Annotated in this window: 203 protein-coding genes, 6 tRNA genes, 3 rRNA genes, 5 pseudogenes and 1 riboswitch; of the genes and pseudogenes, 97 read left to right on the top strand and 120 right to left on the bottom strand. The window is 45.1% G+C overall.

What is annotated here, in order from left to right:
• Positions 1-45: 45 nt before the first annotated feature.
• The 4 genes from OO774_RS18725 to OO774_RS18710 form a co-directional block, all read right to left on the bottom strand.
• Positions 46-240, bottom strand: coding sequence for a hypothetical protein (locus OO774_RS18725; protein WP_264908281.1), 195 nt, complete (start codon positions 238-240; stop codon positions 46-48).
• Positions 241-437: 197 nt separating this feature from the next.
• Complete coding sequence (nqrM, locus tag OO774_RS18720; protein WP_264908279.1) at positions 438-647, bottom strand: (Na+)-NQR maturation NqrM; 210 nt, start codon at positions 645-647, stop codon at positions 438-440.
• A gap of 1 nt (position 648) precedes the next feature.
• Positions 649-1,149, bottom strand: a complete 501-nt coding sequence (locus OO774_RS18715; protein ID WP_264908277.1) for a NifB/NifX family molybdenum-iron cluster-binding protein — start codon at positions 1,147-1,149, stop codon at positions 649-651.
• On the bottom strand, positions 1,146-1,436 hold the full coding sequence (locus tag OO774_RS18710; RefSeq protein ID WP_264908649.1) for a DUF134 domain-containing protein: 291 nt from the start codon (positions 1,434-1,436) through the stop codon (positions 1,146-1,148). The genes OO774_RS18715 and OO774_RS18710 overlap by 4 nt, the downstream gene beginning before the upstream one ends.
• Positions 1,437-1,832: 396 nt before the next feature.
• On the opposite strand from OO774_RS18710, the gene OO774_RS18705 reads away from it, so the two are divergent.
• On the top strand, positions 1,833-2,363 hold the full coding sequence (locus tag OO774_RS18705; protein ID WP_264908276.1) for a copper resistance protein NlpE: 531 nt from the start codon (positions 1,833-1,835) through the stop codon (positions 2,361-2,363).
• Positions 2,364-2,711: 348 nt separating this feature from the next.
• Here OO774_RS18705 and OO774_RS18700 read toward each other — a convergent pair whose 3' ends face one another.
• Complete coding sequence (locus OO774_RS18700; RefSeq protein ID WP_264908274.1) at positions 2,712-3,596, bottom strand: LysR family transcriptional regulator; 885 nt, start codon at positions 3,594-3,596, stop codon at positions 2,712-2,714.
• Between the two features lie 92 nt (positions 3,597-3,688).
• Between OO774_RS18700 and OO774_RS18695 the strand changes: the two genes are divergently transcribed.
• A complete protein-coding gene (locus OO774_RS18695) occupies positions 3,689-4,597 on the top strand; it encodes a DMT family transporter (RefSeq protein WP_264908272.1) in 909 nt (302 codons plus the stop codon).
• 58 nt (positions 4,598-4,655) lie between these two features.
• Here the strand turns inward: OO774_RS18695 and OO774_RS18690 are convergent, their stop codons facing one another.
• From OO774_RS18690 to pncB, 3 genes are all read right to left on the bottom strand, one after another.
• Positions 4,656-5,174 carry a glycine zipper 2TM domain-containing protein gene (locus OO774_RS18690; protein WP_264908270.1) on the bottom strand — a complete coding sequence of 173 codons (519 nt, stop codon included), beginning with the start codon at positions 5,172-5,174 and terminating at the stop codon, positions 4,656-4,658.
• Positions 5,175-5,398: 224 nt separating this feature from the next.
• Positions 5,399-5,758 (bottom strand): acyl-CoA synthetase, encoded by a 360-nt coding sequence (locus OO774_RS18685; protein ID WP_264908268.1) that lies wholly within the window; start codon positions 5,756-5,758, stop codon positions 5,399-5,401.
• Between the two features lie 193 nt (positions 5,759-5,951).
• A complete protein-coding gene (gene pncB / locus OO774_RS18680; RefSeq protein ID WP_264908267.1) occupies positions 5,952-7,262 on the bottom strand; it encodes a nicotinate phosphoribosyltransferase in 1,311 nt (436 codons plus the stop codon).
• 299 nt (positions 7,263-7,561) lie between these two features.
• On the opposite strand from pncB, the gene OO774_RS18675 reads away from it, so the two are divergent.
• From OO774_RS18675 to OO774_RS18655, 5 genes are all read left to right on the top strand, one after another.
• Positions 7,562-8,287: an NUDIX domain-containing protein gene (locus tag OO774_RS18675; RefSeq protein ID WP_264908266.1), complete on the top strand. Its 726-nt coding sequence runs from the start codon at positions 7,562-7,564 to the stop codon at positions 8,285-8,287.
• Positions 8,288-8,319: 32 nt separating this feature from the next.
• Positions 8,320-8,973, top strand: a complete 654-nt coding sequence (locus OO774_RS18670; protein WP_264908265.1) for a nicotinamidase — start codon at positions 8,320-8,322, stop codon at positions 8,971-8,973.
• Between the two features lie 24 nt (positions 8,974-8,997).
• Complete coding sequence (locus OO774_RS18665; RefSeq protein ID WP_176292361.1) at positions 8,998-9,354, top strand: VOC family protein; 357 nt, start codon at positions 8,998-9,000, stop codon at positions 9,352-9,354.
• Between the two features lie 105 nt (positions 9,355-9,459).
• Entirely contained in the window at positions 9,460-9,936 is a 477-nt protein-coding gene (locus OO774_RS18660) for a peptide-methionine (S)-S-oxide reductase (protein ID WP_264908263.1), read from the top strand.
• Positions 9,937-10,088: 152 nt separating this feature from the next.
• The gene (locus OO774_RS18655; protein ID WP_264904009.1) at positions 10,089-11,417 is read left to right on the top strand and encodes an IS4 family transposase; all 1,329 of its coding nucleotides are present in this window, start codon (positions 10,089-10,091) and stop codon (positions 11,415-11,417) included.
• Between the two features lie 59 nt (positions 11,418-11,476).
• Here OO774_RS18655 and eat read toward each other — a convergent pair whose 3' ends face one another.
• Genes eat through OO774_RS18640 form a run of 3 tightly spaced genes read right to left on the bottom strand, consistent with a single transcriptional unit; the run spans position 11,477 to position 15,175 of the window.
• The gene (gene eat / locus OO774_RS18650) at positions 11,477-12,880 is read right to left on the bottom strand and encodes an ethanolamine permease (protein ID WP_264908261.1); all 1,404 of its coding nucleotides are present in this window, start codon (positions 12,878-12,880) and stop codon (positions 11,477-11,479) included.
• Between the two features lie 11 nt (positions 12,881-12,891).
• Positions 12,892-13,770 (bottom strand): ethanolamine ammonia-lyase subunit EutC, encoded by an 879-nt coding sequence (gene eutC, locus OO774_RS18645; RefSeq protein WP_264908259.1) that lies wholly within the window; start codon positions 13,768-13,770, stop codon positions 12,892-12,894.
• Positions 13,763-15,175 carry an ethanolamine ammonia-lyase subunit EutB gene (locus OO774_RS18640; RefSeq protein WP_264908257.1) on the bottom strand — a complete coding sequence of 471 codons (1,413 nt, stop codon included), beginning with the start codon at positions 15,173-15,175 and terminating at the stop codon, positions 13,763-13,765. The genes eutC and OO774_RS18640 overlap by 8 nt, the downstream gene beginning before the upstream one ends.
• Positions 15,176-15,371: 196 nt before the next feature.
• On the opposite strand from OO774_RS18640, the gene OO774_RS18635 reads away from it, so the two are divergent.
• Positions 15,372-16,316, top strand: coding sequence for a helix-turn-helix domain-containing protein (locus OO774_RS18635; RefSeq protein ID WP_264908254.1), 945 nt, complete (start codon positions 15,372-15,374; stop codon positions 16,314-16,316).
• Between the two features lie 72 nt (positions 16,317-16,388).
• Here the strand turns inward: OO774_RS18635 and OO774_RS18630 are convergent, their stop codons facing one another.
• Both OO774_RS18630 and OO774_RS18625 read right to left on the bottom strand, forming a co-directional pair.
• Positions 16,389-16,751, bottom strand: a complete 363-nt coding sequence (locus OO774_RS18630; RefSeq protein ID WP_264908253.1) for a VOC family protein — start codon at positions 16,749-16,751, stop codon at positions 16,389-16,391.
• 87 nt (positions 16,752-16,838) lie between these two features.
• On the bottom strand, positions 16,839-17,702 hold the full coding sequence (locus OO774_RS18625) for a LysR family transcriptional regulator (RefSeq protein ID WP_264908251.1): 864 nt from the start codon (positions 17,700-17,702) through the stop codon (positions 16,839-16,841).
• Positions 17,703-17,805: 103 nt separating this feature from the next.
• Here OO774_RS18625 and OO774_RS18620 point away from each other — a divergent pair, with 103 nt between their 5' ends.
• Together OO774_RS18620 and OO774_RS18615 are read left to right on the top strand one after the other, a co-directional pair.
• Positions 17,806-18,417 carry a LysE family transporter gene (locus tag OO774_RS18620; protein ID WP_264908250.1) on the top strand — a complete coding sequence of 204 codons (612 nt, stop codon included), beginning with the start codon at positions 17,806-17,808 and terminating at the stop codon, positions 18,415-18,417.
• 124 nt (positions 18,418-18,541) lie between these two features.
• Complete coding sequence (locus OO774_RS18615; RefSeq protein ID WP_264908248.1) at positions 18,542-18,892, top strand: rhodanese-like domain-containing protein; 351 nt, start codon at positions 18,542-18,544, stop codon at positions 18,890-18,892.
• Positions 18,893-18,982: 90 nt separating this feature from the next.
• Here the strand turns inward: OO774_RS18615 and OO774_RS18610 are convergent, their stop codons facing one another.
• The 3 genes and pseudogenes from OO774_RS18610 to OO774_RS18600 form a co-directional block, all read right to left on the bottom strand.
• Positions 18,983-19,246, bottom strand: coding sequence for a DUF3012 domain-containing protein (locus OO774_RS18610; RefSeq protein WP_014233597.1), 264 nt, complete (start codon positions 19,244-19,246; stop codon positions 18,983-18,985).
• 189 nt (positions 19,247-19,435) lie between these two features.
• A complete protein-coding gene (gene fni, locus OO774_RS18605; RefSeq protein ID WP_264908245.1) occupies positions 19,436-20,455 on the bottom strand; it encodes a type 2 isopentenyl-diphosphate Delta-isomerase in 1,020 nt (339 codons plus the stop codon).
• A gap of 210 nt (positions 20,456-20,665) precedes the next feature.
• Positions 20,666-22,475 (bottom strand): annotated as a pseudogene (locus OO774_RS18600) (sodium:proton antiporter).
• Positions 22,476-22,841: 366 nt separating this feature from the next.
• On the opposite strand from OO774_RS18600, the gene OO774_RS18595 reads away from it, so the two are divergent.
• Positions 22,842-25,529, top strand: coding sequence for a DUF2339 domain-containing protein (locus OO774_RS18595; protein WP_264908243.1), 2,688 nt, complete (start codon positions 22,842-22,844; stop codon positions 25,527-25,529).
• Positions 25,530-26,095: 566 nt separating this feature from the next.
• On the opposite strand, the gene OO774_RS18590 is transcribed toward OO774_RS18595, so the two are convergent.
• Positions 26,096-26,614 (bottom strand): NUDIX hydrolase, encoded by a 519-nt coding sequence (locus OO774_RS18590; protein WP_264908241.1) that lies wholly within the window; start codon positions 26,612-26,614, stop codon positions 26,096-26,098.
• 244 nt (positions 26,615-26,858) lie between these two features.
• On the opposite strand from OO774_RS18590, the gene OO774_RS18585 reads away from it, so the two are divergent.
• Positions 26,859-27,119, top strand: a complete 261-nt coding sequence (locus OO774_RS18585) for a DUF333 domain-containing protein (protein ID WP_264908239.1) — start codon at positions 26,859-26,861, stop codon at positions 27,117-27,119.
• Positions 27,120-27,329: 210 nt separating this feature from the next.
• Complete coding sequence (locus OO774_RS18580) at positions 27,330-28,001, top strand: hypothetical protein (protein ID WP_264908237.1); 672 nt, start codon at positions 27,330-27,332, stop codon at positions 27,999-28,001.
• Here the strand turns inward: OO774_RS18580 and OO774_RS18575 are convergent.
• The gene (locus OO774_RS18575; protein WP_264908647.1) at positions 27,976-28,824 is read right to left on the bottom strand and encodes a YdcF family protein; all 849 of its coding nucleotides are present in this window, start codon (positions 28,822-28,824) and stop codon (positions 27,976-27,978) included. The two genes, OO774_RS18580 and OO774_RS18575, sit on opposite strands and share 26 nt — an antisense overlap.
• Before the next feature lie 152 nt (positions 28,825-28,976).
• On the opposite strand from OO774_RS18575, the gene OO774_RS18570 reads away from it, so the two are divergent.
• Positions 28,977-30,347: an L-serine ammonia-lyase gene (locus OO774_RS18570; protein ID WP_264908235.1), complete on the top strand. Its 1,371-nt coding sequence runs from the start codon at positions 28,977-28,979 to the stop codon at positions 30,345-30,347.
• Positions 30,348-30,434: 87 nt separating this feature from the next.
• Here OO774_RS18570 and OO774_RS18565 read toward each other — a convergent pair whose 3' ends face one another.
• The 6 genes from OO774_RS18565 to OO774_RS18540 all read right to left on the bottom strand — a co-directional run bounded on the left by OO774_RS18565 (position 30,435) and on the right by OO774_RS18540 (position 37,509).
• On the bottom strand, positions 30,435-31,559 hold the full coding sequence (locus OO774_RS18565) for a M14-type cytosolic carboxypeptidase (RefSeq protein WP_264908234.1): 1,125 nt from the start codon (positions 31,557-31,559) through the stop codon (positions 30,435-30,437).
• Between the two features lie 290 nt (positions 31,560-31,849).
• Positions 31,850-32,206, bottom strand: a complete 357-nt coding sequence (locus tag OO774_RS18560; RefSeq protein ID WP_264908232.1) for a DUF3316 domain-containing protein — start codon at positions 32,204-32,206, stop codon at positions 31,850-31,852.
• Positions 32,207-32,661: 455 nt separating this feature from the next.
• A complete protein-coding gene (gene phnR / locus OO774_RS18555) occupies positions 32,662-33,366 on the bottom strand; it encodes a phosphonate utilization transcriptional regulator PhnR (protein WP_264908230.1) in 705 nt (234 codons plus the stop codon).
• Between the two features lie 9 nt (positions 33,367-33,375).
• The gene (locus OO774_RS18550) at positions 33,376-35,100 is read right to left on the bottom strand and encodes a putative 2-aminoethylphosphonate ABC transporter permease subunit (RefSeq protein ID WP_264908228.1); all 1,725 of its coding nucleotides are present in this window, start codon (positions 35,098-35,100) and stop codon (positions 33,376-33,378) included.
• A gap of 7 nt (positions 35,101-35,107) precedes the next feature.
• Entirely contained in the window at positions 35,108-36,226 is a 1,119-nt protein-coding gene (locus OO774_RS18545) for a putative 2-aminoethylphosphonate ABC transporter ATP-binding protein (protein WP_264908226.1), read from the bottom strand.
• Between the two features lie 272 nt (positions 36,227-36,498).
• Positions 36,499-37,509: a putative 2-aminoethylphosphonate ABC transporter substrate-binding protein gene (locus OO774_RS18540; RefSeq protein ID WP_155760043.1), complete on the bottom strand. Its 1,011-nt coding sequence runs from the start codon at positions 37,507-37,509 to the stop codon at positions 36,499-36,501.
• A gap of 268 nt (positions 37,510-37,777) precedes the next feature.
• On the opposite strand from OO774_RS18540, the gene phnW reads away from it, so the two are divergent.
• From phnW to phnX, 3 genes are all read left to right on the top strand, one after another.
• Positions 37,778-38,902, top strand: coding sequence for a 2-aminoethylphosphonate--pyruvate transaminase (phnW, locus tag OO774_RS18535; RefSeq protein ID WP_264908223.1), 1,125 nt, complete (start codon positions 37,778-37,780; stop codon positions 38,900-38,902).
• 11 nt (positions 38,903-38,913) lie between these two features.
• Entirely contained in the window at positions 38,914-40,293 is a 1,380-nt protein-coding gene (locus OO774_RS18530; RefSeq protein ID WP_264908222.1) for an aspartate aminotransferase family protein, read from the top strand.
• A gap of 62 nt (positions 40,294-40,355) precedes the next feature.
• Positions 40,356-41,171, top strand: coding sequence for a phosphonoacetaldehyde hydrolase (gene phnX, locus OO774_RS18525; protein ID WP_264908220.1), 816 nt, complete (start codon positions 40,356-40,358; stop codon positions 41,169-41,171).
• Between the two features lie 83 nt (positions 41,172-41,254).
• On the opposite strand, the gene OO774_RS18520 is transcribed toward phnX, so the two are convergent.
• The 3 genes and pseudogenes from OO774_RS18520 to OO774_RS18510 all read right to left on the bottom strand — a co-directional run bounded on the left by OO774_RS18520 (position 41,255) and on the right by OO774_RS18510 (position 45,774).
• On the bottom strand, positions 41,255-42,649 hold the full coding sequence (locus tag OO774_RS18520; protein ID WP_264908218.1) for an efflux transporter outer membrane subunit: 1,395 nt from the start codon (positions 42,647-42,649) through the stop codon (positions 41,255-41,257).
• 1 nt (position 42,650) lies between these two features.
• Complete coding sequence (locus OO774_RS18515; RefSeq protein WP_264908216.1) at positions 42,651-44,600, bottom strand: MacB family efflux pump subunit; 1,950 nt, start codon at positions 44,598-44,600, stop codon at positions 42,651-42,653.
• Between the two features lies 1 nt (position 44,601).
• A pseudogene (locus OO774_RS18510) lies at positions 44,602-45,774 on the bottom strand (efflux RND transporter periplasmic adaptor subunit).
• Positions 45,775-46,096: 322 nt separating this feature from the next.
• Here OO774_RS18510 and OO774_RS18505 point away from each other — a divergent pair.
• The gene (locus tag OO774_RS18505; protein WP_264908214.1) at positions 46,097-46,531 is read left to right on the top strand and encodes a hypothetical protein; all 435 of its coding nucleotides are present in this window, start codon (positions 46,097-46,099) and stop codon (positions 46,529-46,531) included.
• Positions 46,532-46,603: 72 nt separating this feature from the next.
• Here OO774_RS18505 and OO774_RS18500 read toward each other — a convergent pair whose 3' ends face one another.
• Positions 46,604-47,143 carry an NUDIX hydrolase gene (locus OO774_RS18500; protein WP_264908212.1) on the bottom strand — a complete coding sequence of 180 codons (540 nt, stop codon included), beginning with the start codon at positions 47,141-47,143 and terminating at the stop codon, positions 46,604-46,606.
• A 38-nt stretch (positions 47,144-47,181) separates the two neighbouring features.
• Entirely contained in the window at positions 47,182-47,856 is a 675-nt protein-coding gene (gene yjjG, locus OO774_RS18495; RefSeq protein ID WP_264908210.1) for a pyrimidine 5'-nucleotidase, read from the bottom strand.
• A gap of 131 nt (positions 47,857-47,987) precedes the next feature.
• On the opposite strand from yjjG, the gene OO774_RS18490 reads away from it, so the two are divergent.
• Positions 47,988-48,911 carry a LysR family transcriptional regulator gene (locus OO774_RS18490; RefSeq protein ID WP_264908209.1) on the top strand — a complete coding sequence of 308 codons (924 nt, stop codon included), beginning with the start codon at positions 47,988-47,990 and terminating at the stop codon, positions 48,909-48,911.
• Positions 48,912-49,096: 185 nt separating this feature from the next.
• Here OO774_RS18490 and OO774_RS18485 read toward each other — a convergent pair whose 3' ends face one another.
• The 3 genes from OO774_RS18485 to OO774_RS18475 form a co-directional block, all read right to left on the bottom strand.
• Positions 49,097-49,456 carry a DUF805 domain-containing protein gene (locus OO774_RS18485; protein WP_264908207.1) on the bottom strand — a complete coding sequence of 120 codons (360 nt, stop codon included), beginning with the start codon at positions 49,454-49,456 and terminating at the stop codon, positions 49,097-49,099.
• 142 nt (positions 49,457-49,598) lie between these two features.
• Positions 49,599-50,153, bottom strand: a complete 555-nt coding sequence (locus OO774_RS18480; RefSeq protein ID WP_264908205.1) for a sugar O-acetyltransferase — start codon at positions 50,151-50,153, stop codon at positions 49,599-49,601.
• A gap of 114 nt (positions 50,154-50,267) precedes the next feature.
• On the bottom strand, positions 50,268-50,666 hold the full coding sequence (locus OO774_RS18475; protein ID WP_065297924.1) for an OsmC family protein: 399 nt from the start codon (positions 50,664-50,666) through the stop codon (positions 50,268-50,270).
• A 180-nt stretch (positions 50,667-50,846) separates the two neighbouring features.
• On the opposite strand from OO774_RS18475, the gene msrB reads away from it, so the two are divergent.
• Both msrB and OO774_RS18465 read left to right on the top strand, forming a co-directional pair.
• Complete coding sequence (msrB, locus tag OO774_RS18470; protein ID WP_264908202.1) at positions 50,847-51,986, top strand: peptide-methionine (R)-S-oxide reductase MsrB; 1,140 nt, start codon at positions 50,847-50,849, stop codon at positions 51,984-51,986.
• Positions 51,987-51,996: 10 nt separating this feature from the next.
• Positions 51,997-52,149, top strand: a complete 153-nt coding sequence (locus OO774_RS18465; RefSeq protein WP_176292332.1) for a DUF2256 domain-containing protein — start codon at positions 51,997-51,999, stop codon at positions 52,147-52,149.
• Positions 52,150-52,159: 10 nt separating this feature from the next.
• On the opposite strand, the gene OO774_RS18460 is transcribed toward OO774_RS18465, so the two are convergent.
• Together OO774_RS18460 and OO774_RS18455 are read right to left on the bottom strand one after the other, a co-directional pair.
• Positions 52,160-52,867 (bottom strand): SDR family oxidoreductase, encoded by a 708-nt coding sequence (locus tag OO774_RS18460; RefSeq protein ID WP_264908200.1) that lies wholly within the window; start codon positions 52,865-52,867, stop codon positions 52,160-52,162.
• Complete coding sequence (locus OO774_RS18455; protein ID WP_264908199.1) at positions 52,867-54,411, bottom strand: cryptochrome/photolyase family protein; 1,545 nt, start codon at positions 54,409-54,411, stop codon at positions 52,867-52,869. The genes OO774_RS18460 and OO774_RS18455 overlap by 1 nt, the downstream gene beginning before the upstream one ends.
• A gap of 181 nt (positions 54,412-54,592) precedes the next feature.
• On the opposite strand from OO774_RS18455, the gene OO774_RS18450 reads away from it, so the two are divergent.
• The gene (locus OO774_RS18450; protein WP_264908198.1) at positions 54,593-55,606 is read left to right on the top strand and encodes a GGDEF domain-containing protein; all 1,014 of its coding nucleotides are present in this window, start codon (positions 54,593-54,595) and stop codon (positions 55,604-55,606) included.
• Positions 55,607-55,721: 115 nt separating this feature from the next.
• Here OO774_RS18450 and OO774_RS18445 read toward each other — a convergent pair whose 3' ends face one another.
• Positions 55,722-56,300 (bottom strand): hypothetical protein, encoded by a 579-nt coding sequence (locus OO774_RS18445; protein ID WP_264908197.1) that lies wholly within the window; start codon positions 56,298-56,300, stop codon positions 55,722-55,724.
• 175 nt (positions 56,301-56,475) lie between these two features.
• Between OO774_RS18445 and OO774_RS18440 the strand changes: the two genes are divergently transcribed.
• Positions 56,476-58,032: a DUF3612 domain-containing protein gene (locus OO774_RS18440; RefSeq protein ID WP_264908195.1), complete on the top strand. Its 1,557-nt coding sequence runs from the start codon at positions 56,476-56,478 to the stop codon at positions 58,030-58,032.
• A 360-nt stretch (positions 58,033-58,392) separates the two neighbouring features.
• On the opposite strand, the gene OO774_RS18435 is transcribed toward OO774_RS18440, so the two are convergent.
• The gene (locus OO774_RS18435) at positions 58,393-59,754 is read right to left on the bottom strand and encodes a sensor domain-containing diguanylate cyclase (RefSeq protein ID WP_264908194.1); all 1,362 of its coding nucleotides are present in this window, start codon (positions 59,752-59,754) and stop codon (positions 58,393-58,395) included.
• 135 nt (positions 59,755-59,889) lie between these two features.
• Here OO774_RS18435 and OO774_RS18430 point away from each other — a divergent pair, with 135 nt between their 5' ends.
• A complete protein-coding gene (locus OO774_RS18430) occupies positions 59,890-60,489 on the top strand; it encodes an alpha-ketoglutarate-dependent dioxygenase AlkB (protein ID WP_264908193.1) in 600 nt (199 codons plus the stop codon).
• 73 nt (positions 60,490-60,562) lie between these two features.
• The gene (locus OO774_RS18425; protein ID WP_264908191.1) at positions 60,563-61,657 is read left to right on the top strand and encodes a DUF3541 domain-containing protein; all 1,095 of its coding nucleotides are present in this window, start codon (positions 60,563-60,565) and stop codon (positions 61,655-61,657) included.
• Positions 61,658-61,706: 49 nt separating this feature from the next.
• Here the strand turns inward: OO774_RS18425 and OO774_RS18420 are convergent, their stop codons facing one another.
• Entirely contained in the window at positions 61,707-62,915 is a 1,209-nt protein-coding gene (locus OO774_RS18420; RefSeq protein ID WP_264908189.1) for a NupC/NupG family nucleoside CNT transporter, read from the bottom strand.
• 701 nt (positions 62,916-63,616) lie between these two features.
• Here OO774_RS18420 and OO774_RS18415 point away from each other — a divergent pair.
• Both OO774_RS18415 and OO774_RS18410 read left to right on the top strand, forming a co-directional pair.
• Positions 63,617-63,700: transfer RNA gene (locus tag OO774_RS18415), tRNA-Leu, on the top strand.
• A gap of 33 nt (positions 63,701-63,733) precedes the next feature.
• Positions 63,734-64,345, top strand: a complete 612-nt coding sequence (locus OO774_RS18410) for a DUF2913 family protein (RefSeq protein ID WP_264908186.1) — start codon at positions 63,734-63,736, stop codon at positions 64,343-64,345.
• A gap of 28 nt (positions 64,346-64,373) precedes the next feature.
• Here the strand turns inward: OO774_RS18410 and lhgO are convergent, their stop codons facing one another.
• Positions 64,374-65,618, bottom strand: coding sequence for an L-2-hydroxyglutarate oxidase (gene lhgO, locus OO774_RS18405; RefSeq protein ID WP_264908185.1), 1,245 nt, complete (start codon positions 65,616-65,618; stop codon positions 64,374-64,376).
• 708 nt (positions 65,619-66,326) lie between these two features.
• On the opposite strand from lhgO, the gene brnQ reads away from it, so the two are divergent.
• Both brnQ and OO774_RS18395 read left to right on the top strand, forming a co-directional pair.
• Positions 66,327-67,637, top strand: a complete 1,311-nt coding sequence (brnQ, locus tag OO774_RS18400; protein WP_264908183.1) for a branched-chain amino acid transport system II carrier protein — start codon at positions 66,327-66,329, stop codon at positions 67,635-67,637.
• A gap of 107 nt (positions 67,638-67,744) precedes the next feature.
• Complete coding sequence (locus OO774_RS18395; protein WP_264908181.1) at positions 67,745-68,980, top strand: GGDEF domain-containing protein; 1,236 nt, start codon at positions 67,745-67,747, stop codon at positions 68,978-68,980.
• 107 nt (positions 68,981-69,087) lie between these two features.
• Here OO774_RS18395 and OO774_RS18390 read toward each other — a convergent pair whose 3' ends face one another.
• A complete protein-coding gene (locus tag OO774_RS18390) occupies positions 69,088-71,124 on the bottom strand; it encodes a PhoX family phosphatase (RefSeq protein WP_264908179.1) in 2,037 nt (678 codons plus the stop codon).
• Positions 71,125-71,206: 82 nt separating this feature from the next.
• Here OO774_RS18390 and OO774_RS18385 point away from each other — a divergent pair, with 82 nt between their 5' ends.
• From OO774_RS18385 to OO774_RS18370, 4 genes are all read left to right on the top strand, one after another.
• Entirely contained in the window at positions 71,207-71,353 is a 147-nt protein-coding gene (locus tag OO774_RS18385) for a hypothetical protein (RefSeq protein WP_264908178.1), read from the top strand.
• Between the two features lie 71 nt (positions 71,354-71,424).
• The gene (locus tag OO774_RS18380; protein WP_264908177.1) at positions 71,425-71,763 is read left to right on the top strand and encodes a YggL family protein; all 339 of its coding nucleotides are present in this window, start codon (positions 71,425-71,427) and stop codon (positions 71,761-71,763) included.
• Positions 71,764-73,263: 1,500 nt separating this feature from the next.
• A complete protein-coding gene (gene rimK, locus OO774_RS18375; protein WP_264908176.1) occupies positions 73,264-74,169 on the top strand; it encodes a 30S ribosomal protein S6--L-glutamate ligase in 906 nt (301 codons plus the stop codon).
• 66 nt (positions 74,170-74,235) lie between these two features.
• On the top strand, positions 74,236-74,667 hold the full coding sequence (locus OO774_RS18370; RefSeq protein ID WP_264908174.1) for a RimK/LysX family protein: 432 nt from the start codon (positions 74,236-74,238) through the stop codon (positions 74,665-74,667).
• A gap of 33 nt (positions 74,668-74,700) precedes the next feature.
• Here the strand turns inward: OO774_RS18370 and OO774_RS18365 are convergent, their stop codons facing one another.
• On the bottom strand, positions 74,701-75,441 hold the full coding sequence (locus OO774_RS18365) for an MBL fold metallo-hydrolase (RefSeq protein ID WP_264908645.1): 741 nt from the start codon (positions 75,439-75,441) through the stop codon (positions 74,701-74,703).
• 486 nt (positions 75,442-75,927) lie between these two features.
• Here OO774_RS18365 and speA point away from each other — a divergent pair, with 486 nt between their 5' ends.
• The 4 genes from speA to OO774_RS18345 all read left to right on the top strand — a co-directional run bounded on the left by speA (position 75,928) and on the right by OO774_RS18345 (position 82,645).
• Positions 75,928-77,838 (top strand): arginine decarboxylase, encoded by a 1,911-nt coding sequence (gene speA / locus OO774_RS18360; protein WP_264908173.1) that lies wholly within the window; start codon positions 75,928-75,930, stop codon positions 77,836-77,838.
• 1 nt (position 77,839) lies between these two features.
• Entirely contained in the window at positions 77,840-78,766 is a 927-nt protein-coding gene (gene speB, locus OO774_RS18355; protein WP_264908171.1) for an agmatinase, read from the top strand.
• A 241-nt stretch (positions 78,767-79,007) separates the two neighbouring features.
• On the top strand, positions 79,008-80,213 hold the full coding sequence (gene emrD, locus OO774_RS18350; protein WP_264908170.1) for a multidrug efflux MFS transporter EmrD: 1,206 nt from the start codon (positions 79,008-79,010) through the stop codon (positions 80,211-80,213).
• Between the two features lie 266 nt (positions 80,214-80,479).
• A complete protein-coding gene (locus OO774_RS18345; protein WP_264908168.1) occupies positions 80,480-82,645 on the top strand; it encodes a S9 family peptidase in 2,166 nt (721 codons plus the stop codon).
• 152 nt (positions 82,646-82,797) lie between these two features.
• Here the strand turns inward: OO774_RS18345 and OO774_RS18340 are convergent, their stop codons facing one another.
• The 11 genes from OO774_RS18340 to OO774_RS18290 all read right to left on the bottom strand — a co-directional run bounded on the left by OO774_RS18340 (position 82,798) and on the right by OO774_RS18290 (position 94,699).
• Positions 82,798-83,784 carry a porin gene (locus OO774_RS18340; RefSeq protein ID WP_264908167.1) on the bottom strand — a complete coding sequence of 329 codons (987 nt, stop codon included), beginning with the start codon at positions 83,782-83,784 and terminating at the stop codon, positions 82,798-82,800.
• A gap of 524 nt (positions 83,785-84,308) precedes the next feature.
• Entirely contained in the window at positions 84,309-85,481 is a 1,173-nt protein-coding gene (locus tag OO774_RS18335; RefSeq protein WP_264908165.1) for a tetratricopeptide repeat protein, read from the bottom strand.
• Entirely contained in the window at positions 85,478-86,098 is a 621-nt protein-coding gene (locus OO774_RS18330; RefSeq protein ID WP_264908163.1) for an energy transducer TonB, read from the bottom strand. The genes OO774_RS18335 and OO774_RS18330 overlap by 4 nt, the downstream gene beginning before the upstream one ends.
• Positions 86,098-86,502, bottom strand: a complete 405-nt coding sequence (locus tag OO774_RS18325) for a biopolymer transporter ExbD (protein ID WP_014233526.1) — start codon at positions 86,500-86,502, stop codon at positions 86,098-86,100. The genes OO774_RS18330 and OO774_RS18325 overlap by 1 nt, the downstream gene beginning before the upstream one ends.
• Positions 86,499-87,053, bottom strand: a complete 555-nt coding sequence (locus tag OO774_RS18320) for a MotA/TolQ/ExbB proton channel family protein (RefSeq protein ID WP_264908160.1) — start codon at positions 87,051-87,053, stop codon at positions 86,499-86,501. The genes OO774_RS18325 and OO774_RS18320 overlap by 4 nt, the downstream gene beginning before the upstream one ends.
• A complete protein-coding gene (locus tag OO774_RS18315) occupies positions 87,053-88,420 on the bottom strand; it encodes a MotA/TolQ/ExbB proton channel family protein (RefSeq protein WP_264908158.1) in 1,368 nt (455 codons plus the stop codon). The genes OO774_RS18320 and OO774_RS18315 overlap by 1 nt, the downstream gene beginning before the upstream one ends.
• Positions 88,421-89,188, bottom strand: coding sequence for a DUF3450 domain-containing protein (locus tag OO774_RS18310; protein ID WP_264908156.1), 768 nt, complete (start codon positions 89,186-89,188; stop codon positions 88,421-88,423).
• 73 nt (positions 89,189-89,261) lie between these two features.
• On the bottom strand, positions 89,262-91,343 hold the full coding sequence (locus tag OO774_RS18305; RefSeq protein ID WP_264908154.1) for a TonB-dependent siderophore receptor: 2,082 nt from the start codon (positions 91,341-91,343) through the stop codon (positions 89,262-89,264).
• A gap of 209 nt (positions 91,344-91,552) precedes the next feature.
• Entirely contained in the window at positions 91,553-92,926 is a 1,374-nt protein-coding gene (locus OO774_RS18300; protein WP_264908153.1) for a sensor histidine kinase, read from the bottom strand.
• Positions 92,923-93,591 carry a response regulator transcription factor gene (locus tag OO774_RS18295; RefSeq protein WP_264908151.1) on the bottom strand — a complete coding sequence of 223 codons (669 nt, stop codon included), beginning with the start codon at positions 93,589-93,591 and terminating at the stop codon, positions 92,923-92,925. The genes OO774_RS18300 and OO774_RS18295 overlap by 4 nt, the downstream gene beginning before the upstream one ends.
• 154 nt (positions 93,592-93,745) lie before the next feature.
• Positions 93,746-94,699 (bottom strand): L-lactate dehydrogenase, encoded by a 954-nt coding sequence (locus OO774_RS18290; protein ID WP_264908149.1) that lies wholly within the window; start codon positions 94,697-94,699, stop codon positions 93,746-93,748.
• 277 nt (positions 94,700-94,976) lie between these two features.
• Between OO774_RS18290 and OO774_RS18285 the strand changes: the two genes are divergently transcribed.
• The gene (locus tag OO774_RS18285) at positions 94,977-95,687 is read left to right on the top strand and encodes a glycerophosphodiester phosphodiesterase family protein (protein ID WP_264908147.1); all 711 of its coding nucleotides are present in this window, start codon (positions 94,977-94,979) and stop codon (positions 95,685-95,687) included.
• Positions 95,688-95,711: 24 nt separating this feature from the next.
• Here OO774_RS18285 and OO774_RS18280 read toward each other — a convergent pair whose 3' ends face one another.
• Entirely contained in the window at positions 95,712-96,194 is a 483-nt protein-coding gene (locus tag OO774_RS18280; protein WP_264908145.1) for a L,D-transpeptidase family protein, read from the bottom strand.
• Between the two features lie 199 nt (positions 96,195-96,393).
• Here OO774_RS18280 and OO774_RS18275 point away from each other — a divergent pair, with 199 nt between their 5' ends.
• On the top strand, positions 96,394-97,389 hold the full coding sequence (locus tag OO774_RS18275) for a 2-hydroxyacid dehydrogenase (RefSeq protein WP_264908143.1): 996 nt from the start codon (positions 96,394-96,396) through the stop codon (positions 97,387-97,389).
• A gap of 79 nt (positions 97,390-97,468) precedes the next feature.
• A complete protein-coding gene (locus OO774_RS18270) occupies positions 97,469-97,825 on the top strand; it encodes a YibL family ribosome-associated protein (protein ID WP_264908141.1) in 357 nt (118 codons plus the stop codon).
• A 161-nt stretch (positions 97,826-97,986) separates the two neighbouring features.
• On the opposite strand, the gene OO774_RS18265 is transcribed toward OO774_RS18270, so the two are convergent.
• The 11 genes from OO774_RS18265 to OO774_RS18215 form a co-directional block, all read right to left on the bottom strand.
• A complete protein-coding gene (locus OO774_RS18265; protein WP_264908139.1) occupies positions 97,987-99,018 on the bottom strand; it encodes a cytosolic protein in 1,032 nt (343 codons plus the stop codon).
• A 92-nt stretch (positions 99,019-99,110) separates the two neighbouring features.
• Positions 99,111-99,884, bottom strand: coding sequence for a cytosolic protein (locus OO774_RS18260; RefSeq protein WP_264908137.1), 774 nt, complete (start codon positions 99,882-99,884; stop codon positions 99,111-99,113).
• Between the two features lie 184 nt (positions 99,885-100,068).
• Positions 100,069-100,159, bottom strand: a tRNA-Ser gene (locus OO774_RS18255).
• A 70-nt stretch (positions 100,160-100,229) separates the two neighbouring features.
• A 5S ribosomal RNA gene (gene rrf / locus OO774_RS18250) occupies positions 100,230-100,346 on the bottom strand.
• Between the two features lie 110 nt (positions 100,347-100,456).
• Positions 100,457-103,346, bottom strand: a 23S ribosomal RNA gene (locus OO774_RS18245).
• 342 nt (positions 103,347-103,688) lie between these two features.
• Positions 103,689-103,764: transfer RNA gene (locus tag OO774_RS18240), tRNA-Val, on the bottom strand.
• Between the two features lie 13 nt (positions 103,765-103,777).
• Positions 103,778-103,853: transfer RNA gene (locus OO774_RS18235), tRNA-Ala, on the bottom strand.
• A gap of 14 nt (positions 103,854-103,867) precedes the next feature.
• A tRNA-Lys gene (locus OO774_RS18230) sits at positions 103,868-103,943 on the bottom strand.
• 2 nt (positions 103,944-103,945) lie between these two features.
• Positions 103,946-104,021, bottom strand: a tRNA-Glu gene (locus tag OO774_RS18225).
• Between the two features lie 89 nt (positions 104,022-104,110).
• Positions 104,111-105,663: ribosomal RNA gene (locus tag OO774_RS18220) — 16S ribosomal RNA — on the bottom strand.
• Together the 16S, 23S and 5S rRNA genes with 5 tRNA genes alongside form the textbook arrangement of a ribosomal RNA operon.
• Positions 105,664-106,167: 504 nt before the next feature.
• Positions 106,168-106,692, bottom strand: a complete 525-nt coding sequence (locus tag OO774_RS18215) for a DUF3087 domain-containing protein (protein ID WP_264908135.1) — start codon at positions 106,690-106,692, stop codon at positions 106,168-106,170.
• Between the two features lie 148 nt (positions 106,693-106,840).
• On the opposite strand from OO774_RS18215, the gene trmY reads away from it, so the two are divergent.
• Complete coding sequence (trmY, locus tag OO774_RS18210; RefSeq protein WP_264908134.1) at positions 106,841-107,440, top strand: tRNA (pseudouridine(54)-N(1))-methyltransferase TrmY; 600 nt, start codon at positions 106,841-106,843, stop codon at positions 107,438-107,440.
• Between the two features lie 79 nt (positions 107,441-107,519).
• Here the strand turns inward: trmY and OO774_RS18205 are convergent, their stop codons facing one another.
• Together OO774_RS18205 and OO774_RS18200 are read right to left on the bottom strand one after the other, a co-directional pair.
• Positions 107,520-108,863, bottom strand: coding sequence for a TldD/PmbA family protein (locus OO774_RS18205; protein WP_264908132.1), 1,344 nt, complete (start codon positions 108,861-108,863; stop codon positions 107,520-107,522).
• Entirely contained in the window at positions 108,863-110,248 is a 1,386-nt protein-coding gene (locus tag OO774_RS18200; RefSeq protein WP_264908130.1) for a TldD/PmbA family protein, read from the bottom strand. The genes OO774_RS18205 and OO774_RS18200 overlap by 1 nt, the downstream gene beginning before the upstream one ends.
• 295 nt (positions 110,249-110,543) lie before the next feature.
• Positions 110,544-110,651: riboswitch (TPP riboswitch) on the top strand.
• A 98-nt stretch (positions 110,652-110,749) separates the two neighbouring features.
• On the opposite strand from OO774_RS18200, the gene thiD reads away from it, so the two are divergent.
• Genes thiD through thiE form a run of 7 tightly spaced genes read left to right on the top strand, consistent with a single transcriptional unit; the run spans position 110,750 to position 116,322 of the window.
• Positions 110,750-111,622 carry a bifunctional hydroxymethylpyrimidine kinase/phosphomethylpyrimidine kinase gene (thiD, locus tag OO774_RS18195; protein WP_264908128.1) on the top strand — a complete coding sequence of 291 codons (873 nt, stop codon included), beginning with the start codon at positions 110,750-110,752 and terminating at the stop codon, positions 111,620-111,622.
• Complete coding sequence (locus OO774_RS18190; protein ID WP_264908126.1) at positions 111,612-112,370, top strand: ABC transporter ATP-binding protein; 759 nt, start codon at positions 111,612-111,614, stop codon at positions 112,368-112,370. The genes thiD and OO774_RS18190 overlap by 11 nt, the downstream gene beginning before the upstream one ends.
• Positions 112,363-113,163, top strand: a complete 801-nt coding sequence (locus OO774_RS18185; RefSeq protein WP_264908124.1) for an ABC transporter permease — start codon at positions 112,363-112,365, stop codon at positions 113,161-113,163. The genes OO774_RS18190 and OO774_RS18185 overlap by 8 nt, the downstream gene beginning before the upstream one ends.
• A gap of 37 nt (positions 113,164-113,200) precedes the next feature.
• Positions 113,201-114,151: an ABC transporter substrate-binding protein gene (locus OO774_RS18180; protein ID WP_264908122.1), complete on the top strand. Its 951-nt coding sequence runs from the start codon at positions 113,201-113,203 to the stop codon at positions 114,149-114,151.
• 18 nt (positions 114,152-114,169) lie between these two features.
• On the top strand, positions 114,170-114,838 hold the full coding sequence (gene tenA / locus OO774_RS18175; RefSeq protein ID WP_264908120.1) for a thiaminase II: 669 nt from the start codon (positions 114,170-114,172) through the stop codon (positions 114,836-114,838).
• Between the two features lie 12 nt (positions 114,839-114,850).
• A complete protein-coding gene (gene thiM, locus OO774_RS18170) occupies positions 114,851-115,648 on the top strand; it encodes a hydroxyethylthiazole kinase (RefSeq protein ID WP_264908118.1) in 798 nt (265 codons plus the stop codon).
• 59 nt (positions 115,649-115,707) lie between these two features.
• On the top strand, positions 115,708-116,322 hold the full coding sequence (gene thiE, locus OO774_RS18165; RefSeq protein WP_264908116.1) for a thiamine phosphate synthase: 615 nt from the start codon (positions 115,708-115,710) through the stop codon (positions 116,320-116,322).
• A gap of 212 nt (positions 116,323-116,534) precedes the next feature.
• Here the strand turns inward: thiE and OO774_RS18160 are convergent, their stop codons facing one another.
• Together OO774_RS18160 and OO774_RS18155 are read right to left on the bottom strand one after the other, a co-directional pair.
• Positions 116,535-118,982 carry a molybdopterin guanine dinucleotide-containing S/N-oxide reductase gene (locus OO774_RS18160; protein WP_264908114.1) on the bottom strand — a complete coding sequence of 816 codons (2,448 nt, stop codon included), beginning with the start codon at positions 118,980-118,982 and terminating at the stop codon, positions 116,535-116,537.
• A gap of 22 nt (positions 118,983-119,004) precedes the next feature.
• Positions 119,005-120,099: a NapC/NirT family cytochrome c gene (locus OO774_RS18155; protein WP_264908737.1), complete on the bottom strand. Its 1,095-nt coding sequence runs from the start codon at positions 120,097-120,099 to the stop codon at positions 119,005-119,007.
• Between the two features lie 350 nt (positions 120,100-120,449).
• On the opposite strand from OO774_RS18155, the gene OO774_RS18150 reads away from it, so the two are divergent.
• On the top strand, positions 120,450-120,926 hold the full coding sequence (locus OO774_RS18150) for an HAD family hydrolase (protein WP_264908112.1): 477 nt from the start codon (positions 120,450-120,452) through the stop codon (positions 120,924-120,926).
• A gap of 175 nt (positions 120,927-121,101) precedes the next feature.
• Entirely contained in the window at positions 121,102-121,275 is a 174-nt protein-coding gene (locus OO774_RS18145; protein WP_014233493.1) for a hypothetical protein, read from the top strand.
• 71 nt (positions 121,276-121,346) lie between these two features.
• Here OO774_RS18145 and OO774_RS18140 read toward each other — a convergent pair whose 3' ends face one another.
• Positions 121,347-121,709, bottom strand: a complete 363-nt coding sequence (locus OO774_RS18140) for a hypothetical protein (protein WP_264908109.1) — start codon at positions 121,707-121,709, stop codon at positions 121,347-121,349.
• Positions 121,710-122,018: 309 nt separating this feature from the next.
• Here OO774_RS18140 and OO774_RS18135 point away from each other — a divergent pair, with 309 nt between their 5' ends.
• From OO774_RS18135 to OO774_RS18125, 3 genes are all read left to right on the top strand, one after another.
• Complete coding sequence (locus tag OO774_RS18135; protein WP_264908107.1) at positions 122,019-123,866, top strand: M3 family metallopeptidase; 1,848 nt, start codon at positions 122,019-122,021, stop codon at positions 123,864-123,866.
• Positions 123,867-123,935: 69 nt separating this feature from the next.
• Complete coding sequence (locus OO774_RS18130) at positions 123,936-124,472, top strand: DUF924 family protein (RefSeq protein WP_264908105.1); 537 nt, start codon at positions 123,936-123,938, stop codon at positions 124,470-124,472.
• 25 nt (positions 124,473-124,497) lie between these two features.
• Positions 124,498-124,827 carry a DUF4144 domain-containing protein gene (locus OO774_RS18125; protein ID WP_264908103.1) on the top strand — a complete coding sequence of 110 codons (330 nt, stop codon included), beginning with the start codon at positions 124,498-124,500 and terminating at the stop codon, positions 124,825-124,827.
• A 168-nt stretch (positions 124,828-124,995) separates the two neighbouring features.
• Here the strand turns inward: OO774_RS18125 and OO774_RS18120 are convergent, their stop codons facing one another.
• Complete coding sequence (locus OO774_RS18120; RefSeq protein ID WP_264908101.1) at positions 124,996-126,090, bottom strand: methyl-accepting chemotaxis protein; 1,095 nt, start codon at positions 126,088-126,090, stop codon at positions 124,996-124,998.
• 217 nt (positions 126,091-126,307) lie between these two features.
• Here OO774_RS18120 and OO774_RS18115 point away from each other — a divergent pair, with 217 nt between their 5' ends.
• Positions 126,308-126,733, top strand: coding sequence for a VOC family protein (locus OO774_RS18115; RefSeq protein ID WP_264908099.1), 426 nt, complete (start codon positions 126,308-126,310; stop codon positions 126,731-126,733).
• Positions 126,734-126,787: 54 nt separating this feature from the next.
• On the opposite strand, the gene OO774_RS18110 is transcribed toward OO774_RS18115, so the two are convergent.
• Positions 126,788-127,921, bottom strand: coding sequence for an MBL fold metallo-hydrolase (locus OO774_RS18110; protein ID WP_264908097.1), 1,134 nt, complete (start codon positions 127,919-127,921; stop codon positions 126,788-126,790).
• Between the two features lie 183 nt (positions 127,922-128,104).
• Here OO774_RS18110 and OO774_RS18105 point away from each other — a divergent pair, with 183 nt between their 5' ends.
• Positions 128,105-128,350: a Rho-binding antiterminator gene (locus OO774_RS18105; RefSeq protein WP_264908095.1), complete on the top strand. Its 246-nt coding sequence runs from the start codon at positions 128,105-128,107 to the stop codon at positions 128,348-128,350.
• Positions 128,351-128,492: 142 nt separating this feature from the next.
• On the opposite strand, the gene ompW is transcribed toward OO774_RS18105, so the two are convergent.
• Positions 128,493-129,137, bottom strand: coding sequence for an outer membrane protein OmpW (gene ompW / locus OO774_RS18100; protein WP_264908093.1), 645 nt, complete (start codon positions 129,135-129,137; stop codon positions 128,493-128,495).
• Positions 129,138-129,497: 360 nt separating this feature from the next.
• On the opposite strand from ompW, the gene OO774_RS18095 reads away from it, so the two are divergent.
• Complete coding sequence (locus OO774_RS18095) at positions 129,498-129,806, top strand: cupin domain-containing protein (protein WP_264908092.1); 309 nt, start codon at positions 129,498-129,500, stop codon at positions 129,804-129,806.
• A 97-nt stretch (positions 129,807-129,903) separates the two neighbouring features.
• Here the strand turns inward: OO774_RS18095 and OO774_RS18090 are convergent, their stop codons facing one another.
• Positions 129,904-130,344, bottom strand: a complete 441-nt coding sequence (locus tag OO774_RS18090; RefSeq protein WP_264908091.1) for an Lrp/AsnC family transcriptional regulator — start codon at positions 130,342-130,344, stop codon at positions 129,904-129,906.
• 126 nt (positions 130,345-130,470) lie between these two features.
• Between OO774_RS18090 and OO774_RS18085 the strand changes: the two genes are divergently transcribed.
• The gene (locus OO774_RS18085; protein ID WP_264908090.1) at positions 130,471-131,055 is read left to right on the top strand and encodes a LysE family translocator; all 585 of its coding nucleotides are present in this window, start codon (positions 130,471-130,473) and stop codon (positions 131,053-131,055) included.
• Positions 131,056-131,243: 188 nt separating this feature from the next.
• Positions 131,244-132,017: a siderophore-interacting protein gene (locus OO774_RS18080; RefSeq protein ID WP_264908089.1), complete on the top strand. Its 774-nt coding sequence runs from the start codon at positions 131,244-131,246 to the stop codon at positions 132,015-132,017.
• Between the two features lie 104 nt (positions 132,018-132,121).
• On the opposite strand, the gene OO774_RS18075 is transcribed toward OO774_RS18080, so the two are convergent.
• From OO774_RS18075 to kduD, 5 genes are all read right to left on the bottom strand, one after another.
• Positions 132,122-132,745, bottom strand: a complete 624-nt coding sequence (locus OO774_RS18075; RefSeq protein ID WP_264908087.1) for a bifunctional 4-hydroxy-2-oxoglutarate aldolase/2-dehydro-3-deoxy-phosphogluconate aldolase — start codon at positions 132,743-132,745, stop codon at positions 132,122-132,124.
• 11 nt (positions 132,746-132,756) lie between these two features.
• Positions 132,757-133,686, bottom strand: coding sequence for a sugar kinase (locus OO774_RS18070; RefSeq protein WP_264908085.1), 930 nt, complete (start codon positions 133,684-133,686; stop codon positions 132,757-132,759).
• Between the two features lie 76 nt (positions 133,687-133,762).
• Positions 133,763-134,398 (bottom strand): RpiB/LacA/LacB family sugar-phosphate isomerase, encoded by a 636-nt coding sequence (locus OO774_RS18065; RefSeq protein WP_264908083.1) that lies wholly within the window; start codon positions 134,396-134,398, stop codon positions 133,763-133,765.
• Positions 134,399-134,501: 103 nt separating this feature from the next.
• A complete protein-coding gene (locus OO774_RS18060; RefSeq protein ID WP_264908081.1) occupies positions 134,502-135,026 on the bottom strand; it encodes a YgjV family protein in 525 nt (174 codons plus the stop codon).
• A gap of 21 nt (positions 135,027-135,047) precedes the next feature.
• The gene (kduD, locus tag OO774_RS18055) at positions 135,048-135,809 is read right to left on the bottom strand and encodes a 2-dehydro-3-deoxy-D-gluconate 5-dehydrogenase KduD (RefSeq protein ID WP_264908736.1); all 762 of its coding nucleotides are present in this window, start codon (positions 135,807-135,809) and stop codon (positions 135,048-135,050) included.
• Between the two features lie 254 nt (positions 135,810-136,063).
• On the opposite strand from kduD, the gene kdgR reads away from it, so the two are divergent.
• Positions 136,064-136,846 (top strand): DNA-binding transcriptional regulator KdgR, encoded by a 783-nt coding sequence (kdgR, locus tag OO774_RS18050; RefSeq protein WP_264908079.1) that lies wholly within the window; start codon positions 136,064-136,066, stop codon positions 136,844-136,846.
• A 107-nt stretch (positions 136,847-136,953) separates the two neighbouring features.
• Here kdgR and OO774_RS18045 read toward each other — a convergent pair whose 3' ends face one another.
• Positions 136,954-137,823 carry a LysR family transcriptional regulator gene (locus tag OO774_RS18045; protein WP_264908077.1) on the bottom strand — a complete coding sequence of 290 codons (870 nt, stop codon included), beginning with the start codon at positions 137,821-137,823 and terminating at the stop codon, positions 136,954-136,956.
• 178 nt (positions 137,824-138,001) lie between these two features.
• On the opposite strand from OO774_RS18045, the gene OO774_RS18040 reads away from it, so the two are divergent.
• From OO774_RS18040 to OO774_RS18015, 6 genes are all read left to right on the top strand, one after another.
• Positions 138,002-138,604, top strand: a complete 603-nt coding sequence (locus OO774_RS18040) for an HD domain-containing protein (protein ID WP_264908075.1) — start codon at positions 138,002-138,004, stop codon at positions 138,602-138,604.
• A 24-nt stretch (positions 138,605-138,628) separates the two neighbouring features.
• A complete protein-coding gene (locus tag OO774_RS18035; protein ID WP_264908073.1) occupies positions 138,629-139,366 on the top strand; it encodes a class II aldolase/adducin family protein in 738 nt (245 codons plus the stop codon).
• Between the two features lie 270 nt (positions 139,367-139,636).
• Positions 139,637-140,785, top strand: coding sequence for an S-(hydroxymethyl)glutathione dehydrogenase/class III alcohol dehydrogenase (locus OO774_RS18030; RefSeq protein ID WP_264908072.1), 1,149 nt, complete (start codon positions 139,637-139,639; stop codon positions 140,783-140,785).
• Between the two features lie 89 nt (positions 140,786-140,874).
• On the top strand, positions 140,875-141,714 hold the full coding sequence (fghA, locus tag OO774_RS18025) for an S-formylglutathione hydrolase (protein WP_264908070.1): 840 nt from the start codon (positions 140,875-140,877) through the stop codon (positions 141,712-141,714).
• A gap of 398 nt (positions 141,715-142,112) precedes the next feature.
• On the top strand, positions 142,113-142,577 hold the full coding sequence (locus tag OO774_RS18020) for an oxidoreductase (protein WP_264908069.1): 465 nt from the start codon (positions 142,113-142,115) through the stop codon (positions 142,575-142,577).
• Entirely contained in the window at positions 142,577-143,674 is a 1,098-nt protein-coding gene (locus OO774_RS18015; RefSeq protein WP_264908067.1) for a GGDEF domain-containing protein, read from the top strand. Before OO774_RS18020 ends, OO774_RS18015 begins: the two co-directional genes overlap by 1 nt.
• A gap of 84 nt (positions 143,675-143,758) precedes the next feature.
• On the opposite strand, the gene OO774_RS18010 is transcribed toward OO774_RS18015, so the two are convergent.
• Positions 143,759-144,562 (bottom strand): HAD family hydrolase, encoded by an 804-nt coding sequence (locus tag OO774_RS18010; RefSeq protein WP_264908065.1) that lies wholly within the window; start codon positions 144,560-144,562, stop codon positions 143,759-143,761.
• Between the two features lie 148 nt (positions 144,563-144,710).
• Here OO774_RS18010 and OO774_RS18005 point away from each other — a divergent pair, with 148 nt between their 5' ends.
• Positions 144,711-146,390 (top strand): pseudouridine synthase, encoded by a 1,680-nt coding sequence (locus OO774_RS18005; protein ID WP_264908064.1) that lies wholly within the window; start codon positions 144,711-144,713, stop codon positions 146,388-146,390.
• A 101-nt stretch (positions 146,391-146,491) separates the two neighbouring features.
• On the opposite strand, the gene OO774_RS18000 is transcribed toward OO774_RS18005, so the two are convergent.
• Positions 146,492-147,832, bottom strand: coding sequence for an MATE family efflux transporter (locus OO774_RS18000; protein WP_264908062.1), 1,341 nt, complete (start codon positions 147,830-147,832; stop codon positions 146,492-146,494).
• Positions 147,833-148,259: 427 nt separating this feature from the next.
• Here OO774_RS18000 and OO774_RS17995 point away from each other — a divergent pair, with 427 nt between their 5' ends.
• Complete coding sequence (locus OO774_RS17995) at positions 148,260-149,417, top strand: GGDEF domain-containing protein (RefSeq protein WP_264908060.1); 1,158 nt, start codon at positions 148,260-148,262, stop codon at positions 149,415-149,417.
• Positions 149,418-149,554: 137 nt separating this feature from the next.
• On the opposite strand, the gene OO774_RS17990 is transcribed toward OO774_RS17995, so the two are convergent.
• From OO774_RS17990 to OO774_RS17980, 3 genes are all read right to left on the bottom strand, one after another.
• A complete protein-coding gene (locus tag OO774_RS17990; RefSeq protein WP_264908058.1) occupies positions 149,555-149,839 on the bottom strand; it encodes a pyrimidine/purine nucleoside phosphorylase in 285 nt (94 codons plus the stop codon).
• Positions 149,840-150,059: 220 nt separating this feature from the next.
• Positions 150,060-150,917, bottom strand: a complete 858-nt coding sequence (locus tag OO774_RS17985; protein ID WP_264908057.1) for an alpha/beta fold hydrolase — start codon at positions 150,915-150,917, stop codon at positions 150,060-150,062.
• A gap of 104 nt (positions 150,918-151,021) precedes the next feature.
• Positions 151,022-151,636, bottom strand: coding sequence for a TetR/AcrR family transcriptional regulator (locus OO774_RS17980; protein ID WP_264908055.1), 615 nt, complete (start codon positions 151,634-151,636; stop codon positions 151,022-151,024).
• Between the two features lie 252 nt (positions 151,637-151,888).
• Between OO774_RS17980 and OO774_RS17975 the strand changes: the two genes are divergently transcribed.
• Both OO774_RS17975 and nhaD read left to right on the top strand, forming a co-directional pair.
• Positions 151,889-152,914 (top strand): acyltransferase family protein, encoded by a 1,026-nt coding sequence (locus OO774_RS17975; protein WP_264908054.1) that lies wholly within the window; start codon positions 151,889-151,891, stop codon positions 152,912-152,914.
• Between the two features lie 411 nt (positions 152,915-153,325).
• Positions 153,326-154,756: a sodium:proton antiporter NhaD gene (gene nhaD, locus OO774_RS17970; RefSeq protein WP_264908053.1), complete on the top strand. Its 1,431-nt coding sequence runs from the start codon at positions 153,326-153,328 to the stop codon at positions 154,754-154,756.
• A gap of 6 nt (positions 154,757-154,762) precedes the next feature.
• Here the strand turns inward: nhaD and OO774_RS17965 are convergent, their stop codons facing one another.
• Complete coding sequence (locus OO774_RS17965) at positions 154,763-155,158, bottom strand: GFA family protein (RefSeq protein WP_264908052.1); 396 nt, start codon at positions 155,156-155,158, stop codon at positions 154,763-154,765.
• A 348-nt stretch (positions 155,159-155,506) separates the two neighbouring features.
• On the opposite strand from OO774_RS17965, the gene OO774_RS17960 reads away from it, so the two are divergent.
• Positions 155,507-156,115 carry a YitT family protein gene (locus OO774_RS17960; protein ID WP_264908051.1) on the top strand — a complete coding sequence of 203 codons (609 nt, stop codon included), beginning with the start codon at positions 155,507-155,509 and terminating at the stop codon, positions 156,113-156,115.
• 96 nt (positions 156,116-156,211) lie between these two features.
• Here OO774_RS17960 and OO774_RS17955 read toward each other — a convergent pair whose 3' ends face one another.
• Both OO774_RS17955 and OO774_RS17950 read right to left on the bottom strand, forming a co-directional pair.
• Positions 156,212-156,694 (bottom strand): methylated-DNA--[protein]-cysteine S-methyltransferase, encoded by a 483-nt coding sequence (locus OO774_RS17955; RefSeq protein WP_264908050.1) that lies wholly within the window; start codon positions 156,692-156,694, stop codon positions 156,212-156,214.
• Positions 156,691-157,494, bottom strand: a pseudogene (locus OO774_RS17950) (AlkA N-terminal domain-containing protein); the annotation flags it as partial. The gene OO774_RS17955 and the pseudogene OO774_RS17950, both read right to left, overlap by 4 nt.
• A gap of 257 nt (positions 157,495-157,751) precedes the next feature.
• Here OO774_RS17950 and OO774_RS17945 point away from each other — a divergent pair.
• The gene (locus tag OO774_RS17945; protein WP_264908049.1) at positions 157,752-157,955 is read left to right on the top strand and encodes a hypothetical protein; all 204 of its coding nucleotides are present in this window, start codon (positions 157,752-157,754) and stop codon (positions 157,953-157,955) included.
• A 347-nt stretch (positions 157,956-158,302) separates the two neighbouring features.
• Positions 158,303-158,746, top strand: a complete 444-nt coding sequence (locus OO774_RS17940; protein ID WP_264908048.1) for a DoxX family protein — start codon at positions 158,303-158,305, stop codon at positions 158,744-158,746.
• 276 nt (positions 158,747-159,022) lie between these two features.
• On the opposite strand, the gene OO774_RS17935 is transcribed toward OO774_RS17940, so the two are convergent.
• Positions 159,023-159,916 carry a LysR family transcriptional regulator gene (locus tag OO774_RS17935; protein ID WP_264908047.1) on the bottom strand — a complete coding sequence of 298 codons (894 nt, stop codon included), beginning with the start codon at positions 159,914-159,916 and terminating at the stop codon, positions 159,023-159,025.
• Positions 159,917-160,064: 148 nt separating this feature from the next.
• On the opposite strand from OO774_RS17935, the gene OO774_RS17930 reads away from it, so the two are divergent.
• Complete coding sequence (locus tag OO774_RS17930; RefSeq protein ID WP_264908046.1) at positions 160,065-160,418, top strand: DUF413 domain-containing protein; 354 nt, start codon at positions 160,065-160,067, stop codon at positions 160,416-160,418.
• Positions 160,419-160,567: 149 nt separating this feature from the next.
• Here the strand turns inward: OO774_RS17930 and OO774_RS17925 are convergent, their stop codons facing one another.
• Positions 160,568-160,819, bottom strand: coding sequence for a DUF3081 domain-containing protein (locus OO774_RS17925; RefSeq protein ID WP_264908045.1), 252 nt, complete (start codon positions 160,817-160,819; stop codon positions 160,568-160,570).
• Positions 160,820-161,197: 378 nt separating this feature from the next.
• Here OO774_RS17925 and nagB point away from each other — a divergent pair, with 378 nt between their 5' ends.
• The 4 genes from nagB (at position 161,198) to OO774_RS17905 (ending at position 164,350) form a co-directional block, all read left to right on the top strand.
• Positions 161,198-161,998 (top strand): glucosamine-6-phosphate deaminase, encoded by an 801-nt coding sequence (gene nagB / locus OO774_RS17920; RefSeq protein ID WP_264908043.1) that lies wholly within the window; start codon positions 161,198-161,200, stop codon positions 161,996-161,998.
• 296 nt (positions 161,999-162,294) lie between these two features.
• Entirely contained in the window at positions 162,295-162,666 is a 372-nt protein-coding gene (locus OO774_RS17915; RefSeq protein ID WP_264908041.1) for a GntR family transcriptional regulator, read from the top strand.
• The gene (locus OO774_RS17910; protein WP_264908039.1) at positions 162,663-163,520 is read left to right on the top strand and encodes an ABC transporter ATP-binding protein; all 858 of its coding nucleotides are present in this window, start codon (positions 162,663-162,665) and stop codon (positions 163,518-163,520) included. Before OO774_RS17915 ends, OO774_RS17910 begins: the two co-directional genes overlap by 4 nt.
• Positions 163,520-164,350 (top strand): hypothetical protein, encoded by an 831-nt coding sequence (locus tag OO774_RS17905; RefSeq protein ID WP_264908037.1) that lies wholly within the window; start codon positions 163,520-163,522, stop codon positions 164,348-164,350. The genes OO774_RS17910 and OO774_RS17905 overlap by 1 nt, the downstream gene beginning before the upstream one ends.
• An 89-nt stretch (positions 164,351-164,439) precedes the next feature.
• Here OO774_RS17905 and gltS read toward each other — a convergent pair whose 3' ends face one another.
• The 11 genes from gltS to OO774_RS17850 all read right to left on the bottom strand — a co-directional run bounded on the left by gltS (position 164,440) and on the right by OO774_RS17850 (position 174,595).
• Positions 164,440-165,666, bottom strand: a complete 1,227-nt coding sequence (gene gltS / locus OO774_RS17900; protein ID WP_264908036.1) for a sodium/glutamate symporter — start codon at positions 165,664-165,666, stop codon at positions 164,440-164,442.
• A gap of 495 nt (positions 165,667-166,161) precedes the next feature.
• Positions 166,162-166,959, bottom strand: a complete 798-nt coding sequence (locus OO774_RS17895; protein WP_264908035.1) for a LytTR family DNA-binding domain-containing protein — start codon at positions 166,957-166,959, stop codon at positions 166,162-166,164.
• Positions 166,960-166,982: 23 nt separating this feature from the next.
• Entirely contained in the window at positions 166,983-168,005 is a 1,023-nt protein-coding gene (locus tag OO774_RS17890; protein ID WP_264908034.1) for a histidine kinase, read from the bottom strand.
• Positions 168,006-169,313, bottom strand: coding sequence for a hypothetical protein (locus tag OO774_RS17885; protein ID WP_264908032.1), 1,308 nt, complete (start codon positions 169,311-169,313; stop codon positions 168,006-168,008).
• A gap of 19 nt (positions 169,314-169,332) precedes the next feature.
• Positions 169,333-170,106 (bottom strand): outer membrane lipoprotein-sorting protein, encoded by a 774-nt coding sequence (locus tag OO774_RS17880; RefSeq protein WP_264908030.1) that lies wholly within the window; start codon positions 170,104-170,106, stop codon positions 169,333-169,335.
• Positions 170,099-171,367: an ABC transporter permease gene (locus OO774_RS17875; RefSeq protein WP_264908028.1), complete on the bottom strand. Its 1,269-nt coding sequence runs from the start codon at positions 171,365-171,367 to the stop codon at positions 170,099-170,101. The genes OO774_RS17880 and OO774_RS17875 overlap by 8 nt, the downstream gene beginning before the upstream one ends.
• Positions 171,355-172,053, bottom strand: a complete 699-nt coding sequence (locus OO774_RS17870; protein WP_264908026.1) for an ABC transporter ATP-binding protein — start codon at positions 172,051-172,053, stop codon at positions 171,355-171,357. Before OO774_RS17870 ends, OO774_RS17875 begins: the two co-directional genes overlap by 13 nt.
• A gap of 9 nt (positions 172,054-172,062) precedes the next feature.
• Positions 172,063-172,731: a hypothetical protein gene (locus OO774_RS17865; RefSeq protein WP_264908024.1), complete on the bottom strand. Its 669-nt coding sequence runs from the start codon at positions 172,729-172,731 to the stop codon at positions 172,063-172,065.
• A gap of 219 nt (positions 172,732-172,950) precedes the next feature.
• Positions 172,951-173,667 (bottom strand): YebC/PmpR family DNA-binding transcriptional regulator, encoded by a 717-nt coding sequence (locus OO774_RS17860; RefSeq protein ID WP_264908022.1) that lies wholly within the window; start codon positions 173,665-173,667, stop codon positions 172,951-172,953.
• 137 nt (positions 173,668-173,804) lie between these two features.
• On the bottom strand, positions 173,805-174,014 hold the full coding sequence (locus tag OO774_RS17855) for a DUF3283 family protein (RefSeq protein ID WP_176292162.1): 210 nt from the start codon (positions 174,012-174,014) through the stop codon (positions 173,805-173,807).
• A gap of 383 nt (positions 174,015-174,397) precedes the next feature.
• Positions 174,398-174,595: a hypothetical protein gene (locus OO774_RS17850; RefSeq protein ID WP_264908018.1), complete on the bottom strand. Its 198-nt coding sequence runs from the start codon at positions 174,593-174,595 to the stop codon at positions 174,398-174,400.
• A 362-nt stretch (positions 174,596-174,957) separates the two neighbouring features.
• On the opposite strand from OO774_RS17850, the gene OO774_RS17845 reads away from it, so the two are divergent.
• Genes OO774_RS17845 through OO774_RS17835 form a run of 3 tightly spaced genes read left to right on the top strand, consistent with a single transcriptional unit; the run spans position 174,958 to position 177,208 of the window.
• Positions 174,958-175,806, top strand: a complete 849-nt coding sequence (locus tag OO774_RS17845; RefSeq protein WP_264908017.1) for an ABC transporter ATP-binding protein — start codon at positions 174,958-174,960, stop codon at positions 175,804-175,806.
• A 2-nt stretch (positions 175,807-175,808) separates the two neighbouring features.
• On the top strand, positions 175,809-176,741 hold the full coding sequence (locus OO774_RS17840; RefSeq protein ID WP_264908015.1) for an ATP-binding cassette domain-containing protein: 933 nt from the start codon (positions 175,809-175,811) through the stop codon (positions 176,739-176,741).
• Positions 176,741-177,208, top strand: a complete 468-nt coding sequence (locus OO774_RS17835) for a transcriptional regulator (protein WP_264908013.1) — start codon at positions 176,741-176,743, stop codon at positions 177,206-177,208. Before OO774_RS17840 ends, OO774_RS17835 begins: the two co-directional genes overlap by 1 nt.
• A gap of 289 nt (positions 177,209-177,497) precedes the next feature.
• On the opposite strand, the gene OO774_RS17830 is transcribed toward OO774_RS17835, so the two are convergent.
• A complete protein-coding gene (locus OO774_RS17830; RefSeq protein WP_264908011.1) occupies positions 177,498-179,468 on the bottom strand; it encodes a replication initiator protein RctB domain-containing protein in 1,971 nt (656 codons plus the stop codon).
• A gap of 1,227 nt (positions 179,469-180,695) precedes the next feature.
• Between OO774_RS17830 and OO774_RS17825 the strand changes: the two genes are divergently transcribed.
• From OO774_RS17825 to OO774_RS17810, 4 genes are all read left to right on the top strand, one after another.
• Positions 180,696-181,913 (top strand): AAA family ATPase, encoded by a 1,218-nt coding sequence (locus OO774_RS17825; RefSeq protein WP_264908009.1) that lies wholly within the window; start codon positions 180,696-180,698, stop codon positions 181,911-181,913.
• A gap of 7 nt (positions 181,914-181,920) precedes the next feature.
• A complete protein-coding gene (locus OO774_RS17820; RefSeq protein ID WP_264908008.1) occupies positions 181,921-182,895 on the top strand; it encodes a ParB/RepB/Spo0J family partition protein in 975 nt (324 codons plus the stop codon).
• Positions 182,896-183,015: 120 nt separating this feature from the next.
• Positions 183,016-185,037, top strand: coding sequence for a GNAT family N-acetyltransferase (locus OO774_RS17815; RefSeq protein ID WP_264908007.1), 2,022 nt, complete (start codon positions 183,016-183,018; stop codon positions 185,035-185,037).
• A 253-nt stretch (positions 185,038-185,290) separates the two neighbouring features.
• Positions 185,291-186,961 carry a FapA family protein gene (locus OO774_RS17810; protein WP_264908006.1) on the top strand — a complete coding sequence of 557 codons (1,671 nt, stop codon included), beginning with the start codon at positions 185,291-185,293 and terminating at the stop codon, positions 186,959-186,961.
• A 229-nt stretch (positions 186,962-187,190) separates the two neighbouring features.
• Here OO774_RS17810 and mpaA read toward each other — a convergent pair whose 3' ends face one another.
• A complete protein-coding gene (gene mpaA, locus OO774_RS17805) occupies positions 187,191-187,895 on the bottom strand; it encodes a murein tripeptide amidase MpaA (RefSeq protein WP_264908734.1) in 705 nt (234 codons plus the stop codon).
• 132 nt (positions 187,896-188,027) lie between these two features.
• Between mpaA and OO774_RS17800 the strand changes: the two genes are divergently transcribed.
• Positions 188,028-189,653: an ABC transporter substrate-binding protein gene (locus tag OO774_RS17800; protein WP_264908004.1), complete on the top strand. Its 1,626-nt coding sequence runs from the start codon at positions 188,028-188,030 to the stop codon at positions 189,651-189,653.
• A 284-nt stretch (positions 189,654-189,937) separates the two neighbouring features.
• Here OO774_RS17800 and OO774_RS17795 read toward each other — a convergent pair whose 3' ends face one another.
• The 7 genes from OO774_RS17795 to OO774_RS17765 form a co-directional block, all read right to left on the bottom strand.
• Positions 189,938-190,528: a mechanosensitive ion channel family protein gene (locus OO774_RS17795; protein WP_264908002.1), complete on the bottom strand. Its 591-nt coding sequence runs from the start codon at positions 190,526-190,528 to the stop codon at positions 189,938-189,940.
• A 434-nt stretch (positions 190,529-190,962) separates the two neighbouring features.
• The gene (locus OO774_RS17790; protein WP_264908000.1) at positions 190,963-193,077 is read right to left on the bottom strand and encodes a type I secretion system permease/ATPase; all 2,115 of its coding nucleotides are present in this window, start codon (positions 193,075-193,077) and stop codon (positions 190,963-190,965) included.
• A 14-nt stretch (positions 193,078-193,091) separates the two neighbouring features.
• Complete coding sequence (locus tag OO774_RS17785; RefSeq protein ID WP_264907998.1) at positions 193,092-195,005, bottom strand: EAL domain-containing protein; 1,914 nt, start codon at positions 195,003-195,005, stop codon at positions 193,092-193,094.
• 5 nt (positions 195,006-195,010) lie between these two features.
• On the bottom strand, positions 195,011-195,694 hold the full coding sequence (locus OO774_RS17780; RefSeq protein WP_264907996.1) for a transglutaminase-like cysteine peptidase: 684 nt from the start codon (positions 195,692-195,694) through the stop codon (positions 195,011-195,013).
• A gap of 126 nt (positions 195,695-195,820) precedes the next feature.
• Entirely contained in the window at positions 195,821-197,212 is a 1,392-nt protein-coding gene (locus OO774_RS17775) for an HlyD family type I secretion periplasmic adaptor subunit (RefSeq protein ID WP_264907994.1), read from the bottom strand.
• A gap of 167 nt (positions 197,213-197,379) precedes the next feature.
• Positions 197,380-198,606 carry a response regulator gene (locus OO774_RS17770; RefSeq protein ID WP_264907992.1) on the bottom strand — a complete coding sequence of 409 codons (1,227 nt, stop codon included), beginning with the start codon at positions 198,604-198,606 and terminating at the stop codon, positions 197,380-197,382.
• Positions 198,599-200,449: an ATP-binding protein gene (locus OO774_RS17765; RefSeq protein WP_264908732.1), complete on the bottom strand. Its 1,851-nt coding sequence runs from the start codon at positions 200,447-200,449 to the stop codon at positions 198,599-198,601. Before OO774_RS17765 ends, OO774_RS17770 begins: the two co-directional genes overlap by 8 nt.
• Positions 200,450-200,727: 278 nt before the next feature.
• Here OO774_RS17765 and pdxH point away from each other — a divergent pair, with 278 nt between their 5' ends.
• A complete protein-coding gene (gene pdxH / locus OO774_RS17760; protein ID WP_014235106.1) occupies positions 200,728-201,363 on the top strand; it encodes a pyridoxamine 5'-phosphate oxidase in 636 nt (211 codons plus the stop codon).
• A gap of 68 nt (positions 201,364-201,431) precedes the next feature.
• Here the strand turns inward: pdxH and OO774_RS17755 are convergent, their stop codons facing one another.
• Positions 201,432-202,151, bottom strand: coding sequence for a helix-turn-helix transcriptional regulator (locus OO774_RS17755; protein ID WP_264907988.1), 720 nt, complete (start codon positions 202,149-202,151; stop codon positions 201,432-201,434).
• 760 nt (positions 202,152-202,911) lie between these two features.
• Here OO774_RS17755 and OO774_RS17750 point away from each other — a divergent pair.
• The 6 genes from OO774_RS17750 to OO774_RS17725 all read left to right on the top strand — a co-directional run bounded on the left by OO774_RS17750 (position 202,912) and on the right by OO774_RS17725 (position 211,111).
• Entirely contained in the window at positions 202,912-203,730 is an 819-nt protein-coding gene (locus OO774_RS17750) for an AraC family transcriptional regulator (RefSeq protein WP_264907986.1), read from the top strand.
• A gap of 380 nt (positions 203,731-204,110) precedes the next feature.
• Positions 204,111-207,257 carry a bifunctional proline dehydrogenase/L-glutamate gamma-semialdehyde dehydrogenase PutA gene (putA, locus tag OO774_RS17745; protein ID WP_264907984.1) on the top strand — a complete coding sequence of 1,049 codons (3,147 nt, stop codon included), beginning with the start codon at positions 204,111-204,113 and terminating at the stop codon, positions 207,255-207,257.
• A gap of 11 nt (positions 207,258-207,268) precedes the next feature.
• A complete protein-coding gene (locus OO774_RS17740) occupies positions 207,269-207,976 on the top strand; it encodes a 1-pyrroline-5-carboxylate dehydrogenase (RefSeq protein WP_264907983.1) in 708 nt (235 codons plus the stop codon).
• A gap of 136 nt (positions 207,977-208,112) precedes the next feature.
• Positions 208,113-209,606: a sodium/proline symporter PutP gene (putP, locus tag OO774_RS17735; RefSeq protein ID WP_264907981.1), complete on the top strand. Its 1,494-nt coding sequence runs from the start codon at positions 208,113-208,115 to the stop codon at positions 209,604-209,606.
• A gap of 459 nt (positions 209,607-210,065) precedes the next feature.
• Positions 210,066-210,314: a hypothetical protein gene (locus OO774_RS17730; protein ID WP_264907979.1), complete on the top strand. Its 249-nt coding sequence runs from the start codon at positions 210,066-210,068 to the stop codon at positions 210,312-210,314.
• A 320-nt stretch (positions 210,315-210,634) separates the two neighbouring features.
• Positions 210,635-211,111: an Lrp/AsnC ligand binding domain-containing protein gene (locus OO774_RS17725; protein WP_006740877.1), complete on the top strand. Its 477-nt coding sequence runs from the start codon at positions 210,635-210,637 to the stop codon at positions 211,109-211,111.
• Between the two features lie 70 nt (positions 211,112-211,181).
• Here OO774_RS17725 and OO774_RS17720 read toward each other — a convergent pair whose 3' ends face one another.
• Positions 211,182-211,889, bottom strand: coding sequence for a DUF445 domain-containing protein (locus OO774_RS17720; protein WP_264907972.1), 708 nt, complete (start codon positions 211,887-211,889; stop codon positions 211,182-211,184).
• A 944-nt stretch (positions 211,890-212,833) separates the two neighbouring features.
• Here OO774_RS17720 and OO774_RS17715 point away from each other — a divergent pair.
• Positions 212,834-213,838 carry an arginine deiminase-related protein gene (locus OO774_RS17715; RefSeq protein WP_264907970.1) on the top strand — a complete coding sequence of 335 codons (1,005 nt, stop codon included), beginning with the start codon at positions 212,834-212,836 and terminating at the stop codon, positions 213,836-213,838.
• Positions 213,839-214,000: 162 nt separating this feature from the next.
• Here OO774_RS17715 and OO774_RS17710 read toward each other — a convergent pair whose 3' ends face one another.
• From OO774_RS17710 to OO774_RS17690, 5 genes and pseudogenes are all read right to left on the bottom strand, one after another.
• Positions 214,001-215,572 (bottom strand): arylsulfatase, encoded by a 1,572-nt coding sequence (locus OO774_RS17710; protein ID WP_264907968.1) that lies wholly within the window; start codon positions 215,570-215,572, stop codon positions 214,001-214,003.
• 290 nt (positions 215,573-215,862) lie between these two features.
• Entirely contained in the window at positions 215,863-217,842 is a 1,980-nt protein-coding gene (locus OO774_RS17705) for a TonB-dependent receptor (protein WP_264907966.1), read from the bottom strand.
• Positions 217,843-218,161: 319 nt separating this feature from the next.
• The gene (gene ahpF / locus OO774_RS17700) at positions 218,162-219,730 is read right to left on the bottom strand and encodes an alkyl hydroperoxide reductase subunit F (RefSeq protein WP_264907964.1); all 1,569 of its coding nucleotides are present in this window, start codon (positions 219,728-219,730) and stop codon (positions 218,162-218,164) included.
• 159 nt (positions 219,731-219,889) lie between these two features.
• Positions 219,890-220,447, bottom strand: coding sequence for an alkyl hydroperoxide reductase subunit C (gene ahpC, locus OO774_RS17695; protein ID WP_264907963.1), 558 nt, complete (start codon positions 220,445-220,447; stop codon positions 219,890-219,892).
• Positions 220,448-220,726: 279 nt separating this feature from the next.
• Positions 220,727-220,981 (bottom strand): annotated as a pseudogene (locus OO774_RS17690) (MarR family transcriptional regulator); the annotation flags it as partial.
• On the opposite strand from OO774_RS17690, the pseudogene OO774_RS17685 reads away from it, so the two are divergent.
• Positions 220,966-221,115, top strand: a pseudogene (locus OO774_RS17685) (organic hydroperoxide resistance protein); the annotation flags it as partial. The pseudogenes OO774_RS17690 and OO774_RS17685 overlap by 16 nt on opposite strands.
• A gap of 14 nt (positions 221,116-221,129) precedes the next feature.
• On the opposite strand, the gene OO774_RS17680 reads toward OO774_RS17685, so the two are convergent.
• The 4 genes from OO774_RS17680 to OO774_RS17665 all read right to left on the bottom strand — a co-directional run bounded on the left by OO774_RS17680 (position 221,130) and on the right by OO774_RS17665 (position 225,873).
• Positions 221,130-222,239 (bottom strand): lipocalin-like domain-containing protein, encoded by a 1,110-nt coding sequence (locus OO774_RS17680; protein WP_264907962.1) that lies wholly within the window; start codon positions 222,237-222,239, stop codon positions 221,130-221,132.
• Complete coding sequence (locus OO774_RS17675) at positions 222,239-224,728, bottom strand: ABC transporter permease (RefSeq protein ID WP_264907961.1); 2,490 nt, start codon at positions 224,726-224,728, stop codon at positions 222,239-222,241. Before OO774_RS17675 ends, OO774_RS17680 begins: the two co-directional genes overlap by 1 nt.
• Positions 224,725-225,420: an ABC transporter ATP-binding protein gene (locus tag OO774_RS17670; protein WP_264907959.1), complete on the bottom strand. Its 696-nt coding sequence runs from the start codon at positions 225,418-225,420 to the stop codon at positions 224,725-224,727. The genes OO774_RS17675 and OO774_RS17670 overlap by 4 nt, the downstream gene beginning before the upstream one ends.
• A gap of 207 nt (positions 225,421-225,627) precedes the next feature.
• Complete coding sequence (locus OO774_RS17665; protein ID WP_014235079.1) at positions 225,628-225,873, bottom strand: DUF3297 family protein; 246 nt, start codon at positions 225,871-225,873, stop codon at positions 225,628-225,630.
• A gap of 292 nt (positions 225,874-226,165) precedes the next feature.
• On the opposite strand from OO774_RS17665, the gene OO774_RS17660 reads away from it, so the two are divergent.
• Genes OO774_RS17660 through galM form a run of 3 tightly spaced genes read left to right on the top strand, consistent with a single transcriptional unit; the run spans position 226,166 to position 229,645 of the window.
• On the top strand, positions 226,166-227,560 hold the full coding sequence (locus OO774_RS17660) for an MFS transporter (protein WP_264907954.1): 1,395 nt from the start codon (positions 226,166-226,168) through the stop codon (positions 227,558-227,560).
• A 10-nt stretch (positions 227,561-227,570) separates the two neighbouring features.
• A complete protein-coding gene (locus tag OO774_RS17655; RefSeq protein WP_264907951.1) occupies positions 227,571-228,509 on the top strand; it encodes a glycoside hydrolase family 43 protein in 939 nt (312 codons plus the stop codon).
• Positions 228,510-228,565: 56 nt separating this feature from the next.
• Entirely contained in the window at positions 228,566-229,645 is a 1,080-nt protein-coding gene (galM, locus tag OO774_RS17650; RefSeq protein ID WP_264907949.1) for a galactose-1-epimerase, read from the top strand.
• A gap of 63 nt (positions 229,646-229,708) precedes the next feature.
• On the opposite strand, the gene araC is transcribed toward galM, so the two are convergent.
• A complete protein-coding gene (gene araC, locus OO774_RS17645) occupies positions 229,709-230,545 on the bottom strand; it encodes an arabinose operon transcriptional regulator AraC (RefSeq protein ID WP_264907947.1) in 837 nt (278 codons plus the stop codon).
• Between the last annotated feature and the right edge of the window lie 141 nt (positions 230,546-230,686).

Genomic DNA, 230,686 nt, shown 5'->3' with positions numbered 1-230,686 from the left:
AAAGCGCCCTCATGTCGAGGGCGCATTTTTTATTTGTATTCGGAGCTATTTATCTAGCGACAATCCAATTTGACTGATTTTACTTTCGAATTCTTCGATACTTTCCGCTTTGTAGGTCGGTGAACCGTTAAAGTAGCGTGGTTTCTCTGGCAACATTGCATTTTTCAGTTCTTGTTCCTGATCCATGTTGTCATGATAAACCGTTACACGATGTGGAATATCCTGCTTCATTACAGCCATATTGGTTCCCCTTTAGTAGTAGCACGAATTTTAAGCGTAGACCGAAATTCAGAGAGCAACAAAACCCTAAATCAAAATTTAGACACTCGCCTCAGACCAAATGCAACATATTGCATTAATTCACACTCTATGTTTGCCTGGCACAAGAAAATAACTAGCCAGCCCCAGGCCAGCTTTACCCGATGAGAGTAGTGGTATCAATGCTCCGACGTCGACTGAGGCTCGGAAATTTGATACAACTGACGCTGAGACTCAGAACATGTGGTTTCACAGTTACACACTTTATCGACACCAACATTATTCAGGCCACCACAGCTGCCTTGAATGCGCTTGTTGTGAAAAATCACCCCAAGTGACATCAACAAAATAATTAGGAGAAAACCAACAAAGGTAAATACCCAGACCATGCTAACCAACCTTGTTATCTGAAGCCTTTAAACTAAGTATAGCGGGGCTAGATTTTGCAGCAAATATCGCCCTTGCTTGCTGTGGGCGAGCCAAAAGTGACGGTTTTGATTTTTTGCCACCACAACCACGTGATCCGCATCCGCCCTTTGTCTTATGATTAACTGAAGGTCGACCCTGAGACGCCTCAGTCAGCGGTGTTCTGGCCACCCCTAAAACATCTTCTAACGAACTGCGAGTAGATAACCGAAAAACCTGTTTACCATTACGCAGTAATTTTTCCAGCGCTCGTTCACCAATATTACGAACCAGCACAGCATCGACGTTGTACTGATTCAATGACTGGATCATCTGGGACTTTGCTTTACAACCAGACTGGGGCATCGAGGCAATATTCGCTAAATTGTGCAACATGCCCTCTTCATCGGAATAAATCGCAATATAGGGCGCTTTGACGAAGTGGTTGGCCACTCGCTCACCATCGTTTGGAACAGCATAAATCATAAGTTCGACTCCTCATTAGGAAAAACCAGTGCATGACCTTCAACTAAACTTTTTGCGACTTTAAATCGTGCTCTTTTTACCGTGTTGCCAAAAGTTTGTCTCGATATGCCCATTTGATCGGCGGCTTGCTGCTGGCTTAACCCTTGCAAATCAGCAAGACGCAATGCTTCGAGCTCTTCAGGCAGTATGTTAACTTTTTCCAATTGCTGAAAAGGCACACCATTAGGTTTAAAACAATGATGGGCTGCGCGCCCACATATTTTTCGTTCTATTTTTGGTCTAGCCATCATCATTCCTCTTAACGCTCAACATACCCTAATCACTCCAAGAAATAGGTTATTGCAATACACGTTACTCCCCATTTTGGCATATGCCAATAACAATTTATGGCATATGCCATAAATGTAAGTTTGCAAAAATCGTAGATTGCGAGAGATCAGATAAACGGCTATTCAGATAGAAGTGTCTAAATTAGTGATGTTTTTTATACATGTACAAAATAAACTCACAATAAACTAGCGAGAAACAATAGCTTTACACTACTCTGATTGTTCTGACATTTTCCTACCAGAAACCGATTTTATTGACACGACGATATCATTCCCTTGCTTTGTTATGACGTAAATTTCATAAGTGAAGCTAACATTAATGACATGCATAATCTTGTTTGAAAGAGGGATAAAATGAAAAAGACAATGTTGGCTGTAACAAGTGCGGTTATTATTCTTGCAGGCTGCCAAGACGAAAAACCAGCAGAGATGACCGCGGTGGAAACACCTCAAGTGGAAGAGATGCAAGTCGCTGAAACGACTGACGCCATGCCAGCCCCAGAAGAGCAAGCAGTAGAAGAACAGGGCATTTCAGCAGAAACGTTTGTCGACAATCAACACAATGCAAGCAACGCGCTGGATTGGAATGGCACTTACCGAGGTACACTGCCATGTGCAGATTGTTCCGGCATTGATATCAGCATCACTCTCAATCAAGACGGTACCTACGTGCTTGAGCAAAGCTACCAAGGCAAAGAAGATGGTCAATTCAAGTCAGAAGGTCAATTCAGCTGGGATGAGAGCGGCAGCACGGTAACACTGACCAACGAAGACGCACCGAACCAGTACTTTGTCGGCGAAAACATGCTAATGAAGCTAGACATGAACGGTGAGAAAGTATCAGGTGAGCTTGCTTCTAACTACAACTTAATCAAACAACAATAAGAACTACGTTTTTGATCAAGCTTCAAAGCCGAGCTCCCCGCTTAATGCCATTCGTTTAACTGCGAATGGCATGTTTAAGTTTCCCGTCTTCCTGAACAGCGACGAAGGAGCGTGATTCAGGATCTAATTTCCGAGCACTTTATGGCCAAAGTTATTTCATTAACTGCTCAGCGCGCTGCTATTAGATTCCTAGTCTCGCTAGCGCTCGCTGGAATGACTCGGATAAGATCATTAAACGATTGGCATTGAGTTCCCCGCTCGGCTTTTCCATGCCAGTTTAAGTCTTCTAGGTTCTAAGATTTCTCTTTAGCGACAACGGTGATTGTAGCCACACAGCCACCGACTTTCTTACAAGCATTGCTGCTTCAACCAGTGAGTTAACTTTATAATCTCAGCTTGCTGAGCTCGACTCTTCTTATGCACAAAGTAAAAACTGTCGCCAGTATCTAAGCCATGAGACGGAATATAGACCAGATCTTGCGCCATATCGCGCTCATTGAGCATAAAGTCGTTGGCGAACGCGATACCTTGGTCATAACGCGCAGCCTCTATTGCCAGCAACATATGGCTAAAATGTTGGATATCGACATTAGCAGGTAAAGAGAACCCACCTGCAGCGCACCACTCTGCCCAATCCTTTCCACGCTCGCGATAGATGGAATCGGTTGAAAGCAATGGGTATTGCCAAAGTGCCTCTGGCATAGGTTTACCTTGCATCTCTTTCCATACTTTATGGCTACAAACGGGATACAAAATGTCTTGGTATAAATGAACAGAGACATAATTTCGCTTTGGTTTCTGTACCGTAATAAAACAATCTCCGACACTGTCCGTCTGATCTGGGTCGCTCGCCACCATATTAAGCGTGAGCTCAATCTCGGGATGTAAGCGCTTAAAATCGGACAAACGCGGTATCAGCCATTTCACCGCTAGCGAACTATAAATCGCGAGCCTAATACTGCCCTTTTCACCTTCGCGCACCTTCTGACTTGCCATCGCAATTGCGCTAATCGCAGGACTAATGTCATCCAGATATAGTGCTCCTGTATCTGACAAAGAGAGCTTTCTACCCTGGCGAATAAAGAGTGACTCCCCTAGGTAATCCTCAAGTAAACGGATCTGATGACTCACGGCACTTTGCGTCACATTGAGCTCTTCAGCGGCAAGCGAAAAACTCAAATTTCGCGCCACAGATTCGAAGCAGTGAACCGCTCTAAGCGGAGGTAATTTCATTATCTAAAAATCTCATACTTAAACTAATAAATATCACTTCCCTTCATCCTATGTCATCACCTACTCTTGCGCAAAGAATGAGGAGATAAAAAGTGAAAGTTACGTCTGTCGGAGCAGCCATGCTGCTATTAATTTTTGGAAACCTAATTGCGGTTATCTCAGACGCTTTGATTAAAAGTGTCGGGAATGAGGTGCCAGTGTTTCAGTTCGTCTTATTTCGACAAGTTTCTGCTGTGCTTTTTCTGTTACCTTTTTGTTTGTTTAATCGACCAAGCCAATTAATGCATGGGTTTAAGTGGCATGCTATTCGTGCCCATGTCTGGCTACTTGGCGCAATATTCATGGTCTTTGCGATCTCATCTTTACCGCTCGCGACGGCTAACGCTATTTTCTATGCCGCTCCTTTAATGATGTTGCCTATTGCCGCACTGTTTTTCAAAGAGCAGCTTTCGAAACAATCTGTCGCCGCTGCGATAATGGGATTCCTTGGCGTGTTAGTGATTATTCGTCCTGATCAGATCGAGTGGGCAGCGATTTCAGCGTTTGTCGTCGCAGTATGTATAGCGGTCAATAACTTGCTCATTCGCAAAGTGCCAAGAGAACAGTCGGTAATGCACACTTTGCTGATGACCAATCTAGCGGGCATTCCAGTCGCGTTGTTGTTGGTATTTATCGAGGCGAAGCCTTGGGATTGGAGCGCTTTCCCAGTCGCAGCAGGTTCCAGCTTATTTATCATGATATATGCAGCGACATGTGTACTCGCATACCGTTCAATAGAAAGCAATAAGATTGCCAGCGCAGAATACAGTGGCTTGATTGGCGCAGCCCTGATTGGCTTTATTTGGTTTGACGAAGTGCCGGATATTTTCATGGCCATCGGCACGGTTATGATTCTCGTACCTTTGATTTGGCTGTCTAAGCGAGAGCGCCGCATGCGAAAACAACAGGCTCAAATGCAAGCCAACCTGGAACTGGAGCAACAACAGGCTCAGGTTACCTGAAACTAAAAATCCCCTTTGCCCAAAAGGCAAAGGGGATTCTGTTTAATCTGAGGTCCAATTACTGTGGCAGAACCACATTGCCATCTTGGATTGGGAAGCTTTTCGTCGCTGGCTTACTTGCTAGACGAACCGTTTTTGGCGCACCTGCGACTTCATAGGTGACATCATAACCCACTACTTTTTCTGATGTCGTATATTCGGTGTGACATTGCTGCTTTGTCGTCGTAACCACATCACCCTTTTGCACATTTTCTTGGATCTTACGACCTGTTAATGCACCAGCAATTGTCCCTGCTGCCGTAGCAATGATCTTACCAGAACCACCACCAATCTGGTTGCCAAGAGCAGCACCTGCCGCAGCCCCACCAACAGTACCAAGAATTTTATTGTCATCTGTCGGTGCAACTTGCTGCGTCACCACCACATCTTTACACACTTGATGAGGGTTCTTGACTGTTTCTGTCACTGCTTCAATCAAAGTGATGTTAGCTTGAGTCGGAGCTGGCGGCGTCTTCTCCTTACAGCCTGCTAATACAGCAACAACCACTGCCGCAATTGCAATAGGTTTAGTCTTCATGGTTTACATCCCAGCATAGTTTATTCTATGACCGGTATAGTAAGTCGGGAAAATAAATTCACATCAGGCGAACATAAACCCTCTGTCATTAGAGAGTTAAAAAACGGCGTTTTTTTAAGAGTTCGTAAAGAAACAACAAACTGGATGTCAATTACGCCGACATTGCATCAACGACACCTATCACTGATGCAATCTCATTAAGCGAAACTGATTGATACTGAGGATCAGGCTAAACTGAGGAACAGTTCATCGTCTGATAAGTATTTATGTCGGTGACTCATGCTACGCACGTGCATAAACATAAAATCGGGAAATCCCGGGGCAATAATGTTGTTTGGTTCCCAGCAAACACCACCGACAAAAACATAGCGACCTTGCTTTTCTTCATCATGGAGCGGGTTATTGATCGGTGAAGATAACTCCGCGCGGCAGCCTTCAACTACGCACACGATTTGTCCTTTGAACAGGCCGATTACCCTCCTCACCAAGTTGGCTTTGATACCACATTTCCAAGCCTGACGAGTTGCCATTTCATAGCCGTATTTTCTTATTGCTTTCTTCTGCAAATGTACAACTAAATTCATTTTTCACTCCTGATTCAAGCTATTACGTTGAAGCCCAAAGTCATCAAGAAGCAGTTAGACACACAGTTAAGCGAACTCGCTGTGGGTAACGTTGGGTAAAGATACTATAACGAAATCACCCTCTACGTTAGCCTAACTAATTTTTGTCGACACGATAGAGGGTGGTTATCAAGATGGGGAGGTTGGATGGCAATCAGGCATCAATCAGGTAGTTCTGTCCCTCATTCTCCAGACGATCAATGAGATCACGGCACTCATCTAAATCTAATGGCTGCTCAAAGCGGCGCTTTAGATTCATCAAAAAGAAAATGTCTTCACACATCGCTTTTTCTGGTTCATCACTAATTTTCGCGACAGGCGAATCGTTGCAGGAGACCATTTTAATTACCATGGATAAAGGCTTATAAGCCGTGCCTTTATCGTTAATATAATCGCCCATGTCGTTTGCCAGGAAAGTACCAATACCGAAGCTAACCTGAACTCGACCCTGAAAATGCTCACAAATGTCTAACGCTTGTTCAAAATTAAGACCGTCGGTAAATACCAGAGTCTTGGTCATAGGATCGATATTCAAAGATCGATAGTGCTCAATCATTTTTTCGCCCCAAGCATACGGACAACCACTGTCATGACGCACGCCAAAGTAGGCATTACTGAGCTCTTCATCAAAGTCTTTAAGGAAAGCATCAATACCGATCGTATCCGTCAGTGCAATGCCTAACGCACCGTTAAACATCTCCTGCCAACGTTGCAACGCTATTTTCTGCGAGTCACGGACATTCACTAACGCCTGATGCCCCATAAACCACTCATGAGCCACAGTGCCAATCGGGGTGAGATCCATTTCACGCGCTAAATGGTAGTTACTGGTCCCCGTAAGACAATCGGGTAGCTCCTGACACAAATACTCGAGCATGGTTCGCTGTGCCTGAAAGGAGAAACGACGTCGAGTCGACATATCGGAAAATTTGAAACTCGAGATATTACGACGCTTCAGCTCCGACTTAAGATAACTAACTTTATCTTGCAATACCGTCTGGAACTGCTGTAACGGAATATCAGACCAACGCAGACGACTGCGAACTTCAGAAACGATACTCATGATAATGGTTTCGTACAAAATGGTCTCTTTCCACAACCCACTGATCGTGATGCGTAATTGGCTGGAACCATCTGGCATCGTTTTATTGTGCAGCGACACATCATTTTGTGGATTAAAGCGGAAGTGGCGTAATGCATCGACAAACTCGGGCTTGAGATACGGAGCGACACTTTTCATGTACTTGATTTCATCGTCTGTAAAACGAAGGTCTTGAAGCTTAAGGATTTCTGCTTCTACAACAGGCAGCAACTCAGACAGATCTTCTTCACTACGAACGATAAATTTGTATGACACCAGCGCATCAGGATACAAAGCGGCAACAGCGCTCATCATGTTCACTTTATAAACATCAAAGTCCAAAGCACTTTGGATGATGCGAGAAGAAAATAGATTGGTTGTCATTCGGTGCCCTTCCACATACCCTTCCCTGAGTATATAACTTTTTGTTACTAACTAATTTGCGTAAACAATAAACACCCATCATTAGTTTGTCAACTTTTGTTACTAACCACTCTTTTTAATAAGGTTTTTATCTTTAAAAAACGGAAACCAATTGTGAATAACTCAAAAGTATCGTTAATCTCATCCCCAAACTGAACCACCAACAAAGCAAAAACGGTTACGAACAAATCGTTACTTACCCATTGAATGAACACTTATTATGCGCTAGATTACTTACAACTTATTATTAGGACCCAACCATGATCGTAACTGTCGACATCATTCCATTCAGGCTTTCTGGCTGTGCCAATAAAGGATTGGAAGTGTTACTGATTAAACGTTCAAATCCGAACCGACCATACCATGGCGTATGGGCATTGCCGGGTGGATTTGTCTTTGATAAAGATTTGACCCATGAAGGCGGGCGTCCAGCGGATGAAAATTTCGAAGCGGCACGTCGCCGTATTTGCCGAGAAAAAATCCATACTTACCCTCGTCATTTCAGTGAAGCGTTTATTGATGGTGATCCGAAGCGAGATCCAGACGACTGGAGTTTAAACATCACCCACTATGCCTTAGTGGATCGAAATAATGTTGAGCAAATCAACAACGCTGGCGTTCCAGAATGTCACCTAAAATGGTTCCCGCTGCAGGCCATCCTAGATGGTGATGAAACTCTGGCTTTTGACCATCAAAATACCATCGAAAAAGCCTGGCAAAAGTTGCGCGCTTCTATCGAATACACGTCCGTGCTTCTGTTCGCGTTAGACAAAGAGTTTTTGGTTGCCGACATCATCTCCGCCTATCAGGAGTTTGGGATCGACATCAGCCGCATGACCATCAAACGCCGTTTGATCGACTCAGGCGTACTGAAACCAACCAAAAAAGTCGCTTCCACCAACAAAGGTAAAGGTGGTAAACCGGCCATGGTGTACACACTCACGAGCGACGAAGTCACTTTTTTCCAAAACTGTTTGCGTGGATAAGCGCAGGCAACCAGACAGACAAGGAGTCTGCCATGACTGTTCGAGTTAACTATCAAAGCACTGCGGTATTCGATGTGGATCCTGAGAAAGGGTTCAGTGAGCTTTGCCCTGACGAACTGCCCGTAGCAGGCGCACTTGACATAGTACCGGAACTACTTAAAAACCACGCAAAAGGTCGTTTAAAACTGGTGAGTCGCGACTTACACCCGCCTAAAGCCGCTTGGGACGCAGAAACGCCAGCCAATATGTTAGAGCCTGTTGGTTTGCCAAACGTCGACGTAAAATGGAATCGTCACTGCGTACTCGGCACGACCGGTGTTGAACTGTTAGACGGATTGCCGCCAGTTCTGGAGTATGATTTTCAGGTCAATAAAGGCATGGATCCAGACGCGCATCCATACGGTGTTTTCTTTCATGACGTTGCTGATACCAAAACGACTGGTGCGAATGAGTTCCTGAAATGTAACAACATCGATACGCTTGTTGTCGGTGGCTTAGCGCTCGATTTCTGCGTAAAAAAATCGGTGATGCAGGCATTAGATCTCGGGTTTAAAGTCGTTGTGAATCTTGCTTCTACTCGCGCAGTATTGCCAGATACTCTTGATGATGTGATTGCGGAAATGAAACAGAACGGCGCGTTATTTGTTGACTGTGCTGATGACATCATTGTCGAGCAGTTTGCATAAGATCATCACGATAAGGAAATCACCATGCACCAACACGAAAAATTAAACTACGTAGAATTTGGCAGTACAGATTTAAGTGCGACAAAGCAGTTCTTTGAGCAAGTTTTTGGCTGGTCATTTGTCGATTACGGTCCGGATTACAGCGCATTTTCTGGACAAGGTTTGGACGGTGGATTCTTCAAGTCTGAGCTTGTCAGTAACACTTCAAATGGCGCAGCACTGTTGGTCTTTTATAGTTCTGACATTCAGGCGACATTGTCCAAGGTGGAACAACATGGTGGGCATATTCTGCGCCCAATCTTTGAGTTTCCCGGCGGTTGTCGATTCCACTTTACTGAACCAAGTGGTAACGAGTTTGCGGTTTGGTCAGAAAGTCACTAGTTCGACCGCCAGAAACACTCTCTTGTGGTCTGATTAGCAAGTCACGCCTTGCACTTGACTCTGATACCGCGACATAATGCGCCAAACTTTGAAGTGAACAGATTTATGCAAGAGATTTACTTTGCGGGCGGCTGCCTTTGGGGCGTACAAGAGTTTATGCGCCACCTTCCCGGTGTGATTGCAACCGAAGCTGGCCGTGCGAACGGCACAACAAATTCTACAACATCTGACTACGACGGTTATGCGGAATGTGTACGCACTCAGTTTGACCCTTCGCTAGTTTCACTAGAAGAACTCATGGATTACTTCTTTGAAATCATCGACCCTTACAGCGTCAATAAACAAGGTGAGGACGTCGGTGAGAAATACCGAACCGGAGTGTACAGTAAAAATCCGCAGCATCTTGAGAACGTCAAAACCTATATTGCAACAAGAGACGACGCAGATAGGATCGTGGTCGAAGTACGTGAGTTAACCAACTACGTGCCAAGTGATGACGAACACCAAGACAGGCTCACTCGCTTCCCGGATGATTACTGCCATATTCCTTTGGATTTATTGCACAAGTATAAGAACCGCTAGCGTTCAGCATCGCCGGGATATTCTTCAGAAGACCAAAATCAACAAAGGGAGCCGAGGCTTAATGCCGATCAGTTAAGCAATAAATGATCGGTTGAACGATCCTCCAACTCGTTTATAAAGGCTCTAAGAATTCAATCTTAGAGCTTTTTCTTTTGCAATTAACTACAGCCTTATCACTTGCTAATCGCTATGCACCAAACACTGAACAGCTGGGAAAGCTAAGTGATATTCTCTCCCCCGATTTTATTAACCAATGCCTTGAAACTACTGGTGTAGCAACTATTCGTAAGCGTCGAATCCCCCTTGATATGGCTGTCTGGTCTGTGATTGCCATGTCTTTGTATCGACAAGAGCCTTTATGGAGCATTGTGTCAAAAGCCCAACTGATGCTACCAGGTAAGAAATCGTTGGTAGCCCCAAGCGCTATTGTTCAAGCTAGACAACGACTAGGAGATGAAGCGGTAAAGCAAGTTTTTCATCAGAGTCAAAGGCTTTGGAATCAAGAGGCACAACACCCCACATGGTCAGGGTTGAAGTTGCTTGCCGTCGATGGTGTGCTTTGGAGAACGCCGGATAGTGATGAAAATCGACAGGCCTTCAAAGCCCCTTCAAATCAGAATGGCGACGCGAGCTTTCCTCAAGTTCGCATGGTATGTCAGATGGAAGTGACCAGTCATATGCTTATTGCTAGTGCTTTCGATAGCTATAAAACGAATGAAATGAAGCTGGCAGAAAACCTAATCGAAACCACTCCAGACAATAGTTTAACGATGTTCGATAGAGGCTTTTTCTCGCTTGGTCTGTTGAATCGCTGGGCTTGCACTGGTCGCGAGCGTCACTGGATGATCCCCATGAGAAAAGGGACTCAATACACGGTAATAAGTAAACTTGGAAGAAACGACAAGCTTGTTGAGTTGAAATCTAACCCTCAAGCCAGGAAAAAGTTCCCAGACCTACCAGAAGCCATACAAGTACGACTGATAACTCGAACAATCAAAGGGAAAGAGGTCAATATCTTCACATCCATGACAGACGCAATGCGTTACCCAAGTTCAGAAATAACGGACTTGTATAGCCATCGTTGGGAGATAGAGGTAGGTTACAGAGAAATGAAATCAGCGCTTCTTAAAAATGAATTTACACTAAGAAGTAAAAAGCCAGAGATGGTTCGCCAAGAGTTATGGGGACTGCTTTTAGCCTACAATATACTGAGGTATCAGATGGTTAACATGGCCTCCAGCATACCTGGTTTATATCCAAACCAACTGAGTTTCACGACTTGTGCTCACGCCATTATTCATCTAATCCATGGCTTCTGGCTAGAATCAGCAGGAACGATACCAAAGAGGATCACTCACTTGATAGAAGAGACCTCTCACCATGTATTGCCTATCAAACGAGAAGATCGGATATACCCGAGGGCCGTCAAAGCAAAAGTCAGAAAATACCCTAATAAAAAGAATGCCAGTCAGCTTAACTGACTGGCATTAAGCCGAGGCTCCCTTTTTGGTTATTTACAATCGTATCTACTGAGAAGAACTTAACGAGCGCCTTCTGCTTCCAATTCCTGTTCCGCCACTGACAGCATTGCAAACTCTTCTTCTGCTGAAGTCGCCACCAGCTTGTTGCGGCTGTAGAGTCCGTAATACGCTCCACCGATAACAAACAGTCCCATGGTCATAAAGAACGCTGAAGGGTCAAATGCATAAACGCCAGTCATCGCGATTAAAGAAAGCACCAACGAGATACTTGAAGTAACAATACCACCTGGAGTTTTGTATGGGCGATGTAGCTCAGGTTGCTTGATGCGTAACAAGATGTGGCTTAGTGACATCAAAGCGTACGATACGGTTGCGCCAACAACAGCCATTGCCAGAATCAAATCACCTTCACCTGTCAGCGAGACTAAGAAGCCAAATACACCCGGAACAAATAGTGCACGAGTTGGCACTTTCTTATCACTTGTTAGTGACAAGCTTTGTGGCAGGTAGCCTGCACGAGAAAGTGCGAATACCAAACGGCTGTAGCCGTAAATGATTGAGAAGAACGACGCAATCAGACCAGCCAGACCTAGTACGTTAACGGCAGTAGCAATAGCCGGGTTACCTGTCAGCTTCAGTGCATCAACCAGTGGTACCGCGCTATCACCGATAACTTGTGAACCTACTGCACCAGCTAATAGCACAACCACAAGAGTCGCAGTTAGTAGAAGGAATAACATTGCACCGATAATGCCTTTTGGCACATCTTTCGCCGGGTTTTTTGCTTCTTCTGCCGCTAAAGGAACCCCTTCAACCGCGAGGAATAACCACATCGCAAACGGCAGTGCAGCCCAAACACCATACCAACCAAATGGTAACGCTTCTGTTGCCTGAGCAGTTGCTGGAGCAATATCAAACAGGTTATTGATGTCGAAGTCGCCTATCAGTACACCTGCGGTCGCCAAAATGGCCAACACCGCTAATCCACTAATAACCATCATGACCTTTAGCGCTTCACCCACACCAGCCATGTGAATTCCGATAAAGACGGCATAAAAAAGTGCGTAGACAACAGGGCCATCGATACCAATCAATTCATTCACCGCTGAACCAATGAATATTACAATCGCAGCAGGTGCAAGCGCATATTCAATAAGTACAGATAGACCGGTAAAAAAGCCACCCGTCGGTCCCATTGCTTGACGCGCAAAGCTATAGCCGCCACCAGCAGCCGGAATCGCCGCCGACATTTCCGCCAATGATAAAACCAGCGTTAGGTACATCACCGCCATCGCAATCGCTGCGATAAGGAAACCACCCCAGCCTGCCTGAGCGATACCAAAGTTCCATCCGGCAAAATCACCGGAAATAACATACGATACGCCCAACCCCGCAAGCAGAATCCAGCCTGCGGTCCCTCTTTTTAACTGTCTTTTAGCCAGATATTCCTGATGATTAGACATAGTAAATCCCTCTACATTTTAGAAATTAAGAAATTGTTGTTGTGCTTATCTTCGAGGTCGCTGCCACTCTCTTCGTCAATGGCAGAACGGTCCTTTAAGTTCACGCCTGAGAGTTGGAGTCTTCGAGCCTCTTTAAGCAAATAGAATGCGCGCTGACAGGCATCGTCATAATTGAGCCCTTGCGGTCGCACGTTGGAAATACAGTTTCGGTCAGAATCCTTCGAGCCACGTTTCGCACCCCAAGTCAGGTACATCCCCATACTGTCTGGAGAAGTGAGCCCCGGTCTTTCGCCGATAAGAACCAACACGGCTTTGGCATTAAAGCACTCGCCAACATCATCACCGACCGCGACTCGCCCCTGCTTCACAACAGCGATAGGCGCTAAATTCCATTGGTGTTCTTCATCACCACTCATTAGCGAAACTAAGCGGCTGATAACAGGTAAGGCATGGTTCTGAATCGCGACAGAAGAAAGACCATCGGCGATAACGATCGCTAAATCGAGCTCGGTATTGTGTTCCTTGCTAATGGCTTCAAGCTTGTTCCAGGACGCTTCATCAAGCTGGCGACCTAGATCTGGTCGCTGCAAATACATGAATCGATCGGTGACTTTGCTTGTCACCACGACAGGTGGCTCAAGTGTTTGTTTGAGAATCGAGTACGAGTCGGACAGCTGGGCGACCAGAGAGTCTACATTCAGAGTACAATGCACTGCGTCCATCGCCTGGGCGTGATCGAGCTGAAAAGAGAGCAATTCATCTGTCGGAACACTGTTGCCACTGCGACCCAGAGCAATACGCGCAGAAGTAAACTCACGTAATTTATCCCAAGGATTACGTGTCACAACTTTTGCTGTTGCGCCGTCTGAGATTGAAACCACTTTACCCATGAGCACGCCCCTTATTCAGCTGTGAAATTGCGCCGGCAAACGAGCCAGAAATGCGGTCGTTTAAACGCACCTCGTGTACGTCTTCGAAAATTTGCATGTCGGTAAGCCACTGTTCGAACTCAGGCGCAGGCTTTAATCCAAGCACTTTTCTCGCGTATAACGCGTCGTGGAATGAAGTGGTTTGATAATTGAGCATGATGTCATCAGAACCCGGAATGCCCATGATGAAAGAACATTCGGCTACGCCCAACAGCGTAAGAAGGTTGTCCATGTCATTTTGATCAGCGTAAGCATGATTGGTGTAGCAAATATCGCAGCCCATCGGCAGCCCAAGAAGCTTGCCACAGAAGTGATCTTCCAGACCGGCACGAATGATCTGTTTGCCATCAAACAAGTATTCAGGCCCGATAAAACCAACCACAGTGTTTACCAACAAAGGATCAAACTGCCTTGCTACGGCATACGCACGAGTTTCACAGGTTTGCTGATCGACACCGTGAAAAGCATTTGCGGACAAAGCCGTGCCCTGTCCGGTCTCGAAATACATCACGTTGTTACCAACCGTACCTCGGTTAAGTGACAGTGCCGCTTCGTGTGCCTCTTTCAATACCGCTAAGTTGATACCAAAGGTGTCATTAGTGCCTTGTGTGCCGCCGATTGACTGGAAAACCAGATCGACAGGTGCCCCCATCTCGATCGCCTCGATGGTGTTGGTCACATGGGTCAGAACACAAGATTGAGTAGGAATTTGATAGTGCTGAATTACCTCATCCATCAACTTCATCAACTTGACGGCTTGAGGTACATTGTCAGTTGCCGGGTTGATGCCAATTACCGCATCACCGTTGCCGTACATCAAACCATCAAAGATCGTCGCGGCTATGCCATTAAGAGAGTCGGTCGGATGGTTAGGCTGCAAACGGGTGGATAAGCGGCTCGGTAGACCAATCGTATTACGAAAAGCCGTCACCACCTGGCACTTTTTCGCAACTAGAATCAGGTCTTGATTGCGCATGATCTTGCTGACCGCCGCCACCATTTCAGGGGTTAGACCGGGACGAACCTTGGCCAGCGTGACACTGTCCGCTTGTTCGCTCAACAACCAGTTGCGAAAGTCACCTACCGTCAGGTGTTCGATCGGTTGAAAAGCTTCACGGTCATGAGTATCAATAATTAAGCGCGTGATTTCATCGCTTTCATACGGGATCACGACTTCGTTTAGAAAGGTTTTTAGAGGCAGCTCGGATAACGTCATTTGCGCCACGACGCGCTCTGCGGCTGACTCGGCACATACTCCGGCCAGCGCATCGCCAGATCGCTCCGGCGTAGCTTTCGCCATCAAGTCTGCCAATGACTCAAAGGTATATACCTTACTTCCCTGTTGCCGACGATAAGTTGCGGTCATGATTCTTCCCCTTCAACTACATGGTTCAGTTTTTGCAATTTTTTTGCTGATAGTTCTATAATTTTCTATAGGGATTAAAGCGAAATGCATTCCCGATGATTATCAAAAATCGGCAATGTTAAAAAAGGTTTTTTAAACAGTACGTTAACTATGTTTTGCCCTACTTTGATTCACTACACAGGCATCGGAAGTAAATATGATGAATGATGAACAGATCTCTACCGCACCAACTTTGTGCACAAATCCCACAAAAGATGCAAACCAACAAGCAGCAAGCCTCGTCAATTGGCAACAGGAATACGACCAAATCAGCAATGGCCGATTTCTGGGACAAATCCGAGAGCGACGATTCAACACTGTGCATGTATTTCGTGAAGACAGTAACCGTGCACTGAGACAGCAATGCCGTGTCGAGGAAGGTGGGGTTTGGCTAGGGATAAGCGTTGAAGATAAAGCGTTGCATATCAATCATTCACAACTTGATGCCGACAAGCTTTTACTTCGATCAGGAGGAGTAGACTTCGAGTTAATTACGCCAGAAGCCTTTTCGATTTATGGCATGGTGCTAAAACAAGATTTTGTTCAACAGCTTAAAGAGCAACTTGAGCTTGACGATGTTAAAGGGCAAGAGCTCTACTTGTCCGGCTTAAGCGAACGTCACATTCAGCAACTCAAATATTACTTGGGCATATTACTTGATCCCAATCAGGCTCGATGGTCGTGCGAAACGCATCAAACCGTCGTCAAAGATGTCCTGATGGAGCTGTTTTCTTTAAGTTCACAGCGAGAAGTGTCGTCAAGAGCGGCCTCTCAGAGACAAGTTGTGATGAACCGAATTCGACAATATTTGGAGAATCAGGATTATAGAACCCCAATTACCGTGAGTGAACTGTGTGAGGCGGTTCATGTTAGCCGTAGAACATTGCAATATACGTTTGAGGCGTGCTGTGATACTTCACCGAAACAGTTTATTCATCGAATGCGACTGAATCAGATACGCCGTATACTGCAAAACCCTCAAGAAACTCGTAACATCGCAGAGATAGCCTTTGATTTTGGCTTTTTCCATCTCGGCCAGTTCGGCCAAAGCTACAAGCAACTGTTTGGTGAAACGCCCTCGGAAACAAGGCAATGCATCTGATGAAATGAGATTCTTCAGAAGTAAGTAATCACTTCCTCTCAAGTACTCTCGAACTATACGCACTTACAAGGTTTAGATATTCTGAGCAATACGCCACAACGCACCACTTGGGTCAAACAGACAGCATTCACGCATCCCCCAGGGCTGATCGACCAAATCAGTAAGACGGGAGCCAAACTTATCATGATTCAATTGTGAAAGATGTTGGTGCCAGCTTTGGACGTCCTCCACCAGCAAATGCATCATGAAGTTATGGCAATGTTCTGGCTCATAAAAGTTTTGTAAAAGGAAAGCATGCTTCTCTCGGAAGAAGTACGCCACATCGCCAAAGTCAGATGCCATCTCAAAACCAGCTTCCTGATAAAACTGCTTTGAAAGTTCATAATCCTTGGCGGGTACGAAGGACTTTATTTCTACAATATTCAGGTTTTCCATTTCCTAGTTCCAAATTCAGTAACACGGCTTATCAATCAACTTTAAGCAACGCGAGAGCATATCACCAGCTAACGCTTTGATTTAATTTTACACGGGTACACATTCTGCCATTTGTTCCTGCAACCAACTCATAAACTGACTTTCGAGTTTAGTGAACGCCTTGTCTTGGCTAAGTAAAACATAATCGTGCCCTGATAAGACGAAGCCGAAAGGGGCAATAAGATTACCGCGCTTAAGATCATCCATCACCAAAGGATAAGAGCCCAACGCAGTTCCTAAGCCATCTACCGCAGCTTGAATACAAAAGTAAAAATGGGCAAAAGTCTGCTGTGCATTCTCTTGCAATTCTGGGTATTCAGCGCTCACGCTCCATTCATGCCAAGCATCCGGCCTGGTTTGGCTGTGTAATAACTTAACTGCACTCAAATCTTGTTTCACTTGCTGCCAATAGCCCGGAGAAAAAACAGGACCGACCCACTCTTCAACCAATACCGTTTTAGGGTATTCGTGCAATGGCTCAAAATCGTCTCGACGAATTGCCATAGAGAGCCCGGTTGAACCTAGTGCTACTGGCCCCCCAGCCGTAGACAAACGAACGTCAGCTCCGCATTCCTCATTAAAATCAGACAGCCTAGGCATCAACCAACGCATGGTCAATGTTGGCTCACACGACACCTCTAAGTATTGATGCTTCTGATGCTGCAATTTTCCCACGCCGTTTTCCAACGCCTGGAAAGCTTGCTGAGTATAACCTTTTAGCATTTCCCCTTCTTTAGTGAGAAATACATTCCGACCTTGCTTGTAGAACAGAGACTGTTCGAGATAACTCTCTAAGACTTTGATCTGCTTACTCACTGCGCCATGAGTAATATTCAGCTTTTTCGCCGCTTCACTAAAGCTGGATGAAGATGCCGCAACGTGAAATACGTGAAAGGATTTGAGGTGCCTCATATGTGAACTATTCTCACAGGTAAAAGAATTTGTTTCGATTATAGTCTTCGAGTTGTCAGCCTACAATCAGTGCGTCCAAAACAACAATTAAACAGGAGCCACCATGGAGTTGTTCAGCCTTGCCTTACTAGGCATACTTATCGTTATCAGTCCCGGAGCTGATTTTGTGTTGGTATTAAAAAACAGTCTTAATCATGGCAGACGCGCAGGAATTTGGAGTGCAGTCGGAATCAGCCTCGCCATCTCAATACATATCTCTTACTCGTTACTCGGTATCAGTTACTTAATCTCACAAAATGAATGGCTATTTAGTGTGATTCGTTACTTAGGTGCAGCCTACTTGGTATACCTCGGAGTAAAAGGGCTTTTTTCTTCATCATCACAGCAAGCCGAGGAGCAAATCACGCACGAAAGTACTTCTGATTGGCAGTTCTTTTTCCAAGGCTTTCTGTGTAATGTCCTTAATCCAAAAACGATGTTGTTTTTCTTAAGTATTTTTAGTCAAGTCATCAATCCAGAAACGGATAACCAAACCAGAGCTCTGATCTATGGGGGATACATGATTGCGTTGCATGGCATTTGGTTCTCAATGGTAGCGATATTGTTTACATCGCCATATTTACAAACGCTACTGCTCAAGGTGAAGCATCGATTAAATCAAGTTTGCGGAGCGGGTTTAATTCTCTTCGGTGCGATGCTAGGGCTAAAATCTTAGCAAGCGAAGTGGATCATCATTCTCAAATAATTCTGTTCACCATGGTTAATATTGGATCTATGATGATCGGTATTTCTGGACGATGGTAGTCATTGTCTTATGAATAAAAGACGGAGCTTGGACAATGAAACGTTTTATTTCTCTCACTCTTACAGCCATCTGCATTAGCCTGATAACTCCAATGACATTTGCCTCAGAACGCGCGGAGCAAGGGTGGTTGCTGATTGAGCAAGGCGCAATGATTATTGATGTGCGTACACCCCGAGAGTTTGCAGAAGGTCACCTGGACAATGCAGTTAATTTTCCGCTTTCAGAACTAGACAAACATTATAAAGGTATCGTAAAAGATAAAGAGATTGTGCTTTACTGCCGTAGCGGCAATCGCTCAGGAAAAGCGTATCAGTACCTCCAATCTAAGGGCTTTACAAACCTTCATAATGCTGGCGGATTCGAGGAACTTCAAAACGTGCAGTAGGAGTTGCTCTCAGAAAAACTGAGCAAATAGGCAACAAAGCCAAGCAGTGGGCTTGGCTTTGGGAGATAAACATTGAGCGTTTCAGCTCAATTAGAAAATACAGTGTTTCGTGTAGCTAGACGCTTCATTCGCAGTCCAGTCACCTTTTGGCTTCTCTTTCAGGTCCTTACACCACTGTTCACTGCCCACGCCATCTTGAAGGACGCAATGCTTAGCAAAATCCATGGCACTTTCTGTTGTCCACTCAGTTTTTGGTTTGTCTCGCATGTCGTTACACCAACTCTCGGTGCCAACTTCGTCGCTACAAGCAGTTAAAGCCGCAGACGCCAACAGTAACATTACCAATTTTTTCATAAGATTTAGGTTCCAGTGTCAAAGAATGTTCTAGACAAGTAACGCCCAGATGAGGCAATCAAACATGACTGTCGAACACAACATCTTGAAGCGACTTTTGTATAAACTATAACTAAATTATCAGTCTACGTGTTAAGACATCGACAATTTATCTAAAATCATTGGGTTAGCGCACACATCGTCGTGCGACTATAAACGCTTCGCTTTAGGCAAAGAGAATAGATTCGCCGATCCGGTACCGAAACACGTCAAACGTAATTCCAGTGCCATTTGTTCGAAATGTTCGACAACGTTTTGCGTACTTATTGTCGCGGCTTTCAGTACAGCTCCCGCCTGGCCAACCAAATTAGCGCCCAAGTGGATCGCTTTGGCAGCTTCTAGCCCGTTGTGAACACCGCCAGATGCGATTAAAGGTAACGCAGGGTACTGAGCACGAATTTGTTCAAGACAGTTAGCCGTTGGTATTCCCCAGTCACGAAACAGCTCCGCTGCACACTTCATACGGGCATTATCCTGACAGAAACCTTCGACCGCACTCCAGCTAGTGCCGCCAGCTCCCGCCACGTCAATGGCTTTAACACCTGCGTCGACCAGTTTTTCAGCCATAGAGCCACTAATACCAAACCCGACTTCCTTGACGATGATCGGAACATCCACTCGTGATTCCAGTTTTTCAATCGCATGAATCACACCAATCCAGTTGTGGTCGCCATTTGCCTGAAAAGCTTCTTGCATCGGATTCACATGCACGATCAGAGCATCGGCTTGAATGGCGTCTACCGCTCGTTGAGCATTGTCCAAATTTTCTTTATCACGCAGTTGAGCCGCACCTAAATTGGAATACAACGGCACACCTTTAGCCAGCTCCCGAATCGTTCGGCCTAAACCTGAGTTCAGACTCTGCTCCAGGCTAATGCGTTGAGAGCCTACCCCCATCGCAATACCTAATTCACTTGCCGCTTCAGCCAAACGGCAATTGATTGATTCCGCGTCTTTGGCTCCACCTGTCATCGAACTGATTAAAAATGGCAGAGCTAGCCTTCGACCTAAGAACTCGGTAGACAGGTCGATGGCGTTAAAGTCACATTCTGGCAGCGCACAGTGCTCAAATTCGACAGACTCGAAGCCCGCCGTTTTATGCTTCATGCTCATGTCATGATGTAAAACAGCGTCTAGGTGTAAATCTTTTCGATTAGTTTGCGGAGCCATAATGTCACCCTAAAGTAAAACAGTCGCGCAGTATTGCGATCCTTATCAGTAACGTCAATGCGAAATTTCTGAAATATCCGCCGCACTTCCTTTAGATCTGCCAAGTCCATTGATTTACTTTGCTTTTTACCTCACAAGTTTAACGCATGTGAGGCCAGCAGCTTTTGTAAGCTTGGATAACAAATCGGCAAGATGCCAACTCAATAGATTCTATAACGGCTGTTGATTGCTTTCAGGCATAATCAAAGACACCACCGTACTGGTCGTATTTGGTGCAAACTGTTCGGGATCATCACAGAAGTGAATTTTGCCCTTTTCTTCCACATAAAACAGTGGAATGAGCAAATTGCTATTGTGATGCGCCAAATAATCCTGATAGGTGAAACTGTCACTTAGCTTAGTATGTTTTATTTCCGCTCCACGGCTCAATAAACTCGCCAATTGGCTGTAACTGACATTCCCGCCCATCAGTAGCCTGCCATGATATTCCTGCGCGACGGTGTGCTTTTCCCTACCATTACCGTTTGTTTTGGTTTTTTTGCAGACAATGCACTTTATCTTCGCCGAACTCATCGACAAACTGCATGCAAGCCATAATGTTGAAATGTTGATCCGGCGTCAGGGCGACAACCTGGCCAATACCGATTAAGTTGAGGTTATCATCTGCGTGGCTGGATATCGGGTTCCCATAGTAATAATCCAAACCGAGCATGCGAACTTGACTGATGTATTCCCAGTTTGAGTCCGTCATGAGAACACGCCTGTCATAACGTGCTAATGCCTGACCTATTTCTCTGGCAACTCGGTTCGCACCAATCAATAAGAACCCCCTCGGCGCAGGCTCTGCGACCCCTAAGGCAACCGCGACAGGGCGAGCCGTCGCACTCTGTAGCACAACGGTTCCAATAATTACCATGAAGGTCATTGGTACAAGCAGACTAGCACCACTGACGCCGTATTCGATTAGCTTAATAGCAAAAAGAGACGAAATAGAGGCCGCAACAATACCGCGCGGTGCAACCCATGACAGAAACAGTTTTTCCTTGAGACCTAAATTACTGCGTATCGTAGCGAGGAATATTGATAACGGACGCGAGACCAACTGCATGAAGACAAATAGCATCAATGCGCCAGATCCCAGAGCAGTAAAGTCGTCCAAGCTTATGCGAGCGGCTAAAAAGATAAACAAGCCGGTAATAAGCAAAATGGTCAAGTGCTCTTTGAAGTGCAATATCTGCTGAATGTTGATCTCTTTTGCATTGGCAAGCCACATCCCCATAACGGTGACAGTAAGCAGCCCGGCTTCAGATTCTAAATGATTGGAAACCGAGAAGACGCCAAGTACCACCATCAACACGGCAAACGGCTGTAAATATTCTGTTAACCATGCCCGACGCAACGCTGCGGACACCGCCGCGCCAGACGCAACACCAAGAATGACACCAACGGCGATGATCTTGGCGAAGACTTCGACGCTATTGACCGCGCTGTGTGACACGATGAACTCGTAAACCATGACAACAAATAGCGCACCAAGCGGATCAATCAGAATCCCTTCCCAACGCAGAATATTAGCCAGAGTGCTGTTTGGTCTCACAGTTCTTAGCAGCGGAACAATCACGGTAGGCCCCGTTACGACGGTCAAGCTGCCAAACAACATTGCCAGCTCCCATGAAAAACCCAAGAAATAATGTGTCGCCACACTCGTCATGGCCCAAGAGATAATCGCGCCAAAAGAGACAATACTCCATACCGAGCCACTCACTCCGCGAATCTCTTTAAAATTTAGCGTTAGGCTGCCTTCAAACAAAATAACGGCCACTGCCAACGAGACCAGCGGAAAGAGTAAGTTTCCTAATATTTCATCCGGCTTCAGCCACTGCATTAGTGGCCCGACAACAAGGCCAGCCAAAAGCAAAAATAGTATCGCAGGCAAACGAAGTCGCCAAGCTAACCACTGACACCCTAAACCAATCACCCCAACCGCTGATAACACCAGCGCTTCATTACCAACTTGCATCTATGTCACCTATTCTTATCGTTGTTTTAGCGTATACACGCAAGAGACAATCTTATTGCTTGAAATTACTAATATAGTTGAGTTCACGTTTACTCCACCATTCAACACACGAAAAATAACCAAAAAGAGAAACATAAGCCCAAAATCATCGCGCAAGTCTAAGAATTTACTGTATTTCCCGTTAAGGAGACTTACCTACTCACATTCGACATGTAGAATGTTCTTTCAGCGTTTCTAAAAATTTTAGGCGGAACCTAGCATCCCAACGCTCACAGGTATAGACCGTGAACTAAGCTTTAACTTGGGTGCTCAAAGTTAAGAATCCTCATGAGGCAGTTGAAGAGACTTGGATAGGGAGAAAAGCACTTGTTGACTTCATTAGCGGTGATCATGGCGTTCTTTGCCTTGCTGATTACATTGAAAGCAGTAAAACGAATTTCAAATCTGGAAGACGAGATAACTCAGCTACGCAGAGAGTTGGATGAATTACGTTCACGATGGCTAAACCAACCGAGTCACACAGAAACAGAGCAAACAGACTCTCTCCCAGCTTCTGACATCGCTGGAACAACGTCAAATCAAGCAGAGAGTCAATACACTGAACCATCGCAGCACCCAGCAGGTTCCGATAACGACGTAGACTCATCCGCAGAACCGCTATTCGCGCATCAGACTGCTCAGGAAGATTTTCAGATTGCGAGCTTCACCGAGAACGACAATAGTCATTGGGAAAACAAAACCGAAAAGTTACTCTCCAGCCTCCAAGAAAACTGGCTCGTATGGGTGGGAGCGTTGGCAATGCTTATTGGTGGCGGCTACTTGGTGCAAGTGATTGGCAGCCATATTGAGTTTTCACCCTTCGTACGTGTCGCTTTTGCGTTTACCTTATCTTTTGCCATGATCGCTGCGGGCGAGTGGTTTCACCGAAAAGAACAGCGCGATACAGAACGAGCACAACGAGCCCAAGGGTTCACTTATGTTCCAGCCGCCATTACTGGAACTGGCCTGACTGGCGTTTACTGTACGGTTATTTTTGCATTTGTTGTCTACCAAATGCTGACACCAAGCATCTCATTGCTGATCTTAGCTGTCGCCGCATTCTCCAGCCTTGCTTTGTCATTAAGACAGGGGCCATTAATGGCCGTGTTGGGATTGATTGGCGGTTACACTGCGCCACTATGGATAAGCGGCGCTGAGCCTGATTATTTCCTGTTAGCGGGTTACATCAGCGCAATCTCCATTGCAGCCACTTTGCTTATGCAGAAGGTACGCAGGGCTTGGATCTCACCGAGTAGTTCCATACCACATGCGCTGTGGATGCTCATTCTGATAGAAAGTACTCCGACAGAGAGTTTATTCTCCTGGGCGTATATTTACCTATCGCTCACGTTGTATCTGATTTATGCCGTACCGAGCTTAGGGTGGACACTCAACCCTCGTTATCGCCATTGCCAGAATAAATGGACAAACCCTCCAGTCATCACGTCTCTTGCAATCGTATTTCTGACCTTTTCTGCAATAACAAGAATGCCCGAACTTAACGTCTTTCAAATGGCGTATTGCTATATTTTACTTGTTGCAACTATCTGGCTACCCGCGTTACGCAAGGGTTGGTCAACGCGAGTTTTCCTGCCTTCGGTTCTGGTATCAGCAACCGCTATATTGGTTGTTTCGGTCGCATTTGACACACTCTACATGTCACAGAGTGAGAGCAGTATTCTGCTCGCATTAGCATTGAGTATCATATTTATTGCGCTAAGGAACTATATACAAGGGCTTAATGATCGCTCTTCCATAACCAGTGTCTTGTTGCTCGCCCTTGCACCTTCAATGACGCTAATCGTTCTGTTTTACGCACACGAGTTTACGTACAGCTATGCCTGGTATTGGACGTTCTTTACGGCTTTAATTGCAGTCTGCTACGTTTATTTGGGCATGCGTTTAACACGACTCGCCTACGAATGTTCCGCGGTCGTACATGCTATCGTGGCTGGTTGTTCCTTTGTTTGGCTTAGTGATACCTGGCTGACCACTGCAATTTCTGCACAAGTGGCGATAATGGCACTGCAAATACAGGCTGGGTATTTTCGCCCTGCCAGTTGGGCGGTCAAAATAATGATGGGTGCTTTAGTTGTCCGCCTGACGCTACTGCCATTTATTCCTCAGTGGCAGCCCGTCGAAACAGGGCACTGGGCGTGGGTACTACTCAGTTATCTACCTGCACTCGTTATTCTTGCGTATGCTCGAACCGTGCTAACCAGAGCAGATGTTGATCTCGCCAATTGGTTTGAAGGTGCCTTTCTGCACGTCTTTTTAATCGCGTTGTTCACCCAAACAAACTACTGGTTAACGGGACAATATGGCTACCTAGGCCACATCGACTTTACCAGTGCTATTGTCTTTGCGAACCAGGCTTTAGCCATGGGTTTGGTATACAGCTACCGCAGCCAGTTCGCACAGCAACTCACTTACGTGTATCAAGCGTATAGTTACTTGCTCTGGGTCGTATTTGCTTTGATGACCTTATTACTCAATACGATTGAGTCACCTTTGAACGTTGATAACGTGTCTGCGCAAGCTATTCCAGTTTTCAATATGTTAAGTTTAGGTTGGCTGCTACCAGCGAGCATTCTAATTGTCACGGTAGTTAAGCGTTGGAATACTCTGATTATTCACAGACAGATTGTTTCCAGTATCGGATTCATACTCACAGCAGCATGGCTAGGTATGTCAATTAGACAGTTCTGGCAAACAAGCTCCATGACCCTGTATCAGCCGACTAGTATGGCGGAGCTATTCAGTTATTCAGTGGCAGGACTGCTTATCGGAGGCTTACTTACATGGACAGGTGTCATACGCAAAACAATGAACCTTCAACGTATCGGGCTCATCATCCTGGCATGCGTCGCGCTGAAAGTGTTCTTGTGGGATGTGCGTTCTCTGGATGGTTTCTGGCGCGCTATTAGCTTCCTCGGCTTGGGCGCTTCTTTGGTTGCACTTGGGTGGTTGTTCCAGAAGTTTCACCGTTCCGTCTCCCACCCTTCAGAACCTTAACCTAAAAACCGAGATTCCAGACGAGCCCCCAGGAAGCCATCCGGAATCTCTTTTTGTATTTTCCTATAACGCGTACTAAAGGTCTCACTCAACCAATTGTCGACTTTAGTCGGCTTGCTCGATTGAGCAACCAAAAATCGAGTTCATTCAAGAGACAAATGTCAGGATAACGTTAAAAATATAAAAAACTGGTATACTAAATGAGTAACTCGTGATCTTGATGCAAGCGTGTTTGCCAAAGTTAAGGTATTGTATCTCAACGATAAGAAAGAGCAGTGGTTTACTGATAGTTACCCAAATTACAACTGTAATTGGATGGATATACTTCTCATCAGTGATTATAAAACGCCGTTAGACTAAATAACCATTTACACATCAAATATAAAACGGCTATTGTTCTATTACCGCGATACAAGTTCTAACGCGATAACAAATTCGAACATCGAGATGACGCTTCGCTTGCGCGTCTGGAATAGGTCCGAGTTCCGGGGGGGAGCTCGGACTTTTTTATTGGGCTAACGTTATAGAGTCGGCACCGACATTGCGCTGCGCGAGCGTATGGATAGTTAAAGCAGCTCTTTGGCGATCAGTTGTAGTAAAAAGGTTTCCCTCTCAATACTCATGCCCTTTTTCGGGCTCTCAGCCATAGTTTGCTCGTTGTGCGCAATCGCCTCATGAATGTTCATCCACACAGGACGCATGCCGTTCTTGACCTCGTAATCCTCATAAGCCGTCTCGCCTAATTCACGGTCAATTTTACAGGTATAGCAGTAAGAGATCATATGCATCACATCGGCGTCATCTTTGTACCAAGGTCGAAACTCTTCAAAAAGACCAAATGGCTTAATGCCGTGTATATTGTTTGCTCCTGTCTCTTCCTCTAACTCTCGAACCAGTCCGGCAATGATATCCTCACCATCGTCAATACCACCGCCAGGTAAGGTGTAATCATGGTAGCGCTCCGTGTAGAGCAGTAATACATTTTCACCATCAAGAACGATGGCACGTGCAGCATTACGCTTAAAAATGATTTTATCGTCGAGATGATCAATATCTGGATGAATCGTGGATTTTAAGTGTCTCATTGAAGGTTCCGTAGTGATGCTTTTGCGCGAATACTACCTAAATTACCTCACTTTCCCAAGTTACAATTCCAAGCGTGTATTCCTCACTGATTTGATGCTCATACCAAGCTGACTAAGTGATGGGGAGTTGATTTGCACACCCCAACCTGTCCCTCCATCATACTTTTAACATCGTTAGGACATTAACCTGTGAAAGTTGCCTATAATCAATACAATACTCGTCCATCCCATGCGGAGAACAATAATGAATAAGACAAGTTTAATGATAACCATAGCAGTAACGGCAGGGCTCGCTGGTTGTTCCACATACGAAGGCGCTACGCGCTCGACTGAATATACATCGGCAGCAAATCCTGCTTCTGTCTACTGTGTTCAACAAGGTGGAGAAATGGAGACCGTCACAGAGAATGGCGAACGCGTAACCTATTGTGTCTTTTCAGATAATGAACGCGTAGAGCAATGGGAATATTATCGGGATAATCATCAAGAAGGTGAGGACTACTGAGTTTCAAACAAGTTCCCCGTTATCGACATTCATCTAGGAGCCTATGGCTCCTTTTTCATTTGTGTTAATGATTCTACTTTGCCCACTTTGTACGTAACCTCTGACATTTCTGACACTCCCATGACATAACTTTCCAACTGGACAATAAAATTCGGGATAAATATCACATAAATTCACGATTTTTCCACATTTCTGGAGTGGGTGGTCAAAATGAAAGCACAAACCGTTAAGAAGACCGAAGCAGCACAAACCAACGTCATTACTGATGAGTCAAAACACACCATTTATCGAGCATGTTTGAATGCATTAATGATTGTGGCTATCAGCATTGTCGTCAATTTGAGTATTCGTCTCGATTACGTTGTATTAGATTCCAATCTGGGCGAGTCATCGATAACAGAAACACTTCAGTTGATCATGCTAGCCATCGCATCATGGTCATTTTTCAGTTTGTCGAAACGTACACCTGAGTTAAAACACGCTGCAGTTCTAATCTCTGGCTTCTTTGCTGTACTCATGATTCGTGAAATGGATTACTGGATGGATATGATCCATCAAGGTTCTTGGGTATTCCCTGCGCTCACCATTACGGCTTTAGCCTGTGCTAAAGCGTATCAAGGCGGCAAAGGCACCGTGAATGAAATGGCGCGAATTCTACAAAATCCACACATGAAGCTATTGATCGGCTCGGTTGTCCTACTGCTTGTTTTTTCACGTCTTTACGGAATGGGCAGTTTTTGGCGCCATGTGATGGATGAAAGCTATATTCGCGACGTTAAAAATATTTCTGAAGAAGGAATTGAGCTACTGTGCTACAGCTTGATTGCCTTAAGTGCGTTCCGCACCCGTCGTGAAATTAAAGCGCAGATTCAGGATCGATAGTTCGGTTCATCACGGTTAAGAGCGGGTGTAAGCGTTCTAAAGCTTGCTGAGCCACATTCAAATTAGCATCCAAGGCTGTCATTGTGACGGCCTTTTTTATTTCCTGAATATTCTGCAAGGATTCATGGTCTAGAGGGAGCATCTCTAGTTTTTCTATCGCGGTTTGAGCAATATGCAACGGCTTCGCTCTTACAACAGCTAGGTCTTGACTAAACACCCCGCGAATTGCACCTTCTAAATAAACTCGGTAGGTTGTCAACTCATCAAGCAGCAAAAACGCTTGAGCTGATGTCCCATAATGGGGGTATGGCACGCTAATGTGTTTATCCACCTCTAAAGCAATACTGAGCTCCAATCCCATCGATGCACAACGCGATTTGAGTACGTTCAGCAAGCCCTGTTCATCCATTAAGGTTTGAATCTCTATGATTCGCTCCAGATGATAATCGTTAGAAACAAGGGTCACATTAATCGGTGATTGGCTATACCTTGTCGCTTGAAATAAACCACTATTGCACAATTCGTCTGCAGCATTGTTCATGTTCTGAATGGTATTTGTAGAGCGATTTTCAATCAGAATCTGACTGTTCGGAAATGGCAGTGAAAGACCCCTATTAAACGTCTGGAAATAGCTGAACATGGCATCCGCCTCTGCGATTTCTTGTCCTTGAGTTTTGCCTCCACAAAATAGGATTGCCGTGTTTTCCATGGACAATGAGTCAAGGGAGCTGACTAATGCTTGCACCCTTGAAACCCCTTCCGGACTTAGTTTGTTCTTGACGAGCCGCTTACCAAGAACAATAACCACATTGTCTAATTTCATACTACGATCTCTATTAATTTGTCGGACGCTTAGCGCCTGAGTTGGCAATAATATAAAAATCTTCTTTGCCAACTGCCTCCTAGGGATTAACATCCGCTTAACAGTCATACTCTAGAGACCTGTGAAAGGTCCAATGCTAAAGGAAGTCAATAATGCTGTCGATTTTCGATATTTTTAAAGTTGGTGTCGGGCCTTCAAGTTCCCACACTAACGGTCCAATGCTCGCCGGGTTTAACTTTACTCAGTTACTTCAAGACTCTATGGCGAAAGTACATAGGGTGCAAGTAGACTTGTATGGCTCGTTATCACTGACTGGCAGAGGTCACCACACCGACAGAGCTACCGTTCTGGGCTTAATGGGCAATAAACCCGATAACATCAAAATGACCAGTGCGAAAAGCGCACTTCAACATACCATCGAAACCAATACTTTATTGCTAGCCGGAACTCGCGAAATTACCTTTAGCTACGATCATGACATCGTATTTCATAGCGAAAACCTCCCTTTGCATGAAAACGGCATGACAATCACTGCGTTAGATGAATCTGGCGAACAACTTGCGTTCGAGATTTATTACTCCATTGGTGGTGGCTTTATTGCCACGGCAGACGAGCTGGAAAATGGTACGCAGCAAGCTGAGGTTGAAGTCCCGTTCCCGTTTACATCAGCCGATGAAATGCTTGAAAAAGCGGAAACAAACGGCTTTAGTTTAGGTGGCATGATTCTACAAAATGAGTTGGCGTTTCGTGACGAAGAAGCGATCAATCAAAGAGCGGAACAGATCTGGAAAGTCATGTCCCTTTGCATGCAACGCGGTTTTGATACTGAGGGGATTCTGGAGGGAGGACTCAATGTCACTCGCCGGGCTCCGAATCTATTGAAAAAACTGGAAGCAAACGCAGCGGTTGAAAATGATCCAATGGAGATCATGGACTGGATTAACTTATTTGCTTTCGCTGTCAGTGAGGAGAATGCAGCAGGTGGCCAAGTCGTTACCTCTCCAACCAACGGTGCTGCCGGCGTTATTCCTGCAGTGCTAATGTATTATCACCGCTTTATTAAAGAGATAGACATTAAGCAATTGAAAGACTTCCTAGCCGTGGCAGGGGCTATTGGCATTTTGTACAAAACCAATGCTTCTATTTCCGGCGCTGAAGTAGGTTGTCAGGGAGAAGTCGGTGTCTCTTCATCTATGGCAGCAGCAGGTTTAACCGCACTAAGAGGTGGCAGCAACGAGCAAATTTGTATTGCGGCAGAGATTGCCATGGAACACTCTCTCGGCATGACCTGCGACCCGATTGGTGGATTGGTTCAGGTACCTTGTATTGAACGAAATGCGATGGGAGCAATGAAGGCAATTAATGCTTCTCGTATGGCATTAAAGAGAACGAGCAAATGCTTAATATCATTAGATAAAGTTATCGAAACCATGTATCAAACGGGTAAAGATATGAACAAAAAATACCGCGAAACTTCTTTGGGTGGTTTAGCGGTGATCCATATGGCACCACCATGTGAATAAACTGACTTACTCTTAACGATAAAAAATACCGCGTTCGTCGCGGTATTTTTTATATTGGAGCCGTTTGAATGCATAAAAGTGAAAATACTAAATATCGTCCACTACTGCTAAGGTTGCTGCCAACACATCTTGGCCAAATAGCACACTACGTTCAGGTGACCAGCCATACAGCGGATCTGGGTGGTTATTGTTATCTTTGAACGGCATCTCTATAGTGTATGACAAACACTTAAATTGCTCCGCAACCCAATTTGATCCAACCGTTAAGTTCGCTTTACCAGGTTCGTCTTTCTCGTAACCAACTTCATCTTGGAACTCAGGCGTGATAGTGAGCAACGCTTGCTTAAACGTACGCTCTAAAGACGCCAAACTTTCATCATAAGATGGAATGCCTTCAGAACCCGCCACAAAGTTGTATGGCAGCGCTTCGTCTCCATGAATATCTAGGAACATGTCTACACCGGTTTCTAGCATACGCTGACGAACTAAGTATACTTCCGGGCTTTTTTCCATTGAAGGGGTTTGCCACTCACGGTTTAGGTTTGCGCCCACCGCATTAGTACGCAGATGCCCACGAATGCCGCCATCAGGGTTCATGTTCGGTACAACGTAAAGAACTGCCTTCTCAAGCAGAGCACGTGCGGCTGTATCGTTTTCATCCAGCAAACGTTGAATCATACCTTCCATGAACCACTCCGCCATGGTTTCACCCGGGTGCTGACGTGCAATCATCCAGATTTTCTTTTTGCCTTCTTCTGGCTCACCGAAAGTCAGCAGACTCATGTCATTGCCATCTAAGGTATGACCTAGTGTTTCCAGCTGACAATGGTGCGCGCTTTGTGCCATGTGTAGTAAATCAAGGTGACGATCGTACGTATAAGGCGCGAAGTAAGCGAAGTAGATAGAGTTGCGTTCAGGAATAACCGTAAATGTGAGCGTATCGCCATCAAAGTCAGCGGGTACACGGAACCACTCTTCACGATCATAAGAAGCCACGACATCATAGCCTTGCCACCCTTCTGGGTATGCAGATTTAGCTAAGTCTAACAGCTTAATGGTGTGTGACTGTTCAGCCTCGGTCTCTAAACGGAAGTGGAACCATTGGTAGAATTCCGACATGTTATCGTTGGGGATTTTAAGTTGGATGTCGCTTTTATCATCTGCTTTTACGACGTGAATGCTACCGCTATCGAAGTTGCTGAATATTTTCATTCTATTACTCACCTTTTGAATCTGAGCTTGAAAGACAGAGGCTAACACAGGGCTAAAGTGTGCCCTATTATTTTCACTTCAAAGTTTATTGTTTGTGGCTGCAGTCATCAGTTTCTGAATCAACTTAAATCGCTGTGACCAATTGAGGCTTTTCGATTTCGAGGCCTTGCTTAGACTAGTAAGCAAGTTAAATGTTTATAAGGGTAGGAAAGTGGTGGATACAATCCCCCGATAAGACAGAACAGATTACCACGTCAATCTAATCCTATTAGCTGGTTTTAAAGGATACGTTAGAATCTACCTTCACGCATACGGTACGAAACTTCTAAATTCAATATTGGTTGGTATCCGACCTGACCGTTGGATTGTAAAAGTTCCTCGATAGTTACGGACGATTCAGTAATAGAAACTGATTTTCGGTCAACGTATTTAGCTTTACTAGTGAACTCGTCACGTAACTCGCCGGAAGTCATATTCTGGTAGTCTTCCATCAATTCACGACCCATATTGTGAGCCATGTCTTTATTTGCTACTACATCACCCAGAACTGTTTCCCTATCGTACGTCCATTCATACCCACCTGCGAAAACTAAAGTAGGTGCAGCAGTAAAAGCGATAATGCTTGCTAAAGTAACTAAGCGTTTCATATACCTCTCCTCACTTACCTTTAATATCGGGTAGATTGCTACCCGTCCCATTAAACATACGTACTTAGAACAAAATAGGTCAGATTTAATTTCACTACGTGCAATTGCATTGAATTAGCCGAAGAAAAAGTTGCCTATGCTGGCTTACTTTATGTTGGGTAAAAATTTCAACGCGATCTGAACGTTACCTCAACTTGCAATATAGGCGTGCTACAACTCAAAATAGTTTATTATCCATTTATAACTATAAGTAATTACATATAAGGAATCGTTGCCAAATAAAGATCAAGGTTAACCGGCAAAGTATCAGTCCAACACCGATTCATAGGAGTGAGGTATCCCCCTATCGCGACAAGCTGTCATTGCCATATACCGATAAGCAAGCTTTCATGTTCCCTGATTGGATAAAACTAAGGCCCCAAGATGGAGCCTTTGAAATATGACGTAAGCGAACGTTAGTGATTGAGCTCTGCAATGGACTCAATACTGATGGCGTCATGGCGCCAATACTCAATATCGCAGTCGATCAACTCGCCATGCTGGTTATAATTAGTACGCTCAACAACCATAGCAGGAGTACCTGATGTCGCTCTTAACGCTTGCGCGACTTCACCAAGAAGTGTGCTGGTAGAAATTCGATAACGCGTTTTTTGATACACCACACCAAAGTGCTCACGATAAATGTCGGTAAGCGAATTAGTCAGGTCGAAACTCAACAAATTGGGGAACAGCTCCGGGCGAATATAATTGGTCACATACACCACGGGTCTGTCTTCAAGATATCGAATACGGTCTACTCGATAAACATCTGAGAAAGGCTGCAGTTGTAACAAACGTGCAGATTGTTTATTGGCCAACGTACCTTTTGCCGCAATCAGCTCCGTTTTTGGGACGCGATTTTGCGCTTTCGCCATGTTTGGAAAATTAAGCGTTTGGGTTGGATCGTAGCGTAGTGGCTCAGGTGAAATAAACCAGCCTCTGCGATCTTCACGATAAATTCGCCCTTCGGCTTCCAATAACGACAACGCTTCGCGTAAGGTAACTCGTGTTGTGTCGAACGACTCCGCCAGCTTGCGTTCCGCAGGCAGTTTTTGACGCGGCGAAAGCATGCCCGCTTCAATCTGTTCAACAATCGAATCTTTAATTTTTACGTACTGCACGAGGGGTCCTTATCTTTTACGCCAAGCCTGTGTGCGACTTTCTAACCACTTACCCAACGTCATCTGTACGATTTTTGCAATCGCCGCTGCAATCATGACCATTACGGCCATCGCAGCAGCCGCACCAGTTTGGCCAGCATCATCCATATTCAGAATCGATACCGAAGCAGGAATCGTATCGGTTGAGTATAGGAATACTACCGCAGAAGTGGTGGTCAATGCATTAACAAACAAGTAGGTTGCAATGTCCAGAACGGCAGGCATACAAACTGGCAACGTCACTTTGAAGAACAACTTATACTGAGGCAGTTTTACCGACGCAGCCGTCGCTTCTACTTCTGAAGGCAGTTGTTTAAGAGCCGTTAAGGCTGTCATATGCCCGACGGTGTAATAGTGCACCACAGTATTAATGACCAGAAATGCCATGGTGCCATAAAGTACATTCAATGGGTTGTTCACATCGTTGAAGTAAAAGATATAGCCCAAACCCAGAACCATTCCTGGCACCGCCATTGGCACGACACTCAGCATCTGCATCGCCTGACGAACTGGACCAAAAGCACGCCCTTTCTCAATGCTGTAAGCACCGACAAAAATGACAGCGGTACCAATCACCGCTGTCCAACCCGCCAAAATGAGAGAGTTAAAGAACGGGCTCCAACCGTAAGTACTCATCTCGGCAAAATTGTAGTTATTCAGCGTCAGAGCTTTATTCCATGGCCAAAACGGTACTAAGGAACCATAAACCGCCATGCCAAGCACGGCGAGTACAGCAACAGAAATCAGAGAGCAATATAAAAAACATAGACCATCACGTGTTTTGCTTGGTTCCGGTTGATAAGGCACAGAACGCGTATCAAACAAGCTTTTTTGCTTTTTCTGTACCCAGCGATCCGCGCCAAACGCCATGACTGCAGGAAACAGCAGCATAATACTGGTCACTGCCCCCATGGCGAAATTCTGCTGACCCACCACTTGTTTGAAGATGTCTGTCGCCAGAACGTTGTAGCTGCCGCCAATCACTTTCGGCACACCAAAATCGGTAATGACCAAAGTGAACACAACGATTAGAGTGCTGATCAAGCCATATTTCGCCGCAGGTAACGTCACCATAAAGAAGGTTTTCATCGGAGAGGTTTTCAAGGCTCGGGCCGCTTCATACAATCGTGCATCCGAAGTGCGCAGAGACGTGGTTAAGATCATCAAAGCATGTGGGAAAGTCCAAAAAATCAAACCCATTGAGATACCGATAACACCATATACTGAGTGGCCACTAAGTAGCTCTTTCGCTACCCCTTGATTGCCAAACAGAAAGATCAAACTGATTGCAGGTAGGAGCGAAGGGGCAAGAATCGGGGCGGTGCCTAAGATTTGAAACAAGCCTTTAAACGGCATACATGATCGTGTAAGAGCGTAAGCGTAACCAAAAGCCAGAATGCCGACTACCGTCGTCACAACAAGACCTAAAGTAAAAGTGTTGCCAACGGAAGCCCACAAGCTTGAGGAAGAAAAGTAAGTCGCAAAATTAGCTAATCCGACGAATTCACCATCGCTGTTGTGCACACTTTTAGTCAGCATCGCCCACAGTGGCATCAAGATGAACACGATCATCATCGTCGAGAGAGCCGCTAACAATCCAAACAGCACGAGGTTGTCGCGACTAATGCGTCCCGCCATTGATTTCGCTTTGTCTTGAGTAGTCAGGCTATTCATCGTCATTGTCTTTGCATTCATGCTGTACCTACGCCGCCAACGCTTTTTTGAAGGCTTTCCCCGTAGAAGGAGAGGCATAGCCGTGTAAGCCGGTTTCCAAGAACTGGATATAGCGAACATCACCGACACGAATATTGAGCTTTTGCACGGTTTCCACTGGTACATCAACAACGATTGGCTTCGCCAGGCCGTCGTTTTGCAGTTGGCAATCTACTCGGAAAAACGCCCCCAAAAACTCGGTTTCCGTAATGCGAACCGGAAGCGAGTCGCGGTAGTTTTCCACAAACTTGATGTTCTCTGGACGAACGGCCAAGTCAAAGCGATCACCACGTTGAATCTCACGGTTAGTTAATCTCGGTGTTGGCAAAAGAGTTTCTGCAATACGTACCTGAGACTCAGTCACGGCTGAGGTCTGAATAAAGTTCATACTGCCGACAAACTCAGCCACAAAACGCGTCGCTGGTTTTTGATAAATCTCTTGCGGCGTGCCCACCTGCTCAATCACACCATGATTCATTACGACAATTCGGTCTGCCATCGACAGCGCTTCATCCTGATCATGGGTCACCATAATGGTGGTAATGCCCAGTTTGCGTTGCAGCTTACAAATTTCATCACGTAAGTGAATACGCACTTTCGCATCCAGTGCAGATAAAGGCTCATCAAGCAGCAGCAGACCAGGAGATAAAGCAAGCGCTCGCGCCAACGCAACACGCTGCTGCTGACCACCCGACAATTGGTTAGGGAACTTCTGGCCCGACGTTGGTAAACCTATCGTTTCAAGCCACTGATCAACTTTCTCCAGGGCGTCTTTAGTCGACATGCCTTGGTTCTTCAAACCAATCGCTATGTTTTCTTGTACAGTCAGATTAGGGAACAGTGCGTAAGACTGGAACACGATACCGAAGTCACGCTTTTCCGGTGGTAGAAATGTCGTCTCTTGACCGTTTTGAAAAATCGCACCAGACGTTGGTAAATCTAAACCAGCGATGGCACGTAACAAGGTTGTTTTACCGCAGCCTGATGGGCCTAAGAAACAGACGAACTCGCCCTTTTTGATCGCCAGCGAAATTTGCTTTAATGCCGTGAATTGTCCAAATTGTTTCACTACACTTTCAATATTCAGATAAGGTTGGTTAGTTGACATAACATACTCTCCAGATGGTATATACCAATTCTAGTTTTGGAGTGTTACGTTCCAATGACAAATTTATAGCCAGAAGATGACAAATAGATGAACACTCTCGACTTTAAACGCCAAAATCGAGGCTCATCTTAAAATACGGGATGTCGGATTTATAAAAACATCCGCCCTGTTTTCTGGGCTAGTATCTGGCCATTAATGTGCCTTTACTTTGCACAAGATGCAAAAAGGGAGAGCAACCGCTCTCCCCAGTAAAATCCTATATGCGCAGAATGTTACGATTTTGGCTCTGATTTCGCGTCAAACTTCTCAGACCATGTCGCTAGAATTTCTGCACGTTTACTGCCCATTTGCGCAAAGTCCATCTTCGCCATATTTTCCTGAACATTCGGGAAATTAGACACCGTCGCTTTCACGTCTTTGTGAGCGACAACCGGGTACATTTCTACGTAGAGCTCATTGGCTGCTTTCGAAATGGACCAGTCAACCACGCGCTTCGCGGCATCTGACTCTTTAACCAAACCAACCGCTTCTGATTCCCAACCGATGCCTTTCGGAGTGATCACTGACAAAGGTGCGCCTTGAGTTTTCAGCTTCGCACCACGGCTTGCCATAGAGATACCGATAGCCACTTCGCCCATACCCGCCTGAACACATGGCTTAGAACCAGAGTGTGTGTAGTGAGCAATGTTTTTGTCTAGGTCACGCATGTAGTTCCATGCCTGATCTTCACCCATGTTTTGTAGCCAAGCAGAAACCTGCATGTAGCCTGTGCCAGAAGATGCAGGGTTCGGCATGGCAATGTGACCTTTATAAACTGGCTTAGTGAGGTCTTCCCAAGACGTTGGCTTAGGTAGGTTAAGTTGTTTGGCAACCGCTTCGTTGAAACAAACTGCGTTAAAAAACGCATCGTTACCGAACCACGCTTGATTTGATTGTGGGTCATTTAGATTTGCATGAAGATCCGCCAAGCCTGCAGGTTGGTAAGCCTTTAACAGGCCTTCTTCTTTCAGTAGTGCCATTGACGATCCAGCAAGACCCCACACGACTTCTGCCTGAGGATTATTCTTTTCTGCCAGCAATTTCGCCGTCATGATACCTGTTGAGTCGCGAACCCACTTAATCTTGATATCTGGGTTATCTTTCTCAAACGCAGACTTGTATTTAGCAAGAATGTCAGTTTCGAAAGCGGTGTAAACCGTCACTTCCTGTGCAGCCATTGCATTCGTAGCTAGCAGAGATACAAGCGCAGCCAGCGATCCTTTCATCAAACGGTTTTTCATCATTTTCTCCAGTTAATTTGGCTAAGTATTCATTTTGGTCTGTACCAGTTGACGATAATTACCCTACTGACCCAATGTGACGAATTCATGATCGTTAAATGGCAGTTTTACGAAAACTTTCTTCAAATTAGCCTTCTTTTAACCATTAAATTTGGCATATTAAAGTTTTATGAAATTCATCAATCGACTATTTACGTACCTTTTTCTCACCTGCTAAAGTAAACTTCATGCCCTGGTGTAGACCAGCAATTTAATTCTGACGGAAAGAGAAATGAAAAACGAATACCTGCTACTGACCCCTGGCCCGTTATCCACCTCTGAAGGCGTGCGTGAAGCAATGTTGAAAGACTGGTGCACATGGGACGATGACTACAATAAAGATATCGTAGAGGTGATCCGCACTAAGCTGGTTAAGCTGGCAACAAAAAAAGACGGCTACACCAGCGTATTAATGCAAGGGAGCGGAACAGCTTCAGTAGAGGCAACCATCGGTAGCGCAATTGGCAAAGATGGAAAGTTGTTGGTTGTAGATAACGGCGCATACGGTGCGCGTATCGCTCAAATCGCCGAATATCTGAATATTCCATGCCATGTGGTTTCCCCTGGCGAAACATCACAGCCACACTTGAACGAGGTGGAAACTGCATTGGCATCGGATCCGACTATCACGCACGTGGCGATTGTTCACTGCGAGACAACCACTGGCATGCTCAACCCGATTGCCGATTTTTCATCGGTCGCGAAAGCATACGGTAAAGTCGTCATTCTCGATGCGATGTCGAGCTTTGGTGGCATTCCAATGGATATCGCCGATCTTGGTATCGACTTTATGATCAGCTCAGCGAACAAGTGTATTCAAGGTGTTCCGGGCTTCGGTTTTGTGATTGCAAAGCAGAGCGAGCTTGAAAAATGCCAAGGCCAGGCACGTTCACTCAGCCTCGACCTTTATGACCAATGGCACTGCATGGAAGTCAACCACGGTAAATGGCGTTTTACGTCTCCGACTCACACTGTACGAGCTTTCTATCAAGCATTGCTAGAACTAGAACAGGAAGGCGGAGTAGAAGCACGCCATCAGCGTTACCAAACCAACCAGAAAACGCTGGTAGCAGGTATGCGTTCACTTGGCTTCGAACCACTACTCGATGACGAACTACATTCACCTGTCATCACTTCGTTCTACTCACCAGCGCACAGCGATTACCAGTTCAAAACGTTCTACACGCGTTTGAAAGAACAAGGCTTCGTAATTTATCCGGGCAAAGTATCAAACGCAGATTGTTTCCGCATTGGCAACATCGGTGAAGTATATCCAGCTGACATAGAGCGTCTGATCGGGGCGGTGAAAAACGCGATGTACTGGCAAAACCAACCAGAGCAAGAGTTGACGAACTGAGATAAATCACAATGAATCAGAATGTAAAACCAACGCATTTCCGTAGCGAAGGCGACGTCAATACAACGCCCGCTCGTCAAGCGTGGAATGCGTCGATGGATGACGAACGCACGCAAGCATTACTGAAGCGTGATTCCGATGTCTTTCTGCATCAAGCTATGTCGACGCCGTGTCTCGATGCATTAGAGGCTGCAGAAGGCATCTACATCCAGGATACGAACGGCAAAAAGTATATGGATTTTCATGGTAACAATGTCCACCAGCTTGGTTATGGACATCCGCACGTCATTAAGCGGGTGCAGGAGCAAATCGCTAAGTTGCCATTTTCACCTCGCCGTTTTACCAACCAGACCGCCATTGAGTGCGCAGAAAAGCTGACGCAAATCTGTGGTGGAGAGTTAAACCGAGTTCTGTTCGCACCGGGCGGGACATCGGCAGTAGGCATGGCACTGAAACTGGCTCGTCATATAACGGGTAACTACAAAGTGGTGTCACTGTGGGATTCTTTCCATGGTGCGTCCTTAGATGCAATTTCAGTAGGTGGTGAAGCCTGTTTTCGTCACGGTATGGGGCCATTGATGGCTGGCGTGGAACGTATTCCACCAGCGGTTTGTTACCGGGGAGCCCTTCCCTCACCAGATGGCGGTGATGTGCATTACGCCGACTACCTTGAGTATGTGATCGAGAAAGAAGGCGGCGTTGGTGCATTCATTGCGGAAGCAGTGCGAAATACCGATGTTCAAGTACCAAGTAAAGCCTACTGGAAACGCATTCGGGAAATTTGTGACAAACACAATGTCATGCTGATCATTGACGACATTCCCAACGGCATGGGTCGCAGTGGCGAATGGTTCACTTACCAAGCTTACGATATCGAGCCAGATATTCTGTGTATCGGTAAAGGTTTAGGCGGAGGTTTAGTGCCCATCGCGGCCATGGTCACCAAAGATAAATACAACACTGCCGAGCAAGTTTCGATGGGGCACTACACCCATGAGAAAAGCCCTATCGGTTGTGCCGCAGCACTGGCGACCATGGAAGTCATTGAACAAGAAAGCCTGCTTGATAAAGCGAAAGCCGACGGCCAATTCATGCGCGAAAAGTTATTCGAGATGAAAGCTAAGTACCCACTGATTGGTGACATTCGCGGCATCGGCATGCTGTGGGGGGTGGAACTGGTTACGGACCACAAAACCAAACAGCGCGCATTTGATGAAGCAGAAGCCGTGTTGTACCAATGTCTGAATAACGGAGTGAGCTTCAAGATATCACAAGGCAATGTGATTCAGCTCAGCCCACCACTGGTCATCACTCGCGAACAGTTAACACAGGCTTTGGCAATCTTTGAAGAAGCCATCGCCAAAGTATGTAAAGACTTTCACTACTCGTAATAGAAAAACCAATTTACCCAGAGCACCAAGAGCGCTTTGGCAAGTAAGAAAAAGGATTGAACATGAACAACTCACCAATTCAAGCAGTTATCTTCGACTGGGCTGGCACTATCGTCGACTTCGGTTCATTTGCACCTACCAGCATCTTCGTCGAAGCGTTTAAGCAAGGGTTTGATTTTGATATCCGCCTTGAAGAAGCACGCGAACCAATGGGGCTGGGCAAATGGGACCACATCCAGGCAGTTGGCCGTATTCCTACGGTTGATAAACGCTGGAACAAGCAGTTCGGTCGCTCAATGACCAGCGAAGACATCGACGCGATTTACGCAGCATTTATGCCGCTGCAAAAAGCAAAAGTCGCGGATCACGCTGCGCCTATCCTCAACGCAATTGAAGTAGTCAAAAACCTAAAAGCCAAGGGCATTAAGATCGGGTCTTGCTCGGGTTATCCGCGTGAAGTGATGGACGTACTGATCCCTGTTGCGGCAGATTACGGTTACCAGCCTGACTACGTAGTCGCAACCGATGACCTGCCACAGGGAGGACGCCCTGCGCCATTTATGGCGTTGAAAAACGTTATAGAGCTTGGCGTGACAGACGTAAATGCGTGTATCAAAGTGGACGACTCTGCACCGGGTATCTTTGAGGGTCATAACGCAGGTATGTGGACGGTGGGTCTGCTACTTTCGGGAAACGAAGCAGGTCTTACATTTGAAGAGTATCAAACCGCAGACGAAGCAACGTTAGATGCTGCCCGTGAGAAAGCACGCGCGAAATTTATTAAGAGTTCACCGCATTACTTGATTGACACGATTGCTGAACTGCCAGAAGTACTTACAGATATCGAACGTCGCCTTGAAGAAAATGGACGTCCGTAGATAATTTTTAAAAAATGCCCCCTATCCAAACAGTGGGGGCGTTTCATTTTTACTCAATGAATCAGATATTAAAGGCTACGCTGTTACATTTCAGCAGGCGCGAAGTCCGTACCGCCTAACGATTGATATAGTGTTACCTGAGTAATGAATTGATTGTATCGATTCTCAAGCAAAGACGCTTCTGCGTTTCTGGTGTTTTCCTGAGCATCTAAATAGTCCATGATCGAAGTAGAGCCGTACTGATATCGCGCGGCATAAATCTTCTCAGCAGCACTGGCCGCATCATATTGCTCTTGCAATCGTGCAGACTGATACATTAACTTTTCGCGTGCCGACAGTGAATTTTCAACATCCTGGAATGCGGTGTACAACACTTGGCGATAATTGACGATCGCCGTTTTATACTCAACATCCGCAATCGCTTTGTTGTTCTTCATTTCGTTCCATTGCAGAAATGGCAGCGTGATATCTGCGCCTAACGTACCAACAGGGTTGGAAAGCAAGTCTTTTAATGCCTCAGAAGAACCACCTAAAGCTCCGGTTAACGTCAGCTCAGGTAGGTAATCCAGATCAGCCGCGTCTTTGTTTGCCAGTGCGGATTTCACGTCATAAATCGCGGCTTTGACATCAGGTCGACGAATCAACAAATCGGCAGGAACACCTACATTGAGCGACGGAACGCTTTCCTCAGGTAACATGCGAATAGTGTCACTCATATTCTGAGGAGGTTGATTGAACAAGATGGCAAAGGCGTTATTGGCTTCTAATAAACTCTGTTCGAACTCACTCTGCTGCGCTTGCAGGCTTGCCAGTGAACTCGTCGCTTCCAACACATCAAGCTGATCAACCGCACCCAGCTCATACTGCCGTTGAATCAGATTCAGGGTTTGCTGGGCATCATCAATGTTGTTTTGACCAAGTTGCAATCGCTGCTTGAGATAACCAATTTGCCAATAAAGTGAAGCGGTTGTCGCCACCAAACTTTGAGCTGTAGCTTCGCGGTCTTCTCTGCTCGCCATTGCCGCCCATTTTGCTGCATCGATATCCGCAGAGACCTTACCCCACAAATCCAACTCATAACCGACGGATAAATTGGTGCTGTAACTGTCACCTGATTCACCACTGCCTAGCCACTTTTCAACCTGAGCAGAGGTCGATGAGCTGAACTTCGGGAACAGGTCATCTTTCGCTAACCCTAACTGTAAACGAGCCTTTTTCAATGTTAGTGTCGCGACTTCCAGATCGTTATTTTCCTCAAGAACTTTATTGATGTACTGGTTCAGGCTTGGGTCATTAAACGCCAGCCACCACGGGTCGATACTGACATCACCAGCGACATACACCTGCTGCCAGTTGGTTGGCACCTGAACTTCAGGTGCCTGATAATCAGCACGCATCATCGAGCCACAGCCAGCTAACAAGGCGGTGCCTAATGCGACGGCAAGAAAGCGAGTTTTGAATTTCGTTGTGTTCGTCATGTTAGTCTCTCGCTAGTGCTTCAATTGGATCGAGTTTTGCCGCGTTGCGCGCAGGTAAGAAACCAAACGCAATACCAATCAGAGTCGAACAGATAAATGCCGAAATGATAGAGTTCATCGAATAGATCATTTGGAAACTGCTGCCTGATGAGCTAAACGCAAAGCCAATCAAAAACGCCAAACCAATTCCCGTAACACCACCGCACAAACACACCAGTACGGCTTCAATCAAGAATTGCCTGAGAATATCTGCCTGCCTTGCCCCGACCGCCATTCGTACACCAATCTCTTTGGTCCGTTCGGTGACTGATACCAACATGATATTCATCACTCCGATACCGCCAACGATAAGCGAGATCACTGCAATCGCAGAGATGAGTAATGTCATTGTTGCTGTCGTCTTCTCGATATTTTGACGAATTGTGTCTGTGTTGATGGTAAAGAAATCTTCCGTGCCATGGCGCATTTTCAGCAAGCTGATGATACTTTGCTCGGCGGCGCTGCTGGAGGCATTTTCATCAATTCTGACGGTAATGCCATTAAGGTAGCGTTGTCCCATCATACGACCAGACATCGTGGTGTAAGGAACCCAGATTTTCAGCGCTTCACTGTTACCAAAGGCGTCGTCTTTCTTTTGCGTGACGCCAACAATTCGTACCGGTAATGACCCCAAGAAAATTACTTCACCAATCGGGCTTCGATCAGCGAACATCTCTTTTCTGGTGTTGTTATCTATCACCGCTTCTTGCGCCAGAGAGCGAACACTGTCTTCATCCCAGAACTGACCCTGAGCAATCTCATAGCCTCGAACACGGAAATAGTCTTCGCCTACTCCTTCAATGGTTGCCGACGCGTCTTGGTTAGCGTAACGAACGGTCAAACTGTTCGATATTGAAGGCGTGACACTATCCACAAATGGCAGGCTCTTGAGCGACTCCGCATCATCCGCAGTCAACGTTCTCACTCTTCCTGATCGTCTGTCACCAAAGCCGGTTCCGGGCCTGATATCAATGGTGTTGGTGCCCATAGAAGCAATGTTCGACAAAATCTGTTGCTGCGAGCCATTACCAAGAGCGACCACCGATACAACGGATGCAATACCAATGATGATCCCTAACATAGTCAAAAACGTGCGCATTCGATGGCTGGACATTGCAAGCAGCGCCATTTTCAATGCATCAACGAAGCTGTCCCACTTCCACCATTTACTGGCATCCTGCTGCGGTTGTTTATTGACCTGTGGCTGTGCATTTTTGCTTTCACTGACGTTTTGCTTATCAGAGATGATCTCACCATCTTTGATTTCGATAATTCGATCAGCGAAATTCGCCACATTCATGTCATGGGTGACGAGAATAATAGTGTGACCAAGCTGATGTAGCTCTTTGAGCAATGCCATCATCTCTTCGCCACTGTGGCTGTCCAGCGCTCCCGTCGGTTCATCCGCCAGAATGACCTCACCGCCATTCATTAGCGCACGCGCAACACTCACACGCTGCTGTTGACCGCCGCTTAATTGGCTTGGTTTGTGAGTAAGACGCTCTCCAAGACCTAGCCGTGTTAGTAATGCTTTGGCGCGCTCTTCCCGTTGACGGTGAGAGATACCAGCGTACACCGCGGGAACCTCAACGTTACCCACTGCCGTTAAATCGCTAAGCAAATGGTATCGTTGAAAAATAAAGCCAAAGTATTCTCGCCTTAGCTCAGCCAGCTCATCAGACTCCAACGTAGAAACGTCTTGACCATTAATGAAATAGCGGCCACTCGTCGGTTGATCCAAACAGCCCAATACGTTCATCAGCGTGGACTTTCCCGAGCCAGAGGCGCCAACGATAGCCACCATCTCACCGCGTTTAATCTCTAAATTAATGTGATTAAGTACAGTAAGTGATTCATCCCCGGATACAAAGCTTCGGGTTAAGTCCTCTACTTTTAATAGAACTTGACTCATATTAGAACCTCATTGGAGGTCGAGAGCGTCTGCTACTTGACGAACCATCGGCCATTGCTGTGCCCAATACCACTTGATCGCCTTGCTGCAAGCCAGAAAGAATTTCAACATTCACTTTATTATTGATACCGACTTTAACCGGCTTGTGCACCACTTGACCGTTTTCAAGAACCGGGACCGTATAAGCATTTTTACCACCCGCTTTCTGCAGTACTTGAGCCGGGATAATGAGTGTATCTTGAGATTCTTCCAGAACAATCGAGACTTGAGCTGTCATGCCAATACGTAAAATGCCCTCTGGGTTATCAACATCAAAAACGGCATTGTAGTAGATGGCGTCACTATCAGAGATGGTTAAATCACTGTCATCGCCATCCATGATCGTTGGACCGGGCTCGATGGCACGTAGTGTCCCTTCATATTGCTGATTAGGCTGACCAAGAATGGTGAACACGGCAGTTTGACCGGGATGAACGAAAATAACATCCGCTTCAGAAATTTCAGCTTTTACCGTCATCGTATCCAGCTTGGCCAATTCGATAATGGTTGGCGTGGTCTGATTGGCGTTGACGGTTTGTCCTTCTTCAACCGAAGTGTAAACCACGGTGCCATCCATTGGTGCGTTGATTGTCGTCTAACCAAGGTCGACTTTGGCGCTATCTACCGTAATCTTGGCTTTTTCGATTTCCGCGTCGAGCTGGGCTAATTCTGCTTTGTAGATAGCCAACGACGCTTCAGCACTTTCGTAGTCAGCTCTGGAGCTCGCTTTCGCCGCTAACATACCTTTTTGGCGCACATACTCGTAGTTTGCCTGTTTGATTTCGGCCTGCTTTGCTTTGTATTGGGCATTCAGACTGTTCAGAGATGCTTGTGCCTCTTTGAGGCTATTTTGTTGCGTCAGACTGTCAATTTGAACAATCAGATCGCCTTGTTTTATTTCGTCACCGAGACTAACGGCCAGGCTTTGGATTTGTCCAGAGACCTGCGCACCGACATTAACCAGCTTAGATGCCTGCAGCATGCCATTAGCTAAAACTGCTTTTTCGATATTTCCTTTACGTACCGTTTCCGTGGCGTATGAAGAAAGTTCTTCTGGGGGCTGTAAAAAGTACACTCCAGCCGCTCCAGCGAGAAGAACACCACATAATGCGAGCCATTTTTTCTTAAGTTTCATAGAGGGTGTGAATTAAGTAATCATTACTATTTTTATACTTTGATTTGATGGTTACGTATAGGCAGGTAGTCGTAAAGAAAAGTAAAGTATCGTCAAGATCCTTCATCGAATAATCTAGATATCCTAGCTAAATTAAGTCGTGAGATGTCGATTCCTGAACTACACTAAGCGATGGATTTACAATAAGAAAATCGGCTTAATCTGCCCAAGTTAAAATTGGGTTAGTCTTGTTTTTAAGATAACACCAGTTTTTGACAGGAAGAGAGCACAGTGCCCATCGAATTGAATTAAAAAACGTCTAAGTTTATTGCGAGGAAAATATATGAAATTACTGAAAACCATCTCACTCTGCCTTTTAGCGGCCTGTGCATCATTTCAATCGGTCGCAAGTGATGGTAATTGGGACAAGATAGCCGAAAAGACTGTGAGCTTTAAATCGGAGACAGACACAGTAAACCCGCTATCTCCGTTTGCTAATGCTCGTTTTAGTCACATAAAGATCAAATGTACACAAGGTACGGTGAATCTGAAAAGCATTAAAGTCATCATGAAGGACGGCAAAGAAAAAACATTCGACAGCTTGGGCGTGCTTACCAGTGGCATGTCATCTCGCAACTTAAGTCTACCAACAAAAGATGACGCCAAGTTAGATAAGATAGAACTGAATTACGAATCAGTTGGTAGTACTGCACTGCAAGTGGCTGGCGTGACCAAAAAAGCAAAAGTGGAAATATTAGGTAAGAAAGTAGACGAGTAGTAGTTAACGCGGATTTATGCAGCGGCGCTTTGCCGCTGTATAGATTCAAAAGCAACCAATAGTCGTATGGAATTAAATGAATTTCTTAAGTTTCGCTAAACCATAAGCGGCAATCGTCACACTGTCTTTGATTGCTCCCTCTATCATCATCTGCTCGAACTCTTCGACAGAGAATGCTCGGGAAATAAGATCTTCTTCTTCGCTATCAAGCTGGTTCCCTACTTCAGTAAGGTTACTTGCAAAGTAAACATGGCAAGTCTGATTCAGAAAACCGTAAGCAATAAACTGAGGCCCCACGTACTCCATTGTTCCCGCTAACATGCCAGTTTCTTCCCGCAGTTCGCCTTTTGCGAGTTCCAGCGGATCAACATCCGGGCTGGATTCCCAGGCGCCTTGCGGGATTTCCCAGCAACGCTGTCCTACGGTATAACGAAACTGTTGAACCAAGTGAATTATTCCACTATCGATAGCAAGGATCGCCGCACAGTCTGGTTTGTCGACAACACCGTAGATGCCTTCCGCACCACTGGGACGTAAAATTTTGTCTTCACGAACCGTCATCCACTTATTTTGATAGACAATTTTACTGTCGAGCTGCTTGATATCTGACATGGTTATTCCTTGTTTATTAAAGCTTATTTATTGACTCTCTACGCAATCAAAATATTCTTTAGTTCACTCAATGATTCTACGGTATAGCTGGGTGCGATTCGCTCATCCACACTTGCGCCGGTGGTGTTCAACCAACAGGTTTCAATACCAAAATTATTACCGCCCAAAATATCTGAATGCAGATTATCACCTACCATCAATACACGCGTTTTACATGGCTGCCCCATTTGCTGCATGGCATATTCAAAAATGCCTAAGTCCGGTTTTGCTACACCAACTTGCTCGGAGATCACGATTTGCTCGAAGTAGTCGGTCATCCCGGTGCGTTCAAGACGAATAGCCTGCAACTCAGTGAAGCCATTGGTGATGATACCCATTTTCGCTTTACCTTGCAGTGCTTCCATCAGTTCTTTAGCGCCTGGCAGCAGGCTACAAATATCAGCCATGGCTTCTAAAAATGCACGGTTTAACTCTGCAGTAGTCGTATTGAGCTTTTCTGCCCACTCGGTAAACCGTTTGTGTTTCAGCTCATCTGCGGTCACTTTTCCATCTTGATAATCAACCCACAATGGCTTATTCACCGTTTGGTAGTGAGTAAAATCCTGCTCTGTAAAATCTACGCCTTTACGAGAAAACATCAGCTGTAAACCTTTGAAAGCATCAAAGTGAAACAAGGTTTCGTCGGCATCAAACAGAATCCAATCATACTTCATTTTTTCATCCCAAAATTCAAGGTCGTCGATAATCTTATGGGTACATAGTCTAGATTGTTTTCTTCTGGAAGATAATCTCTATAATTGGAAATTAATTGTATCCCTGAAATCAACAATGTAAGGAGATTGATGTGAATGCGATAGCCTCCCTGCCGGTATTTGTGGCTGTAGTAGAGTGCGGCAGCTTTTCGCTTGCAGCCAAACAGCTTAACTTGACTAAATCTGCCGTGAGTAAACGCATCAATCAACTCGAAGACGACTTGGGTATCCGCCTACTGAATAGAACCACCCGCAAGCTAAGTTTGACCGAAGCAGGCAGGCGCTATTTTGAGTACGCGTCCCAAGCCGTTAATCTCGCTCAACAAGGGATTGATGCTGTTACTGAATTGCAAGGTACACCACAAGGCAGACTCAAAATCACCGTGCCGATGTCATTTGGTGTGTTGCACATCGCGCCTTTAATCAGTGAGTTTCTTGCCCGCTACCCTAAGATTGAAGTGGACTTGAACCTCGAAGATAAGATGGTCGACTTGGTCAAAGAGAGCTTTGATTTAGGGATTCGTATTGGCGAATTAGCCTCATCCAATTTGGTCGCCAAGCGTCTCGCCCCCTGTAAAAGCGTTCTGTGCGCATCCCCAGATTATCTTATTAAGTTTGGTACGCCACAAAAGCCCAGTGATTTGGTTGCACATAACTGCCTGCGCTATTCCTATTTCCGTGGCGGTGTCGAATGGATGTTTATCAGCAACAACAGTGAGTACAAAGTACTTCCTAGAGGAAATTTTGTGGTCAACAACAGCGAAGCGATTCGCCAATTGCTTTTAAGAGGTTCAGGAATTGCTCAGCTACCTACTTTTATCGCATCAAGAGACATTGCGGCTGGTAATCTAAAGGTGGTCATGGAAGACTACGCCCTACCAGAGCACGCCATTTACGCCGTTTTTCCAGAACGCAAACACATGCCGTTAAAGGTGAGAGTATTTATCGACTATATCAGCGAGAAACTTGGTACTGATTTGCCCTATTGGGATCGCTACAGCAGTCCAAATAAATAAACCAACAGGAAAACACTTATTGCACTGTGTCGCTCTCTTCACGTGTGACACACATCATTTCAGAGAGGGGTTGAACCATACCTCCTGTTGGTGGCGAGCACCGCGTTAAAAATCAACAGTGCTAACCAAACTAATCTAACGTGACCATAAGGCTCTATACGTTAACGTACATTCAGAGACACATATTAGGCATATGCTTCATCCGTCTCTTTCGGATCGGAGCCATATTCATTTCTGCCTCTGTTACCTTCTGTTGCAGCAAAAATAATCAGTACTATCAAACCAAGTATAGGAATCAGCCCTATCAATGCCCACCAGCCCGTACGTCCAATATCATGTAAACGACGAACAGTAACCGCAATGCTAGGAATCAACACCGCAAGCCCGTAAACAGCGCCAATCAAAGCCGTGCCTAAAATGCCGTCAATAATTTCTAAAACAATAGTAATCAGAAGGTTGAATAAAAAGAACATCCAATATTCTTTTCGTCTTGCCCTCCCGTTAAACACTGCATATTTTTTTAATACCGCTAAGTACCAATCCATCTCTTTCCTCCCGGCTTGGTCAGTTTGTCTAACACTAACTATATAGTGCATAACTCATACTTACCTCGCCAAATGCAACATTTTGCACTTAGTCGCAATTTTCGACCATATCTGACTGTGTTGATGGAGGATCGGTTTGAAACTAGCCCTCTTCGTTCAAGCGACGAATCAATTTCGCGGGTGTGCCGCCATAAAGGCAATCAGGCGGAACGTCCTCGTTTACCACTGAGTTTGCGGCAATGACGGAACGAGCACCAATCGTTACCCCTTGATTGATGACCGAATTACCGCCAATCCATACATCGTCTTCGACAACGATCGGTTTACAGAAGGTTTCCCAGCTTCTGCGACTGCGGTAATCCAATGAATGCGATGCAGTATAGAACTGGGCACTCGGACCTATCAGGACGTTATTCCCAATGGTAATTTTGGCACCGTCAAGCATAACCACATTCATATTGATAAAGGTCTCTTCACCAATTTCAATGGTTTTACCGAACTCGCAGTGAAACGGAGCTTGAACAATACACAACCCCGCTTTACCAAACAGTTGCTTTTGCAACGCGTCACGCTGACTTTCATCGGTATTGTTGTTAAACGCGCGCAATGCATGAGTGGCGTGCGTCCTAATGGCATCGATTGATTCATCCATACCATTAAACACTTGGCCAGACATCATTTTCTCTAATTCTGTCATTGGAACACCCTACTACTTTAAACACCGCTCACCGTACGTGATTTCAGAAATAAAAAAAGAGAAAAGACGACGCTTTTCTCCTTCCTGTTTTCTGATATTTGGCGTTATGCGGGGTTAAACAATTTCCCAGCTATGGGTCATCTCAACGCCTTCTCCAAGCATCAAACAAACTGAGCAATATTTTTCGAGGGAATCTGCCGCAACTTGAGCAACAATTTCTGGATTCAGATCTTTACCAGACACTTCAAAATGGATATTCACTTTGGTGAAAATACGCGGTGCCGTTTCACGACGCTCTGTGGTTAACTTCGCGTTGACCGACTCAACCTTTTGCTCTGCAGATTTTAAGCCATCTACAACGTCGACAGAGCTACAACCGCCCGCCGCCATTAGTACCATTTCCATTGGGCTTGGAGCTGTCGCGCCACCATTCCCGTCCATCACGACAGAATGGCCAGACTGAGACTGACCTAGGAATTTAAAATCTTCGACCCATTTAACTTCTGCTTGCATGGTTTACCTCATATTGCATCGTTCGTTAATACCCTCGTATCAACGAGCAGGTATGTTTCGTGCCGATACTCTATCTTTGTTAGAAAAAAGGACAACGTAATTTTCAAAATTCGTGCAATTTTTTCGCTCTGTTACCTTTCTATTTACGTAACAGTTGAGAAATTAATTATAGAGGATGCTATGAAGACGTTATCTAAGTTAAGGATCGGATTCTCTTTCGCACTATCAGTCCTGGTCCTACTACTCAGTACGATAAGCAGCGCAGATACGATGAGTAAAACGAACACATCAGAAAAAGTGGAGATTGCGACACTTGCGGGTGGCTGCTTTTGGTGTACAGAGTCAGATTTAGAGCAACTAACCGGTGTATTGGACGTGGTTTCTGGCTACTCCGGCGGTCACGTTAAAAACCCAACCTACAAACAAGTGTCTTCGGGTAAGAGCGGGCATATTGAAGTGATCGAGGTGAAATACGATCCGAGTGTGGTGAGCTACGAGCAAGTTCTGGACTACTTTTTCAGGCACATAGATCCGACCGACAATAAAGGCTCGTTTGTTGATCGCGGTCCTCAATATCGCCCAGCGATTTTTTATCACAATGAACAGCAAAAACAGGTTGCAGAAAACTTCATGATGGAAATCGACAAAGCGATGATCTATCCGAAGCCGCTGAAAACTGAGTTAATCAAATTTGACAAGTTTTATCCTGCCGAAACGTATCATCAGGACTATTACAAAAAGAGCAGTTTGAAGTACAAATATTATCGCTATGCATCGGGGCGAGATCAGTACCTGGATGATGTTTTTGGAGACGATCGTAAAGAGCGTCCGAAAACCCTTCATCAGCTTATTGAAGAGAAAAAGTTGCTGTCGAAGGTCAAAGCCTATAGCAAGCCTTCCCAAGCAGAAATTAAATCTACCCTGACGGAAATTCAGTATTACGTCACACAAGAAGAGGGAACAGAAAAGCCATTTGAAAACGAATACTGGGATAATAAAGAGGCGGGTATCTACGTCGATATTGTCACAGGTGAGCCGCTGTTCTCTTCAACTGACAAATACAAGTCGGGTACTGGGTGGCCTAGTTTTACTAAGCCAATTAATCCCGGCTACATCGTGGAAAAAACCGACTACAAATTATTGTACCCTAGGACAGAAGTTCGCAGTAAATTCGGTGATTCACACCTCGGACACGTATTTGACGATGGCCCAAAACCAACTGGATTACGTTACTGCATGAACTCAGCTGCGATGAAGTTTGTTCCTGTAAATAAAATGGCTCAGCAAGGTTACGGCGATTACTTGTACCTTTTCAAATAGTGGGAAAAGTATGAAGGGATTTAAAGCGCATTTACCGACGAAAACCTGCCCTATCTGTAAACGGCCGTTTTCCTGGCGCAAAAAATGGCAACGAAGTTGGGCAGAAGTGGTTTATTGCTCTGAGCGCTGTCGCCGTAGTAAGTCTTCACTAACGACGTCGTAGTAAAAAGAAGTTACCAAGGTAAACTCTCCCCATCATACGCCCAAAATGCCCCGCTATCTTGCGGGGCTGCTTCTTCTATTAACCGAATCAAATCAGACGCGACTCGCTGTGGTGTAAAAAGCTTATTTGCAGGCACATTCGCCTGAAAAGGTGCAGATAGAGGCGTATCCGTCGTACCGGGGTGAAGCGCTAGAACCACGCCATGCTTTACCGTGCGACGCCACTCTATCGACATGGTTTTAAGAAACATATTGAGCGCAGCCTTGGAAGCTCGATAGCTGTACCAGCCACCAAGTTGATTGTCACTGATGCTGCCAACCTTTGCCGATATTGAAGCAAATTTTGGAGTGTAACTGCGTTTCAAGGCAGGTGTGAAATATTTCGCCAACAGCATAGTTGGTAAGGTATTAACCGCGACCGATTGAAGAAAAAACTCCGCGTCCAAAGAGCTCAAATTCTTTTCAGGCCCTTTGTCCTTGGTGTGCAACATACCGACGCAGTTAATTACCCAATCTACTTCACAAACAGACTCACTCAAGCCTCTAATTTGCGTTTCGTCGCTCACGTCTACTTGATGCCAAGTCACGCCAATTTGATGGACGTCTGGCTTTTGTCGACGATAGGTAGCGTGAACCTCCGCATTCGGAAATCGTCTTCCTATTTCTTGGACTATCGCCCACCCGATTCCACCGTTTCCACCTGCAACCAGAATTTTCATTACAAGATCTCCAAGTCAGAGATGTATCGCTCAGCAGTATCCAGAATGGCTTGGCGTTGCGACTCTTCCATATTGTCCCATGAACGGAAGATCATCCCGATTCTCGGGTTGCGGGTTAACCGCTTCTCATGTTTGTGCATAAATCGCCAGTATAAGCTGTTAAATGGACACGAGCCTTCTCCGCTGCGAGCTTTGTTATCGTAGTGACAACTTTTACAGTAATCGCTCATCTTGTTGATGTAGGAACCGCTTGCCGCATAGGGCTTGGTACCAACAATGCCACCATCGGCGAACAAGGCCATCCCTCGGGTGTTGGGCATTTCCACCCATTCAATCGCATCGACGTAAATACCAAGATACCATTCATCCACTTGGTCTGGATTTATCTCTGTCAGCAAACAAAAATTACCCGTGACCATCAAACGCTGGATGTGGTGTGCGTAGGCATAGTCGAGTGACTGTCCAATCGCATTACGCATACAAGCCATTTTCGTTTCACCACTCCAAAAGTATCCCGGTAATTGACGTGACGCTCCAAGCTCGTTTTTCTGCGGATACTGCGGCATATTCGCCCAATAGATAGCACGAATGTACTCTCGCCAGCCTAACACTTGTCGAATGAAGCCCTCTACCTGAGAAATATCGATGTTGGGGTTCGCCTCAAAGGCACGAAGCGCAGCATCAATCACTTCCTTCGGATGCAGTAATTTGCTGTTCATCGAGAAAGATAACCGACTGTGGTAAAGGCTCCACTTCGCATCATGCTCGCCCGTCATGGCGTCCTGAAATCGTCCAAACAAAGGGAGGCAGACCTGACAGAAGTGCGCCAGAAGAGATAAGCTCTGAGAACGGTTAACTGGCCAAAGCAGAGCAGCGTCGAGTTTGCCTATCGTCTGGATATTGTGTCGCTTTAAGCGCGCAATAATCTCATTCACGTTTAAGCTGAACATCAGCGGGTTAGGCAGTTGTTCGATGTCTTTTGCTTTGAGCTTATTGCGATTGTTCGCGTCGTAATTCCACTTTCCACCCAGAGGTTTGCCGTCTTGCATCAATATATTGAAACGCTTACGCATGCGACGATAAAAGTGCTCCATCGTGACGTGCTTCCCTTTCGGAAACTGCGGTTCTATTTTCTCAAATGGCAGTAAAAAGTGCTCAGTATCGACACAACGCGTTACCACACCTTCTAGTTTTACATTCGCTAACTGTTCCAATAGCCGGTACTCATCCGGCCTTTGATACTCAAACTTAATCGCACCCACTTCTTTAACGTAGTGCTTTAACAATTGCTCTAGGTTCTCAAAAGGCTGAGTGTCATCTAAAGTCAAATACAATACATGATGGCCTTCACTTTGTTTTTCTCTCGCAAACTGTGCCATGGCGGAGAAAAATGCACATACTTTCTGTATATGATGCGTCACATAAGTATTTTCCTGCTTGAGTTCGGCTATCAGAAAAAGTACGTTGTCATCCATTTGCTGAAACCATGAATGCTCACTATTGAGCTGATCACCCAGTATCAGTCTAATTGTCTCATATCGCATCTATCATTCCTTATGCGAATAATTATTGCTTCAGGTCATTGGTTTGGAATTTATACCTTCAATTTTATCAATAATTATCTTAATCACTCATTTTTGTATAAAGCATTCAAATATTTAAAGCGATATGCCTCATTTTCCGTTACTCTAGACCTAATTCCATTTTGTTGCTTGCATCTCAGAAATGACTGACGAGTTTAAGAAATCGACCGCTAACTTAAAAAAAGCGGTACCACTAATGATCAAAAACTACGTAGCAGCCACCCCAGCTAACTACGCGCTTTGGTATACCTACGTGGATAACGCTATTCCAGATCTCAACCTAGAAATGGATACAGTGCTAAAAAGCTACGACGCTTGTCCGCCAGCTACCACGAAGAGTCTCTATAAGCGTTATGTGGCAAATAAAGCGGAAACCAGTCTTGACGATCTAAGAAACAATATAGAAGTGTTGTTGAACGAAATATCAAGTTCAATGGATGATACGATTTCAGATACCTCCACATTTTCAGATATGGTAGACAAAAGCGTCAACAAGCTAGAAAAAGTTCAAGATAACAATGTGAGTATTGAGGAAGTCATGAACGCCGTCCATCAGTTCGTAGAGGATGCGCATGAGATTCGTCATTCAACCAAGTTTTTAAATAGTCAGCTCACCAACGCAAGTGAAGAGATCTCTCGACTAAAAACCCAACTGGCAGAAGTCCAAAAAGACGCGCTATTTGATGGGTTATCTAACCTTTACAACCGTCGTGCTTTTGATTCAGATCTCGCGGCGCTAATCGACGCGAATCAGTCAATGAGTCTTATTATGCTTGATATCGACCATTTCAAAGAGTTTAACGACTGTTATGGTCACCTTTTTGGTGACAGTGTGCTTAAATCCATTGCTCGACGCCTGCAACAAAGCAGCCGTGATGGAACCTGTGCTTATCGTTTTGGCGGCGAAGAGTTTGCGTTAATTGTACCGAATAAGTCGCTGCGTATTGCACGTCAATATGCTGATATGTTACGTCGTATGATTGAAAAGCTGCGAGTAAAAGATAAACGCACGGGCTCTCAGGTTCACAGCATTACAGCATCGTTCGGCGTCGCAGAGTTTGAACCTGGAGAAACAGCTGATTCATTGGTCTCCAAAGCAGATAAGCAGCTCTACGATGCAAAACAGTTAGGTCGAAATCGAGTTATGCCCGTCTAACAGCCACATCTAGCAATGAAAAGCGAAGAGACATCCGACTGCTCGATTTTCTCGCGTTAAAATAACAAACCCTGCATATTGTGCAGGGTTTTGTTTATCTGGCTTAATCAGAAGATTAGTCCACGTTATAGCAGTAGCTCAGAACGTAATCTTCACCATTTTTAGCCGTGTATTCTTTGTCTTCACTGCAAGCCATCGGCTTACCTTTCTTGTCACCTTTTACCAGGCTAATCCAATGACGCATTGCCGTTGGCGCATTACCCGTAAGTTCTGGGTTAAAGGTAATGCGAGTTTCTAACTGAATATCATCAATATCCATCAGCTCGACGCAACCGGTACCTTTGTGACAACCGAACATCACTTCAACATGGTTACCTGACTCATCTTTAAGCAAAATCGACTTAGGATCTTCTTTCTCACCAGTGTAAGCCACAAAGTGCTTTGGTCTTGCCAAGCCGCTGTGAGAGCCGTCTTTAAAGTAAGCTAATACATGGCGGTAGTCGATTACGTAGCTTGATACGTCTTGGTGCGACCCGTTCTCCAATGGGAACATACGGTCAAGTAGCTGTTTAGCTTTTACTTGCTTTTCACTCTGTTGCTCAGCACTTACCGCTTCGACGGCAAATACGGCTTCAGCGATAAATGGGCGTTGTGTTTGTTGCATTTCTTTATTATCGAAGTTCAGCATATTCATCGTCATATCCTCGCACTATAAAACTCGTCCTAGAGTACTTACTTAATTGGGTTGTTTAAGTTTCAGACAATTCTGTGAAGTTGATGGTTAATTTCCTTGTCTGCTTAGTATGTAGACTAGCGAATTTTTTACTACAATTTCACAACAAAAATTTTACAGTGTGAATTTTACAAAAATGTCTGTGTCAAAAAGCTTAATTCGTCAATCTCATTTTCTCGGCACCAAGATACGAAACCTGAGAAAAAACAATCACTTAACAATGGAGGATTTATCTGCTCGCTGTGTGAGGATCAACCCAGAGTACGCACCCTCGGTTTCTTACCTGTCCATGATTGAACGCGGAAAACGCGTCCCAAGTATCGATATGCTTGAAGTGATCGCGGAAGTTTTCCAAAAAGATCCCGCTTGGTTTTTAGATGATGAGCCAGAACTGGAAGCGATTACGCCAAACAAAGGCAACCGTGGCGGTATAAATGGCATGGCGCTGGAGCCAAGCTTCCTGTTTTCCAATGATATTCTCCAGATTGCGATTCCTGAAATGCTCTCCCAGACAGGAATTACAGGACGCCAGTTTGCGCACTTACTCATTCGGGCTCACCAAGAGAATCATCAGAACCACTTCCCTGACCTTGAGCGAGCCGCCGAAGAAGTTGGGTTAAAACGCTTGAACCTTTCGGTTGAAGACTTAATCGACATTGCGAAAAGCATGGGGTTGGATATCAGATGGATTGATCGAGCACCACAAGATGTGATCGATGAACTTGGTGTAAGCGCCAAACAGTTGATCACTTCATTTATGGAAGCGCCAGGAACCATTTATCTGAACAAGCGAATGCGCGATTATCCGACCAGACTGAAATATGACTTGGCGGTATACATCGGTCACCGAGTCTTACACAGCAGTGATGCAATGAGCAATGTTCTCACCATTGGACATCAGAATAACTGGGAGCAAATGGACAGTCCAATGTCCAACTCAGAGCTGAATTCACAAGATATTTTACAGGCATGGCGTGATTTCGAGTCGAGTTTCTTTGCCGGCGCACTCTTGTGTCCTAAAGTACCGTTTCGTCAATTGCTAGACCGCTCTGGCTATGAGATCGACGTACACAAAAAAGCGGGAGTATCCCCTTCAGTGGCCATGCGTCGAATGACGGTGGTTTCACCATACCCTCACTGGCACTATTTTGATGCCTACGGGCCAGGTAAACTCAAAGCGGTATATCGTGGTAATGGCATTCCACTACCATGGGGCAATATGCGTAAGGTGAACGATCCTTGCCAGCACTGGGCCGTTTTCCGACGCTTGGCGCAACCACTGGATACCAGCTCAGCTCAAATCTCGATTCTTAATGTTGGTGATGAGCCACGCATATACTGCTGTGAGTCGGTTAATGTTTTTGACCCAGCGGGGAACAACCGCGTGCTGTGTGCCGGTATAGATTTAAACCCAGCGATTTCTGCGCAAGGTGGTGACGCCGTTTCCATTGCAGAAGAGCTGAAGTCCCTGTGTGTTGCTTCAGGAGGCAGTAGCGCTATCCCAACACATATCAAAAAGGACTTAACGACCATCGCCAAAATTTTAAATATTAACTGGATAGAACGTGGTATACAGACGCAAGCGAGGCTGATTTGTTCGAGAGGTGCGGTTTGTCCAAGACAACCAAGTTGTTACAGCAAATGTGGTGAATCAGATCAAGCAGGAGATGAAGTGAAGATTCTTGATCTCTAGAAAGAAAAAACGCCAATCACAATAATCGTGATTGGCGGTATATACTTGTGAACAAATTGCATTCACTAACAACGTCAGTTGGCTAGGTGACCCTCGGCTTAATAAGGGTCACTAATATAAAAGCACATTACGTGCCAACTTTTAAAACCCCATATTTTGGCCGATCTAGATGCATATCGTTGTTTTATTAACCAGAAATTTCGCATGTTGCAATTGCAAAATGCAACGCCATGCAAATATGCTATTAGCCGCATTGCTACTAATTACTTTCTCAAAAAGAAACGTACCAACTAAGCAATGAATTCTATACGCTTTAGAACTAGGCATTAGACGAGAAATAGCAACTATCCCCGCTTCAATTCAGTGATACTTACCACGCTTGTGCTGGTACATTCTTGCATCTGCAGTTTTCATCATCTGCTCTGGTGAGGCTATTTCAGGCTTAAACATCGCATAGCCCATACTGATGTTTAATGTAATGAGATCCTCTCCATAGATGACTGGCGTCGAGCACAGTGTCAATTCAATCTTCTTCAGTAATGCCTGCAAGCTCTCTTCCGACTTGGGGTTGTAAAGCATGATTAAAAATTCATCACCCCCCATGCGAGCAACCATGTCAGAGCGACGTAGACTGCCTTTGACACGTTTCGCTGTTTCTAGTAAAACTTTATCGCCAGCATCATGACCATAGGTGTCGTTGACGCGTTTAAAGTGGTCTAGATCTAAGTTAACCAGAGCAAAGCTGTGCTGTTTTTTATAGCGCTTAGCGAGCTCAAACTGCTGCCTATACGACTGCATAAAATACCGCCGATTCGGCAATTTCGTCAGTTCATCATGCAGTGCGCGTGTATCAGCGATGATATACAAACGATAAATGATAATAAGCGCAACACTCAGTGCCAGCAAAGCAAAGTAGCCAATAAGCCTAACTAAATGTAATTCGTACCAAGGAAGCTGATCTTCCAATTTATCACTGGAGAATAAGGACAAACTCCAGCTTCCATAAGGAAAGTAAACCGTTTCTTTCGCCAACCTTGTCTTGGTTAAATTTGGTGATTCAAAAAAGATATCACCAAACTCACCGCTACTGTCATAACCTCTTATCGTCAAAGGATAACGCTGAGAAAATTCGAAAATGCCTGTCTCATGCAGCAAGTTGTCGAAATCAATAACCGCACTAATCACGCCCCAATAGTCGTGATTGATAGGCGGATCGCGAAAGACAGGCACTCGAACAATCAACCCAAGGCCCCCCTGAACCAACGTAACGGGACCCGCAATGAATATCTCATGAATGTCTCTCGCTTTTTGGACTTGCGCCCATTGCTTCGGCACAGTTCGATAGTCCAACCCGAGCACACTCTCGTTACCCTTGAGTGGAAACATGTGATTTACCACATCATTTTTTGCGATGCCAATAGCTTCAATATTCTTACTTTTCTTCAGGATACGATCGGCAGCGAGGCCTAACTCGTGCTCACCACTTTCGGGTAACAATGTCACTAACGTGCCTAAAGTGCTGGCTTGGTATATGTCGGCCATAAGATCTGCCTCCAAATTGGATCGGAGGATAGAAAGTTGATTTTTAGCTGCAGCAAGTAATTGCTTTTGGTTAAGCTCTCTCTGGTTTTGATGTAGTAGTTCAATCCCCCCTGCAAACAAAGCGAAAAAAGAAAGAAAAAATAAGGCAAAATAATACTGCTTGTTGAGAAAGTGGCGCATTTGCTCTCCACTATCTCGCATACCACTGCGAGACGTTTTTATTTATTGTTTAAATTCTTATTTAATAAAATAATAACCATTAGCTATCATAAAAATAACGATTATCGGCAAATTTTATGGATAGAGTGGCAAAAAATGCAACAACAAGGTGATTTATTTGAGAACTCATTCTGGCAAGAAGTGAAACAGGGCAAACTCTATTATCATCCAAACTTTCTTAGATCTGACGAGGCAGACGACTTTTATACCAGCCTAAGGGAAACGTTACCATGGCACCAAGAGCGAATTAACATCTTCGGTAAATCGGTACTTCAACCTCGACTGCAAGCTTGGCATGGTGATGCTGCTTATACCTACTCTGGGCTGACAATGACCCCCTCCCCCTGGACACCCGATCTGCTTACTCTCAAAGCGCGTTGTGAAGCCATCGCTGAAGTAACTTTCAACTCGGTACTGGCCAATTTATACCGCGATGGTCAAGACTCTATGGGCTGGCATCAAGATAACGAACCAGCGCTAGGCAGAAACCCGGTGATCGCCTCGTTGAATTTGGGTGAAACTCGACGTTTTTTGCTACGTAATTTACATTGTAAAACTCAGGTTGAATACGAGCTTTCTCATGGCGCATTATTGATTATGGCCGGAGAGCTTCAACACCACTGGAGCCACAGCGTGCCAAAAACGGCAAAACCCAAAGGTGAACGTATTAACCTGACTTTTCGACATATTTTGTAGTATTAACCAATCTTTTACACTTAGCTCATCTGTTGGTGGTAGCTTTATGTATAGGTTTTCATGGAATGAATTTATGCGTATCAAGCCGATTAGTTTAGCGTTTTTACTCTCTTTCTTTCTCATTTTTCAAGCTCAAGCGTCTGAGGCTAAGTCTACTCCCTTAAGCTATTCCCAATCAGCACAATTGATCCGGGACACGTATGAACGTGAGCTGTTCACACTTCCTCCCTTTAAAGAGGGGCATTTTGGTCTGCGTATGTACAGGCAGACAAAAGACCAAAGGTATCTTGCCGCGATTTGGACCGATATGGCCCAAGTCGCTAGCCGATTAAATCGATTATCCAACGAAGTCGTCGAGCCGGAAGCGATCATTTTGTACGCTTCGCAAAGGCTAACACAGTACCAGAAGAAAGATGATGAGCGAGGTCAGCTTCGGTATACGGTGACAAAGCATCACCCAGAATATTTATACCTTGGTCTCGATTTGCTTGGAGCGATGGCACGAGCAGACGAGTATGGTCTGAAGCACAACAACGATGTAATTCTCAGAGAAGTATTAAACCGTTATGACTTTACTCACTATGTCACTGACCGAGAGATGATAGAAGCGTGGGCAGCGCAGCTAGCTAATCAAGTTTATTGGCTACGACAACTTGGTGAGCAAGATGTTGTTGAGGCATTTACTCAGGCCTTTAAAACCACCTACCCCGACGATGAAGATAAGAAGCTCTCCACACAACAGTACGGGAACAAAATTTACGGCATGACACACATTGTCTTTGCCGATTCACGGTACTATCAAAAGCAGGTGAGTGAACAAGATCATCAATGGATTTTTGACTACTTTCGCAAAAACATTGATACCATTTTGCTGCGCTGTAAAGAAGACATCATCGCTGAAGTTGGTATTTCTTTCCTTTTAGCTGGATTACCACATGACCCAGTGGTTGAAAAGACACGTAACGCAATTCGAACCGCTATCGATCAAGAGCAAGGTATGATCCCATCGGTTGACGGTAGCTTTGATCTTAAATTTGGTGAACATCGAAACGTGTTAGCCATCATGCTATTAGATTGGAAGGGCGTGAACCAAGGGCCAAGCTATAAATCATTGCCCAAATCGTTTCAATCTGTACCCTTTGGTTTGGTTCCTAAAGACAAAGAATAACAAAACCCGCCAGAACGGCGGGTTTTTCGTACGAGATGAAGCGAGAGTTTTACAGAGAGATAAAAATACCCGCTAAGCACGCGCTCATCAGGTTGGCTAACGTCCCTGCTGCAACCGCTCTGAGTCCCATATTCGCAACATCTTTACGACGTTCAGGAGCCATAACTCCAATCGAACCTAGCTGAATCGCAATCGAACCAATATTTGCAAAGCCACACAATGCAAAGGTAATGATAACTTGGGTATGCTCAGACAACGCCGCTTTGTGTTGTACAAAATCAATAAACGCAACGAACTCGTTCATCACAACTTTTTGGCCAATATATGAACCAGCCGCAAGAATTTCATGGGTTGGGACACCAATTAGCCACGCGAGAGGCGAGAACATATAGCCAAAAATAGCTTGCAACGTCACGCCAGAGAAGCCAAACGCGCCACCTAAGTTTTCAAGTCCGGTATTCACCATTGCAATGACACTGACGAATGCGATCAGCATGGTACCTACTGCAACCGCGACTTTCATACCGCCCATTGCGCCACTTGCTAGCGCATCAATGACATTGCTTTCGTCCGCTTTATCCAATTCGATATTGCTGTAGTCGCTCGGCTGTTCGCGCTCAGGTACGATGATTTTAGCCATCATCAAGCTGCCTGGTGCAGCCATGAAGCTCGCCGCAATCAGATACTTCAGCTCGACGCCTAATCCTGCATAACCACCTAAGACGCTGCCCGCGACAGATGCCATACCACCAGCCATAACCGCAAACAGCTCAGATCGCGTCATTCTGGATAAGAATGGACGAATCAAAAGCGGCGATTCACCTTGAGACAAAAAGATATTACCCGTTGCAACCAAAGACTCAGCTTTGCTGGTACCAAGAAACTTTTGGATAGCACCGCCAATCAACTGAATAACCTTTTGCATAATGCCCAAATAGTAAAGGGCGGAGATAAGCGCACTGAAGAAGATGATGATAGGCAGGACACGGATGGCGAAGATAAAACCAGTAGAAGCTAAGTCACCAAACAGGAACTTAATGCCCTCGTCTGCAAAGCTCAACAGACCGGCAACACCGCTACTCAAACTCGCAAGTGCCGCCTGCCCCATCGGGAAGTAAAGCACTAACGCTGCAAAACCCATTTGCAACAGCAATGCACGGCGTACCGTTTTCCAGTTAATAGACGAACGATGTTCGGAAAGAAGAACTGCACAACCCAGTAGTGCCGCGATACCAAATAAACTAAATAGAATGCTCATGACTCGCCTACACAAGGTCAACAAAAAGAGAAGCACCAAAGGACTTGGTGAAAGAAGGAATCAACGTATTAAGTGATGAGACTCTTAGCGAATGAGCATATAGACAGAGCGAATAGTTCGACATCTTATTTTTACCTTATACAAGCAATTAAAGGGAGCTGGTCCGGTCCGTGGGGTCATTCACTGCTGGCGAGTGGATCACTCTGCCTGCTCCATGTGACGGCTTGTATGGGTAAGGGCCTTGAACAACGAAACCCTAAATCCCGTTTAAACGGGACGACAGTATAGTCAATAAAAAGAGATATTCATCACATTTATAAAAGCAAACGTTCAAGCGTTCATATTTCATGCAAACCAGGCATTTTGCGCTAATATCCACACCTAAATAAAGGCTATCATTAGAAGCCCTGCAGCTTTGCAAGTTAAAAATGACCAATAAATGCGCAATCAAACAGGAAAGACTAAAAATGCGTAACTTTACACTCGCCAAGAGGTAGAATTTGGTTATACAATTTGACCGCTTCTTTGCGAAGCCTCTGTAATACCAATCACCGTAAAGAAGTGCTCAGAAATAGCGTAGGAAAAATGCTTGAGAACAAGGCAAAAGTTTTCGATAAGTAGTTACTCTACAATCAAGGATTTTAACGAGCTAGAATGAGAAATTATTTACTACGATTGGTATAAGTGCAGAGCATCATGATGCCGAGATGGTGAAATTGGTAGACACGCTAGCATGAGGTGCTAGTGCCTTTGGTGTGAGGGTTCGAGTCCCTCTCTCGGCACCATTATCCTTCTTCTTTTGATTTCGTTTGAGTGTAATGCAAAGTTCTAAGCAGGCAAGACCATCCGCAGATGCAAACCAACTTCTGAGCGAACTTGCTGTGCATGCTTTACTGCATCTACATTTTAAAATTCATGCTTCGTCTCACCCTATCTCTTTAAAAGAACGTAATGATCTGCTGCAAAAATGGCTCAAGCCTAAATTGAAAAGCAATCGCTACAAGCTGATTAAAAAGCCATTAAAGTCACTGACTCAGCAAGCAAAAGGGGAAAACGGTAATCTAGAAGCGTTGTTGGAACGCTGTGTGGGAGCTGACAAGCCAGGTAACCCTCAGCCACATTTAGACAGCTACTTGCTGCTTATTAATGAAATCGAAAAGAAATTAGGCACCACGGTATTACTCTCTCGCCCAGAGGACGTCGACCTATCGTATGATCAACATGGTTGCCTGCTATGTGTCTTATCAGAAAACCTGAACCAGCATTTCGACGAGAATAATGCCTTAATCGAGCCTATTTCGATGCTTTTCCGCGGCCCGATGAGCCAGCGTTCACTATTCCTAGGCAGCATTTACGCCAACAACTCGTTTAATTACGAAGTGCTGTATCAAGATGAACAGTTCGTGCGCATTGCACTCGAACTGGCATAACTCGGTAACAGGCTACTGACTTCTTATCTCAATAACGCTCTGTGCCTATATCAACTTTCGCCTTTATTTTCGCATCTATTTTATCGCAAATGTATTCTCCAATAGGTATCGCCGATGTTGCAGCTGGCGATGGCGCATTACATACATGTAGACTCCGTGCAGTCTCTGCAAACAGAAAATCATGCACTAATGTACCATCCGACAACACAGCCTGAGCACGAATACCAGCAGGGTGAGGCTTCAAATCTTCAACTTGAATCGTAGGACAGTATTTGTTAACTAACTGCAAGTAGCCGGATTTCCACCAGGAGTTCTTAAACTCTTCTAAACCCGTTTTCAGATGTTTTTTCGTCACTTTCCAAAAGCCAGGGAAGCGCAGCATCCGCCATGTATCTCGAAAGCTGAAGTTAAATTTAGCATAGCCTTCCCGCTTCCAGCCTTGTACCGCATTTGGCCCCACGGTGACCGAGCCATCAATCATGCGAGTCAAGTGAACGCCTAAGAAGGGTAAGTCTGGATCAGGGATTGGGTAGATCAGATGATTGACGACATTGTTGTGCTTATTGTCTAAACGATAATATTCACCACGATATGGGATGATTTGAAAATCTGTTTTTATTCTCATCATCTTAGTCATACGATCAGCCATCAACCCACTGCAAGTCATCAACATCTTGCAGTTGAGCTGCATCGATTGACCATCGGAGACACAAGTAAGCTGTACCTCCTGATCTTTTTCGTCAATGGCGACCACTTGAGTACGTAAACTGACTTGCCCACCCAGCTTTTGGAACTCTCTCGCCATGTGTTCAGTCACTAATCGATAATCAACAATACTGGTGGTTTTGACGTAAATCGCCCCCAACCCGGTGATGTTTGGCTCAGCGAGTTTTAGCTGTGCTTGATCAAGCAATTCAACTTCTATGCCATTGATATGACAACGTTCGTAGAGGGCAATCATACGCTCTACTTCCTGTTCACTCGTTGCGACCAAAAGTTTGCCACAGTTCTCAACAGGAATACCGTGCTCTGCACAAAATGCGATGGTAGCCTCGACGCCTCGTTTACAAAAGTCGGCTTTCAGACTGCCCGGAGCATAGTAAACACCAGCATGAATCACGCCACTGTTATGGCCTGTCTGATGCATCGCGTAACCAGACTCTTTCTCCACCAGCAAAATGGAACGATCAGGATGACGCTGTTGCAACTGCCAGGCGGTAGATACGCCAACGATACCGCCGCCAACGACAATGTAGTCATAAACCGATTTCATACGACCTCAAATAAAAACCCAGAGTTGAGACTGTTGATACTTAAATTACGGCCACTGTAAACAAAATTGACAGAGAATACCGCGCAGCCTGCCACACGAAACAACATTTAAGTACCCAACGAAAGAAAAATGTTACCGATCTCCACGAACATCACGGTAAGCAGACCGATGGACATAACTTTCTCTAGACTTGATTTGAAGAAGTGCCTTAAAAATAAGAACAAGATTCAATCCATTAGAACCCGCTTACCTTTTGAACAGTTTTTGCAGATGAAAAACCTAATGCAAGTGAAAAAATCCACCTGCACACATAATTTACCAAATTTTATTAGTCATATATTCCAACTTAATTATAAAAAACCAGATGATAACTCCAAATCAAAAACAAACTTTAACCATATCCACTTATTTTTCTCTTCAGGGTTGTATCAAGGTAGTAGTGTTGGTTAGTGTAAGAACACGCCAAGGCTAACGATAGCCTGGCACTTTTTACGATTTAAGGATTTCCATGTCAGCAACTACGCAATCATCATTTACTTTGAAACGCCCTTCCAGCGTTGCTGCTGCAATCCTCCTGCTCTCTCTGAAACTGATTCAGGGCTGACAGGCAACACCACAATTTCTGTCAGCTTGATAAGAAGCTGACGGGTCACGATACACTCCCTATTCCTTTCAGTTTCTTTCAAGCGAAACACTAGAGGAATAACAATGTTAAGCGCACGTAATATCGCTGCTTTAGGCTTCATGACCTTCGCCATGTATTTGGGCGCGGGTAACCTTATCTTCCCTCCTTTTTTGGGTTATCAGGCTGGCGAAAACTTTCTTAACGGTATGGCAGGTTTCCTCTTAACCGGAGTGGGACTACCCGCAATGGCATTGGTAATCGTCGCGATAGTCAATGGCTCGGATAAATTAACTGCCGCCTTACCAAAACCGCTGGCCACCAGTTTTTGGGTCATGGTTTTTATTGTTATTGGCCCGGCATTTGTGATTCCACGCGCAATCACCGTCGCTTATCAATTCAGCTTTGCCCCGATTCTTGGTGATTCAGCGTTAATTCCTTTCACCGCCGTGTTCTGCGTAGTGACCATTTTGTTTGCGCTATATCCTGGTAAGTTGATCGATAATCTAGGAAAAGTTCTTACACCCGCTTTAATGGCAATCTTGGTCATCTTATCAGTAACGGCTTTGATCTACCCTGCAGGTGAGACAACTCACGCAACCGGGCCATACGTAGGCGGTGCTTTTTCAGAGGGCTTGACTCAAGGATATATGACGATGGACGCTCTAGGTTCGATTGGCTTTGGTTGGATAATCTTCCGTGCCATTCGAAGCATGGGCATAGACTGTCCAAAAGCGACGGCAAAGTACACGCTAATCGCGGCACTCATGTACGCAGTAGCCATGGCGTTTGTGTATATTTCTTTAGCTTATATTGGTTCTACCAGCACATATTTAGGAAACGAGTTCAGTAACGGTGGTGATATTCTTACCGCGTTTACTTTCAGTCACTTTGGTGCTTTTGGCTCGCTATTGTTGGGCGCGGTTATGGTACTAGCCTGTTTAACAACAGCGATCGGTGTCACCACGGCAGGGAGTGAATTCTATGATAAGACTTTTAGCAAAGTAAGCTACAAAGGCAGTGTTATCATCACAATGATCTTAGCAGGTTTGGTCGCCAACGTTGGACTGGAGCAACTCCTAGCGATCACCTTACCGGCAGTGGTTGCGCTTCATCCGGTCGCGATTGCTTTGATGATGATGGCTCCACTACGTAATAAAATGTCTCAGTCAATGGTGGTGGTCACTGCATTCACCGCACTGGTCTTTGGTTGTGTCGATGCGATGCATATTCTAGGTAATATGCCAGAGTCTATTGATCAATGGATGACTACTCACATGCCTCTTTACAGTGATTTCGCCAGTTGGATTGTACCTAGCGTTGTCATGATCACGCTAGGACTACTAGTCAAACAGAAGAAAAACCAAGGAGAGATTCTGGAGTTGGTCAAAGAATAGCGGTTTAACATAAGACAACTATCTACAATTACGTTAATATACGAGGCGCTTAATTATTAAACTCAGGCAAAGGAGTTGCCTGAGTTGTAGCTCAATACGGAGCGCCTATGGAAAGTCATTATTTAGATGTAAGAACACTTAACTTTATTGTTATTTTGTTTTCTTGTATCTGCTCTATCAGCCTCCTGTGCTACCAATACACACAGAATAAAATCAAAGGGTTGAACACCTTTTCTATCTCTTTGTTGTTTATTGGTCTTGGGCCATTTCTACTCGGGTTCCGAGGTTCCTTTCCCGACTGGCTCACCATCATCGTAGCCAATACCATTATCTTTGTAGGCTTTTCCCTTACCCTTTACAGTGTAAGTATTTTCCGTTCATTCCCACTTAAACTCGCCCATACCATGGCGCTCTCTATCCCCATATTTAGCAGCTTACTTTACTATTTCACGTTTTACGCACCGTCGGTCAAGAGTCGCGTTATCTATCTAAGTATTTATCTGTGTTTGGTGACTTTATGCAGTGGAATAGCAATGTTGAAAGGTAAGAAGAACGATCTATATCTTCCAGTAAAAGCCATGGCTTATTCTTTCTTTTGTTACAGTGCGTTTATGGGAGCAAGAACACTTTGGAGTATATTTGCGCCAGAAATAGCGAGCTTCATGAATGCAGGACTTATCCATCAACTTACTTTCTTATTTAGTATCTGTCTGATTGTTGGTTTGAGTTTTAATATTCTGTGGTTAATAAACGCCCGCCTCGTTGTATCGATTAACGATCTTTCTCTTCGCGATGCATTAACTGGTCTTTATAATCGTCGGGCTTTGGAAGAAATTATTCCGGATCTCATTCACGATGCCAAAATACAAAACACCCCCATCAGTATCGTGATGGCCGATATTGATCGATTTAAAGCAATTAACGACCAATATGGGCACACTATGGGTGATCAGGTTATGGAGAAGATCGCCACTATACTTAAAGAAAACCTGCCGGAATCCGCATGTGTAGTCCGAGTGGGTGGAGACGAGTTCGTGATGATTCTTTTAGATAAGCGAGATCAAGCGGAACGCTTTTCAGAACAGATCAGAACGGCAATAGAAAATGAAGTATCCCTTCAATCGTTTGAGATAAAAGTGACGATGAGTTTTGGCGTCAGCGAATTAGAAAACGGTAGCTCGATGGAAAATGCTCTGACGCAAGCAGATGTCGCGTTATACCACTCAAAGCATTCTGGTCGTAATCGAGTAACACTCTTTGATCAATATAGTGGCTTCTCAGAACATATAGCGACACAACCGACAAAGACTTATCCTGCTAAGATTCCTGAAACCCAGGGGTAGATTGGTGACAAATAGGATTGTGAGGATGTGCGCCTAAATAAACATGGATATAAACAGAAAAGAGCCCCGCAGAAGCAGGGCTGTGTTTAACGCATGAGGAGCTGGAATTATACTGCGATTTCACCACCGTCTTCACGGCGAATCACGACCGTTGAAGCGCGAGGACGAACCGTTGTACCAGCAGGTGTTTCTTCTGCTGCGTCATCGCTGTATGGCCAGTTACCCGGGTGCTGGATATTTATAAACAACGATTTGTAATCTGGGCTAATGGTAAAGCCTGTCACTTCACATCCGTTTGGACCAACAAAGAAACGTTTCAGTTCCGCTTGGTTATCGGCACCAATCGTCGCTGGATCGCCATTGTCATCTGTCAGTTTCGATGGTACGACCGCCAGCATTTGGTCATTGGTGTATGAAGTCACTTCTTCCGCACCGTTATCCGTTTGGATCCAAAGGATACCACGGCCGTCGAATGCCAATCCGTCAGGGCTTGCGAATTGGTTTAACTCCGTTAAGCTTGAACGGTTTGTATCTGCATCACCGTTAGCTGGTGAGCCAAACACAAAGATATCCCATGCAAACTCAGTAGCTGAATCGCCTTCATCCCAACGAATCACGTGACCAAATTTATTGTTTAAACGTGGGTTAGCCGCGTTAGTATCCTCGGTACGACGAGTATTGTTGGTCAGTGTCAGATAAGCCGTGCCAGTGAATGGGTCTACAGAACACCACTCTGGGCGGTCCATTGGAGTCGCACCAACACTGTCAGCCGCACCCGCTGTATTCAGAATGATTTCTGCTAACGAGTCGAACTCATCAGCCAGTGTGCCGCCAGTCGTTGTGATGCTATCTAGCGTTAGTGGTAGCCATGTACCTGTACTGTCTTCATTGAAGCGGGCTACATAAAGCGTACCTTCGTCCATGTACTTATCACCCGTGACCAGGCGATTCGCTGGGTTTGCATCAGCCGGGTCCCAAGCAGCTGCTGACTCAAACTTGTAGAGGTATTCAAAACGAGAATCGTGACCAGAGTAGAATACCACTGGTTTACCTTCTTCCAGCTTACCGAATGTACAACCTTCGTGACGGAAACGGCCTAGCGCAGTACGTTTTTTCGCGCGAGAGTTTTGCGTGTATGGGTCGATTTCAACAATATAGCCATGGCCATTAGCTTCGTTGCGGTAATCGTCTGTTGAGCTAGCGCCTGTTGGAGCCAGATTAAATCGAGTGAACTCATCCAAACGCTCTTCCGCGTTACCAGCTAGGGTCTCCCATAAGTAACGAGTGCTTCCTGATTCAATACCTATACGGTTTTGCTCTTCAGTACGCTCACCTGCATTAACAAAGTAACCAGGCCAGTTCTCTTCACAGGTTAGGTAAGTGCCCCAAGGCGTGTAGCCGTTACCACAGTTATTCAGCGTACCACGAGCCTGGCTGCCGTCTGGAGAGAAGCGCGTTACCGTCAATTCAGTGTGTGCAACAGGGCCAGATAGATCCATCACTGTCGCACCTGTGTAACGACGGTTTAATGGATCGGTATCGACCAATTTCCATATGTTGTCTTCTAGTTGGATACGAACAACCGATACGCCGTGTGCGTTGATCTCTTTACGAACTTCGTCAACGATGGTGCGGACATTGTTCTCTACCGTCGGGCCATTCGGATGCAGCGCTGCAGTATCAATATATTCATGGTTGATACATAGCAAGCCATCTGTTGTGCTGTCATTCAGCGGGAAGAAGTGCATGCCGTCATGGTGCATACCTAATGCGTTAAGCTGGTCATCACCGGTGTTTGAACCGTCACTTTCCCAAGCGTTTCCCTGTGCATTTAACGGCGTACCCCAAGGAACTAAAACTTGAGCAGTGTAACCTGATGGGATAGAAACTGCGTCCGTTAACGAACCAGGAATCGATTCAAAGTTTAGTACTGCTTTTGATACTCCAGACGCAGCACTTGCCGAAGTGCCTGAGCTTGAAGAGTTACACCCAGCCAAGCCAAAAGCACCAAACGCAGTCATTGCACTGATGCCCAATCCGCCTTTCAAAATACTACGACGTGATAGACTCGCTTCTAGTACTTCTTCAAATGGTTTGTTATTGCTGTGGTTATAACGCGTTGCGTCGAAGGTTTCCTTACTCATGATCTCACTTTCCCAATGTTTGATGTAATTTTAAATTAGAGTTTTATAAGTAGTTGAACGAAGGGAAGTTTGGAGAAAAATTATGACAACAATAATTAAGATAAATGAAGGTTATGTTGCTAAATCATTTCTTAACAGCATCAATCAGGGGTGGGGTGGACCTCATATCAACGCGGCGATAACTAAACGTAGTTCGAACAAAGAACAACCAAACATGTCGACTTGTTAGAATTTTACTTGGGATATAGGTTTATAGAAGGTATAAAGTGTGCGTACTAAGATCATCCACGAGAGATAGTTATGAAATTAGAAAGAATCGATAATAAAAGCCGTCGTATCCGTAAAAAGCTGTTCTTAGGTGAATTCGCGATCCTAGGGTTTGAAATCAGCTGTGAAACAGACATCAATGACTTCGACCGCTACGATGTATTCGTTGATGACTTTGTTGATTACATTGACGGTTTAGGTCTGTGCTTTGGTGGCGGTGGTCTGGAACTGTTTGAAGGCTTCCTATGCTCAACTGACCGTTACGGCAACGCAACTGAAGAGCAAAAAGCACAAGTTTTGGCTTGGCTGGAAGCACGCCCTGAAGTAAAAACTGCAAAAGCTAGCGAATTGGTAGATGCAAATTACTTTTAATTCCAGACAGTGAAACTGATCTAGGAAAGTATACAAAGGCTGATCTTCGGATCGGCTTTTTTATTTTTTGTCTAAGGGAAAGTAACGCTAGGAAGGTATTTTAGAGCTGGCAATTACTGGGAATATTGCATTCCACTGCCAGCCCATTGACGTCGAAAGTAGTTAACTATGATTTTTTAGCTGTTTCATCTTTCGTATCTTTCCAATACTGAATACGAACGCGATGTAACTGAGCTCTTCTCATCTTTTTCATAGTAATCTCCCTCATAATATAAGTAGCGCTCTCACTGAGCTTATTGTCTAAGGTTTGTAATTCCCTTAAATCTATATAGGAATCAACTAATTAACCGTGACCAGATTCACAACATAATGACAATAGTGGTTTGTTTGCTGTCTATTATTGTCTGACCAAACCAACTATTATCTTCCCTACACGGTCAACCTACTCACCAGATATGACAGAAAAATGGCAATCAAGTTCCCAGCTTTTACTGTCACCAAATCTTAATAAGACTTTTCGAGGTGGAACATAATCAATTACCATACTTTTAAAACAAAAGTCTAGTCTTTAATTAGAAAAACTAGCGATGAAACAAACTCTTCCAAATAATTTGCTTCATACTCATCTATAGATGAACGAGAGCATTGCTCAGCAGAGAATATTGATTACCCAAGATATATAGACCGGTTTGTGATCGAGAGCAAATCGAGCAGCTCATCCAAAATCATCACAATTACGACATACGCCCAATAACTTGTGCGAGATCTCTTACATAGCGTGTAAGTAAATGGATTAAACCACACTAAGACTAAAGCCAGAAAATAACATTAACCTATTGTTTATAAATAAAAACAATTTAATTCATGCAATCGATTTCAAAAATAATTGCAAATAGAGGATTGAGTAAAAACCACAAAACATGAATACTGAATGTGTCGACAGGATGTTGGCAGGAACAGGAAAAAGCCTAATGGACTAGGTATCTTCAGGATGAAGATTTGATAGCTTAGGATGAGTTGTCAGCAAGGATGTAGTTAAGCTCTAGGATAGAGTTCGCCCGTCAGGATGATAGGCAAGAATGGACACCGCTAGGAAGGCGATGAACAGGGAACTCGGTTAAAGGACTTAGCCATAATCAAGGATAGATGCAGGGAGCACCTATTTAGTAGCCGGATTGCTGCGAAAAAGAATAAGCCCCGTCTGGGAAACCAGGCGGGGTTTTATTATTTCTACTCTTGTCACTTTCCCTCTCTGCAAGAAATCACGCATTATAATTCGCTCGAATTCGATAAAAAATATTTGTCGTCACGACGAGTTTTTTTCGTTTTCATCTGCCAGCGAAAAAAACTAATGTGCACACCCTCAACGATGTGGTTGTCCAACCACCATTCTAACTCGTTGAAGTATGTAGGTTATGTCATATCAATATCATCAGCCTGCTGCATTCTATACTCTATACTTATATTTTTAATCTGGTACTGACTTACAAAGGAACAGCCATGCGTATCGCTATTCTCTCTCGTAATGAGAATTTATATTCAACCATGCGCCTAAAGCAAGCAGGTGAAGAGCGTGGACATCAAGTTGATGTTATCGACACGCTACACTGCTACATGGACATTACGAGTAACAACCCAAAGATTCGTTATATGGGTGAAGAATTGCCACAATACGACGCGGTTATTCCACGTATCGGTGCTTCAGTTACTTTCTACGGCACAGCAGTCGTACGCCAATTTGAAATGATGGGGACATTTTGTGTCAATGAATCGGTCGCGATAAGCCGTTCACGCGACAAACTGCGTTCATTGCAACTTTTGTCTCGCAAAGGCATCGGCTTACCACGTACGGGGTTTGCACACCACCCTGACAACATCCAGGATGTGATCAAAAACGTTGGCGGCGCGCCACTGGTTATTAAGCTACTTGAAGGTACTCAAGGGATTGGTGTTGTTCTGGCTGAAACCAATAAAGCAGCAGAAAGTGTGATTGAAGCCTTCATGGGCTTAAAAGCGAACATCATGGTTCAAGAGTTCATTGAAGAAGCAAAAGGGGCGGATATTCGCTGTTTTGTTGTTGGCAACAAAGTCATTGCCGCAATGAAACGTCAGGCAAAAGAAGGGGAATTCCGCTCGAACCTTCACCGTGGCGGTTCTGCGCAACTTGTCAGGCTGAGCAAAGAAGAACGAGCAACAGCGGTTAATGCTGCAAGAGTGATGGGCTTAAACCTATGTGGTGTAGACATTCTGCAATCCAAAAACGGTCCGGTGGTGATGGAAGTGAACTCCTCGCCGGGTCTTGAAGGTATCGAATTGGCAACAAACAAAAACGTTGCCGCGATGATTTTCGACTTTATCGAAAAAAACGCGAAACCAAATGCAAACCGCACACGCGGTAAAGGTTGATTACTATCCAAACAGCATAGAGAGATGACTTGGCCTCGCTATGCTATCCGTCGCTAGGATGACACTATGAATCAGAAAATTGTCATTGGGAATGCTGAAGCAATTTGCTTACCAGAATTAGGCATTCCCCACCTTGAAGCTCGTATCGACACTGGTGCGCAAACCTCTTCGCTCCACGTCGATAATATCGAGTGCTTTGAGAAGAACGGCCGTTCATATGTCGAGTTCGATCTTCACCCGGATGTTTACCACTTAGAACAGGTCGTTCGCTGTACTGCACCATTAAAAGCGAACCGTAAAGTGAAATCCTCAAACGGGACTTTCGAGCACCGCTGCGTAATCACCACAATGTTACGCATGAACGACCAACAGTGGCCGATAGACATTACATTGACTAACCGTGAAAACATGACTTACATGATGCTGCTAGGCCGTCAGGCAATGTCAGATAAAGTGTTGGTTGATCCGAGCCAGTCCCACTTATTGGCTCCGCAATAACTATCGTATTCGGCGAGTGACGCTCAAAGAGTGTCACTTGCCTCTGCGCTTATTTCTCCGTAACAAAACACTCAGTAACCCTTTCGCTTTTATTTTCGTCGCCCGCCAATGTGTATGTGGCTTAGTTGGCGCTGTATCCAGGATATGCAGATAAGCTTTTTCATCCAGAACCACTTCTCCTCCATGCGCAAGCAACAAACAGCTCGGCTGCAGTTCAAAAACCCGTTTAACAGAACAACGATATTGATTGGGATGAAAAACAGGAAACGGCGCAATCAAGTGTTTTTTCACTTTAACGATCAAATCCGCTACGTACAACACGCTCTGTTCTGCGTGGTAAACCGATAAGTCTCTGTCGGTATGACCCTGGGTTTCCAGTACCTGCCAATCTTCAAACCCCGGAATACTATCACCGTCAAGCAGCTCAATATCTGGATTCAGTTTCCGTGAATACCAGAGGTTACGTTTTGGTTTACGCATTCGATTTGCCATCCACCTTGCCAAACACAAGTCGGTTAAATGCATCAACCAGCCATCAATACCGCTATACCATTGAGCGTCACGCTTAGCCGCTAACACTTTGCATCCTGTCAGAGCTCTAAGTTTATGTGCAGCGCCCGCATGATCGGGATGCATGTGGGTAACGACCACCAGCTTGAGATCGGTAAATGGTCGCTTAAGTTGGTGCTCAATAAAATCTTTGAGATGAGGAATGTCGGCCCGGCTTGCGCCATCAAGCAACATGAGTTTGTCGGTGTACTCGGCGAGATACATGGTCTGTATGTACCCCTGAATTCGATGCAACTGCAAAACATATCCTTATGTTTGAGGTATTTTTCAATCAAGAAATCCATTCTGGTCAGACCAAATATAACAGCAGTGCAGTCCAAATGTTAAACAATTGTTTACATAATTCTTCGACAACCATACCTAATCGATAGGATAGATTTTAATCATTAGACTCTAGACAAGTTTTATCCGTTAATGCGCGCACACGGAGTTCGTGTCAGGGTATGAGGTGATACCAATCGTAGCAAGTAACTGGTCATTCTAGCTGGTTAAAATGTTCGATAACTGCGTTACAATTTTTGACTGTAGAGTAACTACTTATCAAAAAATTGTGCCTTGTTATCATGCATTTTCCTGCGCTATTTCTGATCATTTACTCACTGTGATTGGTATTAATGCCTCATGAATTGCTTTTTGGTACTTTTCCTTCTAATAAATTAAAGGCTTAAGTACATTTTGGTGAGAATTGAGTTGGAAAAAGCAACCAAATTAGACCGCATTCGCGCGGACTACAACGTTCACTACTGGAGCCAAGGCTTCTACGGTATCGATAACCAAGGCGAGGTATACGTCTCTCCTCGAAGTGACCGTGCACATCAAATCCCTTTCAGTGCCATTGTAAAAGAACTAGAAGCGAAGCAGCTGAACTTACCTGTTCTCGTTCGCTTCCCACAGATCGTGCACCAGCGCGTGCATGGTCTTTGTGATGCTTTCAACCAAGCGATTGAAGATTATCAGTATCCGAACCAATACCTGTTGGTGTACCCAATTAAGGTAAACCAGCAACGTGAAGTGGTTGATGAAATACTCGCCAGCCAAGCAGAACTCGAGACAAAACAACTCGGACTTGAAGCAGGCAGTAAACCTGAATTGTTGGCCGTACTGGCTCTGGCTCAACAGGCCAGCTCCGTGATTGTCTGTAATGGCTATAAAGACCGAGAGTACGTGCGACTTGCGTTGATTGGCGAAAAGCTCGGACATAAAGTGTTTATCGTATTAGAGAAGCTGTCAGAGCTTGATCTGGTACTACAAGAAGCAAAAAGCTTAGGCGTACAACCTCGCTTGGGTCTGCGTATTCGCCTTGCTTCTCAAGGTGCGGGAAAATGGCAGTCAAGTGGTGGCGAAAAGTCCAAGTTTGGTCTGTCCGCATCACAAGTATTGAGTGTGATTCACCGCCTGAAGCACAGCGACAAACTCGATGCTCTGCAATTAGTGCACTTCCACCTTGGGTCACAAATGGCGAACATTCGTGATGTGCGTAACGGCGTGAATGAGTCTGCACGTTTTTACTGCGAGCTGCGTGCAATGGGTGCCAGCATTGATTACTTCGATGTGGGTGGCGGCCTTGCGGTAGATTATGACGGAACACGTAGCCAATCATCCAACTCGATGAACTATGGGCTTGCTGAGTACGCGCGAAATATCGTCAACACGGTTGGCGATGTATGTCAGCAATATGAGCAGCCGATGCCGGTGATTATTTCTGAGTCCGGTCGCTCTTTGACGGCGCATCATGCCGTGTTGGTATCCAATGTAATTGGTACAGAAGCTTATCAACCTGAAAACGTGTTTGCTCCAGCAGATGATGCCCCTTTGTTGCTGCAAAATATGTGGCGCAACTGGGAAAACCTGCAAAACGGTACTGACGCGCGAGCACTGATAGAGATTTACAACGATACTCAAAGCGATTTGGCAGAGGCACATTCTAATTTTGCGACTGGCGTGATTAACCTTGAGCAGCGCGCCTGGGCAGAACAACTGTCGCTGCGCATTTACTTCGAATTGAGCCGTAAGATGAGCACGAAGAACCGCTTCCACCGCCCAATCCTGGATGAATTGAGCGAACGTCTCGCAGACAAGTTCTTTGTCAACTTCTCGCTCTTTCAGTCGCTGCCAGATGCATGGGGGATCGATCAGGTATTCCCTGTATTGCCGCTTTCTGGTTTAGGCGACGCCGAAGAACGTCGTGCGGTTATGTTGGACATCACATGTGACTCTGATGGTGCGATTGATCTTTACGTGGATGGTCAAGGTATAGAAAGTACCCTACCGGTTCCTGCATGGAGCAAAGACAAGCCATACCTGCTGGGATTCTTCCTAGTGGGTGCATACCAGGAAATTCTTGGTGATATGCACAACTTATTTGGCGACACCCATAGTGTGGTTGTGAACGTAGAAGAGAATGGTGAGTTTGAGATTAGCTACATCAACCAAGGTGATAGCGTAGAAGACATGATGCATTATGTTCATATCGACGTTGATGCAATTCGTGACAATTACAAACAACTGGTTTCAGAACGAGTTGAAGCCGGTGAACAAACACAAATCCTTGCTGAACTAGAACAAGGTTTGGTGGGATACACCTATTTAGAGGATTTCTGATATGAATGATTTGTTTACTAAAACCGATTATTCGCTTTACTCCAACTCAATGTCGTTTCTGCGTCTTCCGTACATTAAAAATCCGGTGACTGCAGAGGCAGACGTTGTGGTACTCGGTGTTCCTCTCGACATGGCAACATCTGGTCGTTCAGGGGCTCGCATGGGTCCGGATGCTATCCGTCGCGCTTCGGTGAATTTAGCCTGGGAAGGTAAAAAATTTCCTTGGGATTTCAACGTATTTGATAAGTTAACCGTCATTGATTCCGGAGACCTGGTCTTCGATAGCGGTGACGCAGAAGACTTCACTTACCGTCTGGAAGCGGCAACAAGCGAGATCTTAAAAAGCGAAAAAACAATGCTTGCACTAGGGGGGGATCATTTCATCACCCTTCCGATTCTGCGTGCTTATGCGAAACATTATGGCGAAATGGCGCTAGTTCATTTCGATGCTCATACAGATACATACGCGAACGGCAGCTCATACGACCACGGTACGATGTTCTACCATGCACCGAAAGAAGGGCTAATTTCTGCGAAGAACTCGGTACAAATTGGTATTCGTACTGAGTACAAACAGCAAGATCACGGTTTCAACGTTATTAATGCGATGCAAGCTAATGACATGTCTGTGAATGAGATTCTAGACGAGATTCGTCGTACCGTTGCTGATAAGCCAGTATACGTTACCTTTGATATAGACTGCTTAGATCCAGCATTTGCTCCGGGAACGGGCACGCCGGTTTGCGGCGGTTTAAATACTGACAAGGTGCTTAAAATCATTCGTGGTTTGGCTGGTATGAATATCGTAGGCATGGACGTGGTAGAAGTGTCACCACCTTATGACCAAAGTGATGTCACCGCATTAGCAGGCGCGACTATCGCTCTAGAACTGCTGTACGCTTACGCATCAGGTCGAGAACAAGCATAAATTTTTCTAAGGGAGCATTCGCTCCCTTTTTTGTCTTTTCGCACACCAAACTTTCGGATTATTTTTTCTAATCCAAATCATAGATTTTAATCTTGCTTGGCGGTGCAAGTTTAGATTGCCAACAATACATTCAAGCACTAATATCTCGCACGAACAATCCCCCTAAAATAACAAATACATTAGCACTCTTTATCGAGCGCTAAGGTTTTTTACACCTTAAATTTATTGGAGAGACACGTAAATGCCGGCTTCGTTTCCATTAGTGAAACTTACCTTCTTAATCGCAATATTGACTGCCGTAGGTCAAATGACCCAAACGATGTACGTGCCTTCAATCGGTCATATGGCGAGTGAGTTTTTGGTTTCTGCGTCTTCGCTTCAAGCCGTCATGGCTTGTTACTTGATCCCCTATGGCTTATCACAGTTTGTGTATGGTCCGCTGTCCGATCGTCTTGGACGTAAACCAATAATTATTGCTGGCTTGCTCATTTACATTGTAGGAACGTTAGTCGCTCTTTTTACCCACCAGTTTGAGTGGTTCTTAGTCGGTAGCTTTCTCCAAGGCTTAGGCATTGGTTGTGGTGGTGCCATGGCACGTATATTAACTCGCGACTGTTTTGATGGCGCAGAGCTACACCGTGCGAATAGCTTGATTAGCATGTGTATCCTGTTCTCACCTTTGGTTGCGCCATTACTCGGTGGTTATTTAACAGAGGCATTTAGCTGGCGCACAAGTTACCTGTTCCTCGCACTATTCGGTGTTGCTGTAGTGATTACTATGATGACCAGCATGATGGAGACGCTTCCTGTCGAAAAACGCAAACATGAGCCAGTGACTAAGAGCTACCAATACGTTCTATCCGATAAACGCTTCCAAGGCTTTTTGATCTGCCTTGTGGCAACATTCGCGGGAGTGGGCGTCATTGAAGCAGCAGCGGGCGTGCTATTAGGTGGTGTGTTGGGATTACCAGCGACAACCGTCAGCTTGCTGTTTATTATTCCGATCCCGGGATACCTGATCGGCTCAGGCTTATCGAGCTATATTGCACAACGCCGTTCAATGCGCCGAGCCCTGAATGTTGGTCTGGTTGCCATTTTTATCGGTTCAGCCGTCGTGTTGATCCCAGGCCTGTTTGGCTTAACGACCGCGTTAACTTTGATTGGCGGCGCTACTATTTACTTTTTGGGTGCGGGCATTTTATTTCCTGCGGCTACAACAGGGGCGATTTCTCCGTTTCCATATCATGCGGGGACTGCGGGCGCGACACTGGGCGGCATGCAAAACTTAGGCGCAGGTATCGCAACCTTACTTGCATCGCTATTTCCCGCTCACAACCAAATGCCTCTGGGTATTTTGATGATGGCGATGTCAATTATCGCCATGCTCGGGCTACGCTGGGTTAATCGCACGCCGGATCACTCCAACCAAGTACCACAGGTTATTTAACCTATTTAAACGGATAGTCTCAGGGACATGCTTTTCAGTATGTCCCTTTTTTATTTATTCATATCATCCGCCAAAGCGCATCTAACGGCCATCTCAGATTCAAAAACAGAGTTTGCTCTGTATAACAACTGGTTACACAATGAAGTTTCATATCGATCACTGGAAGATCAAGAACATCAGTACCCAAACTAAAAGCAAGCTCAAGCTATTTAGAATTAGATTCCATTCAAAAAGATAACTTGGGTATAAAATACAAGGATAAACAGATGCGTTTTACTCTTACAACGTTGGCCGTATCAGTCACAATTCTGGCCGGATGCAGCAATCAAGGAACTTCACCTATGAACCATTATTCTCAGTCACAGCTTATTGCTCAGCAAACTCAAGCTCCTGTCGCGAAAAAAGTCCCTCATGCTATGACGATCCATAACGATACCCGGATCGACAATTACTACTGGATGCGTGACGACGAGCGTCAAGATTCGGAGGTATTGCAGCATCTTGAAGCAGAGAATAAATATACCGAAACCGTACTCAAGCATACCGAAACACTTCAGCAAAACCTGTTTGAAGAAATCAAGGGCAGAATTGCCAAAGACGATAACTCCGTTCCGGTTCGAAAAGGAAGTTACTTTTATTCCAGTGAAGTCTCTGGAGACAATGAATACGAAGTTCATTTGCGCGCGAAAGACTTCGCAGGCACAGATAAATCGGTAATTTTGGATGTCAATGAACTGGCTAAGGAACATGAGTTCTTTAACGTCAGCGGGTTACACGTCAGTCCTGATGAAACGCTGTTAGCTTATGGAGAAGACACGTTAAGCCGCCGTATTTACACCATCAAAATCAAAAATCTGCTGACTGGTGAATACCTTGAGGACGAAATCGAAGGGGCTTCGAGTGCTATAGCCTGGCAAAACGATAACCAGGCACTTTATTACATAAAAAAGGATCCGCAAACACTATTGGGATACCAAGTTTACCGACATAAGCTGGGGACCCCTCAAAGTACAGACGAGCTTGTCTACGAAGAATCGGACAGTGAGTACTATACCTACATCAGCAAGAGTAAAGATGGAGAAGAGGTTTACATTTGGCACTCCAGTACAGAAACCAGTGGCGTGTCGGTTCTCGATGCCAACAACCCAAATGCGAAAGCTGAACCATTTTTTCCACGCGAAACTGGTATCGAATACAGCATCGCAAAACTCGGCGACTGGTACTACATCTACACCAACTACCAAGCAATTAACTTCCGTTTGATGAAAGTGCATAGAGACAACATGCACGACCGTTCGCAATGGCAAGATGTTATTCCGGCAGACGATGATACTCAGCTGGTCGATTTTGAGTTATTTGATGACCACCTCGTATATGAGCAGCGCGCAAATGGCTTGTCAACGGTGACTGTCCGGGAGCTATCTACTGGTAACGAGTTTCCCCTCCAATTTCACGACAGCGCATTTGCAGCGTATCTGACCGGGAACTACGAGTTAGATAACAAAAAGGTGCGCATTTACTACAGTAGCTTAACCACGCCCGGTACTTATTATGATTTCGATCTGAAAACGGGTGAGTCTGAAGTTATGAAACAAACCCAAGTACTGGGTGACTTTAATGCAGATAATTACCAGTCTGAACGAATCATGATCAAAGCACGAGATGGCAAGTCAGTACCTGTTTCACTGGTTTATCGCAAAGATAAGTTTAACAAAGATGGCACCAACCCAATTTATCAATACGGTTATGGATCTTACGGTGCCACTATTGAACCAACCTTTAGCTCAACCCGTTTGAGCCTGTTGGATCGTGGCTTCGTTTTCGCCATTGCCCATATCCGTGGCTCGGAAATGCTCGGCCGCCCTTGGTATGAGGATGGTAAAAAGCTCACCAAGCAAAATACCTTTAACGACTTTGTCGATGTCACCAAAGGCTTGGTCGAGCAACAATATGGAGCGAAAGACAAAGTGTTCGCGGTTGGCGGCTCAGCAGGCGGCCTGTTGATGGGTGCCGTCATTAACCAAGCACCTGAGTTGTACCGCGGCATTGGGGCGCATGTACCCTTTGTCGATGTCGTGACAACGATGTTGGATGAATCGATTCCATTAACCACCAATGAATACGATGAATGGGGTAACCCAAACAACAAAACCTATTACGACTACATGTTGAGTTATTCACCTTACGACAATATCAAAGTGCAGGATTATCCGAACATGTTGGTCACCACAGGTTTGCATGACTCTCAGGTGCAATACTATGAGCCAATGAAGTGGATAGCTAAATTGCGTGAGATGAAGACAGATAACAACGTACTGGTGTTAAAGACAGATATGGAAGCAGGCCATGGTGGCGCTTCGGGTCGCTTTAAGCGTCTAAAAGAAGATGCCCTTGAATATGCCTTCTTCCTCGATCTGCTTGACACAAAGTAACGAAAAAATATGCCCGCACTTGCGGGCATTACTACGATTAAATGCCGATTTTTCTCATCGCCCTGAATCAGGGTGGGAAGAAAAACGCCTACTCACATCGAGTAGGCGTTAACACAATAACTGTGTTTAGGCAGCAAATACTGTCCTATTGATTAGAAGTAGTAACGAGCACCTAAAATCCAGTAATCGTTCTCTTCTGCATCAATGTCGTTACCAAGATCGATTTGATAACCTGCAAATGTGTAGAATGAAGGAGTTACAGCGTACTCGGCTTGTAGTGCCATTTCGCTGTATAGTGTATCTAGATCGTCTTCATCAACTGACTCGTAGTTCACGCTGAATGTCCAATCGTTAACACCGTATGCCAGAAGAGCTTCTAGTTGAGTGGTGTCTTCGTAACCTACATAGAAGTACTCGTTCATGCCGTAAACAATTGCAGCGTATAGGCCTGAACCGTAAGAACCGTATTTAGCTGATAAAATGTGTGAACTTGCATTTTCAGTTTGCGCGCCGAAATCAACATCACCGCCGTTGTATGCATAGCCAAGACTAAAGCCAGCAAGTTCAGTGCTTAGTGCAATTTGACCACGATTATCATAGTCACCTTGCTCACCTTGCCATCCAAGGCCTAGGTTGAACGCGAAACCTTCACCGAATTGGAAACCTTTACGGTAGCTAAGCATTTTTTCGCCGCGAGCAGAACCCAGGTTGTATTGATTTGGATACAAGAAGTCGTTGGCAAACGCGATTGGTAGATCGGCAACGCCACCCACATCATAGTATGGTGTCCATTGTGTACCAGCTACAACACGACCGAGTTGTTCATGCGTTGCACCGATGTAACCAAGACGAGTCTTGAATGATTGCTCACCACCTTCGATGAAGTTTAGCTGCCACTCACCTTTGGCATCAACTGTTACGCCGTTGCCGATGTCTTTTTTACCTGCAACGTTGATACGAGGAGATACTTCATGTAATTTGACTTCATCTGGAGCATCTGGATCATACTCACCCACGCCCACAGATACGTGACCGCCGATTGATAAAGATGTACCATCGCTGTTGTAAACTTCTGCTGCGAATGCCTGTGTACCACATGCTAGTGCCGCCACTGCTACGGCTAGAGCTTTCATTTTCATTGTTAACATCCATATAGTTGTTTGTGCCGATTCGCCCAAAAACAGATTAACTCTGCTTCATTTGCAACGAACAGATAACAACTTAGTAATGAAAACCAAATAAAACAAACAACTTATTATGCAACTAGTTCATTTAATGCCGTTAATTTGAGAAATATCACAAAAAAATAGTGAACTTTTCATCATTACGTATAAGTTTTGTGCATTTTTGCGTGCTACTTCTCTCAATGTATTAAGATCCATTACTTTTAACTTTATCAATACTAGGGTGAGTAATTGTGACGTTTACAGCATGGGATCTGGTTCAATAAATTCTGATGAGAGGTGGACCAGCGATTTGTTGAATAAAGAAGCTAGTTTTTTGTATTACTACTTTCCATATATTGTAGATACATTCTCTATAGATGCTTGCCAGACACCTCCGCCAACCAGACCCATAGAATCCGCATTATCTTGAAATATAAGTATTAAAGTATAAAAAAAGGCCCGAGCGTTACCTCGAGCCTTTGAATCATCATAGCGATTTAAGAATTTAAACTGGAATCTGCTTTGCGGAGTTGAGACAAATAAGTCACCCAGCTTTTTGCCTGATCGGATGGTTTCATTTCATACGACCGTTTCGCATTCGCAAGGGCATCATCGATACGCTTCAACTTGTAATAAGCACGAGCTTTGATAAGAGCGACATCCGCTTTTCGGCCAGAAACGTTATCGAGTGCAGCTAACGCTTGTTGATAACGGCCCTCTTGCACCAGTAACTGAGAAAAGTTCCAGTAGTATTGAGAGTCTAGTCTTGCTGCCACACGCCAGCTATCTATCGACTTATCCCACTCTTTGGCCATTTGCCAGTACGTTGCTTGCTGAGCTTTCAATCTGCTGTCTGAGTCAATCTCATGCAGTTCGTTTAAGATCATGGCAGCACGTTCTGGAATGCCGCGGTTTGCATACAGTTGCGCTAACAGCTTCAAATCATCTTGACTAAGTTCGACACCTTGAAGCTTAGCAAGAGCCAGAGAGTCTAGAGCACGCTTATTATCATTAATGCGTAAATGTAAAGCGACCAATTGACGCCACCATTCCACACGTACAGGCTCAATCGCAATCAAACGCTTAATTGTACCAATCGCTGGCTTCCACTTTTTAAGTTCCAGTTCCGCAGAAAGCTTGATCGAAAGAGGACCTGTCTTATCAGGTTGCCCGAATTGCTCGTAACGCCCCATTGATGCAATGACTTTGTTCCACTCACTGAGCTGATAATGCGACTGTGCGATGCGCAACCAAACATCATGAGCCTTCTGACTTTTAGGTACCGTCTTACTTAGCGCATAATAGTGCGGTAACGCTTGCGAGTATTGTTGCTCGTTAAGCAGCATATCCGCTAGCATCTTACGAGTTTGCCACGCTTGTTCATCCTGTAGTAAACCACTATTAACCGCATACTGAAGCTGTTTAATCGCGGGCTTAATTTGCTGGTTTTGCCAATAGAAAATACCCAGCATACGAGCGACAAAAGCCTGATCATAGCCACGAGACAGATCTAATCCTTCAAGCGTCGATATAGCTTCTTTGAGGTTATCCTCCTGCGCCATGTTATGCGCACGCTGGACACGGGTCGCAGTATACTGACTCAGCTCATTCGCGGTAGTCGTGAAAGCACTAAAGCTTAACACGGCACCAATTAGAAATTTCTTCATCATTTTGTCAACTTAAACTCCAATCTTACCGTTTGGCCAAACTGCTCAATTGACACACCATTTTCCACTTTTGGCTGATATTTCCACTTCTTAAGTGCACGTATCGCCTCTCGCTCGAACATCCGAGTCGGTTCAGCTTCAAGTACTTCGATATCTTTTGGTCGACCTGTTTCATCAATCGTAAAGCGCATCACAACATAGCCCTCGGCTTTTCGCTTAAGCGCTTTACTTGGGTAACGCGGCTCAACACGGTACAAAGGTAAAGCTTGCTGGTTGCCCATGGTGCCCTTTAGATTTGGCGCACTAATCGCAATGCCATCTAATGCCGTATTTAGCCCCAAAGCACTGGTCGGTGTCACTTGGCTCATCGGCTCAACTTGAGTATTCGCTTGAGACAACTCCATCGGCTCTGGTGCTTGGGGTGGTTCAGGCTGCTCAGGTACAGATCGTTGACGACGCTGAACATCGGCATCATTTTCCACCATCACCATATCAAAGCGCACCGCTTCAGAAGCTTTTGGAGCGCGTTGATTACCATTGTCTACCATCCAGGCCATAAAGCTAAACAAGCTGACTGAGATCAACAGCGACAAGGGTAATGCAAGTAACAGCCTACCCATTAAGGTGTCTCCGCTGCCAATGCAATGTTCTTAACGCCAGCGCCTTTAGCTGCATCCATCACTTTTACCACGGTGCCGTTATACGCATGTTCATCCGCCTGAATGACCAGCGATGCATCTGGCTGATCAAGCAGCAAATGTTCGATCGACGCTTCTACCCGTTCGATATCAACCAAACGCTTGTCGATATACACATCGTTTGCTGCCGTTACCGCTATGAAAATACCGGCGTCCTTCTGGCTCACCACGTTTGAAGCTTGTGGGCGATTGACTTCTACCCCTGACTCACGAACAAATGAGCTAGTAACAATAAAGAAAATCAACATGATAAACACGATATCAAGCATGGATGTTAAATCGACTTGAGCTTCATCTTGTTGGTTAGGTCTGCGTCCGAGTCTCACTTCTGACTCCTTAAAGATTGTTCTAATTGGATGGCTCTTCGCTCACACACTTTACTTAATCGTGCATGAATAAACATCCCTGCCAACGCCGCTACCATTCCTGCCATGGTAGGTAAGGTCGCAAGCGAGATGCCTGAAGCCATCAATTTTGGATTGCTGCTGCCCTGTGAAGCCATGACATCAAACACGGTAATCATGCCCGTCACCGTGCCTAACAAGCCAAGCATTGGGCAAATAGCCACTAGCAACTTGATCGTTGACAGGTTCTGACGCAATTCAATCTGCGCCTTTGCAATCCATCCGTCGCGGATTTGATGCGCGTACCAAGAGTGGTGTTCCGACCTTGCCAGCCACTGGTCACGGAGCGATGTCTTTACCTTAGGAAAAACCGTGGTCAGGTAGATCACCCGCTCCATAACCAATAACCAGCACACCGCAACCACGGCGGCCAGCCACCATAAGATCTGGCCACCTTGCTGCATAAAGCTCATCAAGGTTGTGGCCCAATCTTCGCTGATCAAACCCAATGTGTTGAGTAAGATCTGCTCCATTACGCTGCATTCTCCGCGACTGTATTCACTTTGTTCATTCCTTTCGGCATATCGCGCTCAGCCTGTTCTGCTACTAAGCCGATGCCTTGCTTCTCAAGAATATTGCGAATGTTTTCTGCTTGTGAGCTCAACACATTGTGAGCCAGAAGCAGAGGCATTGCCGCCACCAGGCCAAGTACTGTCGTTACCAGCGCCATTGAAATACCACCAGCCATGACTTTTGGATCGCCGTTACCAAACTGAGTAATCACCTGGAAGGTCTCGATCATGCCTGTTACAGTTCCAAGCAGACCAAGCATAGGAGCCAATGCCGCCAGCAGTTTCAGCATCGACAAGCCTTTTTCAAGGTGCGTTTGTTCATCGACCACCGCTTCAAGCAGACGCAATTCTAATGCTTCCACGCTGCGGTGTTTGTCTTTCTGATACACAGCAAGAACACGACCTAATGGATTATCTTGTGGCTGAGTAGGGCTCTTCAGTTGCTGTGCGATTTTCTGACGTGCAATCATTAGTGATACACCACGAACGAGCGCAATAATCAAACCAATAGCAAGTAGACCGAGGATGATCTTACCCACGACACCACCAGCGCTGAGGCGATCTTGCAGGGTTGGCGAATTCGCCAGTTGCTCTAAAAGGATACCGCGTGACGGATCAATAACGATGCTATCTAGGTCACCCGAAGTGAGTGTGCTTGCCGTCGGGCCATTTTCAGGCTGACGAAGATAGTTCACTGCATCACCACGATCACCGTTCCACTTTACATAGCCGTTATCATCCAGTAACGCCATCGCACCAAGGCGAGTTCCCGTGATCGTCTGCTCACGGCCTTCACCATCCAGCAGAGTGAAGGACACATTCGCGAGTTCACCACTTGCCTTCACTTGCTCTTCCATACTGCGCCACATGGCCTGAAGCTGTGCCAATGTAGGAAGAGACGTCGCAGCAACGATAGCCTCGATGTCTTTCTGATAGGAGTTACGGTCAACACCCGTTACGGAATGTTTAAGCTCAGATTCAAGCTCTTTTGCATTCTGACGCACAACGCCGAACAGTTCACCAAGGCTGCCTGTCTCTAAACGAAGTTTCTCTTCAAGTTGTGCCAATTCAGCTTCATTTTCGCTGAATGTAGTGCTCAAGGTGTCTGCTTCTGCTTGCAAAGCCTCACGTTCTGCCACAAGCTGATTTTTAAGCGACTGCAGCTCTTGTTCGGATTGTTTAAAGCCTGCTTCACGCGCTACATTGTGTGATTGCTGTTGACGATTTTCCTGCTGTGCTTTTTGCAACAAAGTATCGCTGGCAAATGTGGTGTGAGGCATCAACGCAGCGCCTGAGATTAATGCAACCGATAACCATTTTTTGATCATTTATTTGCCCTCCGCAACGGTAAGCGACACTGGCAGAGTTAACATGCTCGGCGCGATTTGCTTGTTCGCCATGGCAAACGCTTTGTCCAATTCTGTTTTCTGTTCAGAACCCAGCGGCTGCCAGGCCTTTTGCTGCTCAGACCAGCTCCAGAACGTTTCGCCGGATAGGCTACGTGCGATCAATGATGCTCGGCCTAAATAGAGAACATCCGCTTCAACTTGTTCATTGGCAGGTAAGTTTATCTTGCTTTGGTAAACGCCGAGTCGAGTGCCGTAATCCATTTCTATTTGGTACGCTTCAAGAATTCTTCGAAACTTCTCTGCATCCGCAACATCAGCACGAGTCATCATCGAATCAAGCTTCGCAATACGCTCTTCACGCTGTACTTTACGAATCGGCTTATCGTTCGCCACGATCTCTTTTAATCCGTCAAGCATGTGATACATCAACGGCACAACACCTTGGCGAGTGTGCGCAATCTGCTCGATTTGGTCATTCAAGTTGTCTACTTCTTGATTCTGACTATTGACGAGACTGGTAAGGTGATCGCGATAAATCTTTAAATTGCTGACTTCTTCTTGCAACTGTTCGATTTCTGCCTCCAAGGTCAACGCCTTCTCTGCACTGGTATCAATGCGTTTTTGGCTGACCGCGGATGCTTGATTGGTTTTACTTTGCACTGCTTGTGCATCGCTGAGATTTTCCGCGTGAACGGGAATCAAAACCGATGAAATCAGCAGAGCGATACTTGATTTAATTAGATTCATACGAGTTTAAATGCTATTTCCTAAAACGACTAAAGGGGAATACGACCCTTCCCCTTTGTTAATCAGATTGTTATCAGTACTTAAACTGGATTGTCGCCATGTAGTTTCGGCCTTCACCAACCACTACACCGCTCGCTCCTTCATACTCTAGAGGGTCGGTACTACCACCACCCGCTAAGTATTCAGTATCAAATAGGTTTTCTACATTGAATCGAGCAATAATATCCAAGTTTTCATCGTACTTATGCTTGTATGACACACCCATATCTATGCGTGCATACCCATCTTTTTCGAAAGTATTCGCTGCATCTCCGTAGCGATCACCTTCATAAATCAAACCTAGGTTTAGATTAGTGTTGCCTTGCACTTTGTAGCTAGACCAAACACTCGCCGAAAACTCTGGCACATCTGCCGGACGGTTACCTTTATAGTTTTTACTTTGTGTAATCTCTGCATCTAAATACATTGCAGAAGCCGTTAGCGACAACTTATCCGTCACAAAGCCCTGCGCTAAGATTTCTGCACCACGGTGAACTTGCTCACCATCTTGCGTCACCGCCTCTTTACCCGGGTTGTTTGGCGCATCAACCGTTAGTTTTACGTTCTCTAAGGTGATATCAAATAGAGCACCTGTTAGATAAAGGCGTTGATCAAACAGCTCCCACTTAGTACCAACTTCGTAAGAAACGCCGCGTTCCGCGTCTAACTCTTCACCATCGTTAGTATAATCGTCACCGTTTACCTGCCCTTGAGGCATAAAGCTCTCAGAGTATTGAACATAAATCGAGCCATTCGGTGTTGGGTGGAAAGTCACACCAAACTTCGGAGAAATTTGACTCTCTGTTAGTTCATCACTGCGTTTTTCATCATAACGAACACCCGCAAGCACCTGCCAGTAATCGTTAATCGTCATCATATTTTGCGCGTAGATTCCCCAAGTATCGTACTCATTCGTTGGCCATTTTCTAGAACTGCGATAGTCAGGTTTTGGCACCGTTTCTCCCGGAGCAATCTTCGCTTCATTATGAAACGCCATAAAGCGATCGTAACTGTAATCTAAGTAGTTAGCGCCGACTAATAGTGTGTTTTCTGTACCAAACAGAGCAAAGCCCGTCGTGACGTCTAAATAGGCGGTATCAAACACCCAGTTGTCAGAACGGTCGTTGCCACGATGAACAATGACATTACCTGCATCGTATTCATTGAACTTCGGGTAAGACTCTACGTCAAAACGCTCAAAGTCCTGGCGGTTATATCCCGCTTTTACATTAACGTTCTCAGTGACTTGAGCGTTAATATCGACGCCGTAGTTTTCGACCTCGTTATCGATCTTCGACCACTGCGCATCCCAAATGTATTTATCACCACGCGCCGGCTTACCATTCACAATGTAAGCACCTGAGTCTACGCTACCTTCATCTTTTGTGCGGTCATAGTGCGCTGACACCATAACGTTTTCGGTAATGTCATACTCAGCAACTAAACCACCAACAAAACGGTCAGTTTGAGGCTTTGTGCCATCACCGTATGTGCGCCAAGAACTGTAGTTCTCCTTCGCTAAAGTCGCGCGAGCACGTAACGTCTCCGCTTCGTTTAAAGAGCCACTTACATCAAGCACTGTACGCGAATGCTCGTTTGAACCGATGTCTTGGCTCAGGCTCACCTGTGTTTTTGCTGTCGGCTTCTTAGAAACCATGTTGACCAAGCCACCCGGCTCAGACTTACCATAAAGCAGACCAGATGGACCTTTTAACACTTCAACGCGCTCTAAAAGCTCAATTGGCTGACGATAATGCGACCAGTGTTGGCGACCATCTTTTAGAAATCCATCCGAGCTACTTAGTTCAAATCCGCGTAGCGAGAAACGCTCACGGTTACGGCTAGTACCACCAGCGCTCACACTCGCATCATTGCGTAGTACCTCTCCCAGCGTACTCGCACGTTGCTCATCGATTACGGTTTCGTCAATGACGGCAACTTGTCCCGGTGTTTCTAGCTGCGTCATTTCCATGCGCATCGCTGTACTGTTGGTATCCGCTTTGTAGCCGAATTCGCGCCCTTCAACGACTAAGTGTTCATCTGTTTGAATTTCTGCCACTGCTGGTGCTGTTAACACCGCACCGATCACTAACGCCAAATGGCTCTTAGTAAACATATCCTCTCACTCCGATATTTTTCGGGTCACACATTCAATGAATGTGATTCCCTCTTATGTATTTTGCGAGTGAATATAAGTGATAAGTATTACCATTTGCATCAAATTTACATTCTTTGCATTTGCAGGATTTTGTAAAGAACTATCGGATGACGAATTATTCATACGAGATCTAGATCACAAAATGAGATTTACATCATCATGTCGAATTATTGTCTGAACATCAAACTCACGGTTAATCCCCCTTGCGGACGACTCTCAGCATTGACGGAGCCTCCCATCATTCGCATCGATTCTTTGACAATCGCAAGCCCAAGGCCATATCCTCCGACGTTTTTATCTCTCGATGCATCCAGGCGGGTAAAAGGATTAAAGATTTCAGACAGCTTGTGTTGTGGAATTCTGGGACCATCATCAGATACCGACATAACGAGATAACGCTGCCCATTCACTTCTTGGTGACTCAGAGTCACTTCTATTTGAGCGCTTTCACCAGCGTATTTGATGGCATTGCCAACAAGATTGTTGAGACAACGGACCACCAACGTTTCTTCACAATAAGCGCTAGGCTCAGTCGCGTGAGAAACAAATGACAAGCTTTGTTCTTGTTTAAGGTCGATTTTGCAGTACTCAACTTGTGGTGCTAAAAGCACTGCTAAATCATTACGTCTAGTCGCTTTATCGTAACGGGCATTCTCAAGACGGCTAAATTCTAAGATGCCGCTGATCAGGTCGTTCAGCTCTTTAGTCTCCTCTTCGAGCCTGATAACCAAAGCCTGTTCACCTTCTCCCACGCGCTTACGCAAGAGATGTAGCACTAGGTTTTGCCTAGCTAGTGGCGTTCTCAACTCATGAGAAACATCACGAATCAAAAGACGTTGTTTTTCCGCTAGTGAGTGGATCTCTCTGGTCATGTGATCAAAGTCCTCCGCGAGCTCGTTAAACTCTCGGGTGGTCGACTTTAATTCTTGCACAACACTGACGTCGAAATCCCCATTTGAAAGCTTCTTACTTGCTTCTCTAAGACGAGCGAGTGGCTGCTGTAATTTACGCGCCATTAAAAGTGAGAATAAAGACAAAATTACCACTGCAATCACTACTTTGATGATAGAGAAATAAAGGATGAAGTCATTCGCAGGATGCAAGCGATGCGGAAGTTCAATCACTAAATTGTGTTCATTACCCAGAGGAATATTGATGAGGGGCTGGTTAACTTTGTCTTCCAATTGAGAGTCAAGTCTGCGCTTGAACTGAAGCTTAAATTCAAAGTGTGGATGCATCAAACGATGTGTGATGGGTTGGAGCTGCTCATTCAATACAAACAGGTAAAATTGCTGTGCGTTGGCCCAATCTGCCAACTCATCCATGTCACCGTATTCAATCAGCTCATTTGCTTGTTGGGCAAGTTCTAGCATCTCTGATTTGACATTGTCAGGGACTTTTAGCATGGCTTTGACCAAAGCTCGTTCGGTTAAGTCCTGAACAAGTAATATACTGATCACTATCGCCGTCATGTAGCTAAAGAGCTTAAACGCGAGGCCGTCTTTTCGTTTTACTATATAGGATGGACAAACAAACTTCATGACATGCCCACAACTTCTAAATAGCTATAGCCTTTACCGCGAAACGTTTTGATGTGCTGCTTTGAAAGGCCCGCCTCAACCAGTTTCCGGCGGATGTTACTGATGTGCATATCAAGATTGCGATCAAACGGACTGAGTTCTTTTTGCAGAACTTCTGTTTGCAGCTCCGCTTTAGAGATCACCACGCCCTGATTTTTAACCAGGTGACTTAAAAGTTCGGCCTCGGTGCTGGTCAGCGGCAAGCTCGTCAGTTGATCACTTATATTCTGAACGGTATTACAAATAGTTTGCCGTTGGCGCTCCAAACCTACTCGACGAAGGATAGCTTTAATGCGCATCAGTAACTCTGCGACATTGAATGGCTTACCGATATATTGATCGGCACCAGCTTGATAGCCATCAAGCATTGAGTTCTCATCATTCAAAGCCGTGAGCATAAGAATAGGAGTAGCAAACCTTTGGCAAATACGACGCGCAACTTGCATTCCGTTTAAATTCGGCAACATAACATCGAGTAAAACCAAATCGACAGGCGTTTTTTCCATGTATTGCAGAGCACTCTCACCACAATGCACAGAAGATACTGTATACCCTTCGTCTTGCAACACTGCCGCCAAGAGTTCACACAGAGGAACGTCGTCATCAACGATTAAAACTCGAGACATGCCTAATTCACCATTTAAATAAAAATAGTTCTCATTATATTCCTCACTTGTGAGTTAAACAACTGAGCAATACGGCTTATCTGTACCAAAAATACGAAAGCCTGCTTTAAAGCAGGCTCTCTGAAATTAAGCATGGTTTTCAGTTTTAAACTCGCTAACACTCTAAACTGGTCGACAATGCAACGTTCTTTACGATTGAACGTAAATTCTCACTGATGGCTCTTAACGTTTTCAACTCGTCACCACTAAATGGGTGGGTAAGCACAGAGTCAGCCCCTTTTTTACCCACCACAGTAGGTAAGCTAAGTACAACATTATTCAGGCCATATTGTCCTTTTATCATGGTTCCAACAGGCAACACTGAGCGCTCGTTGATGATAACCGCCTGCACGATCCGAAACACACTGGCTGCGATGCCGTGTACGGTATTGTTCTTGCGGCGAAATATTTCATAGCCGGCTTGTTTCACCGCCTCCAACAGCTCATCAGAATCAATTCGTTTGATATTGTGCATATCACAGTAATAATCCGCTGGTTGACCAGCGATAGAAATCAAACTCTTCGGCGTAAAACAATGGCTACCATGTTCGCCTAATACGTACCCAAAGATATTCTTAGGATCGAGATCGACACGGTTGGCGACAATACTCATCAAGCGGGCAGTATCTATAACACAACCACTGCTGATCACCTTACTCGCTTCAAAACCAGTATTAGCGACAATAAAATGGGTAACAATATCACAGGGATTAGTCACAACAATAAGAATAGCATTAGGCGCGACACGCTCAATGTTGCGTGCTATTTCAACCCCGATATTGGCGTTGATTTCTGCGAGATCCAGGCGGGTCTGCCCGTGTTTGATTTGTGCGCCAGCGGTGATGATGACAATGTCAGCTTCTAATAAATCCAGATAGTCATTCGAAGGGATAATACGAGTATTTTTAGAAAACGTTAACGCCGTTGTGTGACGGAAATCGAACACTTCTCCTTCTGCACGTTCCAAGTTTTGATCTAATAAGACTAACTCGCTGAAGCTTCCCATTGTGAGTAAGTAGTTACAAACACCAACACCAACGGCTCCAGCGCCAATGACACCGATCTTCATTTTTCTCTCCCTGATAATTATTAAAAATCACTGTAAAATACAGGATTCAAGTCCATCCAATCATCAAACTTTACGACAGGAATAAAGGCTTATACTCTGCTCGACTCCGTGCGTTTCTGGGTATTGTTCTGCGCTCGCAAGATTAGTCGTTACTTTAAAAATGAGCTGCGATAGAGTAAAAGTCCAACCTATTTGTATTACTATGCATGCTTCAGTAAGTGAATGTTTTGCTTCACATCACTCGATGCACACCAACCTAAAAGAGAAGAACGACAACATGGATTCATTGTTAATTGGCCACCGAGGTGTGGCAGGATCCTACCCAGAAAACACAAAGATAAGCGTTCTTGCTGCAATAAACCTTGATTTGAAATGGGTAGAAGTCGATGTTCAGCCGACAAAAGACAACGTCTTGGTAGTGTGCCATGACCACACGGTCAACCGCTGCAGTAACGGGCAGGGTCGAGTAGATGAACTCACTTTAGATGAACTGAGAAGCTTAGACTTTGGAGGTTGGTTTGGTGACGAGTTTAAAGGTGAAACCATCATGACGTTGGAAGAGCTTCTTGAACTGGCCGCAGAGCACAACCTCAATCTAAATATCGAAGTTAAAGTTGATCGCCATCCCGCAGAGCCAGTTGCAAAGTTATTAGCCAAAGTGCTTTCTGGTAACCCTCTGTCCTCAGAAAGTATTTTACTGTCTAGTTTTAGCCATGATGTGATTCGATCTCTCTTTGAGCACTGTAAAGGCTACCGTTTGGGTGTACTAAGCGAGTTTCTTACCAAGAAAGACCAATTGCTGCTTGAAGAGGTCAATGCTTACAGCTGTAACTTAAACATTAATTGGGTGCGATCACGCCAGATAAAAAAGCTTCAGCAGAGTGGCTATAAAGTGATGTGTTATACCGTGAACAATCCACATAAACTGAAGCACTTACCGCCGTTAGATGGAATCTTTAGTGACTACCCAACTCGGTTTCTTCCGTAAAAGGTTATTGTGAGGAAACGGCCATTACCACTCAATGGTAATGGGTGTCCCCCTTCGAACCAATTGAATGAATTCATCCATCTCTTCGTTGGTAATTGCGATACACCCATTGGTCCAATCAAAACTTTGTATAAAGCTTGGATCTTGGGTCTCTCCATTTTTTAAGCCATGGATTTTAATGTTGCCACCAGGGTAGACACCGCGACGATGAGCCTCAAGCGTATCAATAGCATCGGGGTAACTGATATGTACAGAGCGATAAAAAGCAGAATCATTGATAACGTAATCCAGAGTATAGTTACCTTCCGGAGTACGATTGTCTCCTTCTTCTTGTTTATGACCTTTAGGATTAGTACCCAAAGCGATTCGATACTCCTTTATCACGGCCCCCTCTTCCATCAAGTACATTCGACGCTTCGACTTATCTACTTTGACAAGATCGACAGCACCTTGTACTTCGAACACAAATGCACAACATACCAGTAGAGAACACCATTTTACTGACATCGCCAGAACGCCTAAAAACAAGCCAAGAAGGATAATAAGGAGGAGATATGCTAGTCAGTTGGTAATGACAAAGCAATCTGAATATAACATTGGGCCGTAAAAAACCTTCTATGACGCAGTACGTAATGCTGATTTATCTATTCATCTTACCAAAGATGCATTACGTTATTAGAGAACAAAAAGATTCCGAGAGATTACTATGATTAACATTGCTTTTTTTAGCGCCAAATCCTACGACGAAACCTCTTTTGACAATGTGAAAGATCACCAGGATTTAGAATTTCATTATCACGACTTTCGGCTGACCACCAAGACGGCGAAAATGGCTCACGGCTGCGAAGTGGTATGCGCTTTTGTTAATGATGACTTGTCTGAGCCAGTCCTAAAGCAACTGTCTCAGGGCGGCACGAAGCTTATTGCGATGCGCTGTGCTGGTTTCGATAAAGTAGATCAGCAAGCCGCGAAAGAATTAGGCATACAAGTGGTACGTGTGCCCGCCTATTCACCTGAAGCGGTTGCAGAGCATACCGTCGGTTTGATGATGTGTCTGAACCGCCGACTACACAAAGCCTATCAACGTACCCGCGACGCGAATTTCTCCCTTGAGGGCTTAGTTGGCTTCAACTTTTTTGGCAAAACTGTCGGGGTAATAGGTACGGGAAAAATCGGCATTGCTGCGATGAGAATTTTTAAGGGATTAGGCATGGAAATTCTTTGCCATGACCCCTTCGAAAACCCACTAGCGATAGAGATGGGCGCACGTTACTGCTCTCTTGAAGATATTTACGCCAATGCAGATATTATTACGTTGCATTGCCCGATGAGTAAAGAAAACTACCATCTACTCAATGCAGAGTCGTTTTCGCAAATGAAAGATGGTGTGATGATCATTAATACGAGTCGGGGAGAGTTGCTAGATTCACTGGCAGCCATTGAGGCTCTGAAACAAGGAAAAATTGGTTCACTAGGGCTGGATGTTTACGACAATGAGAAAGAGCTTTTCTTTCAGGATAAGTCGAATGACGTTATCGTCGATGATGTTTTTCGCCGCCTGTCTGCGTGTCATAACGTCCTGTTCACGGGGCACCAAGCTTTCTTAACTCACGAGGCACTCAACAACATTGCAGCCGTCACACTCAGCAATATTGAAGCGTTTTTCTCCGGACAAACTTCCGGCAATGAATTAATCAACTGATGCAGCAGATCGAGTAGTACGGGATTTGATTTCAGCTATGCTATACTCCTCGACCATTTAACACTAGAGTCTTACTACCATGAGCATAAAAACTGATATTCAAAAGCTGCATAACCGCGTAGAGAACTGCCAACGTAAACTCGATGCAGCGCGTTCTCGTGGTGATCACGAAATGATTTCTAAGTTTACTGACGAAGTCGAGCAATTAAGTAAAAAACTTAACCAGCTTAAGCACAAACAGAATTACGAGCTGAACAAAGAGCGTAAGAGCTTGCTGGATATGCCATTTTCTCGTGAAATAACCAAAGAAGAGCAGGCAGACATCGGCAAACTTAAAAAGCGTGTGCGCGGACTTGTTATCGTTCACCCGATGACCAAGCTTGGTAAAGAGCTACGTCTTGATGCAATGACAGGCTTTGCATCAAAAGAGTTTTAATCTGCGTTAATACATGGTTTCATTTTAAGCCCAAGGTAATACTTGGGCATTTTTACCTTTGCTATTCTGCTGTTTCTGATACAACAATCGAACAGGTTTATAAAAACCGCTACCCGACTATCCTCACTTCAGAAGCACCTCTCCACTTTTCGTGGCTCGTTCTATGTGAGCTGTTGTAGCTTATGTTCAACTAAAGGATCACCAGGAACCAACTGTTGAGCAACCTCCAAAAGCTGCACTGTATCTTGCGGGTTGTCATGCTCATGCTTCAGGGCGATATCGACCAGTGGCTGAATATCAATTTGCGCCTGATGTTCTTTCACGTGCTCCTTCTTCTCTTCAATCAACACATTATGAGCTTTTCTCAATAGGCCCAGACGATGTTTAGAGTTTGCGTTCGCCTTGTTGAGGCACTGGTAATAATCCTCTTTCAAGCGCAGTGTCTTGGTTTGATGGCGAAACTGGGCAATGTCTATTTGTTGATAACGGATAAAGTCAGCGGCTACTTGTTTGTAAAAACCAAATTTATTCATATACGTAGCATGAGTGCCATGCCCCATGCCGTAAACCCGTAGATGAGTCAGCTCTGGATAGCGCTTAGCGTGAAGGCGATCAATATCGTTAGTTGGGTCATAAATGATATAGCCCTGTGCATCGCCTAAATCCAGGTCGTGGTAGTCACCCTCCCAATCAAACTGTTGAGCTAACTCTGTACTCGATCTGTCATCCCAAGGCACTAGCGCTTGGTTTTTGGTACTGACAGGATGAAAGAGCAGTACCTGATCCAGCTGAAGCAATTTGGCAAATGCACCAATAGCGAAGCCACCCCGACTTAGCCCGTAGCCTAAACGGCACTCGAAGGGGTCCAATAGCGTCGATAACTGCTCAAGAAAGAAAATCAAATTGCGGCTACGAAACCAATTACTTTTCCCGAGGTGCTGAAAAGAGATAATATTTACTTTCTGTTTCTGGGCCAGTCGGTAGCCCCAAGGCGCAAAATCTGAATGTAAGTCCTGTACTTGTAAGTTAGTACCAGCAGGGGAAAAGGTGAACAATAGCGGTTTGTTGCGATCAACAAACTCATACTTAACAAAGACATCATCAAGTAAGTCCTCCCCGGACATCGGTAGCCTGGTTTTCTGCTCTTCATCAGAAAGAGTCAGCCATTCGTCCAACCAGTACAGTAACTTCATTAATCCTCCATCTAAATTGCGCCTAGCAATTGTGTTAAAAATCTAGTTTTTAGTGCGTGATCATTTCCCCTCATAACAGGGGGGCTCTGATATCAATCCTCTTTTAAAAACAAAGTCTTGGTTTGCTCATTAAATTGGGCAATATCTATCTGTTGATGGCGAATAAATTCCGTCGCCACCGCATTAAAAAATTCTAATTTATCCAGCTGAGTGGATTGAGTACCGTGCCCCATACCAACCACTTTTAAATGCGTCAGCTCCGGGTAACGTTGGGCATGAAGACGATCGATACCATTGGTAGGGTCATAAATAATGTAGCCTTTGGCATCACCCAAATCTCGATCATGGTAGCCACTCTCCCAGTCAAACTGCTGAGCAAGCTCGGTGCTCGGTCTGTCGTCCCATGGCACCAGAGTTTTGTTCTTTGTACTGACGGGATAAAACAGCAGGATATGCTCCAGTCCAAGCAACTTGGCAAACGCGCTAATAGCAAAACCACCTCGGCTTTCGCCATAACCCAAGCGACACTTAAACGGCTCCAGCAGATCGGCCAACTGCTCAAGGAAGAAAATCAAATTGCGACTTCGGAACCAGTTACTTTTTCCCAAATGCTGGAAAGCAATAATATTCACTTTTTGTTGTTGAGCGAGGTGGTATCCCCAAGGATCAAAATTAGGGGTTAAGTCCTGTATCTGAACGTCAGTACCAGAGGGGGAGAAGGTAAACAGTAATGGTTGGTTAGGATCGACTAATTGATACTTAACAAACACATCATCAAGTAGATCGGCCCCAGAAATCGGCAGTGCACTTTTTTGTTCTACACGAGTCAGTGTTTGCCACTCATCTAACCAGTAAAGTAACTTCATCTATCTTCCTTCTCAATTGTGCGGCATTCATTACGAATGCTATCAATATGGAAATAATATCTACGACGGTAAGCCAACTGGAATGAAAAATGTAGACGCAGTGCAACCAATGCTCATTTTATGTACAAAATTATTTTCAAGTAAAAAAAAGCCGCTGTAATAACAGCGGCTTAATTTTCAAAAGTGGCGGAGAGATAGGGATTTGAACCCTAGATACGCTATTAACGTATGCCGGTTTTCAAGACCGGTGCTTTCAACCACTCAGCCATCTCTCCACAAATTGTTATCGTCAGATTAGTACACTGATGATGTTGTTACATGTTTCCACAGGTAACGATATTTAAAGCCTGGCGATGTCCTACTCTCACATGGGGAAGCCCCACACTACCATCGGCGCTATTTCGTTTCACTTCTGAGTTCGGAATGGAAATCAGGTGGGTCCAAAACGCTATGGTCGCCAAGCAAATTCTTACTCTCTATTTCTAGAGAAAACTTGGAAAGCTGTTGTTAATTCTCGTTTTTACACATTCAATGTTCTTTCATTGAGTCCATCAAAACCCCTTGGGTGTTGTATGGTTAAGCCTCACGGGCAATTAGTACAGGTTAGCTCAACGCCTCACAACGCTTACACACCCTGCCTATCAACGTCGTAGTCTACGACAACCCTTTAGGATACTTAAAGTATCAGGGAGAACTCATCTCAAGGCTCGCTTCCCGCTTAGATGCTTTCAGCGGTTATCGATCCCGAACTTAGCTACCGGGCAATGCGTCTGGCGACACAACCCGAACACCAGAGGTTCGTCCACTCCGGTCCTCTCGTACTAGGAGCAGCCCCTTTCAATTCTCCAACGCCCACGGCAGATAGGGACCGAACTGTCTCACGACGTTCTAAACCCAGCTCGCGTACCACTTTAAATGGCGAACAGCCATACCCTTGGGACCGACTTCAGCCCCAGGATGTGATGAGCCGACATCGAGGTGCCAAACACCGCCGTCGATATGAACTCTTGGGCGGTATCAGCCTGTTATCCCCGGAGTACCTTTTATCCGTTGAGCGATGGCCCTTCCATTCAGAACCACCGGATCACTATGACCTGCTTTCGCACCTGCTCGAATTGTCATTCTCGCAGTCAAGCGGGCTTATGCCATTGCACTAACCTCACGATGTCCAACCGTGATTAGCCCACCTTCGTGCTCCTCCGTTACGCTTTGGGAGGAGACCGCCCCAGTCAAACTACCCACCAGGCACTGTCCTCATCCCCGATGAGGGGACCAAGTTAGAACATCAACACTACAAGGGTGGTATTTCAAGGTCGGCTCCACCAACACTGGCGTGCTGGTTTCAAAGCCTCCCACCTATCCTACACATGTAGGGTCAATGTTCAGTGCCAAGCTGTAGTAAAGGTTCACGGGGTCTTTCCGTCTAGCCGCGGGTACACTGCATCTTCACAGCGATTTCAATTTCACTGAGTCTCGGGTGGAGACAGCGTGGCCATCATTACGCCATTCGTGCAGGTCGGAACTTACCCGACAAGGAATTTCGCTACCTTAGGACCGTTATAGTTACGGCCGCCGTTTACCGGGGCTTCGATCAAGAGCTTCGACCGAAGTCTAACCCCATCAATTAACCTTCCGGCACCGGGCAGGCGTCACACCGTATACGTCATCTTACGATTTTGCACAGTGCTGTGTTTTTAATAAACAGTTGCAGCCACCTGGTATCTGCGACTCTCAATAGCTCCATCCGCAAGGGACTTCACCGTCGAGAGCGTACCTTCTCCCGAAGTTACGGTACCATTTTGCCTAGTTCCTTCACCCGAGTTCTCTCAAGCGCCTTGGTATTCTCTACCCGACCACCTGTGTCGGTTTGGGGTACGATTCCTTACAATCTGAAGCTTAGAGGCTTTTCCTGGAAGCATGGCATCAATGACTTCACATCCGTAGATGCTCGACGTCGTGTCTCAGCCTTAAAGAGAGCCGGATTTACCTAACTCTCAAGCCTACGCACTTGAACCTGGACAACCGTCGCCAGGCCCACCTAGCCTTCTCCGTCCCCCCATCGCAATTGTAAGAAGTACGGGAATATTAACCCGTTTCCCATCGACTACGCCTTTCGGCCTCGCCTTAGGGGTCGACTTACCCTGCCCCGATTAACGTTGGACAGGAACCCTTGGTCTTCCGGCGAGGAGGTTTTTCACCCCCTTTATCGTTACTCATGTCAGCATTCGCACTTCTGATACGTCCAGCATGCGTTACCACACACCTTCAACCGCTTACAGAACGCTCCCCTACCCAATATACAAAAGTATATTGCCGCAGCTTCGGTTTACTACTTAGCCCCGTTACATCTTCCGCGCAGGCCGACTCGACCAGTGAGCTATTACGCTTTCTTTAAATGATGGCTGCTTCTAAGCCAACATCCTGGCTGTCTGAGCCTTCCCACATCGTTTCCCACTTAGTAGTAATTTGGGACCTTAGCTGGCGGTCTGGGTTGTTTCCCTCTCCACGACGGACGTTAGCACCCGCCGTGTGTCTCCCGGATAGTACTTACTGGTATTCGGAGTTTGCAAAGGGTTGGTAAGTCGGGATGACCCCCTAGCCTTAACAGTGCTCTACCCCCAGTAGTATTCGTCCGAGGCGCTACCTAAATAGCTTTCGGGGAGAACCAGCTATCTCCAGGTTTGATTGGCCTTTCACCCCTAGCCACAAGTCATCCGCTAATTTTTCAACATTAGTCGGTTCGGTCCTCCAATTGATGTTACTCAATCTTCAACCTGCCCATGGCTAGATCACCTGGTTTCGGGTCTATATCCAGAGACTGAACGCCCAGTTAAGACTCGGTTTCCCTACGGCTCCCCTAGATGGTTAACCTTGCCACTGAATATAAGTCGCTGACCCATTATACAAAAGGTACGCAGTCACACCACGAAGGTGCTCCTACTGCTTGTACGTACACGGTTTCAGGTTCTATTTCACTCCCCTCACAGGGGTTCTTTTCGCCTTTCCCTCACGGTACTGGTTCACTATCGGTCAGTCAGTAGTATTTAGCCTTGGAGGATGGTCCCCCCATATTCAGACAGGATATCACGTGTCCCGCCCTACTCGATTTCACTGAATATGCGTCGTCAGTTACGGGGCTATCACCCTGTATCGCCAAGCTTTCCAGCTTGTTCACCTAACGCCTATAAAGCTTAAGGGCTAGTCCAATTTCGCTCGCCGCTACTTTCGGAATCTCGGTTGATTTCTTTTCCTCGGGGTACTTAGATGTTTCAGTTCCCCCGGTTCGCCTCCTGCTGCTATGTATTCACAACAGGATACTTACTTATGTAAGTGGGTTTCCCCATTCGGAAATCCCAGACTCAAGTGGCTTTTACTGCCTAATCTGGGCTTATCGCAAGTTAATACGTCCTTCATCGCCTCTGACTGCCAAGGCATCCACCGTGTACGCTTAGTCACTTAACCATACAACCCGAAGGAGTTTCGAATTGCATTTTGTCTTCACTTTAAAAAGTGAAATCAAACGGTCAAACAACCAAAGTTGCTATCTCATTATTTGAATGAGCGAGATAGCTTTCGATTTTGCCGGACTCAAATATGTTTTGCTTTCGCAAAACCCAAGAACACTTGAATGTGTTTTTAGTTGTATTCCATTAGGAATACTTTGAGAACTTTACAAACAAATCTTTATTTCTAAAAAACAAAGTTTGTTTTGTCAGCTTTCCAAATTGTTAAAGAGCTAGATTTAACTTTCTATTTAAAGAAAGAAACCATTTTTAAAAGCACTATCGCTAATGCGCTTAAAGATGGTGGGCGATACCGGGCTCGAACCAGTGACCCCCTGCTTGTAAGGCAGGTGCTCTCCCAACTGAGCTAATCGCCCATCGAATCAAGAATGGTGGAGCTAAGCAGGATCGAACTGCTGACCTCCTGCGTGCAAGGCAGGCGCTCTCCCAGCTGAGCTATAGCCCCATATCTTGAGATAATGGTGGGTCGTGCAGGATTCGAACCTGCGACCAATTGATTAAAAGTCAACTGCTCTACCAACTGAGCTAACGACCCAATGGTATCCCGTAGGGGAGTCGAACCCCTGTTACCGCCGTGAAAGGGCGGTGTCCTAGGCCTCTAGACGAACGGGACACTAAGTGAACATCTTGGGGGATGTTCTATCTCTTAAACTTTATAAACCGTATCAATCTGTGTGGGTACTCATCACGATAATCATCGTATAAGGAGGTGATCCAGCGCCAGGTTCCCCTAGCGCTACCTTGTTACGACTTCACCCCAGTCATGAACCACAAAGTGGTAAGCGTCCCCCCGAAGGTTAAACTACCTACTTCTTTTGCAGCCCACTCCCATGGTGTGACGGGCGGTGTGTACAAGGCCCGGGAACGTATTCACCGTGGCATTCTGATCCACGATTACTAGCGATTCCGACTTCATGGAGTCGAGTTGCAGACTCCAATCCGGACTACGACGCACTTTTTGGGATTCGCTCACTTTCGCAAGTTGGCCGCCCTCTGTATGCGCCATTGTAGCACGTGTGTAGCCCTACTCGTAAGGGCCATGATGACTTGACGTCGTCCCCACCTTCCTCCGGTTTATCACCGGCAGTCTCCCTGGAGTTCCCGACATTACTCGCTGGCAAACAAGGATAAGGGTTGCGCTCGTTGCGGGACTTAACCCAACATTTCACAACACGAGCTGACGACAGCCATGCAGCACCTGTCTCAGAGTTCCCGAAGGCACCAATCCATCTCTGGAAAGTTCTCTGGATGTCAAGAGTAGGTAAGGTTCTTCGCGTTGCATCGAATTAAACCACATGCTCCACCGCTTGTGCGGGCCCCCGTCAATTCATTTGAGTTTTAATCTTGCGACCGTACTCCCCAGGCGGTCTACTTAACGCGTTAGCTCCGAAAGCCACGGCTCAAGGCCACAACCTCCAAGTAGACATCGTTTACGGCGTGGACTACCAGGGTATCTAATCCTGTTTGCTCCCCACGCTTTCGCATCTGAGTGTCAGTATCTGTCCAGGGGGCCGCCTTCGCCACCGGTATTCCTTCAGATCTCTACGCATTTCACCGCTACACCTGAAATTCTACCCCCCTCTACAGTACTCTAGTCTGCCAGTTTCAAATGCTATTCCGAGGTTGAGCCCCGGGCTTTCACATCTGACTTAACAAACCACCTGCATGCGCTTTACGCCCAGTAATTCCGATTAACGCTCGCACCCTCCGTATTACCGCGGCTGCTGGCACGGAGTTAGCCGGTGCTTCTTCTGTCGCTAACGTCAAATAATGCATCTATTAAACACACTACCTTCCTCACGACTGAAAGTGCTTTACAACCCGAAGGCCTTCTTCACACACGCGGCATGGCTGCATCAGGCTTGCGCCCATTGTGCAATATTCCCCACTGCTGCCTCCCGTAGGAGTCTGGACCGTGTCTCAGTTCCAGTGTGGCTGATCATCCTCTCAGACCAGCTAGGGATCGTCGCCTTGGTGAGCCCTTACCTCACCAACTAGCTAATCCCACCTAGGCATATCCTGACGCGAGAGGCCCGAAGGTCCCCCTCTTTGGCCCGTAGGCATCATGCGGTATTAGCCATCGTTTCCAATGGTTATCCCCCACATCAGGGCAATTTCCTAGGCATTACTCACCCGTCCGCCGCTCGACGCCGTTAACGTTCCCCGAAGGTTCAGTTAACTCGTTTCCGCTCGACTTGCATGTGTTAGGCCTGCCGCCAGCGTTCAATCTGAGCCATGATCAAACTCTTCAATTTAAAGTTTTGTTTGGCTCAATGAATACTGATTTGTAGTTCCTAGGACCTAGGACCCTAGGGTCTAGATTCTATTCACTACTGAATTGACTGTGCTCGAATGATTGCTCATTCAAATTGGTCACTCAGTTCATTGAAACCTAAATTGTTTCCGAAGAAACTATTTGGATTATCATCAACGAGTGCCCACACAGATTGATAGGTCTATATTGTTAAAGAGCTTGCTTTGCGAGAAGTTTTCTCTCAAAGCGGAGGCGTATTCTAATGAACTAATTCTTTGTGTCAAACACTTTTTAAATTAATTTTTAGAAGCTTTTAATTCGCCTTGTTGCCAACTGCTTTTGCGTTTCCGCTTTGCCCTGACAACGGAGGCGCATTATAGGGAGATGATTTTTCTTGGCAACCCTTTTTGAAGAAAAAATTCAAAAAAAAGCGCCGAGTGATGAAATCTCACTCAAACGCTTATTTTTAGCACTCATTTGTTAATACCAGGTAGCAAATAGGCAATCAGAATGTATCCAGCCAAGACTCTTCAAAGCTTGTAATATCAAGTGAAAGTGATTTGCTCACTTCGATCTCTTCTATGGTTTCTAATTCTTTAGTTACGCTACTCATGGTGAGCGTGTTGTTGTCTAACTCAAACACTTGTCTTTGCGTAGTGTAGTAGAACTTAAGAATGGTCAACGCTTTCAAATCATCCGTACTTGCAGCAGCTTTAATATTTTTTAGCTTGCGGTAAATCTTGTTGTGTATTTGCTTAAGCTTCCAAACGTACAGAACTTCTCGCATGCAAGGGTGAGTTTTAAATTGATTTAGCAAAGAGAGGGACGTCGCGAGAGACAGAAGTACACCAATCAAATTCCAATGAAAGTTACCTGTAGATTGTTCCGGTTGAATGTTGGTATTGCCAAAAAGACTAATGAGTAGCGTACTGAAGGCTAATGAAGAGACAGCAAGCAATACAACAAAGCCGCCAATCACCAGGTTTACTTTCTTTTTGTAGACTTCTTTATTGATTTTTTTAATTTCCATATACCACTCCTAAAGGGTTGCCCCTATTGTAGCGGCGAGAATCGGCACCACAATCGTAGCTTTGTAAGTAAGTTCATAATTCTCGCATCAAAGCGTCGTCTGGGTATATACTCCGCGCATTCACTCTTCTTCTATAGAGGCTAAATTCATGCGCTCTTTTGTTTTACGAGCTCGTGCTGCACCAACCACCAGCAAAGCACTACTCGAAGGTGTCGGTCAGGAAGCACACACTGAGATCCTTGCTCACACTATGATGAACACTATGTTTGTTGCACAGTCACATCGTGAAGACGTAGTTGTGTACCTGGTTCTTGAGAGCACCAAAGATTACTCCCGTACGATTACGATTCGATCGAATAATATTACTAATATTGGTGGATTCCATGAGTCGACGTTGATCGCTGCTGTAGCTCGCGCTTTGGATGCATCAATTGGTATGGGCAAAGAACAGCTGCGTGACGTTGAGCCAGGTATTACGGTTCGTACCGTTAGTTTTGAGCGTTTGGTTCAAGAACTGGCTGAAGACCATCAGCTATATATGTTGGATAAAAAAGGCGATTTCGTTCGTGATGCAGAAATTGGGGCAAACCCTTGTTTCTTGCTAACTGATCACATTCCAATGCCGAAGAAGTCATTCAACAGTTTGAAACGCCTTGGGACAGAAAAAATCAGCCTTGGTCCTAAGATGCTGTTTGCTTCTCAGTGCGTGGTGTTGATCCACAATGAATTGGATATTCGCGAATTCTAGCGCTTTCCCGACAGATGGTTAAAAACGAAAGAGGACTCGATGGAGTCCTCTTTTTGTTTCTAGGTTGAAGATGATGGGCTTATTTGCCGCCGATGCTCAAACGTGCAAAGCGCACATCTGGTGCAAAGAAAGTTCGGCTATCATTGATCAGTTGGGCATCTCCAACCGCTTCCACTTCTTGCAACATTTTGTAGAAGTTACCTGCAACAGTAATTCCACGTACTGGCTGAACTCGTTGACCATCTCGGCATAAGAACCCGCTAGCACCAAACGAGAAATCACCGCTGACAGCATCTGCGCCAGAATGAACACCCTGAAGTTCTACTAGTTCAAGGTACTCACCCGCTTTAACTTCAGCAACACTGCTCTTACCCGTAGCAATCACTTTGTGGTTAGCCGCAACATCTAGGCTTGATTTCGCTCCTCGAGCAGCACTCGCGGTTGAAACGGCACCTAAGTAGCTTGCGGTGTGACTGTTGTGTAATAACGTATTGAGCTGACCATTCTCAATTAACACATTGTCCTGAGTTGCAAAGCCTTCACTATCAAAACCACAAATCGCCATACCATTTGCCATGTATGCAGTGTCAGTAAAGGTAATCAATTCACTTGCAACGCTTTGACCAAGCTTGTTACCCAATGGTGTAATCCCTTTCACTGCGCTTACACCAGAGAAAGCACTGCCGAATGCACCGAACAAACTGCTAAGCGCATCGATATGGAAGATAGCTGGATAGTTGCCAGTTTTAACCGGACCGCCATCAAGCAGGTCACGAGCTAAGTTGTAACCCTCTTCAATACAGAAAGCCGAGTTCAACTCGTCGAAACGACGCCCTACTGACATTTTACCCGCCATCGACTGTTTGCCATCTTTTTCAAAAAGCGTGTAGGCGTAACAGTTGAAAGAGCGCTCGAAGTGCTGACACAGAGTACCTTGCGTATTAGCAATGATCAGTTGATTTTCACCATCGCTATAGCCGTTGTATGGCGAGCTTGAAGCATGAGGTAAGCTGACCACGCCTTGCTCAAGCGCCAGAGAAAGCTCGATTTTTTCATCAACGGACGTAGTATCTTCCTGCGCAATTTCAGCCACATCAGTGGTGATCTGGCTGTCTACACAGCTAATTGTTTGATGCTCATCTTGCTTGGAGAAGCGTGCACTCTGCAACGCATTCGTCAGCATCAAGTCTAGGCTTGACTGTTCTAGTGACTCAGAGTAACTGGTCGCTACTCGTGCATCTTTTACCACTCGAACACCTAGTACCTGGCTCGAGCTTACTTTGTATTCATCCAGCTTGCCTTGGTTCGCTTTCAAAGAGAAGCTGCTGTTGCGGTTAACAATCACATCCGCTTCTGCGCCTTGGCGTTTGGCTTCTGACAAGACGTAATCAACGGCATTAAGAAGTTGTTGTTCTTGGCTCATTAGTTACCACCTCCTACCAGAATATTGTCAACTTTGAGCGAAGGCTGACCGACGGTTGTTGGTACAGCACCACTCACAGAACCACACATACCTGGAGCGAGTGCCATGTCCTTACCCACCATGCTGATTTCTTTCAGAACTTTAGGGCCGGTACTGATCAGCGTTGCCGCTTTGAGTGGTTTGGTGATTTTGCCGTTTTCGATCAGATAAGCTTCGCGTACTGCAAAGTTGAACTCGCCCGTACCTGGTTGCACAGAACCGCCGCCCATTTTCTTGGCGTAAATACCACGCTCAACACCTGCCAGCATGTCGTCCAGTGAATACTCACCTTCTTCAATAAAGGTGTTACGCATACGCGAAGTCGGAGCGAACTTATAGTTTTGGCGGCGGCCTGAACCAGTTGGCTCATAACCCGTTTTCATGCCGCCCATTTTGTCGACCATAAAGCTAGTTAACTTACCGTCTTTGATAAGTTGAGTGCGCTGAGTAGGCAACCCTTCGTCATCGACATGAATTGAGCCCCATTCATTGGTCATCGTGCCATCATCGACGGCGTTTACGGCCGTATGAGCAATCATTTCGCCCATCTTATCGTGGAACACTGACGCCTTCTTAGCGACCGATGTGGTTTCAAGCAAGTGACCACACGCTTCGTGGAAAATAACACCACCAAAACCATTGCCGATAACCACTGGCATTTCACCCGATGGACACGCATCTGCACCAAGCTTAACCAAAGCTTGTTGTGCGATAGTTTGACCCAGTTCCTTGGCATCTATCTGCTCACTGAACTCCCAGCCAGCCAGTGCACCAGGACCTTCCATGCCAGAAGACTGTTCATTGCCTTTTTGCGCAACGGTGTTACCTGCGACGCGAATGTAATGACGCGTATCATCAACGTGTAAACCTTCCGAGTTGAAGATAGATACCTGCTGCTCTCGCTGTAGCACACTACCAATAAACTGGCTGATGTATTCACTTTCCGCTCGTGCCGCTTGGTCAACTTGCAAAAGAAACGCGATTTTAGAATCCAGATTGGCGTCTTTGCTCAGAGGCAAACGGCATCCGTGCTGAACTGGGTAGCGATTCAAATTAATAGAACCCGCAGATGCGATTTGCTCACGTTTGTCTTTCGCAGCCAGCAACGAGGTGACGCGTTTTAGTTCTGCTTCGTCTGTGCTGTTGGTGTAACCATAAAGCACTTTGTGACCGAAGAAAAGGCGAATACCGATACCAAAATCGATACCGGAATTGACCTTATCCACCTCACCAGATGCTATCTGGACGGTGTTAGTTTGATGATGTTCAACGAATAGCTCAGCGAAATCAGCTCCTAAAAAAAGAGCATGATCGATCACTGACTTCGCTGTTACAGAATTAAGCATGAAGTCTCCTTGCTTGATGATCGTCTTAGCCTTCCTAAATAACTTACTGCTAATTCAGTAACGTTAAATTGGCAATACGTTAAATTTTAACATCTTATTAACCTTGTTTTGTGCTAATCCTTGCTAAGTGACACCACGATTGATTATGAAATATTCCAGTTTCTGCACATAAACCAGAGAGTTGCACTGGTCAATTCCGCGCTACAAAACATATAATGGCTACTCTATCACTCACAACACATAAATGAACACTTAAAAAACGTATCCCTTAAGTAAGTGTCCTGCTATCATCCAAACGAAATAGTCGGGGGGCCACGTATTACACGTTGGCTGAGATCGAAATTCGAGACCCGTTGAACCTGATTCAGTTAGCACTGACGTAGGGAACTATGCGCACTTTGCCTTTCGCCTAACTTACTAGGCACGCTGCAGCGGATACGAAAATCGATCTGCCTACCGTGGTCAAAGTCAGTTCCTATACGTCTTGTAATAGGAGCGACCATGACGCAGCACTCACAGCCTAATTCTCACAAGACGCCATCTTCAACCACCCCAATCGTATTAACGATCGCCGGTTCAGACAGTGGCGGCGGCGCTGGCATTCAGGCAGACATCAAAGCCATGTCGGCAACGGGCAGTTTTGCTTGCTCTGTCATTACTGCAATTACCTCGCAAAATACTCAAGGCGTTTCCGCCATTTTTCCTATTCCGCTTGAGCATGTAGAAAGCCAACTCGATGCCGTCTTTACCGACCTTAATATCGTGGCGGTTAAAGTCGGCATGCTGGCCGATGCCAACATCATCAAAGTGGTGGCTAACAAAATTAAACAATACCAACCGAAGCATCTGGTCATTGACCCAGTAATGGTGGCCACCAGCGGTGATTTATTGCTGGAACACTCTGCGATAAGCACATTAAAAGAAGAACTCATCCCTCTCGCCGACATCATCACCCCTAATCTTCCTGAAGGTGCCGCGTTAACTGGGAAACCTGTGCCAGAATCCGAAGCGGAAATGAATCAGATGATTGACAACCTTCGCTCTCTTGGTGCTAAAGCGGTTTTGTTGAAAGGCGGTCACCTAGAGAAAGATGAAAACAGTAACGACCTGCTTATCCTGCAGGATTCTGCAGAATTGATCAGTTCAAAACGTTTCCCAACCAAAAACACCCACGGCACAGGCTGTACCCTTTCTTCTGCGATCGCCTCTTACCTTGGCCAAGGCAATAACCTACACAAAGCCGTGCATTTAGGTAAACAGTATATCTCTCAAGCTATCGCCCATGCCGATGAGCTGGAAGTCGGTAAAGGTCACGGCCCGGTTCACCACTTCTTCGCAGGCCCCAATTTTGGGAAATGTCACAATGTGCACTAAAGCGATTGGTATTCAGTTTAGTGATGCATGTTTGCAATACAACGACAGCCAAACACCTACGCTGGCAGGGGTGAATATGACCATTCCTGCAGGTCAGTGGACGGTTTTACTGGGGCGAAGCGGCTGCGGTAAAACCACCATTTTGCGTTATCTTGCCGGTTTACTTGATGAACAGGTGAAATGGCAAGGTGAACTGACGACCACTGACGGAATAGCTTTGCACGAGCGTATCGCTTACATGGCTCAACAGGACTTGTTACTGCCGTGGCTCAACGCGCTGGACAACGTTTGTTTGAGTTCTCGCTTTTCTCACGCCAACTCAAATTCCGCAAGGGAGAAGCAGCGCGCTATTCAATTGCTCGAACAAGTTGGATTAGCTGACTACGCCTACGCTAAGCCAACGCAACTTTCCGGAGGTATGCGCCAGCGTGTTGCTCTTGCTCGTACACTGATGCAGGACAAACCTCTGGTCTTGATGGACGAGCCTTTCTCTGCGCTCGATGCCGTTACTCGTCATAAGCTGCAAACCTTATCGGCCACACTGCTCAAAGGAAAAACGGTCGTGCTGATTACTCACGATCCGCAAGAAGCCGTTCGTCTTGCCAACCAATTGTATGTACTGCAAGGCACACCTGCACAAGCTAAACCTCTGCTGGTGCCAGATACGATGCCTCCTCGCGTGCTTGATGGCGAATGTGCCGCCTTGCAACAAGCGATCTTGGATCAACTGGAGAAAGATTATGAGTGATATGACTCAATACAACTCCGTCTCAGACCGTATCAGCAAAAAAGAACGAGTCACCCATCCAGCTCTGCGCTTGGTGATCAGCACAGCGGTCATTTTAGGTCTGTGGCAACTGATTGTCGTGGCGTTCAATATGCCCAGCTTCATTTTGCCTGCGCCTGTTGATGTGCTGAATAGATTGCTCTCCCGCTATGACGTGTTGCTCGTACACACCTGGGTCACGGCACAGGAAATCCTGCTTGGTCTTGGACTCGGTTTATCGATGGGATTGCTGTTTGCGCTGCAAATGTTGCTGTTCGAACCACTAAAACGCTGGCTGCTACCGATTCTGATTGCTAGCCAGGCAATTCCGGTATTTGCCATTGCACCCGTTCTGATGCTTTGGCTTGGCTACGGCATCGCTTCAAAAGTCGTGATGGCAGCGATCATCATCTTTTTCCCTGTTACGACGTGTTGTTACGACGGTTTACGCAATACCCCAACCGGATACCTGGATTTGGCGAAAACCATGGGCGCCTCGAAATGGCAACTGCTGCGTCACATTCAATTGCCCGCGGCACTGCCAACATTGGCTTCAGGCATTCGTGTCGCAGTCGTTATCGCCCCAATTGGAGCGGTCGTCGGCGAGTGGGTCGGTTCAAGTGAAGGCTTGGGTTATCTAATGCTACAAGCCAACGCACGCATGATCATCGACGAGATGTTTGCCGCGCTGTTTATCCTCGCCGTGTTGTCCATTGCACTCTACTTCATCACTGACAAATTATTGAAAAAAGCCATCCCTTGGGAAAGCAAATAGATAAAACAAATAGAGATCACCAAAAGGAAGATTACCCGTGAATAAAAACAAACTTATTAGCGCTGCAGCTCTGCTTGCTTCAATTGTTTCAACTAACGCACTGGCGGCCGAAAAAGAGCTGACTTTGATGTTGGATTGGTTCGTGAATCCGAACCACGGCCCTATCGTTATTGCGAAAGAGCGTGGTTACTTTAAAGAGCAAGGCTTGAAGATCAACATTCAAGAACCTGCCGACCCAAGCACACCACCTAAACTGGTTGCCGCTGGCAAAGTGGATATGGCGATTTCATACCAACCAAGTCTGACGATTGATGTTGCCGCTGGCCTGCCACTGATTCGATCAGCAACGTTAATCGCAACCCCACTGAATACCATGATGGTGTTGGACAACGGTAAGAACGACAGCCTTGCCGATCTCAAAGGCAAGAAGATCGGTATTGCTATCGCGGGTAATGAAGAAGCAACCATCGGCACAATGTTGGCACAAGAGAATGTGAAGTTTTCTGACGTACAAATCATCAACGTTGGCTGGGCGCTATCTTCCTCTCTGGCATCAGGCAAAGTGGATGCGATTTGGGGTGGACTGCGTAACTTCGAAACCAACCAGCTTGCGTTAGAAGGTTACCAAGCTAAAGCTTTTTTCCCAGAAGAACACGGTGTTCCTGCCTATGATGAGCTTGTGTTTGTCGCCAATGCAAACACTTACGACAAAGAAGCAATCAAAGCCTTTAACAAAGCGTTGGAGCAAGCCACGACCTACATCGTAAACCATCCCAAAGCGTCTTGGAAAGAGTTTGTCGCTTACTCTCCAGACACGCTGAACAACGAACTGAACCAACGCGCGTGGAATGACACTTTGACACGTTTCGCGCTTCGCCCATCCGCAGTTGATCTAAAACGCTACGACGATTACGCCGAGTTCATGTACTCACAAAAAATCATCGAAACGCTACCAAAAGCGAAAGATTACGTGCCTAGCTTTGACTAATTCTGAGGTTATCCCATTATGAAATACCAAGATTTTATCGACGCTTGCCGTCAAGACTGGCAGGAATACACACAGCACCTTTTCGTTAAGCAATTAGCACAAGGTACGCTTGCTCAACCTTGTTTTCTGCATTATTTGAAACAAGACTTTTTATTTCTCAAGCAATACGCGCGCGCTTACGCATTAGCGATTTATAAAGCACGTACTTTGTATGACATGCGTCGTGCACTGCCGAGCGTACATGCGTTGTTGGATTCAGAAATCGCTCATCATGTGACTTACTGTGGTCAATGGGGCTTGACTGAATCCGATCTGGAAAACGAACCGGAAGATTTTGGCACCGTTGCCTACACACGCTATGTACTAGATGCTGGTATGACAGGTGATTTGGTTGACCTGTATGCGGCATTAGCGCCTTGCTCTATCGGCTACGCGGTTATTGGCAAAATGTTGATGGAAGATGAAAACACCATCATTGAAGGTAACCCGTACGCTAGCTGGATCACTCTCTATGGCGGTGAAGAGTTCCAGTCAGGTGTTGCAGAGGGCGCCGCGCACTTTAACGAGCTATTGGCTGAAATCGATATCAACAGCCAGCGCGGCCAGAACCTGATTCAGGTATTCAAAACGGCAACGCGTATGGAAGTCGCTTTCTGGCAACAAGGCTTAAATGCTCAGCAAGATTAATTGGAGACGCCCATGTTAATTGAAAAAATTACGCAAGCATTAGCCGCTGTACGTCAACAAAAGCCATTAGTGGTGAACATCACTAACTACGTGGTAATGAACAACACGGCAAACGCTCTGCTGGCAATCGGTGCCTCTCCAATCATGGCGCACTCCAAACAAGAGATGGCAGAAATGATGTCATTTGCCGGCGCGCTGGTGATCAACATTGGCACGCTCGACAGCCATTGGACACCTCGTATGCTCTTTGCGGTAGAGCAAGCCAATGTCAATGATAAAGTCGTCGTCCTCGATCCAGTAGGCTGCGGCGCAAGCACACTGCGAACAGAAACGTCTCGTCAGATTGCGCGTCTTGCAGACAAACTTATCATTCGTGGTAACGCGTCAGAAATCATTGCCCTAGCTGGCGAGCAGACTCAGAGCAAAGGGGTCGATTCTCTGGATAGCAGCGATGCTGCTTTAGGTGCGGCTGAGTTTTTGGTTGCAGAATATGGTGCAAACGTTGTTATTTCTGGCGAGACAGATTACATCGTGACGAAATCGCTGACCGTAACACTCAGCAATGGCCATGAGATGATGCCATACGTGACAGGAATGGGTTGTACGCTGACCGCGCTCACTGGGGCATTTGCCGCGGTGGGTGAAGAATCCGGTTTAGCCGCCGCTGCCGTACTTGGCGTAGCGGGTGAAATCGCCGCCGAACAAGCGCGTGGTCCGGGCAGCTTACAATTAACCTTGCTTGACGAGTTGTATCAGCTTGATGAACAAACACTGGCAAAACGACTCAAGCTTACCTTCATTAAAGACTAACAACTAAACTTCGATGCCTCCGGCTCATAACGAAGAGTTGGAGGCATAAAGGAAACAAAATGAACGCCTATCGTTTGTATTTGGTCACCGATGACCAACAAGATCTTGCCACACTCAAGCATGTGGTCAGTAAAGCAGTGGAAGGTGGCGTGACCATGGTTCAAGTTCGTGAGAAACATGGTGACGTACGTGCTTTCATCCAACGGGCTCAAGCGGTAAAAGATATCCTCAAAAATACTAACGTACCTTTGATAATCAATGACCGAGTTGATGTTGCTCTTGCAGTCGATGCTGACGGCGTACACCTCGGTCAATCGGACATGCCTGCTCATATCGCACGCGAACTGATTGGTCCAAATAAAATCCTCGGTTTATCCATTGAGGATGAGCAACAACTCGCGCAAGTCGACACGCTACCAATCGATTACATCGGCTTAAGTGCTATCTATGCGACACCGACCAAAACCAACACCCAAAAACACTGGGGCATCGATGGATTGAAAATGGCACTCAATACTACATCTCTGCCGATCGTCGCGATTGGCGGGATTAACGAATCCACTATCCCAGCACTAAGCGCAACTGGTGTACACGGTTTGGCTCTGGTATCGGCTATCTGTCATGCCGACGATCCTAAACTGGCTTGCGAGTACTTACTTAGCCTGATGTCTTGATTTATCCATATAGCGAATACGTGAGACGCTTGGAACCAAACATCATTTATTTTCAGATCAGACGGATTAAGCATGACCTTTCCTTTTCTGCCAACGTTTCAGGTCACGAGAAGAATGCCTTTTGTTGCTTTAGCTGTTCGTTAAGATCAACCATGTTTAGATAAAAAGAAGCCAGCGAAATTTGCTGGCTTCTTGCTTTCAAATGCTAATTTCTAGCCGTTTTTTGGTGGTTCAAATGCGGTCAGTTCTAACTCAGGACCGATGTATTTTTCGATACGAACCAATGCTGAGTTTGCTGCGCAGCCATTGCCAAGTCTTGAGGTTGGAATATCCAGGGTCAGCACATTACAGCCACCGTTCTTACAAATCCCAGTATTTGGATCCAGATCTGGCCAGCCACCTTCGTGAATACATACCGAACCTTGCTTGATACGATCCGTCACTTCTGCGCCAACTAATACCTGGCCTCGGCCATTAAAGGCTCTAACCAGATCGCCAGTTTTTATCCCGCGAAGCTTGGCATCATCTGGGTGAATCCAAATTGGTTCACGATTTGCGATCGCGTATTCTTCACGGATTTTCGCATAGTTAAACTGGCTATGAAGACGGTGTGCAGCGTGCGCTGTCATTAACTGCAACTCGTCTTCATGCGCATTACCAGTATATTCTGTCGGCTCGAACCAAGCAGGATGTGGCAAACAATCGTCTAGCTGATAACCTTCGATGGTTTTCGAGTAGATTTCGATTTTGCCACTCGGCGTACCTAATGGATTCAAAACCGGATCTTCACGAAAATCCGCATAACGCACAAACTGAGCGTTTTTCTCATTCCACTTCATCTCGATCAACTGGTTATCTTCCCAGAATTTGCTGAAGTTAGGCATCGCCACACGAGAACCTCGACCACCTTGTTGCGCTACTTTGTAGAACCCGTATAGCCACTCCATCTCGGTTTTGCCTTCGGTGTATACATCTCGACCGCCCGGAGCGAGCATTTCAGACAAATCCGCAAATACGTCGAAGTCGTTGCGAGCTTCACCTTGTGGCTCCACCACCTGTTTCATCGGAACCAAGTGCTGGTTACTGTAGTCACCCGTCATGGTCATATCGTTACGTTCAAACGACGTGGTGATCGGCAGAACGATGTCCGCGTGCTTCGCAGCCGCCGTCCAGTAAGGTTCAGAAATCACGATCAACTCCGGTTTTTGCCACGCTCTGATCAGGCGGTTGGTATCTTGGTGATGAGTAAAGTTCGCGCCCCCAGCCCACCAAATCATTTTGATATCTGGGAACGTCAGTTCATGACCATTATGCTGATAAGATTTACCGGGATTTTCTAGCGCTTCAACAATTCGCGCCACCGGGAAGCTTTGGACTGCCCCCGACACCGCCCAGTCATTACCCGCTGATGAACCGCCGCCCAACGATGCAGAAATTGCAGGAAGTACACCAGCATCACGGGCTGGGTTACCACCGTTTGAATAGTGGTAAGAGAGCCCAAAACCACCGCCTGGAAGGCCGATTTGACCCAACATGGATGCTAATGTTGCCAGCATCCAGTGGCGTTGCTCACCATATTGTTGACGCTGCATTCCCCAGCCAGACATCAGCATGGTGCGATTTTGACTGAAGATATCAGCCAGCAACTCTAACTGTTTCACAGGAACGCCACAGATGCCTGATGCCCATTCGGCTGACTTCTCAACACCGTCTTCTTCGCCGAATAAGTAAGCTTCAAACAAGTCATAGCCTGTGGTGTATTTCTCCAAAAACGCTTTATCGTGTTTGCCTTGTTTGACCAATGTATGTGCGATACCCAGCATCATCGCCACGTCAGTCATTGGATGCGGTGCTATCCATTCTGCATTGTCGCCAAAGAACTCAATGGTTTCAGAGCGGATCGGGTCAATCGCAATCACCGTTTTTCCCGACTTTTTCAGTTGATGGAAAAACTCAAGGCCAGCACAATCAGTGGAACTCCAGGCAATTTTTAACGTATTGATTGGGTTCAAGCCCCAAAGCACTACGACATCACTATGTTCGAGAATCACAGGGTAAGTGGTCTGTTGCTCATATACTTCAATAGAACCCATAACGTGCGGCATGATGATCTGTGCGGCACCCGTTGAGTAGTCGCCCAGGTGACCAGAATAACCGCCTGCCATACTCATGTAGCGTTGTAGCAAGGTCTGCGCTTTGTGTAGCACACCGCTAGAACGCCAACCATACGAGCCGGCGAATACAGAAGCTGGTCCGTAGGTTTTACGAATACGCATGTGTTGCTCATGGATCAGCTTGTAAGCCTCATCCCAGGACACACGTTGAAATTCATCACTGCCTCGAACGCCTTGCGGTGAGGATGGGTTCGCCAGGTAACCTTTTCGTACCATTGGGTATTTTACCCGAGCTTTGGTATGAACTTGATCCGGCCCAGTACTTTGCAAGCTATTTGGTACCGTTTGAGGTAATGCATTCGTCGTTGATATCAACTTGCCATCTTGCACTTCACACAGCATCGGGCCCATGCGGCCAGCCGTTAAGATACCTTTGCCACGCGCATCCGAGGAGGCGACTGACAACGGTGAAAAGGAAGTGAATGCCATCGCACCGGCCGCCATACCAGTGCCTTTCAGAAATCCGCGGCGGGTCATATTAGTCATAATCTTTTCCTTCTATTTATCGTTAGTGACCAACCACATCTTTCGCGTGGTGCTGGAAGAACTTAGTCAGAATTTCTAGGTTTTCGGCGGTAATATCCGTGCGATCACCCATACTCTTCGCGACAGGTCCCCATGCGTTCACCGTGAAGTGATTTGAAGGAATCTTCGCATGACAAGTTGCACAGTAAACATTGTCCAACTCTTCGGCGTATGACCATACTGGCTCTAGCGTGTCGACAACTGGTGAATCAATCGTGCCGGTTAAAGAAACAGATCGCCATTCGTTACCGTATACATCAGCAGCAAATTCGCCACCTTCAAGCGCTTGCTGACCTTGTTCGGTCAGTGTTGCCACAATAGCACGTTGCCCTTCGCCCATGTAAAGCACTTGCTCAGCACCTTTCATTTGGTAAGCATTGAGTTTTACTGTACGAGCATCACCCTCTGTACTGACAACTTCCAATTTCGTTGTTGGGTTGATGGTACCCAACTCACCCATGTTAATAGTCGTAACTGGGTAAACCACTTCCGCTCCCGGAGCGGTTTGGGTGGTAAAGCTCATTAGTGTTTCAAACGCTTTGCTGTCGAGTTCAGCCTCTGGAGCAAAGTGAGCCACACCTTTATGACAATCAATACAGGTCTGATTGTTTGCTATTCCGTATTCGTGCATTTTCACAGCGTCACGTGATTGCTCAAACGCTTCCATCGCATCATAGTCGTGACACGAACGGCAGGTTGCAGAATCATTCTCGCGGAACTGCTCCCATACCATTTCAGCCATTTCTTTGCGGTGTGCTTCGTATTTTTCCGGAGTGTCGATCTTACCCGTTATAAACTCGTGATAGATATCCTTCGATGCACGAATTTTCGTGATCAAATAATCGACAGGTTCGTGGGGGATGTGACAGTCGGAGCATTCTGCGCGAATGCCTTTTGCGTTGCTGAAGTGAACAGAGCCTTGATACTCTTTAAGAGGCGTTTCCATGGTATGGCATGAGACGCAAAACTCCGTAGATGAGGTGTAATGCATCACTGCAGCCGAACCCCCTAAGGTCAGCCAACCCACCCCTATTCCAGCTACTAATAACAAAATAATAGTTCGTTTTTTCATTGTAATAACTCGCTACACTTGCTCACAAATTGTAATTATAGGTTGTAAATTAATACTTAGTGGCTAGGTGGAATATGATCCACGTCATACGCAACTGCGTTTCCAGATTGAAGAATTAAATATCGTAACTTTGCTTCCATTAACCAGTATTTGGTATTAATAATTTAAATTAGTCCGCATTCTAAAAATAAATAACCAAAATAACTGCAACTATTTGAGTAATATATAAATAAGGTGAGAAACTGAATACCGAAACTGATAAAAATATGAGAGCCTCATTTCGCATAAAAGAGCTACACGCAGAGAGATTGAAGAGAGTTTATGGAGTGCAGACGAGAAAGATTGGAGATTAAAGCATGATTTATCTATTCGACTGGGGCAACACATTAATGGTCGACTTTCCTCACGCACAGGGAAAAATGTGTGACTGGAACACTGTGGAAGCGATCCCACAGGCCAAAGAGGTTTTGGCTGCTCTCTCACAAAATCATCAGATTTACATCGCGACCAGTGCGTCGGATTCAGTCATGGAAGATGTCCAACGGGCTTTCCAACGAGTTGATTTAGACCAATACATCAACGGCTATTTCTGCTTTTCTAATGTTCGCATTGAAAAAAACTGCGCCAAATTTTACCAAGCAGTGGCGAAAATACTGGGTGTAAAAGAAAGGCAATTGACCATGATTGGAGACATGCCTAACAAAGACATCTACCCAGCGATCGAAGCAGGGTTGAATACCATTTGGTTTAATGCTGCAGGTAAGCCCGCACCAGGCAAACCGATCCGACAGCAAGTTCGCTGTTTGTCGGAGCTCGCTTCTGGTGCACTTTAACCTATCACTACTGAATAGATGCAAACGAATCGCCTCATTTAATCATATAAAAAGTATGGTCTTCACCCGCTATTTCTAGCTGTGGCATATATACTTAAACCAAAGGCACTTCGATGTACTTGGATCAGCACGTTGAAGTCACTTGGCTAATAGCTGAAGGTAGCGGAGGAAAATCATGGAATTACATAACAAAGCCGGCGAAGTTGCGAAAATTGCCGACAACCTCACATTGAAAGAAATTACCGAAATGGGTTACACCGTCGACTTATGCGATGAAGCGTTTGATCCGGGTGAGCATTGGAAAGCTGAAGGTAAAACGCAAGGCATGGGTGAATACCCTGAAGAGTGAGCCCCGCAGTTAACCAAGCGATTCATACTCCGGCAGGAAACCAGACTCAAACCGAGCGCCAAACGCTCGGTTTATTTTGCCACCTCTTCAATAAACATCGTCATCTCTTCGAGGTAGTTGCCATTGGCGCATCCCCAATCGGTCACTTCAATCAACTCCGTCATTAACTGCCGGGTTTGATCCAATTCCACAGCCTGAATAAAAGCAGTGAACCGGTCGCCATCAGCCTGATTGTGTAGCGCATGCGTGGCGTACTCTTGAAGCAAATCATTGTAGACCTGCCAACGCTGGCCCTCTGACACTTGACTACTCAGAATCAGCGTACATTTATCCTGAATACTATTCACCGTATCTTTCTGTGGTGAAGTGTCCGATGAGCACCCTGTCAAAATGAAACCGATTGCCAGTAACGTTGCGATTGTCCTCGTTGCCATTTTTATTTTTATCGTTGTTGGAAAAGAATGCATAAACTATATATGCAAAAACTTTCTTTGTATGGCTTTCATGCCCAACGCCGTGATCAACAACGTGACTGAGCACATATTCGGCCGCGCTTTAACCGACTAGGTCTGATTGACTGGTTAGTTTACACACAAATTAGCCACTAACTCATTAAAATATAGATAAATAGTAAAACCACGTTTACGAGCAACGAAGGCAGTAAATAACGCGCTAACTCCTTTCTTGCCACCAAGCGTGTAATAATCAACCGTCTATATAACGCAACCATTTGAAGGATTAAAATGACCGCAACGGATTACCTCAACGACCTCAATCAACGCTACCTCGCTATTCACCGTACTAAAGAAGATTTCTTTTGGGAAACGTATATGGGGCTCAGCGACGATCATGATGGCTCGACGCAAGCGCAGACAACCTGGACACACTTCTTAAGCAACGCGGAACAAATTTCGCATATTAAACAGCAACTTGAGTCCGTGGACTCCATTTCTGATCCGCAAGAAAAGCAGCAAACCATCACTGGTCTGTCAGGCTGGCTTGCGATGTTTGAATCGCATGCAATCGAAGGTGAAAAAGCACAGGTATTGAAAAATAAATTGATTGCCTTTGAAGCCGATCTGTTTGAAAAAAAACAGAACCACGTACAAACGTTTACCGACGAAAATGGCAAACAGACAGAAGGATCGCTTCCGGTATTGAGCTCTACTATTCGCACCAATAATCATGAAGAAGTGCGTCAGTCGGCTCATCAAGCGCTGCTGAATCTTGAGCAATGGTTGCTGGAAAATGGATTTATTGAGCTGATCAAGCTACGCAATCAATTCGCTCGCTCACTCGGTTATGCGACGTTTTTTGATTACTCGGTGCAAAAGACGGAAAAGATGACCTCAGAGCAGTTGTTCGACATTCTGGAAGATTTTGAACAACGTACTCGAGATGCGCACCTCAATAGCTTAGATAACTTGGCGAAAGAGAAAGGTCAAAATGCGCTTACAGGCCACAATTTTGTTTACTCATTCGCGGGTGACGTGATGCGTGATCTCGACCCATACGTGCCTTTCTCAAAATCTCTGAGACGTTGGGTAGAGTCCTTCGGTCGTTTAAATATTGATTACTCAGGTGCAACGCTGACTCTGGATCTGCTCGATCGTAAAGGCAAATACCCAAACGGCTTCTGCCATGGGCCGATTCCTTCTTTTTACAACCAAGGTGAATGGGTTGCCGCGCAGGTTAACTTCACCAGCAATGCCAAACCGGACCAAGTGGGCAGCGGCTACGATGGCATCAATACGTTATTCCACGAGGGTGGCCACGCCGCGCACTTTGCCAACGTTAAAATGAATGCACCTTGTTTTTCGCAGGAGTTTGCCCCGACTTCTATGGCTTATGCAGAAACGCAATCGATGTTCTGTGACAGCCTACTGACCGATGCAGACTGGCTAAAACAGTACGCACTGGATGATCAAAATAAACCCGTTCCAGATGAAATCATTCAAGCGATGATCAATAGCCGCCAGCCATTCAAAGCCTACGAAGAGCGCAGTATCTTAGTTGTCCCATATTTTGAGCGCGCGCTGTATCAGCTCAGCGATGAAGAGCTGACGCCAGAGCGCATCACCAAACTTGCGCGTGATTGTGAGAAGCAGATCCTTGGCTTGGAATGCAGCCCTCGCCCGCTATTGGCAATTCCGCACCTACTTTCAGATGAATCAGCTTGTGCTTATCAAGGTTATTTACTCGCGCACATGGCGGTTTATCAGACGCGAGCTTACTTCCTGGATAAGTTTGGCTACTTGACCGACAACCCAGAAATTGGCCCACTGCTGGCAAAACACTACTGGCATGCAGGCAACAACTTGTCGCACAATGAGACCATTGTCAGCCTGACTGGTGAAGGGTTTAATGCCAAGTATTTGGCAGACGTATGCAATCTTTCACCAGCGCAAGCTTGGGAAGTTCAGCAGCAGAAAATCAAAGCGCTTGAAACACGAGAGAGATCACCAGTAGCTTCGCTTAATGCGGCGATTAAAGTCGTCGACGGCAGTAAAGAGCTGGCAAGTAACACCCTCTCAGATGAGCAAATGTGTGACGATTTTGAACGTTATATCGTAGAAAACTACGGTCGATAGTAAGTCTAAGAGCCAGAACTTACACTTCTGGCTCTTGGTTATAGATTCTCGGTAATAAAAGGACGCGCTATGTACTTGTCGATCATCAAGTTTTGGTTTGAAGAACTGACCCCTCAAGATTGGTTCGAAAGCAATCCAGAACTGGATAACCTTATTGAATCTCGGTTTTCCTCAGTGCTAGAACAAGCCGCTCGCTGCGAACTATTTACCTGGCGTGACAGCGCAAAAGGACGATTAGCGGAAATTATTGTACTCGACCAATTTTCACGTAATGTGTACCGCAGTACACCCAAAGCGTTTGCCCAAGATCCACTCGCGCTCTCGTTAGCGCAAGAGGCCATTAGACTCGGTCTGCATAAAGCACTTAATCACGAGCAACGTAGCTTTTTGTACATGCCGTTCATGCACAGTGAATCTCGTGTCATCCATGTGGAAGCGGAAAAACTGTTTCACGCCCCGGGACTTGAAAAGAACTACGATTTTGAGCTAAAACACAAAGCCATTATCGACCAATTTGGACGCTACCCACATCGTAATGCGATATTGGGAAGAGAAAGCACGCCAGAAGAAGTTGAGTTTTTGAAAACACCGAATTCTGGCTTTTAAGGTCAGTGAAAAACAAGGTAAGAGAATGACGCTAAACACCGTAATGTGGCCATGCTTATTGAAACTAGACGGCGATGACGAGCTCATCTATCTGCACTCGCACTCGGATTTCCAAACGGAGTGCCAGGCACTTATCTGGGGACAAGAAGACTACGTGATTGATTCACAAGGTCGCACTTTCGGCTTGCAATACGGTAGTAGCAAACAAATTGTCCTGTTCCCAGAAGACAAAACACTGTCAGTTGAAGAAGTCACCACACTCATCCAGTCTCATGAGTTCAGTCAGGCGCAGAGATGCATCATCAAAATCCAGTTCAGTAGCGTACAGCAGGCCGTTTGTGCATTAGCAAGTTAATTCAGCAGCTTGGAACGCCACAAACAGTTCTAAACGATGAGTCTCTCGGGATCGATCGGTTTGCCTGAAATCAGAAGGCCATCTTGATGCATTGTCACAAAATGACCTTCAAACAGACGGTCTGCTTATAAACGCAGTAAATTAAAGCCTGGCCTGAACTATCTTGATTTAGCCAAACTTAGTCGCCTTAATGTCATCCAACAAACTGTCAAGCTGATAAACCACTTCGCAACTTGCTTTTTCCATCGATTGAATAGCGTTGATCATTGCCAGGGAATCAGATGCTTTCCCGTACAGAAGCGCATTTTTACCATATTCGTGAACCTGCTTATGGGGCTCCTCTAACATAGAGAAACTACGCAACCCTTTATATTGAGTACCAGCCCCTCTGTAATACCAATTCCCCAAACGACACCCAGTATGCTCAGAAACTTTTTCCTCAAAGGCTTCGGCTTCAACCAACTTGTACAAGTTTTGCTTCCATACGGCATGATCAAGTTTCACCGTATCCAAGAATGAGCGGGTTGATGCGAGAAAAATAACCTCTTGCATGTGCTCTGATTTAACAACCACTTCATTCACAATACAGCCAATTTGCGATGAAGACGCTGAAACCTCTTCTGCACAGGTCTGATTCTCTGTAATGGCTTCTTTAATGGCTTGAACTTGAGAAACGATTTGATGAACCAACTGGTCAATCTTCTCACTTGTCTCATGCGCTTTCCCAGCCAAGCCGCGCACTTCATCCGCAACCACGGCAAAGCCTCGACCCGACTCTCCTGCTCTAGCGGCTTCTATCGCAGCATTTAGCGCCAACAAATTGGTTTGATCGGAGATTTCTTTAATGGTTGATACAAACTGGTTGATTGAACTCGCAGTACTGTCTAAGTTTTGCGCCACAGCCATACTGCTATTTGCGTGGTAGCTGATTTTCTCAGCGCGATTTTCTAAACGCGCCAATGCTTGATGTGTTTGTGCGAACATGTCATCAAGTAACTTCAGCGCCTCATTTTCAGCTTGCAGATTTTCAGCACTTGCCGCCATTTGAGTCCTGATCGCTTCCAGCATTACGCTCCCTTCGAGGCTAGATGACATCACTTGCCTGTTCAATTTTATCGTTTGTTTGTACGACTCAATTTCTTGTGTAGAAGCGTCTAACTGCTGCCGCATAGATTGCATATCGCGGTCATACTTTTCCTGTAGAGCGGCAATCTCACTTCTTAAATCTTGATTTTGTTGTTTTAATTTATTCTGCCAAAGCATTATTCGTCTCATTTTCAGCAAGCGTGCATTTACAATACATTGTACTTATAACGACTAGATTAAACCCTGCTAACAGTAGCAAAATTAATGAATTGAACTCCGTATAAGTTCATCTTTTTGGCTAAATTGAGCAATTCATCACCTTAGTTAATTTGGATGTTAGAACCGACCGCTTACTGACTATACTAATCTCAAAGCAATCAGAAAGGAGGAATGCATGCCTGGTAATAACCCTATCGAAATAAAAGCGCTCGATCATATTGTTTTAAGAACCACGAACCTCGATGCCATGTTGCACTTTTATCGTGAAATACTCGGTTGCCTGGTAGAAAGGGAGCTCGCTGAATTGGGCTTAACGCAGCTCAGAGCCGGAACCGCGTTAATTGATATCGTCACGGTAGAAAGTGAACTGGGCAAACTGGGCGGAAAACCTCCTGTACAAAATGGTAGGAACGTCGATCACTTTTGTTTGCAACTTACGCCGTTTGAAGAAGCTGAACTCATCCAATATCTGCACACCCACCATATTCAAACGGAGGATTTTGCCGAACGTTATGGCGCGCAAGGTTTTGGGCGTTCGCTGTATATTAATGATCCCGAGGGGAACGTGGTCGAGCTAAAACCTCAAGTGGCCAACGAGTAAGTTTCACCCGGCTACTGGCCGCAACTTGTCCTATGTGGGCTAAACCAAAATGCCTTACACCTCGATCCCTCTCACGGATTCTTCACTCACTTCCTTCTGCCACCAGGTGCGGTTTCTCACTTCATTCTGAACGAGAAAACTCTCTCCTGGCATGGGCGTGAGCAACGTTATGCTCTCGTTTTGGCAATGGGTAATCAAATCTTCAATTGGCTCGTCCCATTTATGGGTGAACAACTCATAGGTCGCCCAGTGAACAGGCAATAGCTTTTGGGCCTGCAGATCCTTGAATGCCTGAACCGTATGGTGCGCTTGCATGTGGCCCCAGTTTTCTACTGGGTAACCCTGATTGTTTTTTACATCCGCCGCCACTTCCAAACAGGCAATGTCGATTGGTCCACACCGTTGCGCGATGTCGGCAAAATGCTGGTCGTAAGCACTGTCACCACTAAAGTACAGCGTCTCGCTTCGTCCTTTAATCACCCATGAAGCCCACAATGTGGTGTTTTTATCCAGGTAAGTTCGCCCTGAATTATGGTTCGCGGGCGTACAGATAAGCTCGACATTGGCGTACTGAATACTTTCCCACCAATCAAATTCGACAATATCATCAGCACACACTCCCCACTTGATGAGGTGCTTACCGACACCAAGCGGCACATAAAAGGTCACTGATTTATCTGCATAAAAGCGGATACTTGAGGCTTCCAGATGATCATAATGATCGTGCGAGATCACGATAATGTCGGGGATAGGTAAACTTTCTCTCGCATGTGTGTTGGGGATATTGCGCTCAAACCACGCTTTCGCAACTAATGGTGAAGCATAGTCAAATACCGGATCGGTCAGAATACGAATGCCATCCACTTCCACCAGCATGGTTGAGTGGCCCAGCCAGGTCACTCGCATAGCATCACTGCGATGTAAAAACTGATCTTGTACGATTGGGGAGTAAGGTAAATGTCCATTGGGACACAATGGTGCACGGCCTCCCAAATAACTCCAACAAACCTGCCAGAACGACTGATGGCTTGGCACGTTCGGCATGGTATTTTTGACTCGGCCATTTTCGAACTGGGGAGAGTGAAGAATACGATGCGCGAGTTGCGCGGTATAAATTTGCGGCTTAATCTGTGAGGCTAATTTACGCTCACGGCTCAAAAGACTGCTCTTTAGGGTCGTTTCAGACATGTTTATTTACGTTTGCTCGACGATGCTTTTAGTTAAACGCGATTATGTGTCTGTTTCATGACCAACTTGAGGCGTAAAATGAAGATTAGGTTTCAGTGGAAACTATTCCCCTGGAGTGGAATCTCAAACCAAACAGTTTGTACTGGGTATAGCAAATAGAATTGATGCAAAGGGAGAACAACCATGGTGACCTGCAATCAATACGACTTTATTGAAATCGCCTGTATGTTTCAGCTACCTGTGGAAATTACGCTAAAGAATGGTGAAAGCCATCAGGGGAGAGCGTTTGATACCGGCTTTGATATGCTGCGACAAGAATGTCTGTTTCTTGATGTTGACGGCGAACATATTGCCTTCCCGACCGAACTGCTTCTCACGATGCGTGCACTGAAAGCAAACCCACACTTCACCGAAGTCACTTTTGATTAACCCACTTTGATTTGAAAGTGGGAGAAAAAAAAAGGGGCAGTGCCCGAATACCGCCCCTAAAGTCATGCCAAAACTGTTATATGCGATTTCGCATAGTAAATATTGCTAGCGGTCATAAGACCTGAAAACTACTGGTTATTGTTTAAAACTTGTAACCACCGCTGATCATAAATACCCAAGGGTTAATCTCTACGTCAGTCTTTTGTTTCACGCCACCTGCTTTATAGGTTGCTTCTGTTTCAATGTTTGCATACCACGCAGACGCGTTTAGGAACCATTGATCGTTGATCATGTAGTCCAAGCCAACATTAGCGGCTAAACCAAATGAATCATCCAGTTTCAGATCCGACAGGCCATTAGCTTTACCTGTACCATTGAAACCTTCGTCAAAGAAGGTGGTGTAGTTCAGACCCGCACCAACGTATGGACGGAACTTACTTTGTGGCTCGCCAAAGTAGTACTGAACCATAAACGTTGGTGGCAGGTGTTTGGTATCAGCGATATCGCCAAGATTGCCTAAATCTGTAGAAATATCGTGACTAAACGGTGTAGCCGCCAACACTTCAAAGCTGATGTTGTCCGTAAACATGTAGCCAAATGTCAGGCCAAGCTGAGTGTTAGAATCCACCTTCAGCTCTTCAGAAGTACCAAGAATTTTATCGCTGCTATCATTAGGAACCACGGACGCCGCACCCACACGAAGAACGAAGTCACCTTGTTTATGAGCGAAAACACTTGGTGACACGAGCGCAGCAACCACTGCCAAACTGCAGATTGTTTTTTTCATTTTTATTTCCTTTTATAGGGCTTCGTTTTTACCCAATCAGATGTTCATGAACACTTAAATATCCAATGGAAGTCAGAGTGTTAACGAACTCAGGTTTTTTATATTTGTTAACTGCGCGCAATCTAGCACATAAAAACCTTACTAATTTGACGGAAATCAATTTGTAAAAAATATAGCGAATCTGTATGAGAAAACGCCAAATTGATCAACAAATTATGCAAATGATACACAACCTTGTAATGCAAAATGTGCGTGTGAGAAGCTCTTGTACACTGAAAGGCTCACGCTTAAAGCAGGTCAAGTCAGAGTAAATCGATTATCATCTAATGAATGTCTCTCTTTTCAAGCTCAGGGAAAAACATGAACCTGTTTAAAGATTTACCTCATGATCTCAGTGAAGAAACATTTGAAGATCTACTGTGCCACGGAAACCTGCGTATTGAACGTATTGTGTCTCACGGGCAAACGTCACCTGAAGAAGGCTGGTACGATCAGGACGAAAACGAGTGGGTATTGGTGATAAAAGGGACGGGAGAACTCACCTTTGAAAACGGTACGGTCAAACGCCTTGAGGCTGGCGATTACGTTAATATCTTAGCGCACACCAAACATAGAGTGAGCTGGACTGACCCTAATCAGGAAACGATTTGGTTGGCGGTATTTTACTAAATTCAAAAGCAAGTTAACTTGGTAAAAACAGCAAGAATTAGGCAAGGTGGCGCTAATGCCATTTTACTTGCCATTTAAACTCGCCATGACACTACGCTCATCGCTCATCTTTGGGCGTATCCATAACAACCATGGTGGTAATGCCTTGCACATGCTCACATTCCCCCAGAACGCCCGCATGAAACGCTTTATAGGCGGCCAAGTCTCGCGTTTCGACTCGCAGCAAATATTCGTTCGCGCCAGTGATGTTATGACACTCAACGACTTCTTTCACAAAACGTACGTGCTCCTCAAACGCATGTTGTGCTTGTTTTGAGTGGGAAGCTAACCCTATCGAAACATAGGCGACAAAACCGACACCCAGTTGCTGACTGTCCAGCACCGCGCGATAACCTTTGATCACGCCTTGGCGTTCCAATTCTTGCACACGGCGTAACGTCGCAGAAGGTGACAAACCAACTCTCTCAGACAGCTCAACATTAGAGATTCTTCCGTCTAACTTAAGCTCTTGCAATATTCTTTCGTCAAATTTATCCATAGTGATTTTTTATTGCTTAATTAATCCATTCAAGGTCAATAAAAGCACAATATTGATGACGTTTCTACTTATAGTTGTTTTATAGATGACGTCCACTCAGGACAGTTTTGATGTAAGGAAAAAACTATGGAATACCATCAATTAGGCGCGTTGGCTTTGTTTGCTTTTGTATCGACATTTACCCCGGGCCCGAACAATATAATGCTAATGACATCAGGCGCGAATGTCGGGTTTAAACGTACCATTCCACACATGCTAGGGATTACTTTTGGCTTTGGTGCGATGCTAATTCTGGTTGGTATTGGCTTAATGGGGTTGTTTCACGCCTATCCGGTTACCCATACGATATTAAAGGCGCTCAGCTTAAGTTACTTGCTGTATCTGACTTATAAAATCGCCACCAGTGGAAAAGCGGAAACAAGAAATGATTTTAAGCCAATGTCGTTTCTCGGGGCGGCGGCATTTCAGTGGGTGAATCCAAAAGGTTGGTCAATGGCGCTCACCGCTGTCACGGTGTACAGCTCAGGTGCCGCATGGTTAGAGTTGACGTTTATCGCAGGCATCTTCTGCTTGGCTAACCTACCCTCAGTCACTTTTTGGACCGCTGCGGGTATACAGTTACAGCGCTGGTTAACCACATCTAAACGTGTCAAAGGGTTTAATTACGGCATGGCGGCTTTACTGCTTTTATCAACGATCCCAATGATATAACGGAATAGAAGTAAGAACCTCTGCGGAGGTTTTGTCATGCTTGGTGGTTATATCATGCAAGAAAAGAGTCCTCTAGATTAGATTTCAGTTTCAATTCACAGTGTAAATTTGTTTAAAGACACTACTCTCTCAAGAGAGATATTGATATTCTTAAATGAGAAAGAGAATAATTATCGAGAATAGTAAAGATGAAAAAGAAACCTGAGCCTAAAGAACTTATCGTTACGCACACCGAAACCATCACTCCAAACATGCAGCGCCTTACTTTGCAAGGCGAGGCACTGGGTCAATTCCCGGCGGACTGTGAGGGGAGCTACATTAAGCTGCTATTTAATCAAAACGGCAGTACCGATTTACAAGCGATGTCTGAAGATAATCGTCCATTGATGCGTACTTATACGATTCGCCGTTACCATCCAGAGAAATGCAGCATTGAAGTCGATTTTGTTCGTCATATCACTCAAGATCTGCAATGTGGATTCGCCGCTCGCTGGGCAATGGCCGCGCAAAAGGGAGACACTATTAGCATTGTTGGTCCGGGTAGCATTTCTAACCTAAACACAGACGCCGATTGGTTTTTCATGGCAGCCGATATGACCGCTCTCCCGGCTCTCTCGGCCAAAATCCGAACCTTGTCTGAAGAAGCAAAAGGCTATGCAGTTATTAGTGTCCTCTCTGCCGCAGACATTCAACCTCTGCACGCCCCGGCAGGTATGAAACTGATTTGGCTAACTGAAGGACAGAATCTGGCAGACGCCGTTCGCGAATTAACATGGTTGCAGGGCAATGCTGCAGTTTGGTGTGCGTGTGAGTTTGATTCAATGCGTGCATTACGCCAATACTTCCGCAATGAAAAGGAAGTCGAGCGTGAAAATATCTACATCAGCAGCTACTGGAAACAAGGCGTTTCTGAAGATGGACATAAAGTGATCAAGCGCGAAGATGCAGAATCCAATCAATAGCAAGTCACGCTTAAAAATACGCCCGGTGGAGCCGGGCGTGGGCAAAGTGCCTAAAAGCTTGTTTGACTATCAACGATAGTTTTCAAAGCTTGGCAAGGTAGAAATTATTCAATAATTTTCGCAACTTCACGAATCAGCGCAGCCAGTTCTTCCCATTGCTCGTTATCAATCAAGTCGCCAGGCACCATCCAGGTACCACCACACGCTAAGACCGAAGAAATGGCCAAGTAATCTTTGACGTTACTTGGACTCACGCCACCAGTGGGCATGAATTTAACTGGGTAAACCGCTGAAAGTGCTTTAAGCATTGCCGTGCCACCCGATGGCTCCGCAGGGAAAAACTTAAGAGTACGAAGGCCCATTTCCATCGCTTGTTCAACTAGGCTTGGATTATTTACACCAGGTACGATCGCGATGTTACGCTGCTGACAGTATTTAACGGTGGTTGGGTTGAAGCCCGGACTAACAATAAAATCGACACCAGCTTCAATCGCTTCATCGACCTGCGCACTGGTTAGGACAGTGCCCGCGCCAATTAACATCTCTGGGTACGCGTCACGCATATTCTTGATCGCAAGTGCCGCATCTTCAGTACGAAACGTCACTTCTGCACACGGTAGGCCGTTTTCAACCAATACCTGGGCCAGTTTTACTGCCTTGCTTGCGTCTTTAATTGCAATAACAGGGACTACTTTAATTTCAGAAAGTTGTTGATTAAGGTCTTTCATTTCATCGTTCCTTAAATAGTCGGCATCAATTCGCTTGGAATGATTGCACCGCGATGTTGGATAACAGAACCAGCGACTTTGTGCCCAGCCAGTGCAGATGCAGCAACGTCTCCGCCTAGAATGCGTTTTGCTAAGTAGCCCGCACTGAAAGAGTCACCAGCTGCCGTCGTATCTTTCACAGCGTCTACTTTCAATGCCGCAACCGTATGCTGTTGGTCTTGAGTCACAACAAAACAATCATCTGCGCCACGCTTAACAATGATCTCTTTAACACCAAAGTTTTTGGTTCGGTTTATTGCTTCGGATTCATCGTTGTCACCCCAAAGCATGACTTCATCGTCGAAAGTCAAAAATGCCATGTCAGTAACACTGAGAATTTTTGAGTAGAAGTTACGAGCTAACTCTATACTTGGCCAAAGTTTTGGTCGGAAATTATTATCAAACGCGATGGTGACGCCCTCGTTACGGCAAGTAGCCAGCAAGTCGATCAGCGTTTGACGGTGCTCTTCAGCGATAATAGCTAAGCTAATACCGCTCAGATAAATCATTTGATGTTGGCATAGATCTTTTACTAAAGACTCAAAGTTTTGCTCGCGTAGCCAATACTTTGCGGCTGCGTCTTCGCGCCAGTAAAAGAAACTTCGCTCGCCATCCTCTGCGGTTTCAATGGCATAAATGCCCGGCAATTTGTCTTTAGAAAAGTAGACCATGTCCGTGTTAATACGTTCGTCCTGCCACGCAGTCAGCATTTCGCGACTAAACGGATCATGTCCCAGCCCTGTTACATATGACGTTTCGATTCCATGTTGCTGGGTTAACCGCGACAGGTAAACAGCCGTATTGAGGGTATCACCACCAAAACCTTGCTGTAGCACGCCATGATGTTTCCTAAGCTCCACCATACATTCACCGATGATAGCGACGCGACTGATTGAATTCATGGGAGCCTCCTTAGTGGTACAAAAAATAAGCCAGCACAATGGCTGGCTTGTACTTAATTCCCGATAAATTAAGTAATTAGTCCAGTAGAGACTTCACGTATTCTGCGATTTCAGGCACTTGGCAGTGTGCGAAGAAGCACTCCTGGAACTGGGCGCTACCTACTGCTGTTTTCACTAGCTCTTGATCGATGGCGCGTAAGCCTTCAACCACATCTTTAGAGACTGCAGCTTTCACGTCATTTAGAATCGCGGCGTTGGCTTGCTGAGGCGCTGCTCGCTCAATAGGGTAACCTTCACCACGATTTCCAGTGAACGCTTTTTCGAAGATGTAACGTACGTTCAGTTCACCAGCCCAACCAAAGCCTTTAGCGAATGCGAGAGAAATAGCGTTACCGTTGTTGATTTGGTTGAACAGGAATGCATCAGATGGCTCTAGGCAGTAACCACAAACTACACCTGGATGCAGATTGCTTGACATCAGTGCACCTTGGCCAGTACCACAACCCGTTACCACAAAGTCTACTGCTTTTGAATTCAGTAGGATGCTCGCCATGATACCTAAGTGGACGTACGTCAGATGATGATCGTTTTCATCAGTCATACCGACGTTGAATACTTCGTGACCAAGGCCACCCGCTACAGTGTTTAGTTCACCAGCCACCATTGCGTTTTTAGCGGCTTGGCTGTTTTCCATCATTAGTGCAATTTTCATCTGTTACTCCTGCGGGGAAACCGCATTCAAAAATAAATTCTTAAACAAAACTCTCAGGACCTGGTGACCTTTCGAGCTGATTTTCAGTTAGAAAAGGAATGACTCACTCAATAACTGATTGATTTAGCTTTGGCTCTGTCCGCTGGCGATATAAGCGATAGATCGTCGTTGAATTCATTACGATTACGGTCATTTCCAGTAACGTTCCTCCAATAGAACCCACCAGAATATTATTGGTAAGCCAACAACAAGCACCGAGCAAAAAGCCGCTGCGCATCCTAATTCCTGAGAGGCAGAATACGGAGTAAGTACCAATAACCGTCCCCAAAATAGGCCAAACGTCGCGCCACTGCTCGGCAACCCAAAAACCACTAACTAAACTGATACCGATAAATGCGGTAGCGATTCGCTTCGACGAAACAAAAATTGCCGTGGTCGTCCGGATTGTCGATAATAACGCGCCAAGCGCAGAGACCATTGAACCGAGCAATAAAAAATGGAGAAGATGATTGAGATTAAAGATTAGCATCAAGATTTTTAGGCGCTTATCATTTTTTTGGTAAAAGACGGAGAACCCCAAACCAAAACTAATAAACCCTAATGCTTGCGCTAATGTTGTGGCATCCACAATCAACTTCTCACAAATCGATTAGCGAGCTAACCAACCACCGTCAACCGCTATCGTGTAACCATTGATGTAATCAGCCGCTTTTGATGCCAAAAATACACAAGGGCCAGCTAAATCTTCAGGCAAGCCCCAGCGTTCAGCAGGGATACGTTCAAGGATTGCAGCGTTACGCTCTTCGTCAGCACGTAAAGCAGCGGTGTTATTTGTTGCCATGTAACCTGGTGCAATCGCGTTTACGTTAATGTCGTGACTTGCCCACTCGTTCGCCATTAGGCGCGTAACACCCATAACTCCGCTCTTAGAGGCAGTGTATGAAGGAACGCGGATACCGCCTTGGAAAGACAGCATAGATGCGACGTTGATGATCTTGCCACCTTCACCTTGAGCGATGAACTGTTTTGCCACTGCCTGAGACATAAAGAACACCGATTTAATGTTGATGTTCATTACGTCATCCCAATCTTGCTCAGAAAACTCAATCGCATCTTCGCGGCGGATGATACCCGCATTGTTTACCAGAATATCAATACGGCCCAGCTCTGTGACGGCGCGATCAACGATTGATGGGATGTCATCCAACGTCATTAGGTTAGCGCGGATATCAACAAATTTGCGGCCTTCTGCTTCAATTTTCTCAATGGTTTCTGTCGGTTCAATGATGTTTACGCCCACGATGTCACAGCCGGCTTTTGCTAAACCAAGCGCCATACCTTGGCCAAGACCAGTGTCACAACCAGTAACAATGGCGACTTTGCCTTCAAGGTTAAATGACTCAAGAATCATGTCTTTTTCCTCAATAATTAGATAATTCGTGATTTGGCGACTGGCCATGTCACTTTCTACACTTCTATACTGAATAAAAAAGAAATTAGTTTCAATTATTTTTGAAAAGATGTTTCAAAAAATAGATTGCGATCCAATTTTTCTGCACCGAACCCCGGTTTCATTCCAAATTTTTGAAAAGGTATTTTATAAATACTAGTGCTACAGATTTTATAAGATATAATGAAGCAAACAAAAAATTCACAAGGATAACAATGAAAACCACAAATCAACCGGAAGCAGTTTCATCAGTACTGAAAGTGTTTCACATTCTTCAAGCGTTAGGCGAGCAAAAATCCATCGGCGTATCTGATCTTTCCCAACGACTAATGATGTCGAAAGCAACCACATATCGTTTTTTACAAACAATGAAGTCGTTAGGCTATGTATCACAAGAAGGTGAAGACGATAAATATTCACTAACGCTTAAGCTATTTGAGTTGGGGTCGAAATCGCTTGAGTATGTCGATCTGATTGAACTGGCCGATAAAGAAATGCGCCACATTTCAGAACAAACCAATGAAGCCTTGCACCTAGGTGCTCTGGATGAAAATGCCATCATTTACATCCACAAAATCGATTCTGGCTACAACCTACGCATGCAATCGCGCATTGGTCGTCGTAACCCTCTCTACAGTACTGCTATTGGTAAAGTGTTACTTTCTGAGCGCGATGAAAGCTTCGTCCGTGATGTGTTAAGCGGTGTAGAATTTATTAAACACACAGAAAAGACACTAGAGAACACTGAACAAGTGCTAGAAGAACTCGCACAAGTTCGCGCTAAACACTTTGCAGAAGATAATGAAGAGCAAGAGCCAGGCCTTCGCTGTATCGCGGCCCCGGTTTATAATCGCTTTGGTCAAATTATTGCCGGTCTTTCTATTTCATTCCCTGTTATTCGCTTTGAAGAAGAGAGAATGGAAGAGTATGTTGGCTTGTTACATCAAGCAGGCAAAAATATTTCAGAGCAATTGGGTTACCATAACTACCCCTCTTAATCTTGAAAGCAGCGATAAGACTGCTCTATTGCCAACTTTGTAAATTTTGAAAGGTCGATTCTAGTTAACTATCTACCTTTTTGACGCTTTGCTAGCTAATGCGCTGTTCACGCCAACTCTTGCGCTAAAAAGTCGATAAGTAATCGAACTTTAGGCGACAAGTTATGACTTGGTGGATACAGCGCCCAAATACCTTCGCGATCGTCTCGGTAATCACTGAGCACTTCGACCAACTCGCCGCAATCTAACGCCTCTTGAACGTAATAATCTGGCAACTGCACTAAACCAAGTCCACGCTTTGCTGCATCGACTAAAGCGAAACCACTGTTGCATTTGATCCGTCCAGAAACTCGCAGAGACTTCTCCCTGTTTTGTTCCTTAAAATGCCAGTAGTCAACTGAACCGACTAAACACTGGTGACGGCCCAGTTCTGAGAGTGTATGGGGTTCGCCAAAACGCTCTAAATAATAAGGACTTGCACAGACATACATTTGACGTGAAGAAAGCCGCTTGGCAATCATGCTTGAGTCTTGCAAACGCCCCAGACGTATTGCGACATCCACACCTTTTTCAATCAAATCAAGTCGTTGGTTAGTCAGAATCAAGTCCAGATTCACCTGAGGATACTTGTCAAGAAACTGATGCAATAATGGCGCAAGATTCATTTCTCCATAGGTAACCGGAGCCGTCACTCGCAGTATACCTTTGGGCTCCGCCTGCATTTGCGTCACGGCAAGCTCGGCTAACTCTAAACCTTCTAACAGGTGCTTACATTGCTGGTAATAAAGCTGACCTGCCTCAGAAAGAGAAACTTTACGTGTGGTACGATGCAGCAATTTCACGGCTAAACGTTGCTCTAGTGCGGAAACGCGACGACTGATCTGTGCAACCGATGTTTTAAGTTTATTTGCAGCGCCAGTGAAACTGTTTGTCTCTGCAACTGCGACAAACTCAGTCACACCTTCCCAATTCGCCATTTCTCTTTTCCCGTCAAACCCTTTAACAACAACATTGTCACACAAACTCTAACCAGGAGAAACTTCCCTTTATCTGTACCCCTCAACACAAAAAGTTAACTAAATGTAAACATATTAACATTTAGGTAACTGGGTTCTATGCTTTTATAGCGCCTGAATCCACAAGTAGGACAGAAGAATGAACAAGCACAATACCCCACTAGCTGGTTTTACTCATATGGAACATGGCAAAGCACAAGATTGGAAGATCATTGCAGAGCAATTTATTGATTATGCAGGAGAGTTACCAGACAGAATTATCAAACACCTTTTATTGCTTGATGGTGATTTTGGTGGCTTTCAGGTTGATAGACTCACGCATAGCCTACAATGTGCAACACTCGCCTATCGAGATGGTAAAGATGATGAGTACGTCGTGTGTGCGCTACTGCATGATATTGGCGATACGTTGGGTTCGTATAACCATCCCGACATAGCTGCCACTATTCTCGAGCCTTTCGTCAGTGAAGAGAATCACTGGATGATCAAACATCATGGTATTTTCCAGGGATATTACTTCTTCCATCACTTGAATATGGACAGAGAGATGCACAAAGCTTATATCGACCATCCTTGCTACCAGCGCACACAGGAATTTGTGCGTAAATATGATGCACCAGCGTTTGATCCTCAATTAGACACCCTACCGCTAGAATTCTTTGAGCCGATGATCCGCAAGGTGTTTGAGCATCCTGTCCGTTCGATTTACAAACAAGCACAAGACAAAATAGCAGCAGAATAGTGAGAGGCGATGATGAATTCATCAATGAGAAATCAAGTTAGCGAACAAGAATGGCAATTACGTGTTGAATTAGCCGCATGCTACAGGCTGGTAGCAGAATTCGGCTGGGACGACTTAATCTTTACCCACATAAGTGTACGGATTCCAGGCCCTGAGCATCATTTTCTGATCAACCCTTATGGGATGATGTTTGATGAAATCACCGCCTCCGATCTGGTTAAGATCGATCAGAATGGCAACGTGTTGCAAGACACATCCCACTCGGTAAACCATGCCGGCTTTATTATTCATAGCTGTATCCATGAGGCGCGTCATGATGTCGGTTGTATCATTCATACACATACGCGAGCTGGTGTCGCGGTCAGCGCGCAGAAAAACGGCATCTTGCCCATCAGTCAACAGTCGACTTATGTACTTTCGTCATTGGCTTACCACGACTACGAAGGCGTCGCAGTAAGAGAAGATGAACAACCACGTTTGCAGCAAGATCTGGGAGAAGCAAATTTTCTTGTGCTGCGCAATCATGGGCTACTGACGGTCGGAAAAACGGTGGCAGACGCGTTCTTGTCAATGTATGCACTGGAAACCACCTGCCAAATCCAATTAGCCGCGCAGTCTGGTGGCAGTGAGCTCATTCATATTGAACCCAAGATTGTCAGCTCGATAACAGAAGCGGTGAAAACACAGGGCGTAAATGGTTCTATCGTATGGCCAGCGTTACTTCGCAAACTGGACCGAATCGACCCACGTTACAAAGACTAACCAATCCCCGTATAAAGCGCTTCATCATAAGCATGATAAGCGCTTTAAGGTTTACCCATGAACGCCTGTCGTCAATAAAAACCCCCTTTGTCTTCTGTTCGGTTTAACACTCTTATTATTACTTATGTGTAAAAATCATTTTCAAAAAGTACGGATTATCATTTTTATTGAAATAGATAAAATGAGTATTAGTAAAACATCAGGCGAAAACGCAAAGCTCAGCTAGGCTTAATTACGACGCCTACCTATTGATTAGATAAGGGAAATCCAATGGCACTTGAAATCAAACCAGGTCAAACATCGATCAAATCTAAAGCAGCTGTCGCATGGGCGGCTGGTGAACCATTAAAAATGGAAGAAGTGGATGTACAACTGCCTAAAAAAGGTGAAGTTTTAGTCCGTATCGTGGCAACTGGCGTTTGTCATACTGACGCATTTACACTGTCTGGTGACGATCCTGAAGGCATCTTCCCTGCGATTCTTGGTCACGAAGGTGGCGGTATCGTTGAAATGGTAGGTGAAGGCGTGACTAGCGTTGAAGTCGGTGATCACGTTATTCCTCTATACACAGCAGAATGTGGCGAGTGTAAGTTTTGTAAATCTGGCAAAACTAACCTTTGTCAGGCAGTACGTGAAACTCAAGGTAAAGGCCTGATGCCAGACGGTACCAGCCGCTTCTCAATCAACGGCGAAACGATTTTCCATTATATGGGCTGTTCGACGTTCTCTGAGTACACGGTACTGCCAGAAATTTCACTAGCCAAAGTAAATAAAGAAGCACCTCTAGACGAAGTGTGCCTGCTTGGCTGTGGGGTAACTACCGGTATGGGTGCAGTACTGAATACAGCGAAAGTTCAGGAAGGCGATACAGTAGCAATCTTCGGCCTGGGCGGTATCGGTCTGTCTGCAATTATCGGTGCACGTATGGCTGGTGCTGGCCGTATCATCGGTGTCGATATCAATGAGAGTAAATTCGATCTTGCCAAACAGCTTGGCGCAACTGATGTGATTAACCCTCAGAAATTCGACAAGCCAATCCAAGAAGTGATCGTTGAAATGACAGATGGCGGCGTAGATTACTCTTTCGAGTGTATCGGTAACGTGAACGTGATGCGTCAGGCTCTTGAGTGCTGTCACAAAGGCTGGGGCGAATCCGTTATCATTGGTGTAGCAGGCGCTGGCCAGGAGATTTCTACCCGTCCATTCCAACTGGTAACGGGCCGTGTATGGCGAGGCAGTGCGTTCGGTGGCGTAAAAGGCCGCTCTGAGCTTCCAGAAATTGTAGAAAAATACATGGCAGGTGAATTCGGTCTACAAGAATTCATTACTCACACGATGGGGCTTGAGGACGTCAACGAAGCATTCGACCTAATGCACGAAGGCAAGAGTATCCGTAGCGTGATTCACATGGACAAATAACGTCTCTGCAGGCTCTCCTTAGGGAGAGCCTTGTTGTATGAACGGTGTCCTGCCGTTGAGTCTAATTTCTGTTTCTTAAGAGTTTATTCATGATGATAGAAAACGTAAGTCAGGCCAAAGTTTTTGGTGGCTGGCACAAACAATACACTCACGAATCGAGTTCGCTGAATTGCCAAATGCGCTTCGCGATTTTCCTGCCGCCAAACGCGACAAAATCCCACCCAGTACCAGTACTCTACTGGCTATCGGGACTCACTTGTAGCGATGAAAACTTCATGCAGAAAGCTGGCGCATTTCGTATGGCTGCCGAGCTTGGCATCGCCATTGTTGCGCCTGACACCAGCCCCCGCGGAGAAGGTGTGGCAGATGATGAAAATTACGACCTCGGTCAAGGTGCCGGTTTTTATCTTAATGCAACTCAGGCGCCTTGGTCTCAGCACTACTTCATGTATGACTACATCACCAAAGAACTGCCAGCTATCATTGAGAACAACTTCCCAGTTTCTGATGTTAAGTCTATTTCTGGCCACAGCATGGGTGGGCATGGTGCACTGACTATCGGCCTAAAAAATGCCGATCAGTATCGCTCAATCTCAGCCTTTAGCCCTATCAGTAACCCGATGCAGTGTCCTTGGGGTCAAAAAGCCTTTACTGCTTATTTGGGTACCGATATCGAAAACTGGAAACAATATGATGCGAGTGAACTACTGAAACAAACTCGATCACCTTTGGCAATTCTGGTCGATCAGGGAGACGCAGATGGGTTCCTGAGTGAACAGCTTAAACCTGAAGTTCTCGTTGCGGCAGCTAACAAACATGACTCAGAATTAACGCTTCGAATGCAACCTGGATATGATCACAGTTACTACTTCATCTCGAGCTTTATTGATGACCATTTGAACTTCCATGCGAAGTATTTGTTCGAGTAACTCATTAAGAAATAACGTAATAATGCCACCCTAAGCAAGGTGGTATTATTATTTTGAATATATATTCATTGATAGTATATATTTTACAGACAAACAATTAACTAGAAATGTTAATTCCCCACTAACAATCACCAATTGATAATTATATCGATTTGTATTAAATAGCACTAAAAATACGCAAAGAGCTCTAATAAACCTACAATCACTGCATTTCATCGTCCATTTATTTAAGAAGCCACTTAATAACCTTGACGTAAAGTAAACGTAAGGTTACTTTTCAAACACGATATATTTTTGCAACCTTATCCATTTATTCAAATTATCAAAACCTTTAATAAATCTCGGCTAGCGCCAATTGATCCAGATCAAAAAAAGAATAAAACTCCAAAATGAATAGAATGAAAAAGATACTCGTATTAGGCTTGCTGTGTTTTGCCCCCCTCATTTCTGCACATACCGTTTCATTTAGTAACGGTCCGCAAAACTCCAGTGTTGCGCTGGAGTTAGAAGACATTCAATCGTTGCCAGCCACTACCTACACCACCGAACTACCCTGGAGTAAAGGGGAATCTGAGTTTACTGGTGTAAAACTGAGTACCTTACTGACTCACGTATACGGTGATATCCCAGAAGAAATCGATATCGGTGGTTTAAACAATTACCACGCAATTGTTAGGCGACCTGATATTGTTAAATATCAACCGATACTGGCCTATCAAAAAGACCAACATTACATAAAAATCAGAGACAAAGGCCCCTATTGGATTGTATATCCGCTAAACCTGTACCCAGAATTAAATCGCTCGGCATACCATGCTCAAATGGTCTGGCAGGTGAATAATATTAAATTGATAAAGAAATAATGAAGTTATCAGACACCTACCCAATTATAGCCCAAAAGTGGCGATATACGACACTCAGCAAAGCACTGCTGTTAGTCTTTGCTACCTCTTTATTACTTGCAAATGTCATGTTGCTTCAACAAACTCGTGCATTAGCGCAAAACTTTACTGATGAGCAAAAGCAAGCCACGTGGTTTTTGTTTCAGCTTTCTAAAGAACTGTCTGAACTGGTTGGGGAAGCACGTAGGCTCGATGACAACATTCAAGATATCAATGGAGCAGAGCTGCAGTATGAACTCGCATGGAGTCGCTTTGATTTACTCATCAACAGTGATGACGCATACACTTTCTTTTCGCGTAACAATATCCAGCAGTATTTTGTAGAACTCTTCGAACAGTTTAAAGATCTGGAACCTTTTCTTGTCGAGGCGAGAACCGGCGATCGTCAAGCAGCAGCTCAGTTTTATCGCTCAACTCAAACGCTGTACTTGGACTTAGTGGACTTTGTAAATCAAAACTTCCGACTCACCAGCAAAGTATATGAGGCACAAAAAGGTGAAACACAGCGACTAGTACAAGCACAATATATGCTGTTTGCGACGTTTGTTTTATCGACACTCTCACTTATTTACTTCTTTTACCGCGAATCAAGTTTCCACAGAAAATTGGCCCTCAGCGATCCTCTAACTAGGCTTGGCAACCGAAGCGCGCTGTTTGTGACGCTTAGAAAAAACATGCAACAAAAAAACACGTTTTATCTTTGTATCCTGGACTTAAACGGATTTAAAAAAATTAATGATACTCACGGACACCAAGCTGGCGACAAAGTTTTACGAGCTATCGCTAACCGGCTAAAGTCGATGGAGATCAATAATTTTACCACTTACCGAATGGGTGGTGATGAGTTTGCCATCGTCGTTCAGGACAAAGCCATCAGCGAAGAAGAAATAAAGCGTCATATTAATGCCGTGTTTGATGACCCGGTACTAAAAACAGAAAACGATCATCAGCTTTCGACCAGTATTGGTATCGCGCGCTATCCGATGGATAGCGATAATATCGACTTCCTTATCAATATCGCAGATAAACGCATGTACAAGATGAAATTCCAAAGATAGAACAGAGTGACATCTCAAACATATAAAAGCCCCGCTCTTCAACAAGCGGGGCTTTTCATTACAACTGAGGATGAGTCTGCGTGACTAGTTGTTCAGAAATTTTTCTTTCAGCACAGTCAGCACACCAGATTCCTGATTACTTGGCGCCGAGAAACGGGCAACTTTCTTAATCTCTTCATGAGCATTGGCTACCGCATACGAGTGTTCGCTCGCTTGCAGCATCTCCAAATCATTCAGATAATCACCAAATGTCATCGTCTCTGCGGGTGTAAAATTCATGGTTTGTTGAAGATACTCAATGGCCGCACCTTTGGAAGCTTTTGCGTTCATCACGTCTAACCAGATTTTGGCACTAACAACAACTTTGTGTGACTCACCAAACTGAGCATTCATCGTCGGGAAGACTAACTCTTCTGAGCCGTCAAAATGGCAGATCGCAACTTTGATGAACTCATCATCAACCTCAAGCAAATCGTCGACGTTTTCACAGCGATGGTAGTACTTTTGAAACTCTTCGAGTGTTTTTTGATCTTGAATTTCAATATAAGCCGAGCGCTTACCACACAAAACAATGTGTGCCCCTTCTATGCCACGCACCGCTTTGATTATCTCTGCCACTTCAGGTTTCGGAATCGTACAGCTATAGAGTTCTTTGTCTTTATGTATCACCAAAGTGCCATTTTCTGCCACGTACAGAATGCGGTCTTGAATCGGAGCAAAAGTGTCACGCAAGCTATAGTACTGACGACCAGAGGCAGCTGAAAACAAAATCCCTTTTTCTTCTAATCGTAAAAACACATCGAAGAACTCAGGGTCCAAACGACCGTACTGATCGAGTAACGTGCCGTCCATATCGGAGGCGATAAATTTAATGTTAGCTTGTGACATGAACTAAAACTCTAATTAGGGTGGGAAAACTGCGATAACGTTTAAGGTACAGGATCGTGAGTGAATCTCAAGTACCGTTGTTAATATAGCAATCCTGATTCAAACAGGTACAATCCTCGCTCGATTTTGACGTTCGCGGATACACACCATGCACTCGCCTGAACATTGCTTTACTCGTTTTACTGCTGATATTTCTGGCTATGAGTTACCAGAGCAGTTTACGTTTCCGTTCTATTACACACCACATCCTCTATGCGTATTAGCCGCTGGACAATTGCAACGGCACTTACTCACGCAGAACGATTTTGATCATGACTTTGGTCTGGATAACGAGCAAGCAGGACGCGGCAAAATGTTCGGCGTGCTTTTGGTGCAAAATCAACAAGGTGAACTAGGGTATCTCAGTGCCTTTTCGGGCAAGATCGCCGATCAAAACTTGCTGCCCAGATTTGTGCCACCAGTGTATGACATGCTGACAGATGAAGGTTTTTTCCGCGTAGAAACTGACGCCATCAATGCAATCAATGCCGAATACAAACAGTGTGCAGGTAACCCAGAATTAACTGAGCTAAAAGTTGAAATTCAAGCTGATCGTACTACCTACCAGCAAGAAGAACAGGCGCAACGCCAAATCATGATAGACGGCCGCGCGAATCGAAAACTACAGCGTAAACAGGGCGAGAAATCGCTAAGTCCCGATAAGCTACATACGTTGTTAGACGAGTTGGGTAAGCAAAGTGTGGCCGAGAAAAATGCGCTCAAACACCTCAAGATGGCGTGGGATGAAAAACTGGCAGTGAAAGAGCAGCGTTTAGCCACTTTAAAACATGAACTTTCAGAACTTAAAGAGCGCCGTAAAACGCTGTCTAACGCGCTACAACACAAACTGCACAGACAATACCGCTTTCTTAACTGTCTGAAGCAAGAACGCGATTTAGTGGACATTTTCGCTAACACCACAAATCCTGTACCACCAGCTGGTGCTGGTGAATGTGCTGCCCCAAAACTGCTTCAATACGCGTTTAAACATGGCTTTAAACCGCTGGCGCTGGCCGAGTTCTGGTGGGGGGAATCACCAAAGTCCGAAGTACGCCAGCACAAGAAGTTTTACCCATCGTGCAACAGTAAGTGCCAACCGATACTGGGCCACATGCTGCAAGGTATGAACGTCGAACCCAACCCGCTGGCTGAAAACTGGGCAGAAGACAAAGAGCTGGAAATTCTCTATCAGGACGAAGCCATGGTAGTAGTAAACAAGCCATCAGGTTTGCTGTCTGTTCCGGGCAAAACCATCAAAGACTCGGCGTACACACGACTACAAGCCATGTTTCCCGATGTGGAAGGTCCTTTTGTCATTCACCGTTTAGATATGGCGACGTCAGGCATCTTGGTGTTTGCGTTAACCAAACGCGCCAACAAGAGCTTACAGAAGCAGTTCATGGCTCGTGGCGTACAAAAACGCTATATGGCTCTGCTGGAAGGTGAACTTAGTGATGCCGAGGGTGATATATCATTACCCATGCGCGGCGATCCAGAAGACCGTCCACGTCAATTGGTTTGCTTTGAACATGGTAAACCTGCGGAGACACACTGGCAGTTGATTGAAGTTAACAATGGCCGTAGCAAGGTGTATATGTACCCTAAAACTGGCCGTACCCACCAACTGCGTGTCCACAGCGCACATCACATGGGATTAAATATGCCAATGGTCGGCGATGGCCTATATGGTGAAAAAGCTGATCGCTTGCATCTGCATGCAGAAATGCTGGAACTGGATCATCCATACAGCAAACAACGCATGAGCTTCCATGCCGATTGTGAGTTTTAAACCCGGTACGGTTAATCTGAAGAAACTAAAAAGGCACTGATCAGTGCCTTTTTAGTTTGGACCAGAGATAGATTTCCACCTAAGTGTCTTATCGCTTCACTTTAACTGACTTTAAATTTCGTCCACACTTGTGAACGCCAGCGTCTTGCCATGATGATGCCTCGAACCCATTCATCCAAAGCAATGGCCATCCAGGCTCCCATTACACCGTAGCCCATGTGAATACCAAGCACGTAAGAGAACAACACGCCTAAACCCCACATACTTACGATACCCATTTGCACCGGGAATTTAATGTCACCGGCACCTTTTAAACCGGCAATGAAGATCAGGTTAAACACACGTCCGGCTTCCAACAGGATTGATCCCAGAACCAATGAGCCAGCAAGAGCAAGGATTTCAGGCTGGTCAGTAAACACGCGGAGAATGTCTTCTCGGAATACGTAAATCACGCTCGTCGCAACAGTAGAAGCAACAAAGCCCACCAAGAAATAAATCTGAATACGCTTCAGGATGCTGCTCACCCAACCTTTACCAATGTAATAACCAGTTTGAATCTGCGCTGCCTGACCAATCGCCAGTGCAAAAGCAAAAGAAAAACGCGCAATATTCTGCGCATAGGTAAATGCCGCCAACGAAGCCGTACCCATCTGTACCACAAAGTACACAATACAGATTTGCGCAATGTTGTAAGACAACACCTCACCCGCATTCATACCGCCAATCTTCAAAATCTTTTTATAGATGTCCGCCGGCACTTTTTTCATGGTCGACATGGGTAACTGGATACTCGAACGCGCCACAACCACCAACAACATCAATGTTCCTACGACTTGGCTCACGACGGTCGCAACGGCAACGCCCTCTACGCCATAAACGGGTAAACCAAACGGCTGATACAACGCGATGTAGTTACCTGCAATGTTTAGCACGCCACTGAGTAGGTTAACCACCATTGGTGAGCGCGAAAAACCGTGACTACGCAGAATCGTGGTTAGCACGATGCCAATGGTGACATTGAATGTCAGCGAGCCACTGATCAACAAGTAATTGCGCGCGTATTCTTCCACTTGGGCTTCAAGGCCGTAATATGGCAAAAAGAATATCGCACCAAGTACCGCTATCACGCTGAGGAATATCCCCACAATCACCGACAGCACCACACTAGCGACACCGACATCAACTGAGTCTTTCTCACGATCAGCGCCATTGTATTGTGCAATTAAGATGCCCGTCCCACTGCTCACAAATGTTGAAACAATGATCAGAAAAAACGTCAATTGGGTGATAACACCAACCGCTGATACCGCTTTGTCTGAGTAACCACTCAGCATGAATACGTCACTGGTTCCTAAAGCCGTCCTTAGCAAAATTTCCACGAGTATCGGCCAGGCGAGTGTCACAATGGACATACGCTGGTTGATGTTCTGGCTTTTAGGCATAGTTGGTCAACCTTCACAAAATGAAAAACTGCCTCACAGAAAACCGTGAAGCAGTTTATAAAAATAACAATTAGGCCTTGAATTGACCTGAGAAATACAGTCTTGCGTAAATTCTATTCGTATTCAGCACACAACAACAACGAATTTCGTCTCGCTGAGTGAAATTTTTTCTTTTCATTTGGACATTCATTGACAGCGTGAACGGGAGTCTATCCACGCATATAATAAACAATATTGGCAGGCAGTGTAAACGTTTACACTTTCACGAAAGTTTAAATATTATCTATATCGCCAAAATCTACTGTTAATTCAATTAGTCATGGTCATATTCAAAATGATTCATGTCACAGATAACCGAACTTTTATTCTATCTATCGCTCAGTTAACAACTAGAATAGAGTTAAAACTATAAAGTTAGGGATACAAGATGTCGACATTGGCAGGGGCACGCTTAGAAGAGATGGCGGATATCCGCGCAACGAGAAAAAAGAAGATTGTTTTTATATGCTCGAGCATCGCCGCAACTTGCCTAGTCTATGGTGCGATTGTTCAAGCATTTGAGCAGCACTGGGGGCTGTGTTTGCTCCATGCTTTATCTGCGCTTGCCTGCTTTGCGATTTGCTACATGATAAAAGTACAAAAGCATCACCAGTATGCCGATCTACTTTTAAGCGCAGTACTCATGCTAGAAGGTTTGCTGTTACTACTGTTTAATGATGCGCCTTCAGGGAAGATTTTGTGGCTGTATCCAATTGTCGCAACCCTCATTCTTATCAACGAGTTTAAAGTTGGGCTTCTCTTTAGCTGTACCTACATACTCTTTATTTTTTTCGGCATCGCTTTTCTGGATAGATTACCAACCGCCACTCCTATGATTGAACGTCGGTTTATGTTGACGTTGATTGCGATTAGCTTTGTTTGTCATACATTTTCTTATTACTACGCCAAGGTTCTGAATTACATTCAAATCCTCTACCGAGAAGGCATTGAGGAGCTGGCCTATTTTGACCAACTGACCAGTTTGGCCAATCGCTGGAGCTTTGAAACTTGGGCACGACAAAAACTGAGCGAAATCGATCGCTATAAAACCAAAGGATTAACCGCCGTTATCTTCCTCGATCTCGACAACTTTAAACTCATCAATGACAACTATGGCCATGACGTTGGTGATCACGTTCTAAAGACATTTGCATCTCGATTGAAAGAGAGCGCTCGCATAGCTGGCCACACTCCCCCGAAGAATGATTATTCTATCGCTCGGTTTGCCGGTGATGAATTTGTCTTGCTACTACACGATGTGCCTAACAAAGAAAGTTTGGACGAAGTGTTAAAACGCATTGTTAATGTATTCTCAAACCGCTCTCTAGATTACGACCTCATTAATGAAATCACGATGAGTGTCGGGGCTGCGATTTATAAACAAGATGCAAACGACTTATCGGAGCTGATTCGATGTGCAGATAAAGCCATGTATGTAGCAAAACACACCGGAAAAAATCAGTACGCCTACTATGAAGATTGTGTGCAGTTGGAAGAATTGAGCACCCAACCATTGCGTCAACCAGAAATCGGAGAGGTTTATTAGTTCAGTAAGTAAGCGCTCACTAGATACTAATCAGCGGACCTATACATCGCCCATAAATAGACGAGTAGGATAACCAATAAGTATACACACAAAAAACCACCCGAAGGTGGCTTCAATTCACGGTTCAAGACGGTGTTTTATAGATATTCACACAAGTACGCTGTCGCATCTTTAACTTGTAGTTCAAACGATGAGTTGCCTTCAACATCAAAAGACTCGCTGCTGTTGTATGTTGTCCAGTCAGTTTCACCTACACGTTTAACAATAAGGGCACCTTTCACTACTGTCATGCGTTCTGGAGCTTGTGTACCAAACGTGTACTCTCCCGGAAGCATAACACCGACACTCACTTCTTGCTCGTGTTGACTAAAACCTAGTGACTTCACACCGCCTGCAAAATAGCTGTTTTCCTTGATACTCATTATCTGTTCCCTCATTAAAAATCTGACCTTTTTTACCCTGTTTTTCTCCACGACTCAAGTCCATAAAGCCTTCTAATTAAACATTAGTGACAAATCGGTTCATAATCAGGTTTACATACCATGCATAGCACATCAGAACTGGTGAGTACCTAAGCAGTATCGCGTTGATACATTGACCGTTTTTAACCTAACAACTTACGGCTCATGTTTATAAAAATTGCTACGCCTGCAGCTCAATTAAGCGTTCAAAGCTTTGGAATACTTGCTCGCACTTCATGACTCGGCCATGGCCTTGGCCCTGAGTAGTAACCAACTCAACATGAACGATATCCTGTGCTGCTTTCGCAGAGATACTGTGTTTGGTGAACTTGTCTTGCTCATCGTGAACAATAATCGTCTCACACTCACGCTCAGCTAGGCGTTTCAGCGGATCAATCGACTGCAACGGGTAATCAAACTGCGCTTCCACTTCGGATACCACCGCATTGAACAGCTTCATGGAATAGCCAGAGCGCGCAATACTACCAAACAGGTTTTCTACGTAATTTAGAACGGGCGCAATGAGCAAAAGTGGCTTGTTCTCCAGCTTACTGTGTCGACATTCAAGTGCAGAAGCCGTTCCCATACTGTGCCCGATCAAGCCAGCTATCTCGCCAACTGAATCTAACACATCTTCCAGGCCGCGAATAAACCCGGGAATGTGGCCGTACTGACCTTCACTCTCACCGTGAGCAGGATGGTCATAGGCCAGTGCCGTAAACCCTTTAGCAGCAATATGTTCCATCAGAGGAAAAAACTGGCTCGCGGTTCCTGACCAGCCGTGAGTCAGAACCCAAATAGGGCCAGAGCCAAGCGAATAGGTTTTAATCACGCCATCAAAACCTTGGATCTCCCCTTTGACCAGACCTTGAGGCTCGGCATTTTTCGGTTTAGTACGCACCGGCGTCAAAAGAAGCTTTCTCGCGGTACTTTTGGCGTGTGACGGTGCCAGCGTATGGTGCAGACGGGTACTGATATTAACCAGACTGCGTTTGACGCTAAAACGCTGCGAAGTATTAAAGTAAATTTTGTCGCTCATGATCTTTCCCTTATCTAGCAGCACAAAATAGAACGGTCGTGCTTTTTGTGCTGATAAGAAAGAGCGAACTCTGTCGCCCTCTCTAAATGTTCAATATGTGTGTTCTAAATGAATCGGTTTGGGGACTCTTCCCCCTTCCAACGAGAAAACAAGTTATCTATCCCTTGCCAAAACAGTCTCTGACTCTCTACCTCGCCTTTAATCGAATAAAACACATGCGCGCTTAGGTATTGTCCATACAAATCAAACGTGGCTTGTTTAGTGTCTAATTGACTTGAAAACTCTTGGTTTTGTTTACCTTTCGCAATTTGTATTTCTAAGTAATCCAGCCAGGTATTGATGGACTTTCTCAATGCGCTTTGTAAGGGGCAATCATCCGCTGCGGTATCGTTCCACGCATCAAGAAACATGCAGCTACCCTGAAAAGAGTGATTCCAGGTCATCCAGGAATCTAACAATCCTCGGATTTTTCTCTCTATGGGATCATCCCCTAGCTCTCGCACAGGCGATATCACCCGAGAGGTGAACACTTGATTCGCATACTCTAATACAGAAAGCTGTAAATTCAGCTTGGAGTTAAAATGGGCGAACAAACCACTTTTCGACATCCCACACTGTTTTGCTAGCTCACCAAAAGTCAGGCTCTCTAAACCCTGCTCACTGGCAATCTCGAAAGCACGCTGCAGAATAAACTCTTTGGTTACTTTTCCTTTCTTCATAACGGTATTTTTAGCACGGTCGTGCTTTTATGCAAGTTTTCATCTTCTGGTCTAACCAATTGCCGGATAGTCCAGTTGAGAGGTTAGGGGGTATTAGTCACTTCAAACTACGAATGAGATAAGAAGTTTGAGATGGGTCGGAATTTAAGATATTGACCTGTCACGGAGACTGGATGAATTGATCTCCTTACACACATCGTTGTGTGCAAACTGTTACTTTCGCTGCATAATTTTTCTTCAGGGAAACCAGTTATGGGAACAAACAAAAAGATAGCGAGCTTAGAATTTGCCAGAATCATTGCCATGCTAGCTATCGTTGGCCTTCACTGCCAGATGGCACTCAGTTACTGGCTCTGGGATGACGTGCCGTGGGTCGGTTACATTCTTAATCAGATGTCACGGTTTGCGGTTCCTTTGTTTTTCCTTATTTCGGGCTACTTGATTCAGCCGAAGCTCAGCACTAATCCAATCGGAACAGTCAAACGTTATTCAAAACCGTTAATCAGAATATGGGTTGTGTGGAGTGTAATTTGTTTATTGGTGCCGTTCCAATGGCAGACGGTCTCTAACGCTGGTTACTTAGCAGAACGACAAGGTTACTGGGGCTATTTGATGCAATCCCCGATTAACTCTTTACTCGAAGGAGGACTGGTACATTTATGGTTCCTGCCAGCACTCGTTATGGCCGTAGCGCTTATCGCTTGTTTAGTCAGAGTCAGACTGCCGCAACTGCTGCTACCTATCGCATTGTTGCTTTACGTGTATGGCGCTCTAGCAGGGAGCTATTCTACCTTAACTGAACTGCCCTCTCCCTTTTTCACTCGTAATGGCCCTTTCTTTAGTAGCTTACTGGTTGTGCTTGGCTACCTGATTCGTGAGAAACAATGGCTTTGGTCACATAATAGTGCACTGCGAATGATCATACTCGGAATGGGGCTTCACTTTGCAGAAGCCTATTGGTTGACGCAACACGACGTTGTATTTAATAGCCATGATTGCTTATTTGGGACCGTTATTTGGTCACTTGGTATTTTCATGTGGCTACTCGCTCGCCCCAACTTTGGCAACATGCCATGGGTATTAAAATGGTCGCCAAACATTTTAGGTATCTACGTTAGCCACCTACTGATGATAATTGTGATGATGAATGTGGCAGGTATTCTCGGACTGCAAGATTTAGCTAAAGATGTGTTTATTTACTCAACCACCATCATCGCTACATTACTGTTAGTCAAAGGTATTGATGCTTCACCACTAAGAAAACTATTACTGAGATAAATCAATTAAATATGAGTCATAGCTCGCTCTGAAAAATGTGTTGGAGCAAGCCAAACAAAAATGAGAGAGAGCTCTCACTGACTAAAATTGAGCTCTATGAGCCTCAATAATTTTGTCGATACTCACAAAAAACATCGTACATTTCCTTTAGATTGGCCCGAAGAATACAACATTGCTCATTTAACGGAGGCTGTATGTGGGCATCTCAAGGATTGACTCCTTTTTTAGAAATAAGCCATTGGCTGACTTACGGTTTGTATGCCGCAGCCATTTTATGTTGCGTAGCGGGTATCGTGTCACTAAGAAAATAGTGGCATAATGCCCGGTTCCTACCGTTAATTCGAGCTTTCTCACAACTAACCCCTTAATTTATGGCTACTATTTCTCCAACAAGACAAGGGAGAAATGTCTATGCCAATTTACCCAATTGTGGCTTTCTGCTGTTTGTTATTCTCAAGCTCCAGCTTGGCAGCGGTAACCAATGATCTCAACTTAGTCAATTCCACCGTTGGCTATACCGCTCTGGTTCTGTTTTCTATTGCTTACGCTCTGGTTATGCTGGAAGAGTATCTCAAGATGAGAAAATCCAAACCGGTACTGCTCGCAGCCGGGTTAATTTGGATTCTAATCGGATATACCTTCACGCAACACAACCAACAGGATGTTGCTAAGGCAGCGTTAGAGCACAACTTGCTTGAGTACGCAGAATTACTGCTGTTTCTTTTAGTGGCGATGACTTACATCAACGCAATGGAAGAGCGAAGACTCTTTGATGCCTTACAAGCATGGATGGTGGGTAGAGGTTTCTGCTTTAAAAAATTGTTTTGGCTGACAGGCTTCCTTGCGTTCATTATTTCTCCCATCGCGGACAACTTAACAACGGCACTGTTGATGTGCGCCGTCGTGATGAAAGTGTCAGGCGACAACCCGAAATTCGTCAACCTGGCCTGCATCAATATTGTCATCGCAGCCAATGCTGGCGGTGCATTCAGCCCTTTTGGCGATATCACGACCTTAATGGTCTGGCAGGCTGGTCATGTAAACTTTGCTGAATTTGTCCCTCTATTTGTCCCTTCTCTGGTCAACTACTTGGTTCCTGCTTTTCTGATGTCACTGTTCGTGCCAAACACCAGACCAAATACCAAACATGAGCATGTGGAGCTCAAGCGCGGCGCACGGCGTATTGTGCTGCTATTCATTCTGACTATTGCCACAGCCGTCTCTTTCCATGCGGTACTCCACTTCCCGCCCGTTATAGGCATGATGATGGGCTTAGCTTACTTGCAATTTTTTGGCTATTTCCTACGCCGAACACTCAAACAATCTTTAGCAAAAAAAACCGCCATCGCCATCGCCAATGGAGACGAACAAGCATTGAAACGAATTGGCTCCGTGGTACCCTTTGATGTCTTCCACCGTGTATCTCGCGCGGAGTGGGATACTTTACTCTTCTTCTACGGCGTGGTGATGTGCGTGGGAGGGTTAAGCTTACTTGGCTATCTGGAGTTGGTTTCTCATCTAATGTACACCGAGTGGAACCCGATATGGGCTAACGTCATGGTCGGGTTACTGTCTGCCATCGTGGATAACATCCCGGTAATGTTTGCGGTGCTAACCATGCACCCTGATATGTCTATCGGTAACTGGCTGCTGGTTACGCTAACCGCCGGTGTTGGTGGTAGCTTACTTTCAATAGGCTCAGCGGCAGGCGTCGCGTTGATGGGGGCAGCTCGCGGTCAGTACACTTTCTTTGGCCACCTAAAATGGGCACCTGTCATCGCTTTGGGCTACGCTGCCAGCATTGCCGCACACTTATGGATGAACGGCAGTCTATTTAGCTGACCCCGTTTAACGGTCTGATGGGTGGTTAACGCCATCCATCACTTCAATCTCGCCTAAATCGTACGGATTAACGCCATCTAGACAGCCGACATTATAGCCATATTCAGTCGGGTCTGAGCGACGTTGATGGTGGGTATAAATACCACACTCACTACAAAAGTAGTGCTTTGCCGTATGAGTATTAAACTGATAAAGCTTAAGTTTTTCCTCGCCTTTAACTATTCGAATTCCTTTCAAGGGTACTGAAGCTACGATAGCGCCACGACGGCGGCACATCGAACAATCACATCGTCTTGGCTTTTCAATACCATCAGGCAGTGAAAGCTCTAATTCCACGGCTCCACAATGACAGGTCAGCCGGTGCAAAGGTTTAATTTCAGTGGATCCTACTCGCTTTATCATGACTTTTCCTCCGGTCTTTAATCGCTCAACTTTACAGCGTGTACATTATGTTAAACAGATTAACAAAAGTTCAATGCTTGTTGAAAACTCGACATTGGTCACTTTTCAAGACATTTTATGCGCAAGTAACCAAGACTTATGTTGGTTCAGTGACAATGAGGCAGAAACGCTTACTCAGGATAGTGTTGTTTTCCGGTAGTATTGCCAACCGCCCCAGCTTGTTCTTCAGCATTACAGTCATCTGGTTCTGTCAATTACATTAAATAATTTTGGTGGCCATTTTGGCGACCGCATCCCAAACCAGGCTACTCGTGTAGCAGGAAGGGTTTAAACCAAGGAAAAACTTTTATGGATAAAGATCATAGTCTTAGAGAAAACCTCTTGGCTCTGACGCTTGGCAGTGCGTTGGTGTCGCTGGGGGTTATTATTTTCAGTAAAGTCGGGCTACTGACTGGCGGTACGGCTGGTTTAGCGATATTTCTCACCAAAGTGAGTGATTACAGTTTTGGTCAAATCTTTTTTGCTCTTAACCTACCGTTTTACATTCTGTCGGTAACCCGTATGGGCTGGCGTTTTTCCATCAATACATTTATTGCAGTGACAATTGTCTCTTTCGCGGTAGACCACCTGCATCATGTTATTGAAATTTCCAGAATCGATATGGTGTATGCTGCTCTTTTAGGGGGTGGTTTAATCGGGATGGGCATGCTGGTCATCTTTCGCCATAAGATGAGTCTTGGTGGCTTTAACATTCTGGCACTGTTTCTCCAGGAGCGTTTCGGTATCCGGGCGGGTAAAGTACAGATGGCGTTAGATTGTGCTATCGTCGTCATGTCACTGTTTATCGTCGATGTTTACATCATCGCTCTATCCGTCATGGGGGCTGTGATTATCAACCTGATCCTTGCCATGAATCACAAACCTGGCCGTTATCAACCCAAGCCTCAGGAAGCATAATCGCCAGATAATCCCTGAACAAATATAAAAGCCTCGAGCCAAGTCTCGGGGCTTTTTATATTGTAATCTCAATGAAAGTGGGTGAAGTTATACCAATTACAGTGGTTTACCCTGCTCCAAAGCCAATAATTGTTGCTTACGTTCAACACCACCAGCATAGCCAGTCAACTTGCCACTTTTGCCGAGAACACGATGGCAGGGAACAACGATAGAAATGGGATTTTTGCCATTGGCCATACCCACGGCACGCACGGCTTTTGGGTTACCTATTGCATCCGCAAGCTGTTGATAGCTCCACGTCTCTCCGTAGGGAATGGTTGTCAGTGTACGCCAAACCTGGTTTTGGAAGTCCGTCCCTATTGTAGCTAGGGGCAGATCAAATTCATTCCTTATCCCAGAAAAGTACTCTCCTAACTGAACAACCGTCTGATTGAGGACAGGATGATGATCGTTGCGCTCACCCAAATCATCCGGTTTTGTCGTACAGGTTTCAAACCAAATACCAAGCAGGCCATCAGAGTTGGCCTGTATGGTCACGGTGCCTAAAGGGCTGGGCATTTCGGTATAGTTGGTTTTCATGATTGATCCCATAAATGAAAAGTTGCATAACTACCCCAAGGAGAAGCCGTATGAGTATTGAGTGACGGGTAGCGCTGCATGGCCTTTTTAACAACCAGGTCGTTGTGCAAAAAACAGTCAGGTTGAGACTCTCCCCGAAGACGGGCATAACTCACCGTCCAGGGGCCAATGCCTTTTACTTCTAACCATTGCTGCGGTTCCGCTTGCGGATTATCCAACATAAACTGTGCAAAGGTCACTAACGTATTCTTACGACTTTGAGGCATGCGTAAAAAACTCACATCCGCATTCACGACGTCAATGGGCTCAGGAAAGCAACGAGCTTCTCCTTCTACACTGAGTTTTTCTACCAGCAGGTTCAGTTGACCAATCGCCGCTTTAACCGAAACTTGCTGGCCTAAAATTGCCCGAACACCAGCTTCCCATGTGTTCCATACGCCAGGAATACGAATCCCTTGGCGCTTCACAAGCCCCGGGGCAACATAGTTGAGATGCCGCTCTATCGAGCAAATATCTGCGTCTAGATCAAGCATTCGACGAGCGTGGGTAACCAGCGTATGCAGTTTTGCTACGTCTTCAATTTCGAAATCCAGTTCTAGATGGTTTTCACCTTTTGTTACTTTAAACCACGCTTTACTCCCTGTGATACAAACCGTACGGCTATAGCTGGCTTCTGTCAGCGCTTCCACCCCTTTGATTGCCCTCAAGCGATAAAAATTCAACATATGCTGCCAGTTAAAATCACCACGAAAAGGTAATTCAATCCGATTCGTTACCATTTTTTCTAACTCCTTCGGTCGTCAAAACAACTATCACGCGTCATACGTGCTTTCTGATACCTCTCAAACGTCTAAGATGTATAGGGGTGGATAAGCATGAGCCTATCCTTGCCTGCACGATTCTAACGAGTTGGGCTGTATGTGCATTGTAAAACGAGGTGTTTACTGAAGGTTAGCCACTTTCGGAATTCAATAATGAGATTAGTTGGCGTTAGTGTATTTCTACACTAAAGTTAAGACCAGAACATTACAACAACGTCGGCTAACAGGGAATTGCTATGGACTTACATACTTGCGTAATTGTGCTTAGAAACCAAAAGGTTATTACGAGTAAATCCGTTGATCATTCTATCGGAATAATTGAGCGAGATTCAAACAACGAGATTTCAGAAATTCAGATTAATACGACCGATGGGGGGAATATTAGAACCTATCACTACAAGAATGTAGAGGAGTCGCTTGAAAGTTTGATGAATCTCTAATTGTGGTTCCCATACAAACCTTCCTCCTTCTTTAACAACAAAATAATAGAGCACAAACCCGTGCTCTATTTTAGACCTAAACATCACCTATCTCGTATTACTGCTCTTTGATCTAGCTTCGAAAAATATGACATAGTGGCAGAGAAAACATCAAATAAAGATAAAAAAACAAGACAGGACCAACCAATAAATATCTGAATTATTTAATAAAAAACCTTTAGTTCAAATTTATTGAAGTAGAAGAACAAATCACCCCAATTTTTTCTAGTGTTAACTAAGCCTAAACTGTACTCAACAGCAAGGGAGACACCTCCCAACTCATGAAAACATCGTATGAGGACAGAATCATGAAAGCACTACTACAAAAAATCACAGCATCAAACGCAGGTTTCAGCACACTGGCACTTCGCATTCCTATCGGCATCATTTTTATGGCACACGGCTCTCAGAAGCTATTTGGCTGGTTCGGCGGTTACGGGCTGGAAGGTACTGGTCAATGGATGGCATCGATCGGCTTAGGCCCTGGCGTTTTAATGGCTTTCCTAGCGGGCAGTGGTGAGTTCTTTGGTGGTTTGTTTATTCTGTTAGGTTTACTCACTCGACCAGCAGCGACCGTCCTTTCTTTTACTATGCTGATCGCTATTTTCTCGGTTCACTTCGAAAATGGTTTGTTCCTGGCAAATAACGGTTACGAATTTGGATTAGCGCTATTGGCGGCAAGTGTTTCGCTCGTGCTATCGGGCGCAGGTAAAGTCGCTCTGGATAACGTATTACGCAAGAAGCTTGCTTAATACAAACCTAAGTAAGAAAATGGTCATGCTTAATGATAGAGAACCAGAAAACAGGCATCGAACACAAACACGCACCGTATGTTTATAAGAACGCATCCATGGGGCTTCGATTTGCCATCCATGGCAAATAAGGTTTGTTTATCGAACCCTGTTTCTTGACCAGTTAATTTTCCAGGTTAATGGTATAAGACTTGCCTTAATCCAGACTTTCATGAAAATGCCCCTGATATTGCATCAGGGGCATTTTATTTGATGGTCAGTAAAAGCCAATATGGATTACTCGTCAGACAATCCCGAGCCAATTTGCTGCAAGCTGTAGGCGGTAAGCGGATCGATATCCTTAACAATCTCTTCAACCTGCTTAATCGCGTCCACAGACGAGCTGGCTTTGCGATAGCTCAAGTAAATAGGGCGATGCCAGTCTTCTACTCCTGACACCTTATAGAGCTGCCCATTGGCAATAAATGGCTCTACTAGAGATATTGGCAAGTAGGCCGCTCCACCTTTCTCTAAAATAAAATCCAGAGCAATACGCGCGGTAGAGGTCCGCAAAAATGGAGCTGGGATCTTAGGGTGACGCTCGGAATGTTCAGAGGCAAAACGGGTACCCCAATCAACGTATACGTATTTTTTATCAAATACCGTATCTAGCGAATCTTGTTCAGTCGACACCAAAACAAGCACAACGTCAGCCACTTTTTTACAGTTCAGCTCATCTGCTTTTATCTGGTCAAAAGCAAATGCCATATCCAGAGTACGCTCCAACAGACTACGACTGAGCATTTCACGCCCCATCACTTCCGCCATAAAGCCATAGCCGCCGAAAGAATCAGTGACCACACTTAAGCAGTTCTGGAGATACGCATCCCAGATATTCGCGGTACCACCTAAGGTAAGTTGCAACGCTTTGCCATCATCGAGTGACAATTCTAGCTTGGCTTGCTGCAAAGTAGTGACCATCACCTCGGCATAACTGATCAAACGCTCACCCGCAGAGGTTAACTTTATGTTATTTCGATCACGAATAAACAATTGAGTATCGAAATAACTTTCCAGTTGCTTGATGCGAGCGCTCACTGCAGCTTGGGTAATATACAAGTTCTCAGCGGCACGTCCAAAGTGACGAACCCTTGCCAGCTCTAAAAATGTTCGAAAGACCTTTACATCCATAAACCATCTCCTGGTTAATATCAAACCAGATTAACAACTAATTAAAATCATGACGATAAAAAAAATTTGTTTTTCTTTTGTTAGCTTTACGCCTAATTTTCGCCTTAGTTCATTACATTCATCAATAACGGTTACAGAGGCTGTTGACATGTCTGACACTGAATTCCGTCATGGCAAAAAACGATTTTACGATAACGTAAAATTTCCACGCGGATTTGCAAAGTCTGGTGATTTTACTCTTGCAGAAGAGGAAATCCTAACAATTTATGGGGATACCATGCTTGGTCTGGAAACGGGCGAGTTAACACCGGAAAACAGCGAAGAGAAACACTTCGTTAAGGTGTTAGAGCACCCAGGCAAAGCAAAAACCAAAATTGAGCGTACGTGGTTAAAATACACTCAACTCGCTCGCGGTCGAAAACGCTTCCATACGCTAAACGGACGCAATAAACCGGATGCAACGGAAGACTTCGCGGAAGAGAGTTTGGTTGAAGACGATTAATTTATCGTTATCAATTGATCGATAGTTAAGTCGAAGACTTAGACAAGCGTTCATTCACCTTCAGAGTGAACGTTTGTGAATTTTTCTTCTCCTAAAGCCCAAGGTCGCGTTCTCCCGAGGGCTTTATTTGCACATCAAACCGTGCTGGTCTATTTGGCAAGCATCGCAATCTTTTTCAAGAAGCTCTCCTTCAAGTGTTCCTGCTCGTACTCGAGATGGTACGTATTGTGGAAACCAACCTTTAACTCAACACCGTTTCCCCGCAAAAATACGTTGTAACCATCATAATCAGAAAACGCCTCAACCCCTTCATAGATCTTACCAAACTCCGTTGGAGTGCCGTTGTCCATTACATTTTCGTATGCCGATAATACTTTGCTTGGATCTAATTCGTTTTTCATAGCGATTTCCTCACCAATATACACGTCTTAATTATGGATAAGGAATTTGCACCTCGCCATATTCTAGGTTGTCCGAAAGCAAAAGATCCTCATCTCTTCCGATACTCGTTCCCTCTCCGTACTACCACAATATTTCTCCGTAATAAAAACTTAATTTCAGCCATGAAATTTACCGCAATACACTCTAAGATAATAAGAAGCCAAAACCGTTAACAGATCCTTAGCCGAGTCATAATCTGGATTATTTGTTGATAAAAACAACAATGGTTAAAGAAAAAGCAAATTTTTGACCTAAAACAATGGCAGTTGCTGATAACTTATTTTATAATGCGAATTAATGTTTCAGAACATCTTAAATTCAATAACTAGGGGCACAAAATGAGACTTATCCCGTTAACTCAAGCAGCACAAGTAGGTAAGTGGGCAGCAGCACACATCGCAAAACGCATCAACGATTTCCAACCTACTGCTGAACGTCCATTCGTTCTGGGTCTACCTACTGGTGGCACTCCTCTAGCAACTTACAACGCATTAATTGAACTACATAAAGCGGGTGAAGTAAGCTTTAAGCACGTTGTGACTTTTAACATGGATGAATACATTGGTATTCCTGCCGACCACCCTGAATCATACCGTTCATTCATGTACAACAACTTCTTCAACCACATTGATATTAAAGAAGAAAATATCAACCTACTGAACGGCAATACTGACGACCACCATGCTGAATGCAAACGCTATGAAGATAAGATCAAATCTTACGGCAAGATTAACTTGTTCATGGGCGGTGTAGGTAACGACGGTCACATTGCGTTCAACGAGCCAGCATCTTCGCTTTCTTCGCGCACTCGAATCAAAACTCTGACGGAAGATACGCGTATCGCGAACTCTCGTTTCTTTGACGGCGACATCAACCAAGTTCCAAAATACGCTCTGACTATCGGCGTTGGCACACTTCTGGATTCTGAAGAAGTGATGATTCTGGTAACAGGCCACAACAAAGCACTTGCTCTTGAAGCTGCGGTAGAAGGCTGCGTTAACCACCTATGGACAGTCTCAGCGCTTCAACTGCACCCGAAAGCCGTGATCGTATGTGACGAGCCTTCTCAGCAAGAGCTAAAAGTGAAGACAGTAAAATACTTCTCTGAACTAGAAGCAGAAAACATCAAAGGCTTCTAATCGCAGCGCGATTTTTAGCCCACGCTAGAAATACAAAACCCGTGATCACTCACGGGTTTTTTGTTTGTCGGCTAATACGCGGTGATACCCAACAGGCGTACTCGTTCGGGTAACACCTAATCCAATTTCTCAAGTTCACTTGGATCGTCCTCAATCAGGCTGACACTAAATTATTAATGTAAAAGCATTAAAAAATCGTACACACTGATAGCCACTCATCTTCGTACAAGCCTTTCCATCCTGACCCTAAGGTGTTATACCTACATATAACACTAACTCGGCCAAAGGGTTTCATCATGAAACAGTGGAATGATCGCCAACCCATTTTTCGTCAGTTGGCTGACCAGCTCACTCGGCAAATACTGCAAGGAACTTGGAAAGAGGGCGAAGCGTTGCCTTCTGTACGTCACATCGCTGCTGATATGAAAATCAATCATCTTACTGTCATGAAAGGCTATCAGATCTTAGTTGAGCAAGGCGTCGTAGAGAAGAAGCCAGGTCAAGGTATGTTCGTCTCAACTGGAGCAAAACAACGCTTATTAGCCACAGAAAAAAAGCGCTTCCTTAATGAACAGATCCCTCAGATAGCCGAAACATTAGAGCGCCTGGATATGTCGCTCGATGAACTTATCGTACAACTTAAATTACAGATTAAAGGTGACCAATGAACGCAACAGTCAGTGTCAAGCACCTCTCCAAGCACTATCGCCAACAAGGAGAAACGCTGCACGATATCAGTTTTGACTTGCACTCAGGTCAGGTACTCGGCTTACTCGGTCACAATGGTGCTGGTAAGTCGACACTAATTAACGCTCTGCTCGGCGCACATGAATATAAAGGCACGATCCACATCAACGGTTATGAACCTGTCATGCAACGCCACAAAATCATGCAGCACTTGTCGTATATCTCAGATGTCAACGTGCTGCCAGACTGGATGACCGTCGAACAGCTGCTGACCTATACCGAGGGGGTTCACCCAGGTTTTAATCGCCACAAAGCTGACTCGATACTTCAGCAAACTGATGTCCAATCAAAATCTCGCATTCGCACTTTGTCGAAAGGAATGAAAGTACAGCTGCATCTGGCGATAGTCATCGCGACCAATACGCAGATTCTGATCCTTGATGAGCCGACTCTCGGTTTAGACTTAGTTTATCGCGATACCTTCTATCGTCACCTCCTAGAGTGGTTTCACGATGGAGAACGCATATTGATCATTGCCAGCCATGAAGTGGCCGAAATTGAACATCTTTTGACGGATGTTCTGATACTCAAACACGGTCACTGCGTGTTGCAAGCGTCGATGGAGAGCATCCACGAGGATTACTTTATCCTTGATGCCAATGACTCATTCCGTCTGCAAATTGAGGCGATGAAACCGCTCGCTTCGCAAAAGGGACTTGGTACAACCAAGTGGCTGCTGCCTTCAAGGTACGCCGCAAAAGTTGAAGGTTTGGGTGATATTCACGGTGTCACACTGGCGGATCTGTTTCTTGCGTTACAAAAGGGGGCTGATTAATGCGCTCGATATTAACGATGTTAAATAAAGAATGGCTAGAAAACCCACTCGTGTCTCGGGTGCCCTTTTTTATGTTTGTCTGTGGGACCTTGCTGTTTATCGCTTTAATGAGCAACTCGAACCTTCAGCAAAATTTCTTCTTCCAAATGAGTGTTGGTAGTAACGCTGATGGCATGCAAAAACAGCTGGGGGAGGAATTAAGTTCTCTCATTGCGGGAGGTGTCGGCTTACTTTCCATTCTGTTAGGTACTCAATACTTCCCGAGAACGCTGCGCAAAGAGCGCTCAGAAGGCAGTATCATGTTCTGGCGTAGTATGCCGATCAGCGATGTTCAGATGCACGTAGTGAAGCTCATTTTCGGCCTGCTGGTAATTCCTTTGGTCTGTTCTACCCTGGTCATCATTGCCGATGTGATGTTGTGGTCGCTGAATATAGCAACAGACCATCAGATAGGTTTCTTGTATCGTTACTCATCACTAGGATATGTCTTGCTGCATTGGGGTGAGTTTCTATTAAGAATGGCTTTGGCTGGTTTTCTGCTGCTACCTTTGGCTCTGATAACCATGGTCATCTCACAGAAAGTAAACTCACCGCTGGTGATCTTATTCATCGCCATTTATGCGCTGCGCTGGATGCCGATCGCGTTATTTGGTTACTACGGAGTGGATCAGTTCTTCTCCGAGATATTCTATCTACCTTTCCACGCTATCATCGCATCAAATCCGCTGGATGCATTTGCAGAGGTTGGAAAACCAAACCTTGGTCTTTATGTCTTTATTGGCCTATTGGCTTGGGCTGCATGCCTTAGAGTCAGTCGAACCATTCAATAGCGGTAGAAACTCGACGCTGGACTCAAAAACAAAAAAATGGTCACAACTTTCGTTGTGACCATTTTTTATCACTTGCCTTTTCTCTTCAGTTAGCCAAGAAAGGATATATATCCTTGCAGGATGACTAAGTTGACGATATCGATAAAGAAAGCGCCCACAATCGGCACGACCATAAATGCCTGAGGTGACGGACCATAACGGTTAACAATAGAGCCCATGTTCATTACCGCTGTTGGCGTGGCACCCAAGCCAAAACCACAGTGTCCACCAGCAATGACGGCAGCATCGTAATTACGCCCCATGACTTTAAACGTCACATAGTAGGTAAAGATTGCCAGTACCACAGACTGCACAGCCAGAATCACCAAAAATGGAATCGCCAAATCGAATATATTCCACAGTTTCAGGCTCATTAATGCCATCGCCAGGAATAGGGATAGCGACACTGTACCGAGCATATCAACCGTTTCTGCATCCAACTTGCGAATCTTGGTCACTTCAAGGAAGTTGGTCACCACTACGCCAATAAACAAGGCATACACAAAATCCGGAATCATCAACCATGAGATTTCGAACGTATTGACCCACTGCTCTAAATACTTAGCGCCAGTGACACAAATCAGCAAAAAGAACAGTTTCTCAACCACTTTTTTGGCGGTCACTTTGTCTTCTTCGTATTCGTTGTAAGTCACCAATTCTGGGAATTTTTCATGCGTTTTTGCGCTACGACCATATTCTGATTCGATACCATGCTTATCCACCAGACGCTCAGCCATCGGGCTACCGATAATACCACCAATGATCAAACCAAATGTGGCCGACGCCATCGCGATTTCCAACACGTTATTTAATCCATATACGTCCTGAAAAGTTTGAGACCAGGCCGCGCCAGTTCCATGTCCACCAGAAAGCGTAATTGAGCCAGCGATCAGTCCCATGAAAGGATCTAAGCCAAGTGCCGCAGCCAATGAGACGCCCACACCGTTTTGGATGATGATGTAGAATGAAGCCACCGCTAAGAAGATAAAAACCTTGGCGCCACCCTTCATCAATTGGGTGTAATTGGCAGCTAGGCCGACAGTGGAAAAAAACATCAACATAAACGTGTTTTGTAACGGTAGATCAAACTCTAAATCGATGCCGTAAAAATGAAGTGTCGTAATCAGACAGGCTACGATAAGACCGCCTACAATTGGCTCTGGTATGTTGAACTTATTTAAAATAGGCAGCTTGGCATTAACGAAATGTCCTAGGAAAAGCACACTGATCGCAACCATGAAGGACTCCAGAGCCCCGACAGATATTAAATGATTCATATCACCTCTTATTGTTGTTCTCTTCATCCTCCATAATGATTGAGTGTTAGTTTAACCTTGTTCCAATAGCAAATATTCTCACTGATGATTTCAAAAATATTCTAAAGATCATACAAATGCGCGAAATACTCTATGAGAGCGCATTAAAATGTAAGCAGAAGGGGGACTTGTTATCGAGTAGTTTACTTACTCTGACTCATGGATATTTCAATGAGCTGAATCCAGAGAAACTCTCAAGCAACAACAAAAATGTTCGCTATAACGGAGACAGATTATAGCATATCAGTAAAAACTGTCTTTATTTCAATAACATTCATGATACCTATGGTTTACAGCCAAACCTATTCATCACGTACTATTGCTCTATCGAAAATATAAAATGGAATAAGTTAGAATCAACATCGCTGACACAACGTACAAGAGAGTGGTACGTTTACCTCAAACAAGGACTGAGTTTACAATGTAAAGAATAAATAGCGTCTTACTAAGCAAAGGCTACATTCCCTTAAATAGACTTTGCGAGGCACGACTTACCGCCAATTTCGTATCACCAATATGGACAAGCATTCGTCCTGAAAAGTCTTTGTTAACTTTATTGATTTTACAAACCTGAACGACGGTTGAACGGTGAACTTGCCAAAACTGGTCAGGATTAAGTTGTTGGATCAGTTCTTTTAACGATGTTCGAATCAGGTATTCCACAGCCCTCCCCTGCCCTTGCTGTGCATAGACCGACACGTACTTCTCTTCTGCCTTGAAATAGAGCACATCGGTGGTAGCGATCAAATGAATGTCTTCCCCCTGAGTGGCTTTAATCCATTGCAGATATTGAGGCGTTTGGGGGGCAGACAATTGCTGAAGCTGCTCTAACAAGCTATTCATCTGCATATTGCTGTTGTGGTTGTGCAGCCCTAGATTGACAAGACGAGCTTGAACTCGTTCACAAGTGGTTTGCAGCCGATCATCCGAGATAGGTTTGAGTAGATAATCTGCCGCATTTTGTTCAAACGCTTTAATCGCGTAATCGTCGTATGCGGTAACAAAAATAATCAAAGGAGGATTTACCATACGATTAATTTTTCGCGCTAAACTCACCCCGTCTAAAACGGGCATGCGAATATCAAGAAAGGCGATGTCGGGTTGGTTATTTTGAATGGCACTCCAAGCCTGCTCACCGTCTGCGACTTTTGCGACCACTTCCAGTTCTGGCCATACTTCAGCCAGGCTTTTGTCCAAATGATGCCTCAGCAACGGCTCATCGTCAGCAATAATTGCAGTGATTCCAGTCTTCATTTCTCCATATCCTTGTTTTGTGATTACCACTCAATTGGCCAGCTTAAACGAACACTGACACCACCCTCGGCAAGCTCACTGATTAACACCTGCCCTTCTCCGGAAAATAGAGCATCAATTCGCTGCTTTAAGTTGCTAAGCCCAATCCCCGATCCACAATGTTGGCTGACGTGGTTCAGCCCGACACCCGAGTCTCGGACTTCAATTTCAAGTAACCGATTGTCACGTTTGATCCGCAGACTCACTTCTCCCCCTTCTCGCTTCGGTTCAATGCCGTGAATAATGGCGTTTTCAACCAGCGGTTGTAGCATCATTGGTGGCAGCTCTAATTGCTCAGTCCCTTCCTCGACTTCAATGGAGTATCGTAAGCGATCACCTAAGCGAATTTGTTGGATCGCGAGATACGCCTCAATCAATGCGGTTTCATTGTCGATGGTCGTGTTTTGTTCACGTGAGCTTTTTAATGTTGCACGCAATAATGCGGTGAGCTGATCAAGCATCTTTCTGGCTTTATCCACGTCTTGTGACATTAGCGCACTGATGTTCGCCAAGGTATTAAACAAAAAATGCGGCTCAATTTGGCTTTGCATCTGTTTCAATTGACTGAGTAATAAGGCGCGCTCTTTTTCCGCTTTCTCGAGCTTGATGGTTTCCAATTCACGCTGTGCGATGGCTTGCTTCTCTCGCGAGTGAAAATAGAAAAAACACATGGCACTGAACAACAATCCCATCAAACCGATGGGCAACATGCCAGAGATCCCGAAGTATTCGCCAAGCCAAAACTGCGCATTTACCACCCCAAACAGCAAACACGCGGTGAGAGAAATGGCAATTTCCATTACACGCGGGATAGTTGGAAAGAGTTTGTCGATCAACCACGAGAAAAAAATGGCCGAATAGCCAAAGCCAAAACTGACCAGTAAATGAATATATAACGGGCCGCCCCATACAAAGAGCGTCATCACGGCAATAAATAGGCAGAATAAAGAGGTCTCCACCACACTTCGTCGCCATCCACCTTTTTCCATTGACTTCCCTGAGAACATTTAGAATTTCCCTTCTATATTAAAGACAATCATATAGTTATCATTGATCTGCGCATATGCAGATTGGGCGTCCCCAGATAAAAATCGTGCAGCAGCTTCCAGTTTTACGCTTTGGTCACCCGTATCAATCCATTGATAATTTATCCATTGAGTCACTATCGCACCGCCGTCTTGTGGAGAAATCAAGACATCAAGCGTTGGTGTGACGTCACTTAACCACCCCATATTCTCTATCATAAAGGTCGCGCCACTCCATGTAGCCCAGGCTTCTATGTCCCAACTCCAATGTAGCATCAGGTTATGTTGCACAATATTGGCATGCTGAAATCCTTGCGCGTAACTGCTCGTCAGCAGACTAGTGGCGGGCGATTGAGAGAGCAATTCACCACGGCTCAACGCCTTCTCCCATTCGCTAGTTGACCACGCACGGCTGTCAAACCAATATTCGACGATCACGTTGTGTCCTGCTTGGTTAGCCCAATTAAGTCCAACCAAAGCTTGAAATGCACTGCCTTGATTCTCTGCAGAAACAGGCTTGTAAATATGATCACTGATTTGATAACTGACACTCTGTTTTTGCCATAGAAGAGAACTGTGCATAGCAATCGACTCGTCCCAAACGGTAATCACGCTGGCGCCAAGTAAGCCGCGGCGAACATCATCGAAATAACCAATCCATTGATATTCGGTGTCATCCACCAGCATATAACGACGTACACCAACACCTTGCTGCTCGGTCGCTTGATCCAATGCACTTTGATCTTGTTGCCCCCAACTTGAGTCTGTGGCAATCAAAGTCCATTCACCGGCTAAATCGTAATGAGAAACAGAAAAAACGCCCGCTCCTTCTTCTGCCACCAAACCAACTGGATTTTGTCGGTAGGGTTTGAACAAATCCAAAACACGATAGCCATACCCTACGCCCCAATCGACGCGCAATTTACCCACACTGATATCGAGAATAGCATTTCCAACTTGCCATTCGTCTTGCCAGGCTAGCTCGCGCACTAAAAATTGATGGTCGGCATCACGCCACCATGCGCTATTACCATACTCATTCAGATACAAGCCCTGACTATAGAGCGTAAATAAGCCGCTGAAGTTTTGGTAATTCATTTGCACATCGAGCAGCGCATTGAGCGAGTCACGAGAGTCTCCTTGCGCTGGGGTGAAATGAGTATCGCGTTGCTTAACGGTCTCGTAGCTCAACGCCCAATCCCATTCGAGACTCAGTTCGTTACCCGCCAATACGGGGGAAGCGAAAACGCCAACCAAAAGGCTTACGATACAAGTATTACAAAATCGCATATTGGTCCCCTACCGCAGCCTACAATTGCGAGGTGTTCGCTTTTGGCAAATAGCTGGGATTGTAGAACTTGTCGTCCAACTGCCATGGCAAGATCGCCTGATACTCGATCACGGTCTTTTTGCTTGGTTGGATGCTGTCCAACAAGGTCATCTCACTGACGTAATCTCGCGTCTCTTTCGTTGCTCGGCGGTAGTACGCTTGCTTAGCGAGTTTGCCTGAACGTAGATAGAGATCAGCTTTGATTGGAAACGCATCCTGCTTTGCCAGCCATAGATCGATTTTCTGATAACTCGCGCCTGCAGTTTTGGCGGTCAGAATAAGATGGTAAGCAGGAATGCTCTTACCGCTCACAGAGGTAGTTTCTGTCGCTTTCCACTCACCTTGATAATCCTCGCTCCAGGTGAGCGTTGAGATATCCCCAATCGATGCTTCACCGAGTAATTTCTGCATTGGCGTAATACGGATCGGGCGGCGGCTTTTGGGCATTTGCAGCCAGTAATTATCTCCCATCATCAGCATTTTTTGCCCCGCTTCGACTGCTGATTTAAATACCACCAGTGACTCACGGTTGGGGCGAGTATAAACATGGTACAAGCGGGTCTTATCCAATTCTTGATCTTGGTACAAGCGCACCAACGATACGACTTTAGATGATTGATCCTGCAGGCGGTAACTGTCGGCTTTTTCTATTAATTTCGCCACTTTCTGTGTATCCAGCGCTTGCGGATTTGCGGAGGCTGCGCCACAGATTACTAGCACCGCCAGTGGCATTATTCGTTTGAAATTAAACATAAATCAGAGCCTCAGTAATGGGTTTGTTCACCCCTTTGCGTGCCGAGAAAAACGCAGCCACCAAACAAATCATCAGTACGGCGAATCCGGCTAGCACAACTAACTCCCAAGAGAAATAAATGTTGAGCGGATATCCTTCGGTACGCCCCGGAGGTGGTGGCATCTGCACTTCAACCGCCATTAAAAAGACCGCTACAATGGCCGTTAATAGTCCGCCAAGTAAGCTGCCTAGCACGGCAAGCACCCCCGCCTCTCTTAAGAAACCGACAATAATTTCACGCGGATAACTTCCCAGCGCAGACAACGTACCTATCTCACGCGTTCGTTCCGTGACGGACATGGTCATGGTGTTAAACAGCGCGACAAAAACCACCAGTGCCATTACCGCTCCCATGATGCCGAAGATCCGGTCATACAAATCTTTGACTTTGAGATAGAAGAACGCTCTTTCCTGCCAAGGGGTGATTTCAACCTCTTGATTACCGAAGCTTTGCTTTTGATTCGACAGAATTGTTGCCACATCTTGTCTGACCTTGTCTGTCAGATTGGTATCGAATAAGAAAACCGATAAGGTGCTGACTTTGTCCGAACCGAGCAAAGACTGCGCGCTATGGATGTGTACATACAACTGACGTTTATCCAGCTCTGGAACGCCCGTTGAATAGATGCCGCGGACTTTAAAGTCGTACGCATTGAGCGCCCCGTCAGTCGTCGTAGCCAGCAATGTAATCCAGTCACCTACGCTGACGTTCAGATTACTGGCGAGATCCACACCTAGCATGACTTCCGGCTGCGCTGGGTCATAACGTGAAGCGTGGATATTGGAGAGCGTCTGCCCTGCTCGCACATCCAGAAATGGCCCTTTCATATCGAACTCCCGGTCATTCACGCCTATACCGATGAAAATGGAAGACTTACTGCCGTTGGAAATCAATCCGCTGAACTCCACACGTGGCTGCACTCCTCGTACTTGATTAATACCGATCAGTTGCTTGGTTATATCATCAGCATGGCTTAGACCATTGCTCAGAGGCATCTCTTCCTCTTTCGTGAAGTATCCAGGCGTTGTCAGGGTTAAATGCCCGGTATCGCGCGCGGTTGCTTCTTTCAAACTGTCATAGGTATATAAGCCGAAACCGCCTGCACTAGTCAGGGCAAATACAGCAATGGCGATAATCAGCATTGAAAGCAGGCTACGGCGGCGGTTACGCTGCAGGTTAAGCCACGCAAGGCGAACAGAATCAGGGATTAACTTGCCCATAAAACCTCCTCAGCACCAAGATGTGTGTGAGTAATGTTTCCGTCCACCAGCTCAATGGTGCGATCGCAACGTGATGCCATTCGCGGGTCGTGAGTCGCTATGATGAAAGTGGTGCCCATTTCGTGCCCTAGTCCTTTCATAATGTCGATTACCTTATTAGCACTTTGGCTATCCAAACTGGCGGTGGGTTCATCAGCAATCACCAATGCTGGTTTGTGGACCAAAGCACGCGCAATAGCAACGCGTTGCTGCTGACCTCCGGACAAATTATCTGGCATATGGTGAATGAACTCCCCAAGCCCCACGAGTTCGAGCATTTCGCTAGCTAGCCTGGTTTGCTCGGCTTTGGAAAAACCGTTGAGATGCAGCGGATAAGCAACGTTCTCTAAAGCCGTCATCACGGGCACTAAATTGAATTTCTGGAATACAAAACCGAGCTTTTCTCGGCGCATTTTAGCGGCTTGTATTTGCCCGGTTGGGTATGGGCTTCCTTTAAAGGTCACTTGCCCGTGATAATGCGTATCCAGCATGCCTAGAATATTGAGGAGAGTGCTTTTTCCCGAACCAGAAGGACCACACAGCGCCACCATCTCTCCGGCAAACACTTCTCCCGACACATTTCGCAGTGCATGAACCGTCTGGCTTCCTAAGACATAATCACGACTGAGTTGATTGAAAGTGATCATAGTGACTCCTTAATTCTTTGCGAGCAACATCTTCGCATTTTGCGTTTCAGGATTGTCAAAATTCAAGCGCTCCATATCCGCCAACCAAGCTTTGGCTTGTGTCTGATCGTCAGCACGTAAAGCGGCCTCAATGGCGTAACGGTAAACCCATGCGGTAGCGGAAAAAGGCTGTTGCTGGAAACTTGGATCATTGATCAAGGCAAGATACAGCTCATAGCCTCGCTCGAAGTGATTGAACATATCAGGAAGTGCTGTATATGTTGTCGCCGCCATTGCAGTCGCTAACAGATATTCTGGTAAGCCTTGCAATCGTTGTTGCTCTTGAACCGGTATCGGCTGGCTAGTCATTAAATCCAAACCCTTTTGTATCGTCGCCAGACCTGACTCGGTAAACTTCATCTTATTCCAAGGCATAAACGCTTCCCGACCTTGCAGAGTTTGAGTGCAGCCGAGGTACACCAAAGTCAAAGGCGTAGCGCCTTGCTGCTCGATAAGAACAGCTAGTTCGTCATGAACGCTGTCGACCAAAGCTGAATTGCCTTGTTCAGCTTGATTAAATCGGTGAAGTAACGACTCCGTAGGATTGGCAAATGCCAAACTACTGCTCAGTGCGAACGCGGTGAGTAATGTAGTGAGTAATTTTAATTTAGAGGCTAAGTACGAATTGAAAACCATCATAGTAATTGTCCTTTATTAGTATCGATTAGATGGTTTCAGATTAAGGAAAGGTGCCCTCCCCTGCTTAGGGATGCGACCAATGGTGTTTTTGCGGAGTGAACGGGGACCAGCACGGATGAATGGTTGTATCGGCCTCCCGATCAGAAAGATTGAAGACTCGCCTAGCACGATCAAAAAAGGCTTCCCGAAGGAAGCCTTTCAATCAAATTCGCGAACGAATTACAGCTCAGCGTTATGGTAAACCTGCTGAACATCATCACAGTCGTCAAGAAGGTCTAGGAACTTCTGGAATTTCTCAGCATCTTCACCCGCGATTGGCGTTTGAGTTTGAGGAACGAAAGTGATTTCTTCCACATCAATCGTTAGATCTGGGAATGCACCGTTCAAAGCTGTTTTCGTTTTGAAGAACTCAGTATGAGGTGCAAATACTGTGATCACTCCGTCTTCTAGTTCAACATCAGTGACATCAACATCTTCCATCATTAGCGTTTCCAGAATGATTTCATCATCATCGCCTTTGAACTGGAATACCGCTTGGTGATCGAACATGTGAGACACAGAACCTTCAACACCAATTTTCGCACCTGTTTTTACAAAACACTGGCGAACATCTTGGAAAGTACGGTTACCGTTATCCGTTAGACAATCAACAATGACACTTGTGCCACCAGGGCCAAAACCTTCGTAACGTGCAGGAACGTAATCTTCACCGCCACCGCCAGTCGCTTTATCAATCGCTTTATCGATAACGTGTGCAGGAACTTGGTCTTTTTTCGCTTTCGCGATCAGGTGCTTAAGCGACAAGTTCATGTCTGGGTCTGCACCGCCATTTTTCGCGCACATGTAAATTTCTTTACCGTATTTGGAATAAACTTTAATTTTTGCGCCTGCAGTTTTCGCCATAGAGGCTTTGCGCACTTCAAAACTTCTTCCCATCGGGATGTTCTCTCTAAATTCAAATTTAATGCGAAGGATTTTAGCAAAAAGCGAAACCTTTTCAATTTTCGCTTTGCTGAGGAATGGGGAAGTTATCTCATTCGCCGCATTGATTCACACCAGAGCCACGATTCGCGTTACGCGACACCCATTACTCGCTTGTACTTTTCCACCGATTGCTGGAAAAACGCTTTTTCATCAGCATCGTTAATCTTAGACAATTGCTCATCTATTGCTTCGGGGCCAGATTTGGCCTCTCTGAGTTTCCAAACCAAAAACGACGCTTGCTTATCCAGTTCGATTTTGTTTTTTTCATCAGGCGGCAATAGGGATAGATTAAACGACATTCACAGCCTCAGGGTACGTTAAATACTAGCCGCGCACTATAGCATACCGACTCGCATTTGGAGAATAGAAACGCACTTAACTTGATCAATTTCAAACTACTGCTTTCAATATCGCATCAAATTTCAACGCGTTCAGCTGCTCATCAATATCCCTTGCAGTGCACTCGATAATATTATGTTTTGCAAACTCCATTTACACTGTAAACAGGTCTCGCGCAACAAAGGGACAGCATGCTTTGATTACGTGATTGTTCTGCGAGTGCCTCAGAAGAGAGGAGCGCTGACTAAAGCTAAAAATGATAGACGTTGATGTGATGATCCGAAAAGTTAAAAAGGGTAGCAAAGTGCTACCCTGAAAATTGTTAGTTGGTGAAAAAGATATATCAGTGAATCAACCCCAGTTCTCTGGCCTCTTCCATCGTCAAACCGCTTTCACGGATTTCACGAAGCGCCTCAATGCGTCTTCTGGCTTCTGCCGATTTCACGGTTTTATCAGGCTGCACAATGGACTCTTCTTCAGGTAGTTCCCACTTGTGAGCGATGTTACTCATTTCTTCATGGTCGATAGAATTAATGGACATATTTCCTCCGAACACACCATGTTTTCGATGAGTAATCTATAGCAAACCCCATCGGGTGTGGTAAGAAAAACTGTAGGGAAATGTGACCCCTCCCGACCTTTCACTAACTCATTAATAGATACATCATTTAAGTTTTGCCAAAGGAATAAATTAAGATTAAATTTGAATGATTACCCCTAAGAAAAGTGTGCTGATCCAGCTCTCATTTTCGTCCTCTCAACCGTTTTTAACGGGCAGCATAAACTTCTTTTTGTTTCACTTAAGTTTCGAGCCACTTCACTGATTCTTTGTTTGTCACTTTCTAAAACTTACCTCGCCATGATAATGATAATAATTATCTTTTAGATTGGTAAGGTGTTTATATGAGTGGTATTAACTTTAATCATGCATACCACAATGATCCGGTCATTCAGATCAGAGAGTTGTGTGTCGATTACATCACTGACAACGGTGATTTTAAAGCCGTGAAATCCGTCAGTTTTGATATCGGTAAAGGGGAAGTTTTTGGTCTTGCTGGTGAGTCAGGGTGTGGAAAAAGCACCATCGCATTCGCGATAAATCGCCTCCACAAGCCGCCTGCGTTCATTTCTGGCGGCGAAATAGTGTTTGAAGGTAAAGACATCCTCAGGCTTTCTGATTCTGAACTGACAGTTTTGCGGTGGAGTGAGATTGCAATGGTTTTTCAAAGCGCGATGAACTCACTCAATCCAGTTTTAACAATTCAAGAGCAATTTGCCGATGTATTGCGTCATCACCAAGGCTTGAGCAATGCGCAAGCGAAAGATCGAGCAGAGAAATTGATGGACTTGGTAAATATTCCCCGAGAACGTTTAACCGAATACCCACACCAGTTTTCTGGTGGGATGCGTCAGCGCTTGGTAATAGCCATCGCTCTGTCTCTCAATCCCAAACTTATTATTATGGATGAACCAACGACGGCCCTGGATGTTGTTGTGCAAAGAGAAATTCTTCAGCAAATATATCAACTTAGAGATGAGTTTGGCTTCTCGGTACTCTTTATCACCCATGACTTGGCATTAATGAGCCAATTGTGCGACAGAATAGCCATCATGCGCCACGGAGAAATTGTCGAAGTCAACCAAGCTTACGAAATTCGCAATCACCCTCAACATCCCTATACACAAAAGCTTTGGGCTTCTTTCCCAAACATTCACGACGTCCACAAGCAACCTGAGACACAAGGAGCCTAATCATGAACCAGCCTATCATCCAAATGAAAAACGTGGTCAAAGAGTTCAACGTCGGTGGTGGTTTAGCAAAAGAGGAGACTTTTCGCGCGCTACAAGGTATTAGTTTTGACCTATATGCTGGAAAAACCCTGGCTTTGGTCGGTGAATCAGGGTGTGGTAAAAGCACTTGTGCACGTTTGATCACGAAAGTTTATCCGCCTACAGAGGGCGAGATCCTTTTTAATGGAGCCGACATAAATGAGATCACTTCACGATCGGATCTCCAAGAGTACCGCAGTAAAGTACAAATGGTCTTTCAGGATCCATTTGGTTCACTCAACCCAACACATACCATTCGCCATCACCTCACACGCCCTATAAAGATTCATAAGCAAGTCAAAAGCGACCGAGACATACCTGCCCGCTTACTAGAGCTATTGAAGCTGGTGGAGTTGCAAGAAGATACATTAGATAGGTTCCCACACGAGCTAAGTGGTGGTCAGCGCCAGCGGGTTAATTTAGCGCGCGCATTAGCCGTCGGTTCACAAATTATTCTCGCTGACGAACCGACATCTATGCTCGATGTATCCATTCGCTTGGGCGTATTGAATTTAATGCAGCGAATGAAGCAAGAACTTGGCATTGGCTTTTTATATATTACTCATGATCTGGCGACTGCTCACTACATCGCGGAAGAGACAGCAGTGATGTACAAAGGGCAAATCGTTGAATGGGGTGATACTCACTCTATTCTCAAAAACCCTCAGCACCCTTACACTAAACTGCTGATCTCTGCCGTCCCAGACCCAGATCTTCCTTTTGGTAACTTAGTTAAAAATGAGCCAAACTATTCAACAGATGCTGACGAGATTCGTAGTCGGAGCAGCATAATTGTCGACGAATATGCTCAAATAGGGCCAAACCACTTTGTAAAACAATGGACCGAGGCAGCGTAATGGAATTGAGTACTTGGCAAGATCAGATCTCGATGTGGTATAAACATCGGAAGCATGATCAAGTTGAAAAACTGGAATCGATCTTATATCAAGCTCCAGCTAGCGTATTTGGCCCAACGCTAAGCGATCCACAGAGCAAAGCGGTTGCTTGCTGGCTTGACGGTTGTTTACGAGTATTCCAACACGCCAGGTATCATGACCACCATAAAGCCTATCAAACCTTGCTCTATACGAGTGCAAAGCTGGAACAAGCCGCGTGTGAAGTATCAACCGATATTGAAATTAAAGACTGGTGTTTGAAACGGTTACAGCACCTTACGGTACTCGCTTTAGAGTTTTGCAATCAACAGTGCGATCAAAGTGAATGGCAGCAACAAGCTAATAATTTGATCGAGTCGCATGTGGCTTTGATGCGATCTTTAAATTGGAATGAAGCTAGAAAGTATGATCAAGGTTTGCATCATTAAGCCGGAGAATCGATCAAGGTTTACCTGAATTTTGGACAAAAAAAAGCGAGTTTCTACTTAGGAAACTCGCGAAGTCTATTCAGAATGAATGTAACAATATATGAGCCTATCTATTAATCATCAGAAAGGACAAAAGGTTGTCTATTCGGGATCAAGCTTAGTACCGACTCCGAGAGGCTGTGTCAGCATTTTGTTAGAGTTAAGTCTGTTTTCTATTATCGAAACATATATTTACATTTAAAATCAATAAGTCACATTAATCGTTCTCAATGCATACAACGACTTGATGTTAAATAGCCATCTCATCAAGTGCGCGGTATACCATTTCATCCATATGCCCATCATAGATTTGTCGACAGACTTTGCGACGAACCGCTAAACCTGCAATTAAACGCTCAATAGTAAGATGTTTGAGATCATTTTGCGTGTTGAACAGTTCTACGGTCTTACTCAGTGTTTCATAGGGTAGAGGTTCATCTCCGACTCTTAACCAATCAAGCTTCTCAATGTACTCAGAACACTCTTCTTTTATCGAAGCATACGAATGCCCTGTCATTGCAGACAACGCCGTTACACTGCGTTCCAGAGCTTCTGGTGAGGTATATTTGGATAGAGTAATGGTAATTTCATCTGCATTAATCTCTACCAGGTGCTTTCTTTGCTTGATCCTACGCCCTAAATTCCCGCGAGGAGAAGGGGCTTTACGCTGAATAGGTTCAAATTCGCCGTCAATGATGCCTGAGAGCTCTTCTAGCTGTTGTCTGCTTACCATCTCATTACGAAGTGGATTTGGTAACGTAGGAGCCATGTTACGCTTCCCAGCGTTCGTGGTACGAGCACGTGAGTAGCGCAAGACTTCCTCAACATCACACTTGATATCGATCTGGTAATCCTTGATCTTTCCATTCTCGCTCATGGTTTCGATCGTCAGGTGGTAACCCCATAAATTAACGATAAAAAGATCTTCCGTTCCTTTTCCATCAGACAATCGCTTCAGTTCCCGAATAAGATCCATGGAAAAGCGGCGCCATTCAATGTTGCGTGCTAACTTCTGATTCAACTCACTAAGCAGCATGCAATCGGTATGGCGCCGAACCATACGACTGCGAAAAAATGAATACAACTGAAACACTAAAGTATGCTGTTTCAGGATCTCGGGTGGAAATAGGAAGAAGTAATCGCGGGTGAGTAGCTCCTCATAAAACGACGGCTCCCAAACCAATATATACAAATTGGGTTTAATCCGTATCTCTCCATCGCTCCCCTCAACAGGCGCTTCTTCTGAAGCGGTGATCGTTCGAGCGAGAAAACGGAATCTATCACTTTTAAAACCTTCCGGCATATTTTCACTCAACCAACGGCCTGTTAGTTCGTGTAACTGGAAGTCGGTGAACTCAATTCTATCAATGCTGTCACGAATGGAATCACGCGCTGGTCCACTGTCCTTTTTTCCTCTGAGCGACAAAATATCGGTAATGTATAACGGCGTTTTGTTCGGTACGTGGGCGGCGTCAAGGTGATATTGATCTTTATGATGATCATGATACTGCACGGTTAAGGTAAACAGAGCAAACAAGGTCATCAGATCATCCACTGTCATGATATTTTTTGAAGATCGTGTTTCTATCACCGCTTTAGTTCCAGAAATTGAAACCATGGATTTCTGATAACTTTTACGTGTACGTGGTGGCGCTAGTGCTTGATCGATGATCCCTGCCCAATTCGTCGGCGAGACCACAAACTGATCCGCTTCATCTTTCATCGTTGGCGGTGTATTTAAGCCATGTTCGGTCAGCAAGCGTTTGTTTACTTGTGTTTGAGCTAGTGCCTTTGAACGCTTTTGTTTTTCATTCTGACGGACTTTTTCGGTGACTAAACTCGTTGCACCCAAAGCAGAAATGAGCTTATTGGGGTTAACAAACTTGTGTAGCATGGTTTTTCCTGCCAGTCCTTCTTCAAAACGAACTGGAGTTTGAGTAAACAAACCAATGTTCACAGCTGCTCGCAAACGTTGTTGCAGCGCAGCACGAGTCAAATGACCATCTGTGGCTTCAACGATTTCAGTAGTTGATACGAGCCCATCTTTACTGCTGAAACCTCTCAATGAGATCAGATTAAGCAATTCTAGGATACTTTTGGTTACCCCTTTGAAGTGCTGGTATTGTTCTACCCAATCTGCAGAAGATTCGTGTACTTCAAAAAGATGCCCATCTTTGTGACTTCTTGGTGCTTTAATCAGAATTTTTTCATCAGCCGTCATTTTAGATCCAGATCACACTAGCCGTAGTTGTGCTATGGTTCCGAAGAATAAAGAAAATCAGATCATAAATAAAGAAAAAATCTCTTTTTTTAAATAACTGATCTTTTTGATTATTATGATCTAAATTGATTATATGATCTATTGATCTGGCGATTTTTGCTATCGTAAGTTTATGTTATTTAAAGTAATTTTTACTTTTCCTTTTGGAACTATGATCATGACTATTACGAAACAATGATCAACACTACCTTGAAAGCATGATCATATTCTCTGGTAAGCATGATCATTAAGCTTCTGAAAAGATGATCAAAATGTTCTTGAAACGATGATCATGTTATTTGTACAGGTTATCCACAGAAATGAAGGTTGTTTGATCGTTCGACGTGTTTTTAAAGTGATTTTCATGAACGACTTAACCCCGGAACAATGATCAAGATTAATGATGATGTCTGATTAAAGTCTAATTTTGCTGGTAAATTATGCATGTGTTGAAAAACTCATCAAAATTCAATCTCAGGCCCGTAAATGCTCTACCTATCCAAATTTAAGGAAGCATGATCATGATAGTAGAACTTAACAAATTCAGTGTGTTCATTTCATCGTTCCGTACTCTTTTCTCTGAATGCCCCAGTATGTCTGCATTCACCCGTAAAATAGCGGATAAAAAGCATGCTTCCGGGAAAGCAGTCCACTTGATCATTTTTCCGTGAGTTTGATCGCTTAGCATGGCCTCTGTTTACTCGAGTTCTCCCCTCCCTTTCCTTGATCATGCTTTCATTATTTGCTCGTGCCCCGGATAAATGATCAAGAGCCGTCCTTGATCATTTATCCGGAGTATTTAGCCAATATCTATGTTTATTGCTTCGGATGCATGATCAAGCTATATGTCGTGGAAGAAACTTGGTTCGAGTTTATCTATTTTGAAATACCAAAGTATTGATTTTACATAATCCGTAATTTAGCTGGCTATTATAATCGTTCCGTATAGATTTTAATTTACATTGTAAATGAGTGACGCCGTAACACTTTAAATTTATAGCGTTTGCAATGTCTTTACTCGAAGTTGTTTGATTACATTTTGGTATATTTTTCGCCGTTATTCATAAAATAGTCGATTTTAATGTTTTTATATGTGATTGTTATTCAAAATGTTTGTTCACCTTTTTGTTGTTTTTGATGTTTGGTGCTGTACAATTGCAATCAGATATCCTTCCAACGGAATTTGGCATGAAAAGAGAAAAAACAATTGAAAACCTGCATGAGTTAGCGGAACTAACACAACAGGTTCAAGCTGACCGTATTGAGATTGTTTTGGAAGAGCGAAGTGACAATTACTTCCCTCCAATGTCCAAAGCAATGATGGAAACCCGTTCAGGTTTGACTCGCCGAAAACTCGACGACGCAATCGGCAAAATGGAAGCAGCGGGCCATCAATTTACTAAGAATAATGCCAATCATTATTCCATCACATTAGAAGAAGCGCATATGCTTATGGATGCGGCTGAAGTGCCTAAATTCCATGAGCGTAAAAAAAATAATGGCAATAAGCCATGGGTTATCAACGTACAAAACCAAAAGGGTGGTACCGGTAAATCGATGTCGGCTGTGCATCTAGCCGCTTGTTTAGCGCTTAACTTAGATAAACGCTACCGCATTTGCTTGATTGATTTGGACCCACAGGGATCATTGCGTTTATTCCTAAACCCACAAATCAGTGTCGCTGAGCATGATAATATCTATTCTGCTGTTGATATTATGTTAGGTAACGTGCCAGATGGCGTCGAGATTGATAGTGAGTTCTTGCGTAAGAATGTGCTACTGCCAACGCAATATCCGAACTTAAAGTCAATTTCTGCGTTTCCTGAAGATGCGATGTTTAACGCTGAAGCATGGCAAACACTATCTGAAGACCCATCTCTGGATATTGTTCGTTTGTTAAAAGAGCAGCTTATCGACAAAATTTCCGACGACTTCGATATCATCATGATTGATACTGGTCCACACGTGGATCCACTGGTCTGGAATGCAATGTATGCTTCTAACGCATTATTGATTCCTTGCGCCGCTAAACGTCTTGACTGGGCTTCGACAGTAAACTTCTTCCAGCATTTACCAACGGTATATGAAATGTTCCCAGAAGATTGGAATGGTCTTGAGTTTGTACGCTTGATGCCAACCATGTTTGAGGACGACAACAAGAAGCAAGTTTCTGTTTTAACTGAAATGAACTATCTTCTAGGTGACCAAGTTATGATGGCTACTATTCCGCGTAGCCGAGCGTTTGAAACCTGTGCCGACACGTACAGTACGGTATTTGATCTTACCGTGAGCGATTTTGAAGGTGGTAAGAAAACGCTCGCAACCGCTCAAGATGCTGTTCATAAGAGCTCACTTGAACTTGAGCGCGTATTGCACTCTAATTGGCCGTCATTGAATCAGGGGTAATAAGTAAATGGCTTTGAAAACGTCTGAATTAAACGCAAAATTATTTGGTAAAACCAATAAACGTCGTGTGGCGACACCTCAAGAAGCGCAAACCGCTGCAAAAGAAAAAACACAGACAATTGAGTTAGCTGTCGCAGGTGAGAATACCGTTCAATTCGAATTGGTTCGTATTCCTGCTAATAAGGTTGAGTCAGAAACAACGGTTTTTGTTGATAACGCACGTGAACAGTCTTTCTTGAATGAGCACGCTTTATCGGATGTATTGGTTACGTTAAAAGAGCGTGGTCAGCAGTACCCAGCGGTTGGCCGACGTACTCAAGATGGCAAAATTGAGGTATTAGACGGTAGTCGTCGTCGCAAATCTTGTATCTTGGCTGAGCAAGATTTTCTGGTTTATGTTGGCGACAACATTAACTCTAATCATGCTAAGTTTCTATCTGATGTGGCAAACGCTCATAAGCCGCTTTCTCTTTATGAGAAAGGCAAAGAGATGCAAGCTAAGCTAGACAGCGGTGAAGCAGAAGACCAGAAAGCGCTAGCTAAAATGTTCCAATGTAGTGAAGCATTGGTAAGTGGAGCTCTGAAAGCGGCTTCGTTACCCCTAGAATTGCTTCAAGCATATCCAAATGTAGGAGACCTTGGTCGCCCGACCATTGTTAAATTGCACAAGCAGTTTACAAATCTAAGCCCTGAACATCAGCAAGGGTTGTTAGATAAATGTCGTACAACAGAAGGATACTTGTGGCAGCGTAGCACCGCGCAAGGTGTTGCGCGCTTGACGAGAGAAGTCACAGAAAGCCTAGAAAGTTGGATTACCGAATTATCGCCAGCCAAACCATCGCCGAAGGCAGACAAAGTAGATTTGATAAAAGGTCGCGCGAGTTACAGCCGCAAAGGTAGTAATTTGGCTCTGAACCTGAAAAAAGTGGATGATAGTTTGATGGAAGAAATTTTGGCTTTTGTTCACAGCAAGTTGCAATAACATTAATCAAAATTCCAACCGCCTTCGGGCGGTTTTTTTATGCCTGTTGTTTTTGCTTGCTGATCAGTAGCCTGTTTAAGTTGTGATAATATGTCGTTGGTTCAACCTTGGGTACACAGCATGCACACACAAACCGAGTTTCTCACTTTACTTCAGCAAAAGGCATCTCAATCTTTCCAACGAATAGGCGTCGCTATTCAAGGCGATGCCAATTGGCAAAACGCACTGATCGAATCGTTTTACCAAACTCATCAACAATTACGTTGGTTTGGTGTCGGTGAGTGGTCGTTACAAGATGCGCATTGTGTCTCTGCTAAACAGGGTCATATGTTACTGGGAAGAGAGTGTGACGTTCTGGTTTATGATGCGAGCAAAAGTTTCGATGCGAATAGCTTTACAGCGGCGTTAGGTTCATTAGTTGGTGGCGGTATTCTGATTGTTGCTGTCAGTGATAAAGAGCCATCAAACTACGCCCAACAATGGATGGCAACCCAGTGGCAAAAATTATGTGTCTTAGAACAACATCAAAGAATACCTCAGTTACCAAGGTTTGAATCCGCCAGTAAAATATCCCAATATGCACAGCAACAACAGGCCGTTGCCGCGATTGAAAAAGTGGTTACCGGGCACCGAAAACGACCTTCAGTTTTAACTGCGGATCGTGGTCGAGGAAAAAGCAGTGCACTCGGTATCGCTTGTGCCAACTTACTCCACAATAAACCATTACAGGTGTTAGTGACAGCACCCTCTATTAAAGCGGTAGAGCCGGTTTTTTTGCATGCGCAACGAGTAATGCACAGTGGCGAACGCGTCAGAAAGGACCGATTTGAAGCCGGGCAGGGGAGCATACAATTTATTGCGCCGGACGAGTTACTATCGTCACTACCTGAATGTGATTTACTGCTAGTAGATGAAGCTGCGGCAATTCCTGTTCCCATGTTGCAGCAGATAACCGCACATTATCACCGTTTGGTATTTTCCAGCACGATTCATGGCTATGAAGGTTGTGGCCGTGGGTTTACGCTCAAGTTTGTTGAATGGTTGAAAAAGCAAAGAACCGGAATGAAAACATGTCATCTTCAGCAACCGATCCGCTGGAGCGACAGTGATTTTCTGGAGTCATGGCTGTATGAGGCTTTTGTATTGGATGCTGAACTCACTGACCTTCAAGTCGTGGTGACAGAAAAGCTCCAGCTTGAAAAAGTCACCAAGCAGGAATTGATTTCTAATCCGGGTTTACTACGGGAATGTTTTGCTCTTTTGGTCAACGCGCACTATCAAACGTCACCAAATGATCTGATTCACTTGCTTCAAGATGACTGCAGTTCTATTTATGTGGCCAGGAACGAAAAGAAAGTAGTCGGTGTCATCATGACGGTCGAAGAGGGGAGCTTAGATGATGCGATTATTGGTGATATTCAACTTGGCAGACGCCGTCCGCCTGGTCATTTAACCCCAATCACGATCATAAACCAACTCGGTATGCCGGATGTAGGTAAGCTTTCAACGCTTCGTATCATGCGTATCGCGGTTCACCCTGAGTTACAGAACAAAGGTCTCGGCAAGCAGATGCTTTCGCAGCTTGAGCTGTCTCTCCCTTCTCACATCAACTATCTTGCCACCAGCTTTGGTTTGACAGAAGAGCTGTTGCACTTTTGGAATAGTGTCGGTTATCAATCGATTCGTCTTGGTACGATGCGCGATGCAGCAAGTGGTTGTTACTCACTATTGATGGTCAGACAGTTAGCCAATAAACCGCAGAAATGGATTGATGACGCTGAGCGACTACTGTGTGAGTTTATGTCGATGAGTGGCAATCTAGTTTACTCTAGGTTGGCGCCTAATTTATATCGAAGTTTACTGAATGCGCCAATAATGAGTATTGCTCTTCATCCTTACCAAATTACGCTTATTCGTAATTACGCTCTAGGTGGTGGTAGTTACGAATCTGTGTTTGTGTGGTTAAAGCAGTGGCTGTTGAAAAATGGCTTAGTATCGGTTTCCGATTTAATGATTTGTAAGGTCTTCCTAAACCATGATTGGGAAAGCTGTGCAAAGCACTTTAAACTAACAGGACGTAAGCAAGTTGAACAAGAGATTCGGCGGGAAGTGCAGATGCTTTTAAAGCAGTTTACAGTGTAAAGTCGCTATTAAGTAGATTTACACTGTAAATTAAAATGACGAATAAGAGGGGTTTACACTGTAAATCGCCTCTTATTCATTTATCCCTTATAAGAAGTCTAGAATAAATTGACGATACAATTCACTAACCTGTTGAAATTGATATTTCTCTCACTGTTAGTGACGTAAGCCTGATTCTTAAAACGGTTCAGTTTGTAGAGAAAACATTTTTAGTTAGACTGAAGACGTTGATGTTCAGCAAAATGGTATCTTTATGTGGAAGCAGTGTCTTGAGTGGGATGAAGATAAAACGCGGATAATTGCCCGCCTGTCGCAAGATTTGGTAGGTCAGTTCGACAGAAAAGAATTACCTGCGCAGCTTACGTTGATGAGTGCTAGCTCATTATTTGTTGAGGATGATGAGGTCAGCCGATTTATTGACTGTGTAGAGATACGAGATTCTCAGGCTTACAAAGGCATAGTGATCGCTCAGAAGAAAAATGCTCAAATTAACGTTGAGTTGTCCAACAACGATATGCTTGCAAGTATCACCGTTACCGGCGCTTATGGTGGGCGAGGGTTACGAGGTGAAGAGATTGTTCTCGCTCTTGCACAAGCAAAGGTGACCAAAGGCATCAACAAACTTGCGTTAAAGAAAGTGATGATGGTGAGCAATCAACTTAAACCTGGCGCAACATTCACACAACCTGTAGCCGTTGGTAAGCAGCCAGTTAAAGGTACTGACGCCATTTTTACTCCTCTGGTTAGAGACATTACCAAGCGAATACTCAAGCCAAAACATGGCCAATCGAGCAGTGACAAGATAGATTTAAGAAATCTCGGCGAAACCATTTCTGTCAATGTTGGTGACGAAGTCATGCGCCGTACGCCAGCCACTAAAGGTACACCCGGCTTTACGGTCCAAGGCCGAGTTCTGCCTGCGCAAGCCGGGAAAGACAACGCTCTCAAATCAGGTAAAGGTAGCGAAATTAGTCAAAGCGATCCAAATATTCTCATTGCTTCAACCTCTGGTACTCCACTGATAAAGAACAACACAATTGAAGTCGACAACGCGCTGTGCCTAAATAATGTTGGCATCAACACTGGCCATATCAAATTTAAAGGCAATCTGATCATTGGCGGTAACATTGAGCCAGGCATGATTGTGCAAGCTACTGGGTCAATCACGGTAGGAGGATTTATCGAGTCAGCTAATGTTCAAGCTCGAGATGACATACTGGTTGGAAAAGGGATTATTGGCCATACGGTAAGTGATGGCCAACCAAGAAGTTGTCGTGTGAAAACTAAAGGCGCTATACGGGCTAATTATGCACAATATAGCGAACTATCTGCAGGTGAAGATATTGAGTTTGCACTACATAGCATGAATAACGACATCACTTGTGGCAGGAGCCTGACGGTTCTGGATGCTAGCGGCCAACATGGCACATTGAGTGGAGGTCATGCCAAGGTAGCGAAAGGGGTGTTGTGCTTACAGCTGGGCGTAGAAGGTGATACAGCAACAAGGGTTGAAGCGTTCACCAACTATTCCTTGTATCAGGAGCGTCTTGCCAGCTTAAAAGAACAATATAAAAATGCCCAAGCTGGAATTATGGAAGTAATCCGCAGAGAGCTAGAATATAAAAAAAGGCCAAAACTCGAACGTACTGAAGAAGAACGTGCAGAGTTAGAAAGTTTGAAAACCCAAAACAATCGCCTACTAGAAGAGGTAAAGCTGAAACTTGATCAGACAGAGGCTGAGCTTGAACTTGCTTTAACAGAAAACACTGTGGTCGCGAAAGAACACGTTTTTTCTCGGGTAACCGTCCAGTTTAATAGTGAGAAAGTGACAACTAAACGTACCCATGGTGGATGTGCCTTTCAATTTAATCAATACGAAATCAATGTGTCCGCCAGTCTCGAACAAGAATCCATAATCTCTTAGGCTGCCGTTTTTGTGTTGCTTAAACTTCTACGTTTATGTACTGCACACTGACTTCATGGATAGTTAAACCTAGCTGGGCTTTTGTTCAACGTACGATGACACTATTCACCTGGAAAGAATGGTGTTGGATAACTCTTGCTGATATCAGTGCGTTTTACACTGTAAATTACATCCTTATCTCCATTTTCACAGTCGATATTGAAAACTAATTTGTCGGTAAACGTTAGCTTTAGGGCTCATACTGAAGTAAGGCGATAATCGCCGGGAGGTATTGCTCTATCGTGAAATCAGAAGAAACCGCTGGTAATTCCAGAGTGACACACGGCAGTTCTCGTTCACTGCACCAAGTACCAAATGACCCCGGCGTTTCGTAATCCACGTCTTCGACTAGTGGGAGGTCAAATTGTCGACCGAGCCATTTTGCTAATTCAGAACATTTAGGATCATCTACAAAAGCCAGTGGCTCATGGAAGGAGATCACAAACTTTGGTTGTCTTTCTTCAATGAGCTTGATCAACGCGGCGACTTCAGGTTCTGGTTGACTCACGTTGCCTGTTTTCACTTTAACGTCCCTTACTGGTGTATGAGAGCTCCAACGATACACAGTGCCATGCTCTGTCCAGTTTTTGGTTGGAAACGCACGATTAAGATCGACTTGATTAGCGTTTGCTCTGGTACCTAGTTGGTTACCATCAGGGTTCATAGATAACACGACGTCGTGATGTAAGCCATTTTCTGGCAAACATCTCAACGCACATGATAAACCTGTAATAGATGCTGTCTCATCTCCATGGGTGCCTGCTAAAATTAAACCTCGTGATTTACTTTCTAACTGTGCAGGGAAGTAGAGCAGGGGAGCGCCCAGAACGGATTTTCCATAGGTTCTCGGCTTAATTAAAAATGCAGCTCTTTCCGTTCTTGGAATTAGACTCACCATAATCTCCTAGCAAATGAAGTAATATTAATTTTAATTACTTAGATACACCGAACTATTAAATTTCGTCAATGGTTGTATTGTTAATTGTGGCGCTGGCTTCAAAACACGAGTTAGGAGAACTAAAACGATATGGATATTAAAAAACACTCGATAACTTTACTTATTTCCTCTCTTTTAACCTCTGTTGGAACGACATCGGCATTTGCTGATGGGATACCCGAAAACATTCAACTTGCTGCTGAGCAAGTTTTAGTGCGAGCTAATGACGCAGAAGCGGCCACTCTCGATCCGGCAAAAGCCGAAGGGATGCCAGAAATGCACATATTGCGAGACTTGTTTGAGGGGCTGGTTATTCAAGATCGTAATGGCAATATTGTACCTGGTGTTGCTCAGTCGTGGGAAACGGAAGACAACCAGACTTTCGTCTTCCATCTACGTAAAGATCCAAAATGGTCAAACGGCGATTCAGTAACGGCTGACGATTTTGTTTATGCGTTAAGACGGGCTGTTGATCCTCAATTGGCGTCGCCTAATGTCTGGTATCTTGAGATGACACGCATCAAGAATATTGTCGATGTGGCTGAAGGTAAACTACCAGTAGAAGAGCTGGGTGTTGAAGCGTTAGATAACTATACACTTCGTTTCGAACTTGAAGCTAAGGTCCCATATTTTGTAGCGATGACAGGTCACACATCAATGATGCCTGTCCATAAAGCGACAGTGGAGCAGGGGGTTAAGCCGTGGAGTGATCCGAAACAATTTGTAGGTAATGGCGCATTTGTGCTTGATAAATGGGTCGTCAATGAACGTATTGAACTGAAGAAAAACCCCAATTACTGGGATGCAGACGACACTCAGCTCACTAACGTAACTTACATCCCGTTCGAGAATCAAAATGCCTCGATTAACCGCTATGTGGTTGGAGAAGTGGATATCACCTCTGATGTACCTACTCATATGGCACAGAAGCTTGAGCGAGAGTACCAAGGGGCGTATACGGTAGTGCCACTACTTTGTACGTACTACTATGCGTTTAATACCACGCGTCCGCCGTTCGATGATGTCAGAGTTCGCCAAGCCGTGTCTTATTCAATCATGAGAGACGTCATTACCAATGGCGTTACCCAGGTTGGTAACTTACCCGCATACACATTTGCTCACCAATATACGGCGGGTTTTGATGCGACTCAGCCAGAGTACAGCAAATGGACTCAGCTACAGCGTGATGAAAAAGCTCGTCAATTATTAAAAGAGGCGGGTTATGGAAAAGATAAACCGCTCGATTTTAAACTTCTTTACAACACCAGTGAGTCAAATAAAGCGATTGCCGTTGCCATAGCCTCTATGCTCAGTGAAAACTTAGACGCGAAGGTAGAGCTGGAAAACCAAGAATGGAAATCTTACTTAGTGGCGCGTAAACAAGGCAATTTTGATGTAATGCGTGCCTCTTGGTGTGGTGATTACAATGAAGCGTCGACATTCTTGAGTTTATTGCGATCGGATTCTTCAGGGAATTTTGCGCGTTACCAAAGCAAAGAATACGATCAGGCAATGGAAAACGCATTAGCGACCACAGACGATAAAGAGCGTCAGGCGTACTACGATGAAGCCGAAAAACTGATCGCGGCAGATGTTCCTATCGCCCCAATTTACTATTACATGCAGGCGCGACTAGTCCGTCCTAACGTTGGTGGCTTTGCTAAGAACAACGTAGAAGGCCGTATTTATTCAAAAGACCTCTATATCAAGAAATAATAAAAAGCCCCGTAGAGAGAACTCTCGGGGCGTTATTTTATCCAACATCAGGTTTTGGCGCAGCTTGACTATCCGATAGCTAATTCCAATCCGGAAAATTAACTGGTCAGGGAACAGGGTTCGATAAACAAACTCTATTTGCCATGGATGGCAAATCGAAGCCCCATGGATGGGTTGATGCCTGTTTTCTGGTTCTCTATCATTAAGTATGACCACTTTCTTACTTGCGTTGGTATAATTTCTATAGCAAGCCACCGAGATATGACTGGACGGTAAGAGCGTGATTACTTTCTTCGGGTATAAATTCGAGACTTCGCTTTATTGGCGACAGGTTTGGTTTTTGCCAGTTTTAATACCGCCTTCTGCAAGATCTGATTATTTGGATAAGTGATTAGGTTGCCGCTGTCGTGTTTGATCAACACATGAAACATGCTGATCTCTTGAATTTCACCACTGATGTCTTCATCTTTATCAACGACTTTGATCCGGTCCCCGACGCGATATGGGAATACGAAGAAGATCAAAAAGCTCGCAGTGATATTACTCAAGATCGACCATTGGGCTATAAACGCGACACCTAGTACCGCGAATATGGATGATAAAAACAGTGACACATCTCCGTAACCAATGCCGGTGACAATCGCAAAAACGGAAGCGGTCAGAAATAACAGTGCCACGTTAAAGCAGCGCTGAATGAAGCTTAGGCGCGCCTTCTTTACTCCCTTCGATGAGGCCAAGTTTAAGATGGCTCGGTTGGCAACTCTTTTCAGGATCCGGTAAGTGATCAGGACAATGATGCCCATCAACATCTTATATCCGAGAGAGCCCTCGTTGAAATACTGGTTCAGTTGATCTAATTGGATCCAATTATTCATTTCTTCGACTCGATAATACTAACAAACGGCTGTTATAGCGGATTTTTTACCCTAAGTAATCACAAATCTTTGACTTAATTGCTTCAACCCTATTTCACATCTCGGTTGGGATTTGATGTATCTCTCATATCCGTAATTGAACCGAGTGAAGCGCATCATGACACCCAGAATTAACGCTTTTCTACTGCTAATCTAAAGTAATCAGAGTAAATCATTTGCGTTGATTAAGCTTACGTTAATGGCTGAATAACCAAACAGGGTTGGGAATAAGATAGCGTATATGGAAGAAGACGAAAAAGCGATTGCGGTGTTGTTTTTGATTGTTGGCTTAGTGCTTGTTTGGGTTTTTCTTGAAGAGATCAACTATTTCGGTTTCAGATAAGTACCCCCTAAACCATCCGCTTAAGGGGATTGGCAAGCGAGCTTTTTAATTATTAGCCTATGGCACGGACTTTACCTTGTTTCAAATCATTCAGTATCTGTGCTTTTGGGCCATCCGCAATGATGCTACCTTTTTCCATAACGATGACTCGCTCAACAATGTCGAGCATAGCGGTCTTGTGAGTGATAAAAATCAACGTCTCATTCTCTTTCAACTGGGCTAACTGATGCTTTATATGCATTTCAGAACGGTTATCCATCGCACTGGTTGGTTCGTCCATTAGCAGCACCGGAGGATGGCCTAAGAGTGCCCGGGCGATCGTAACAGCCTGACGTTGCCCTCCAGAAAGCATCGCACCACCTTCGCCTACCTGACGTTCTAAACCCGCTGGATCGGATTGGGTAAATGCCGTTACCCCTGCACGATTCGCTGCGTCCATGACATCACGATCATCTGTCAGCGGACGACCAAACGTGATGTTATCGCGTATCGAACCAAAGAATAAGGTTGGATCTTGTGGTACGCAGCCGATATTGCGACGTATATCAACGTGATGAAGTTGAGCTATGTCCGTATCATCAATGCGCACATGTCCCTCTGTCGGCTGATATAGCCCCATAATAAGACGCTCTAATGTTGTCTTACCTGAGCCTATACGCCCGATAATCGCGACTTTCTCTCCGGGGTTGATGGTCAGGCTTAAATCGCGAATCGATGCGACAGGAGAGTTCGGGTAGTGGAAGGTGACACGTTCAAGCTCAATTTTACCCTGAACAACAGGACGATGAATGTAGCGTTTTCCCTCTTCCTGCTCATCTGGCATATCCATGACCTGATTGATGATGGTCATTGAAGACTTTGCTTGATTGTAGCGAGCGGATAGTAAAGAAAGCTGAATCATAGGGCTGATGGCACGTCCACTCAACATGGTTGCCGCGATCAAGCCGCCCATCGTTAACTCGCCTTCTGCAATCAAATAAACGCCAAAAATCACCATCCCGACACTACTACTTTGTTGTACAAAGCCCGCTGAGTTTTGGATGCTGTCTGTAATACGACGGCTTTTGATATTCCAGTTTGCCATGTGTGCAACGGCTTCCTCCCATCGGTACTGGAACTGGCTTTGCGCACTGAGCATTTTGACCGTTTCTATACCTGAGAGGCTTTCAATTAAATTAGCGTATTTTTGTGAGGCGAGACGCGTCCCTTCTTCTATCGAGCGCCTTAACGGCTTTTGAATCAACAGCGAGTGAATAATCAAAATAATGACACCGACCATAGGTACCAATACGAGGTTACCTGTCATTAGCCAAATGATGACTAAAAACATTATTGCAAAAGGTAAGTCGATGAGGGCACTGATGGTTGCCGAAGTAAAGAATTCGCGAATTGATTCAAACTCCTGTAGGTGGCGAGCAAAAGCGCCAACCGAGGGTGGTTTGGATTCCATTCGTATCCCCATTACTTTGCTAAACAGTTTAGAGGAAATCAGAATGTCGGATTTTTTACCAGCGACATCAATGAAATAGCTGCGTAATGTCTTGAGTATAAAGTCGAACAAGAAGACAACCAATACACCACTTGCCAGTACCCATAGGGTTTCAAAGGCAAGGTTGGGAATCACTTTGTCATACACCAGACGGGTAAACATTGGTGCCGCGATGGCGAATATATTGATCAGTAGGGAGGCTATCAGTACATCTCGGTAAATACGTTTTGATTGCCATAATGTTGACCAAAACCAGTGACCTTGATTAGTTTTGAGTACTTCAGGCGAGCGTTCATCAAAACGAAACTGTTTTTTGACTAAAAAATAGCGCCCAGCATACTGCTGAAGTAAGTCTGATAGTGGAATGGAGATGGGGACCATTCCACTTTCCAAGGTCGTGACTTCCGCTTCTTGTGTTTCTGGGCTGAAACTATTCAGAACACAAGAATCACCACCTTTGAGCACTAATATTGTTGGCAGTATTAAGCCGGAGATACTCTCCAGCTCACCACGGTTTTCTTTGGCGACCAATCCAGCCCTCTCTGCTGCTCTGGGAAGCAGAAACGGAGTGAGTTTGCCTTCTGAGAGTGGCAGTCCGTTAACAAGTGCTTCGGGAGAGTTAGCTAATCCATAGTAACGGCTAACGTAGATGAGCGAATTCAGCAAAGGGTCTTTCATCGTGGTTCAACCTTCTATTCTTTGTCGACAATAAATCCTTGGAATACTTCAACAAAATGCTCAGCAAGGAAATCCAACTGGATTTGAGTCTCGATACGCGATGCAATGGTGGTGATACCTAAATTGTGTGCAGTACGAGAGATTGATGTCAGTGTAAATTTCTGTTTTTCATCGTGTAGCTTATGAGTGAACAGATAATCGAGCTTCACGTAATTTGGGCGGAACTCTTTAATGTATTCCAGCGATTGGAAATTACGACCATAATTATCTACACCGAATATCGCTCCCGCCTGTCTAATCGCATTACACAACAGCGCGGTGTGATGAGGGTGCTCAATAAAGCACTCTTCTGGAATCTCAAAGTGTAGCTTAGATGCAACTTCAGGGTGTTTCTCCAGCATACTCGTCGTCCAACGAATAAAAGACGGTTGAGATAAACTACTTTGTGCAATGTTGATCGCGACAGGATCATTGAGTTCTCCGCGCTCTAACATGTTGATCATTGACTCAATCACGAATTGATCGAAAATGTTGGTCGCTTCTAGCTGCTCAAGTGCAAACAAGTATTGGTTCGCACGAAACGTTTCGCCATCTTTTTCAATACTAGAAAATACTTCATTGTGGAATACCTTGCCCCAAGTATTTTTGGCCGCCTGAAAACGGAAGTTGACCCACTCACTGTGAATGGCTTCTTCAACCAGAGCTTTCCACTGCTGTTTACCCATTAGATTTGAAGGTGAATCGCTGCCGATGAATCCGTAAGGTTTTTCTGGCTGAGCTTTCGCTTTCGACAGGGCATTATCAACCATGGATAGAATTTCAGAGTGAGTCTTGTGCTCTTTGTTGTGGGCCACGCCTAGTGCCGCTTTCGGCTTAGCAAGACCTGTTGGGTCGGTGTTTAAGCCATTAACGCAGTTCACGATACTGTCAGCCATAATGCGAAGTTCGCTCTCATCCATATGGGGGAAAAGAAGACCAAATTCGTCACTGGAAAGGCGGGCAATCGTCGCTCCTTGTACGTCAATGGTATTTTTCAGACGTTGAGAGAGTTCTTTCACGTGAGCGTCTGCACGTTGGTAATCTTTCGTCTCGTAAATATCGCCAATATATTCTGCATGGAGTAGCGCGATACCCCCTTGTGTTTCTTCCGCTAACCATTGGTCAACTTGATTCATATAAAACGAGCGATTACCCAATTTGGAAATTGGATCCAGATAAGCCTGAGCGCGTAAACGCTGCGCTTCTTTCGCCTGCTCTTTAAATGACAACTCAATTTGAGCCGACATGGTGTTGATACCATCTACGACGGCTATCAGGTCTTTGGTTTTAGGGCGTGTAAGCGGCTCTCCAAACTGGTTGTTCGCGATGTCACGCATTTTCTGTACGATTGCCGCTAATGGTTTGAGTGAACGTCGTAAAATGTAGGAAATAGCAATCAAGCCAGCCAAGAAGAGAAGACTGAACGCGGATAATAGATCTGTGAATCCTTTCCATAGCTGTTCATAGGCAGCACCAGGATGGCTGATAATTTCCACTTCGGCAAGCTGCATCCAACCACTGGTCACCACACGTTTATCATGAATCGCTTTAAACAGGTTTAAGTTGATAAACCATTGCGGTACTGCGCTCGGTTTGATTGGGTAAGAGCGTACGATTTGGTAATCAGAGTCAAGCGATGTCAAACGAACAACCGAATAGGAGCTGCCATCGAACAGAGCATTAATTACCGACTCAACGGCAACCTTATCTTTATCTTTTAAGTAAGGCGCTAACGCCAAACCAACAGTATTTATGGTGTTGTTGACCTCTGAACGCTGCTGTAGCTCCAGACTGGTTCGAGTAGTATTGAATTCGATTACGAGTACTGATGTCATCAAGAGTACAAAGACCGTAACCATTCCCACTACTAGCTTCTTATAAAGGGTCATGTTTTTCACTCGTCATAATTAATTTTAGGTTTTTTTAACTGTAACTTACGTTCGCGTGAACGTAAGTCATTCCAAAGGCTCAAACGAGAGGCTTTCCCTGCCAGTTCTCCATTACCAGCAGAAGATTTTATTAACCACAGGTTTGTACCATTAAAGCTGTAAATCGGTAGCAAGTCGTGGCGCTTAGAGGCTCTGACAATTTCTGTATTAAGGTTGTCGAGAATGAGCGGCTCTGCACTGGCCGTCGGGTAATAGGCTAATACCATATGAAACTGATCCAATTCATTGGCTTTAACGTACACCAAACGCATCTTAGAGTCAGGCACCCCAAGCTCGAGTAATGAGAAATACTTCGCAATGGTGAAATCTTCACAGTCTCCAGCATTACTTCCTAACAATTCGAGTGGCGTTGCCCAGTAATCCGTCTCGCCCCAAAGTATTTTATCGTCAACGAAATACAATTGATTAAAAAAGCGGTTCACACCCGCGAGTTTCTCTTGGGTATCGACGTAGCTTAGTTGGGTCAGTGTATTTCTCCATGTACTGACACGCGCTCCAGCTCGTTCGCCGTATATGGCTGATACCTTGTCGACCCATTGCTGCTCTTCTTTGTCTAACGCGCCAATTTGGATCGAAAGGCAACTTAAGCTCAATAGTAATGTGACTTTACGTGTAAAAATGGGTTGCATATTAGATTTACGTCACAAGTGTACTCTTATAATGAGTTCGTCTGTGAGAATTAATTACTTTTTATTTAACAACTTACAAGCTATGTCGTGGTTAATTCAGTGTGAGCTTAGAGTGCCCCGTATTGTCTATTCTTTTAACGCATTGGTTTTGGCTTTCAAAATAGGCTCTAGCAAGTATTCCAACACCGTTCTCTTTCCGGTAATGATATCGACGGATGCCGTCATACCGGGAATAATCGGTAAATCGGCATCCTGACCAAAGTTGGTTTTTTCTGTACGTACACGGACGATATAAAAGCTGTTGCCTTCGTCATCTTGAGTCGTGTCCGCGCTGATATGCTCGAGTTCCCCTTCCAAACCACCGTACTTGGTAAAGTCATAGGCGGTAAACTTCACTATGGCATGGAGATCCGGGCGCAGAAATGCGATGTCTTTAGGGGCAATTTTTGCTTCAACCAATAATGTATCTTCGGTTGGAACAATCTCGACGATATCCATTCCTGGCTGAATAACACCGCCGACGGTATTAATGTTCAATGTTTTTATTTTGCCAGTAACTGGCGAGTTGACTACGGTGCGATTGACCCTATCTTCCAAACCTACCGCCGACTCAACTAACTCTGAAAGTTGGTCTTGTGCATTATTGAGTTTTTCTTGTTGCTCTGAGCGAAACTGTAGTGCAACTTCAATACGTTTGAGCATGGCTTCTCTCAACGCGGATTTGAGCACCGGAATTTTCAGTTCGCTAGAGGTCATTTCTCGGCGAGTATCATTAACCTGACGTTGCAGTTTTAACAGTTCAATGCGTGGCACTACCCCTTCGTCTGCCAGGGGTTTGGTAATATCGAGCTCTTTGCGCACATATTGATAGCTTTGACGCAAGTTTCGTACTCGAGCTTCGATCTCGACAAGGTCTTGCTGTTTTTGTTGCACTTGTTGATCGATAACGGAAAGCTGGTTACGCAGATTATCTAAGTTTTCGCGGTATTCCGCTTTTTGGCGCTGGGCCAGTTGTGGCTGTTTTTCTTCTAATAAGGGTGGAAAGGTGAGTTTGCCATAATCCAGTACGACGCTTTGTCGCCAGTTCCCTGTATCGAAATCTCGATTGACCTCCACACTGCTGATCGAAGCCGAAAGTTGCAGAACGGAGGCGGTTAAGTTCGCGACTTGCTGTTCTCGTTCACGGAAATCAGATCGAAACCGGGTATCGTCAATTAACAGGAGTTGCTGACCTTTTTCGACCTGCTGACCTTCTTTTACCAAAATTTCTTTGACCAAGCCGCCTTCTAGGTTTTGTACAACCTGGATTTGAGACGAAGGAATCACCTTGCCGTGACCAATGGTCACTTTATCGATTTGCGCCCAAGACGCCCATGCAATCGCGGTAATGAAAAAAAACACCATTACCCAAAGCATTAAACGCGCGCTATTGGGGGTATTGAGAAGCAAAGCGGCGGTTTTATCGTCGACAAAATCCAATTCGTCAGTGCTGAGTTTGCTGTAATTATTTTGGCCCATCACATTCCCTGATCACAATGGCTCATTATATTTTTGATCTAATTACGGTTCGGTTATGTTTTTTATTCTCGTGTTACTTCGACTCAATCAGTAGCTAGGGTTGCTGGCCTGCTCATCAACTAGCGTTACACTGTTCTTCCCTATGGCATGGAGGTGATTTCCCGCCGCTACAGTACCTTGAACTTTGCTTTGTCCAGCTGATGTTTTTTTAGTTTGTCGTACAAGGTCTTGCGTGATACCTGTAATTCTAGTTGAACCTCTTTAAGTCTGCCTCTGTGCCGTTGTAATGCATCAATTAATAGACAATATTCAAAGTGTTCTGTGCGTTGGGTCATACTCTGAATTTCGATGCTTTTGTTGCTATTCCAATCTTCGATACGAAAGGTATCGGGTTTCAGTGCACGCAATTCAGCAAAGCGACGCAGTTGTTTGATGTTTTCAGGCCATGACAACTCAGTAATGTATTTGACTTCATCAAGGCTGATATGTGGTGGTTGCAGTTGGTAGCGACTTGCTGCATGACGCACGAAGTGTTTATACAGTGGGCCGATGTCTTCTTTACGCTCATCCAATGTAGGTAAGTGAATCAGTGTGGCCATATTTTTTATGTCTTTCTCTACGTGGGTCGCGGCACCGAATACACGTTCGAGTCTGGGATGATTAAATAGGCTTTGCCACTGATCCAAAGAGAGGTTTTCCGCGCTGTATAGATATAAACTGCAGTGACTTTTCCCTTCGGTTAAATGTTGAATGGTTTTATCTAACGCATCTATAGAAAGCTCTTGTAAATCTTCTCCAGAGACGGCAATCAATTCGCTGTCGGCAGTCGCATGTATATCATGAGCAAATTGTGTCGCGAGCCTACGACCTGTGCCATCTTCACCAATGAATATCAACGGTTGGCTCGTCGGTACGCTAATGAGGAAGCGGCGGATGTGGACCATGGCTTTACTGTGTCCGATCATTTTAGGACCTACATGCGTTTGCATGTCGAGCTCTTTCTTCAGCCAGATATTTTCTTGCAGTAGATTGAGTTTATCGTCGGCATTATTGAGCGACTTCATTAACTGATCGGTTGAAAAGGGTTTTTCCAGAAAGTCGTACGCACCACTTTTCATCGCTTCAACCGCCGTTTTGACATCGCCGTGCCCGGTTAAGACGATAAACTGAAAGTGCTTATTCTTGCCAAGTAACATGCGCATGAATTCCAGCCCGTCCATCACAGGCATGTGAATATCAGTGATGATGACGGCAGGAGCGTTTGGGTCGATCACGCGTAAGGCTTCGACTGCATTTGGCAGACAGGTTATTTCTATCCCTTCGATAAGTAATGCCTGAGAAACGGCATCTCGAATATGAGGTTCATCGTCGACGAAGAAAACTGGGTTATGCATGATCGTTTTCCATCAATTGGGTGGCTGTGTATTGCTGGATCATTGGAATGCTTATCACAAAGGTCATACCGCCGCGTTGCTCTGATGTGACACTGCTATGGTTAAAGGCGCTGAGTGAACCCTGATAGCTCTCTAAAATACGTTTAGAAATGGTCAAACCTAGCCCTAACCCTTCTGGTTTAGTCGTAAAAAATGGGTCGAAGACTTTCGCTAATCCCTCGTCGGACATACCTGGGCCATTATCAGAAATCAGAATGTCACAGCTCGAGTCATCGCATTGAACGGCAATCGAAATTTGCGGATCGATACAATAACCATCCATTGCTTGCGCGGCATTGTGAAAGATATTGATCAAGACTTGCTCCAACTCAACACTGTGAATAGCTAATCGCAAACTGTTATCGATCTCGGGCACTTTCAACGTGACACCCTGCTTAATCAGTTTGTTACTTAAGATGCTGGTGGCATTGTGCACGGCATCATGCAGTATCGACACTTCACTGTGAGGGCTCTGATCCGTTTTACGGGTAAAAACTTTGAGCCGAGCAATGACTTCGGCAATGGTGTCATTCAGAGTCAACATCTTGTCTAAGTTTTCGGTGACCATCGGGTAGCGTTCGAGTACCAGTAGACGTTGGGAGTTCTCTGTGTAAGTTCTCAATGCGGCTAAAGGCTGGTTTATTTCATGATTGATGCTGGCCGAAAGCTCGCCTAACAACGCCAGTTTCGCCGCTTGGGTCAACTCCTGCTGTGTTTGTTTAAGCTCTTGCTGGCTCTGTTCATATTGGCGGATGGTTTGTTGCAGTTTTTGATTCGCTTCGCTTAACACAACCGTTCGTTGAACCACTTTTTCTTCCAAACTGACATTGAGATTCGCCAGATGAGCTTTGTTGACCAGCATTTGAAACCAGGCAAGTGCAATCAAAGCGATGAGAGCGTAAAGGATCAGATAAACGGCATCAGCCTGTAGAACAGCTGCAAGAACGGTATCTTGATTTATCAGTGCGATAACTCGAAAACCTTTGTCTAACAGCTCGGTTGCATAAGCGAGATAATTTGGCGACAACAAAAGCTGGTTGCCTGAGAAGTCGACGGCATTACTTTGCGCAGTAAGTGCCCCGTTATACTTTGGCAGGGTATCACCATACTGTCGGGTTTGAGTCAGCGCATCAACCGCTTCTGGGGTCAAAGGGTACAGCGCTTTGTAGCGCCACTCGGGCAAGTTACTCATGAAGACAACATTATGTTTGTCTGCAATCAAAACATCGGTACCGTTTTGAGCCAGTCGCTTTTCCAACTGTTCCAGATTCACTTTAACGGTAATTACGCCCGCGACGTGGTCATCGACCCAAAGTGGTGACGAGAAAAAGTAACCGCGTTTATTCGAGCGAACGCCCAAGCCGACATATTGAGCCGTTTGTCCGCGTCGCGCATTTTGAAAGTAGGGGCGATAACTGAAACTGGAACCGACAAACGAATCCGATTGCCGATAGTTGCTTGATGCAATGACCAACCCCGTGCTGTCGTGCACATAAATCGTATCCGCTAAGCTTTGTTTTAACCAGTTTTCCAGCAATACATTAAGCTCATCAGACGCGGTGCCTTGCTGTACCGCTTTGAGCAATCTTGGGTCGTGGCTTAACAGATTGGGAATTTGCTCAAATTTAGCCAGTTCGTAGTCGACTTCTTGCGATACCAGAGAGGCTTGGTTTTCGAGATTATGCTGCCATTGATCATGTTGATACTGAGTTGCGTAATGATGAGTAAGAGCAAGCCCTGTGAGACCAACAGCAAACAGGAGTAATAAAAAGTGGCGAAGTGCTTTGGGATTGAGTAAGTTCACGTTTGGCTCACCAGTTATAACGCTATCCCTAATTGGGGCGGCGAGAGTTTTTGGGTTCAGACGCGGGATGAATGAATCAATCATAATTGATTCTGATAGTCTCGATGTATTCCCTGCATCTTAAAGATATTAAGGTAAATAGTTCACTTGAGGCCTAGTTTATCAGAAGGTATCTGATGATGCTGTGAGGCGTAGCGATTACGAGACATAACGATGGATGACCTTGTATTTCCTTATTATCGAGAGCACAATCGACAAAAAATAGTGAAGGAGTAAAGATGGAACTTGCTGATATTCGTCGTGAATACACGAAAGGTGGTCTGCGTCGTAAAGATTTGGCGGCGGATCCTATTGATCAATTTAACCTGTGGCTGCAGCAAGCGGTTGAAGCGGGGTTAACTGATCCTACCGCAATGACGGTGGCAACGGTTGATGAGAATGGCATGCCGTTTCAGCGTATTGTGCTGCTGAAAAATGTCGATCAAAATGGCTTTGTGTTTTACACCAACCTGGGTAGCCGTAAGGCCCAGCAACTTGAGCATAACAGCAACATCAGTCTGCATTTTCCTTGGCACCCACTTGAACGACAAGTTCACATCACTGGCGTTGCCGAAAAGCTCACCGCGATGGAAAACATGAAATACTTCACTTCTCGCCCTAAAGAAAGTCAACTTGCTGCGATTGCCAGTAAGCAGAGCAGTCGTATTTCGGCTCGTGGCGTACTCGAAGGTAAGTTCCTAGAGCTAAAGCAAAAGTTTGCCAAAGGCGAAATTCCAGTGCCGTCATTTTGGGGTGGCTTCCGAGTGAAACCGCAAAGCATTGAGTTTTGGCAAGGTGGGGAGCACCGTCTGCATGATCGTTTCTTGTTTTCGCAACATGATGGAAAGTGGGACATCGATCGCTTAGCGCCATAGTTCATCGACATCAGGCTATTTGACTGAAAGACACCGCCACACCGGCGGTGTTTTGTTATCAGCTACTTTTATCTGTCGCCATTAAGAACAACAGAAAGCTGATGTTTGAGTAACGTCTTCGGTACCACTGATCCATACCCAGCCTCCATTGCTTTGTCTATCAACTCATTTTTGCTGTTCGCATCAAATTTATTGCGCAGGCGAGCGACATGACCTTCAACTGTTTTTGTGGAAATCCCCATTACTTGAGAAATGAACTGCGGTTTCTTGCCGTAAAGTAACAAGAAAAGCGTTTCTTGCTCACGCTTGGTGAGTGTCACGGCCTTGGAGTTTAGATTCGAGAAACGGAATATGGATTGCTGATTAGGATCGGTTTCGACCGCTCGGCAAACCCAATAGCCAACTTCGATAACTGCCGTGTCGGTCAGTTCGCGTCCATAAAAGATGGTACCCAGCGTATTTCCCTGCTCATCTCGCCAAGGTGTTTTAGTGAAAATGTGGGCGCGCCAGTGTCCGTCTGGGTAAGGATGAATATCAAGGATTTTTAATGACTCACCAGTCTCCATAACGTATTTATCCTGACGTTGAAACTCTGTTGCACACTCAGTGGTTGGGCTTAGCATGTCGAAGTCAGTCTTACCAATACAATGTTCGGGGCTGGTATGGCCTATTAGCTCGGCATACTCCTGATTAACGTAACGGAACACGGAATTTTTATCTTTGCATCCCCAACAACCGGGAAGTTGTCGAAGAAGCGATTGTTCTATGTTGTTGGCTGGGATATTCACAAAAGGACTCACTAATCTCTGCCTGAGTTGTTACAGGCTAATAAGTTCACGTCGCAGTTTTTATCTATACATTAAGAGATTCCCTTGATCATGCTTTCGTTGTTTCGCTATGGCTACTTAGCGCTGAGATTAGCGTGATTAAGATTACTCAGAGTGATAGTTGACGCGAGGATACAGTTAAGTGGTCAATATAGTATCAGCTTATGCTATTGTTTTCATGCAAATAAAAAAAGCCAGCCTGAAGACGGGCTGGCAACACAAGATATTAATCTTATTGACTTGTAGAAGAGGTTCTAACTCACATAGCGAGGGCCTGCTAGGTGAATCAGAGGTATCAACGAGATACCTAGAGCTAAAGGGGGATGTTCCCTAAAGTTCACGGACTAATGTATTGAATCGGTAGAATATTAGTAAGGGGGGAAATCCCTCTGTGCGTACCAATTGAATAAAGTCCTTGTCGTTGACTTGCCACTCCGGAGGATGAGTGTGAATGAGCTTCGGATCTCAAAGTAGGATCTTTGCTGATAATGGCGGTGATATTCATTGACTCTCGCTATGTATCAGTTTTTATTGTTAAAATTGGTTTGCTATTAACCGTAGTTTGAGCTCGCATGATCATCGTTCCGGAACTATGATCATGTAATTCATGTTGATCATAGTGATTTGATCTTGTCCGATTGATACGTGGAAGATTTGCAAGCGCCCCTAGAAGGTATATCATGCGTGATTGTAAGCCTCACGCTTAAGATGACTGTGCGAAATGACTGATTCAGATAACCCGAAAGCCCCACTATATAAAGAAAGTATACTGCCTCGTCCTGCAGAACTGATCACGCTTCCATCTTATATGGAATGCCATGATCATTCTTATACTCAGATAGTCATTGGATTGAAAGGACAAGCTGAATTTGAAGTGCGCGGTCAGGGAAATCTCGTTGGACCGGGCCAGGGATGCGTGGTAACCGCCAGCTCTGATCATGCTTTCGGAGGAGTGATAAATCAGTCAGATATTTTGGTACTCAATATGCCAAAACCAACCAATGATGATCCGGAAATGTTGGATAAACTCAACAATTTGGAGCGTTCGCACCTGTACTTCAAGCTAGATAGTCAAATTCAGAAGCTGATACAGATGCTGGTCCAGGAAATGCGCAGCCACCCAGAAGATCTGTTATTGAGCCGTGCTTGTAATGATACGGTCATCGCACTGATGCAGCGCCATATCTCCGCTTTTGAAACCAGCCGCAAAGAATCCCGTTTTGATCTGGAAGCGATCGATCGCTATATCGAGCAGCATTTAAGCCACAAGATCAGTGTTGCGCAATTGGCTGGTCGAGTGTTCTTGGGTGAAAGTCAGTTCCACTGTTTGTTCAAAGAGCAGATGGGGATTACGCCTCATCAGTATGTTTTAGGCAAACGGATTGATATGGCGCGAGAGTTAATTAATCGAGGCCAGCTATCACTCGGTCAAATTGCTGAGTTCACCGGCTTCTCCAATCAAAGTACCTTCACTCATACTTTTACTCGTCTTCAGGGATTATCCCCTTCTCAATATAAGAAACAAGTTGGTTATAATTAGAGATTTCTCACTCAAGACCATGATTTAAGCATGGTTTTTGTTTTTTTATTATTGTGATTTAGATCTCTTTTTACTTCATTTCTCATCGAGTTGTACTTTAAATCATCAATCTGTCCTGGGTTATTCCATTTGAGCGGTAAGCTTGCGAACAATATTATTGATATCGTTGGATTTTTGTTGTTAATAAACCAGAAAAATGAAAATTTCCAATACAAAATATTACCTATTTGAGCGTGATTGTGTGGATGTTTTGTTATAAAAGCGAGTTTTTAGCAAAAATACCGTAGTTTTTGACAAGTATTCTTGTCGGCCTCAAAATACACTGCCAGCCATTGATGATCCTCGAAGCGGTTTTCGAGGAGTGAGATTGAGGAACACACATGTTTACAGCTACAAACGTGTTGACACCGGAGTTTATCGAGCAGCCGCTTGATAAGTTGTGGTCACTGATCTCGCCATTGTATATGGTGGACGAGTCTCAATGGCTAGAGCAATTGTTGCCGCTAGCGACGCCGACAGAGGAAGAAAAATCGGCGATCACTATCCAAACAACCCAACTTATCGAAGCCATTCGTGCCGATAAGAAGTCAATCCAGATGATTGATGCCCTGCTGCTGGAATACAGCTTAGATACACAAGAAGGTATCTTGCTGATGTGTCTTGCAGAAGCATTGATGCGTATCCCTGATTCTGCGACTGCTGATGCGTTGATTAAAGACAAGCTAAGCGTTGCGGACTGGAAATCTCACCTGAAAAACTCAGACTCTGTTTTCGTTAACGCGTCAACATGGGGTCTTATGCTGACGGGTAAAGTGGTTGGTCTTGGTGAAAAAGGCAGCCAGAGCCCAAGTCAGGCTGTAAACCGTCTGGTGAACAAATTCTCTGAACCTGTGATTCGTAAAGCCATGTATCAGGCGATGAAGATCATGGGTCACCAGTTTGTTCGTGGTCGCACAATTGAAGAAGCGCAAAAAAATGGTCGCCCAATGCGCGACAAAGGTTTCACTTACTCATTTGATATGTTGGGTGAAGCGGCGCTAACTACCGCAGATGCGAACAAATATTTCAAAGATTACTTAATGGCTATCGAAGCGGTAGGTCGAGAGACTTACGGTAGCGATACCAGCCCGGCACCTTCTATTTCTATTAAGCTTTCTGCATTGCACCCACGCTATGAAGTTGCAAACGAAGAGCGTGTCATGACCGAGTTGTACGACTCGTTAATGCAGTTGCTAAAACGTGCGATTGAAGTCGATGTGGCGATTACGATTGATGCAGAAGAAGCCGATCGTCTTGAGCTGTCTTTAAAACTGTTTGAGAAAGTGTACCGCAGCGACCTAGTCAAAGGCTGGGGCAAGTTTGGCCTTGTTATTCAAGCCTACTCGAAGCGTGCTCTGCCTGTACTAGTATGGATTAATGCGTTAGCGAAAGAGCAGGGCGATCTTATCCCACTACGTTTGGTTAAAGGCGCTTACTGGGACAGTGAAATTAAATGGTCACAACAAGCTGGCTATGACAACTATCCAGTTTACACTCGTAAAGAAGCGACAGACGTGGCGTACCTGGCTTGTGCTCGATTCCTATTGAGTGAAGGCGTGCATGGCAACATCTTCCCGCAGTTTGCGAGCCACAATGCGCATACTGTGACGGCGATTGCAGTCATGGCTGAGCACAAAGATTACGAATTCCAGCGTCTGCACGGTATGGGCGATTCTCTGTACAACCATGTGATGGAAAAATACGGTCAGCCTGTGCGCATCTACGCACCAGTTGGTAGCCATGCAGACCTGCTTCCTTACCTGGTTCGTCGTCTGTTAGAAAACGGTGCGAACAGTTCGTTTGTACACCGTTTGGTTGATGCTCGCTGTCCTATTTACGAGCTAACACATCACCCTGTTGATGTGCTGACTAGCTTTGAAACTCTGCATAACGACAAAATCCCAATGCCATCAGGTATTTTCCCTGAGCGTAAGAATTCTTACGGTGTGAACGTTGATATCGACAGCGAAGCCAAGCCATTTGAAGCTCAAGTTGAAAGCTTCATGGAAAATCAGTGGGTAGCTGGCCCAGTGATCAATGGTGAGCGTTCTGCCGAAAGCATGATCAAGGATAATGCGGCAGAGATCATCACTGCCCCATACGATCGCCGCATTGAAGTGGGTAAAGTGGCATTTGCTACTCTTGATCATGTTTCCGCAGCGATCCAGGCGGCACAGAATGCTTTCCCTGAGTGGAAAGGCACCGCGATTGAGCAGAAAGCGCAGTGTTTAGAAAAGCTGGCTGACTTAATGGAAGAAAACCTCGCAGAGCTGGTGGCTATTTGTCACAAGGAAGCGGGTAAGACCATTCACGACAGCATCGATGAAGTTCGTGAAGCGGTGGATTTCTGTCGTTACTACGCTAAGCAAGCACAAAACCTACAACCATTTGAGCTAGAAGGCTTTGACGGTATTAAACGTATTTCGAGCCGTGAAGGTTTGGGTGTGTTTGTGTGTATCAGCCCATGGAACTTCCCTCTGGCGATTTTCCTTGGTCAGGTCACTGCTGCACTGGTTGCAGGTAACACAGTGGTAGCGAAACCAGCTGAACAAACCAGCTTGATTGCAGCGCGTGCAATTGAACTGATGCTGGAAGCTGGCTTCCCTGCAGGTGTGATTCAGTTGCTTCCTGGTCGCGGTAGTGAAATCGGTCATGCTCTGACTTCTCACGACGCGATTGCAGGTGTGGCATTTACCGGTTCTACGGCAACAGCGCAGCGTATCAACGTGACATTGGCCGAGCGTACGGCGAAACCTGTTCCGTTTATCGCAGAAACGGGCGGTCAGAACGCCATGATCGTCGACAGTACGGCACTGCCAGAACAGGTTGTGCGTGATGTTATTCGTTCTGCGTTTGCATCAGCTGGTCAACGTTGTTCTGCGCTACGTGTACTGTTTGTGCAGGAAGACGTTGCGGATCGAATCATCACGCTTATCCAGGGTGCGATGAATGAGCTGCAAGTTGGCTTACCGTATCTACATAAAATCGATGTTGGTCCGGTTATCGACCAAAATGCGAAGCAGAAACTTCAGGCTCACATTGAGCAAATGAGCAAAACTCAGAAGAAAGTGGCTGAGCTGAACCTGAATGAAGCGTGTCAGTACGGTGATTTTGTGTCACCGAGTGCGTTTGAAATCTCGGGCATTGATGTGCTGAAAGAAGAGCAATTTGGTCCAATTCTACACATTGTTCGCTTTAAAGCGTCTGAATTACCAAACGTTGTTGAGCAAATCAACCAAACGGGTTTTGGTCTGACCATGGGTATCCATAGTCGTAACGAAACCACTTACCGTTGGATTGAAAAACACGCTCGTGTTGGTAACTGCTACATCAACCGAGATCAAGTTGGTGCCGTCGTTGGTGTTCAACCATTTGGTGGTCAAGGCTTGTCTGGTACTGGCCCTAAAGCTGGTGGTCCTCACTACTTGTACCGCTTTACTCAACCAGTTCTTGCTCAACAAATAGTTGCTCAAGCAGAGAACGCATAAGGAGTCGCATTATGGTTCATCAGATCACATATTTTAAAGATGCATTTTCTGCGTGGGAACAGTGGAATCTGACCGATTTTGATTACAAATGCGAGCACGCGCTGGCATTTAAATCTGCACTAGAAGGGCAGAATGCCACCGTAGCAAAAGTGGTTTCATACCATTTGCAACAGGCGTCAGCACTTCTTGCAGAAACTCATCAGTTAGTAGGGCCTACTGGTGAAACTAACGAGCTGTATGCCGCAGGTCGTGGCGTAGCTTTGGTGATTTGTGAAAACAACACCGAAAATACGACTAACGCGTTATACAGTGCCTTTGCAATGATCACCTGTGCCTTAATTGCTGGCAACAGTGTTGTGATTTGCAGCGACAATATCGAACTAAACCAACTGGTTACACAAGCGGTATCGTCGACAAACCTCCCATCTAACTTAGTCCAGGTAGTTGCGTATGACGCCTCAGCACCGTTGCTTGAGAGTGATGTACGTAGTGTGGGTTATGTTGGGCATTCTAAGGTTGAGCATGCGCTCAATCTTCAACTGGCTAAGCGCGATGGTGCCATCGTCGGCTTAGTTTCTGAAACGGATTTAGAGTCACCGAAATTGGCTCACGATCCTCATCTGTCGTTACGCTTTATTACTGAGCGTACTCGAACGATAAATATTACCGCGGTGGGTGGTAACGCAACTCTACTCGAGCTGGGGAACGAAACTCACTAACCTGACTTGCGACACCAATTTGAAACAACGCTCCTGAGACTAGTTTTGGGTTGGTGTCTGTTACTTTGACGTATTGCTGAGACGGCAAAATATCAAAGAAGACAAGGAAGGAAATAATTATAACGAGGACTATCAAATGATAGAAAATAGCTTTGCTATCACGTCCACTTTTGTGGCGTATTTATTAATCATGGTTGCCATTGGCGTTATTGCGTATAAGAGGACTTCCAACTCATCGGATTACTTCCTGGGTGGCCGTAGCCTGGGTCCATGGCCTGCTGCATTATCTGCAGGTGCTTCAGACATGAGTGGTTGGCTACTTTTGGGTTTGCCAGGGTACGCATATGCAGCAGGTTTTGAGGCTTTCTGGTTAGCCGGTGGTTTACTTGTTGGTACATGGGCGAACTGGTTAATCAGTGCAAAGCGTCTGCGTACTTACAGTATCCAGACTGACGCATTAACCTTGCCAGAATTCCTGTCACGTCGCTTCAACGACAATTCAAAACTGATCCAGACAATCTCTGCGTTTTTCATTCTTCTATTTTTCCTTTTCTACACCAGCTCAGGCTTGGTAGCAGGGGGCAAATTGTTTGAAACAGTATTCGGTCTAGATTACACCTATGCGGTTGTCATCGGCACGGTATGTGTGGTTTCTTACACACTATTCGGTGGATTCCTTGCGGTATCTTGGACAGACTTGGTGCAAGGCCTATTGATGTCAGCAGCACTGATGATCGTTCCTGTTGCCGTGATGGACGGTGGGTTAAGCCAGCTTTCATCAGATATGCATAGCATCAACCCTGAACTATTAACGCTTTGGAATGATGTGAAAGGTGAGCCACTATCGGCTATCGCGATCATCTCTCTGGCAGCTTGGGGTCTGGGTTACTTCGGTCAGCCTCACATCCTGGCGCGTTTTAAAGCGACTCGTTCAAATAAAGATCTGACAACAGCACGCCGTATCGCAGTTGGTTGGACAGCGCTTTCAATGGCAGGCGCAATGCTTGTAGGTCTTGTTGGCCTTGTATGGGTTGGCGGTCATTCTGGTGTTCAATTAGAGGATGGAGAGAAAATCTTCATGCTATTGGTTAACACAGTATTTCACCCAGTTATCGCGGGTATCCTGCTTGCAGCGATTCTTGCAGCGGTAATGAGTACGGCTGACTCCCAGCTTCTTGTTTCTTCTTCAGCACTAGCAGAAGATTTCTACAAGCAAGTATTTAAACCAGGCGCTTCTTCAGAAGAAATCGTAATGGTTGGCCGTGTAGGCGTGATCCTGATTTCTCTGCTTGCTCTGTTCTTGGCAATGACGCCAGACAGCTCAGTACTAGGACTTGTATCTTACGCTTGGGCAGGCTTTGGTGCCGCATTTGGCCCAGCAGTAGTGCTTAGCCTTTACTGGAGCGGTATGAACCGTCACGGCGCTCTGGCTGGTATTCTGATTGGTGGTGTGACTATCGTGGTATGGAAACAGCTATCTGGCGGTTGGTTCGATGTGTACGAAATCGTACCGGGAATCATCTTCTCTACACTGGCTATCTTTGTAGTAAGTAAAATGACGGGTGGCGCAGCGCATGACGTATTGGAGCAACACAAGTCATACAAACAGAAATTAATCGATTTAGACTAATTTCTCGCAATAGGTAAAACCAATAAAGCTCGCTTCAAAGCGGGCTTTATTTTTGTCCGAAATTCACAACAGGACTTTTCCTTTTCTTAAGCACGGGTTTGTTTCTTGCGGGTAATAGAGAATGCTAACTTACCGTTCTATGTCATTAATCGTGTGAATCTTTCATTTAAAGTCGTATCGAACCGGAGGATTTTTTCGGTTAGCTTTGGTGTGGTTTTTAAAATAGTTATATTCAACAGCTAGTTATGTGGTATCTGTCGTTGTTTTACAGTAGTTGACATTAATTTTAATAAATTAATAACAAAAATTGACATCTGAGCAATGTCTCAATTTTATAAATACATCGCCCTGTTTTTTGGAGGTGGGACACAAAAAACAGAAGGGTATTTTTTATTGTGGAATTATTTTGAACAAAATATGTCAATTGTCAGTAGTAGAGAGAAAATAGGGAGAAAAAGAATGCCGGATATTTATTGCTCAGCTTGTAGAAAGTCGACTCAACACAAGGTCATAATGAGACGTTGTGAGTCACAACCAGTTGAAACCCTGACTGGCAAAGTTCTGAGCTTTACACAGTTGATGGCGAAGTTCGTTTCTGGTGAACACTATTATGAGATGGAGCCTCAGTACTACTGTCGTCGCTGTAATCACCGAGCCATCGGTGAAGTGGTGCCACATCCGACAAGACAAACGTCTGCAATCATATAATTAAATCGATGGTTATTGGTCAAAGTATGCTGACCTTGACTAGTTTGCGAGCCGCTAAAGCAAATGCATTTAGGTGTTAGGGTTTGGTAACTTTTTAAATGGCTGTATCGAGCTACTGACTCGTCTAAACGTTTTAAATTAAGCTACAGCCTCTATCTGCTTGTTCTTTCCCCGAATGCTATTCTCCTTTTTGTGCCTGCTTTTCATACGTCGCTAATACAAAAATAAAGCTGGTTTCACACGTTGTTCATTTGTCAGTTTGCAAATAGGCCACTAACGATTATTGTGAGTCTCCATATGATATGACTAGGGTATGGTTGATGAGTTATCAATTGGACAGGATTGACTTACATATTTTGAGAGTGCTTCATTCACGAGGACGAATTCCAGTTGTTGAACTAGCAAAGCAGATAAATTTAACAACGTCACCTTGTTCTGATCGAGTTAAGCGATTAGAGAAAGAGGGCTACATCAATGGCTATCATGCAGAACTTAATGCGGAAAAGTTGGGTCTGGATGTCCAAGTCTTCATTCACATTCGCCTAGACCAAACCAGCTTTTCGATATTTGAGAAGTTTGCTAAGGCGGTTGAGTTAATGCCAGAAATCGAAGAGTGTTATTCACTCTCTGGTGACTTCGATACCATGATAAAAGTCCGCGTCAAAAGTATGAAAGCGTATCAAGAATTTATGTCGAGTAAGCTTGGTACTCTACCAGGTGTGATTCAGACACGCAGTGAAGTGGTGATTGAAGAACATAAAACCGGATTTGGTGTGAACCCAGAGCTGTTGGGGTAGTCTTATTCCGTGGCGATAAAAAAGGAGCAATATCGCTCCTTTGTTGATTTTGCATGAAATTAATAGGTGGTTAGCTACTGATTAAGGTCGTGAGAATACCAATTAGACCGCCAAATACACCGCCCCAAACAACAAGCCAACCTAAGTGCTCTTTAATCATTTTCTGCACCATTTCTTTTACTAATGCAGGGGTCAGTTCGCTAAGACGTTGATCGATGATGCCTTCGATATTTTGTTTGATTTCGTCCATCATGGCTGGTGATTCAAACTGTTCTTTCAATGCTTCTTTTACTGAGTCGCTTTGGCTTAGCTCAATGACAGATTCCTGCATCTTTTCAACGAAAGGTTGCTTCATCGGCTGAAGCGCTTCTGCTCCGCCAAACATAGCCAGCATGCCACCAAACTGAGACCCTTCGATGACTTCCACCAGAGAATCAAAAGCGGGATTGAAATCTACTTTGTTGATCACTGGCTGAAGGTTGATGCTTGCACCGCCCGCCATTTCTTTGTTCAAAAATCGGTCGATATTGGCTTCAGTAAAGAATTGTTCCATCATCAGGTTTTTGATTGCGAGTTTGAACTCTTCAAATCGTGCAGGGATGACACCAGAGCCGTATAATCCGGGTACTTTCTCAAATAGCATGTGGATAGCAAGCCAGTTGGTGATGGCGCCAGAGAACGCGAACAAACCCGCATACCATAGGTAGTTGTTTTGAAGTTGATGGCCAGCGCCCATCAATATGATTGCGAGGACATTGGTTAACAAACTTTTGTTCATAGTGACCAGTAATGTAAGAATTTAGCAGTGAATTTAGTGGCGTGATTTTATACCCAAACAACCTCGAGATGCTAGGTTCAGCTAGAATGACTTGGTCTATAGGCGTGGCAATGATGTGAAGAGCGACGCACTGTTCTGCGTGGCTGTTGGTCTGGAAAAAATAAAACCCGACAATCATTGCCGGGTCACTGCTTTTTCTTAGAAATACTAAGCATAACTTTTATTATCTTAAAATCGGTAGATCTTAGAACACAGTTGGCATTTCCACCTTTCTGAGTAGCCGAAGAGTTTGTCTGCCCAACTTGGTTTTACTTGTATGATCTGTATTGAACCACATTTGCACATAAGCTAATTACCTTATTATAAGTTTAAGTATCCGTGACCACTTTTCGTGGTGTGGATAGAACCAGCCATGCATTGAGTATAGTCGCTTATCGTAAAGTGAACTGATAAATGCGACCTGCTACGACTCTGTCGCGTTTTTAACTCGATCAACGCTTCGAAAATCAAAGCTTACCAATGGTGTTTTAGAGCGTATTGTTAATCTAAGTAAGTTAGATTTAGAGCGATAATGCTTTTCGTTGAGAATATCTCGCAATGCCCTCTAATTAACTGAATTTATATTCAGGTTTGTAGGTTTTTTATTGACTCTTAACAATTGACAATTTGTTGTGTTTAAAGCAGGTTTAATACTGAAAAGTGTATATCTTCAAGCTAACTCTACGAAATTGACTATAATTTGAGTTCGTAATACTGATTTTTTCGATTTGTAACCCGTGTAACACAAAAATATTGGCTTGTAATGTGATGGTAAATATTACTGTGTTTTTTCGTGTTGGCAGTAAATATTCCTTTTGGCGAGATAAAATAATCGTGAAAACAGTAAAACCTTACTTAACAATGTATTTACAATCTCTTCATTCTAGTGATAAGGAATGTATCGGATGCTATTACACGAATCAGTACCCCAATTTGCAAATGGGAACGAAGAAAGCACACAACAAAGTGCTCTGCGCCATACCGCAAACTGCGTAGTGATGGTGCCACCTAAAGAATTTCGATTTAACGAAGAAACTGCGCGAGACAACGAGTTTCAAAATCAGGTGTCACTCAGCCAGAAAGACGTTTCGCAAAAAACCATGGCTGAATTTGCTGCAATGGTCACAGCGTTGCGTCAGGAAGGTATTCAGGTTGTAGAGTTTGATTATCCTCTGTCTGATGTTGCGACACCTGATGCGGTATTCCCAAATAACTGGTTCAGTACAACGTGTGATGGGACGTTATATACATTCCCGATGGCATGTGAAAACCGCCAGAAAGAAGTCCGCCCAGACGCCTTGGTAGCTGCGCTAGCGCAAGCTGGCCGAGAGGTACACCAGCAAGCAAGCTTAACGGAATACGTTAACGATCAGGCATATCTGGAAAGTACTGGCGTAATGATTTTTGATCATTTGAACAAGACCGTTTATGCGGCACTTTCTCAGCGCTGTGACCGTTTAGTTCTGGAAGATTATGCAAATCGTATTGGCTATGAGCGCGTGATTTCATTCCAAACACGTTTGCCTTCAGGATCGCCAATTTACCATACCAATGTAATGATGGCAGTGGGTGAACAATTCTGTGTGATTTGTGATGAAGTGATCCCAGAGTTTGAGCGTCGCTTTGTGCTGAAATCGTTGGCGAAAGACAAGCAAGTGATCTCAATTTCGATTGAGCAGATGAACCAGTTCTGCGGCAATATCCTTCAACTGGAGACAGTGAACGGTGACAAGGTGATTGCGATGTCTCAATCGGCATACGATGCGTTTTCACCAGCACAACGAAACCAGTTAGCGACGCACGGTAAATTACTGCCGTTTGATGTGGCGACGATCGAATCTATTGGTGGTGGTTCTGTTCGCTGTATGCTGGGTGAAGTCTTCTTGCCAAGCCGTCAAGCTATGCTGTAAGTACTCACTAACTAATTTAGTTCTAAACGTTTCGCCAATCCTTTTGAAGGGTTGGCGAAACTGTTTCTATCTGCCACATTTTAGTTGGTGTACAGGTTAATTTGGTCATAAAAAAGGGCGAACAGGAATTAGTTCGCCCTTTGCATTGATATTCAGAGAATGTTATTGCTGTGTTGAGCTCATTGCTTCTTTGATCACTTCTGTCATATCAAATGTAGAGCCACCTTGTGTCGGTGGGTACTCTACTAAGCTTTGAACATGCTCTTGTACCATTTCACTTACAGGCGCAAGTAACCATGACATTTTCTGAACTAAGTGACCGTTCGCATCTACCGAGTCATAACTCTCAAATGGATCGGCGCGTAAGTTATAGAGCTTAGGTTTGGCTAATGGCAAAAGGTTGTCGTAGTAGTGTTCCGCAATAGCGAAGTGGAATTTCCAAGGTCCGACACGTACCGCAGACAATTGGCCCTCAAAGTAATAGAGAATGGAATTTCGAGCCGAGTGATCCGATTCCCCTTTCCAGTATGCTAAGTTATCAACACCATCGATAAACTGTTTTTTCTCTTTTATCATTTTCTCGTGTACGTCTTTAACGCCGGCGGCTGAGGCTAGTGTCGTAAAGAGATCCTGGTGTCCTTGAATACCATTAAGGACCTGTCCTGGAGGAATAACGCCAGGCCATTTGACCATGGTTGGTACTCTTACCCCTCCTTCATAGGTGGTCATCTTCTCACCTCGGAATGGAGTAGTACCGCCATGCGGCCAGGATGAGTGTTCTGGACCATTATCGGTAGAGTAGATGATGATGGTGTTTTCTGTTAAGTCTCTTTTCGCAAGCTCTTCCAGCAAATAGCCGATATCAGCGTCATGTTGTAACATCCCGCTGCCATAGTAGTCATACTCACTGGTATATTTCTCAGCGGCATATCGCCATTTATCATCCAATCGGGTATATAGATGCATTCGGCTGGTATTAATCCAGGTGAAGAATGGTTTATCGTCCTTGATCGATTGATCGATGAACTTCATCGCTGCAGGAAGCATTTCCTCACGGTCAAAGTTCTTCATTCGCTCATTGCCTAAAGGCCCCGTATCGGTACATTTTTGTTTACCGACGACGCCAAATCTAGGATCAACGGTTTTGTCTTCGCTATCCGTGGCATAACAATGAAGTACTCCTCGTGTACCAAACTTCTTCGCATACTCTTCAACCGATCCGGAATACTCTTTTGCGAAGTTTATATAATCGCGCTGCTCGTGCTCTTCTTGAGTGTTCAAGTGATATAAATTGCCGAAGAACTCATCAAAGCCATGGACGGTTGGTAGAGCAAAATTGTGGTCACCGAGATGGTTCTTACCAAATTGTCCGGTAGCGTAACCCACTTCTTTGAGTACCTCGGCCAAAGAAGGTGATTCTTTTTTAATGCCCAGCGCACCACCAGGCATTGCCACTGTTGTCATCCCTGAACGAATTGGGTACTGTCCGGTGATAAATGCTGCACGACCCGCCGTAGAACTCGGCTGGGCGTAGTGATCGGTAAACATGATGCCTTCGTTGGCGATACTGTCGATGTTCGGTGTTTTGTATCCCATCGTGCCCATGCCATACGCACTGACGTTTTGCCAACCAATATCATCACCAAAAATGACCACAATGTTTGGCTTGTCTGCCGCTAGTGCCGTCACAGGTAATGCAGCTCCTATCATGGCTGCAACTGTTTTGATTTTCATAGATTAATTTCCATATGCTACTGACTGTCTAGGTCAGTATAGTGCAGGGATTTTATTCGGTTTGAGTTTGAACATCTTTTTGTTTTTTTTTGCAGCTGAGGCACGTTAGATATATTCAACGAGTCGTGTTTCTTAGACAGAGATAACGTCAAGGCAATATGGTAGTTTTAGTTGTTTTGATGGCTGTAACTGTTTTTAATGTAAGTACTCACTATTTATATGGGTAAGAAATAGAAAAGGCTAGCTTTAGAAAGCTAGCCTTGGTAATACATCAAAAAATGACTGACTACTTAGAACTGATAAGCCGCTGAAAGCTTAAAGTTACGTCCTGGCTCGTAGTCTGTGCGACCAAAGTCATGAGAAGCATGAGATGAGTAGTGTTCATTGAACATGTTCTCAACCGCTGCGGTAATGCTTAGATCCTGGAATGTATTTGGAATCCATCGAACATTGATGTCGTGAACATCGTAACCGTCTTTCGCTGAGTCTTCTTCGACATCTTTGCTTAGATCCAGTGCCCACTGACTCGTCCAGTTTACCGACACACCCATATCAGCAATGTCGTAGCCAATGTTTAGTGAGATGCTATCACCAACTTCGTCATCCAGAGACTGACCTACAACGTAGCTACTGCTGCTATTAACGTTTACAAACTCTGAGTCAGAGTGAGAGTAAGTCACACGGCCGCTCACATCACCCTTACGCATGTTGAGAACGGATTCGAAACCCTGAATTTCAACATCACCTTCGTTGCTGTAAGTAGACGCTTTTGCCGTCATGGTATCGTCGATGTAATCGTCAATATGAGTTTCAAATGCGGTGAAAGAGAAACCCAGAGTATCGAGTCCCAACACGTGACGTGATTCGTAGGCAATCGCAGCTTCGTAGTTCACACCCGTTTCGGCTTTCAAATCAGAGTTGTAGCTAGAGCCGGATGAAATGAATGAGCCTGTTAGTCCAGGGCCTTTAAACAGCTCTGTCGCAGCTGCACGCAACGTCCAGTTTTCAGTCAGTGCATATTGTGTTGACAGGGCAAACGTGAAGTCTTTAAAGGTGTCGTCTGATGCTGCCATATCGACTTTGTAATGGTTATAGCGAGCGCCTGGTGTAACAAACCATGCGTCGGTCAACGCGATTTCATCTTCAACATAAAGGGCAAATGAGTCCGCTGTCTCTTTGCTGCCAGAAACAGTAGTACCGTTAGTGACTTTCTTCGCTTCTTGCATTGCACCTTCGGCGCCATATCTCGCTGTTTGTTCAAAGCCTGCAATTTCCAGCATGGTCTCAGCCAGAACTTTAGCGCCATAAACTTGAGTATTACCTTCGCCAACATCACCTGTGCTTGGGCTTTTGTTCTGGTAGTTCATTTCATTGAAGTAGACATTAGAACGAACATCGGTGTTCTCCAGTGCTAACTCATGAACCAGAGCGATAGTTTCGCGCGTGTATTCAATTGGTCGGATGAAGTTTGAGTGATCGTAGGAGTTACCCATATTGGATTTTAATGTGTAATCACCAGCATCTTTATAGTAATCGTAGCTAAGTTCCAGACGGTTGATGTCGTTGGCATCCCAGCCAAATTTCACAAAGTAGTTTTCAGTTTTACCTTCTTCGCCGACTTGTTTCTCACCATCACCATCTTCTGGATTATTACGGTCGATAACGCTGTAGTAGGCAAGTGCATCAATGGTATCTGAAAGTTGCGCGTAACCTGTACCTGAATACTGGTAGTAATCATTTGAGGCATAGCCACCATTTACTCGGAAACCCGCCTCTTCACCTGCGCGCAGCAAATCTTTTGCGTCTTTGGTTTCAAAGGCAACACCGCCACCTAAGCCACTATTTAGTACAGAGTTTGTACCCACTTGAATATCTACTGCTTTGATGATGTCCGGGTTGATCAGCAGATTGCCCACATGGTGGAAGACATTGTTTGCCTGGCTTGCACCATCAATCGTGATATCAAGGTCCAGTTCACTAACACCACGAATGTTGATGCTTTGGTTCAGCGAATGGGTACCGCCCACGTCAACACCGGCTTGATCGCGCAGTAGGTCACTTAAGTGGTCGGCTTGTTTCATCGAGATATCATCACTGAGTAGTGAGGTTGAATCGCCGATCGAGGTACCCCAAACGCTGAGAACCTCTGCGGTATCTGTGTTCTCTGCTGTGGTTGGTTCTTCAGCATGGGTTGAAGAAGTAAAGGCGACTGCTGTGCCAATCAGCAAAGCGATAGGAGTTAGTTTAAACGGGGGAACGTACATCATCATCCTTTCTAAATGTTATTATAAATAAGAGTGATTTGCATTTTATATACGAAACGACATACGTCTATTAAAAGTTCATTATATTTTTGCATTACTGGTATTCAAAAAGAGAATATTTTCCTTATTGACAATGTCATATCTAAATCAGAATGGCGGGTTATGAGCGATTAAAGAAGTCGTATTTAAAGGTCTGTTTTAAAAGGTAAGCTGTGTTTACAAACCAATTTATTGGTTTTAGAGCGAAAAAAAGCCAGCAGATAGAGGTCTGCTGGCAAAGTCTTTGGGCTTCTTTTCTTTTTTATTCTTCCAGAAATTCTGGAGATTAACCTTGCTTACGAATCAGGTAGTCAAACGCACCTAAGCTTGCTTTTGCCCCTTCACCCATCGCAATGATGATCTGTTTGTAAGGTACCGTTGTTGCGTCACCCGCAGCAAATACACCTTCCAGGCTGGTTTCACCGTGGCTACCTACTTCAATTTCACCGCGTGGAGACAAGTTCACATCTGAATCTTTCAGCCACTCTGTGTTAGGAACAAGACCGATTTGAACGAAGATACCCGATAGCTCCAGCTCTTTGATTTCATCTGTGTTGCGGTCTTTGTACTTAAGGCCAGTCACGCGTTTGCCGTCACCTACAACTTCCGTTGTTTGTGCCATGGTAATGATGTCGACGTTTGGTAGAGAGTTCGCTTTGTTGATCAGTACCTGGTCAGCACGTAAAACATCAGCAAACTCAAGAACCGTTACATGCTCCACAATACCTGCAAGGTCGATTGCTGCTTCGATACCTGAGTTACCGCCACCGATAACAGCCGTCTTTTTACCTTTGAATAGCGGACCATCACAGTGTGGGCAGTAAGCAACGCCTTTATTGCGGTACTCTTGCTCACCAGGAACATTCATTTCACGCCAGCGCGCACCTGGGCTCAAAATAACACTTTGACTCTTAAGCGTTGCGCCACTTTCTAACTGAATGTGGATAAGACCATCTTCAGTATGTGCTGCGCCCATTAGCTTTTTAGCTTGTTGTTCTGTTACAACGTCAACGTCGTACTCTTTCAAATGCTCGCCAAGATCGGCAGCCAGCTTAGGGCCTTCAGTGCGTTTGACTGAGACAAAGTTTTCGATCGCCATGGTGTCCATAACCTGACCACCAAAACGTTTAGCCACAACACCAGTACGGATGCCTTTACGTGCTGCGTAAAGTGCCGCTGCACTACCACCAGGGCCGCCACCAACAACAAGAACGTCGTAAGGTTCTTTTTCATCCAGTGCTTTTGCTGCTTTCTCGCTCGCGCTGTCGTCGACTTTGTTCAGAATTTCTGTCAGAGACATGCGGCCTTGGCCGAATAGCTCCCCGTTAACAAATACACTTGGTACCGCCATGATATCGCGCTGTTTCACTTCGTCTTGGAACAAAGCACCGTCGATCATGGTTGCTGTCACTTTCGGGTTAATCGCTGCCATCATGTTGAACGCTTGCACAACGTCCGGACAGTTCTGGCAAGACAGAGAAATAAAGATTTCTACATCCAATTCTTTGTCTAGCGCAGCGATTTGTTCAATCACTTCTGGCTCTAGTTTAATTGGATGGCCGCCAGAGTGAAGTAGAGCAAGGACTAGTGATGTAAATTCATGGCCCATAGGTAGGCCAGCAAAGCGAAGCGCTGTTCCTTTAGTCGGGTTGGTTACCGCCATAACTGGTTTACGGTCACTGGCTGCGTCGTCACGCACAACAGAAATGTGTTCGCTCATTTCTGCGATTTGATTAGCGAGAGACAAAATATCATTTGCCGCTTTGCTTTCATCTAGGCTAACCACTAGACGTACGTCTTCTTTTACATTAGCCAGATATTGTTTGAGTTGTTGTTGGATCGCTTGGTCTAACATAGTTGTTATTACCTTTTAATAAACAGAAGAGTGGTTACTCTGGATAAAAACATGAGGAGAGAGCAAACCGGGAAGAAGGTCGTCAAGGTATCTAACCCGGATTGCTCTCTTTAATTAGGTTTTGGTTCTTAGATTGAACCAGCGTTGGCTAATCTAGAATTAGATTTTGCCTACTAGGTCTAGAGAAGGTGCTAGCGTTTCTTCGCCTTCTTTCCATTTAGCTGGGCAAACTTCGCCTGGGTGTGCCGCTACGTACTGAGCCGCTTTCACTTTGCGTAGTAGGTCTTCTGCGTCACGGCCGATGCCTTCTGCAGTGATTTCCATTGCTTGGATAGTACCTTCTGGGTCGATTAGGAACGTTGCACGGTCTGCAAGACCTTGACCTTCACGCATCACACCGAAGTTATTTGTGATGTTGCCAGTTTGGTCGCCAAGCATGTAGTAGTTGATTTTGCCGATAGTCTCAGAGCTGTCGTGCCATGCTTTGTGAGTGAAGTGAGTGTCAGTTGATACTGAGTAAACTTCAACGCCACGGCTTTGTAGCTCTGCGTAGTGGTCTGCCAAGTCACCTAGCTCGGTCGGACAAACGAACGTAAAGTCAGCTGGGTAGAAGAAGAATACCGCCCACTTACCTAGAACATCTTGTTCAGTTACTTGTACGAATTCGCCTTCTTTAAACGCTGTAGCTGTAAATGGTTTGATTGTAGTATTGATCATTACTTTACTTTCCTTTCGGTTATTTTGGATTAGCAAATCTTGCTGTCGGAAAGTATATTCGCATCTGAGTTAGGTTAAATAAAATTGCTTTTAACTATCTTATTGATAGCTGATTCCTATTTTCCTAAATAGAAGAAACCTATTACGCCTAATTTGTACGGACTATTAATAGGTTTTTGTTTTTCACTCTGCGATGACCATGTTGCGCCTGGATAGAAGCTTCACAAGCCAATAGTTTTAGGTTTATTTATTGTTATTATATTGTTAAGTAAGTGTAAATTACGTAAGTGTGTCCAACAGCTTGTTGCACAGATTATTTAACGTAATCAGTTCATCCAGTTCTAATGTTATTTTGCAGGCTATGGCATTAGGAACGAATTTAGCGCGTGTTTTTAACTGTTTTCCTTCGCTGGTCAGGTTCAAAACTCTCACACGCTCATCGCTTTCGCTTCTCCCCCTAGTAACGAACCCTTTTGCTTCTAGTCGTTTTAAGAGAGGCGTCAGTGTGCCTGAGTCCAAGTGTAGACATGAGCCTGGCGGTTGAGCTGGATTTACCACAAGAGCAAGCGCTTGAACTGACTCGTACTTCACATCAGGTCTGCCCTTACTCAAATGCGGTACGCGGTAATATCGACGTTGCTGTCACTGTAAATGGTGAAGCGATTTAGTTGAGTTGGAATGCTCAATATCCAGTCAGCTCCATATAGCCGGTGCCTGAATGAGACCCGTCGATGGTCACAGGGCCTTCCCAATAGGTGACAGAAAGCGGCATTTGTGCGTTAGGGTTGAGTGCCGAAATCGTGATTTCAATTTGCTGAGTGGGGATCGAAAGCTGCCACTCAGTTGGGTAATTACGGTCTTGAATGTGTGTTTGCTTGGTCGCTTCTAAGTGGATGTCGTTTTGTGGAATCGCCGTTCCGCTGCCATCTATCTGCATCAGTTTTGCGTGCGAGTAACTGGCCAGCCCTGTTTTTAAATCGCGAAGCTGGAACACGACCAAGCTCGTTTCTTCACTCAGCCTTAGCGCAAACCAATCCCAACCTTGCTGTGATGCGAGCAAGTACTGTGAGCTCCACTCTCTGTCGATCCAACCTTTACCCGAGACCTGATGAGTTTCGCCATCGATGGTGACTTCTCCCTCTACATTAATAAACGGCTGACTGTAGTAATGCGATGCAGCCTGACCATTGGCACTTTTGGTGCTGTATCCTTGCTCGCCTTGCTTTTGATAGGGTGCATTACTGGTTAAGTTGAGTGAGTAAGCAAATTGCTTGGAGTTGGTATTGAGCGTAGCGGGAAACAAATCATCAGTCGACGATGTCCACTGCCAGTCATCCAGATAAACACGAAATGGTGAGGTTTCCACTCCGGCAAGCTCGTTGTGATCCCGTGACCATTTTTCATCGGCGTAATGTTTGTCTTTGGTGGTGACGGCACTGTGCGCCATGTAAATTTGATGGCTTTGCCATGTGGTTTTCTTTTCTGTTGATTTGCTCTTCTGTGGTACCGCAGCGAAGCGAAATTGTGTCCATTGCACACCGAGAGGGTTGCCTTTTTCATCGGTTAAATTTGCCGTTAGGTACCACCATTCATGACGAAAATCGAGGTGCGCTTGATGATCGGCAGGGAAGGTGATCTCAACACCTTTCATCACTGGAGTGAACGGCTCGGCCTCGGCTGGTACTTCACTTCCTCCTAAAAGCATCCCTACATTTTGTCGCTTGGATTCTTCACAGCTGATAAGAGCTAAACAACCAAGCGTTAGCGCAACATGCTTTACGAAGCGATTCATCACAGTACCTCACTTTGTAGGCTGGATACCACAGGTTTGCTCACCAAGCGCCACAGCGGGATTAAAGTCGCAATCACCGCGGCTAAAATGGTGATAACACAGATACTGAATGCATCACTCCAACTCCATAGGTAGTTCAGGCTCCAGCCGAAAGCGCGTAACGTTACTACGTCAGTCAGTATATAGCCGACCATCGCACCAAGTGGTAAAGCGATAATCAGAGTAAAGCTGACTAAAGCGACGATTTGCCCAACCACCATAACCATCAACTTTCGACGACTTACGCCAAGTGCATACAACCTTGCAATGGCGGCTTTGCGCGCATCAAGCAACATAAAGCAAGCGCTGAATAAACCGATCACAGCCACCATTAAGGTCACGCCATTGAGTGCATGAGTGATGGCAAAGGTTTGTGAGAAGATCGCCAGTGCGACCGATTTGACGTGAGCCTGATCGTAGAGCTGACTCGGATTCAGAGCCAAACGTTGTTGTAATTGCTCGTACATGGACTTTTTGTTACCAGAGACTTTGATGCCAAGGCTAATCGGCAAGTCTGTAAAACCGCGCTCTTGCCATAATTCAGGAGCAAGTAACACTTCACCATTGGGTGCGCCGTAATCATAGAAAATGGCTCCGACAGTCAGAGTTTCGTCTCGCAACTCATCGAGCTTCAGTGCACTACCAAGCGATAAGCCAAGTTTCACTGCGGTAGGTTCACTGATCGCAACTAACTCTCCTTGATAAAAGCGCGGCCAGAACTCATCAACACGGGACTTAAACACCATGGTTTGTTCTAAAGTGTCTTTATCTTTGGTGCCAAGTCGGATAGGCAAGCCCTGCAAGTTCGCATCGACATAATACTGCTTATAGACCTTTTCTACATTGTCGAACTGTTCCAGAGCATGCTCTACATTCGCAATTTCACCCTGCGATGGACTGACGTAAATATCTGCATGTAGCCTTTGTTCGAGCCATTGCTTTAAGGTGGATTCAAAGCTTCCGACCAAATTGTTCATACCGATATTGGCGGTCACGGCAAGCAGCAGTGCCATCATCGCAAGAGAAAGTGGAGAAACCAGCTCACGCAGTTCAGCAAACAGATATTGCACCAAGCCAGGTGTGGTTCGCTGCTCGCTCCAATACGCTAATACACTGAGCGTTTTCGGTAAATACAGCGGGATTGAAACCACTAACACACCAAGCCATGCCATGGTCAGGCGATGATGATCACTCAACCATAAACCTGTCAGAGATAGCGTGGTGAGCACCAAGCCGATAAGGAAAAGTTGATTCTGGTTGGATGTTTCTGGTGCTTGATAAAGACCACTATGTGAAGAAAGCGGCTGATGGACTCGCTGTTTAAAGTGCTGCCAACAAGCGAGCAAAGCCGCCGCTAACGTGAGCAACAGCGCCTGTGCCCACCATTGCCATTGCCACGTGCCGGGAAGTAACGTAGCGCCGTAGAGTTGTTCAAGCGTAAGGGCAACGGTTGGATGTAACCAATGACTTAATTGCATGCCGAGGACAAAACCAAGTGACGCGCCGAACATCACCAAAATCGTCAACTCCACTAACAGAGCAGAGAACACATTTATCGGTGCGATACCAGCTTGCTGAATTTGTACCAACAGGCGATTACGTTTTAGTAAGCTGTACTTCACGCCGTTATAGGCGATAAACAGGCCGACTAAAAACGCCAACAAACTCATCGCAGTAAGATTAAGGTGGAAGCTGTCCGTTAGTGAGCCAAGATCGGTGCTTTGGCTGTTGGCGACCCATTGTCCTTGTTTTCCGACTAAGTTTTGCCATTTCTCGAGGTTATTGCCTTCAGTATTGAAAACCGCGATATAGCTCAGTTGTCCGGGTTTATTGAGTAACTGCTGAGCGAAGCCAATATCCATCAACATCCGGCTTCCCAGTTGCCATTCATCCGGCAGAACAACGACTTTCGTATTTACCTCATCCAGAGTCATCCAGTCTGCGCCACCTAGATTGTGATGTTGGGATTGACTCATCATTACAATGGGTTCGCCAGCCAATAGCTGAGTTAGGGGAAGTGCGCTGTCAAACAGGGAAATATCTTGTTCGTTACTAGAATTGGTGGCATAGCGTGTTCCAGAGGTGATCGCCGCAATAAGGTCGCTTCCTTGCACTGACCACTGACGACCTTGTTCATCCCTGACCCGACCTTCAATCACCGGCAGTGAGGCGCTTAACCCCGTTTGCCTAAGTGAAAAGTAGAGCGATTCGGGCAAATAGCGTTGACCAGCTGGTGGGATAATCAGGTTTTGTGCTTGAGCACTCAGCTGCTCTGTAGATTCTGCGTAGCTGCGCTTGGCATTAAGATTGATGGCTTGCACGGCGACAAACAACGTAACGGCGAGTACGATGCCAATTAGAATTGCTGCGGCTTGCAGCGGTGCTTGCCGATAATGAGCGGTAAACAGGTAAAGTGCGAGTTTGGTGTGCGCAAACCTGGTTTTTTTCATAGCGCGGCTCGGAGGTTGTCCTGCTTACGGACAAGGTGACCGTTTTTCAAGCGCAGTTGAGTTTGCATGAATTCGGCACATTCAGTGCTATGCGTCACCAATATCACCGCGGTTTTACCTTGCGTGGTAATGTCACTCAGCAGCTTCATGACCTCTAAACCGGCTTTTTGGTCGAGATTACCAGTAGGTTCGTCAGCGAGTAAGAGTTTGGGTTTGTGGGCTAAGGCTCTAGCTATGGCGACACGCTGTTGTTGACCACCAGAAAGCGTAGAGACATGCCTGTTTAGTAAATCACTAATAGCCAGAGTCTCCACCAAATAGTCACACCGCTTGTTCCATTTTAGTTGGTTCAAATGCAGTGGGAAGGCAATGTTTTGTTTGACGTTAAGTGGGGTTAACAGATTGAACTGTTGGAAGACGACGCCAAGTTTCTGATGTCGAAAACAGCTCCATTGCGGGTCTTTCCAGGCGGCGGTGTTTTCGCCATCCAACCATAATTCGCCACTGGATAGAGGCTCGAAGCCCGCAATGATATTGAGTAGGGTACTTTTACCGCTACCACTTGCCCCTGTTAATGCCACGCTTGTGCCGTTTGCCAGAGTGAAGTCGACATTTTCCAGTACGTGGTGCGTCTCTTTGCCATCCACAAAGCTTTTGCTGGCACTTTTGAGTGTGACAAGTGGGCTGTCCATTTTCTCTCCCTGTAATCCAACAACTTGAGTCGTTTCTTTCGGAGGTTGTATGTCTATAAGATTTTAGACAACAAACTGAAAACGATAGCGACTTCCTGACAACTTGTACTCAAAAGAGAAGGCAATGGATGAGTGGCTTGGGGAGATAGCAGACACAAAAAAGCCCGAGCAAGGCTCGAGCTTTTACGCGGGATTCAGCATTCAAGCTTACACGTAGTACGCTTCAACTTCGCCTTTCAGTTTGATCAGCATTGGGTTACCGAAACGGTCTTTTGCTTTTGGAGACGCGATTTTTACCCAGCCTTCGCTCACGCAGTATTCTTCAACGTCAGTACGTTCTTTGCCGTTGAAACGAATACCGATTTGGTGGTCGAAGCACTCTTTCACAAAGAATGGGCTACGAGGGTTACCTGCAAGGCGATCTGGTAGAGCTGGTTTAGTAGTGTCGTTCATTTTATGACCTAGATTCCGTAAAGAAAGTGCGCCATTGTAGTCAGTGTCTGCGTCGTGTTCAAGATAACGTTACTCCAATCTATAGATGATGGCCTCTTATATTGTTGAGTTATCTTTAGCAAACCATATTTCCTTGCGCTTCTGATACTTGATAGTCATCGGCTCACATAAACAGATTGGCTGAAGGCATGCACAAAACCGCTATCACCATGTATCTATGAGATTCCTAACAGCCAGTCCTCTGATTCCTAAGTAATATCCCTGTCATCGTGAAAACAATGGATTCGTCCCTATGTATAAATATAAATTACCTGTCCTTGAGAAAATCGGTTTCGGAGCCGGTGACATGGCGGTCAACGTGGTGATTTCATCGATGATGTTAATCATTACCTTCTTCTATACGGATATTTTTGGTATTAAACCTGAAGACTTAGCGATGCTATTTATCGTGGTTCGATTAATCGACGCAGTAACTGACCCGGTAATGGGTATGATTACTGATAAGTTTACCTCTCGTTGGGGACGCTACCGCCAGTATCTGCTCTTTCTAGCCATTCCTTTCGGAATCTCGGTTTACCTCGCTTTCAGCACGCCAGATGGCGATTACAACACCAAGCTGGTTTACGCTTACGCGACGTACATCTTTGTCACGGTGATGTTTACCGCGGTGACCATTCCATATATTTCCCTTATCAGTGTGATGACCGATGATCCGAAAGAGCGATTGTCTGCGAACGGCTATCGCTTATTCTTCGCTAAAATCGCTGCGTTTCTGGTCACCATTATCGTACCGCAGCTGTCAGCGGCTTGGGGTCAAGACAACATCCAATTGGGTTACCAATACTCGATGGGGCTTATGGGACTGATGGGCACACTGCTGTTCTTGTTCTGTTTCGCGACCACCAAAGAACGAATTGAACACGTGGTCGACAAAAAGTCATTTAAAGACCAAGTTAAACTGCTGGCGCAAAATGACCAATGGCTGGTGCTTTGCGCGGTATGTGTCACGGGCACTATCGGCTACGTGATTCGTGGTTCGGTTGCAGCGTATTACGCTAAGTACTACCTCGGTGGTGACGCAGGTACAATTTCAGCCTTCCTTGCGACGGGTGTCGGCGCGGCGATTATAGCGATGGTGGCATCAACTTGGATTACTAAAAAGTACTGTAAAATTAAACTGTTCCGTTACAGCCAGGTCGCGGTACTGTTGTTGAGTGCGATGCTGTACGTTTTCGTTGGTCGTGATGATCTGGCGTTGGCTTTCGTGTTGTATTTCTTAGTCTCTTTCGTGGTGGATTTACATGCACCAGTGTTCTGGTCAGCCATTGCGGAAGCGGTCGACTACGGCGCTTACAAAACCGGTCAGCGTGTGTCTGGTCTTGCGTTTGGCGGCATCTCATTTAGCCAGAAGCTAGGTATGGGTATCGGCGGCGCAGTGGTAGGTTGGCTACTGACATTCTTTAACTACGTACCAAATGAAGCGCAATCGGATTACGCACTGATTGGTATCGCACTGATGCTGACGGTTATCCCTGGCTTGTTCCACTTCTTAATGGGCTCACTGATGTTTAAATACAAAGTGACCGATAAGTACTACCAGTCGATGACGGCAACGAACATCCTGGAAGAAGAGAAAAACCTAAGCGACGTTCAATCTTCAAAACCACAATCAAATTACGCAAATTAAGGTAAGCAGTATGACTGATTTCGTAAACCCTATTATCGAGCAGCGTGCCGATCCGCACATCTACAAACACACGGACGGCTACTACTATTTCACCGCTTCGGTACCGGAATACGATCGCATTGAGATTCGTCGAGCGAAGACCATCGCGGAGCTCGACACGACCAGCGAACTGATCAACGCATGGTACAAGCCTGATACAGGCCCATACAGTGACTTAATCTGGGCACCAGAGCTGCACTTTATCGACGACGCTTGGTATGTCTACTTTGCTGCCGCGCCGTCACGAGAAATCGTCGATGGTTTGTTCCAGCACCGTATGTACGCGATATCGAATTCGAACCCAAATCCGATAACACCGGAATGGACGTTCGAAGGGCAAATCGACACTGGTATGGATACGTTCTGTCTGGATGCAACCTCGTTCAGCCACAACGGTGTTAACTACTACGTTTGGGCGCAAAAAGACAACAACATCGGCGGTAACTCCAACTTGTACATTGCTGAGTTGGAAACGCCAATCAAGCTGCGTACAGCGCCACAGTGCCTGACAATCCCTGAGTTTGAGTGGGAGCAAATCGGCTTTTGGGTTAATGAAGGGCCATCGGTAATTCACCGCCATGGTAAATTCTGGATGACTTACTCCGCCAGTGCCACCGACGAAAACTATTGTATGGGATTGCTCTATGCAGATGAAAATAGTGACCTGCTAGACCCGAAAAGCTGGGTCAAAGCCAAACAACCAGTGTTTAAAACCAACTGGGAGAAAAAGATCTACGGGCCAGGTCACAATAGCTTTACCTTCGATGAAGAAGGCCACGACCTATTGGTTTATCATGCGCGCGATTACACCGAAATTGAGGGCGACCCACTTTGGGACCCTAACCGCCACACACGGATCAAACGCCTCATCTGGAAAGACGGTTTTCCACTCTTTGGCGAAGCGATTTAATCCTGTTATCTCAGTACCTACGATTTGCGGGTACTGTGTTTTTGAAAGGAGCCTCTATGCCCAACAGCATAATTTCACCCGACGCGATCAAGACCGCGATTGAGCACGATCTTTTCACCGATGACGAGCCTGCCAAGGTTCATATCTTACGTAATCATCACGGCATGACAGCCACCTTTATGGATATTGGCGCCACATGGTTGAGTTGTCAGCTTCCGACTTTCTCTGGGCCGAGAGAAGTGCTGCTCGGCATGACCTCATTGCGCGATTATCAGTCTCACTCGGCGTTTTTAGGCGCGACCATAGGCCGTTTTGCCAACCGTATCGCCAATGGCCAGTTCAGCTTAAACGGCCAAACTTATTCGATTACTCGCAACAATAATGGCAACAGCCTCCACGGCGGTGTTGAAGGCTTTGATAAGCGCCGCTGGTTGGTGAAAGACAAAAGTGATTCACACATTACCTACTGTTTGATGTCTCCCGACGGTGATCAAGGTTTCCCGGGGAATCTTACTGCTGAAGTGGCTTATACGCTGACGGAAAACAATCAACTGTGCATCGAATATTCCGCAATCTGTGACCAGGATTGTCCAATTAACCTGACCAATCACGCCTACTTTAATTTGGATGGTGCGGAATCTGGCAAGACTATTCTCGAGCATGAGCTGCAATTGCTGGCCAACGAATACCTGCCGACTGATGAAGATCTCATACCAACTGGCGAGCTGAAAACGGTACAAGGGAGCAGTTTTGATTTTAGCAATGCTCAGGTGATTGGGCCGCGCTTATTGAGAGATGAAGACCAGAAGTTAGCCAAAGGCTATGACCACGCCTTTAGCTTACCTGAAGAGTTAACAGATGGCGTTAGCACTATCGCTCGCCTGACTAGCTCAGATAAGCTGGTGGAGATGTCTGTGTTTACCGATAAACCTGCGATTCAGTTCTACAGCGGTAATTTTTTAGCAGGAACGCCTTCTCGCAATGGGGAATATCAGGATTATCAGGGTTTGGCGCTTGAGACCCAATTCTTACCTGATTGCCCAAACCATCCAGAATGGCCAGAGGCGAACAAACGCTTTATTACTCAAAAGTCGTTCTATCAGCATCAAACCAGTTACCAGTTCAACTTTCAGTGATCATAAATAATTCGGGCAGGAGATATTCCTGCCCGACATGTATACCCAGCGTCTTAAGGTTACTTACATCACTTTCTCACGATAGAGTTTCGGGCTTAGCCCAGCTTTGTTCTTAAATACGCGCGAAAAATAGAGTGGGTCCGAATAGCCAATCAAGCGAGAAATTTGGTTGATGGAATAGTTCGATGTCACCAGCAACTGTTTCGCTCGGCTGATTCGTTGGTCATCACGCCACTGGATGATCGTCATCCCAACTTCGTCGCGGAATAAATGCCCCAATCTGGAGGGCGACAAACACACAAGATCGGCTAATTTTTCGTTGCTAAAATCTTCATTGAGGTGCTTGGCCATGTAATTCAACACGTTGGTGATTCTTGGATCAACGAGTTTCTTGATAAGGTTCGGCTGGTTCATTTTACAGCGTATCAATAGCTGCTCTAGCAAATTGAGCGTCAATTCATCGCTGTATGGCTCGTCCTTTTTACTCAGGTCTTCAATCTGCTTAAACAACAGATCGAGCTTTTCCTGGGCGTCGATCTCGACACCTTTGGTGATAAACACGCCGTTGATGCAACTTTCCCACTTAAGACGGTTTATCCAGTAGGCGCGAGGGCGAAAATAGATCCAACGGTGGTGCCAGTCTTCCGCCTCTTCTGAGCGGTGATAATAGTGCGGTACACCCGTAGGAAAAAGTAATAAATCGCCTTCGTTAACCGTAAAGGATTCATCACCGTGGAACACGGTACCTTGGCCTTTGACCGTCAAATTGATGATAAAGCCCTTCATCCCATGTGGACGGTCAATAACAAAGTCTAGATCGTTGCCTTTGGAGATTGGCGTTAAGCCCGCAACTAAATGAGCATTGAAGTCATATCCAGGTTTCAAGGGATCGTTTTGCATTCTCTCTTCCGTATAACAGCATTAACAAACGCCACAAATTCGCGCGGCGAAAAAATAAACCAGAGTGGCAAGCGTTGTTTAAGTTGTTGTTTTAACGCTTCACCGATGATTATCGATTGTAGCCATTATGTTGTTGCGAGT

This window comes from Vibrio sp. STUT-A11 (assembly GCF_026000435.1).
Taxonomy (GTDB): domain Bacteria; phylum Pseudomonadota; class Gammaproteobacteria; order Enterobacterales; family Vibrionaceae; genus Vibrio.
This window is presented reverse-complemented; position numbering and strand designations above follow the sequence as displayed.

Coding starts and splice junctions, on each gene's coding strand:
- OO774_RS18725 (WP_264908281.1), bottom strand. CDS start 240: ATGGCTGTAATGAAGCAGGATATTCCACATCGTGTAACGGTTTATCAT.
- OO774_RS18715 (WP_264908277.1), bottom strand. CDS start 1,149: ATGATTTATGCTGTTCCAAACGATGGTGAGCGAGTGGCCAACCACTTC.
- OO774_RS18425 (WP_264908191.1), top strand. CDS start 60,563: ATGCGTATCAAGCCGATTAGTTTAGCGTTTTTACTCTCTTTCTTTCTC.
- OO774_RS17655 (WP_264907951.1), top strand. CDS start 227,571: ATGACTGATTTCGTAAACCCTATTATCGAGCAGCGTGCCGATCCGCAC.
- OO774_RS18440 (WP_264908195.1), top strand. CDS start 56,476: ATGTCTGTGTCAAAAAGCTTAATTCGTCAATCTCATTTTCTCGGCACC.
- OO774_RS18145 (WP_014233493.1), top strand. CDS start 121,102: ATGGAATTACATAACAAAGCCGGCGAAGTTGCGAAAATTGCCGACAAC.
- OO774_RS18160 (WP_264908114.1), bottom strand. CDS start 118,982: ATGACTAATATGACCCGCCGCGGATTTCTGAAAGGCACTGGTATGGCG.
- speB (WP_264908171.1), top strand. CDS start 77,840: ATGAATGATTTGTTTACTAAAACCGATTATTCGCTTTACTCCAACTCA.
- OO774_RS18095 (WP_264908092.1), top strand. CDS start 129,498: ATGAACCTGTTTAAAGATTTACCTCATGATCTCAGTGAAGAAACATTT.
- OO774_RS18475 (WP_065297924.1), bottom strand. CDS start 50,666: ATGCAAGCAGAAGTTAAATGGGTCGAAGATTTTAAATTCCTAGGTCAG.
- OO774_RS18435 (WP_264908194.1), bottom strand. CDS start 59,754: ATGCGCCACTTTCTCAACAAGCAGTATTATTTTGCCTTATTTTTTCTT.
- phnX (WP_264908220.1), top strand. CDS start 40,356: ATGAACAACTCACCAATTCAAGCAGTTATCTTCGACTGGGCTGGCACT.
- galM (WP_264907949.1), top strand. CDS start 228,566: ATGCCCAACAGCATAATTTCACCCGACGCGATCAAGACCGCGATTGAG.
- pncB (WP_264908267.1), bottom strand. CDS start 7,262: ATGACAACCAATCTATTTTCTTCTCGCATCATCCAAAGTGCTTTGGAC.
- OO774_RS18190 (WP_264908126.1), top strand. CDS start 111,612: ATGTGCACTAAAGCGATTGGTATTCAGTTTAGTGATGCATGTTTGCAA.
- OO774_RS18130 (WP_264908105.1), top strand. CDS start 123,936: ATGTACTTGTCGATCATCAAGTTTTGGTTTGAAGAACTGACCCCTCAA.
- OO774_RS18465 (WP_176292332.1), top strand. CDS start 51,997: ATGAAGGGATTTAAAGCGCATTTACCGACGAAAACCTGCCCTATCTGT.
- OO774_RS18560 (WP_264908232.1), bottom strand. CDS start 32,206: ATGAAACGCTTAGTTACTTTAGCAAGCATTATCGCTTTTACTGCTGCA.
- OO774_RS18485 (WP_264908207.1), bottom strand. CDS start 49,456: ATGGATTGGTACTTAGCGGTATTAAAAAAATATGCAGTGTTTAACGGG.
- OO774_RS17925 (WP_264908045.1), bottom strand. CDS start 160,819: ATGAAAAACGAATTAGATCCAAGCAAAGTATTATCGGCATACGAAAAT.
- OO774_RS18000 (WP_264908062.1), bottom strand. CDS start 147,832: ATGCCTAAAAGCCAGAACATCAACCAGCGTATGTCCATTGTGACACTC.
- OO774_RS17905 (WP_264908037.1), top strand. CDS start 163,520: ATGCGCTCGATATTAACGATGTTAAATAAAGAATGGCTAGAAAACCCA.
- OO774_RS17995 (WP_264908060.1), top strand. CDS start 148,260: ATGTCGACATTGGCAGGGGCACGCTTAGAAGAGATGGCGGATATCCGC.
- OO774_RS18665 (WP_176292361.1), top strand. CDS start 8,998: ATGCACCAACACGAAAAATTAAACTACGTAGAATTTGGCAGTACAGAT.
- OO774_RS18700 (WP_264908274.1), bottom strand. CDS start 3,596: ATGAAATTACCTCCGCTTAGAGCGGTTCACTGCTTCGAATCTGTGGCG.
- OO774_RS18205 (WP_264908132.1), bottom strand. CDS start 108,863: ATGAGCCAAGAACAACAACTTCTTAATGCCGTTGATTACGTCTTGTCA.
- OO774_RS18530 (WP_264908222.1), top strand. CDS start 38,914: ATGAATCAGAATGTAAAACCAACGCATTTCCGTAGCGAAGGCGACGTC.
- OO774_RS18285 (WP_264908147.1), top strand. CDS start 94,977: ATGGATTCATTGTTAATTGGCCACCGAGGTGTGGCAGGATCCTACCCA.
- OO774_RS17935 (WP_264908047.1), bottom strand. CDS start 159,916: ATGGATGTAAAGGTCTTTCGAACATTTTTAGAGCTGGCAAGGGTTCGT.
- OO774_RS18625 (WP_264908251.1), bottom strand. CDS start 17,702: ATGAGGCACCTCAAATCCTTTCACGTATTTCACGTTGCGGCATCTTCA.
- putP (WP_264907981.1), top strand. CDS start 208,113: ATGATAGAAAATAGCTTTGCTATCACGTCCACTTTTGTGGCGTATTTA.
- OO774_RS18580 (WP_264908237.1), top strand. CDS start 27,330: ATGAAAGCACAAACCGTTAAGAAGACCGAAGCAGCACAAACCAACGTC.
- OO774_RS17980 (WP_264908055.1), bottom strand. CDS start 151,636: ATGAAGAAAGGAAAAGTAACCAAAGAGTTTATTCTGCAGCGTGCTTTC.
- OO774_RS18035 (WP_264908073.1), top strand. CDS start 138,629: ATGAGAAATCAAGTTAGCGAACAAGAATGGCAATTACGTGTTGAATTA.
- OO774_RS18135 (WP_264908107.1), top strand. CDS start 122,019: ATGACCGCAACGGATTACCTCAACGACCTCAATCAACGCTACCTCGCT.
- OO774_RS18270 (WP_264908141.1), top strand. CDS start 97,469: ATGAGCATAAAAACTGATATTCAAAAGCTGCATAACCGCGTAGAGAAC.
- yjjG (WP_264908210.1), bottom strand. CDS start 47,856: ATGAAGTATGATTGGATTCTGTTTGATGCCGACGAAACCTTGTTTCAC.
- OO774_RS18500 (WP_264908212.1), bottom strand. CDS start 47,143: ATGTCAGATATCAAGCAGCTCGACAGTAAAATTGTCTATCAAAATAAG.
- OO774_RS18310 (WP_264908156.1), bottom strand. CDS start 89,188: ATGAATCTAATTAAATCAAGTATCGCTCTGCTGATTTCATCGGTTTTG.
- OO774_RS18015 (WP_264908067.1), top strand. CDS start 142,577: ATGAAGTTATCAGACACCTACCCAATTATAGCCCAAAAGTGGCGATAT.
- OO774_RS18450 (WP_264908198.1), top strand. CDS start 54,593: ATGACTGACGAGTTTAAGAAATCGACCGCTAACTTAAAAAAAGCGGTA.
- OO774_RS17675 (WP_264907961.1), bottom strand. CDS start 224,728: ATGAAAAAAACCAGGTTTGCGCACACCAAACTCGCACTTTACCTGTTT.
- OO774_RS18520 (WP_264908218.1), bottom strand. CDS start 42,649: ATGACGAACACAACGAAATTCAAAACTCGCTTTCTTGCCGTCGCATTA.
- phnW (WP_264908223.1), top strand. CDS start 37,778: ATGAAAAACGAATACCTGCTACTGACCCCTGGCCCGTTATCCACCTCT.
- OO774_RS17880 (WP_264908030.1), bottom strand. CDS start 170,106: ATGTTTAATTTCAAACGAATAATGCCACTGGCGGTGCTAGTAATCTGT.
- OO774_RS17875 (WP_264908028.1), bottom strand. CDS start 171,367: ATGGGCAAGTTAATCCCTGATTCTGTTCGCCTTGCGTGGCTTAACCTG.
- OO774_RS18290 (WP_264908149.1), bottom strand. CDS start 94,699: ATGAAGATCGGTGTCATTGGCGCTGGAGCCGTTGGTGTTGGTGTTTGT.
- OO774_RS18455 (WP_264908199.1), bottom strand. CDS start 54,411: ATGCGATATGAGACAATTAGACTGATACTGGGTGATCAGCTCAATAGT.
- OO774_RS17835 (WP_264908013.1), top strand. CDS start 176,741: ATGGAATTGAGTACTTGGCAAGATCAGATCTCGATGTGGTATAAACAT.
- OO774_RS17770 (WP_264907992.1), bottom strand. CDS start 198,606: ATGCATAACCCAGTTTTCTTCGTCGACGATGAACCTCATATTCGAGAT.
- OO774_RS17785 (WP_264907998.1), bottom strand. CDS start 195,005: ATGACCCTTTATAAGAAGCTAGTAGTGGGAATGGTTACGGTCTTTGTA.
- emrD (WP_264908170.1), top strand. CDS start 79,008: ATGCCGGCTTCGTTTCCATTAGTGAAACTTACCTTCTTAATCGCAATA.
- OO774_RS17955 (WP_264908050.1), bottom strand. CDS start 156,694: ATGAAAACCAACTATACCGAAATGCCCAGCCCTTTAGGCACCGTGACC.
- OO774_RS17775 (WP_264907994.1), bottom strand. CDS start 197,212: ATGGGCCAAAATAATTACAGCAAACTCAGCACTGACGAATTGGATTTT.
- OO774_RS18150 (WP_264908112.1), top strand. CDS start 120,450: ATGATTTATCTATTCGACTGGGGCAACACATTAATGGTCGACTTTCCT.
- OO774_RS18410 (WP_264908186.1), top strand. CDS start 63,734: ATGCAAAGTTCTAAGCAGGCAAGACCATCCGCAGATGCAAACCAACTT.
- OO774_RS18265 (WP_264908139.1), bottom strand. CDS start 99,018: ATGAAGTTACTGTACTGGTTGGACGAATGGCTGACTCTTTCTGATGAA.
- OO774_RS18045 (WP_264908077.1), bottom strand. CDS start 137,823: ATGGCGAATTGGGAAGGTGTGACTGAGTTTGTCGCAGTTGCAGAGACA.
- araC (WP_264907947.1), bottom strand. CDS start 230,545: ATGCAAAACGATCCCTTGAAACCTGGATATGACTTCAATGCTCATTTA.
- OO774_RS18635 (WP_264908254.1), top strand. CDS start 15,372: ATGATGAATGATGAACAGATCTCTACCGCACCAACTTTGTGCACAAAT.
- OO774_RS17865 (WP_264908024.1), bottom strand. CDS start 172,731: ATGATGGTTTTCAATTCGTACTTAGCCTCTAAATTAAAATTACTCACT.
- lhgO (WP_264908185.1), bottom strand. CDS start 65,618: ATGAAATCGGTTTATGACTACATTGTCGTTGGCGGCGGTATCGTTGGC.
- OO774_RS18505 (WP_264908214.1), top strand. CDS start 46,097: ATGAAATTACTGAAAACCATCTCACTCTGCCTTTTAGCGGCCTGTGCA.
- OO774_RS17940 (WP_264908048.1), top strand. CDS start 158,303: ATGAAAGCACTACTACAAAAAATCACAGCATCAAACGCAGGTTTCAGC.
- thiD (WP_264908128.1), top strand. CDS start 110,750: ATGACGCAGCACTCACAGCCTAATTCTCACAAGACGCCATCTTCAACC.
- OO774_RS18420 (WP_264908189.1), bottom strand. CDS start 62,915: ATGAGCATTCTATTTAGTTTATTTGGTATCGCGGCACTACTGGGTTGT.
- OO774_RS17855 (WP_176292162.1), bottom strand. CDS start 174,014: ATGTCGTTTAATCTATCCCTATTGCCGCCTGATGAAAAAAACAAAATC.
- OO774_RS18620 (WP_264908250.1), top strand. CDS start 17,806: ATGGAGTTGTTCAGCCTTGCCTTACTAGGCATACTTATCGTTATCAGT.
- OO774_RS18030 (WP_264908072.1), top strand. CDS start 139,637: ATGGCACTTGAAATCAAACCAGGTCAAACATCGATCAAATCTAAAGCA.
- fghA (WP_264908070.1), top strand. CDS start 140,875: ATGATGATAGAAAACGTAAGTCAGGCCAAAGTTTTTGGTGGCTGGCAC.
- OO774_RS18075 (WP_264908087.1), bottom strand. CDS start 132,745: ATGAAAGACCTTAATCAACAACTTTCTGAAATTAAAGTAGTCCCTGTT.
- putA (WP_264907984.1), top strand. CDS start 204,111: ATGTTTACAGCTACAAACGTGTTGACACCGGAGTTTATCGAGCAGCCG.
- OO774_RS18320 (WP_264908160.1), bottom strand. CDS start 87,053: ATGGAGCAGATCTTACTCAACACATTGGGTTTGATCAGCGAAGATTGG.
- OO774_RS18335 (WP_264908165.1), bottom strand. CDS start 85,481: ATGATGAAGAAATTTCTAATTGGTGCCGTGTTAAGCTTTAGTGCTTTC.
- OO774_RS17985 (WP_264908057.1), bottom strand. CDS start 150,917: ATGAGCGACAAAATTTACTTTAATACTTCGCAGCGTTTTAGCGTCAAA.
- OO774_RS18340 (WP_264908167.1), bottom strand. CDS start 83,784: ATGAAAATGAAAGCTCTAGCCGTAGCAGTGGCGGCACTAGCATGTGGT.
- rimK (WP_264908176.1), top strand. CDS start 73,264: ATGCGTATCGCTATTCTCTCTCGTAATGAGAATTTATATTCAACCATG.
- OO774_RS18295 (WP_264908151.1), bottom strand. CDS start 93,591: ATGTCTCGAGTTTTAATCGTTGATGACGACGTTCCTCTGTGTGAACTC.
- OO774_RS17780 (WP_264907996.1), bottom strand. CDS start 195,694: ATGCAACCCATTTTTACACGTAAAGTCACATTACTATTGAGCTTAAGT.
- OO774_RS18640 (WP_264908257.1), bottom strand. CDS start 15,175: ATGACCGCAACTTATCGTCGGCAACAGGGAAGTAAGGTATATACCTTT.
- OO774_RS17845 (WP_264908017.1), top strand. CDS start 174,958: ATGAGTGGTATTAACTTTAATCATGCATACCACAATGATCCGGTCATT.
- trmY (WP_264908134.1), top strand. CDS start 106,841: ATGCGCTCTTTTGTTTTACGAGCTCGTGCTGCACCAACCACCAGCAAA.
- OO774_RS18380 (WP_264908177.1), top strand. CDS start 71,425: ATGAAATTAGAAAGAATCGATAATAAAAGCCGTCGTATCCGTAAAAAG.
- brnQ (WP_264908183.1), top strand. CDS start 66,327: ATGTTAAGCGCACGTAATATCGCTGCTTTAGGCTTCATGACCTTCGCC.
- OO774_RS18080 (WP_264908089.1), top strand. CDS start 131,244: ATGAAAAAGAAACCTGAGCCTAAAGAACTTATCGTTACGCACACCGAA.
- OO774_RS17885 (WP_264908032.1), bottom strand. CDS start 169,313: ATGCGATTTTGTAATACTTGTATCGTAAGCCTTTTGGTTGGCGTTTTC.
- OO774_RS18275 (WP_264908143.1), top strand. CDS start 96,394: ATGATTAACATTGCTTTTTTTAGCGCCAAATCCTACGACGAAACCTCT.
- OO774_RS17820 (WP_264908008.1), top strand. CDS start 181,921: ATGGCTTTGAAAACGTCTGAATTAAACGCAAAATTATTTGGTAAAACC.
- OO774_RS18345 (WP_264908168.1), top strand. CDS start 80,480: ATGCGTTTTACTCTTACAACGTTGGCCGTATCAGTCACAATTCTGGCC.
- OO774_RS18615 (WP_264908248.1), top strand. CDS start 18,542: ATGAAACGTTTTATTTCTCTCACTCTTACAGCCATCTGCATTAGCCTG.
- ompW (WP_264908093.1), bottom strand. CDS start 129,137: ATGAAAAAAACAATCTGCAGTTTGGCAGTGGTTGCTGCGCTCGTGTCA.
- OO774_RS18395 (WP_264908181.1), top strand. CDS start 67,745: ATGGAAAGTCATTATTTAGATGTAAGAACACTTAACTTTATTGTTATT.
- OO774_RS17750 (WP_264907986.1), top strand. CDS start 202,912: ATGACTGATTCAGATAACCCGAAAGCCCCACTATATAAAGAAAGTATA.
- OO774_RS18710 (WP_264908649.1), bottom strand. CDS start 1,436: ATGGCTAGACCAAAAATAGAACGAAAAATATGTGGGCGCGCAGCCCAT.
- OO774_RS18390 (WP_264908179.1), bottom strand. CDS start 71,124: ATGAGTAAGGAAACCTTCGACGCAACGCGTTATAACCACAGCAATAAC.
- OO774_RS18315 (WP_264908158.1), bottom strand. CDS start 88,420: ATGATCAAAAAATGGTTATCGGTTGCATTAATCTCAGGCGCTGCGTTG.
- OO774_RS18585 (WP_264908239.1), top strand. CDS start 26,859: ATGAATAAGACAAGTTTAATGATAACCATAGCAGTAACGGCAGGGCTC.
- OO774_RS18480 (WP_264908205.1), bottom strand. CDS start 50,153: ATGACAGAATTAGAGAAAATGATGTCTGGCCAAGTGTTTAATGGTATG.
- OO774_RS17740 (WP_264907983.1), top strand. CDS start 207,269: ATGGTTCATCAGATCACATATTTTAAAGATGCATTTTCTGCGTGGGAA.
- kdgR (WP_264908079.1), top strand. CDS start 136,064: ATGAAAACCACAAATCAACCGGAAGCAGTTTCATCAGTACTGAAAGTG.
- fni (WP_264908245.1), bottom strand. CDS start 20,455: ATGGCTCCGCAAACTAATCGAAAAGATTTACACCTAGACGCTGTTTTA.
- OO774_RS17915 (WP_264908041.1), top strand. CDS start 162,295: ATGAAACAGTGGAATGATCGCCAACCCATTTTTCGTCAGTTGGCTGAC.
- kduD (WP_264908736.1), bottom strand. CDS start 135,809: ATGATTCTTGAGTCATTTAACCTTGAAGGCAAAGTCGCCATTGTTACT.
- OO774_RS18090 (WP_264908091.1), bottom strand. CDS start 130,344: ATGGATAAATTTGACGAAAGAATATTGCAAGAGCTTAAGTTAGACGGA.
- OO774_RS17945 (WP_264908049.1), top strand. CDS start 157,752: ATGGACTTACATACTTGCGTAATTGTGCTTAGAAACCAAAAGGTTATT.
- OO774_RS17710 (WP_264907968.1), bottom strand. CDS start 215,572: ATGAAAATCAAAACAGTTGCAGCCATGATAGGAGCTGCATTACCTGTG.
- OO774_RS17850 (WP_264908018.1), bottom strand. CDS start 174,595: ATGTCCATTAATTCTATCGACCATGAAGAAATGAGTAACATCGCTCAC.
- OO774_RS18110 (WP_264908097.1), bottom strand. CDS start 127,921: ATGTCTGAAACGACCCTAAAGAGCAGTCTTTTGAGCCGTGAGCGTAAA.
- OO774_RS18200 (WP_264908130.1), bottom strand. CDS start 110,248: ATGCTTAATTCTGTAACAGCGAAGTCAGTGATCGATCATGCTCTTTTT.
- OO774_RS18125 (WP_264908103.1), top strand. CDS start 124,498: ATGACGCTAAACACCGTAATGTGGCCATGCTTATTGAAACTAGACGGC.
- ahpC (WP_264907963.1), bottom strand. CDS start 220,447: ATGATCAATACTACAATCAAACCATTTACAGCTACAGCGTTTAAAGAA.
- OO774_RS18630 (WP_264908253.1), bottom strand. CDS start 16,751: ATGGAAAACCTGAATATTGTAGAAATAAAGTCCTTCGTACCCGCCAAG.
- thiE (WP_264908116.1), top strand. CDS start 115,708: ATGAACGCCTATCGTTTGTATTTGGTCACCGATGACCAACAAGATCTT.
- OO774_RS18515 (WP_264908216.1), bottom strand. CDS start 44,600: ATGAGTCAAGTTCTATTAAAAGTAGAGGACTTAACCCGAAGCTTTGTA.
- OO774_RS17960 (WP_264908051.1), top strand. CDS start 155,507: ATGGATAAAGATCATAGTCTTAGAGAAAACCTCTTGGCTCTGACGCTT.
- OO774_RS18010 (WP_264908065.1), bottom strand. CDS start 144,562: ATGTCACAAGCTAACATTAAATTTATCGCCTCCGATATGGACGGCACG.
- OO774_RS18140 (WP_264908109.1), bottom strand. CDS start 121,709: ATGGCAACGAGGACAATCGCAACGTTACTGGCAATCGGTTTCATTTTG.
- gltS (WP_264908036.1), bottom strand. CDS start 165,666: ATGAATCATTTAATATCTGTCGGGGCTCTGGAGTCCTTCATGGTTGCG.
- OO774_RS17705 (WP_264907966.1), bottom strand. CDS start 217,842: ATGATGATGTACGTTCCCCCGTTTAAACTAACTCCTATCGCTTTGCTG.
- OO774_RS18040 (WP_264908075.1), top strand. CDS start 138,002: ATGAACAAGCACAATACCCCACTAGCTGGTTTTACTCATATGGAACAT.
- OO774_RS18020 (WP_264908069.1), top strand. CDS start 142,113: ATGAAAAAGATACTCGTATTAGGCTTGCTGTGTTTTGCCCCCCTCATT.
- OO774_RS18675 (WP_264908266.1), top strand. CDS start 7,562: ATGATCGTAACTGTCGACATCATTCCATTCAGGCTTTCTGGCTGTGCC.
- OO774_RS18300 (WP_264908153.1), bottom strand. CDS start 92,926: ATGAAGTTTGTTTGTCCATCCTATATAGTAAAACGAAAAGACGGCCTC.
- OO774_RS18565 (WP_264908234.1), bottom strand. CDS start 31,559: ATGAAAATATTCAGCAACTTCGATAGCGGTAGCATTCACGTCGTAAAA.
- OO774_RS18330 (WP_264908163.1), bottom strand. CDS start 86,098: ATGGGTAGGCTGTTACTTGCATTACCCTTGTCGCTGTTGATCTCAGTC.
- OO774_RS18575 (WP_264908647.1), bottom strand. CDS start 28,824: ATGAAATTAGACAATGTGGTTATTGTTCTTGGTAAGCGGCTCGTCAAG.
- OO774_RS18460 (WP_264908200.1), bottom strand. CDS start 52,867: ATGAAAATTCTGGTTGCAGGTGGAAACGGTGGAATCGGGTGGGCGATA.
- OO774_RS18590 (WP_264908241.1), bottom strand. CDS start 26,614: ATGAGACACTTAAAATCCACGATTCATCCAGATATTGATCATCTCGAC.
- OO774_RS18540 (WP_155760043.1), bottom strand. CDS start 37,509: ATGATGAAAAACCGTTTGATGAAAGGATCGCTGGCTGCGCTTGTATCT.
- OO774_RS17680 (WP_264907962.1), bottom strand. CDS start 222,239: ATGAATCGCTTCGTAAAGCATGTTGCGCTAACGCTTGGTTGTTTAGCT.
- OO774_RS18005 (WP_264908064.1), top strand. CDS start 144,711: ATGCACTCGCCTGAACATTGCTTTACTCGTTTTACTGCTGATATTTCT.
- OO774_RS17725 (WP_006740877.1), top strand. CDS start 210,635: ATGAGTTATCAATTGGACAGGATTGACTTACATATTTTGAGAGTGCTT.
- eutC (WP_264908259.1), bottom strand. CDS start 13,770: ATGGGTAAAGTGGTTTCAATCTCAGACGGCGCAACAGCAAAAGTTGTG.
- OO774_RS18660 (WP_264908263.1), top strand. CDS start 9,460: ATGCAAGAGATTTACTTTGCGGGCGGCTGCCTTTGGGGCGTACAAGAG.
- OO774_RS18260 (WP_264908137.1), bottom strand. CDS start 99,884: ATGAAGTTACTTTACTGGTTAGATGAGTGGCAAACACTGACTCGTGTA.
- OO774_RS18070 (WP_264908085.1), bottom strand. CDS start 133,686: ATGAATTCAATCAGTCGCGTCGCTATCATCGGTGAATGTATGGTGGAG.
- OO774_RS18185 (WP_264908124.1), top strand. CDS start 112,363: ATGAGTGATATGACTCAATACAACTCCGTCTCAGACCGTATCAGCAAA.
- OO774_RS17810 (WP_264908006.1), top strand. CDS start 185,291: ATGTGGAAGCAGTGTCTTGAGTGGGATGAAGATAAAACGCGGATAATT.
- OO774_RS17795 (WP_264908002.1), bottom strand. CDS start 190,528: ATGAATAATTGGATCCAATTAGATCAACTGAACCAGTATTTCAACGAG.
- msrB (WP_264908202.1), top strand. CDS start 50,847: ATGAAGACGTTATCTAAGTTAAGGATCGGATTCTCTTTCGCACTATCA.
- OO774_RS17930 (WP_264908046.1), top strand. CDS start 160,065: ATGTCTGACACTGAATTCCGTCATGGCAAAAAACGATTTTACGATAAC.
- OO774_RS17870 (WP_264908026.1), bottom strand. CDS start 172,053: ATGATCACTTTCAATCAACTCAGTCGTGATTATGTCTTAGGAAGCCAG.
- nagB (WP_264908043.1), top strand. CDS start 161,198: ATGAGACTTATCCCGTTAACTCAAGCAGCACAAGTAGGTAAGTGGGCA.
- OO774_RS17825 (WP_264908009.1), top strand. CDS start 180,696: ATGAAAAGAGAAAAAACAATTGAAAACCTGCATGAGTTAGCGGAACTA.
- OO774_RS17830 (WP_264908011.1), bottom strand. CDS start 179,468: ATGACGGCTGATGAAAAAATTCTGATTAAAGCACCAAGAAGTCACAAA.
- OO774_RS18550 (WP_264908228.1), bottom strand. CDS start 35,100: ATGAATGCAAAGACAATGACGATGAATAGCCTGACTACTCAAGACAAA.
- OO774_RS18065 (WP_264908083.1), bottom strand. CDS start 134,398: ATGAAAATTGCACTAATGATGGAAAACAGCCAAGCCGCTAAAAACGCA.
- OO774_RS17910 (WP_264908039.1), top strand. CDS start 162,663: ATGAACGCAACAGTCAGTGTCAAGCACCTCTCCAAGCACTATCGCCAA.
- OO774_RS18445 (WP_264908197.1), bottom strand. CDS start 56,300: ATGAATATGCTGAACTTCGATAATAAAGAAATGCAACAAACACAACGC.
- OO774_RS18685 (WP_264908268.1), bottom strand. CDS start 5,758: ATGAATTTAGTTGTACATTTGCAGAAGAAAGCAATAAGAAAATACGGC.
- OO774_RS17815 (WP_264908007.1), top strand. CDS start 183,016: ATGCACACACAAACCGAGTTTCTCACTTTACTTCAGCAAAAGGCATCT.
- OO774_RS17975 (WP_264908054.1), top strand. CDS start 151,889: ATGGGAACAAACAAAAAGATAGCGAGCTTAGAATTTGCCAGAATCATT.
- OO774_RS17860 (WP_264908022.1), bottom strand. CDS start 173,667: ATGGGAAGAAGTTTTGAAGTGCGCAAAGCCTCTATGGCGAAAACTGCA.
- OO774_RS18120 (WP_264908101.1), bottom strand. CDS start 126,090: ATGCTTTGGCAGAATAAATTAAAACAACAAAATCAAGATTTAAGAAGT.
- OO774_RS18365 (WP_264908645.1), bottom strand. CDS start 75,441: ATGTATCTCGCCGAGTACACCGACAAACTCATGTTGCTTGATGGCGCA.
- OO774_RS17840 (WP_264908015.1), top strand. CDS start 175,809: ATGAACCAGCCTATCATCCAAATGAAAAACGTGGTCAAAGAGTTCAAC.
- OO774_RS18705 (WP_264908276.1), top strand. CDS start 1,833: ATGAAAAAGACAATGTTGGCTGTAACAAGTGCGGTTATTATTCTTGCA.
- OO774_RS18280 (WP_264908145.1), bottom strand. CDS start 96,194: ATGTCAGTAAAATGGTGTTCTCTACTGGTATGTTGTGCATTTGTGTTC.
- nhaD (WP_264908053.1), top strand. CDS start 153,326: ATGCCAATTTACCCAATTGTGGCTTTCTGCTGTTTGTTATTCTCAAGC.
- OO774_RS17665 (WP_014235079.1), bottom strand. CDS start 225,873: ATGAACGACACTACTAAACCAGCTCTACCAGATCGCCTTGCAGGTAAC.
- OO774_RS17670 (WP_264907959.1), bottom strand. CDS start 225,420: ATGGACAGCCCACTTGTCACACTCAAAAGTGCCAGCAAAAGCTTTGTG.
- OO774_RS18215 (WP_264908135.1), bottom strand. CDS start 106,692: ATGGAAATTAAAAAAATCAATAAAGAAGTCTACAAAAAGAAAGTAAAC.
- OO774_RS18690 (WP_264908270.1), bottom strand. CDS start 5,174: ATGAAGACTAAACCTATTGCAATTGCGGCAGTGGTTGTTGCTGTATTA.
- tenA (WP_264908120.1), top strand. CDS start 114,170: ATGAAATACCAAGATTTTATCGACGCTTGCCGTCAAGACTGGCAGGAA.
- OO774_RS17790 (WP_264908000.1), bottom strand. CDS start 193,077: ATGAAAGACCCTTTGCTGAATTCGCTCATCTACGTTAGCCGTTACTAT.
- OO774_RS18115 (WP_264908099.1), top strand. CDS start 126,308: ATGCCTGGTAATAACCCTATCGAAATAAAAGCGCTCGATCATATTGTT.
- OO774_RS18105 (WP_264908095.1), top strand. CDS start 128,105: ATGGTGACCTGCAATCAATACGACTTTATTGAAATCGCCTGTATGTTT.
- OO774_RS18385 (WP_264908178.1), top strand. CDS start 71,207: ATGACAACAATAATTAAGATAAATGAAGGTTATGTTGCTAAATCATTT.
- ahpF (WP_264907964.1), bottom strand. CDS start 219,730: ATGTTAGACCAAGCGATCCAACAACAACTCAAACAATATCTGGCTAAT.
- OO774_RS17720 (WP_264907972.1), bottom strand. CDS start 211,889: ATGAACAAAAGTTTGTTAACCAATGTCCTCGCAATCATATTGATGGGC.
- pdxH (WP_014235106.1), top strand. CDS start 200,728: ATGGAACTTGCTGATATTCGTCGTGAATACACGAAAGGTGGTCTGCGT.
- OO774_RS17895 (WP_264908035.1), bottom strand. CDS start 166,959: ATGAAGACTGGAATCACTGCAATTATTGCTGACGATGAGCCGTTGCTG.
- OO774_RS17890 (WP_264908034.1), bottom strand. CDS start 168,005: ATGTTCTCAGGGAAGTCAATGGAAAAAGGTGGATGGCGACGAAGTGTG.
- OO774_RS18370 (WP_264908174.1), top strand. CDS start 74,236: ATGAATCAGAAAATTGTCATTGGGAATGCTGAAGCAATTTGCTTACCA.
- OO774_RS18085 (WP_264908090.1), top strand. CDS start 130,471: ATGGAATACCATCAATTAGGCGCGTTGGCTTTGTTTGCTTTTGTATCG.
- OO774_RS17965 (WP_264908052.1), bottom strand. CDS start 155,158: ATGATAAAGCGAGTAGGATCCACTGAAATTAAACCTTTGCACCGGCTG.
- OO774_RS18545 (WP_264908226.1), bottom strand. CDS start 36,226: ATGTCAACTAACCAACCTTATCTGAATATTGAAAGTGTAGTGAAACAA.
- nqrM (WP_264908279.1), bottom strand. CDS start 647: ATGGTCTGGGTATTTACCTTTGTTGGTTTTCTCCTAATTATTTTGTTG.
- OO774_RS18610 (WP_014233597.1), bottom strand. CDS start 19,246: ATGAAAAAATTGGTAATGTTACTGTTGGCGTCTGCGGCTTTAACTGCT.
- OO774_RS17730 (WP_264907979.1), top strand. CDS start 210,066: ATGCCGGATATTTATTGCTCAGCTTGTAGAAAGTCGACTCAACACAAG.
- OO774_RS18430 (WP_264908193.1), top strand. CDS start 59,890: ATGCAACAACAAGGTGATTTATTTGAGAACTCATTCTGGCAAGAAGTG.
- thiM (WP_264908118.1), top strand. CDS start 114,851: ATGTTAATTGAAAAAATTACGCAAGCATTAGCCGCTGTACGTCAACAA.
- OO774_RS18305 (WP_264908154.1), bottom strand. CDS start 91,343: ATGTTTACTAAGAGCCATTTGGCGTTAGTGATCGGTGCGGTGTTAACA.
- OO774_RS17660 (WP_264907954.1), top strand. CDS start 226,166: ATGTATAAATATAAATTACCTGTCCTTGAGAAAATCGGTTTCGGAGCC.
- OO774_RS17800 (WP_264908004.1), top strand. CDS start 188,028: ATGGATATTAAAAAACACTCGATAACTTTACTTATTTCCTCTCTTTTA.
- OO774_RS17990 (WP_264908058.1), bottom strand. CDS start 149,839: ATGAGTATCAAGGAAAACAGCTATTTTGCAGGCGGTGTGAAGTCACTA.
- eat (WP_264908261.1), bottom strand. CDS start 12,880: ATGTCTAATCATCAGGAATATCTGGCTAAAAGACAGTTAAAAAGAGGG.
- OO774_RS18570 (WP_264908235.1), top strand. CDS start 28,977: ATGCTGTCGATTTTCGATATTTTTAAAGTTGGTGTCGGGCCTTCAAGT.
- OO774_RS17715 (WP_264907970.1), top strand. CDS start 212,834: ATGCTATTACACGAATCAGTACCCCAATTTGCAAATGGGAACGAAGAA.
- OO774_RS18670 (WP_264908265.1), top strand. CDS start 8,320: ATGACTGTTCGAGTTAACTATCAAAGCACTGCGGTATTCGATGTGGAT.